Origin of the sequence: Paenibacillus sp. FSL H7-0442, assembly GCF_038593105.1 — a bacterium.
Classification (GTDB): domain Bacteria; phylum Bacillota; class Bacilli; order Paenibacillales; family Paenibacillaceae; genus Paenibacillus; species Paenibacillus polymyxa_D.
Window position 1 is genome coordinate 2,020,245 of the sequence record NZ_CP151963.1, and the last position, 230,686, is coordinate 2,250,930.

222 protein-coding genes, 2 pseudogenes and 1 other annotated feature (2 of these 225 only partly in view) are annotated in these 230,686 nt (G+C 45.6%); of the genes and pseudogenes, 194 read left to right on the top strand and 30 right to left on the bottom strand.

Annotated features, from left to right (window positions below; all coding sequences use genetic code 11):
- On the top strand, window positions 1-195 hold the 3' portion of the coding sequence (locus MHH57_RS09235) for an MFS transporter (RefSeq protein WP_342435033.1). 1,116 nt of this gene lie to the left of the window's left edge; the window shows 195 of its 1,311 coding nt (coding positions 1,117-1,311); its start codon lies off the left edge, out of view; its stop codon occupies window positions 193-195.
- A gap of 92 nt (window positions 196-287) precedes the next feature.
- On the opposite strand, the gene MHH57_RS09240 is transcribed toward MHH57_RS09235, so the two are convergent.
- The 3 genes from MHH57_RS09240 to fsa all read right to left on the bottom strand — a co-directional run bounded on the left by MHH57_RS09240 (window position 288) and on the right by fsa (window position 2,789).
- On the bottom strand, window positions 288-1,487 hold the full coding sequence (locus MHH57_RS09240) for an MFS transporter (RefSeq protein WP_029516786.1): 1,200 nt from the start codon (window positions 1,485-1,487) through the stop codon (window positions 288-290).
- Between the two features lies 1 nt (window position 1,488).
- Window positions 1,489-1,944, bottom strand: coding sequence for a MarR family transcriptional regulator (locus tag MHH57_RS09245; RefSeq protein ID WP_029516787.1), 456 nt, complete (start codon window positions 1,942-1,944; stop codon window positions 1,489-1,491).
- 197 nt (window positions 1,945-2,141) lie between these two features.
- Window positions 2,142-2,789, bottom strand: a complete 648-nt coding sequence (gene fsa, locus MHH57_RS09250; protein WP_013309811.1) for a fructose-6-phosphate aldolase — start codon at window positions 2,787-2,789, stop codon at window positions 2,142-2,144.
- Window positions 2,790-3,007: 218 nt separating this feature from the next.
- Between fsa and MHH57_RS09255 the strand changes: the two genes are divergently transcribed.
- Window positions 3,008-3,685 carry a CBS domain-containing protein gene (locus MHH57_RS09255; protein ID WP_049816861.1) on the top strand — a complete coding sequence of 226 codons (678 nt, stop codon included), beginning with the start codon at window positions 3,008-3,010 and terminating at the stop codon, window positions 3,683-3,685.
- Window positions 3,686-3,707: 22 nt separating this feature from the next.
- A complete protein-coding gene (locus tag MHH57_RS09260; protein ID WP_039274832.1) occupies window positions 3,708-4,328 on the top strand; it encodes a TraX family protein in 621 nt (206 codons plus the stop codon).
- A 91-nt stretch (window positions 4,329-4,419) separates the two neighbouring features.
- Here MHH57_RS09260 and MHH57_RS09265 read toward each other — a convergent pair whose 3' ends face one another.
- The 3 genes from MHH57_RS09265 to MHH57_RS09275 all read right to left on the bottom strand — a co-directional run bounded on the left by MHH57_RS09265 (window position 4,420) and on the right by MHH57_RS09275 (window position 11,148).
- Entirely contained in the window at window positions 4,420-5,418 is a 999-nt protein-coding gene (locus MHH57_RS09265) for a polysaccharide deacetylase family protein (protein ID WP_342435034.1), read from the bottom strand.
- Between the two features lie 119 nt (window positions 5,419-5,537).
- Window positions 5,538-9,233 carry a non-ribosomal peptide synthetase gene (locus MHH57_RS09270; protein WP_069011375.1) on the bottom strand — a complete coding sequence of 1,232 codons (3,696 nt, stop codon included), beginning with the start codon at window positions 9,231-9,233 and terminating at the stop codon, window positions 5,538-5,540.
- A gap of 145 nt (window positions 9,234-9,378) precedes the next feature.
- Window positions 9,379-11,148 (bottom strand): methyl-accepting chemotaxis protein, encoded by a 1,770-nt coding sequence (locus MHH57_RS09275; protein ID WP_029514770.1) that lies wholly within the window; start codon window positions 11,146-11,148, stop codon window positions 9,379-9,381.
- Between the two features lie 466 nt (window positions 11,149-11,614).
- Here MHH57_RS09275 and MHH57_RS09280 point away from each other — a divergent pair, with 466 nt between their 5' ends.
- The 10 genes from MHH57_RS09280 to MHH57_RS09325 all read left to right on the top strand — a co-directional run bounded on the left by MHH57_RS09280 (window position 11,615) and on the right by MHH57_RS09325 (window position 20,013).
- Window positions 11,615-12,085, top strand: a complete 471-nt coding sequence (locus MHH57_RS09280) for a GNAT family N-acetyltransferase (protein ID WP_029514769.1) — start codon at window positions 11,615-11,617, stop codon at window positions 12,083-12,085.
- Window positions 12,086-12,145: 60 nt separating this feature from the next.
- Window positions 12,146-12,814: a ribose-5-phosphate isomerase RpiA gene (gene rpiA, locus MHH57_RS09285; protein ID WP_029514768.1), complete on the top strand. Its 669-nt coding sequence runs from the start codon at window positions 12,146-12,148 to the stop codon at window positions 12,812-12,814.
- On the top strand, window positions 12,814-13,263 hold the full coding sequence (locus MHH57_RS09290) for a VanZ family protein (protein WP_029514767.1): 450 nt from the start codon (window positions 12,814-12,816) through the stop codon (window positions 13,261-13,263). The genes rpiA and MHH57_RS09290 overlap by 1 nt, the downstream gene beginning before the upstream one ends.
- 199 nt (window positions 13,264-13,462) lie before the next feature.
- Window positions 13,463-13,924, top strand: coding sequence for a MarR family transcriptional regulator (locus MHH57_RS09295; RefSeq protein ID WP_029514766.1), 462 nt, complete (start codon window positions 13,463-13,465; stop codon window positions 13,922-13,924).
- A gap of 192 nt (window positions 13,925-14,116) precedes the next feature.
- A complete protein-coding gene (locus MHH57_RS09300; protein WP_340955159.1) occupies window positions 14,117-15,181 on the top strand; it encodes a cobalamin-dependent protein in 1,065 nt (354 codons plus the stop codon).
- A gap of 49 nt (window positions 15,182-15,230) precedes the next feature.
- Window positions 15,231-16,946 carry an ATP-binding protein gene (locus MHH57_RS09305; RefSeq protein WP_029514764.1) on the top strand — a complete coding sequence of 572 codons (1,716 nt, stop codon included), beginning with the start codon at window positions 15,231-15,233 and terminating at the stop codon, window positions 16,944-16,946.
- Between the two features lie 57 nt (window positions 16,947-17,003).
- Window positions 17,004-18,257, top strand: coding sequence for an MFS transporter (locus MHH57_RS09310; RefSeq protein WP_029514763.1), 1,254 nt, complete (start codon window positions 17,004-17,006; stop codon window positions 18,255-18,257).
- A gap of 19 nt (window positions 18,258-18,276) precedes the next feature.
- Window positions 18,277-18,831, top strand: a complete 555-nt coding sequence (locus MHH57_RS09315) for a nucleotidyltransferase family protein (protein WP_029514762.1) — start codon at window positions 18,277-18,279, stop codon at window positions 18,829-18,831.
- A gap of 43 nt (window positions 18,832-18,874) precedes the next feature.
- Complete coding sequence (locus MHH57_RS09320; protein ID WP_029514761.1) at window positions 18,875-19,297, top strand: GNAT family N-acetyltransferase; 423 nt, start codon at window positions 18,875-18,877, stop codon at window positions 19,295-19,297.
- Between the two features lie 71 nt (window positions 19,298-19,368).
- Window positions 19,369-20,013 (top strand): GDSL-type esterase/lipase family protein, encoded by a 645-nt coding sequence (locus tag MHH57_RS09325; protein ID WP_039274815.1) that lies wholly within the window; start codon window positions 19,369-19,371, stop codon window positions 20,011-20,013.
- Between the two features lie 102 nt (window positions 20,014-20,115).
- Here the strand turns inward: MHH57_RS09325 and MHH57_RS09330 are convergent, their stop codons facing one another.
- The 4 genes from MHH57_RS09330 to MHH57_RS09345 all read right to left on the bottom strand — a co-directional run bounded on the left by MHH57_RS09330 (window position 20,116) and on the right by MHH57_RS09345 (window position 23,375).
- The gene (locus MHH57_RS09330) at window positions 20,116-20,793 is read right to left on the bottom strand and encodes a tetratricopeptide repeat protein (protein ID WP_029514758.1); all 678 of its coding nucleotides are present in this window, start codon (window positions 20,791-20,793) and stop codon (window positions 20,116-20,118) included.
- 172 nt (window positions 20,794-20,965) lie between these two features.
- A complete protein-coding gene (locus tag MHH57_RS09335; protein ID WP_029514757.1) occupies window positions 20,966-21,337 on the bottom strand; it encodes an iron chaperone in 372 nt (123 codons plus the stop codon).
- A 202-nt stretch (window positions 21,338-21,539) separates the two neighbouring features.
- Window positions 21,540-22,070 (bottom strand): GNAT family protein, encoded by a 531-nt coding sequence (locus MHH57_RS09340; RefSeq protein WP_340885064.1) that lies wholly within the window; start codon window positions 22,068-22,070, stop codon window positions 21,540-21,542.
- Window positions 22,071-22,340: 270 nt separating this feature from the next.
- Window positions 22,341-23,375, bottom strand: coding sequence for a stalk domain-containing protein (locus MHH57_RS09345; protein ID WP_318626687.1), 1,035 nt, complete (start codon window positions 23,373-23,375; stop codon window positions 22,341-22,343).
- A gap of 253 nt (window positions 23,376-23,628) precedes the next feature.
- On the opposite strand from MHH57_RS09345, the gene MHH57_RS09350 reads away from it, so the two are divergent.
- Window positions 23,629-24,780, top strand: a complete 1,152-nt coding sequence (locus MHH57_RS09350) for an iron-containing alcohol dehydrogenase (RefSeq protein WP_342435035.1) — start codon at window positions 23,629-23,631, stop codon at window positions 24,778-24,780.
- A gap of 95 nt (window positions 24,781-24,875) precedes the next feature.
- Here MHH57_RS09350 and MHH57_RS09355 read toward each other — a convergent pair whose 3' ends face one another.
- Entirely contained in the window at window positions 24,876-25,472 is a 597-nt protein-coding gene (locus tag MHH57_RS09355; RefSeq protein ID WP_029514753.1) for a TetR/AcrR family transcriptional regulator C-terminal domain-containing protein, read from the bottom strand.
- Between the two features lie 246 nt (window positions 25,473-25,718).
- Here MHH57_RS09355 and MHH57_RS09360 point away from each other — a divergent pair, with 246 nt between their 5' ends.
- The 5 genes from MHH57_RS09360 (at window position 25,719) to MHH57_RS09380 (ending at window position 29,811) form a co-directional block, all read left to right on the top strand.
- Window positions 25,719-26,840, top strand: coding sequence for an NADH:flavin oxidoreductase (locus tag MHH57_RS09360; protein WP_341039233.1), 1,122 nt, complete (start codon window positions 25,719-25,721; stop codon window positions 26,838-26,840).
- 212 nt (window positions 26,841-27,052) lie between these two features.
- The gene (locus MHH57_RS09365) at window positions 27,053-27,475 is read left to right on the top strand and encodes a MarR family transcriptional regulator (protein ID WP_342435036.1); all 423 of its coding nucleotides are present in this window, start codon (window positions 27,053-27,055) and stop codon (window positions 27,473-27,475) included.
- Window positions 27,476-27,553: 78 nt separating this feature from the next.
- Entirely contained in the window at window positions 27,554-28,135 is a 582-nt protein-coding gene (locus MHH57_RS09370) for an NAD(P)H-dependent oxidoreductase (protein WP_069011382.1), read from the top strand.
- A gap of 386 nt (window positions 28,136-28,521) precedes the next feature.
- Window positions 28,522-28,959: a winged helix DNA-binding protein gene (locus MHH57_RS09375; protein ID WP_029514750.1), complete on the top strand. Its 438-nt coding sequence runs from the start codon at window positions 28,522-28,524 to the stop codon at window positions 28,957-28,959.
- 21 nt (window positions 28,960-28,980) lie between these two features.
- Window positions 28,981-29,811, top strand: a complete 831-nt coding sequence (locus tag MHH57_RS09380) for a DegV family protein (RefSeq protein ID WP_029514749.1) — start codon at window positions 28,981-28,983, stop codon at window positions 29,809-29,811.
- A 74-nt stretch (window positions 29,812-29,885) separates the two neighbouring features.
- Here MHH57_RS09380 and MHH57_RS09385 read toward each other — a convergent pair whose 3' ends face one another.
- From MHH57_RS09385 to MHH57_RS09395, 3 genes are all read right to left on the bottom strand, one after another.
- Window positions 29,886-30,521, bottom strand: coding sequence for a hypothetical protein (locus MHH57_RS09385; protein ID WP_029514748.1), 636 nt, complete (start codon window positions 30,519-30,521; stop codon window positions 29,886-29,888).
- Between the two features lie 211 nt (window positions 30,522-30,732).
- A complete protein-coding gene (locus MHH57_RS09390) occupies window positions 30,733-31,959 on the bottom strand; it encodes an MFS transporter (RefSeq protein WP_342435037.1) in 1,227 nt (408 codons plus the stop codon).
- A 69-nt stretch (window positions 31,960-32,028) separates the two neighbouring features.
- Window positions 32,029-34,056 (bottom strand): beta-galactosidase, encoded by a 2,028-nt coding sequence (locus tag MHH57_RS09395; protein WP_209948012.1) that lies wholly within the window; start codon window positions 34,054-34,056, stop codon window positions 32,029-32,031.
- Window positions 34,057-34,194: 138 nt separating this feature from the next.
- Between MHH57_RS09395 and MHH57_RS09400 the strand changes: the two genes are divergently transcribed.
- From MHH57_RS09400 to coaD, 8 genes are all read left to right on the top strand, one after another.
- Entirely contained in the window at window positions 34,195-35,031 is an 837-nt protein-coding gene (locus MHH57_RS09400) for an AraC family transcriptional regulator (RefSeq protein ID WP_029514745.1), read from the top strand.
- Window positions 35,032-35,224: 193 nt separating this feature from the next.
- Window positions 35,225-37,042, top strand: a complete 1,818-nt coding sequence (locus tag MHH57_RS09405) for an APC family permease (protein ID WP_029514744.1) — start codon at window positions 35,225-35,227, stop codon at window positions 37,040-37,042.
- A gap of 139 nt (window positions 37,043-37,181) precedes the next feature.
- The gene (locus MHH57_RS09410) at window positions 37,182-38,300 is read left to right on the top strand and encodes an acyltransferase (protein WP_209948013.1); all 1,119 of its coding nucleotides are present in this window, start codon (window positions 37,182-37,184) and stop codon (window positions 38,298-38,300) included.
- A 171-nt stretch (window positions 38,301-38,471) separates the two neighbouring features.
- Window positions 38,472-39,104: a hypothetical protein gene (locus MHH57_RS09415; RefSeq protein WP_209948015.1), complete on the top strand. Its 633-nt coding sequence runs from the start codon at window positions 38,472-38,474 to the stop codon at window positions 39,102-39,104.
- The gene (locus MHH57_RS09420) at window positions 39,097-39,612 is read left to right on the top strand and encodes an accessory gene regulator B family protein (RefSeq protein ID WP_342435038.1); all 516 of its coding nucleotides are present in this window, start codon (window positions 39,097-39,099) and stop codon (window positions 39,610-39,612) included. Before MHH57_RS09415 ends, MHH57_RS09420 begins: the two co-directional genes overlap by 8 nt.
- Window positions 39,613-39,617: 5 nt before the next feature.
- On the top strand, window positions 39,618-39,740 hold the full coding sequence (locus MHH57_RS09425; RefSeq protein WP_023988155.1) for a cyclic lactone autoinducer peptide: 123 nt from the start codon (window positions 39,618-39,620) through the stop codon (window positions 39,738-39,740).
- Between the two features lie 315 nt (window positions 39,741-40,055).
- Complete coding sequence (rsmD, locus tag MHH57_RS09430; RefSeq protein ID WP_029514740.1) at window positions 40,056-40,697, top strand: 16S rRNA (guanine(966)-N(2))-methyltransferase RsmD; 642 nt, start codon at window positions 40,056-40,058, stop codon at window positions 40,695-40,697.
- Window positions 40,690-41,211, top strand: a complete 522-nt coding sequence (gene coaD, locus MHH57_RS09435; RefSeq protein ID WP_029514739.1) for a pantetheine-phosphate adenylyltransferase — start codon at window positions 40,690-40,692, stop codon at window positions 41,209-41,211. Before rsmD ends, coaD begins: the two co-directional genes overlap by 8 nt.
- On the opposite strand, the gene MHH57_RS09440 is transcribed toward coaD, so the two are convergent.
- Window positions 41,174-42,457, bottom strand: a complete 1,284-nt coding sequence (locus MHH57_RS09440) for a nucleoside recognition domain-containing protein (RefSeq protein ID WP_029514738.1) — start codon at window positions 42,455-42,457, stop codon at window positions 41,174-41,176. The two genes, coaD and MHH57_RS09440, sit on opposite strands and share 38 nt — an antisense overlap.
- 197 nt (window positions 42,458-42,654) lie before the next feature.
- On the opposite strand from MHH57_RS09440, the gene MHH57_RS09445 reads away from it, so the two are divergent.
- Window positions 42,655-43,686 carry a S16 family serine protease gene (locus tag MHH57_RS09445; protein WP_165147634.1) on the top strand — a complete coding sequence of 344 codons (1,032 nt, stop codon included), beginning with the start codon at window positions 42,655-42,657 and terminating at the stop codon, window positions 43,684-43,686.
- On the opposite strand, the gene MHH57_RS09450 is transcribed toward MHH57_RS09445, so the two are convergent.
- Complete coding sequence (locus MHH57_RS09450) at window positions 43,676-44,911, bottom strand: nucleotidyltransferase (protein WP_165147631.1); 1,236 nt, start codon at window positions 44,909-44,911, stop codon at window positions 43,676-43,678. The two genes, MHH57_RS09445 and MHH57_RS09450, sit on opposite strands and share 11 nt — an antisense overlap.
- Before the next feature lie 356 nt (window positions 44,912-45,267).
- On the opposite strand from MHH57_RS09450, the gene MHH57_RS09455 reads away from it, so the two are divergent.
- The 28 genes and pseudogenes from MHH57_RS09455 to MHH57_RS09590 all read left to right on the top strand — a co-directional run.
- Window positions 45,268-45,786: a DUF177 domain-containing protein gene (locus MHH57_RS09455; protein WP_029515015.1), complete on the top strand. Its 519-nt coding sequence runs from the start codon at window positions 45,268-45,270 to the stop codon at window positions 45,784-45,786.
- Window positions 45,787-45,972: 186 nt separating this feature from the next.
- Window positions 45,973-46,146 (top strand): 50S ribosomal protein L32, encoded by a 174-nt coding sequence (gene rpmF, locus MHH57_RS09460; protein WP_007429979.1) that lies wholly within the window; start codon window positions 45,973-45,975, stop codon window positions 46,144-46,146.
- A gap of 281 nt (window positions 46,147-46,427) precedes the next feature.
- Complete coding sequence (gene fapR, locus MHH57_RS09465; protein WP_069011389.1) at window positions 46,428-47,024, top strand: transcription factor FapR; 597 nt, start codon at window positions 46,428-46,430, stop codon at window positions 47,022-47,024.
- The gene (gene plsX, locus MHH57_RS09470) at window positions 47,008-48,000 is read left to right on the top strand and encodes a phosphate acyltransferase PlsX (protein WP_039274759.1); all 993 of its coding nucleotides are present in this window, start codon (window positions 47,008-47,010) and stop codon (window positions 47,998-48,000) included. Before fapR ends, plsX begins: the two co-directional genes overlap by 17 nt.
- Before the next feature lie 8 nt (window positions 48,001-48,008).
- On the top strand, window positions 48,009-48,998 hold the full coding sequence (locus MHH57_RS09475; protein WP_029515009.1) for a beta-ketoacyl-ACP synthase III: 990 nt from the start codon (window positions 48,009-48,011) through the stop codon (window positions 48,996-48,998).
- An 81-nt stretch (window positions 48,999-49,079) separates the two neighbouring features.
- Window positions 49,080-50,024 carry an ACP S-malonyltransferase gene (fabD, locus tag MHH57_RS09480; protein WP_342435039.1) on the top strand — a complete coding sequence of 315 codons (945 nt, stop codon included), beginning with the start codon at window positions 49,080-49,082 and terminating at the stop codon, window positions 50,022-50,024.
- 50 nt (window positions 50,025-50,074) lie between these two features.
- On the top strand, window positions 50,075-50,824 hold the full coding sequence (fabG, locus tag MHH57_RS09485; protein ID WP_039274753.1) for a 3-oxoacyl-[acyl-carrier-protein] reductase: 750 nt from the start codon (window positions 50,075-50,077) through the stop codon (window positions 50,822-50,824).
- A gap of 108 nt (window positions 50,825-50,932) precedes the next feature.
- Window positions 50,933-51,166 (top strand): acyl carrier protein, encoded by a 234-nt coding sequence (locus tag MHH57_RS09490; RefSeq protein WP_007429985.1) that lies wholly within the window; start codon window positions 50,933-50,935, stop codon window positions 51,164-51,166.
- A gap of 228 nt (window positions 51,167-51,394) precedes the next feature.
- Window positions 51,395-52,633, top strand: coding sequence for a beta-ketoacyl-ACP synthase II (gene fabF, locus MHH57_RS09495; RefSeq protein ID WP_342435040.1), 1,239 nt, complete (start codon window positions 51,395-51,397; stop codon window positions 52,631-52,633).
- Window positions 52,634-52,645: 12 nt separating this feature from the next.
- Window positions 52,646-53,344, top strand: coding sequence for a ribonuclease III (rnc, locus tag MHH57_RS09500; protein WP_029515003.1), 699 nt, complete (start codon window positions 52,646-52,648; stop codon window positions 53,342-53,344).
- Between the two features lie 255 nt (window positions 53,345-53,599).
- Window positions 53,600-57,169, top strand: a complete 3,570-nt coding sequence (gene smc, locus MHH57_RS09505) for a chromosome segregation protein SMC (protein WP_340885080.1) — start codon at window positions 53,600-53,602, stop codon at window positions 57,167-57,169.
- 38 nt (window positions 57,170-57,207) lie between these two features.
- Entirely contained in the window at window positions 57,208-58,224 is a 1,017-nt protein-coding gene (gene ftsY / locus MHH57_RS09510) for a signal recognition particle-docking protein FtsY (protein ID WP_025721714.1), read from the top strand.
- Between the two features lie 165 nt (window positions 58,225-58,389).
- A complete protein-coding gene (locus MHH57_RS09515) occupies window positions 58,390-59,040 on the top strand; it encodes a hemolysin III family protein (RefSeq protein WP_025721713.1) in 651 nt (216 codons plus the stop codon).
- A gap of 166 nt (window positions 59,041-59,206) precedes the next feature.
- Window positions 59,207-59,575: a putative DNA-binding protein gene (locus MHH57_RS09520; protein ID WP_029514999.1), complete on the top strand. Its 369-nt coding sequence runs from the start codon at window positions 59,207-59,209 to the stop codon at window positions 59,573-59,575.
- A 51-nt stretch (window positions 59,576-59,626) separates the two neighbouring features.
- Window positions 59,627-61,003 carry a signal recognition particle protein gene (gene ffh / locus MHH57_RS09525; protein ID WP_029514997.1) on the top strand — a complete coding sequence of 459 codons (1,377 nt, stop codon included), beginning with the start codon at window positions 59,627-59,629 and terminating at the stop codon, window positions 61,001-61,003.
- 66 nt (window positions 61,004-61,069) lie between these two features.
- The gene (gene rpsP, locus MHH57_RS09530; RefSeq protein WP_013309862.1) at window positions 61,070-61,342 is read left to right on the top strand and encodes a 30S ribosomal protein S16; all 273 of its coding nucleotides are present in this window, start codon (window positions 61,070-61,072) and stop codon (window positions 61,340-61,342) included.
- Window positions 61,343-61,365: 23 nt separating this feature from the next.
- The gene (locus tag MHH57_RS09535) at window positions 61,366-61,596 is read left to right on the top strand and encodes a KH domain-containing protein (RefSeq protein WP_342435041.1); all 231 of its coding nucleotides are present in this window, start codon (window positions 61,366-61,368) and stop codon (window positions 61,594-61,596) included.
- Between the two features lie 98 nt (window positions 61,597-61,694).
- The gene (rimM, locus tag MHH57_RS09540; RefSeq protein WP_342435042.1) at window positions 61,695-62,210 is read left to right on the top strand and encodes a ribosome maturation factor RimM; all 516 of its coding nucleotides are present in this window, start codon (window positions 61,695-61,697) and stop codon (window positions 62,208-62,210) included.
- Window positions 62,210-63,028: a tRNA (guanosine(37)-N1)-methyltransferase TrmD gene (gene trmD, locus MHH57_RS09545; RefSeq protein WP_340955197.1), complete on the top strand. Its 819-nt coding sequence runs from the start codon at window positions 62,210-62,212 to the stop codon at window positions 63,026-63,028. Before rimM ends, trmD begins: the two co-directional genes overlap by 1 nt.
- Window positions 63,029-63,252: 224 nt before the next feature.
- Window positions 63,253-63,597 (top strand): 50S ribosomal protein L19, encoded by a 345-nt coding sequence (gene rplS, locus MHH57_RS09550; RefSeq protein WP_010346403.1) that lies wholly within the window; start codon window positions 63,253-63,255, stop codon window positions 63,595-63,597.
- Between the two features lie 101 nt (window positions 63,598-63,698).
- Window positions 63,699-64,325 (top strand): signal peptidase I, encoded by a 627-nt coding sequence (gene lepB / locus MHH57_RS09555; protein WP_025721709.1) that lies wholly within the window; start codon window positions 63,699-63,701, stop codon window positions 64,323-64,325.
- 77 nt (window positions 64,326-64,402) lie between these two features.
- A complete protein-coding gene (gene ylqF / locus MHH57_RS09560; protein ID WP_029514994.1) occupies window positions 64,403-65,263 on the top strand; it encodes a ribosome biogenesis GTPase YlqF in 861 nt (286 codons plus the stop codon).
- Between the two features lie 209 nt (window positions 65,264-65,472).
- Window positions 65,473-66,120 carry a ribonuclease HII gene (locus MHH57_RS09565; RefSeq protein WP_081112524.1) on the top strand — a complete coding sequence of 216 codons (648 nt, stop codon included), beginning with the start codon at window positions 65,473-65,475 and terminating at the stop codon, window positions 66,118-66,120.
- Window positions 66,121-66,212: 92 nt separating this feature from the next.
- The gene (locus MHH57_RS09570) at window positions 66,213-68,339 is read left to right on the top strand and encodes a DNA ligase (RefSeq protein WP_342435043.1); all 2,127 of its coding nucleotides are present in this window, start codon (window positions 66,213-66,215) and stop codon (window positions 68,337-68,339) included.
- Complete coding sequence (locus MHH57_RS09575; protein WP_023988176.1) at window positions 68,336-68,635, top strand: EscU/YscU/HrcU family type III secretion system export apparatus switch protein; 300 nt, start codon at window positions 68,336-68,338, stop codon at window positions 68,633-68,635. Before MHH57_RS09570 ends, MHH57_RS09575 begins: the two co-directional genes overlap by 4 nt.
- Window positions 68,635-69,018, top strand: a complete 384-nt coding sequence (locus MHH57_RS09580; protein WP_342435044.1) for a YraN family protein — start codon at window positions 68,635-68,637, stop codon at window positions 69,016-69,018. Before MHH57_RS09575 ends, MHH57_RS09580 begins: the two co-directional genes overlap by 1 nt.
- A gap of 155 nt (window positions 69,019-69,173) precedes the next feature.
- The gene (locus MHH57_RS09585) at window positions 69,174-69,725 is read left to right on the top strand and encodes a nitroreductase (RefSeq protein WP_209948030.1); all 552 of its coding nucleotides are present in this window, start codon (window positions 69,174-69,176) and stop codon (window positions 69,723-69,725) included.
- Between the two features lie 143 nt (window positions 69,726-69,868).
- Window positions 69,869-71,506 (top strand): annotated as a pseudogene (locus tag MHH57_RS09590) (YifB family Mg chelatase-like AAA ATPase); the annotation flags it as partial.
- A gap of 280 nt (window positions 71,507-71,786) precedes the next feature.
- Here the strand turns inward: MHH57_RS09590 and MHH57_RS09595 are convergent.
- Complete coding sequence (locus MHH57_RS09595; RefSeq protein ID WP_209948033.1) at window positions 71,787-72,215, bottom strand: organic hydroperoxide resistance protein; 429 nt, start codon at window positions 72,213-72,215, stop codon at window positions 71,787-71,789.
- Between the two features lie 147 nt (window positions 72,216-72,362).
- On the opposite strand from MHH57_RS09595, the gene MHH57_RS09600 reads away from it, so the two are divergent.
- From MHH57_RS09600 to MHH57_RS10110, 103 genes are all read left to right on the top strand, one after another.
- A complete protein-coding gene (locus tag MHH57_RS09600) occupies window positions 72,363-72,833 on the top strand; it encodes a MarR family transcriptional regulator (RefSeq protein ID WP_209948035.1) in 471 nt (156 codons plus the stop codon).
- 336 nt (window positions 72,834-73,169) lie between these two features.
- Entirely contained in the window at window positions 73,170-74,330 is a 1,161-nt protein-coding gene (sucC, locus tag MHH57_RS09605; protein WP_342435045.1) for an ADP-forming succinate--CoA ligase subunit beta, read from the top strand.
- Between the two features lie 49 nt (window positions 74,331-74,379).
- Window positions 74,380-75,309: a succinate--CoA ligase subunit alpha gene (gene sucD, locus MHH57_RS09610; RefSeq protein WP_029516983.1), complete on the top strand. Its 930-nt coding sequence runs from the start codon at window positions 74,380-74,382 to the stop codon at window positions 75,307-75,309.
- A gap of 226 nt (window positions 75,310-75,535) precedes the next feature.
- Entirely contained in the window at window positions 75,536-76,654 is a 1,119-nt protein-coding gene (gene dprA / locus MHH57_RS09615) for a DNA-processing protein DprA (protein WP_029516984.1), read from the top strand.
- Window positions 76,655-77,006: 352 nt separating this feature from the next.
- Window positions 77,007-79,109, top strand: a complete 2,103-nt coding sequence (gene topA, locus MHH57_RS09620) for a type I DNA topoisomerase (RefSeq protein ID WP_029516985.1) — start codon at window positions 77,007-77,009, stop codon at window positions 79,107-79,109.
- A 27-nt stretch (window positions 79,110-79,136) separates the two neighbouring features.
- The gene (trmFO, locus tag MHH57_RS09625; protein WP_039274718.1) at window positions 79,137-80,477 is read left to right on the top strand and encodes an FADH(2)-oxidizing methylenetetrahydrofolate--tRNA-(uracil(54)-C(5))-methyltransferase TrmFO; all 1,341 of its coding nucleotides are present in this window, start codon (window positions 79,137-79,139) and stop codon (window positions 80,475-80,477) included.
- A 26-nt stretch (window positions 80,478-80,503) separates the two neighbouring features.
- Entirely contained in the window at window positions 80,504-81,046 is a 543-nt protein-coding gene (gene hslV, locus MHH57_RS09630; RefSeq protein WP_013309881.1) for an ATP-dependent protease subunit HslV, read from the top strand.
- A gap of 36 nt (window positions 81,047-81,082) precedes the next feature.
- On the top strand, window positions 81,083-82,483 hold the full coding sequence (hslU, locus tag MHH57_RS09635) for an ATP-dependent protease ATPase subunit HslU (RefSeq protein WP_029516987.1): 1,401 nt from the start codon (window positions 81,083-81,085) through the stop codon (window positions 82,481-82,483).
- 409 nt (window positions 82,484-82,892) lie between these two features.
- Window positions 82,893-83,300 carry a flagellar basal body rod protein FlgB gene (gene flgB / locus MHH57_RS09640; protein ID WP_013309883.1) on the top strand — a complete coding sequence of 136 codons (408 nt, stop codon included), beginning with the start codon at window positions 82,893-82,895 and terminating at the stop codon, window positions 83,298-83,300.
- Window positions 83,301-83,306: 6 nt separating this feature from the next.
- Complete coding sequence (gene flgC, locus MHH57_RS09645; protein ID WP_029516988.1) at window positions 83,307-83,759, top strand: flagellar basal body rod protein FlgC; 453 nt, start codon at window positions 83,307-83,309, stop codon at window positions 83,757-83,759.
- Between the two features lie 39 nt (window positions 83,760-83,798).
- The gene (gene fliE / locus MHH57_RS09650; RefSeq protein WP_029516989.1) at window positions 83,799-84,113 is read left to right on the top strand and encodes a flagellar hook-basal body complex protein FliE; all 315 of its coding nucleotides are present in this window, start codon (window positions 83,799-83,801) and stop codon (window positions 84,111-84,113) included.
- Between the two features lie 35 nt (window positions 84,114-84,148).
- Entirely contained in the window at window positions 84,149-85,732 is a 1,584-nt protein-coding gene (gene fliF, locus MHH57_RS09655) for a flagellar basal-body MS-ring/collar protein FliF (RefSeq protein WP_342435046.1), read from the top strand.
- A gap of 11 nt (window positions 85,733-85,743) precedes the next feature.
- On the top strand, window positions 85,744-86,760 hold the full coding sequence (gene fliG, locus MHH57_RS09660; protein WP_013309887.1) for a flagellar motor switch protein FliG: 1,017 nt from the start codon (window positions 85,744-85,746) through the stop codon (window positions 86,758-86,760).
- Entirely contained in the window at window positions 86,753-87,589 is an 837-nt protein-coding gene (locus tag MHH57_RS09665) for a FliH/SctL family protein (protein ID WP_342435047.1), read from the top strand. Before fliG ends, MHH57_RS09665 begins: the two co-directional genes overlap by 8 nt.
- Entirely contained in the window at window positions 87,576-88,895 is a 1,320-nt protein-coding gene (gene fliI, locus MHH57_RS09670) for a flagellar protein export ATPase FliI (RefSeq protein ID WP_029516991.1), read from the top strand. Before MHH57_RS09665 ends, fliI begins: the two co-directional genes overlap by 14 nt.
- 10 nt (window positions 88,896-88,905) lie before the next feature.
- Entirely contained in the window at window positions 88,906-89,349 is a 444-nt protein-coding gene (fliJ, locus tag MHH57_RS09675; protein ID WP_029516992.1) for a flagellar export protein FliJ, read from the top strand.
- A gap of 47 nt (window positions 89,350-89,396) precedes the next feature.
- Complete coding sequence (locus tag MHH57_RS09680) at window positions 89,397-90,380, top strand: kinesin (protein WP_341039248.1); 984 nt, start codon at window positions 89,397-89,399, stop codon at window positions 90,378-90,380.
- Between the two features lie 26 nt (window positions 90,381-90,406).
- Complete coding sequence (locus MHH57_RS09685; protein WP_342435048.1) at window positions 90,407-91,867, top strand: flagellar hook-length control protein FliK; 1,461 nt, start codon at window positions 90,407-90,409, stop codon at window positions 91,865-91,867.
- Between the two features lie 19 nt (window positions 91,868-91,886).
- A complete protein-coding gene (locus tag MHH57_RS09690; RefSeq protein WP_318626667.1) occupies window positions 91,887-92,420 on the top strand; it encodes a flagellar hook capping FlgD N-terminal domain-containing protein in 534 nt (177 codons plus the stop codon).
- On the top strand, window positions 92,417-92,797 hold the full coding sequence (locus MHH57_RS09695; protein WP_039274704.1) for a TIGR02530 family flagellar biosynthesis protein: 381 nt from the start codon (window positions 92,417-92,419) through the stop codon (window positions 92,795-92,797). The genes MHH57_RS09690 and MHH57_RS09695 overlap by 4 nt, the downstream gene beginning before the upstream one ends.
- A 103-nt stretch (window positions 92,798-92,900) precedes the next feature.
- Window positions 92,901-93,710 carry a flagellar basal-body rod protein FlgF gene (flgF, locus tag MHH57_RS09700; RefSeq protein WP_318626666.1) on the top strand — a complete coding sequence of 270 codons (810 nt, stop codon included), beginning with the start codon at window positions 92,901-92,903 and terminating at the stop codon, window positions 93,708-93,710.
- A gap of 60 nt (window positions 93,711-93,770) precedes the next feature.
- Entirely contained in the window at window positions 93,771-93,995 is a 225-nt protein-coding gene (locus MHH57_RS09705) for a flagellar FlbD family protein (protein WP_013309896.1), read from the top strand.
- Complete coding sequence (locus MHH57_RS09710) at window positions 93,992-94,465, top strand: flagellar basal body-associated FliL family protein (RefSeq protein WP_023988194.1); 474 nt, start codon at window positions 93,992-93,994, stop codon at window positions 94,463-94,465. The genes MHH57_RS09705 and MHH57_RS09710 overlap by 4 nt, the downstream gene beginning before the upstream one ends.
- Before the next feature lie 43 nt (window positions 94,466-94,508).
- Window positions 94,509-95,507 carry a flagellar motor switch protein FliM gene (gene fliM / locus MHH57_RS09715; RefSeq protein ID WP_029516998.1) on the top strand — a complete coding sequence of 333 codons (999 nt, stop codon included), beginning with the start codon at window positions 94,509-94,511 and terminating at the stop codon, window positions 95,505-95,507.
- Window positions 95,497-96,807 (top strand): flagellar motor switch phosphatase FliY, encoded by a 1,311-nt coding sequence (gene fliY, locus MHH57_RS09720; RefSeq protein ID WP_029516999.1) that lies wholly within the window; start codon window positions 95,497-95,499, stop codon window positions 96,805-96,807. Before fliM ends, fliY begins: the two co-directional genes overlap by 11 nt.
- A 29-nt stretch (window positions 96,808-96,836) precedes the next feature.
- Complete coding sequence (locus MHH57_RS09725; protein WP_010346372.1) at window positions 96,837-97,202, top strand: response regulator; 366 nt, start codon at window positions 96,837-96,839, stop codon at window positions 97,200-97,202.
- Window positions 97,203-97,214: 12 nt separating this feature from the next.
- Complete coding sequence (locus tag MHH57_RS09730; protein WP_029517000.1) at window positions 97,215-97,748, top strand: flagellar biosynthetic protein FliO; 534 nt, start codon at window positions 97,215-97,217, stop codon at window positions 97,746-97,748.
- Window positions 97,745-98,500, top strand: coding sequence for a flagellar type III secretion system pore protein FliP (fliP, locus tag MHH57_RS09735; RefSeq protein ID WP_013309901.1), 756 nt, complete (start codon window positions 97,745-97,747; stop codon window positions 98,498-98,500). The genes MHH57_RS09730 and fliP overlap by 4 nt, the downstream gene beginning before the upstream one ends.
- Before the next feature lie 37 nt (window positions 98,501-98,537).
- Complete coding sequence (gene fliQ, locus MHH57_RS09740) at window positions 98,538-98,807, top strand: flagellar biosynthesis protein FliQ (protein ID WP_007430038.1); 270 nt, start codon at window positions 98,538-98,540, stop codon at window positions 98,805-98,807.
- A gap of 10 nt (window positions 98,808-98,817) precedes the next feature.
- Window positions 98,818-99,603 (top strand): flagellar biosynthetic protein FliR, encoded by a 786-nt coding sequence (gene fliR, locus MHH57_RS09745; protein ID WP_023988198.1) that lies wholly within the window; start codon window positions 98,818-98,820, stop codon window positions 99,601-99,603.
- Window positions 99,603-100,715 carry a flagellar biosynthesis protein FlhB gene (gene flhB / locus MHH57_RS09750; protein ID WP_049816971.1) on the top strand — a complete coding sequence of 371 codons (1,113 nt, stop codon included), beginning with the start codon at window positions 99,603-99,605 and terminating at the stop codon, window positions 100,713-100,715. Before fliR ends, flhB begins: the two co-directional genes overlap by 1 nt.
- 23 nt (window positions 100,716-100,738) lie before the next feature.
- Window positions 100,739-102,772, top strand: coding sequence for a flagellar biosynthesis protein FlhA (gene flhA, locus MHH57_RS09755; RefSeq protein WP_016820963.1), 2,034 nt, complete (start codon window positions 100,739-100,741; stop codon window positions 102,770-102,772).
- On the top strand, window positions 102,769-104,211 hold the full coding sequence (gene flhF / locus MHH57_RS09760; protein WP_029517002.1) for a flagellar biosynthesis protein FlhF: 1,443 nt from the start codon (window positions 102,769-102,771) through the stop codon (window positions 104,209-104,211). Before flhA ends, flhF begins: the two co-directional genes overlap by 4 nt.
- Entirely contained in the window at window positions 104,208-105,095 is an 888-nt protein-coding gene (locus tag MHH57_RS09765; protein ID WP_029517003.1) for a MinD/ParA family protein, read from the top strand. Before flhF ends, MHH57_RS09765 begins: the two co-directional genes overlap by 4 nt.
- A 30-nt stretch (window positions 105,096-105,125) precedes the next feature.
- Window positions 105,126-106,676, top strand: a complete 1,551-nt coding sequence (locus MHH57_RS09770; protein WP_029517004.1) for a chemotaxis protein CheB — start codon at window positions 105,126-105,128, stop codon at window positions 106,674-106,676.
- A 33-nt stretch (window positions 106,677-106,709) separates the two neighbouring features.
- Window positions 106,710-108,806 carry a chemotaxis protein CheA gene (locus MHH57_RS09775; protein ID WP_069011401.1) on the top strand — a complete coding sequence of 699 codons (2,097 nt, stop codon included), beginning with the start codon at window positions 106,710-106,712 and terminating at the stop codon, window positions 108,804-108,806.
- Between the two features lie 62 nt (window positions 108,807-108,868).
- The gene (locus tag MHH57_RS09780; protein WP_007430046.1) at window positions 108,869-109,330 is read left to right on the top strand and encodes a chemotaxis protein CheW; all 462 of its coding nucleotides are present in this window, start codon (window positions 108,869-108,871) and stop codon (window positions 109,328-109,330) included.
- A 3-nt stretch (window positions 109,331-109,333) separates the two neighbouring features.
- Entirely contained in the window at window positions 109,334-109,960 is a 627-nt protein-coding gene (locus MHH57_RS09785) for a chemotaxis protein CheC (protein ID WP_029517007.1), read from the top strand.
- Entirely contained in the window at window positions 109,953-110,450 is a 498-nt protein-coding gene (locus MHH57_RS09790) for a chemotaxis protein CheD (protein WP_010346358.1), read from the top strand. Before MHH57_RS09785 ends, MHH57_RS09790 begins: the two co-directional genes overlap by 8 nt.
- Before the next feature lie 2 nt (window positions 110,451-110,452).
- A complete protein-coding gene (locus MHH57_RS09795) occupies window positions 110,453-110,866 on the top strand; it encodes a hypothetical protein (protein ID WP_029517008.1) in 414 nt (137 codons plus the stop codon).
- 14 nt (window positions 110,867-110,880) lie between these two features.
- Window positions 110,881-111,669 (top strand): FliA/WhiG family RNA polymerase sigma factor, encoded by a 789-nt coding sequence (locus MHH57_RS09800; RefSeq protein WP_013309911.1) that lies wholly within the window; start codon window positions 110,881-110,883, stop codon window positions 111,667-111,669.
- A gap of 44 nt (window positions 111,670-111,713) precedes the next feature.
- Entirely contained in the window at window positions 111,714-113,123 is a 1,410-nt protein-coding gene (locus MHH57_RS09805) for a FapA family protein (RefSeq protein ID WP_039274680.1), read from the top strand.
- An 82-nt stretch (window positions 113,124-113,205) separates the two neighbouring features.
- Complete coding sequence (locus MHH57_RS09810; protein WP_029517010.1) at window positions 113,206-113,526, top strand: hypothetical protein; 321 nt, start codon at window positions 113,206-113,208, stop codon at window positions 113,524-113,526.
- A gap of 41 nt (window positions 113,527-113,567) precedes the next feature.
- Window positions 113,568-114,200: a hypothetical protein gene (locus tag MHH57_RS09815; protein ID WP_342435049.1), complete on the top strand. Its 633-nt coding sequence runs from the start codon at window positions 113,568-113,570 to the stop codon at window positions 114,198-114,200.
- A complete protein-coding gene (locus MHH57_RS09820; protein ID WP_029517012.1) occupies window positions 114,197-114,844 on the top strand; it encodes an endolytic transglycosylase MltG in 648 nt (215 codons plus the stop codon). Before MHH57_RS09815 ends, MHH57_RS09820 begins: the two co-directional genes overlap by 4 nt.
- A 254-nt stretch (window positions 114,845-115,098) precedes the next feature.
- Window positions 115,099-115,797: a 30S ribosomal protein S2 gene (gene rpsB, locus MHH57_RS09825; protein ID WP_013309916.1), complete on the top strand. Its 699-nt coding sequence runs from the start codon at window positions 115,099-115,101 to the stop codon at window positions 115,795-115,797.
- Window positions 115,798-115,927: 130 nt separating this feature from the next.
- On the top strand, window positions 115,928-116,578 hold the full coding sequence (gene tsf, locus MHH57_RS09830; protein WP_013309917.1) for a translation elongation factor Ts: 651 nt from the start codon (window positions 115,928-115,930) through the stop codon (window positions 116,576-116,578).
- Between the two features lie 120 nt (window positions 116,579-116,698).
- The gene (pyrH, locus tag MHH57_RS09835) at window positions 116,699-117,427 is read left to right on the top strand and encodes a UMP kinase (RefSeq protein ID WP_013309918.1); all 729 of its coding nucleotides are present in this window, start codon (window positions 116,699-116,701) and stop codon (window positions 117,425-117,427) included.
- Window positions 117,427-117,981, top strand: a complete 555-nt coding sequence (gene frr, locus MHH57_RS09840; RefSeq protein WP_029517013.1) for a ribosome recycling factor — start codon at window positions 117,427-117,429, stop codon at window positions 117,979-117,981. The genes pyrH and frr overlap by 1 nt, the downstream gene beginning before the upstream one ends.
- Before the next feature lie 84 nt (window positions 117,982-118,065).
- A complete protein-coding gene (locus MHH57_RS09845) occupies window positions 118,066-118,833 on the top strand; it encodes an isoprenyl transferase (protein ID WP_029517014.1) in 768 nt (255 codons plus the stop codon).
- A gap of 17 nt (window positions 118,834-118,850) precedes the next feature.
- The gene (locus MHH57_RS09850) at window positions 118,851-119,642 is read left to right on the top strand and encodes a phosphatidate cytidylyltransferase (protein WP_029517015.1); all 792 of its coding nucleotides are present in this window, start codon (window positions 118,851-118,853) and stop codon (window positions 119,640-119,642) included.
- A 145-nt stretch (window positions 119,643-119,787) separates the two neighbouring features.
- Entirely contained in the window at window positions 119,788-120,927 is a 1,140-nt protein-coding gene (locus MHH57_RS09855) for a 1-deoxy-D-xylulose-5-phosphate reductoisomerase (protein ID WP_165147574.1), read from the top strand.
- Between the two features lie 105 nt (window positions 120,928-121,032).
- Window positions 121,033-122,304, top strand: coding sequence for an RIP metalloprotease RseP (gene rseP, locus MHH57_RS09860; RefSeq protein ID WP_342435050.1), 1,272 nt, complete (start codon window positions 121,033-121,035; stop codon window positions 122,302-122,304).
- Between the two features lie 51 nt (window positions 122,305-122,355).
- Window positions 122,356-123,804 (top strand): proline--tRNA ligase, encoded by a 1,449-nt coding sequence (proS, locus tag MHH57_RS09865; RefSeq protein ID WP_039274666.1) that lies wholly within the window; start codon window positions 122,356-122,358, stop codon window positions 123,802-123,804.
- 204 nt (window positions 123,805-124,008) lie between these two features.
- The gene (locus tag MHH57_RS09870) at window positions 124,009-128,325 is read left to right on the top strand and encodes a PolC-type DNA polymerase III (protein WP_209948037.1); all 4,317 of its coding nucleotides are present in this window, start codon (window positions 124,009-124,011) and stop codon (window positions 128,323-128,325) included.
- A 311-nt stretch (window positions 128,326-128,636) separates the two neighbouring features.
- Window positions 128,637-129,098 (top strand): ribosome maturation factor RimP, encoded by a 462-nt coding sequence (rimP, locus tag MHH57_RS09875; protein ID WP_029517020.1) that lies wholly within the window; start codon window positions 128,637-128,639, stop codon window positions 129,096-129,098.
- A 101-nt stretch (window positions 129,099-129,199) separates the two neighbouring features.
- The gene (nusA, locus tag MHH57_RS09880; RefSeq protein ID WP_013309927.1) at window positions 129,200-130,297 is read left to right on the top strand and encodes a transcription termination factor NusA; all 1,098 of its coding nucleotides are present in this window, start codon (window positions 129,200-129,202) and stop codon (window positions 130,295-130,297) included.
- 23 nt (window positions 130,298-130,320) lie between these two features.
- Window positions 130,321-130,629 carry a YlxR family protein gene (locus MHH57_RS09885; RefSeq protein WP_007430067.1) on the top strand — a complete coding sequence of 103 codons (309 nt, stop codon included), beginning with the start codon at window positions 130,321-130,323 and terminating at the stop codon, window positions 130,627-130,629.
- Window positions 130,622-130,945 carry a ribosomal L7Ae/L30e/S12e/Gadd45 family protein gene (locus tag MHH57_RS09890; RefSeq protein WP_029517021.1) on the top strand — a complete coding sequence of 108 codons (324 nt, stop codon included), beginning with the start codon at window positions 130,622-130,624 and terminating at the stop codon, window positions 130,943-130,945. Before MHH57_RS09885 ends, MHH57_RS09890 begins: the two co-directional genes overlap by 8 nt.
- Entirely contained in the window at window positions 130,938-133,493 is a 2,556-nt protein-coding gene (gene infB / locus MHH57_RS09895; RefSeq protein WP_342435051.1) for a translation initiation factor IF-2, read from the top strand. The genes MHH57_RS09890 and infB overlap by 8 nt, the downstream gene beginning before the upstream one ends.
- A 20-nt stretch (window positions 133,494-133,513) precedes the next feature.
- The gene (rbfA, locus tag MHH57_RS09900; RefSeq protein ID WP_010346342.1) at window positions 133,514-133,864 is read left to right on the top strand and encodes a 30S ribosome-binding factor RbfA; all 351 of its coding nucleotides are present in this window, start codon (window positions 133,514-133,516) and stop codon (window positions 133,862-133,864) included.
- A gap of 51 nt (window positions 133,865-133,915) precedes the next feature.
- The gene (locus MHH57_RS09905; RefSeq protein ID WP_029517024.1) at window positions 133,916-134,893 is read left to right on the top strand and encodes a bifunctional oligoribonuclease/PAP phosphatase NrnA; all 978 of its coding nucleotides are present in this window, start codon (window positions 133,916-133,918) and stop codon (window positions 134,891-134,893) included.
- Window positions 134,890-135,828, top strand: coding sequence for a tRNA pseudouridine(55) synthase TruB (gene truB / locus MHH57_RS09910; protein WP_209948039.1), 939 nt, complete (start codon window positions 134,890-134,892; stop codon window positions 135,826-135,828). The genes MHH57_RS09905 and truB overlap by 4 nt, the downstream gene beginning before the upstream one ends.
- Before the next feature lie 169 nt (window positions 135,829-135,997).
- Window positions 135,998-136,936 carry a bifunctional riboflavin kinase/FAD synthetase gene (locus MHH57_RS09915; protein WP_029517026.1) on the top strand — a complete coding sequence of 313 codons (939 nt, stop codon included), beginning with the start codon at window positions 135,998-136,000 and terminating at the stop codon, window positions 136,934-136,936.
- Window positions 136,937-137,068: 132 nt separating this feature from the next.
- Window positions 137,069-137,338 (top strand): 30S ribosomal protein S15, encoded by a 270-nt coding sequence (gene rpsO, locus MHH57_RS09920; RefSeq protein WP_007430074.1) that lies wholly within the window; start codon window positions 137,069-137,071, stop codon window positions 137,336-137,338.
- 214 nt (window positions 137,339-137,552) lie between these two features.
- Window positions 137,553-139,655 (top strand): polyribonucleotide nucleotidyltransferase, encoded by a 2,103-nt coding sequence (gene pnp / locus MHH57_RS09925; RefSeq protein WP_311082739.1) that lies wholly within the window; start codon window positions 137,553-137,555, stop codon window positions 139,653-139,655.
- A 229-nt stretch (window positions 139,656-139,884) separates the two neighbouring features.
- Window positions 139,885-140,889 (top strand): polysaccharide deacetylase family protein, encoded by a 1,005-nt coding sequence (locus MHH57_RS09930; protein ID WP_342435052.1) that lies wholly within the window; start codon window positions 139,885-139,887, stop codon window positions 140,887-140,889.
- Window positions 140,890-140,955: 66 nt separating this feature from the next.
- The gene (locus tag MHH57_RS09935) at window positions 140,956-142,221 is read left to right on the top strand and encodes a pitrilysin family protein (protein ID WP_209948042.1); all 1,266 of its coding nucleotides are present in this window, start codon (window positions 140,956-140,958) and stop codon (window positions 142,219-142,221) included.
- Window positions 142,199-142,645: a dUTP diphosphatase gene (dut, locus tag MHH57_RS09940; protein WP_013309936.1), complete on the top strand. Its 447-nt coding sequence runs from the start codon at window positions 142,199-142,201 to the stop codon at window positions 142,643-142,645. Before MHH57_RS09935 ends, dut begins: the two co-directional genes overlap by 23 nt.
- 185 nt (window positions 142,646-142,830) lie before the next feature.
- Window positions 142,831-143,730, top strand: coding sequence for a dipicolinate synthase subunit DpsA (dpsA, locus tag MHH57_RS09945; RefSeq protein WP_029517030.1), 900 nt, complete (start codon window positions 142,831-142,833; stop codon window positions 143,728-143,730).
- Window positions 143,727-144,320: a dipicolinate synthase subunit B gene (locus MHH57_RS09950; RefSeq protein ID WP_029517031.1), complete on the top strand. Its 594-nt coding sequence runs from the start codon at window positions 143,727-143,729 to the stop codon at window positions 144,318-144,320. The genes dpsA and MHH57_RS09950 overlap by 4 nt, the downstream gene beginning before the upstream one ends.
- Before the next feature lie 134 nt (window positions 144,321-144,454).
- The gene (locus tag MHH57_RS09955; RefSeq protein WP_013309939.1) at window positions 144,455-145,492 is read left to right on the top strand and encodes an aspartate-semialdehyde dehydrogenase; all 1,038 of its coding nucleotides are present in this window, start codon (window positions 144,455-144,457) and stop codon (window positions 145,490-145,492) included.
- A 23-nt stretch (window positions 145,493-145,515) separates the two neighbouring features.
- The gene (gene dapG, locus MHH57_RS09960) at window positions 145,516-146,733 is read left to right on the top strand and encodes an aspartate kinase (protein ID WP_069011410.1); all 1,218 of its coding nucleotides are present in this window, start codon (window positions 145,516-145,518) and stop codon (window positions 146,731-146,733) included.
- A 39-nt stretch (window positions 146,734-146,772) separates the two neighbouring features.
- Window positions 146,773-147,654 carry a 4-hydroxy-tetrahydrodipicolinate synthase gene (gene dapA / locus MHH57_RS09965; protein WP_029517033.1) on the top strand — a complete coding sequence of 294 codons (882 nt, stop codon included), beginning with the start codon at window positions 146,773-146,775 and terminating at the stop codon, window positions 147,652-147,654.
- Between the two features lie 349 nt (window positions 147,655-148,003).
- Window positions 148,004-149,683: a ribonuclease J gene (locus MHH57_RS09970; protein WP_013309942.1), complete on the top strand. Its 1,680-nt coding sequence runs from the start codon at window positions 148,004-148,006 to the stop codon at window positions 149,681-149,683.
- A gap of 229 nt (window positions 149,684-149,912) precedes the next feature.
- Window positions 149,913-150,761, top strand: a complete 849-nt coding sequence (locus MHH57_RS09975) for an ATP-dependent Clp protease proteolytic subunit (protein ID WP_029517034.1) — start codon at window positions 149,913-149,915, stop codon at window positions 150,759-150,761.
- Window positions 150,758-150,970: a YlzJ-like family protein gene (locus tag MHH57_RS09980; RefSeq protein WP_023988229.1), complete on the top strand. Its 213-nt coding sequence runs from the start codon at window positions 150,758-150,760 to the stop codon at window positions 150,968-150,970. Before MHH57_RS09975 ends, MHH57_RS09980 begins: the two co-directional genes overlap by 4 nt.
- A gap of 103 nt (window positions 150,971-151,073) precedes the next feature.
- Window positions 151,074-153,746, top strand: a complete 2,673-nt coding sequence (locus MHH57_RS09985; protein WP_209948044.1) for a DNA translocase FtsK — start codon at window positions 151,074-151,076, stop codon at window positions 153,744-153,746.
- Between the two features lie 226 nt (window positions 153,747-153,972).
- The gene (gene sleB, locus MHH57_RS09990) at window positions 153,973-154,824 is read left to right on the top strand and encodes a spore cortex-lytic enzyme (RefSeq protein WP_209948046.1); all 852 of its coding nucleotides are present in this window, start codon (window positions 153,973-153,975) and stop codon (window positions 154,822-154,824) included.
- Between the two features lie 160 nt (window positions 154,825-154,984).
- On the top strand, window positions 154,985-156,265 hold the full coding sequence (locus tag MHH57_RS09995) for a pitrilysin family protein (RefSeq protein ID WP_342435053.1): 1,281 nt from the start codon (window positions 154,985-154,987) through the stop codon (window positions 156,263-156,265).
- 2 nt (window positions 156,266-156,267) lie between these two features.
- Entirely contained in the window at window positions 156,268-157,548 is a 1,281-nt protein-coding gene (locus MHH57_RS10000; RefSeq protein WP_039273585.1) for a pitrilysin family protein, read from the top strand.
- 20 nt (window positions 157,549-157,568) lie between these two features.
- The gene (fabG, locus tag MHH57_RS10005) at window positions 157,569-158,336 is read left to right on the top strand and encodes a 3-oxoacyl-ACP reductase FabG (RefSeq protein ID WP_209948050.1); all 768 of its coding nucleotides are present in this window, start codon (window positions 157,569-157,571) and stop codon (window positions 158,334-158,336) included.
- Window positions 158,337-158,438: 102 nt separating this feature from the next.
- The gene (locus MHH57_RS10010) at window positions 158,439-158,693 is read left to right on the top strand and encodes a DUF3243 domain-containing protein (RefSeq protein ID WP_013309950.1); all 255 of its coding nucleotides are present in this window, start codon (window positions 158,439-158,441) and stop codon (window positions 158,691-158,693) included.
- Window positions 158,694-158,920: 227 nt separating this feature from the next.
- Window positions 158,921-159,694 (top strand): DUF3388 domain-containing protein, encoded by a 774-nt coding sequence (locus MHH57_RS10015; RefSeq protein ID WP_013370747.1) that lies wholly within the window; start codon window positions 158,921-158,923, stop codon window positions 159,692-159,694.
- Between the two features lie 30 nt (window positions 159,695-159,724).
- Window positions 159,725-160,825 carry a RodZ domain-containing protein gene (locus tag MHH57_RS10020; protein ID WP_029517040.1) on the top strand — a complete coding sequence of 367 codons (1,101 nt, stop codon included), beginning with the start codon at window positions 159,725-159,727 and terminating at the stop codon, window positions 160,823-160,825.
- Between the two features lie 84 nt (window positions 160,826-160,909).
- Window positions 160,910-161,074: a hypothetical protein gene (locus tag MHH57_RS10025; RefSeq protein WP_023988236.1), complete on the top strand. Its 165-nt coding sequence runs from the start codon at window positions 160,910-160,912 to the stop codon at window positions 161,072-161,074.
- A 144-nt stretch (window positions 161,075-161,218) separates the two neighbouring features.
- Complete coding sequence (locus MHH57_RS10030; protein ID WP_013309953.1) at window positions 161,219-161,710, top strand: YajQ family cyclic di-GMP-binding protein; 492 nt, start codon at window positions 161,219-161,221, stop codon at window positions 161,708-161,710.
- A gap of 209 nt (window positions 161,711-161,919) precedes the next feature.
- Entirely contained in the window at window positions 161,920-162,507 is a 588-nt protein-coding gene (pgsA, locus tag MHH57_RS10035) for a CDP-diacylglycerol--glycerol-3-phosphate 3-phosphatidyltransferase (protein ID WP_013309954.1), read from the top strand.
- A 95-nt stretch (window positions 162,508-162,602) separates the two neighbouring features.
- Entirely contained in the window at window positions 162,603-163,871 is a 1,269-nt protein-coding gene (locus MHH57_RS10040; RefSeq protein ID WP_039273576.1) for a competence/damage-inducible protein A, read from the top strand.
- Window positions 163,872-164,112: 241 nt separating this feature from the next.
- Entirely contained in the window at window positions 164,113-165,174 is a 1,062-nt protein-coding gene (gene recA, locus MHH57_RS10045) for a recombinase RecA (protein WP_023988239.1), read from the top strand.
- A 195-nt stretch (window positions 165,175-165,369) separates the two neighbouring features.
- Window positions 165,370-166,119, top strand: a complete 750-nt coding sequence (locus MHH57_RS10050; RefSeq protein WP_342425966.1) for a RecX family transcriptional regulator — start codon at window positions 165,370-165,372, stop codon at window positions 166,117-166,119.
- Between the two features lie 374 nt (window positions 166,120-166,493).
- Entirely contained in the window at window positions 166,494-168,038 is a 1,545-nt protein-coding gene (gene rny / locus MHH57_RS10055; protein ID WP_013309958.1) for a ribonuclease Y, read from the top strand.
- Window positions 168,039-168,115: 77 nt separating this feature from the next.
- Complete coding sequence (locus MHH57_RS10060; protein ID WP_013309959.1) at window positions 168,116-168,910, top strand: TIGR00282 family metallophosphoesterase; 795 nt, start codon at window positions 168,116-168,118, stop codon at window positions 168,908-168,910.
- A 129-nt stretch (window positions 168,911-169,039) separates the two neighbouring features.
- Window positions 169,040-169,300 (top strand): stage V sporulation protein S, encoded by a 261-nt coding sequence (locus MHH57_RS10065; protein ID WP_007430104.1) that lies wholly within the window; start codon window positions 169,040-169,042, stop codon window positions 169,298-169,300.
- Window positions 169,301-169,422: 122 nt separating this feature from the next.
- A complete protein-coding gene (locus MHH57_RS10070; protein ID WP_342435054.1) occupies window positions 169,423-170,490 on the top strand; it encodes a membrane dipeptidase in 1,068 nt (355 codons plus the stop codon).
- Window positions 170,491-170,667: 177 nt separating this feature from the next.
- Window positions 170,668-171,756 carry a low temperature requirement protein A gene (locus tag MHH57_RS10075; RefSeq protein WP_029517044.1) on the top strand — a complete coding sequence of 363 codons (1,089 nt, stop codon included), beginning with the start codon at window positions 170,668-170,670 and terminating at the stop codon, window positions 171,754-171,756.
- 142 nt (window positions 171,757-171,898) lie between these two features.
- Window positions 171,899-172,471, top strand: a complete 573-nt coding sequence (locus MHH57_RS10080) for a phosphate propanoyltransferase (protein ID WP_013309962.1) — start codon at window positions 171,899-171,901, stop codon at window positions 172,469-172,471.
- A 300-nt stretch (window positions 172,472-172,771) separates the two neighbouring features.
- Window positions 172,772-174,325 (top strand): tRNA (N6-isopentenyl adenosine(37)-C2)-methylthiotransferase MiaB, encoded by a 1,554-nt coding sequence (miaB, locus tag MHH57_RS10085; RefSeq protein WP_029517045.1) that lies wholly within the window; start codon window positions 172,772-172,774, stop codon window positions 174,323-174,325.
- Window positions 174,326-174,405: 80 nt separating this feature from the next.
- Window positions 174,406-174,858 carry a YlbF family regulator gene (locus MHH57_RS10090; protein ID WP_023988245.1) on the top strand — a complete coding sequence of 151 codons (453 nt, stop codon included), beginning with the start codon at window positions 174,406-174,408 and terminating at the stop codon, window positions 174,856-174,858.
- A 122-nt stretch (window positions 174,859-174,980) separates the two neighbouring features.
- Window positions 174,981-175,403 (top strand): PaaI family thioesterase, encoded by a 423-nt coding sequence (locus MHH57_RS10095; RefSeq protein ID WP_029517046.1) that lies wholly within the window; start codon window positions 174,981-174,983, stop codon window positions 175,401-175,403.
- A gap of 65 nt (window positions 175,404-175,468) precedes the next feature.
- Window positions 175,469-176,257 carry an NUDIX hydrolase gene (locus tag MHH57_RS10100; protein ID WP_023988247.1) on the top strand — a complete coding sequence of 263 codons (789 nt, stop codon included), beginning with the start codon at window positions 175,469-175,471 and terminating at the stop codon, window positions 176,255-176,257.
- Window positions 176,258-176,324: 67 nt separating this feature from the next.
- A complete protein-coding gene (locus MHH57_RS10105; RefSeq protein ID WP_029517047.1) occupies window positions 176,325-176,891 on the top strand; it encodes an isochorismatase family cysteine hydrolase in 567 nt (188 codons plus the stop codon).
- A 118-nt stretch (window positions 176,892-177,009) separates the two neighbouring features.
- Entirely contained in the window at window positions 177,010-178,473 is a 1,464-nt protein-coding gene (locus MHH57_RS10110; protein WP_023988249.1) for a nicotinate phosphoribosyltransferase, read from the top strand.
- Window positions 178,474-178,539: 66 nt separating this feature from the next.
- Here MHH57_RS10110 and MHH57_RS10115 read toward each other — a convergent pair whose 3' ends face one another.
- Window positions 178,540-179,055, bottom strand: a complete 516-nt coding sequence (locus MHH57_RS10115) for a MogA/MoaB family molybdenum cofactor biosynthesis protein (protein ID WP_029517048.1) — start codon at window positions 179,053-179,055, stop codon at window positions 178,540-178,542.
- A gap of 264 nt (window positions 179,056-179,319) precedes the next feature.
- Between MHH57_RS10115 and MHH57_RS10120 the strand changes: the two genes are divergently transcribed.
- From MHH57_RS10120 to MHH57_RS10130, 3 genes are all read left to right on the top strand, one after another.
- Window positions 179,320-179,649: a four-helix bundle copper-binding protein gene (locus MHH57_RS10120; RefSeq protein WP_023988251.1), complete on the top strand. Its 330-nt coding sequence runs from the start codon at window positions 179,320-179,322 to the stop codon at window positions 179,647-179,649.
- A gap of 77 nt (window positions 179,650-179,726) precedes the next feature.
- Window positions 179,727-179,983, top strand: a binding site (T-box leader).
- A gap of 62 nt (window positions 179,984-180,045) precedes the next feature.
- Window positions 180,046-181,776: an arginine--tRNA ligase gene (gene argS, locus MHH57_RS10125; RefSeq protein ID WP_340931993.1), complete on the top strand. Its 1,731-nt coding sequence runs from the start codon at window positions 180,046-180,048 to the stop codon at window positions 181,774-181,776.
- Window positions 181,777-182,038: 262 nt separating this feature from the next.
- Window positions 182,039-183,007, top strand: coding sequence for an S-layer homology domain-containing protein (locus MHH57_RS10130; RefSeq protein ID WP_318626638.1), 969 nt, complete (start codon window positions 182,039-182,041; stop codon window positions 183,005-183,007).
- Between the two features lie 123 nt (window positions 183,008-183,130).
- On the opposite strand, the gene MHH57_RS10135 is transcribed toward MHH57_RS10130, so the two are convergent.
- Window positions 183,131-185,215, bottom strand: a complete 2,085-nt coding sequence (locus MHH57_RS10135; protein ID WP_318626637.1) for an ABC transporter ATP-binding protein — start codon at window positions 185,213-185,215, stop codon at window positions 183,131-183,133.
- On the bottom strand, window positions 185,215-186,972 hold the full coding sequence (locus MHH57_RS10140) for an ABC transporter transmembrane domain-containing protein (RefSeq protein WP_318626636.1): 1,758 nt from the start codon (window positions 186,970-186,972) through the stop codon (window positions 185,215-185,217). Before MHH57_RS10140 ends, MHH57_RS10135 begins: the two co-directional genes overlap by 1 nt.
- A gap of 583 nt (window positions 186,973-187,555) precedes the next feature.
- On the opposite strand from MHH57_RS10140, the gene MHH57_RS10145 reads away from it, so the two are divergent.
- Window positions 187,556-187,858, top strand: a complete 303-nt coding sequence (locus MHH57_RS10145) for a HesB/YadR/YfhF family protein (protein WP_039273555.1) — start codon at window positions 187,556-187,558, stop codon at window positions 187,856-187,858.
- 133 nt (window positions 187,859-187,991) lie between these two features.
- On the opposite strand, the gene MHH57_RS10150 is transcribed toward MHH57_RS10145, so the two are convergent.
- The 3 genes from MHH57_RS10150 to MHH57_RS10160 all read right to left on the bottom strand — a co-directional run bounded on the left by MHH57_RS10150 (window position 187,992) and on the right by MHH57_RS10160 (window position 190,057).
- A complete protein-coding gene (locus MHH57_RS10150) occupies window positions 187,992-188,504 on the bottom strand; it encodes a hypothetical protein (RefSeq protein WP_039273552.1) in 513 nt (170 codons plus the stop codon).
- Window positions 188,505-188,619: 115 nt separating this feature from the next.
- Complete coding sequence (locus MHH57_RS10155) at window positions 188,620-189,063, bottom strand: DUF441 domain-containing protein (protein ID WP_039273550.1); 444 nt, start codon at window positions 189,061-189,063, stop codon at window positions 188,620-188,622.
- 22 nt (window positions 189,064-189,085) lie between these two features.
- Window positions 189,086-190,057 carry a YpdA family putative bacillithiol disulfide reductase gene (locus tag MHH57_RS10160; protein ID WP_342435055.1) on the bottom strand — a complete coding sequence of 324 codons (972 nt, stop codon included), beginning with the start codon at window positions 190,055-190,057 and terminating at the stop codon, window positions 189,086-189,088.
- A gap of 294 nt (window positions 190,058-190,351) precedes the next feature.
- On the opposite strand from MHH57_RS10160, the gene MHH57_RS10165 reads away from it, so the two are divergent.
- The 3 genes from MHH57_RS10165 (at window position 190,352) to MHH57_RS10175 (ending at window position 192,944) form a co-directional block, all read left to right on the top strand.
- Window positions 190,352-190,948, top strand: coding sequence for a metalloregulator ArsR/SmtB family transcription factor (locus MHH57_RS10165; RefSeq protein WP_342435056.1), 597 nt, complete (start codon window positions 190,352-190,354; stop codon window positions 190,946-190,948).
- 477 nt (window positions 190,949-191,425) lie between these two features.
- Complete coding sequence (gene rsgA, locus MHH57_RS10170; protein ID WP_029517058.1) at window positions 191,426-192,523, top strand: ribosome small subunit-dependent GTPase A; 1,098 nt, start codon at window positions 191,426-191,428, stop codon at window positions 192,521-192,523.
- Window positions 192,524-192,605: 82 nt separating this feature from the next.
- A complete protein-coding gene (locus MHH57_RS10175) occupies window positions 192,606-192,944 on the top strand; it encodes a L,D-transpeptidase (protein WP_029517059.1) in 339 nt (112 codons plus the stop codon).
- A gap of 118 nt (window positions 192,945-193,062) precedes the next feature.
- Here MHH57_RS10175 and MHH57_RS10180 read toward each other — a convergent pair whose 3' ends face one another.
- Window positions 193,063-194,082 (bottom strand): flagellar motor protein MotB, encoded by a 1,020-nt coding sequence (locus tag MHH57_RS10180; protein ID WP_342425971.1) that lies wholly within the window; start codon window positions 194,080-194,082, stop codon window positions 193,063-193,065.
- A gap of 216 nt (window positions 194,083-194,298) precedes the next feature.
- On the opposite strand from MHH57_RS10180, the gene MHH57_RS10185 reads away from it, so the two are divergent.
- Window positions 194,299-194,448 carry a hypothetical protein gene (locus MHH57_RS10185; RefSeq protein WP_023988262.1) on the top strand — a complete coding sequence of 50 codons (150 nt, stop codon included), beginning with the start codon at window positions 194,299-194,301 and terminating at the stop codon, window positions 194,446-194,448.
- Window positions 194,449-194,577: 129 nt separating this feature from the next.
- On the opposite strand, the gene MHH57_RS10190 is transcribed toward MHH57_RS10185, so the two are convergent.
- Complete coding sequence (locus tag MHH57_RS10190; RefSeq protein WP_013370782.1) at window positions 194,578-194,817, bottom strand: hypothetical protein; 240 nt, start codon at window positions 194,815-194,817, stop codon at window positions 194,578-194,580.
- A gap of 389 nt (window positions 194,818-195,206) precedes the next feature.
- On the opposite strand from MHH57_RS10190, the gene MHH57_RS10195 reads away from it, so the two are divergent.
- The 10 genes from MHH57_RS10195 to MHH57_RS10240 all read left to right on the top strand — a co-directional run bounded on the left by MHH57_RS10195 (window position 195,207) and on the right by MHH57_RS10240 (window position 207,007).
- The gene (locus MHH57_RS10195) at window positions 195,207-195,527 is read left to right on the top strand and encodes a hypothetical protein (RefSeq protein WP_029517061.1); all 321 of its coding nucleotides are present in this window, start codon (window positions 195,207-195,209) and stop codon (window positions 195,525-195,527) included.
- A 67-nt stretch (window positions 195,528-195,594) separates the two neighbouring features.
- On the top strand, window positions 195,595-199,590 hold the full coding sequence (gene essC, locus MHH57_RS10200; protein ID WP_029517062.1) for a type VII secretion protein EssC: 3,996 nt from the start codon (window positions 195,595-195,597) through the stop codon (window positions 199,588-199,590).
- A gap of 16 nt (window positions 199,591-199,606) precedes the next feature.
- The gene (locus tag MHH57_RS10205) at window positions 199,607-200,449 is read left to right on the top strand and encodes a hypothetical protein (RefSeq protein WP_029517063.1); all 843 of its coding nucleotides are present in this window, start codon (window positions 199,607-199,609) and stop codon (window positions 200,447-200,449) included.
- Between the two features lie 5 nt (window positions 200,450-200,454).
- The gene (locus MHH57_RS10210) at window positions 200,455-200,991 is read left to right on the top strand and encodes a WXG100 family type VII secretion target (RefSeq protein ID WP_029517064.1); all 537 of its coding nucleotides are present in this window, start codon (window positions 200,455-200,457) and stop codon (window positions 200,989-200,991) included.
- A gap of 247 nt (window positions 200,992-201,238) precedes the next feature.
- Window positions 201,239-201,514: a WXG100 family type VII secretion target gene (locus tag MHH57_RS10215; protein ID WP_013309990.1), complete on the top strand. Its 276-nt coding sequence runs from the start codon at window positions 201,239-201,241 to the stop codon at window positions 201,512-201,514.
- Window positions 201,515-201,715: 201 nt separating this feature from the next.
- Window positions 201,716-203,761 (top strand): hypothetical protein, encoded by a 2,046-nt coding sequence (locus tag MHH57_RS10220; RefSeq protein WP_342435057.1) that lies wholly within the window; start codon window positions 201,716-201,718, stop codon window positions 203,759-203,761.
- 84 nt (window positions 203,762-203,845) lie between these two features.
- Window positions 203,846-204,598: a vWA domain-containing protein gene (locus MHH57_RS10225; RefSeq protein WP_013309992.1), complete on the top strand. Its 753-nt coding sequence runs from the start codon at window positions 203,846-203,848 to the stop codon at window positions 204,596-204,598.
- 12 nt (window positions 204,599-204,610) lie between these two features.
- Entirely contained in the window at window positions 204,611-205,447 is an 837-nt protein-coding gene (locus MHH57_RS10230) for a hypothetical protein (protein ID WP_069011423.1), read from the top strand.
- 265 nt (window positions 205,448-205,712) lie between these two features.
- On the top strand, window positions 205,713-206,522 hold the full coding sequence (locus tag MHH57_RS10235; RefSeq protein ID WP_023988269.1) for an SDR family NAD(P)-dependent oxidoreductase: 810 nt from the start codon (window positions 205,713-205,715) through the stop codon (window positions 206,520-206,522).
- Window positions 206,523-206,848: 326 nt separating this feature from the next.
- Window positions 206,849-207,007 (top strand): hypothetical protein, encoded by a 159-nt coding sequence (locus MHH57_RS10240; RefSeq protein ID WP_161626997.1) that lies wholly within the window; start codon window positions 206,849-206,851, stop codon window positions 207,005-207,007.
- 261 nt (window positions 207,008-207,268) lie between these two features.
- On the opposite strand, the gene MHH57_RS10245 is transcribed toward MHH57_RS10240, so the two are convergent.
- Both MHH57_RS10245 and MHH57_RS10250 read right to left on the bottom strand, forming a co-directional pair.
- Window positions 207,269-208,105, bottom strand: a complete 837-nt coding sequence (locus MHH57_RS10245; protein WP_342435058.1) for a copper amine oxidase N-terminal domain-containing protein — start codon at window positions 208,103-208,105, stop codon at window positions 207,269-207,271.
- 1,295 nt (window positions 208,106-209,400) lie between these two features.
- Entirely contained in the window at window positions 209,401-210,375 is a 975-nt protein-coding gene (locus MHH57_RS10250) for a stalk domain-containing protein (RefSeq protein WP_342435059.1), read from the bottom strand.
- Window positions 210,376-211,198: 823 nt separating this feature from the next.
- On the opposite strand from MHH57_RS10250, the gene MHH57_RS10255 reads away from it, so the two are divergent.
- Window positions 211,199-211,969 carry an SDR family oxidoreductase gene (locus MHH57_RS10255; protein WP_069011427.1) on the top strand — a complete coding sequence of 257 codons (771 nt, stop codon included), beginning with the start codon at window positions 211,199-211,201 and terminating at the stop codon, window positions 211,967-211,969.
- A gap of 136 nt (window positions 211,970-212,105) precedes the next feature.
- Here MHH57_RS10255 and MHH57_RS10260 read toward each other — a convergent pair whose 3' ends face one another.
- On the bottom strand, window positions 212,106-213,314 hold the full coding sequence (locus MHH57_RS10260; protein WP_342435060.1) for a helix-turn-helix domain-containing protein: 1,209 nt from the start codon (window positions 213,312-213,314) through the stop codon (window positions 212,106-212,108).
- 611 nt (window positions 213,315-213,925) lie between these two features.
- On the opposite strand from MHH57_RS10260, the gene MHH57_RS10265 reads away from it, so the two are divergent.
- Both MHH57_RS10265 and MHH57_RS10270 read left to right on the top strand, forming a co-directional pair.
- Window positions 213,926-214,501 (top strand): sigma-70 family RNA polymerase sigma factor, encoded by a 576-nt coding sequence (locus MHH57_RS10265; RefSeq protein ID WP_341039267.1) that lies wholly within the window; start codon window positions 213,926-213,928, stop codon window positions 214,499-214,501.
- On the top strand, window positions 214,491-215,561 hold the full coding sequence (locus MHH57_RS10270; protein WP_342435061.1) for a hypothetical protein: 1,071 nt from the start codon (window positions 214,491-214,493) through the stop codon (window positions 215,559-215,561). Before MHH57_RS10265 ends, MHH57_RS10270 begins: the two co-directional genes overlap by 11 nt.
- Window positions 215,562-215,711: 150 nt before the next feature.
- Here the strand turns inward: MHH57_RS10270 and MHH57_RS10275 are convergent, their stop codons facing one another.
- A complete protein-coding gene (locus MHH57_RS10275) occupies window positions 215,712-215,975 on the bottom strand; it encodes a hypothetical protein (RefSeq protein WP_029517073.1) in 264 nt (87 codons plus the stop codon).
- A 491-nt stretch (window positions 215,976-216,466) separates the two neighbouring features.
- Between MHH57_RS10275 and MHH57_RS10280 the strand changes: the two genes are divergently transcribed.
- The 10 genes and pseudogenes from MHH57_RS10280 to MHH57_RS10325 all read left to right on the top strand — a co-directional run bounded on the left by MHH57_RS10280 (window position 216,467) and on the right by MHH57_RS10325 (window position 224,251).
- Window positions 216,467-216,781: a hypothetical protein gene (locus MHH57_RS10280; protein ID WP_340955261.1), complete on the top strand. Its 315-nt coding sequence runs from the start codon at window positions 216,467-216,469 to the stop codon at window positions 216,779-216,781.
- 319 nt (window positions 216,782-217,100) lie between these two features.
- Complete coding sequence (locus MHH57_RS10285) at window positions 217,101-217,385, top strand: hypothetical protein (RefSeq protein WP_029517074.1); 285 nt, start codon at window positions 217,101-217,103, stop codon at window positions 217,383-217,385.
- A gap of 470 nt (window positions 217,386-217,855) precedes the next feature.
- Entirely contained in the window at window positions 217,856-218,746 is an 891-nt protein-coding gene (locus tag MHH57_RS10290; protein ID WP_340955265.1) for a copper amine oxidase N-terminal domain-containing protein, read from the top strand.
- Window positions 218,747-218,832: 86 nt separating this feature from the next.
- Window positions 218,833-219,738 carry a copper amine oxidase N-terminal domain-containing protein gene (locus MHH57_RS10295; RefSeq protein ID WP_069010250.1) on the top strand — a complete coding sequence of 302 codons (906 nt, stop codon included), beginning with the start codon at window positions 218,833-218,835 and terminating at the stop codon, window positions 219,736-219,738.
- Window positions 219,739-219,784: 46 nt separating this feature from the next.
- Window positions 219,785-220,669 carry a protein tolB gene (locus tag MHH57_RS10300; protein WP_342435062.1) on the top strand — a complete coding sequence of 295 codons (885 nt, stop codon included), beginning with the start codon at window positions 219,785-219,787 and terminating at the stop codon, window positions 220,667-220,669.
- Window positions 220,670-221,060: 391 nt separating this feature from the next.
- Window positions 221,061-221,243, top strand: coding sequence for a hypothetical protein (locus MHH57_RS10305; RefSeq protein ID WP_069010248.1), 183 nt, complete (start codon window positions 221,061-221,063; stop codon window positions 221,241-221,243).
- A 332-nt stretch (window positions 221,244-221,575) separates the two neighbouring features.
- A pseudogene (locus tag MHH57_RS10310) lies at window positions 221,576-222,987 on the top strand (helix-turn-helix transcriptional regulator).
- A 293-nt stretch (window positions 222,988-223,280) separates the two neighbouring features.
- Window positions 223,281-223,448 carry an aspartyl-phosphate phosphatase Spo0E family protein gene (locus MHH57_RS10315; protein WP_071558834.1) on the top strand — a complete coding sequence of 56 codons (168 nt, stop codon included), beginning with the start codon at window positions 223,281-223,283 and terminating at the stop codon, window positions 223,446-223,448.
- Window positions 223,449-223,557: 109 nt separating this feature from the next.
- Window positions 223,558-223,752, top strand: coding sequence for a Rha family transcriptional regulator (locus tag MHH57_RS10320; protein WP_029517081.1), 195 nt, complete (start codon window positions 223,558-223,560; stop codon window positions 223,750-223,752).
- Window positions 223,753-223,876: 124 nt separating this feature from the next.
- A complete protein-coding gene (locus tag MHH57_RS10325) occupies window positions 223,877-224,251 on the top strand; it encodes a DnaJ family domain-containing protein (RefSeq protein WP_342435063.1) in 375 nt (124 codons plus the stop codon).
- Between the two features lie 64 nt (window positions 224,252-224,315).
- On the opposite strand, the gene gluQRS is transcribed toward MHH57_RS10325, so the two are convergent.
- A complete protein-coding gene (gene gluQRS / locus MHH57_RS10330; protein WP_069010245.1) occupies window positions 224,316-225,311 on the bottom strand; it encodes a tRNA glutamyl-Q(34) synthetase GluQRS in 996 nt (331 codons plus the stop codon).
- 314 nt (window positions 225,312-225,625) lie between these two features.
- On the opposite strand from gluQRS, the gene hrpB reads away from it, so the two are divergent.
- The 4 genes from hrpB to MHH57_RS10350 all read left to right on the top strand — a co-directional run.
- Window positions 225,626-228,154 carry an ATP-dependent helicase HrpB gene (gene hrpB, locus MHH57_RS10335; protein WP_342435064.1) on the top strand — a complete coding sequence of 843 codons (2,529 nt, stop codon included), beginning with the start codon at window positions 225,626-225,628 and terminating at the stop codon, window positions 228,152-228,154.
- A 119-nt stretch (window positions 228,155-228,273) separates the two neighbouring features.
- Window positions 228,274-228,861, top strand: coding sequence for a general stress protein (locus MHH57_RS10340; protein WP_307350046.1), 588 nt, complete (start codon window positions 228,274-228,276; stop codon window positions 228,859-228,861).
- 270 nt (window positions 228,862-229,131) lie between these two features.
- The gene (locus tag MHH57_RS10345; RefSeq protein WP_029519036.1) at window positions 229,132-230,304 is read left to right on the top strand and encodes an acyltransferase; all 1,173 of its coding nucleotides are present in this window, start codon (window positions 229,132-229,134) and stop codon (window positions 230,302-230,304) included.
- Window positions 230,305-230,619: 315 nt separating this feature from the next.
- A protein-coding gene (locus MHH57_RS10350; RefSeq protein ID WP_013310011.1) for a helix-turn-helix transcriptional regulator crosses the window boundary here: on the top strand, window positions 230,620-230,686 show its start. 296 nt of this gene lie beyond the right edge of the window; the window shows 67 of its 363 coding nt (coding positions 1-67); its start codon is at window positions 230,620-230,622; its stop codon lies off the right edge, out of view.

The following is a 230,686-nucleotide window of genomic DNA, read 5'->3' on the forward strand; positions in this document are numbered from 1 at the left end:
GGTCTGCTCTTTGGCGTGATGGCCGCAGTGGGAGGCATTGCAGCTCTGCTGATGCTGTTTGCGGTCAGACCCAAGCAGGATGAACCCACAGATGACAAATCCACGGACCGTATGAGTGTAAATGAGGAGCAAACAAGCGTGTCCCGGGAAAAGCCTCGTTCTCCCAAGCTAAGACGCAAAACTCCTGCGAAATAAATGAAAAAGCACCCATTGTCCATGAAACCATGGCAACGGGTGTTTTTGATAACTAAGCAAGTAAGAGCTAATGTTCATTTGTAAAATATAGTCTACCCTTCTAGAGGGAGATGCGTCTTAGGCTTGCGGCTCACAACGATTTGTATGACATAGATTAGTAAGAACAGTACAACAAACAGCGAGGAAAGACGGTACATCCACGCATAATCACTTGCTTTGGCGATAATGCCAAGTATAAGCGCTCCGGCTGCAACCCCGAAATCGAGGGAATTGAGAAACATACCGTTTGCCATGCCCCTCTGTTTAGGAGACACGACCTGAATCATCCAGGTTTGGAGGGTCGGCTGCATGACACCAAACCCGATACCGTAGCAAAGAGCAGACATATACATGAAGACATCACTGTGTGCGTAGGAAAGCAGGATCAGACCGCCAATTAAAAACAGGGAGCCAGGGATGAGCAGTGCTTTTGCCCCTTTTTTGTCATAAATACGGCCCGAGAAGGGACGCACGATCAACACGGATACCGCATTAAACAGGAAAAAGTAGGCCGGATGTGCCAGATTTGCTTCATCCCCGTAAAGCGCCATAAAGCCGAGTAATCCACCATATGTGATAGACATCAGCATGTTCAACAAGGCGGGAACCCACAATTTACGGTTAAATGCCGGTTTTCGCCCTTCTTCCAAAGGAACCATAGGTGGTTCGATGTGCCCTTTGGGTAGTGTACGAATCAGCCAGTAAGCCAACGGGAATATCACAACAATTACAGCTGCTGTCGTATAGGCAAGCAGGTTGAAACTCCCGTATTGAAGCATCGAAATGCCGATGGTCGGCCCAATCGACATCGCTAGACTAGTGGACAGACTAAAGAAGCCCATTCCTTCACCGAGACGTTTGGGCGGGATGACGTCAGAGGCCATCGTTGGAAAGGCCGTGCTACTCATACCGAAGCCAATCCCAAATAACATCCGCATGAGCAGAAGCACTGTAATCGTTGGCGAAACACTGTACCCCAGCGTTCCTGCCAATGCAAACAGCAGTCCCACGAAGATCAGGGTACTGCGATGTCCTTTTTCCAGCATACGGGCTGAAAAGAGTCGTGCTGCAATCGCACTTAAAGCGAATAAGGTGGTAACGAGACTCACCTGAACGGAACTAGCGTGGAATGTATTTTTCACATAAGAAGGAATGGAAGATAGGATCATCTGTAATTCCAGAAACAAAAATAAATTGGAAACCGTAAGAACGATAAATTCCTTGGTCCAAAGAGGTTGCTTGCCTTGTTGCATATTAATCGTTCTCTCCTTGTTTTTCTGATTCGGTCATGTTGGCGTGAATTTGTAAAAGAGTCCGGCGGAATTGCTTCAGATCGGCCGAGGAAATTCCTTTTACAAAATCGTGATTGGTATCAAGTTCGACAGGAAGAGTCTTCTCCACAAGCTGTCGGCCTGTTTCAGTCAGATGAAGCAAATAGGCCCGACGATCCTGTGGGCTATTTACACGCCGTACCCAGCCCTTCTTGTCCAACAAATCAATAATTCGAGTCGTGGTAGGCTGGTCCTTCACGGCCTTAGCTGCAATTTCTTTCTGATTTAAACCCTCAGCCTGATAGATTTGGAACAGAACCGACCATTGCTCTGGGGAAATATCATAAGGTTTGAGGCGCTGCAAGAGCTGCTGACTCATTTTGCGGTGAGTAATCCCGAGCAACATCCCAATGGAACAATCGGGAGGCAAGTTATTCATAGGTACTCCTTTCTGTTTCCCGTACATAAATTACTTTGAAATTAATTAGTTGTTATAACAATTATATGAACAACAAGTTATTTTGTCAAAAAAAGTTGTTCAGCGTTTTGGGTTCTGCTATCACTACAGCAAAAAAAACAGCCCGTAAAATACGGGCTGTTTGGGTTGATATAATATCGTTTGCCATGACTGGCGAATTAAGCTTTAGGTACGGTTTCCCAGTCCTTCAGGAAGCGTTCGATACCACTGTCTGTCAGTGGGTGTTTCCACAGAGAAGGGAGCAAGGAACCTGGAATGGTGGCAATATGTGCACCAGACAGAGCAGCATCTTCTACATGCTTAATATTGCGGATGGATGCGGCAATGATTTCGGATTTCAGACCATGAATGTCCAAAATTTGTCTCAGTTCACGAATCAGCTTCATACCGTCAACAGCGATATCATCCAGACGTCCTACGAACGGGCTGATAAAAGTAGCGCCAGCTTTGGCTGCCATCAAACCTTGAGCCGCGGAGAAAATCAGTGTTACATTCGTTTTGATTCCGTTCTTGGTCAGCTCGTTACAAGCATACAAGCCATCTTCAGTCATAGGAAGCTTGATAACCACGTTCGGTGCCCACTTGGCGATATCATAAGCTTCTTTGAGCATATCTTCAGCCTTCAGACCAATAACCTCAGCACTTACGGGACCTTCAACGATACTGCAAATCTCCTGAATGACTTCCTTGAACACTCGACCTTCCTTAGCGATCAGTGAAGGGTTCGTTGTTACACCATCAACCAGACCCAAACGTTCAATACGTTTGATTTCTTCAATGTTACCAGTATCCAAGAAAAATTTCATTTGATTTCCTCCTCAGGTTTATATAATACATAATACATATCACATGCGATGTACAATAGTTCATTATAAATGTAGCATATTGCACACGTTAAACTTATAATTAGTATGTATTACATTCTTAATTGTGACACATTTTAAATTTGAAAACAAGCGGTGTATGATTAAAATTTGATGAATTGTCGGAAGATGCTGAAATTTACCGATCTACGCTCTTTATAATGTATTCTACCCCACTCCATAAGGAGGTAATCATTATTCAACTGTCTGAAAGACAGCGGGAAATTGTTGATATTGTCCAGCGTCTGGCACCTGTTACGGGGGATAAAATTGCTGAAACACTGGGATTGACGCGTCCGACTCTCCGTTCTGACCTTGCTCTGCTCGTTATGCTCGGACTGGTGGATGCCAAGCCGAAGGTAGGCTACCTGCCAGGGCGTCATCCTAAATATGATAGTCATATCGGCAACATGCTCAAAAAGCTGACGGTGGCGGATATACTTAGTGATCCGATTTTGATTTCCGGTGACACTACCGCCTATGATGCGGTGCTGATGCTGTTTCAGCAAAATACAGGTACCCTGATGGTCACAGGAGAGGAGCAGGAGCTCATTGGAATTGTTACCCGCAAGGATTTGCTGAAGGTCATGCTGGGGCATACCGATCTTCACACCGTCCCGGTGACCATGGCAATGACGCGCCGGGCCCAAATGACGACGCTTGCTCCAGAAGACACTTTACTGGAAGCGATATCGAAACTGATTCGGCATCAGGTCAATTGTCTTCCAGTTTTGGACGAGCAATGTAGCTCCTCAACTCCAATTCGGGAGTTGGTAGGGCGGGTTACGAAAACGGACATCATGAACGCCATTCTGAGCTTGACAGAAGATAAAACGTAAAACATAAATAAGGGGGCCTTGTATGTACTGGTTGGCCATGCTGACGATGCTGATTGACCATGTCGGACTTGTGTTTTTTCCGACGGATCCGGCTTGGAGAATTGCCGGCAGGCTTGCTTTTCCAATCTACGCGTACGCGCTGTATGCGGGATATACTCATACCCGAGACATGCAGAGCTACATGCTTCGTCTACTCGGACTGGCTCTGATTTCTCAGGTGCCCTATATGCTGGCGTTTGATGTGCTTAGACCGAACGTAATCTGGACGCTATTGGCCTCGTTGCTTGCGTTGGCTGCTGCATCCCACTTAAAGCATTGGACGGCTGTAACGTGTCTGTACGTCGTCTCAGCTCTGGTTATGGAGCTCAGCCAGATGGATTACGGAGCCTATGGACTGCTGTTGGTTCTGATTTATCGATACACCCGTTCATATATGATGATTGCAGCCCATTTTGTTTTGAACGTAGTGTATGATATGGTGCATCACGCGAATCTTCAGCACTTTAGTCTGCTGTCCAGTATTCTGATCGTATGTTTTGCAACTGGAGAAAGCGGATTTTATAGTCGGGTACCGCGTTGGTTGTGGCGTAGCTTTTACCCGGTACATCTGGCTGTTATCGCGGCAATTCGCATCTGGCCCTAATCTACATCTCATACATTAAAAAAACCTTTAAAACCACGACATAAAATGGTTTTAAAGGTTCTTTTTTATCCTTCAATAAGCTAGCCAACGTTTAGGATACCTTGTTGGGACCTTGAGCAAAAGGAAGTGGGCGAAGGGGAGCACCTTCCTTCATGTATTGCACCAATACTTCGGGAATATTGTGTATTCCACCTGCATTGACGCGATAGCCGTTCGTTTGCCCTGGCGAGTTAATCCCGCGTTTCACCGTAAACGTAACGTCAATACCCAAGGAACGGCAAATTTCCATCGTCTCCTTGGTATACCCACCATAAGGGAAGGCAAGTACATTCTGATCATTGTGTAGATGCTTGAACAGCTTCTTGTCAGCCATGTCCAAATCGGTAGAAACTCGCTGTTTGAACTCATCCTCGGTTTCCATTCGCCCCAGCTTTTTCGAATACACTGGAGCCATCAGAAGCGGCTTTTGTTGGGTGCGCGCTGTGTTGGAGTATCCGTAAGCATGCTGGTCATTGGTATGATTGTAGAAATCAATGCCTTCAGCATGCATCTGATGAATTTGATCCCATGTCAGCTTTGGAATACCAATATGTTTGGGATTGCTGATCGTGGACGTGATGAGAAAATTGGTTGCCGGTACCTGGTACTTTTTCAACACAGGAAAAGTGTCCGTATAAAAGGACTCGTAGCCATCGTCGAATGTCATAAGTACCGCATTATCAGGAACCTTGGCTTTATGTAAAATAAAATCCGTATACTCTTTCATCGTGATCCAGTGGAAGCCGTTAGCTTTCATTTCGTCCAACTGCCTCGTTAAATTACTAAGCTTGAGAGCACCGGGATCAGGTGGAGTCTTGGTCACCTCATGATACATCAGGACAATTACTTTGTTTTGGTAATATACTTTATCTGGTGTAGACGTCATTGAAAATAAATGGCGTACCAGTCGATCTGCATTAGCTGTGCGTGTACGATGAGCCCCTTTAACTGTAGGTGTGTGGTATATGCTACGTGCTTCATACACCAAAATTCCTAAAATAGCCAACAAACTTATGATTAGCAACGTTCTTTTAAAAAAAGTGTGTTTCATTGAATGACATCCCCCGCATGCAAAAAAATTCTGAAAGTATAGAGGTTTATACTAGATATGAAACTAGCAAAATCTAGTCTATCATACCGAAAACACGCGGGGGAAATATCACAACTTTGTTACCTCTGTGTAGCTTTTACAGATACCGGTGAAGAGGTCGGGAAGTAACCGATCTCGACGGCATGCTGGATCATGTTCCGAATAAAATTCAGGTCGGTTGCCGGGCATTGAACGCCAGCTTGTTCCAGCAGAGCTGTGGTTACAGAGCATCCGTAACGGTAAGCTGAATCCTTGGCTCCGTCACCTTCTAGTTGTCCCATAGCAAGGTGAAGTGCATCCTCCTGAATGCCGGAAGACGGATTTAGCAACCAGGCGCTGTAATCGTCAAAAGGCAGGGTTTCTACTGCGTAACCGAGTTGGTTTACCATAGCGATCAGTTCATCATATGGCAGTGGGTTCGGATTGCAGATATGGAAAATACGGTTTGCGCTTTTTTGATGAACAGACAGCTCTACGATAGCACGGCTGGCGTAATCAATCGGTGTGAAGTCCGTATGCCAATCGGCTTGTGGCGCTTTGCCCAGCAGCAGCATCGCCTTCATCATACGATAATAAGCATTGCTATCAATATTTCGCTGGAAGCGTCCGTTGGCCGAATGGGCTGTCAAATTACCCGCGCGATAGATCGAGACAGGCGTACCGGCCTGAGCTGCTTGGAACAACAGCTTCTCCGCCGCGAGTTTACTGTTCGTGTACAGATTGTCCACGTTCAATTCATCTGGGAAGGCAGAAAGCTCCAATGCCGACTCCCATTTTCCTTCGTTAGCAAGATCCTCCGGTATTCCCATAGTGGAGACATGATGGAAGGATACTCCCGGCTTGGCTTGGGCGATTTTCAGCAGTTCCAGTGTTCCGGTCACATTCGTGCGATCGAAGGCTGCCGAATCACCAAAATGGCGTACGTCAGCGGCGCTGTGAATAATGCCGTCGATTTGGTGCTCCAGCATATGGCGGTCGACAGAAGAGAGACCCAGATCAGCTTGCTCCAGATCCCCATAGACAGCCTTCACTCGTCCTTCGATCAAGCTGGAGATATCATGTCCAAAATATCCCGTCAATACGGACTGAATACGCTCGATACCAGATGGACCGTCCTGAGAAGGGCGTACCATCGCGTATACTTTGGCTTCTGTTCGTTGAAGTAGGTCATACAAAATGTGCGAGCCCAGATAGCCTGTAGCACCGGTCAACAAAATCACGCGCAAGTCGCGGACTTCAGCTAAGTCAGAAGCACCAGATAACTCAATAGGATGCTCATTCAAGTCCATTTTTTCTTGAGAAATCGCGAGTGGCTTGCGTTGCGGCATTTGTTCCGTACCTAATTGTTCCACGTATTCAGCAAGCTCACGAACGGTTTTGTAGCGGAAAAAATCTCCGATGCGCAGCGCGCCATAACGCGGCTTCAAAATAGCCAGCACATGGATGACACGAAGCGAATCGCCCCCGATCAGGAAGAAATCATCGGTAGCGCCAATGTTATTTTTACCAAGCACTTGAGTCCATGCTTCGGCAATGAGTGTTTCGGTTCCTTCTCGGAGAGGTTCCCCGCCAAATGAAAGATCAGACGCTTCCGGTAGTGGTCGCAGGGCCAGCTTTTTGCGATCGATCTTGCCAGTTGGTGAAATTGGCATAGCTTCCAAATGAACGACATGACTCGGTACAAAATAAGAAGGCAGCTTGCCCCCAATATAAGACTGAATAACGTCCTGTGGAATAGATTGTCCATCCGAAGTGGTGAAATAGCCAACTAGCATGTTCTGATCTGTGTGATCTTTGACGGCTACCACAGCGACGTCCTGAACACCTGGATGTTTGGAAAAATGGTCTTCAATTTCTCCGATTTCAATCCGATTTCCACGAATTTTGAGCTGCGAATCCTTGCGGCTTACGTATTCAATCGTACCGTCTGGCAGCAGCTTGGCGATATCACCCGAGCGGTACATTTTTTCACCCGGAACAAAAGGATTGTCCACGAACGATTGCGCTGTACGTTCTGGCTGATGGAGATAACCATGGGCCAATGCAGGAGTAGCAATACATACTTCACCCGGAATATTGACTGGGCAGAGCTTGTTATCATCGTTAACGATATACACTTTGTAATTGTAAATCGGCTTGCCGATCGGGATATTGACGACATGCTCAGGCACGGCACCACGGACCCGATGGGTCGTTGTCGCTACGGTGCATTCGGTCGGTCCGTATACGTTTACGATGTCGGTATCTGTACCGAACTTGCTTTGGAACGCTCGAACTTGGGAGCCGTACAGCGCTTCGCCTGCTACAGTAACAATCCGTACCTTAGCGAGTTTGCGATAGCCTTCGTCTGACAAGTACGTAGATAGCTGATTAAAGAATACAGTTGGCAAAATGGTAATAATCGTCGTGCCTGTACGTGCAATGGCTTCAGCGAATTCTTCAACAGATACACGCTCTTCAGAAGACAGCAAGTACAATTTTGCACCGTAAAACAAGGCTCCAATGGTATCCCAAACGGATGCATCAAAGCTGTAGGTTGCAAATTGGGTCAATACATCCTGAGGTGTAATGTCGCAATCGCGTTGCACGACAGCTCCTAGGTTAACAACACCGCGGTGAGCGATCAGGGCACCTTTCGGTTTGCCTGTAGAGCCGGATGTATAGATGACATAAGCTAGATCATCCGGACTTACACGAACGTTCGGATTGCTTGCAGCATAGCCTGCCAGCGGCCCGTTAATAGCTAAAATTTCTTTTACCGTTTCAATAGAACCGCACAGTTCAGTCGCTTGTTCCATAAGTGCGGAAGTTGTTAATACAAAAGGAGAACGCGTGTCTTCGACAATGTAGCTACTCCGGTCAGCGGGGTGGGCGGGATCAACAGGTACATATACGCCTCCGGCTTTTAGGATACCAAGCAGTGAAATAACGGTCTCTAAGCTCCGTTCCATGAAGATGGTCACGAATTCACCTTTGGTAAGACCTTTGGATAACAAGACACGTGCGACTTGGTTAGCGCGTTCGTTCAACTCACGGTACGTGTACTCTCCAGTGTGGGAAGCAATAGCCGAACGATCAGGGTATTGTGAAGCCGCCTCCTCAAACATTCCATGAATAGTTTGATGCTCAGGATATTTCACGACTGTATTATTTAAAGCTTCGTGAGCAGCTCGATCTGCATCCGATAATATATCAATTGAATTCACAGGTGCATGGCTGTTGGTTAGCGCGCCACGCAAAAGGGTTTCAAAGTATTCTGCGTATCGGACAACCGTTGTTTCCAGCAAGAGTGATTGATCATATCGTATCTGTATTTGATAAGCGCCATTGTGTTCACTGACAGCCCAATCCATAATACGGGATTCTACACCGCTGTCCGTAGGCAGATTTGTCGAAAATGAAGTATCGGCTTGTGGTTCCGCAAGGTATGCACTTGGCTCACGGAGCATCTCCTGAAATAAGTCTGCTAGTTCATGAAAAGTCGTTTCCTTTTCGACTGTCAGCGAAGCTGTAAGCAGACCAGTTTGTGGCACGAAAGTAGAAAAAGAAACTTCTTCTTCTGCGGAAAGGCGATATACCCATGCAGTATATGCTGATAAGAGCAACGCTTGTTTGTCTCCCGCAGTTTTTTGCTGATTTAATTGTTCCGAGATGGACGCTTCTAACTCTACTTGATAAGTAGAGGATGTATGCTTGCGTTGTATACGTGCATAATCCAAGGGAACTAGGAATGGGGAAGGGGTTGTCTGTGTACTGTTTTGTAGTAATGAAGCCATTACGCTAACCTCCTGAATGTATGATGTCTTAATATAAATGGTAAACTCAGTAAATGCCTCGCTCCCTTCAAATGCATGAACAGGAGGGAGGCATTACCGAATGAATGATTAACTATGAAATTAACTTTAAGTCGATAAATGGCTATTATGATTTGCTACGGTTGGTGTCTGCAATTTTGAAATAAGATGTAATTTCTTGAAGCTCTTCAGACATGGATGTCAATTTATGGGATGAATCAATAATCGAATCCAAAGAAGCTTTTTGTTCCTCCACCGTTTGCACAATGTGAACACTGTTATTGGCTGTTTTGGTTACAGTGGAAGAAAGATCGTCTGCTGTCGCTGTCATTTCCTGTGTACCCGCAGATATTTGCTCAGTAGCGCTGGATACTTCTTGGATTTGCCATGCTACATTTTTAGTTGCTTGAAGAATATCATTGAACAGCACGCCTGCTTGTCCAGCAACGACGATTCCGTTTTGAACTTCAACGTTTCCTTGCTCCATCGATTTCACAGCTTGTCCGATTTCATTTTGAATTTCTTCAATCAGTGATGTAATCTGTTTGGTTGCCTCCGCAGATTGTTCTGCCAGCTTACGTACTTCACTGGCAACGACGGCAAAGCCTTTACCTTCTTCACCAACGCGCGCAGCTTCAATAGAAGCGTTCAGAGCGAGCAGGTTGGTTTGACTGGAGATGCCTGAAATGGTACTGATGATATTGCCAATTTCCTGCGAACGACTGTCCAGCAACTTGATGATACGGGAAGTATTGGTTACTGTATCGGTAATCAAGTGCATTTGGGATGATACCTTACTTACAATCTCGTTGCCTTCGTTAGAGCGTTTCTCTACCGAATTGGCTTCTTCCGCAACATTGGAAGAACTCGTGGCAATATTTTGAATGACCGAAGCCATTTCAGCCATGGCACGTGCACTATCGCCTGTTGCTTTTTCCTGCGAACGGATATTCTCCGTGATTTCACTGATGTTTTGATTGATGATGTTGGAATTGATTCCGTTTTGTTCGCAGATTGCGAGTAATTCTTTGGCGGATTCATTGACTTCATCAGTTGTCTGCTTCACTTTAGTCATAATGCTGTTAATATGACTTACCATATCGTTGAAATTCTGATTTACGAGTCCCAAATCATCATGACCTGCATGAATTTGAACATCCAGATTTCCTCTGCTTACTTCGCTGATACCGTACATCAATTGCTTAATCGGGGACAGCGTACGTTTCACAACCCAATATTGAAGCGCCAGGCAGATCAGTAGGAAAATCACTAAAATGGTAGCGCCGCTAATGAGCAGCTTGGTCAATCCTGCAGGTACGGCACCGGCATCTGCATCGACTGCAAAATATGCAAAGATTTTGCCGCTTGGATCTTTAATCGGAGTCATCAAAGTCGTCCATGTACCAAAAGTATCATCGTAGAAGCTGGTGAATGTTGGTTTGCCACTGTCCAGCATACCGGTTACGCCTACTGCCACGACATTGGGTTGCTCATACATAGAGCCAACGAGCATCTTATCTTTTTCAAATGCTTCTCTGAGATCCGTTGGCATCGCCACAATAGATGTCAGATTGCCATTTTCGAGCTCCGTCCCGAAAATATAGGCATGAGAGATATTTGGATTCGTCGCCATGATGTTATCTAGGTACGCGCGGAGTTTGGTTTGAATGGGTCCATCATAATTTTTCTCTTGAACCGCTTGGGTTACTTCATCGGAATTAATGCCCTGGGCCCACTTCAATGTGATTTTTTCCACTTGCCCATGCAATTGGTCTATCAAAATCGTACGTTGGATCAAATAGCTGGACACAATAAGAACTAGCCCAATCAATACGATGTTGAAGAAGGATAATAATAGGTTTTTGGTGAAGAATGATAAGCTACTCCACTTTTTCAAAATGTTCCACTCCCTGGTTGTATTTTTTGTATATGGTGTTGAACCGCTTATCGAATGAGATAATCAAGTCCCCCTTACAAACAAAATAATCGAGATCATAGACCCTTGAATTTTATGTAATAGGTCTTAAGTCCTTTTACAGACAAGTATGATATCCCTATATATATGTCGTACGAAAAGCCCTTGAAATGAATACCTTACACAATAAAAAATTAATTTTAATAGGTAAACGCTGTCTGTGTTTCAGTATATTCCAATTTATACTTCAACTTGAGATTTGAATTCATTACAGTCCATAAGCAACTATTCAACAGAAACCATCATACTTTATAATAGAGTCAAATGCACTTATCAATTTGGGACATTTTTCATATTTAACGTTGTAAATGCTTGATTTATCGCGGTTTTTGTGAATTGTTTGCAAATGAGTCTTTATATCCATGCAAAGAGAAGAGGGATAAGAAGAATGTCCAAGCTTACGATTTTAAAGGTTGAGAGTAATCACGAGGATCTGCATAAGTTGATTCAAAGGCTGGATGAGGACTTGCTGGAAAGGTATCCTGCCGATGAAATTTACTTGGTTGATTTTTCCAATCCGAAAGTTAAAGAAATGTTTTTCGCTGTTGTGTATGTGGACGAAAAACCGGTGGCTTGTGGAGGGCTTAGGCCTATAGATGCGGAAGAAATGGAACTTAAAAGATTTTATGTCGATTCCTCTTATCGCAGACAAGGGATTGCGGTGAGCCTATTATCTTTTTTGGAAGAGGAAGCCAGCAAACGGGGAGTTGTAAGAATTAAACTGGAGACCGGAGCGGCTCAACCTGAAGCGATTGCTCTCTATACCAAGCGGGGATACGAACCTGTTGAACGATTTGGGGAGTATGAACACGATGAAAACAGCCTTTGTTATGGTAAAAAGCTGTCTCTATTAATATAAAGCGTTCTCTTATAAAATGGATGATGATCAATACTAGCCTATATAGCGGGAGAGATGATAATGAATTTAAAGCAAAAAGCGGCCGAAAAAGCAGTTGAGGCGATTCTGGACGGTATGAAAGTAGGACTTGGTACAGGCTCGACAGCCTTTTGGGCTATTCAAAAAATCGGTGAGCGTGTAGCGCAAGGATTACATATACAGGCTGTAGCTACATCCCAAGCCTCGGAGGATCAGGCCAGGGAGCTGGGAATTCCCATCATTCCGTTTGATCAGATTGGAAGGCTTGACGTTACCATCGACGGTGCAGATGAGGTGAATGAGCAGCTGGTGCTGGTGAAAGGTGGAGGCGGAGCCCTACTGAGAGAGAAAATTGTGGAAAGCAATAGCGACCGATTAATTATTATTGTCGATGAGTCCAAGGATGTGAAGGTGCTGGGTGCATTTCCTTTACCTGTTGAGGTCGTACCCTTTGCCAGTGAATGGACGTTGGAGGCCTTGCGGCAGACGGGCTGTAAAGCAGAGTGGCGTATGAAAGACGGCGAGCGCTACCTTACGGATAACGGTAATTATATTGCCGATTGTCGCTATGGTACGATTGAGAACCCGCAGGAGTTGGAAATCCGCTTGAACCAAATTCCGGGAGTAGTCGATAACGGACTGTTCATTAATATGGCGGACCAGGTGATTATCGCACGGGCCAATGGACAGATCGACGTCCGTAACAAGTAATGTCTAGGACCCGTCTGCTTCATCATGTGGCATTGGTGTTATTGATTTTATATACAGGACTTCTATTATATTGGATGTTTCTCGGTTTTGGTCGTACATTACGGCCAGGACCCCCGTATTCGTATAATATTGTGCCGTTTGATACGATCAGGCAATACTGGCGGGCAATGGAGTCGTTTCCTTTTCGGGTATGGGGTATTAATTTGCTCGGTAATATTGGCGTATTCATTCCCTTCGGTATCCTTGTGCCTATCATTTGGGTGTCCATGCGAAGTATAGGCAGTCTGTTGTTAACGATAGTGATCGCACTGGTCATTCTTGAGGTGTCCCAAATGCTGCTGGGCGCAGGTACAATGGATGTGGATGACATCATACTGAATGTTCTGGGAGTATTATGCGGCCGTATTGCCTACGTATTTTTACGTAAGAAGTTAGGGATTGCAATATAATCGTCCTGCTCTCTGGATCAGTGTGTTAAGACTGGCTGAGAGCGGGCTTTTTTTACATAATGAACTGTAATCTTCACATAATAGACGACAATTCCTCCATTTTTAGGCCGTAGGAGTAGGGGGAGGAACGCTTAAACTTGACAAAAGCGCACAATTAAGATATCTTTGAATAAAGATATGAGTAACGGAGGCTGTTAATATGTCTGTAAAACCAGATGATCAGGACCTAGCACTTAACTTGTTCGTTGTTCTGGCTCGTGCTTATAATTCGGTCACGTCTCGTACGAATCGGGACATTCATAGTCATGGATTAAATACAACAGAATTTGGTGTGCTTGATCTGCTGTATTATCGGGGGCCACAGCCTTTACAGAAAATTGGAGAAAAGGTACTAATCTCTAGTGGGAATATTACGTACGTGGTCGATAAACTTCAGAAGAAAAACTTGCTTACCCGTCGTGCTTCGCAAGATGATCGGCGTGTGATTTATGCAGAATTGACTGATGAGGGACGTCACTTCTTTGAGCAAATATTCCCGCAGCATCATCGTGTCATTATGGAGACCGTGGATGGCTTATCTGTGGAAGAGAAGGAGCAGGCTATTCATCTGTTAAAAAAGCTTGGACTAACGGCTGAGGGGCAGAAGAGTAACGGATCATAAATGGTGCATGTACAGGTTAAATCTGCTTTAGATAAAATACCGACTTTTCGGTATTTTATTTTTTTGCCGTATTATGGGGGAGTAGGGTTAATGTAGGGACGCAAATCAGGTATAATTGTCTAATAGTCACGTCCGGAACAAATCCCCAGTACCTGTTCCAAATACAAAACCTTGTCGGGGAAGGAGCTGTACATGAGTATACAGCAATATACCGCAGGTGAATCGCTATTGATGCAAGCAGGAGCTTTGGCTGAATTAGTTACCTATAAGCAATACGAATTACAGCCCGATCTTTTGCAGCGTTTTGGGGATAACGGTAAAATAAAGACAAAACAAGATTCCATATATAGTTTGAACTATTTGGCTGAAAGTGTAATCATGAACAGCCCTATTTTATTTACACAGTATGTTTCCTGGTTAAAAAAGCTTCTGGAGGGTTTCGGCATAACCCAAGAAGATTTGAGCATTAATTTCAGATTAATTCAGGAGACGTTGGTAAAGCACTTCGACCATACGGATAAAACCATGGTGCTGGAGCATCTGGATTTGGGGATACAGCAAATTGGAAAGAAAGAGGAGTATGCCTCTTTTATTACAGGTGATAATCCCTATGCTACTGACGTGGCTCAGTATTTGGAGTATTTACTCTCAGGTAATCGCAGACAGGCTTTGGATTGGATCGTTCGCTTGCTGGATGAGGGTATCTCTATTCAACATACTTATAAATATATTTTTCAAATTTCGCAATATGAAATAGGCCGTCTATGGCATGAAGGCAAAATCACCGTCGGTCAAGAGCATTTTTGCACTGCCGTGACTCAATTTATTATTTCCAGCCTGTACCCTAGATGGATGGGGAGTGGAAGTGAGGAACGCTGCCTAGTGGCGGCGTGTGTAGGCAGCGAGCAGCATGAAATTGGAGTGCGCATGCTGGCTGATATATTTGAAATGGATGGTTGGGATACGTATTATTTAGGCGCCAATGTACCTAACCGGAGTCTGCTTCAGGCCATTGTGAGTTACAAGGCGGATGTAGTAGCTATCTCAGCTACCATGGCTTACCATGTACATCTAGTGAAAGAGTTGATTGCTCTCATTCGGCAAGACCCAACGACTAGCCATGTGAAAATTATGGTCGGAGGCTTGCCTTTTAATCTCGATTCCCTCTTGTGGCAAGAAGTAGGGGCGGACGGATACGCACCAGGTGCGGAAGAAGCGCTGGAGGTTGCGGGTGACTTACTTTCGCTCAGGAAATAAGGTTGGTTTTGTGAACCTGTAAGTCATTTTGTAAAGGGGGCCTTTTAATATGAAGGAACCGACAGCAGAAATGGCTGTTCTGCGGAAAACGGTCGAACAATTAACGGATGAGATAGTGAAAAGCAAGGCTGAGGAAGAAAAGCTGCTGAATGAATTTTCAGCGATGAACAACGAGCTGGTTAATCTGCAGCGTCAGCTTGCCAAAAGCAATGCGGAATTATCACGGACGAAGGAAGAAGCGGTACGGGCTAATGACCTAAAGAGCACTTTTCTGGCTGTGGTTAGTCATGAATTCAGAACGCCAATGAACGGAATACTTGGAATGATCGAAATGTTAGGTTCATCCAAACTTTCCCCGGATCAACGGCAGGCCATCGGTGTGATACGTGAGTCAGCCTCCCTGTTATTGAACATGATTAATAATCTGCTTGATATATCCAAAGTGGAAGCAGGACAGATGGAACTGGAGATCGGAAACGTCAGAGTTCAGGCGATTATGAGCCATGTTGCTCAGTTGTTGGAGCCGCAAATCTATCAGATGGGTAACCGGTTGAGTATAGAGACCGATACCGGTGTGGCAGAGCATCTGGAGGGAGATTCGGCAAGGATCATGCAGATCTTGCTCAATCTGTTGAACAATGCGAATAAATTTACGAGTGAAGGATTGCTCATCATTCGAACAAAATTAGTGGAGGAAACAAAAGACTCCCAACGTGTTCGGTTTGAGGTGCAGGATTCGGGTATTGGGATTTCACCGGAGGATCAGAATAAGCTGTTTCAGCCTTATGTACAAGCCGGTGAAGGCAGCGCCTCCCAATATGGAGGAACGGGTCTAGGGCTATGGATATGCAGTTCATTTGTGGAACTCATGCAGGGAGAAATTGGGGTCGTCAGTACAGAAGGCCAAGGCTCCACGTTCTGGTTTGAAATTCCCCTCATGAAAGGATTGGAGCAGGCAGGCGAAATGGAGAAGCGTGAAAATGGTGATTTAAAGGTATTTAGCGAGTTGCTGCGTGAGCATAGTCATTCTCTAACTATTTTGGTGGCTGAGGATAATCGGGTAAATCGTCAGGTGGTGCAATTACAGCTTAACCATTTGGGATTCCAGCATATTGATTTTGCTGAGGATGGACAAGCTGCTGTAAAAGCGGCCTCCGAACGATCCTACGCTTGTATTCTAATGGATCATTACATGCCTCTGCTAAATGGTCATGATGCGGCAAAAGCGATCCGCCAGCGGGAAGCAGAAAACCAGCAACCACCTGTACCGATCATTTCTTTGACCGGGAATGTGTCTGAGGAGGATCAGGCACGGGGCCGGGAGGTTGGAGTGAACGATTACTTGATAAAGCCAGTAACGATTGAAAAGCTCTCTGAAAAGCTTGTCAAATGGCTTCCAAAGCCGGAAACCGAGCCGATTTTGGATAAGGAAGTTATACGTGAAATTATGCTGCTGGACGAGGATGGCAGCACGGCACTACTGGAGTCATTGGTCGAAATGTATACAAGTGATACACCTGCTAAAATCAATAAGTTAAGAGAACTGGCTGCTGTGGGCGAAGTCACAAAAGTAGTAGAGGCTGCTCATGAGTTGAAATCAGGCAGCGTGAGTCTGGGTGTCGGGCGTTTGTCCTCGTTGCTGTCGGATATTGAACAGCTTGCACGGGAGAACCGACTCGAGAATGCGAAAGCGAAGTTGTCTGCGCTCCAATCTGTCTATCAAGCAACGTGTTTAGAACTGGAACGCTATATTCACCAGTGCTAGACCGTTTTCCCCCCCCTTATTAGACTTGCACGCGGAAGGAGAACGTAAGAGGCATATATGAAAGAACAGTTGCGTTCCATTCACCCGCTGGCCTGGACGATTATTGTCGGTACTATTTTCGGGCGGATGGCGACATCCATGAGTATCCCGTTTTTGTCAATTTACCTTACCACCCGTTTAGGAGTGTCCCCCTTTCATACGGGGGTGATCGTGTCGGTAAGCTCGTTGGTCGGCATTTTTGCCAGCTTTTACGGTGGATATATTTCAGATCGAATCGGACGGCGTAAGGTGATGTTGGTGTCCATTGCGAGCTGGGCGCTTGTATTCGTTGCTTTTGCGTTGGCGGAAGCGGCCTGGGCCTTTTTTGTCATTAATGCTCTAAATGGACTGTGCAGGTCCTTGTTCGAGCCAACCTCGCGGGCGCTGTTATCAGATGTAACCCCCAAGGAGAAAAGACTGCTTATCTATAATATGAGATATGCGGCCATTAATGTTGGGGTAGTGGCAGGGCCGTTGCTTGGTTTGATGTTAGGATCTGCATCCAATGGTACGCCGTTCATGGTAGCTGCTGGTGTGTACGCACTATACGGAGTACTGTTGTTGATCCAATTTGCCCGTTATGCATCGGATCTGCATATAGGTACAACGGCGAGAGAGGCTCCACTGCGAATGGCTGAGGCATTCCGTACAGCCAGCCGTGATCCGGTGTTTATGCCGATTTTGCTGGGAACGGTATTTTGTGTGATGGGCTATGCGCATTCCAATTCCACAATGCCTCAATTCTTGTCCTTATCCTTCGCGGAAGGAACTCGATGGTTTACATATATGCTGACGGTCAACGCGGTTTGTGTATTGGCATTTCAATATCCGCTGGTGCGGCTGGCAAGCCGATTTTCCCCGGTGAATTCTCTGATTGCAGGGAATATATGTATTGCGGTCAGCCTGTTGCTGTGCGGTATGCTAAACTCAGGCTGGATGTTTATACTGGATATGGTGCTATTTACGGTTGGTGAAGTGTTATTGTTCACGATGCTGGACGTATTGATTGACCAAATTGCAGATGCTCAATATAAAGGGACCTACTTCGGTACAATCGGATTTAATAATTTGGGAAGCGTGCTGGCTCCTTTATTTGGTGGCTGGTTGCTGGATATCTATGGTCAAACGGCGCCGCTTGTTGTTTTTGTTCCGGTTGCCCTGTCGGTTGTGATTGGTATTCCGTTCCTTCTGGTCGCACGCCGCCGCCTGGTGCAGCGTACAGCACGGATCGCGGCTCAAGGAGGAGAATCGGTGCAGCAACTGTCATCATAAAAAGGGAGTTGAGTGCAGGATGAAGGCGGAAGAAGATGTGCTACGAGTCATACAATATATGAATGATCCGCAGGTACTGGAAGACTTGCGCTATGTGCGAGAGCTGAAGTTGCCGCAAGGATGTATTGCCGCAGGCTATGTACGTAACCGCGTTTGGGATAAGCTCCATGGCTATACAACGGCTACACCTTTAAACGATATAGATGTTATCTATTTTGACCCGAAAAACACGCTAGAGGAACGAGATGAGTATCTAGAGTTGTCCTTGAACCGTAAGCAGGCCGGACGTAACTGGTCTGTCAAAAATCAGGCTCGGATGCATTTTCGCAACGGGGAGGCTCCTTATTCCTCGGTAGAGGATGCGATGAGCCGCTGGCCAGAGACGGCAACGGCGGTGGCGGTTAGATTGAATGACAAGGATCAAATAGAGGTTATTTGTCCGCATGGATTGGAAGATCTGCTGGATATGCGGGTACGGCAAAGCCCTTTGTTTCGTCACACAACGGCTTTTCGGCAGCGTGTATTTGAGAAGCAATGGCTTGATAACTGGCCGTTGCTTATTATGGAGAATTAGAGTGAAATCCTAATTTTAGGATATTAAGGAGAGACGACAAACAATGTTTAAAAATATAAAAATAGATTCAGATCGTGAGGAAGTTCTGGAGCTGTTAACCTACGCCGTGCTGGATCATCCTGAACGCGGAGAAACAGCTTTACGTACCTATCAAGGCTCGGATGACTGGAAGCTGTTCGGTGTAGAAGATGAAGGACTTATTGTAGGTATTGTCGGCTTTGAGGACCAGGAGGATGGAACAACTGTAATTCGCCATCTGGCCGTGTTGCCTGAAAACCGTCATAGAGGATATGCCAGAGGTATGCTACTTACGCTCATTCAGGAGCGTAATCCAAAACGGCTTACTGTGGACACGGATGCGGAGGGGGCAGATTTTTTCCGCAAAGTGGGCTTTGCCGTGTATGGATCAGAGGATTTGCCGGATGGTGGGCAATTCCATTGTGTATATGAAATAGACGAAGAATAAGCGAATCTCCGGGTCCCGCGTCCCTCTTTCTACATAAGATATGTTATGCAGAAAGAGGGAGGTGGGTTTCATTGGCGTACCACTACACAGCGATTGGAGATTCTTTAACAACAGGTGCAGGGACGTTGCTGAGCGGCGGATTTGTACCTATCTATCGGCGAATGGCAGAAAGACATCTGCGTACGCCAGTCAGTTACGAGAATCTGGGAATTAACGGGCTGACATCGCAGGAGTTGCTGTCCATGGTCCGCAACAATCCACTTTTTCGGTCGGCGATCAGCCGGGCTGAACTTATAACGGTAACGATCGGCGGGAATGATCTGCGCCCATACATCAGCGCCCTTGCTGGAGGGTCCGGCTTGTCGGGTTCTTCCATTCCACAAGCGTTGAATCACACAAAAGAACATGTACGCCAAATTGTACATGCCCTGTATCAGATAAAGTCCGGTCAGCGTGAGCCATTTATCATTCGAATGGTGGGATTATATAATCCTTTTCCAGAAGTAAGGGAGGCGGGAGTATATGTGCGTCAGTACAACTCGTTTCTCTATACATTAGGCGGACCGAATTACCGGGTGGCGAATATTTATCCCGCATTTGAGGGCTATGAACGGGCACTACTTTCGTTAGACCGGGTGCATCCGAACAGTCGTGGTTATCGCGTGATTGCGGAAGAGTTGAATCGGCTTGGTTATGCGCCATTAAGGCGAGCGTGAGAGGATGCTTTGGATCAGACAAAGTATATTAAAGAAAGAGGTTCATGATGACAGTAGAAACTGACCATTATGAACCTCTTTGTTTGCGTTAGTAGGCGCTGTTTAGCCGATTGATTTACGAAATAAGCTACGCGCAGCCCACTTGCGCTCACTTCGTTTGCGGTATTTGGGTAGAGAGCGATAGACGGCAATGGACTGGTTAAAGGCTATAGTGGCTTCATCCTTGCGTCCCAGCATACGGTACATCAAGCCTGTCAGATAATAACCCTCGCTGGAAGAAGACTGAATCTCCTGAAATTGCTGCAGATAATGAAGCGACTTATTGACGTCACGTTCCTTGAAAGCAGCGGCTAAATGCAAATAAGGCTCACCGTACTGTACCCGCGGGTTAATATCCAGTGCTTTTAGTAAATGTTGTTCTCCATCCTCCAGATGGTTTGTATGTACTTCAGCCGTTCCCCGTGCGTTCCAATAGTCTGCTGAGTCTTCATAACGGGATTGAATTTCCAATAAGAGCTCCAAAGCCTGCGGATATTTCTTGCTTTCGATCCAGATACGAGCCAAATCGAACCTAGCAGCCACATCGTTGGTGTTTAGCGCAATCTGTTGGCGCAATCGAGCGGCATTGCGTCTTCTTTTCCATGGTTTGCTGATGCTGGGCAATACACCGACAAAGCTACGATCCAATATATAGATCACGATTAAGAGTACGAGCAGTGCCAGAAACGGGTTGCCGAGCAAACTCCATAGTAGAGAGAAAATTAAAAATTTCCCAATCATTTTTCTCCAATCCTCCTGTGCATGTAACAATCCATACTTTCCACATTATAGCATAAAGCCGCTTTAAGGGGCATTAGCCTGATGAGATTTCGAAGGATGGTAGAGGGGGTGAGAAGAAAAACACTTATTTGTGATGCTCGGTGTATAGTTTTACGAGAAAAGGAACCTTTTTTTATTCCCGCCAAAAGGTTGAACAGTCTGCCTTATCCAAAATATTAAACTCGATCATTTTCTCAAGTAATGAGAAATCAACTGGACTATCCCACTGGATACGTACCAACTGCTTGGTGTGATCATAGCCAGCCTGCACAATTAACTCAGAAAAATGATTAATCCCTGCCTTTTCAGGGGCAACGGCCAAATGATGTTTGGCTACGCTAAAGCCAATAATAAATGTGCTGTGATCCGTAAACATAGGCTGATTCCACGCAATTTTTGGCATTAAATTTGGAAATTTCTTGGTTACCCAAGCCAATACTTCTTGCGTTCGAGCCCGATGTTGGGGGTTATCAATATGCGCTAAATATTCTGCAAAAGCTTCCATGTTGTTCCCTCCTTAATTAAAAATTGTATCGTTCAGAGAAGTTCCTCGAACCTATTTGTCGTTAAAACTCCTCATAGAATGGCTCAGACACGTTCTTAACAACACCTATTTCCAACGATATATATTTTCAAACTAGATAGTCAAAATGGTTTACTATCAATTTATCGCAGCAACATGCTTCCCAAGATGTAAACAATACCTTTTATGTCCTGTTATATTCCTCAGAAAGAATAGAGTACAAATATGAATCGTGAAATTCGCCTTTGTAGTACCAGTGTTCTCGCATTATACCTTCACGTTGCATTCCGATCTGTTGCATAATCTTCTCAGAAGCCTTATTTTCTGGACGACATGTTGCATAAATACGATGGACATCAAGTGTGCTAAATCCAAAGCCTAGCAGGGCTCGTGCCGCTTCTGTTGCATAACCCTTTCCTTGATAATCTGGGTTTAGAATATAGCCCATTTCTGCATTAGTATCTTTGACATGAATACCAACACCGCCGATCAGGATTCCAGTGTTTTTCAGACATATGGCTAGTTCGTAGTCTTGTCGTGGCTTTTCCTGCTGTGAGGCTAGAACTTGTTCTATATATGCCTTTGTATCTTCTTCTGTATTGGGTCCCCATGCTGTGTGCCTAGTAACTTCAGGCAATGACGTGTAGGTATGTATACTTCCCCAATCGGATGTACAAATATCACGAATGATGAGCCGTTTTGTCTCAAATTGCATAACGATTCCTCCTGTCTATAATTAGCATACATATTCGTGTTTTCTGCACATTCTATTAATCCTATTTAAGCAGATCTGATGGGGAAGATCCAAGATTTTGAGAGAAAGTGCTAGAGAAGAGGATCGAATTACGTGTTGAACAATGGGAACGAATCAATACCTTTTGCCACCTGAACGCAAACCGCAAGGGAGGCGTCCGGCAAAAATGCAAACAGAAAATATTGAATGTGGTACTGGAATAGCCCGCTATTATTAGCCATCCAGTTTGTCTTAAAACAGCCTGCGGGCTGTTACGAAACGATTCTGCCATTTACCATCAAGCGTGTCAAAATGAACGCCACGTTCTTTGGAGAATGTATGCAACAATTTGTTGTTCCCTGCATAGATCGCCACATGGCCGATCTCCAGGTCGCGTGCGCTGAAGAACAGCAGGTCGCCTTTACGTAGCTCGTTTAGCCCGACCTTCTGGCCTTCTTTAGCCTGATCGTAAGAGACACGGGGGAGGTCGATGGAGAGCGTATGTCGGAACACTTCCCCCACAAAAGAAGAACAATCAAAGGTCGATGTCTGGCCGCTTGCTGCGCCGAATTCATAAGGAGTACCAAGGAATTTCTCTCCGTAGGCGATGAGTTCATCTCCCTGCCGTTCCACCAGGGATGAGCTGGTATAATCGCTGTATTTGGGTTTAGCCGATATGTATCCGGTCAGGTTGTCTTTAGTGCGCACTTCCAACCAGAGGGCATTGATCTCACGGATGACATGAACCTTTTCGTTGGCTGGAATAAGCCGCAGGGAAGGGGAAGCTCCCGACGAATCCGGTTTGCTGCGCAGGTTGACTCCCGAAAGAACCGTTGTAAAAAAATCGTTACTGGAGACAATCCGAATCGCTCGGGTCAGGGCATCCCACTTCACTGTGCTCCCAAGTGCCTCGCTCACAAAACGTAGTGGAATCATTGTGTTGCCCTCAACAATTTGTCCAGGAACATTCAGGGACAGCGTTTTGCCGTTTAAGGTGGCAGCAAGTTCCCCCATACGGTAGGTCAGCACCGCTTCATTTTTGGTAGCTGTTACGGTTTTGCTGGATGCGTTCCAGGAAAGCTCGGCTCCTTGTGCCTCAAACAACTGGCGCATCGGGACGAGCGCTGTTCCTTCTAGCAGCAGCGGCTGGGCAGCAAGCTGAAGTGGGCGGTCATCTACATAAACGGTCGTCACCGGAGTCAGCGGTACCGACTTCGCATACGACGGGTTTGCTTGGAGCAGTGATACTGCTAGCAGAGCTAGCAATGCTTTCTTGTTGATTGTCATGCTGTCATCACCTCATTGTGAATATGTTCATCTAAGTTGTACGAGGCTTCCTCCGATTAGTTGTGTACCAAATATTGGACTGATTCGAAAAACGTAAACAAACAAAAATAAAACCAATAAATATCTGTGTTTAATTGTTGACACCAAAATAAAATAAAGATAACATTATACATGTGAAATATTTCACTTTTGAGAAATACCCTTATATTTAGCGAGGCAACAAGAAGTGAATCCTTTAGGAGGCCGATTTTATATGAGCGCACATGTATTTTTTGTACCATCTATCAATCTTATGGGAACAGGCTGTTTGCAAGAAGTTGGGCCGTATATAAAAGAACTGAATTTAAACAAAGCTCTAGTCGTGACGGATAAATTTTTGATGAAGAGTGGTATTGCAGGCAAGGTTACATCTTTGCTGGATGATATTGGATTGAACTATGCGGTATACGATGAAGTAAAACCAAATCCGACCTGTAAAAATGTACATGATGGTGTTCAGTTTCTGCAAGAAAATGAATGTGACTTTTTAATTTCGATTGGCGGAGGATCACCACAGGATACGGCTAAGGGAATCGGCATTATTGCCACCAATAGGGGACATATAACCGAGTATGAGGGCGTTCATAAATCCAAGCATAAATCGCTTCCTATTGTCGCCATTAATACCACAGCAGGAACATCTGCTGAAATCACGATCAATTATGTCATTACGGACGAAGAGCGCAAGGTCAAGATGGTTATGGTTGATAAGAATAGTGTAGCTACGATTTCAGTAAATGATCCTGAACTGATGGTAGATAAACCCGCCGCATTAACGGCAGCTACAGGGCTAGATGCTTTGACCCATGCCATTGAAGCTTTGGTTACGCCAGGTGCTTATCCTGTAACGGATGCAACTGCCTTGGCAGCAGTAGAAATTATTTTTAAACATTTAGCTCGTACAGTGAGAAACGGTCATGATATAGAAGCGCGTGAGCAAATGGTATACGCTATTTTCTTGGGAGGACTTGCATTTAATAATGCCGGATTGGGTTACGTTCATGCGATGGCGCATCAGCTTGGCGGCGTTTACGATTTGCCTCATGGTGTTTGTAATGCCATGCTGCTGCCAATCGTGGAGGAGGAGAATGCCAAGCATGTACCGGAGAAGTTTCGTGCCATCGCTGAAGCCATCGGTTTTGAAGATAAGGGGAAAACGGATAAGGAATGCGCAGACTATGTAATCCAAAGAATCAAAGACCTGTCGAAGGAAGTAGGGATTCCTTCCAAACTTTCTGAACTAGGTGTAAATGAAGTGGATTTGGATCTGCTTGCCGAGAACTCAATGAAGGATGCTTGCGCTCCGGGCAATCCGTTTATACCTAGCAAAGAACAAGTTATCGAGATGTTTAAGAAAATTCTTTAAATAAAAGAGGCAATTATTTTACTAAATACTATAAGGGCTGTCCCAGGAACTGATCGAAGTATACTGGGAACGGCCCTTTTTATTCGCATTTTCTACTAAGAGATTTGTGAGACTAGAGATAAGACAACCCCATTGAAGATTAAAGGCACAGCTCTTTCGGCTAAATCTGTAGGAGACTCTTTTTTTCCTTCCACATTCCAGCGAAAGGTTACACCATAAATGGACCAGCTTAAAATGGTCGCGGCAAGTTCTAACGTTCTTTGGTCTGTATTATTGGCTTCTCTTGTTATGAGTTGAAGTATGAATTGCTGTAATTGATTCTTAATATGTTCTTCCAGGATCGGTGCCACTGAATTATATTTATGAACGCATTGGTTACTTGAGTCGTGATAGTCACATAACGAAAGAATAAGTTTCTGAATGATCTCCTCCGACAAACGTGCCTCAGCATCAATCCTCTTGATAACATACTCCAAAAATGCATCTGACAAAAGGGTTTCAAGCAGTGCATATTTATCTTGAAAATGTGCATAGAACGTGGCGCGGTTAATGGTGGCTTTTTGGGTAATGTCATTGATCGTAATCGTGTAGAAGTCTTTCTTATTTAATTGGTCAACGAATGCGTCGAGAATTAATCTACGTGTTCGAATGACGCGAGGATCGTTTGGGTTGGGTGAAGTTACACCAGGCATCCTAAAGACACTCCTTTCAGGTAAATCAAATGATTCCCCCATTATAAACATGTGTTGTTTTGTCAACAAGTGAATTTAGATATACAACAATTTCATAACCCTTTTGGTTAAGCAACAGAATGAACATTTTGTCGGTTGAATGATAAATTAAACATTGCTAACATTTCACTTGCACCCCGTTTGATGATGCACGAGCCTTATATATAATCCTTTAAAAGAATAAAAGAAAATGAGGAGGTACAATCCTTGAGTAATCAACCGCAAAATGTTCATTCAACAGAAGCTTTATTTCAACCTTATACCATTCATAATCTAACCCTACAGACTCGTATTGTAATGCCGTCAATGGGCCGCGCTTTTTCACCAAATGGTGTGCCAGGACCGGATGTAGCCGCTTATTATCGCCGTCGCGCAGAGAATGATGTAGGTCTTATTATTACTGAAGGCGCAGTGATTGACCATCCGGCTGGAACAAGTGAGCCGAGGATACCTAATTTTTATGGGGAAGCGGCTTTAAACGGTTGGGCTGAAGTGGTCAGACAGGTTCATGAAGCTGGTAGTAAAATTTTCCCACAGCTTTGGCATATGGGGATGGCTCGTCCTTTGGGATCTCAGCCGAATCCCGAAGCGCTATCGATTGGTCCATCGGGGCTGGATCTGGAAGGCAATAAAGTGACCGAGCCGATGACAGAAGAAGAAATTGTCAAGGTCATTCGCGCCTATGTCGATGCAGCTGCGAATGCAAAACGACTGGGTTTTGACGGCGTTGAAATTCACGGAGCGCACGGCTATCTGGTTGATCAATTCTTTTGGGAGAAAACGAACCAACGTACGGATCGCTATGGTGGCGATATCATAAAACGTGCTCAATTCGCCATTGAGCTTGTGGAAGCTATTCGTGCTGAGGTTGGCCCTGACTACCCTATTGCCATGCGCCTATCCCAATGGAAAATGAATGATTACAACGCAAAGCCGTTCGATACACCGGATAAACTGGAGCAATTCCTGAATGTATTAGTAGAAGCGGGCGTGGACATCTTCCATTGCTCGACACGTCGCTTTTGGGTACCTGAATTTGAAGGCTCCGATTTGAGCTTTGCCGGATGGGTGAAGAAGCTGACTGGAAAAACTACGATTACGGTTGGCTCTGTAGGTCTGGATGAGGATTTTGTAAGTTATATCGAAGGGAAAGGGGCAGGACACCAAGATATTAATGAACTTCTGGAACGGCTCGACAACAATGAATTTGATCTGGTAGCTGTTGGGCGTGCGCTTCTGGGCGATCCTGCATGGGCTACGAAAATACGTGAAGGCCGAATTCATGATCTTCAAACCTTTACACCTGAGATACTTCAAACGCTCAACTAAAACATATCATACTTTGAACATCTCTTCATTTCATAAATAAATACTGTAAGCCAAAATACTCAAAGTCAGGTAAGGAACTTGGGTATTTTGGCTTTTTTATGCGTCTGCGATAGTAGTCCACCATGAACCATTATAGATTAAGTCATATTTGCTTTTAGTTCAGACTGGTATCAATACTTGATATATATAGATGTCTATGTAATAATGCTTGTATGTTAAAAAATAATGCAGCTGCACTGATAGGAACCATTAGAGACTCGATCAATAAATTGATTGTGTCTGAGCTCGAATCGAATGGAATTGAAGGGATTGTTCCTACTCATGGCGGAATCCTAATGTTCCTTTATCAAAACGACGGGCTTTCCATTAAGGAATTGACGCAAAAAATTTCTCGTCAGCAACCCACGGTCACTGTCTTGATCGACAAGCTAGTGAAGTTGGGATATGTCGAAAGAAAAAAAGAAAGGGAGGATAGCCGAGTTACCCTGATATTTCTGACCGATAAGGGAAGAGAGATAGAGCCTGTATTTGAGATGATCTCCAATAGATTACAAGAAACCATCTATGATGGTCTCAAAGATGAAGAAAAAGAACAACTGGAATATTTGCTGGAGCATGTCAAAAACAGATTATAAATTTTTTTAAGTAAATGTATAGATATCTATATTAATATTAATATCAAAATAACAATAAAACATCTGGAGGTTATTAAAATGAAACATCTTATTATCTATGCTCACTCAAACGCAGAAAGCTTCAATCACGCGATACTCGAAACGGTTGTAAATACCTTGAAAGAAAAAGGTGATGAAGTCGTTGTACGCGATCTTTATGCCCTTAATTTTCAACCTGTATTAAAACCTGAGGATACTGCCGCTATGAGAGCAGGGCAAACTCCGGCTGATATTAAATTGGAGCAGGAATACATCTCACAAGCGGATACCATTACTTTTATTTCTCCCATTTGGTGGACAGGTCTTCCGGCTATCCTGAAAGGTTACGTTGATCGTGTATTTGCATACGGCTTTGCATATACGGCTGGTGCGGAAGGGATTAATAAGCTGCTTACAGGTAAAAAAGGTTTTATCGTGAATACACATGGTACTCCCAACGCAATCTACGATGAAATCGGTATGACCGCAGGATTGAAGATCACATCCGATACGGGAATTTTTGATTTCGTTGGAATTGAATCCGTCGGTCACTTGCTGCTTGGAAGTATCGGCTACCTTGATGAAGATGGCTATAAAGGGCTGCTAAAGCAAGTCCAAGATACGGTTAAAACGGTGCTGTAAAGTCAGTTCATTTTCTCTTAGAAACGTAAGACAGTCTTTAAATGATGAGGTCAACCCGTATTTAGTGGTTGGCCTTTTCTTGTAAATGTTAATACTTCTCTAATATAGTCCAAACAACAATCTCATTTGGAGCTGCTCAAATCCCCCTTTTCCTTGAAATTCTATGATATAACACATTTCCAGAACCTCATAAAATAAAACACTCCTTGTTGTCTCCTCTGGGTGTCTCACAGTCCACGGTATAAAACCTCCTGTTACTGGACATTCAAGGGGGGATAAAGTATAAAAATTCACAAATATTTCATTGTTATTATCGTGGGCAATTCATTATAGTACATAGTATTAATAGTTAACTGTATGTATTACGTGTGTTACGGAGGTTCACTATGAAAGATTATGAACTAAGGGACGAATTGAGAGAATCCGTTAACCGGATTTATGACATGGAATTATTCAGTAGCCTGACGGAGCTTGTTCAGGGGGAAAACCATGTGCTTCAATATTTAGTTCAGCACCGGGATGATGAAATTAATCCTTCCTTGCTCAGCGATGATCTGCATGTATCCAGATCAAGAATTACGGCAGCGCTTACGGGATTAAGGAAAAAAGGCTATGTGACTATGGAAATGTCTGAGCATGACAGACGACGAATGTGTGTAAGGCTCACAGTAAATGGTGAATCCTTGATCAGACAGAAGCAAGAGAGAATTGAAGGTTATTTTGAAGCGCTTGTAGTAGGTTTGGGTGAGAAGAATGTGAAGGAATTTATACGGTTAATTGAGCTTTCTTTGAGTATTATGAACGCGCGTTCTATTGAAAAATAACATAATGTGAGGGTGTACCGGGTGAGATATAAAATAATAGCAGATAGCTGCTGTGATTTAACGAGAGAGCTTAGAGAAGAGATGCAGATTACTACGATCCCGTTAAATATGACGCTGGGAGATAAATGCTTCGTAGATGATGACACATTGGACTTACCTCAGTTTATGGAAGAAATGAGAGCCTGTACAACCAAAATTGGATCCGCATCACCGTCACCTATGCTATATAAGGAAGCCTTTCAAGGTGCGCATACTTCTTTTGCCATTACATTATCCAGCAACCTGTCCAGTTCGTATTCCAGTGCATTGGTAGGAAAAGATATGGCGGAAGAAGAGGGGGCGGATGTTCATGTATTTGATTCGAAAAGCGCTTCGGCTGGACAGCTCTTGTTAGCTCTAAAACTGCGCAAGTTGATTGACGAGGGATATCATAAAAGCGAAATTATTTCATCCTTGGAGAGCTTTATCAGCAAGATGAAAACCTACTTTGTTTTAGAAAATCTAGATAATTTGGTTAAGAACGGGCGGATGAATAAAATCACTGGAAAGATACTTTCACTCTTGCATATCAGGCCTATTTTAGGCTCGGATGGTGACGGTAATATCGCATTTTTTACTCAAGCACGCGGTCAGAATCAAATTATCGAAAAGCTCGCAGATACTATTGAAAAAAGTGGCCGGGCTACCGAAGGAGAAAGCATTGTCATTACTCACTGCAATAATCCTGGGCTGGCGGAAAAATTAATGAATGCGCTGAGGAAACGCTATCAATTTAAAGATATTCATATTGTGTCCACCAGAGGGATTAGTTCAATGTATGCCAATGACAAAGGGATCATTATGGCCTTTTAAAAATATTCAGGGTTTATCCTCGCTGTATGGATAAACCCTTTTTTAGTACACTGAGGCTTTGCGGGAGTTCAAGCCTATCCCAATTTTCTAATGAGGACAGAAGCGTTTATGCTGGCTTGAGTTCCTCCGGCTTGTGTTTGCAGGGTAACAGCAGTAGTAGAGCTATGGTTTCGCAGAGTAAGGACGTCACCGCATGCCAGAGCAAGGATGGCTTGCCCTGTGTTCTGTTGTGTCCCGGCTCCTGAGCCGTATACAGTTCCCACAGCCAGTGCGCCATTAATAAAGATGGCGAATTGGTTAGGTTCCACACCGGACACCGAAAAGTGAACTTCATATTTTCCAGTATCGGATACAGCAATCTGTGTAGTTCCTGGAACATGAGCAATTCCAGGAGTAAGTATACCGTTCGTATCCCAAATGACATCCCCTTCAATCGGAACAACTTGGGGCTTCACATTGTAAATATAACCAAACTGCGCTAAATCACCTATGGTTCCAGAATCCCCTTCAGGCCCTAAAGCACCATGATTAATATTCACACTTACAAGTTGCTTTTTGACGATAATATCTTTCCCAAACCCTTTCCGTTTTGAGCGGCTCTTTCTCTTTGGGGGCTTCTCCTCAAACTTTTTTTCTAACTTATCAAACCAGGCACGGACAAAAACATTTTTTTTACGGCCTTTTTTTCGTTTTAATTCAGGATGACCCAATACAAACACCTCCATATGGTTTGTTGTATACTACTCCATTCATCTAGAGGAGGCATGGATATCTGTCCTGTGATTCATAGGAAACGATCTATTTTGACTAAAAACAGGCTACTGTACAAGGTACATTCGTCTAGTATGTAAAAAAAGCACCTTTGAATGTGCACTTGGATGACAACCAAGGAACAGACAAAGGCACCAGTAGAGGTATATATCATGATGAGGCGGTTTGAAGCCGCTTTTTGCGCACATATAGGGCGTACAAGATGCCCCCAAGCAGGCACAGGATACATGTGAAGCCTGCCAGCAACCACGCCGATGAGACTGCTCCACCACGATCCATGCTATTTCCGAGCCATAAAGGCAGCAGAGCTCCCCCAACTCCACCTGCGCCTATAAGCAGGCTGGTGGTAGATTCTTCGGTGCCTGGCATCATTTTGCTGGCAAAAACAAGTGCGATGGAAAAAATGCCCGACATGCCCAGCCCCAGCAGTGTGATAAGGACAAAGGCAACGGTAGTTCCCTTGATCAGCGGGAACACGCATAGCAGCACGGTCGCCGCCAGCGAGCTTAGGGCTACAAAGACACCATAGCCGTACCGATCAGCAATACTTCCTGCGAACAACCGTCCGGTAGCCATTGCTAGCCAGAAGCAGGTGACACTGAGTGCTGCCTCCGCTTGAGTGAGGCCCAGCCGTTCGATGAACATGGAGGGCAGGAAATTGGCCAAGCTCATCTCTGTTCCTACATAGATAAAGATAAAGACGATAAATAGTGTAAGTAGCTTCCAATTGCCAATAGGGCTACCCTCAGAGGCTTTCTCCGTGGGTGACTTCAGAGAATTAGTCGAACGCTTAAGGCTGTTATCTCGGTGTTCCTGTGGGTCCAATACAGCGTCCAGCGTGCCGAAGGACCCGCGCAGCCAAGCTATAATGGTCACGGCTGCAAACATGGAAATGATGGGAAAGGCCAATCGCCACCAACCAAGAGCGATAAGTTGGCTGGCGATAGCGGGCATAGCCAAAGCGCCGATCCCAAAAAAGACTTCCAGACGGCTCATCGCCGCGCCCGTTCCTTGAGTAATGCCGCTGATAATAATAGTGCCAATGAGTGTTTCTACCATGCCGAAGCCAAACCCCGCTGCTGCCCCGACGGCATATAGCCAACCCCAAGGCGGCAGCAATGAGTATAGCACTTCAGCCGCGCACAGCAAGAGCAGGGCGAATACCAGACTTCGGCGTTTGCCGAAACTTCGGGCAAGCCACGGTGACAGCAGGACTCCAACCAGAAAACCGGAAAATTGAGCGAAGATTAGACTACCGCCATCCGTATAGTTTCTACCGTAATGCTCTAACAACACAGGCAGTAGGGAGCCTACAACCACGTGTGCCAGGCCGATTAAAAAATAAGACAAGCTGCCGATCCATAGCAGTCGTTTCATGATGAACTCCTTTGATACCTAGATTATACTCATGCAGCAAAGTGAACTGTATGTGTCAAATCTGAGTGATTATGCTAGCTCCAGTACTTGAAAGCCGTAGCCTTCAATAGAAATATCTCCTTCCAGGTATTTACCGCTGATTAGCTCATTCCCTTTCTGATCATCCAGATGATATTGCTGCGTCTGGGCGTTATGATTCAGAATGAACAGATATGATTTTCCATCTTTGGTCCGTACAGTGGTTTCTACACCCGCAGGAGCGCGCAGCAGGGATGGAATCCCTTTTTGCTCACAAATGTAGCCCAACAGGCCATCAAGGAAAGTCTCTTCAGGATCTGAAGCAACGTACCATGCCTCGCCTTGACCGAAACGATTGCGTGTCAGCACTGGCATGCCCTGATAGAAATCATCGCCGTATTCCGCCAGCACCTCGGCACCTTCGCTATGCAACAAGTCGCAGAGCAGGCCACATTGATATTCACCTTGTAATACGCCCACCTTTTCTTTTAATACAATGCGATTGTATGATTCCGGCAGAAGCGCGTCAATTTCCTCCACCCAGATCCCGAGCAAGTTACGCAGTTTACCAGGATATCCTCCGGTTGTGACCAAATCGTTTTCATTTACAATGCCACTGAAAAAGGTCGTTACGAAGGTGCCTCCATGCTCTGTGAATTGTTCCAGCTTCTCGGCGGTACCTGGCTTGACCATGTAGAGTACAGGCGCGATAATGAGATCATATTTCTGGAAATTTGCATCAACGGAAATCAGGTCTATCTGTACGTTACGCCGGAAGAGGGTCGCATAATACTTATGCACCTGATCCACATATTTCAAGGCGACAGAAGGACCGCTTGATTTTTCCAATGCCCACCAATTATCCCAATCAAACAAAATGGCTACTTTGGCATTGACGGTCGCGTCAAGTAGCGTGTTGCCTAATGCGCCAAGCTCACTGCCAAGCTGTGCCACCTCGCGAAATACACGTGTGTTCTCATGCCCGGCATGCTCAATAACAGCCCCGTGGAATTTCTCACATGCGCCGATTGAGCGGCGAAGCTGGAAGAACATGACCGTGTCCGCGCCATGCGCGACTGCCTGATAACTCCATAACCGCATAACGCCGGGCCGTTTAAGCGAATTATACGCCTGCCAGTTCTGCTGGCTCGGTGTTTGCTCCATTAGCATATAGGGTTGCCCATCCTTCAAGCCGCGCATCAGATCGTGTGCCATCGCGGTATAGCTCGGCGGGGTATTAGCCGCAGGATAACTATCCCAAGATACAATATCCATGTGCTTAGCCCATTTAAAATAGTCCAGTTGTTTGAAAAATCCCATCAGATTGGTCGTTATCACGGCATGGGGAATATGCTTTTTAATTGCGTTGTATTCCAGCAGATAGCAATCCAGCATACTGTCTGAATTAAATCGTGCATAATCGAGGGATATACCCTGAAAGGAGGAGTGATTTTCTCCCCAATGCTCGCTCAAATTATTTGGTGGCACGATTTCATCCCAATCATAGAAGGTATGACCCCAGAAGGAAGTATTCCACACCCGGTTTAGCTCTTCCAGTGATCCGTATTTTTGCTTGAGCCACATCCGGAATGCGGCCGCGCAGTTATCACAATAGCAATCTCCGCCGTACTCATTGGACACGTGCCACACGAGGATTGCGGGATGGTTTTTGTATCGTTCTGCAAGTTGGTCAGCCATCTGCTCCGAGTATTTTCGATACGTAGGACTATTCGGACAAGAATTGTGGCGACCACCGAACTTCCGCTTCCGTCCGTCAGCGTCCACCCGGAGAACGTCGGGGTAGCGAGTAGCCATCCAAGCAGGGTGTGCTGCCGTGCTAGTAGCTAGACAAACGAAGATATCGCTTTCATAAAGACTGTCAATCAATTGATCCAGCCATTCAAAATGATATGTGATTTCGTCGGATTGAATTTTGGCCCATGAGAATACGTTGACCGTGGCGATATCAATCCCTGCCTGCCTGAACATCCGTAAATCTTCCTGATGCGTGGCCTTATCCCATTGTTCAGGATTATAATCTCCACCGTAAAATACTTTAGGTAGTTTACTGCTTATCATGCCAATCACCTCTGTATATAAGAATAATTCTATCTTATAATACAAATAACTGCTTTTAAATATAATAAAATGAACGTGTATATAACAATATGGATCTACATGAGAAATACATACCCGCATACGCCGGAGGTGCTTTTTATGATTTTAACTCCCCATCATTTGCGATTTTTCCTGACTACGCGTGAGCACTCTTTACCCCTTTTTATTGAAAGTATCGGATTTAACAGCAGGCAGGAGGATGTGTCCCGTCCAGAGGGCTATCCGTGCTTTCACTGGATTCAGACGGTGTCTGGTGAAGGGATGTTTACATTTAAAGGGGGGACCTTTCGTCTGGGGGAGCAGTCTGGAGTTCTGCTGCTACCTGGGGAATCCCATGCATACAGACGGGCGACCAAGGTATGGCGAACGTTATACATTACATTTGACGGCCCCATCGCCGCTGCTGTACTGACTGCACTGGGGTTAAAGCATACGCGTGGGTATCATTGGGACCCGGATAGCGAGCTGCACAGTTTTGGGGAAACGATGCTTCATTCCATGGTTAGTGAACGTGATTTGTCTGGATTAGATGCTTCGGCCAATATGTATCGTTTTCTGACTCTGCTGCGTAAACATGGACAACATAGCTCGATGCCTTCCCTATCCCATAATGTGGAACGATTAACCCCTGTACTGGCCTTTATGGAGCAAAATTATGCCAGTCCAGATGTGGGCCTAGGTGATATGGCAGTTATGATGAATGTCAGCTCCCGTCATTTAAATACATTATTTAAGCAAGCGTTTGGTGTGACTTCGTATGCTTATCTGATTGTGATTCGGCTGCGGAAGGCCAAGGAAATGATGGCGGAATATCCGCAATTAACAGTAAAGGAGATTTCGGAGCGAGTGGGCTTCCGAGATACCAGTCATTTTGTGGCAACTTTTCGCCGAGCTGAAGGAATTACCCCGGAAAGGTTCAAATTACTGTATACATAAAGGTATTTTATCGAAATGCTCTTTCTTACTCGGGAATGCTCTTTTTAGGGAGCATTCCTTATTGTTTTTTTCAGGAAGAGGGAGTATAAAATAATAGTTCATTTGTTTCATCAATCTGATGTGCAGGTGACATAATAAACATAAGATCCATAATTCTTTTGCAAAACCCTCATCCAAAGAAGGAGTCAACGAAATGCTGAGCAAAGTCAAAAGATTATTAATCGGTCGTCCGCGAAAGTCGACGGCCCTTGAAGATGAGAAGCTGAATAAGCTCAAGGCACTGGCCATTCTGTCCTCAGATGCCTTATCCTCTGTAGCTTATGGAACGGAGCAAATTCTGCTGGTTTTAATTACAGCCGGCTTTGCTGCCCTATGGTATTCCATTCCTATATCCATTGCGGTATTGGGTTTGCTGATCATTCTGATCCTGTCTTATAGACAGACCATTTTTTCCTATCCTGGTGGCGGAGGAGCGTACATTGTTGCACAGGACAATTTGGGAAAGAGTCCGAGTCTGATTGCAGGCGGTTCTTTGCTGGTCGATTATATTCTGACGGTAGCAGTTAGCTCATCAGCAGGTACAGATGCCATTACATCGGCGTTCCCATCGTTACATGATCATCGGATCGCCATTGCTCTAATTATGATCATCTTTTTGACGATTATGAACTTGCGCGGAGTAACAGAATCTGCCTCAGTGCTGGCTGTACCGATTTACTTATTTGTTGTTGCCATATTTGTTTTGATTATTAGCGGTATCATTCATTACGTGGCAGGGGGAGCTCATGCTGCAGCACCGCAATTTGGAGCTACGGTATCCAACGTCAGCCTGTTCCTGTTACTGAAGGCGTTCAGCTCGGGTTGCTCGGCGTTAACTGGGGTAGAAGCTGTCTCGAATGCCATTCCGAACTTCCGCAAGCCAGCTGCCAAAAATGCAGCAACTACACTAATGATGATGGGTTTGATTCTCGGGTGTATGTTTATCGGAATCAGTTTGCTGGCTTATTGGTACGGTGTTCGTCCTAATCCGCATGAAACGGTCATTTCGCAAATTGCGAACGCCACTTTCGGGCGCGGTGTGATGTATTACATCATTCAGGGTGTAACGGCGCTCATCTTGTTTTTGGCGGCGAATACAGCCTATTCGGCCTTTCCATTGCTTGCTTTTATGCTCGCGAAGGACAAATACATGCCGCACATGTTCATGGTTCGTGGAGATCGGCTCGGATACTCTAATGGTATTTTGTTTCTGAGTATCTTCTCGGCATTGCTGGTCATCGTATTTGGCGGCAACACAGAAAATCTGATCCCGCTTTATGCAGTAGGGGTATTTATCCCGTTTACCCTTTCACAGCTTGGTATGATGATTCGCTGGATCAAGCTCAAACCGCCAGGCTGGATTGTCAAACTTGCTATTAATACGGTTGGGATGCTGACCACGCTGTCGATTACGCTCATCTTTATCTTCACCAAGTTTAGCCAGGTGTGGGTAGTCTTTATCTTCCTGCCTTTGGTTCTGTATTTCTTTATGAAGATCAACAGGCATTACAAAAATACGGCTGAACAACTGCGCATTGATATTACCAAGGATAAACCTATGGTGAAAGGCAATACGATTATTATTCCGGTGGCAGGCATTACGCGAGTCGTCATGAATACGATCAGCTATGCCAAAACCTTGTCGGACAATGTGGTTGCCGTATATGTGGGTGTGGATGATGATGCAATTCGCAAAATGGAACAGAAATGGGAAGAGTGGGATGTCGGTATACGTTTGGTCGTACTGAAATCCCGTTATCGCAGCATTATTAATCCGCTTCGCAAGTTCATCGATACAGTAGAGTGGAAAAAAGCAGACGAGGACCATATCACTGTTCTCATTCCACAATTCATCACCAAGCACTGGTGGGAAAATATTCTACACAATCAGACCAGCTTACTGATGAGAGCTTATTTAATTAATTATAAAGACGTGATCGTAACGACCGTACCTTTTCATTTAAACAAATGACAAAATGAACATCTTTTGGCCGCATTTCTTTGCGGTCGGAAGGTGTTTTTTTTGCATAACGAGGATATTTACTTTAGTGATACATTTTGTGTATTATAGATACAAAATGTATCATTTGAGGCTGTTATGGAGGGATACGATGCCCGAAGCTAAGGGGAAAATGGAAGATGACAAGCTGCAATTTGTAGATACGCTAAGGGCGCTGGCTATTATTGGAGTTTTGCTTGTGCATGTCAGCCAGCATGTGGACGGATTAAACGGATGGTTGCAAAAAGGCTTGAGTATAGGAGCCAAAGGTGTCGCTTTATTTTATATGGCCAGCGCTTTTACGCTATTTTTGTCCTTAAGCAGACGTTCGGGTAACAAGAGTGAAAGAATTTCAGCTTACCTGATGCGTCGTTTTTTTCGGATTGCTCCTTTGTATTACGTGATGTTAGGAATCTATTTAGTTGTGAACGGGACAGGTCCACGATTTTGGCTTGGGGATCAGGAGGGAGTCACTGCCGCCAATATCGCAGCTCATGTCCTGTTTCTGAATGGTCTGAATCCGTACTGGATCAACAGCATTATCGGTGTGGAATGGTCCATTGCGGTGGAATGTATGTTTTATCTGTTTATCCCTCTATTATTTAAGCTAATCCGATCCGTCCGCCATGCGACGTGGTTTGTCGTGATGGCGCTTGTGGTAAGCTTGGGGCTAAATACGGTAAGTGTTCAATATCCATGGATTAGTGATCACTCTTTATGGGGGCACTATCTGTATTTATGGTTTCCGAATCAATTGCCTGTCTTTGGGCTAGGTATATTGTTGTTTTTCATTTGGAAAGACGAGCGGCATTGGAAAAGTATAGACCGGGTTAGTGGAGTTTTGCTGCTTGTTTCTGTGCTATTTTCATTTTTAGAAGGCATGACCGATGTTCTCATAGGTGTCGGGTTGCTGCTGGGAGCGTATGCTTTGTATCACTGGCAGCCGATATGGCTGCTTAATCGGGTATGGTCATGGATCGGCCGCCTTAGCTACAGCATGTATTTGACGCATATGCTGGCTCTGGGACTAGTCGTACAGGTTAAAATACCTTTTGCTCCCCTAGTCAGCCTCACACTTATGTTTATCATGACGTTGCTAGTCACCATCGGACTATCTTGGTTTACCTACTCGTGGATTGAACAGCCCGGCATCCGTTGGGGGAAAAAGCTTATATCACGTATGAAGCCTGTGCGCAAGCAGGGAGATTCGGTCAAAGAAAGTGTTGCCTAAGCTACAACTTGAAGCAGCATCCGATAACATTTGGTTGAAGTGCTTGAATAAATTTATGAAATAATTGAAAAGACCTCTTGAAAAGTAGCTCCCAGCCCTTTATATTCGATGTACATCCAAGTTTTTGAATACACCGATGAGGTTTGTTGGAATTGTAAAGGAGATGCACGCATGCTTTTGAAGCCAATCGGCTTTTTGCTTTTCTCCACACTTGAGGGAGTCGCTGTTTTTGCGCTTATTTTGAGTGTTTTTAAAGTTAAAATGACCCCTTATCTATGGCAGGCCATTTTTGTTAACCTGATTATGAATATGCAAAGTTATATGCTTCGAGAGGAGTTTTCCCTTTCGTATTTGGTGCCTGTCGTAAATATGCTGCTTTTTATTTTTTTACTCGCTACGGTCGTGAAGATTCCGATTGTGTGGTCCGGTATTATGACGGTTACAGGTTATTTTGCATATGCCGTTGTTCAGTCGGTATTCTTAAAAGTCATGTTCGGCAATCTTCCGGTTTCTGAGCTGCAGGATGGGTCCTTGAAGGGCTATCAGCTACAAGTGGTAAGCGCGGCAGTAGGACTGCTTATTTCATTGATGTTGTCTCGAAAAGGGATCGGCTTTTCCCCTAATTTCAAGAAGCTTAAGTTCAAAGAGGAATATGGCATTGTCATCACGCTGATTATCCTGTCTCTCATTTCAACTTCTATTGTGCTCTACTATAACGAGGTATGGTTAAGTATGATATTTTTTGCACTGGTTTCGGGATTTTTCATCTATTATGCAATCGGAAAGGAATACCGGGATGATTGAAGCGATGGCTTTCAAACTTGCTAACCAGATCAAACGTACTGTGCCTGATCATCCGGCCTCTGTCGCGGTACTTAAATACGCACTTGCTCTCATTCTGAATGCGTCCCTGATCATTGTGTTGACACTATTCGCCTCATTCTTCACGAGGCGTATGGTAGAGGCTGTTACGATTCTCGTCGCTTTCGCCCTACTGCGCCAAATGTCAGGAGGCATTCATTTGAAAACGGGCATGACATGTGTGTTGGTGACCTCAGCAGCTTTTACTTACATATCCTGCATTGCCTTAAATAGTGGGTGGACAAACCTGTTTACCGGAATAGCTCTCATTTTCGTTTTATGTTTTGCCCCGTCCAGAATTGAAAAGCAGTCGCGCATTCCAGTACGGTTTTATCCCTTCTTGCGGCTGTTATCCTCCTTGCTTGTATGTACTAATTTTGTAATCGGTTCCTCTGTAGTGGCTGTTGCTTTTTTGGTCCAAAGCCTAACATTGATCCGGGGAAGGAGGTGAGTGGAATGATGAGAAAAATGGTATATGGGTTAGCCACATCGTTGTCTATGTTTGCTACATTTGCTGTATCAGTGGCGAGTTACGTGTATGTTTATCAAGGGGATACACCCGAGGAACTACTGAAATAAACAAAATGCCGAGATAGAAAAATGATACATAGAGAGCTGCTATTAAGCAGCTTCTTTTTATGCAAAAAAAATCAGGCGCTCCATTTAAAGAGCGCCCGAATGGGAGAGGAGAAACCGGACGAAGAGCTTATGGGGAAACGTAAGTCTTCTCCGCGGTTGTCTACGACATTGGTTGAATGCCGATATCCTAAGGATGCCCAGGGAATGGTTTTTTATACCTGCCTCATCCTAAGTTTTTCAAACGGCGGTGCATGTGGTACGATAGCGTCATAATCTATGGTTATGAACACATATAGAAAATAGGTGAGTTTCAGCGTGAGAGTGGTATCAGGTAGTGCCAAAGGAAGGCCGTTAAAGGCAGTTCCCGGCACAGGGACGCGGCCAACCACGGATAAGGTCAAGGAAGCGCTATTTAGCATGATAGGTCCTTATTTTGATGGGGGAGTCGCACTTGATCTGTTTGCTGGCAGTGGCGGCCTGGGTATAGAGGCGCTTAGCCGGGGGATGGACAAGGCTGTTTTTATTGATATGGAATCCAAAAGCATTGATGTCATTAAAGAAAATTTGCGAAAAACTGGATTGGAAGGACAGGCTGAAGTGTTCCGCAATGATGCTGGACGAGCGCTCAAGGCGCTGGCAAAACGTGGAGCTCTTTTTGATGCTGTTTTTCTGGATCCGCCCTATCGTCTCAAACACGGAGATGAATTGATGAGCCGTATGGTTGAATTGAACTTGCTTCGTTCAGATGCAATCATCGTGCTGGAGTATGAATCGGGACATGAATATCCGGAAAGCTTCGGGCCGTTCGAACAGGTTAGAAAAGCAGTCTATGGGGAAACGGCGTTATCCATTTATCATTTTGCAGCCGATGCTTTATCGGATGTCGAAGAACATACAGAAGCCGGAGTGGTCAAGTTCGGCATCATCGAATCAGACGGGGAGGACCATCATGATTGAGCACAAACCACGTATTGCCGTATATCCGGGAACCTTTGATCCTGTGACAATGGGGCACCAGGATATTATTCAAAGAGCAGCCAGACAGTTTGATCTATTGATTGTCGCGGTTCTTAACAATATTAGTAAAAATCCGCTGTTTTCACTTGAGGAACGAATGGAGCTGCTGCGAACGGTAACTCGCAATATCCCGAACGTTGAGGTGGACAGCTTCCGTGATTTGACAGCTAATTATGTACGTCAAAAAGGGGCCCAAGTTATTGTCAGAGGAATCCGGTCGGTGACTGATTTTGAATATGAGCTGCAATTAGCCTCTACAAATCATAAGCTGAACCCGGATGCGGAAACGATCTTTATGATGACCAATCCGGCTTATTCATATCTGAGTTCCAGTATGGTGAAGGAAATTGCGCATTTTGATGGCAAGGTTGTAGATCTGGTGGCACCGGAGGTGGAAGACGCGCTGCGTGCAAAGGTCAACGCAAATCGCGGCGGCTCCACCATGAAGTCATAAAGGAAAAGGCCAGCAGGGTAACTATAATTGTACCCAGCAGCGCAATGGACAGTACGGTTAGTTGCCAGGGGTACATAGATGTTCCTTCTATTTGTGTTAGTAAGCTGCTGGCTTCGGCCATGACAGGATGCGTGGCGGATTCATTTACGCTTTCCGCAAAAGAAGACACAGAACTGCGACTGACGTAAGCGGGAATTGTATTGCTGACGATGCGGTTAAGCGGGACCCATGTCGCCAAGGTAAGTCCAAAAGCAATGATCCCATGGAGCACTCGTGACAAGGTGAAGGTGATACCCTTGTCGGAAGGTCTGGTGACGGCGGTAATTTGAAGCCAGCCGCACAGGCCGCCCCAGCCCAACACAGCACTGATCAGCGCTGCTTGTGTACGGAGATCGTAGGGCAGACGGCTGATTTCATAGGAACCCAGATGGATTTCCATCCAAGCAGGCCATATGAAAGAAAGCGATCCTTGGCCTGTGTATATGGACAGCAGTCGAATCAGTACGGAAAAGAAAATAATGAATCCACCTGTCACCATCAGCGTCTGTACAGCATGGGATACGGTTTCGCCCAACAGTTTTCCGAAGCTGCGGCCGTCCCGTTCTCTGGCAGAACGGGTAGCTTCCCATGCGGATCGGATCAGGGAGGGAGAAGTACGGGAAACTGAGGTGCGCCGAAGGGCAGCTGGCGTTTCCCGTTTTTGCAATTCTTTGGACGGTACAGGTAGTCTGGCGGTGATCCAGCCTGCCAGCAGCCCGGAAATCCAGTGAACGGCAAGTAACATCACGCCTACGGCAGCATTGTGCAGTAGCCCTGTCCCGATGACGAGCAGGATGGTAATCGGATTGCAGAAATGAGCGATGGCGGTTAGACGTCGAAGCTGAAGCGCGGTCATATCTTCCTGTTGTGACCATTGGCGTACTGCTTCCGCAGCAGCCGGGAATCCCGCGGTCAGGCCGAGGGCCAACACCCAGCCGCTTCGTCCGGGTAGACGGAACCAGAATCGCATAAACGGTTCCAGCAGGACACCTAGTCCATGTACTAGACCAAAGGCGATGAGCATTTCGGACAGCATCAAAAAAGGTAGCATAGCTGGGAAAATAATATTCCACCATAGCTTAAGGCCTTGAGTAGAGGCTTGAAATACTTTTTCTGGTGAGGCGACAACAGCCAGTACAAGCAAAATGGCTCCGAGGCCAAGCAGTACGGTTGTCCAATAAGGAGCGGAATGGGCTTCCTTTTGCATCAAAAAATTCACCTCTCATAAATATGCTAAGGAGAGTCGGATGCTATCTCCAGCGTTTATTCACGTTCGCTGTCTTGGGATAGGTTGTTCGTATACGTTGTCGTAAATAATGTATGCTTTTTTGAAAGGCTTGAGAACAGGTGCACAGAGGCACTTGGATAAGATGGGAGAAGTTAGGCTGGAAGGGGGGAGAAGCAATGAAACGAATAAACCGGAAAAGAGCTTTTTTTACAACCGGTTATGTCTTAATGCTGGCTGCAATGGTCTATGTGCTGGTCTATATGCCAACCCCTTATCTGATCTACGGACCAGGTGGGGCAAATGAGATTAAACCGATGGTTAGAGTTCGGGAGGGTGACAGCATCGAACGGGGGGCCTTTATGATGACGACGGTATCGGCGCGTTATGCCAATGTTATCATGTTGGGCCTGTCCAAGTTGGACCGCAATTCGGAGATTCAGCGCAAAGAGGATCGTCTGCATGGAAGAAGTGAAGACGAATATGCGGCAGAACAGGTATGGTATATGGGGGATTCCCAGTCTTCCGCGATGGAGGCTGCCTACACCCGTGCCCATGTCCCCTATCGCATTGTGCCGGATTACGTGTATGTATTTAAGGTCCCGGGATCGAGCAGCGTGTTTGACCCCGGGGATGAAATATTGGAGCTGAACGGCGTGAGGGTGACCGATAATCGTTCCATTCGGAAGGCTTTGGAGGACGAAAAACCGGGAATAATGGCTAAAGTGAAGCTAAAGCGCGATGGAAAGTTGCTGTCCGTGCAAGCTCCTTTAACGACCATTACGGACAGTGAGACGGGCAAGCAACGTTCCGGATTTGGCGTCAGTATTGCCACGGTACAGAAGGTAGAGCCGAAGGATGGACGTAAAACGATTCATTTTACATCTACGGATGTTGGCGGTCCTTCGGCAGGTTTGATGTTTACCATGGAAATCTATAACCAACTGACACCAGGTGATTTGAGTAAGGGATATCGTGTAGCCGGTACGGGTACCATTGATAAGGACGGTCAGGTTGGAGCGATTGGTGGTGCAAAGTATAAAATAGTTGCTGCTGACCGTCAGGGTGCGGATTTGTTTTTCGTCCCTGCGGATAATTATAAAGAGGCCAAGACCAAAGCTGAGCAAATTGGAACCCGGATGAAGCTTGTTCCGGTTCGCAAACTTGGCGATGCGCTGAATTATATGGAAAAGCTGCCCATCAAACCATAATGGGCGGTCGCAAGTAATCAGCATACATGTCGCGGATGGCGGGGCGTGGCATCCCGGCTGCATGTATGGCGGCTGCGGCTGTATCCCAGTCCAGATGAGGATGTGATCCGGCAGACAGCTTGACCCATACCGGAAGGGTGGCTGTCTGCTTCATACGTGCCAGCAGTTCGCGTCCAGCCCTGTTAAAGCCAAGCACGCGCATATAGCCCGGACCTTTCGCCAGCTCAGCCGGAGTCATATCGGCTTTGGCATGATTTAGCAAAATATGTGCACACATCCGCTGGAGCTTCGTACGAGTATAGCGCCTTGTCTTGATCGCGGCGAGCAGGGCCTCCACAGAGGGCTGGGGCAGCGTGTAAAGCGATTGTCGCAGACGATGCTCCAGCCCTTCGGTGACCTCGTGCAGCTCCGCCAGCTGCTGCGAGCTACGTGTGATCAGGGCGTTCAGCAGCGGCTGGCTGAACGCTTCCCAATGCAGCGGAGCGCGTTCGGCTTGCCACTCGCGCCGCAAAATCCCCAGTGTCGCCGCAGGTATGTATGGCGACGCGGCCTCCGGCCCGCCGTCCAGCAGCAGACGGCGAATGGCCGTGGCACTGGCGATGACTCCGTCCGCAGGGGCCACGGCTTCATGGTAGCCCGATCCCGTGCGGGCTACCGTGAAGGGCTTGATTGTGCTGCCCAGCCGTTCCAGCGCAATCAAGTAATGCAGCCCCAACGTATTGTTGGGCTGCTGCATGAGGGCGGCGAGCGCAGCGCCGTCCGCTCCTTCGGCCGCGAGCGCGGCTGCGGCTCCCGCGTAGGCAGCGGGATAGCTCGCGCCGCTGCTCAGGCGCTGCGCGATGCCGGCCTTGAGCTCGGCCGGCTCTGCCGCCAGCACGCGGGCCAGCGCGCGCAGCGGGGCGATGTCTCCGCTCTCGCTGCCGAAGCAGAGCGCGTCTACGATGCCTGTCGCATGGAGCAGGGCGATTGCTCCGCGGGCAAACCATTCTGCAGGCTGGACGGCATAGGCCACAGGCAGCTCCAGAACGAGGTCCACACCCATGGCGAGTGCCATTTCGGTGCGGGACCATTTGTCTGTAATCGCGGGTTCACCTCGCTGAAGGAAAGGACCACTCATCACAGCCACTGTGCGCTGTGCACCAGTGATGCGAAGAGATTCCTCCCAGTGATGGACATGTCCGTTATGCAGGGGATTGTACTCTACAATCATACCGAGTGTTTTCAAGACCGTATGTCGGCTCCTTTCTTATAGTAGCTTATTGGATAACTATTTTGACAATAATGGTTAAGTACCCGTGAATGATTGTTTTCAGGGCAGCTATACTGATTTTTCAGCATCGGCATGAACAAGACCATTGAGACCTGGACGAAAAAGCTTTATACTCGCATTATTGTACACGAAGAGTGGCGGGGGTACGAATACTCATCAGTACATGTTTAGCACAATGCATTTTTGCTTCTGCATAAAACTTGTCGAACCATTGGAAAACCGGTGGATTTGTGAGTGGTGTAAAGTGAAAGGTGTTGACAAACGACTCGATCAGTCGGTATAATAATTTTTGTTTGTTTGGAGTGATAGTGATGCAACTATTTTTTCGCAAAGTAGCAACAAGTGACGGTCCTTTTCCTATCCGTGAATCTCTTAATGTGAGTGAATTGGTGGATGATCGTGCTGATGTTACGGCCGTTTCCCCGCTGGAGACCGACTTGGTCGCCGTTAGTCTGGGTCAAGGGTTGATGAGCGTGGAAGGCACGTTGACCGCAGGTCTGGACATGCTCTGCTCACGCTGTTTAAGCCCGATGCACGAGGATTTAAAGATTGAATTCCGTGAACGGTTCAAGCAAACCTCTTCGAGTGTTGAAGAGGAGGATGAAGATGGCGATTTTATCGCAGTGACGGAGGACTCCTTCGACATTGCACCGTATTGTGAAGAACTGTTTGTACTGCATGTGCCGTTTGCGCCTTTGTGCAGTGAGGATTGTCAGGGAATCGCACCAAAGACCGGACAAAACTGGAGTATTGGCTCCGATGACAGTAGCGATGGCGATACGGAAAAGATTGATCCGCGTCTGGCAGGGCTTAAGGATTTTTTTAAATGAGAATTGAGTTCAATTCTGAAAAATCATCATCCGCTTGTGCCGGAAAGTTACAGAACCGATGCGTGGATGTTGCAGGCTTGATTCACCGGCTGTAAGATAATTGCTTCTGGCATTTTCTTCAGTCTTGAATGAGATAAGAAGTCATACCCGTTATGCGGGGTTGATCTGGTTAAGGAGGTGGGAATAATGGCAGTACCTCAACGGAGAACATCCAAAACTCGTCGCGACAAACGTCGTACTCACTTTAAACTGGCAGTACCAGGTATGGTGAAATGCTCCGAATGCGGCGAATTGAAACTTGCTCACCATGTGTGCAAAGTTTGCGGAACGTACAAAGCTAGAGAGATCATCTCTCAATAATGTCCGATAAGCGGATTCTTTGGAATCTTCGCAGAAAAAGTAGCGCTTCACTTCAGTGAGGCGCTACTTTTTTTGTCTGCATGCTTCCTTTTTACGTCAGCATGCTATATACTGTTTTAGTACCAGGTTCTAAGAAAGAAGGGCCGAAGGGGTTCCTTTATACATACAAGAAGACAAATCGGCTTGAAGTTTCGCCGTTAGAAAGTGAAGTAAAGTAACCCGAACTGTCGTCTGAACGATGGTTTATTGTAGGGAAAGGAGGCGTCACTGACATCGAACGTTTGCCGAAGAGACAGAGACAGCAGCGGCTGACTCAATTAATTGATGATAATCCATTCGTAACGGATCAGGAATTGACAAGACAGCTGAAGGTGAGTATTCAGACTATTCGGCTGGACCGGATGGAGCTGGGAATCCCCGAATTGCGGGAACGGCTAAAGCTGATGGCTGAGCGCTCCTACGACCAGGTTCGTTCCTTGCCTTTGCATGAAGTGATCGGGGATATCGTTGATCTGCAGTTGGATCGAAGCGGTATTTCGATTTTTGAGATTAAAGAGGAACATGTTTTTTCGCGTACTGGCATTGCGCGGGGGCATTATGTATTTGCTCAGGCCAATTCATTGGCCGTTGCTGTGATTAATGATGAGATAGCATTGACTGCATCAGCGGATATACGCTTTGTCCGCCCGGTTCATTTAGGTGAGAAGTGCATTGCCAAGGCATATGTACGTTCAAATCCAGAACAAAAAGGGAAGGCTAAAGTGGAAGTTTTCGCCTACGTAGGAGAAGAAATGGTGTTCCAAGGCAACTTTATCATTTATCGCTCCACGGAGGAAGAGTATAGCGAAGGAGGAAGTCAGCATGCGGATCGCCATTGATGCCATGGGGGGAGATAATGCTCCTGAGGCGACAGTAGAGGGCGCGCTATCTGCGGCGGCGGAATGGAAGGATACGGACATTACGCTGGTTGGTGACCGGGAACGAATTGAATCGGTTCTGAACGGTAGAGCGTTGCCGACGAACCTCAGCATTCGCCATGCATCCGAAACGATAGATGCGCAGGACGAGCCTGTAAAGGCAGTGCGCCGCAAAAAGGATGCTTCAATGGTCGTAGCTGGTCGAATGGTCAGAGAAGGCGAAGCGGATGCCATGATATCTGCAGGTAATACAGGCGCGCTAATGACCACGGGGTTGCTGGTGGTTGGAAGAATGGAGGGCATTGAACGTCCGGCTCTCGCGCCGATGATACCGACGATTGACGATCAGGGTATTCTGGCGCTTGACTTGGGAGCCAATATGGATGCCAAGCCTGAGCATCTTGCCCAGTATGCACTGATGGGGAGCTTGTATCGTCAGAAAGTTCACGGTGTGACTTCTCCAAGGGTGGGTCTGCTGAATGTGGGGACTGAAGCTGGGAAGGGCAATGAACTGACGAAGTTGGCATTTCCACTTATTGAGCAGTTACCTGTCCATTTTGTGGGTAATGTTGAATCGAGAGATGTGTTAACTGGGAATTGCGATGTACTGGTGTGTGATGGATTTGCTGGAAATATCATGCTAAAATCACTAGAGGGTACAGCGGGGGCCATATTTTCTCTCTTAAAAGAGCAATTCACCAAATCCTTGAAGACCAAGCTTGCGGCAGCCTTGATTATGCCTGAGCTCCGCAGTCTGAAAGGTAAATTGGATTATAAAGAGCATGGCGGGGCTCCTTTGCTGGGTTTGAGTGGACTCGTCCTGAAAAGTCACGGTTCGTCTGACGGCGTTGCCGTCAAAAATGCGGTAAGGCAGGCTCGTACGGCCTTGCAAAACCGGTTGGTGGAAAGTATATCCAAGGAAATCAGCAGGAAGTGAGTGACGATATGAATAAATTACGGCCGGTTGGTGTTATCGGAACAGGGAAATACGTACCTGAGAAAATTCTGACCAATAAAGATTTGGAAGCAATCGTAGAAACAAGTGATGAATGGATTGTCAGCCGTACAGGGATTCAGGAGCGCCATATTGCAGCTCCAGAGCAGGCTACATCTGATTTAGCTTATGAAGCAGCAATTAAGGCGTTGGAGTCCGCGGGTATGACGGCACAGGATCTGGATTTAATTATTGTAGCTACGGTTACACCGGATATGGCGTTTCCGTCAACTGCCTGCATTCTTCAGGACAAACTGGGAGCCAAAGGCGCAGCGGCTTTCGATTTGTCTGCGGCATGCTCGGGTTTTGTATACGGACTGGCTACGGCAACGAGCTTCATTAAGACAGGTATTTATAATAATGCGTTAATCATTGGGGCAGACTGTCTTTCTCGGATTACAGATTATACCGACCGCAATACCTGTGTCCTATTCGGAGATGGTGCAGGAGCTGTAGTGATTGGCGAAGTGCCTGAAGGCAGAGGATTCCAATCCTTTGATCTCGGGGCTGAAGGTGCAGGTGGAACCTTGCTTAAGCTGGAAGCTGGTGGCTCGCGTTTGCCTGCGAGTGCAGACACACTGGAGAATAAACAGCACTATATTTACATGAACGGACGCGAAGTGTTCAAGTTCGCGGTTCGTGTTATGGGAACGGCAACGGTTGATGTGTTGGAAAAAGCAGGGCTGTCCAAAGATGATATTGATCTGTTCGTTCCACATCAAGCCAATGTTCGCATCATCCAATCGGCGATGCAACGTCTGGATTTGCCAGAGGAAAAGGTAGTTGTTAATGTTCATAAATATGCGAATACATCCGCAGCATCAATCCCTCTCGCCCTAGTAGAAGCAGCTGAGGAAGGCCGCATGAAGGAAGGCGACCGTGTATTAATGGTGGGCTTTGGCGGTGGCTTGACCTGGGGAGCGTCGGTTCTTGTCTGGTAATAAGATGGAATTTTTGATATAATATTGAATTTGTGTAGTGTTTTACAGGACAAGCATTGGATATAGAGAGGTGCATACACGATGGGCAAAACGGCATTTATATTCCCCGGTCAGGGTTCACAAGCTGTAGGTATGGCTAAAGATGCTTATGAAGCAGTTCCAGCTGCAACAGAAGTATTTCGCCAAGCGGACGAACGGTTAGGGTTCGCACTAAGCACACTGGTTTTTGAAGGGCCAGACACAGCTTTGAAGCAAACATCCAATACGCAGCCTGCACTGTTAACGGCGAGCATTGCGCTGTATGAAGCGTTCAAGGAAAAAATGGACATTCATCCCGATTATGTAGCTGGACACAGTCTAGGAGAGTACAGCGCGCTAGTTGCTTCAGGTGTCCTTGCATTTGCGGATGCGGTTGAGACTGTTCGTGCACGTGGTCAGTTTATGGAACAGGCTATTCCTGATGGACAAGGCGGTATGGCTGCTGTGTTGGGAGCTGATCGTGAAGCATTGACAGCATTGTGCCGTGATATTACGGAGTCTGGTCAACTGGTCGAACTAGCTAATATCAATTGTCCTGGACAAATTGTTGTATCTGGTACGAAGGAGGGCGTAGCTGCTGTCGCTGAACGTGTGAAGGAAGCAGGCGGCAAGCGTGCTATTACTCTGGAGGTTAGCGGTCCTTTCCACTCGTCATTGATGAAGGAAGCAGCGACCAAGCTCTCAGACAAGTTGGGGACTGTAACTTTCTCTGAAGCTCAGATTCCGGTGGTGGCTAATGTAACAGCTAAACCTGTACGTGAGGGGAGTGAAATCCGCCAACTGTTGGTGGATCAGGTCTATTCTCCGGTACTGTGGGAAGACAGTGTAGCATGGCTACTGGAACAAGGTGTTGACACTTTTGTTGAGTTTGGACCGGGAAGTGTTTTGACTGGACTGGTTAAAAAAATCGACAAAACGGTTAAGCTGTATAATATAAGTAGCCTGGAGTCGATTGCTTCTGTAACGGAAGACTTGGAGGCTCGTTAAAAGTATAATCATTGCCTTAACGGGTTATATACTTGCAAGGGAGGACTATGATGTCTAAGCCATTAAGTGGAAAAACGGCGCTCGTTACGGGAGCGTCGCGCGGAATTGGCCGTAGTATCGCGCTGGCGCTGGCTGATGCAGGCGCTAATGTGGCGGTAAACTATGCTGGCAGTGAAGCGGCTGCGACTGAGGTAGCTGAGCAGATTCGTGCCAAAGGTGTGGAGGCTATTACAGTTCAGGCTAATGTCGGTCGCGCTGACGAAGCAGATCAGTTGATCAAGGATGTGATTGGCGCTTGGGGCAAGATTGACATCCTGGTGAATAATGCCGGCATAACAAGAGATAATTTAATCATGCGCATGAAGGAAGAGGAATTCGATCAGGTGATCGAAACGAATCTGAAGGGTGTGTTTAATTGTCTTAAGGCGGCAACACGTCCAATGATGAAACAGCGTTCTGGCCGAATTATCAATATCTCCTCCGTGGTTGGTGTCCTTGGCAATGCAGGACAAGCCAACTACGTTGCTGCTAAAGCAGGGGTGATTGGTCTTACCAAATCCTCTGCTCGAGAGCTTGCTTCGAGAGGTATTACAGTGAACTGCGTGGCTCCTGGATTCATCGATACTGAGATGACGCAGGTACTGGCTGATGATTTGCGTGACAATATGCTTAGCGGTATTCCGCTGGCCCGTCTTGGACGGCCGGAGGAAATTGCTGACGTGGTGCTGTTCTTGGCCTCGGATGCTTCCTCATATATGACGGGCCAGACTTTGCATGTGGATGGCGGCATGTATATGTAGTAGCATGTTGCCAATCTGCATGCCCCGATGAAGAGTTGTCAAAGAAAACTCTCTTCTATGGCATTTTAATTGTAATTTTCGTATAATACCTAAGAGGAGGTGAGCCGGATGTCCGATGTATTGGAGCGCGTAAAACGCATTGTCGTTGACCGTTTGGGAGCCGACGAAGCCGAAGTTACACTTGAAGCATCTTTTAAAGATGATTTAGGCGCTGATTCTCTCGATGTAGTTGAATTGGTAATGGAATTGGAAGATGAGTTTGATATGGAAATCTCTGATGAAGATGCAGAGAAAATTACAACTGTAGGTGAAGTTGTGAAGTACATACAATCTCATACCTAATTCATGTCATCAAAAGTCCCGTTCTGTTACAGGCGGGACTTTCTCCTAATTATACAGATTGAACTAAAGGCGGAATTGCTGCGTGTTTTTGAGTTTGGTTCAGCTTAACTTAGTCAAAGGCTGAGAAGTATGCCGCATTACTAACTTTAGTTGATTCTATATTATTTTTACGCACAAGAGTGTGCGGTCTTAAAATACAATATGCAGTAGACATAGAGGTGATTATCTTTGAAACAACGTGTTGTCATAACAGGAATGGGTGTAATCACTTCGCTGGGACAGGATTTGAACACACTATGGGATAATCTGATGGCCGGAAAATCCGGCGTCAGTGAAATCGAAGCTTTCGATACAAGTGAGTACACTACGAAAATAGCCGCTTCCATTAAAGATTTTAATCCAGAGGATTATATTGAACGTAAGGATGCGCGTAAAATGGACCGCTTTGTGCAGTTTGCGGTTGCTGCTAGTAAATTGGCGCTTGAGGACAGCGGACTTGTAATCGGAGAAAATGCTGAAGCTGAGCGTGTTGGTGTATCTGTCGGTTCCGGTATTGGCGGATTGGGAACTTGGGAAGATCAGCACAACGCACTGATTGAAAAAGGACCTAAACGCGTAAGCCCTTTCTTCATCCCGATGATGATTGCTAATATGGGTTCCGGTCAAGTGTCGATTTCGCTCGGTGCTAAAGGCCCAAATACATCACCAGTTACGGCTTGTGCCACGGGCAGTCATGCTATTGGCGATTCCTTCCGCATGATTCAGCGCGGTGACGCAGACGCCATGATTTGCGGAGGAGCTGAGGCGACTATCCGTCCGATTGGTATGGCTGGATTTTGTTCCATGCGAGCGATGTCCACGCGTAACGACGAGCCTGAAAAGGCAAGCCGCCCTTTTGATACCGAAAGAGACGGGTTTGTTATGGGCGAAGGCTCTGGTGTTCTTATTCTGGAATCGTTGGATCATGCTTTGAAGCGTGGTGCGTGTATTTACGGTGAAGTGATTGGCTACGGTCTTTCTGGCGATGCTCATCATATGACAGAGCCTGATCCAGAGGGAGCAGCACGCTGCATTAGAATGGCGATCCGTGACGCTGGATTGAATCCTGAAGAGATTGATTATATCAATGCACATGGTACGTCTACGCCAGTCGGTGATAAATCCGAAACGGAAGCAGTTAAGAAAACGCTTGGAGATCATGCCTATAAGGTAGCGATCAGCTCAACTAAGTCGATGACAGGGCATTTATTGGGTGCAGCGGGCGGCGTTGAAGCCGTGATCTGTGGTCTCGCCCTTCAGCATCAGACGATTCCGCCAACGATTAATTTGGATAATCAAGACCCGGCATGCGATCTTGATTATGTACCTAATAAGCCGAGAAAAGCGGAACTGAATGTGGTTATGTCCAATTCCTTTGGTTTTGGCGGTCACAATGCTACGGTTATTCTAAAAAAATATGAAGCATAAGGGGTCAGTTCGTTGAGTGGAGACTTGAAGCAATTACAGCAGAAACTTCATATTCAATTCAACAATCGGCAGCTTCTGAAGCAGGCCTTTACGCACGCTTCCTACGTAAACGAACATCGGTTCAGTCAGCATGCAGACAATGAGCGTCTTGAATTTTTAGGTGACGCTGTTCTGGAATTGACGGTGTCCGAGCAATTGTACAATCAGTACCCTAACCGACCCGAAGGCGAACTCACCAAGCTGCGTGCAGCTATTGTCTGTGAGCCTTCTCTGGTGAAGTTTGCTGTCGGGCTTGAGTTCGGGCAATATGTGCTGCTTGGAAAAGGTGAAGAGTTGACAGGTGGACGTACTCGTCCGGCTCTGTTGGCTGATGTATTCGAAGCGTTCGTAGGTGCGCTTTATTTGGATCAGGGTCTGGAGGCCGTCCGTTCGTTTCTGGAACATTATATTTTTCCTCAAATTGTATTAAATGGTAAACTTCAGATGAGTGATTTCAAAACAGAGCTTCAGGAACTGACACAGCATCATAACATGGGGATGCTTGAATACAAGATTGTAGAGGAGCGCGGACCAGCCCATGAGCGCGAGTTTGTAGCCGAGGTATATATGGACAGCGAACGGCTAGGGGCAGGTACGGGGCGCTCCAAAAAAGAAGCAGAGCAGCAAGCGGCGGCAGTAGCTTTAAACCGTTTGAAGCTGGCAGAATCGTAATCGGTACCTGAGCAGCCCGGACGGGTTACGCAAGCAGGGGGCACAAAGTAAGAGCAAAGGGCAGTCCGCGGGGAGTCCCGGCCCGTAATGGCGAATGGACTGCGTTTTGCTCTTTTTTCGTGGCTTGCTGGTGTAATGTGAGTGTTGGTACTGTGCTTTAAACAAGCTAGTTTATGCTACAATAGGGATAATTCATATCAATCAGGTAAACGGTGTTGTACAAGCATATTTGAAATGTTAGAGGTGAGATTGAGCATGTTTTTAAAGCGCATTGAGCTGGCGGGCTTCAAATCGTTTGCAGATAAAACGGAAATGGAATTTGTCCGCGGCATTACGGCAGTCGTCGGACCCAACGGAAGCGGAAAAAGTAATATTTCCGACGGGATTCGTTGGGTGCTGGGCGAACAGAGTGCCAAATCACTGCGTGGCGGCAAAATGGAGGACATTATTTTTGCAGGTAGTGATGCTCGTAAGGCTGTTAATTACGGTGAAGTATCGCTTACGTTGGATAATGAAGATCAGGCGTTGCCTCTGGATTTTGGTGAAGTTACGGTAACGCGACGTGTACATCGAAGTGGGGATAGTGAATATTTCATTAATCGGCAATCATGCAGACTCCGAGATATTACAGAGCTGTTTATGGATACAGGGATTGGTAAAGAAGCTTATTCCATTATTGGGCAGGGACGCATTGAAGAAATCCTAAGTACTCGATCTGAGGATCGTCGAGGTATTTTTGAGGAAGCCTCGGGTATCGTAAAATATAAATCCCGTAAAAAAGATGCGGTTCGCAAGCTGGATGAGACGGAGCAAAATTTGCTGCGTATTCACGATTTAGTTAGTGAACTGGAGGATCAGATTGGACCGCTTAAGGAGCAGTCTGAAAAGGCGATTCATTTTAAAGAGCTACGCGGTGAATTGAAATCAAAAGAAATCTCTATGTACGTCCATCAAATTGAACAAATTCATACTTCGTGGAGCGATGCGACTTCCAAATTAGCTTTGCTGCAGCAGGAGCAACTTCAGTTGTCCACGGTGGTATCCCGCCATGATGCGATGCTGGAAAGCGACCGCAACGAATTACGCCAGCTGGAAGAGCAAGTAGAACAGTTGCAAAGGGATCTGCTGCAATACAGTGAAGCGACGGAGAAAAGTGAAGGCTACGGCGAATTGCTCAAAGAGCGCACACGCAATCTGGCGGCTAATCGGGAACAACTGATCTTATCACTTAGTACAAGCGAATCACGGCATTCCGAGCGCAAGAGTGAACTGGATCAGCTGAACGAAAAGCTGTCTGCACTGAATGTAGAGCTTGACGAGTTGCGTGCGCGGCTGTCTGACGAAGAGGCCAAACTGATTGGAGTTACAGGCGGAATCAGCCAGGAGCAGGAAGAAAGTCTAAAGGGTGGTCTGCTGGAGCTGATGAATCAGATGGCGCAGGCGCGTAACGAAATCCGTTATACAGACCAACAGAAGGAAGCATTGGAACGGCGTGTGACTCGCGTAAGTGACGAATCCGGCAAATGGGAAGCCCAGAAAGTACAACTTGAACAGCGCAAAAAGGGATTGGAAGCTGCGGTTCAGAAGCTGGGGCAGGAAATCAGTAGTTTGCGTAGTGGCTATATTCAGGGAAGTGAAAAGTACCAGGCCCTGCAAAAACTTTTGGAAGAAAACCAGGGTACAGTTCGTAAATGGGAACAAAAACGTGAGGCTCAAATTTCACGGCGAGATACAATGAAGGAAATGCAGGATGACTTTGACGGCTTCATGCTTGGAGTTAAAGAGGTATTGAAGGCTGCACGAAAAGAAACCTTGCACGGTGTGCATGGAGCGGTAGCAGAGCTGATTCGGGTGCCTGAGCATTTAGAGCAGGCAATGGAAACTGCTTTGGGTGCTTCAGTTCAGCATATCGTGATGGAAAATGAATCCGTATCCAGACAGGCAATCAGTTTTCTAAAGCAACGTCAACTGGGCAGAGCGACATTTTTGCCTATGGATGTTATCCGCCCGCGTCAAATCGGCGCAGGGGAACGCCAAATTGCAGAAGGAGCTGAGGGCTTTGTCGGGATCGGTGCTGATCTTGTTCAGTACGATGATCGATATGCTGGAATTGTAGGCAGTTTGTTGGGGAATGTGGTCATTGCCCGTACATTGGAAGATGCAAACCGTATTGCGGCCCGTTGCCAATATAGATACCGCGTTGTCACTTTGGAAGGCGATGTTGTCAATGCAGGGGGTTCCATGACTGGGGGAAGCCAGTTCAAGAAAAATGCTAATCTGCTTGGACGCAAACGTCAGTTGGATCAGTTGGATCAAGACATTGTAGATACGGAGCAGCAAATTGCAAGGTTGCGCCAGAGTGCAATAGATACCAAACGCCAGTTGGAAGAGACACAGATCCGTCTGGACGAGCTACGTCAGGGCGGTGATGTGAAGCGTGGTGAAGAGCAGCAGATGGCTATGGAGCTCAAACAACTGGAGCATGAACTTCGTCATGTTCTGGAACAGGTCGCTGCGTCTGGTCAGGAGAAAAAGGGCTTTGATCAGGAAATCAAGGAGCTGGAAACTTCCCGGGAAGAAGCGTTGGTAAAGTTAGCTGCGCTGGAGGAAGAAGAAAAGAAAACGCATCAGGCCATTCACGCTGCTGAATTCGCCCGTAAAGCCAACGAATCTGCCAAAGAGCAGTTGCAGGGAGAGCTCACGAATCTCAAAGTAAGAGAAGGAAAGCTGGACCAGGAACGCTTTTCATTGGAAGAGCAGTTGCGCAGATTGCGTGGGGATTATGATACTCTTGGTAAGGATTCGAGACAAAACAAGACCTTACTAGCTTCCATTGAAGCAGATTTGCTGACCAATGAGCAGGAGACTGTGAAACAGATTGAAAATCTCAATCAATACCGTTTGAAAAAAGAAGAAGCTGCACAACAACTGGAATTCAAGCGGGCTGCACGCAGTAGCTTGTCCAAAAAGCTTGAAGTGGCTGAGAACGACACGAAAGAACAGCGAATTCAGCTCAAGTCAGTGGAGGAGTTGCTTCGTCAAACGGAAATTGGAGTAAATCGGCTTGATGTGGAGCTGGAAAACGTACTGAAAAAATTAAGTGATGATTATGAACTCAGCTATGAGTTAGCCAAGCAGCGTTACCCTATACCGGAAGATATTGAAGGCACGCAGAGCGAGGTAGAAAGGCTCAAACGTGGTATTTCCGCGTTGGGTGAGGTGAACCTGGGCGCCATTGATGAATACCAGCGTGTGCATGAGCGTTATACGTTTCTTGATGAGCAAAAGTCTGATTTGGTGGAGGCCAAGACAACACTTTATCAGGTTATTCGTGAAATGGATGAAGAAATGTCCAAACGCTTTAAGACTACGTTCGATGCTATTCGGCGCGAATTTGGAACGGTATTCTCCAAGCTGTTCGGAGGCGGACGTGCTGATCTCGTGTTACTTGACCCGGAACGCTTATTGGAGACGGGAATTGACATCGTAGCTCAGCCACCGGGCAAAAAACTGCAAAACTTGCAGCTACTGTCGGGCGGTGAGCGTGCGTTAACAGCGATGGCGTTACTATTTGCCATTTTACACGTTAAACCTGTTCCATTCTGTGTACTCGATGAAGTAGAGGCTGCATTGGACGAAGCAAACGTGGTGCGTTTTGCCCAGTATTTACGAGAATTCTCGGAGCAGACACAGTTCATTGTAGTCACACACCGCAAGGGCACAATGGAAGAATCTGATGTGCTGTACGGGGTTACGATGGAGGAAGGCGGGGTTTCCAAACTCGTATCTGTCAAGCTGGACAACGATGAAGCTGAGATTGCCTGACATTAAACAACATACTTTCAGACCAACGGAGGGAATCCATGAGTTTCTTTAGGAAATTGAAGGAAAGCATTGCAAACAAAACTGAATCGGTCACAAAACAGTTCAAAGATGGTTTGGAAAAAACGCGTAAAGGTTTTGTTGAAAAAGTAACGGACTTGATGATTCGCCGTAAAAAGATTGATGAGGAATTTTATGAGGAACTGGAAGAAATTCTGATCGGAGCGGACGTAGGCGTCAACACGGTTATGAACCTCATTGAAGACCTGCGAGAAGAAGTGAAAAAGCGCAAAATTGAGGATGCATCCGAATTACAGCCTGTATTGTCGGAAAAGCTGTCCGAGTTGCTGCGGGGGAATGACAACAGTCAGCTCAAAATGAGTCCTGACGGAATTACAGTCATTCTATTCGTGGGAGTCAATGGCGTCGGCAAAACGACAACCATTGGCAAGTTAGCTCATCGTTTTAAACAAGAGGGAAAAAAAGTATTATTGGCTGCCGGAGATACGTTCCGGGCGGGTGCGATCGAACAGTTGGAGGTATGGGGCGAGCGGGCAGGTGTAGAGGTTATTAAGCAGCAATCCGGTTCCGATCCGGCTGCAGTTATGTTTGATGCCGTACAGGCTGCCAAGCAGCGACAAGTGGATGTTTTGTTGTGTGATACCGCAGGACGTCTTCAGAATAAAAGCAATCTGATGGAGGAACTGAACAAAATTTTCCGTGTGATTCAACGCGAAATTCCAGATGCTCCTCATGAAGTGTTGTTGGTACTTGATGCGACGACTGGACAAAATGCACTTAACCAAGCCAAGCTGTTTGGTGAGAAAAGCGGTGTAACCGGGCTGGTACTAACGAAGTTGGATGGTACAGCGAAGGGCGGGATTGTTGTGGCCATCCGTCAGGAGCTGAATTTGCCTGTTAAGCTGGTGGGCTTAGGTGAAAAAGTGAATGATCTTCAACCGTTTGATTCCGAGCAATTCGTTCATGCGTTGTTCGCGGGGTTGATTCAGGAAGAGACGGTCGAAGCAACTGCTACAGGCGAGGAAGAACAGAACTGATACGTTTAAAGTGGGCTTTCATGCTACGTTTGGGATAACTAAGTAGCCATCCTGTTGCTGTTCAAGTTTGCCCAGATGTATAATGAAAGCAAGAGGTCTGTCGATGTCGTATATGTAATGTATCTTGTATGTAAAATATAAATCAGGAAGCCGGGTGAAAAACCGATGGCAAACACCTATACCTACTCCCGACGGGAAGAAGTAGCCAACGCCATTACACATGGAATTGGAGCCGTTTTAAGCGTGGCAGCGCTTGTGTTGCTTATTGTTTTTGCTAGCATGAAAGGAACCACTTGGCATGTCGTCAGCTTTACGATTTACGGGATTACGATGCTGTTGTTGTACACCAATTCAACGTTGCTTCATAGCCTGCGTGAAGGAAAAATGAAGGATTTGTTCGAAATATTCGATCATTCTTGCATTTACCTGTTTATTGCAGGTAGCTACACCCCGTTTATGCTCGTTGCACTGCGAGGTACTCTGGGATGGACACTGTTTGGAGTGATTTGGGGGATTGCACTGTTCGGTGTGTTGTTCAAGGCGTTCTTCACCAAGCGCTTCCTGTTTATGTCTACCGTGTTTTACATTGTGATGGGCTGGCTCATCACCATTGCCTGGAATCCTCTGGTTGCGACTGTTCCCGCCGGAGGGATGACGTTATTGTTCGTAGGTGGCCTTATGTATACGTTGGGCACGATTTTCTATGTGTGGCGGGCATTTCCATATCACCATGCGATCTGGCATCTGTTTGTTCTGGCAGGCAGCATACTTCATTTTCTGGCTGTTCTGCTGTATCTTACTCCGGTAAGGGTTTAAGTAACAATGGGTAAAAAGTCGATCCGTACTTCCGTTTAAGGACAGTGGATCGGCTTTTTTTTGTATGACAAGGGATAACGCTTGACATCTTCTTTTCTTTTAGGTATCATAAGGAACGTTGAAAAGAACTGTAAAGTGTTTTTCCTTGACGATGGAGGTATACAAGATGAGTCAGGAGAATCGGCTGGAAAAGACAAACCGGATTAACCGACTGTTTGACTTCTATGAACCTCTGCTTACAGAGAAGCAACAGATGTTTTTAAAATATTACTTCCATGATGATTTTTCTTTAGGGGAAATTGCATCGGAATTTCAAATTAGCCGTCAGGCAGTATATGAACATATTAAACGTGCTGAACAGGTATTGGAAATGTACGAGGAAAAGCTTGGTTTGCTAAGTAAGTATGAGCGCAGAATCCAAGATCTCGATGAATTAAATAAGACGTTGTATGAGGCATTCGGTAAAATCAGTGAGTCCGATGAAGGCACTCTGCAACATGTCCATCAAATTGTAAATCGCCTGCAGGAACTGTAGGACATATAGATTAAGAACAAACAACCCTGGTAGACAAGGAGGTGCGAAAGTATGGCATTTGAAGGATTATCGACTCGCTTGCAAAATGTATTCAGTAAACTGCGCGGTAAAGGAAAAGTGTCTGAGGATGATGTAGCTCAGGCGATGCGCGAAGTACGATTAGCTTTGCTTGAGGCGGACGTTAACTTCAAGGTTGTAAAGGACTTTATTGCCAAGGTAAAGGAGAAATCCGTTGGTAAGGAAGTGATGGACAGCTTTACGCCAGGCATGGTCATCATCGACATCGTGAACAAGGAACTGACCGAGTTGATGGGTGGCAGTCAGGCCAAGCTTGCCAAAGCAAACAAACCGCCTACGGTCATTATGATGGTGGGTCTCCAGGGCGCAGGTAAAACGACGACATCTGGTAAACTGGCGAAATTGCTGCAAAAGCAAAATCATCGCCCATTGCTTGTAGCTGGTGATATTTATAGACCAGCCGCGATCAAGCAGCTTCAGGTTCTTGGGGAGCAGATTAATACTCCTGTATTTACTCTGGGAGATCAGACAAGCCCAGTGGAAATCGCAAAACAGGGTTTGCAGCATGCTAAGGATAATGGAAATGACTACGTTATTATAGATACTGCCGGTCGTCTTCATGTTGATGAAGAGCTCATGGAAGAGTTGCGCCGGATTCATACCAACGTCAACCCGGATGAAGTTTTACTGGTTGTAGATAGCATGACGGGGCAGGACGCGGTTAACGTTGCGGAGCACTTTAATACTAGCCTAGAGTTAACGGGAGTTGTACTGACAAAGCTGGATGGCGACACTCGTGGTGGTGCAGCTTTATCGGTTAAAGCTGTAACGGGATGTCCGATCAAGTTTGCTACATTGGGTGAAAAGCTGGATGCGATGGAGCCGTTTCATCCTGAACGGATGGCTTCACGGATTTTAGGTATGGGTGACATGTTGTCCCTGATTGAAAAAGCGCAGTCCAATATCGACGCCGATAAGGCGAAGGAAATGGAACGGAAAATGCGTAATGCCGAGTTTACTTTCGAAGATTTTCTGGAGCAAATGGATCAAGTTAAGAAGCTTGGCCCAATCGACCAGATTCTTGATATGATTCCCGGTATGGGCAACATGAAGCAAATGAAAGATATCAAAGTGGATGACAAACAGATGGGCCGAATTGAGGCTATCGTTCATTCTATGACCACACAGGAGAAGCAAAACCCAGACATGATTAATCATAGCCGTCGCAAACGTATTTCTGTAGGCAGTGGAACATCACTGGCTGAGGTAAATCGTCTGATAAAGCAATTTGACGAAATGCGTCGCATGATGAAGCAGTTCTCAGATATGATGGGACCTAAGGGTGGCAAAAACAAGGCTATGAAGCAGTTGAAGAGTATGGGTAAAGGTATGAAGTTTCCTTTCCGCTAAGGCCAATAGGCCCTTGGAATTATGGATAACAATATACAGTCTACTTTTTGAAGGAGGTGAATTTTCGTGGCAGTTCGTATTCGTCTGAAACGTATGGGTGCACATAAAGCTCCTTTCTATCGCGTCGTGGTATCTGATTCTCGTTCCCCGCGTGACGGTCGTTTTATCGAAGAAATCGGTTACTACAACCCAATCACAGTACCAGCGGTTGTAAAAATTGATGAAGATAAAGCGCTGAAATGGTTGCAAGATGGTGCACAAGCATCCGACACAGTCCGTAACTTGCTTAGCAAAGCGGGCGTAATGAAAAAGTTTCATGAGTCTAAACTACAGAAATAAGGTGCTGATACGGAGGGTCAACCATGGAAGAATTAGTGATAATCATTGCTAAGGCTTTAGTCGATCATCCGGAAGATGTAACCGTGAAGACCTTGGAGAAGGATCGGCTTGTTGTATATGAGCTTAGTGTACATCCTGAGGATGTAGGCAAGATCATTGGTAAGCAGGGTCGTATCGCCAGGGCGCTTCGCACTGTGGTTGCATCAGCAGCCGTTAAGATGGATAAACGGGTTACCGTAGACATCATATCTTAAAGATATACGAAAGTGGGTTAGGATGTATGTCCTAACCCTTTTTCGTACATGATGAAGATGTATATGGAGCGGGACCGATTACAAGCAGGAGGAACACGATGCAACAATTGTTTAATGTCGGGAAAATTGTGAACACCCATGGAATCCGTGGGGAGCTAAAAATATTAACGACGACAGATTTTCCAGAGGATCGCTTTGCAAAAGGCAGTGAGCTTTTGATTGTTCCGGCTGAAGGTAAAGCACCGATCCCCGTAACTGTTGAAACAGCGCGTTTTCAAAAAAAAATGGTTGTCGCTAAATTTAAGGAATATCACAATATTAATGAAGTTGAAAAATATAAAGGTACATTGTTGAAGGTATCTGCTGAGCGGTTAGGCGAATTGGAAGAAAATGAATTCTATTTTCATGAAGTAGTCGGCATGGAAGTGGTGACCGAGGACGGAAATGAGCTCGGCGTGGTCAAGGAAATTTTGACTCCGGGAGCCAATGACGTATGGGTAGTCAAAATGCCTAAAGGCAAGGAACTGCTATTGCCGTATATAGAAGATGTTATTTTGGATGTAAACGTGCGTGAAAAACGAGTTACGGTACGGTTAATGGAAGGTCTGCTGTAATGCGGGTGGATGTGCTGACCCTGTTTCCAGAGATGTTTGATGGAGTATTTAATGCAAGCATTCTGGGAAAAGCAAGGGATAAGGGAATTGTATCACTGCAAGCGGTTAATTTTCGTCAGTATGCCGGCAACAAACACGGACAAGTGGATGATACGCCCTATGGCGGTGGGGGTGGCATGGTTTTGAAGCCTGACCCTATTTTTGCTGCTGTGGAAGCGCTGTTGGATAAATCAGAGCAACCAACATTAGAGACTGCCGATGAAGTTAACCAACTTGAAGGGGTAGAACGTAACACAGACATAAAATCTCCGCGTATCATTTTGATGTGTCCACAAGGCGAGACTTTTACGCAAAAGAAAGCGGAAGAGCTGGCCAAAGAGGACCATCTTATTTTTATATGTGGGCATTACGAGGGTTATGATGAGCGTATTCGAGAGCACTTGGTGACGGATGAGCTTTCTATCGGAGATTATGTATTGACTGGTGGTGAGCTTCCAGCCATGACCGTCATTGACAGTGTGACACGATTGCTACCAGGAGTTCTGGGGAACGAAACGAGTGCGGTAACGGACTCGTTTAGTACGGGGCTGCTGGAGTACCCCCATTATACCCGGCCTGCGGAGTTTCGGGGCTGGAAAGTCCCCGATGTACTCCTGTCAGGGCATCACGTCAATATTGATTCTTGGAGACGACAAGAGGCGTTACGTCGCACGATGGAACGCCGACCGGATCTATTGGTACAAGCTGAACTGACAGGCAAGGAGCGCGTGTGGATTGAGGAGCAACGCAAAGCTGACTTTTTGGAAGACAAGCATTAAAACGCTTTAAACATGAGTGGATTTGAAAGCAGGCAGTGACCTGTTCTATAATAAAGTCAATTAAATAATGTTTGGTCAAATCCCTTTTTGTTGTTGCAATGCGGTATCCTCCATGATACAATACATCTGTTGTGTGTAATACGGTGGTCCTCTGTGGATGATGAAGGAAACGGTTGTGTTTCCAGAAGAAGCATGAACACCTGTACGGAAGGAGGGAGTCATAGATGAATATCGTCCAAGCGATCACTGAAGAACAACTGCGTAAAGATTTGCCTAACTTTCGTCCTGGTGACACTTTGAAAGTGCACGTGAAAGTTATTGAGGGAACTCGTGAGCGTATCCAGTTGTTTGAAGGTGTTGTAATTAAACGCCGTGGTGGTGGAATCAGTGAGACTTTTACAGTTCGTAAAATTTCTTACGGTGTAGGTGTGGAAAGAACTTTCCCGCTTCATTCCCCGAAAATCGATAAAATCGACGTGGCTCGCCGTGGTAAAGTGCGTCGTGCGAAGCTTTATTATCTTCGTGAACTGCGCGGTAAAGCAGCGAGAATTAAAGAAATTCGTCGTTAATACAACGAATAACGAAAGGGGCTTGGTTACAAGCTCCTTTCGTTTTTTCTACGTACATAGGGAACTGTGGATTATTGACCGTAAAGAGAGGACAGTGAGCTATGGAGCAAGAAGTAGGACAAGGAGCTGTACAGCAGCCAACTGATCAGGATGGTACGCCCAAGCGTAAACCAAAAAATGAGATTTTTGAGTGGCTCAAGGCCATCATTATTGCGTTAGTGCTTGTCTTTTTAATCCGCTGGCTTCTCTTTAAGCCGTTTATTGTGGATGGCCCGTCGATGCAGCCTAACTTTCATACCGGAGAACGCGTCATTGTGAATGAGATTTTGTATGATTTCCGTGCCCCTAAACCAGGCGAAGTGATCGTGTTTCATGTGCCGGAGGAAGGAAGAGACTTTATCAAACGCGTCATTGCCGTTGAAGGAGATACGGTCAAGGTAGAAGGTGACACAATTACAGTAAATGGCAAGCCGATTCAGGAATCTTACCTGAAAGCTCCTTTGGAAGAAGCGCATCAAAATGGCGAGCTTTACAACAAGTTTACAAATTTTCCAAATGAGAAGTTTAAGGATGGAAAAGTTCCGGCTGGGCATATTTTTGTAATGGGAGATAACCGTTCCAATAGTACAGACAGTCGGATGATCGGATATATTGATTTGAAAGAAGTCGTGGGTCGGGCTGACGTTATTTTCTGGCCGGCGAAAGATATGCAGTGGATTAACCACTAGAATAACTAATAGCTGCCGTAATCCTAACTAAGAGCCTAAGGGTAAAAGTTGGAGTTACGCACAATGGGGTGATGACGGTGACGATTCAATGGTTTCCTGGTCACATGACCAGAGCGCGCCGCCAAATTGAAGCAAAATTAAAGCTGATTGATTTGGTTATTGAGCTGATTGATGCTCGATTGCCGCTCTCCAGCCGAAATCCAATGATTGATGATATTTTGCAAGGCAAGCCGCGAATGATTATATTGAATAAAGCAGATTTGGCGGACCCCGTAGTATCACAGCAATGGATTGCCTACTTTAAGGAACAGGGGCATGTGGCCTTACCAGTGGATGCCACAACTGGAACGGGGCTAAAAGAAATCCCGATTCAGGCTAAGCTGTTGCTTAAGGAAAAGATAGATCGGCAGATTCGGAAGGGAATGAACCCGCGTCCTATGCGTGGGTTGATTGTTGGTATTCCGAATGTCGGTAAATCGACACTGATCAACCGAATGGCGGGACGTAATATTGCAGCTACGGGTGACCGTCCAGGGGTAACGAAGGCACAGCAGTGGATCAAGATCGGTGAAATTGAATTGCTGGATACACCAGGTATTCTATGGCCTAAATTCGAGGATCAGAATGTAGGCTATCGTCTGGCTGTTACAGGTGCGATCAAGGAAGAAATTCTGAATGTCGAGGATATTGCTTTTTTTGCGACTAAATATTTGGTCCAGTACTATTGGGATGTAATGGCAGAGCGCTTTGAGCTCACCAAACGTCCTGAAGATACAGAAAATCCTGATGAAATTGTCAACGTCATGGAAGCGATCGGACGTAAACGCGGCTGTATTGTTAGCGGCGGACGTGTGGATCTTGAAAAGGCGTCAAAAATCATTTTGCGTGAGCTGCGTGCAGGGAAGCTGGGACGGTTCAGTCTGGAAGCTCCTTACTGATTCTACAGGTACACCGATACAGAACATAGCACTTTGTGGCAAGGAAGAACCTTCCCCATCTCTCCGGAGAGGAGGAAGGTTTTTTTGGTATTTGAAGGCAGTTAGAAAAGGGTTTTGGACGATGAAGGTCTGTGGTAAGCTGAATTCAATCGCTAGAGCTACGGCATGAATGACGCGTTAAACTACATATAGATGGGCAGGTATTGAATATGGAAGATAAAGAGATTGTAGTGAAGGACATGCTACATTATGAAAAAAAATGCTGGGAGCAGTCTTGTGAGCGGATTGCAGGAATTGACGAGGTAGGTCGCGGATGTCTGTTTGGTGATGTTGTGGCCGCAGCAGTCATTTTACCAGTGGGTGAGTTACTGGAAGGTGTGGATGATTCCAAAAAATTGACGGATAAGAAGAGAGAAGCGTACTACGAGCTGATTATGGAGAAGGCCATTGCTGTAGGAGTTGGCTATGTAGATGCGCAGACGATTGATGATATCAATATTAAGCAAGCAGCTCGTTTGGCTATGAAGCAGGCTATTGAGGCTTTACATGTGTCTCCTGATTATTTACTGGTGGATGCAGAAAAGGTAGATGTGCCTATTCCTCAGCTCTCTATTATTAAAGGAGATGCGAACAGTCAGTCTATTGCGGCGGCCTCTATCATCGCCAAGGTAACCCGTGATCGGCTGTGCAAAGGTGAATGGGATGCGAAGTATCCGGAATATGGGATCGGTATACATAAAGGTTACGCTACCAAGTTGCATAGGGAACAAATTTTGGCGCTAGGACCTACAAAGATGCATAGACGCAGCTTTCTGGGAAATCTGTTGACGGAGCAACCGACGCTGTTTGATCTGTGATTACTTATTATGAATCGGGACAATGCCGATATAAAGGATAACTAATACCATAAGCCCCTTTTGAGTAGGGGGAGAGTGAGAGGAGGGGCGATATGAACATCGGATCTGTATTTCGGGGATTACTTGGAGATGTGAAGGCGGGAGAGGCAAAAAAACTTGATATGCAGCCAGGCCAGGTCGTAAGAGGAGTCGTATTAAAGGTGTCTGAGGACGGCGACGAGGCTGTATTGCAAATACAAGGTTCTCAGGTCAGGGCAAAGCTGGAGACCCCTCTTCAACCTGGGCAGACTACAACGTTTCAGGTTCAACCGGCTTCCCCCAGCGGAATGACGGTGCTTAAACCTTTGAACGATGTGGCCAATACACCACAGCAAACCGTAGCGCTGACAGATGTATTGGAATCGGTGGGACTGCCGGATACAGCTCAGAACAGGGAGCTTATACAGGCAATGCAAAAGAATGGTGTGCCGTTGACATCTGAAAATGCGGCTTCTTTGCGAGAAGCTATGGCGAAGCAAAGTGGCAATGTACAGTTGGGAACGTTTGTGCAGGCGGCGGCAGTTGCTTTTCAGCGGGGACTTCCATTGACGGCAGAAAGCATAAACGGATTGCGTCAAGCGATGTTTGGGCCTCCTTTAAATGATCTGTTGTCTTCGCTGGAGCAAGAACTTGAAGCGGTGTTAAAGCAGCTAGGACAGGGAACGCCTACTGACCGTTCAGTAGGGGAAGCAGCCACAATAAAAAGCACTGACCGAACGTCAGTTAGTCCAACAGGCACTTCTTCTGTGGTGATTGCAGATGGACAGGAAGGCCAAGCTTTAACATTGTCCAAGGATGCTTCTGCCTCTGCTGCTACAAAACAGGCAGAAACAGGACAACAAGTCACAGGTGGCAAGGAATTGTTAAAAGGGACTCAGGCAGCCAATCTCGCTGCTACAGTAAGCGAAGCGAGTGTTTTGGCTACAGATTCGGATACTTCGGCGGGATCTACTGCATTTGCATCCAACGGGACTGCTTCAGAAGAACCGCAAGCAGTTAGCGGGCGAGGAGCGCCAGTGGTATTGGATGCTGGTGCCAATGCGTCTGAATCGGGCGCTGCTGATGCATTAAACGGCTCCCGCGTCAAAGCGGAGCAACAACAGCAAGCTACTGCGGCAGGTACGCAGCTTAAGGATGCCGATGGTGCTCCAACTCCGGCCACGGCAGAGCCTACGGGGACGAAGTCTGCCTTAAACGCAGTCATGGCAGACCGTCCTTCCGCACAGCAAGCCGCTGGCTCTACGCTACCATCCGCGGCGAACAACGTTACTGCGCCAGAGGCGCCGCTCCAGCGGCTGCGCCTCCTGCTGCAAGAGCTGCGTGCAGCCGTGCCACCCGAACTGAGCACGGCTGCACCAGACCAGTCCACGGGAGAGGTAGCGCAGCCGGCGGCTGGCGCCTCGCGGACTGCGGATGCCGCTGCTTCACAGCCTGCGGCATCCAGCCCGCAGCTCACCCCCACGGAGGATCCGTGGGTGGGCCGCGTACTGAAGCTGCTCGGTGCAGAGCATGAGCAGCAAGTGCACCGCGCGACTACACAGGTCGCGCAAGGGGCGACGGCACGTATGGAGTCGCCAGAGGGAATGCCCCAGACACTGCCGGGATTAGCGGCTACGTCAGGCGACACAGTGTCAGCAGACGCAGCCACCGTAAAAGGTGCGCTGCTCCAGCTGATGAGCAGTGACGACCTGCCGCCCGCTTTGAAAGAGGCGGCTCAGCAGGTTGTACAGAACCTGACAGGTCAGCAGTTGCTGCTCAATACAGACCGAACGGCGCCTTTTGCACAAGTACACATGTTTATACCGTTCGTTGGACCGGACGGTCGTGAAACAGCTACGATCCAGATTCAGTCTCGCCGCGGCAAACGGGGAGAACTGGACGCCTCCAACTGTCGTCTTTGGTTTGATTTGGACATGAAGGGGCTTGGACCGACCCTGGTAGATGTCCAGGTTGTAGATCGGATTGTAAGTGTCAAGCTCCATAATGATCATGAATGGGCGGCTTCGTTGTTAACCAGTGGGCGTGAGTCCATTCACACAGCGTTGGAGTCACTAGGATACCAACTTCTATCGCTTCGTACCGAGCCCATGCCCATAAGGACTGAACAGAACAGCCTCGTCTCTTCTGAAGTACAAAGCTATGTACCTCAGCCGTATAAAGGAGTCGATCTTAAAATATGAAAGAGCCGTTGGAGCCTCCTTCTCCTTCCATAAAGAAGGCGGTCGCCCTTAAATATACGCCTGGTGAGAGCGAAGCACCGATTGTCGTTGCCAAAGGGAGCGGCCGTATTGCGGATAGCATTTTAGAAAAAGCTAAAGAGCATGGTGTTCCGGTACAGGAGGACGCTGCGCTGGTTGAAGTACTATCCAAACTTGATTTGGACGAACAAATCCCTGCTGAGCTCTATCAGTTGGTGGCAGAGGTGCTTACCTATATTTATCAAATGGATCGACTTGCATCAAGGGATGACTGGTGATGAGGAATGAGATGAAGGCTGCAGGCAAGGATCAACGGAAAGCCAAAGGAGCGATGGGCGAAGAGGCAGCGGCTTTGTTTTTAGAAAACTTGGGTTACCGTATCATAGAGCGTAATTGGCGATGCCGCAGTGGTGAAATAGATCTGATTGCCAAGCAGGAGCATACATTCGTGTTTATTGAGGTACGTAGTCGTAGTAGCTCCAAATATGGAACGCCAGCAGAATCAGTTACTGCGCGTAAAATAGCCCAAGTTCGCCAAACAGCTGCTGTATATTTGCATATGAATGGGATTGGAGATGCTCCAATCCGCTTTGACATGATTTCTGTACAATTAACTGACGAAAAGGCAGTTGTTACGGACCATTTAATAGGTGCATTTTAAAAGAGTAAGAGCTTTTGCGAAGGTAAGAGTGCGGGACTGAATTCAAATGTGCAGGTTGACAGAAAGGAAAGCTACAGGTATATTTTATTGAGAATAGTTATCATTTTCATCTTAAAATGAATATCGAGAAGTTGTACCTGTGAAGGAGGATTTACGTGACAAAGCGTACCTTTAGTGAACATGTCATAGATGTAATTCAGGAACGTCGAACGATTAAACGATTTAAATCCGACTCCATTCCGGTAGATACAATTAAAGAACTGTTGGACGTCGCTGTGTGGGCTCCTAATCATAAAATGCGTGAACCGTGGCGTTTTTTGTTGTTTGCTGGCGAAGGACGGAAAAAGCTTGCAAAAGCCATTGCAGCCGATATTGGTAAAGACAACAAGTTTGAGAGTGGAATTCTGCACAACCCGATTCAGCTTTTAGTGGTGATGGAAGAAGATCCGCGTCAAGCGGTTTGGGATGAGGATTTTGCAGCAGTCAGCGCGCTTGTTCAAAACTTTATGCTTGCTGCATGGAGCAAAGGGATCGGAACGTTTTGGGTGACAAAGCCATTTTTATACTCGCCTAAGTTCCGTGAACATTTGGGAATCCAACCGGGTGAGAAGGTAATAGGAATGATATATGCAGGCTATCCTGACGTTATCCCAGAATCAAGGCCACGTACTCCGGCAGCCGATAAGCTGACCTTGTTTGACAAATAATCTTTCGTTAGATAAACTTAGTCAAGAATTTTGAAAGCATGTTCGGAGCTAAAATTAGAACATTATATTTGCAATAAATGAAAATTTGGAAGCACCTTTTTTCATATAGGCAATGATTCCCGAGAGGGACATTTCAATATGAGGAGAGGTGCTTTTTTGATATGTATGGAAAATTACATGGAGCTTGCCTATATGGGATAGATGGCGTTCTGATCGAAGTTGAGACTGATTTGTCCAATGGCTTGCCTCAGACCGCAATTATCGGATTGCCGGATTCAGCGATTCGAGAGGCAGTAGAGCGTGTGAGAGCAGCAATCAAAAACTGCGGTTTCAAATATCCGTCCCAGCGTGTCACGATTAACTTAGCTCCTGCAGATTTGCGTAAGGAAGGCTCATCTTTTGATCTTGCTATCGCTTTAGGCTTGCTGACAACCAGCGGACAGGTTGTTTTACCAGTAGGGGAACGAACGCTGTTTATTGGCGAGCTGGCACTGGATGGCAGCATTCGTCCTGTAAATGGGGTGTTGTCTATGGTTGATCTGGCCAAGCGAGAAGGATTCGATTCCGTGCTGCTTCCTCAAGAAAACGCAAGCGAGGCTCGTCTAATTGCGGATATACGTATTTACGCTATACACCATCTGGTGGATCTTATCCCGGTTAATGAGCATGTACAAGACACCCCGGACGGCCAAGTGACCAATCAAAATTGTACTGCCAGTAAACAAGTTATAATCCATTCCTATGACCATTTATCCCAAGCAGAGCATATAGCGTTGTGCGAGCAAGAGGAACTAGCCAGTAATATGGAGGATTACAGCGATGTGCTGGGTCAGCTACACGCCAAACGTGCGTTAGTTATTGCTGCAGCAGGAATGCATAATATTTTGCTTATGGGGCCGCCGGGTGCTGGAAAAACGATGCTCATCCGCAGATTGTCCTCTATCCTGCCGCCTTTGACTGAAAAGGAGTCGCTAGAAGTGACCAAGGTATACAGCGCAGCAGGAAAATGGAAGGAGTCATCGCCCCATCTCATGCATGTTCGTCCCTTCCGTTCGCCTCATCATACGATCTCTGCTGCTGGATTGGTAGGCGGAGGAGGCATACCCAAACCAGGAGAAATCAGTCTTGCACACCGAGGGATTTTATTTCTGGATGAACTGCCTGAGTTTAGCCGTCATGTACTAGAAGTACTGCGCCAACCATTGGAAGACCACAATGTCACGATCAGTCGTTCACGTGCTGTTTTTAAGTATCCGGCGCATTTTTTACTTGCTGCCTCTTTAAATCCGTGCCACTGTGGCTTTTTCGGAAATGATACGGAACATCAGCGCTGTACCTGTTCACCTGCAGCAGTAGCCCGCTACCGTTCACGTATTTCCGGTCCACTGCTGGATCGGATCGATCTTCAGCTTGAAGTATCGCAGCCGAAGGATTGGCGGGAGGAAAAAGAATCACTGTCGTCTGCTGATATGAGAAAGCAGGTGTTGGCTGCTCGAGCAATACAAATCCGCAGATACAGCAAGCTTCCTTTTTCATGGAATAGTGAGCTGTCCGGTCAGCTGCTGCGTAAATATGCGGTATTAGAACAAAATGCAGCGGAGTTGCTTGACCAGACGATGGATGCACTTGGTTTAAGCATGCGTGCGTATGATCGAATTCTCAAGCTGTCCCGCACCATTGCAGACTTACATGAGTCAGAGAAAATTACGACTTCACATGTGGCTGAAGCTATTCAATACCGCCAGATGGATAGAGCAAATTCCAATTTTCCCGAAATGTAAAAAGGCGATAAAATTAGCAGATACAGCATGATCATTTTTATGAAAAAGTTTTTCCAAAGGATATGTATACGAGAGAAAACGGAAATAAGGACAAAAAAAAGCTCCAGGCAAAAAGACCTGGAGAAGCAAAAAAGATTATGACAATAGTGATTATACTATGAGTATATCAATTTCGTATATACGATTATGCATCATCTCCCATGTTACTTGATGGAAAAACAACAAGCCCCTCGACCAATACGGTTCAGGGGCTTGTTGTGAAATTCATTCTAACTCTATGTTACAAAACGTTCAGTTTCACTTCAATATTTCCGCGGGTAGCGCGGGAGTATGGACATTGTTCGTGCGCGCCTTCCACCAGTTTTACTGCAGTTTCATGATCGACGCCTTTTACCAGTATGTCGAGGTTTACTCCGATTCCGAAACCACCGTCTTCCACTTTGCCGAAATGGACCGTAGCTGTTACTTCAGTACCTTCATGCTTAACACGTTGCATGCGGGCAACCATATTTAAGGCACTATCAAAGCAAGCGGAATAGCCTGCTGCGAACAATTGCTCTGGATTCGTACCAGCACCGCCTGCGCCGCCCATTTCTTTTGGGGTATCAATATCTAAACGAATTTCAGGGGAAGAAGACTCGATATAACCGTTACGTCCACCAACCGCTTTTACTGTTGTTTCATACATTTTTTGTTGAATGGTCATCATAATCCAATCACTGCCTCTCACTTAACTTATATTTTACACAACTTAATTTATCAAAATAATTATTGTTTGTAAAGTATTTTATGCAATTAGAATGTACTTTGCTATATAATGTGCTAAAATAATGACGAAAGTAGGTGACTAGACAGTATGGAAAATAACTTCAATGAACACGCAGCGTTGAAACTTGATAATCAGTTATGCTTTGCCATATATGCATGCTCCAGAGAGATTACGAAGCTATACCAGCCTTATCTGGAAAAGCTCGGTGTGACGTACTCACAATATTTGGTGCTAATCGTGCTCTGGGAGCGTGAAGAGTGTACAGTGAAGGAATTAGGTGAGGCACTATATTTGGACTCCGGCACACTAACTCCGCTATTGAAGAGATTGCAGAACGCCGGGCTGATCGATCGAAAGCGTTCCACTCAGGATGAGCGTAAGGTGCTGATTTCTTTGACGACAGAGGGAATCGCATTACGGGAAAAAGCTCTGTCTGTACCTGGATGCATCCAGGAAAAAACAAGTATGACCCATGATCAATTTGGGTCGCTTCTGCTCCAATTCAATGATCTGCTCGATCGTGTTCATCAAGCGAATGTACAAATCGAAAAATCATAAGGTATTTTCAGTTGCTCTGCGAATCTTACGGCATGAGTTAATCTCCACTGAAAGAAAAAATACCTAATCATGCTTGAAGAAATAAAGTGCCTCTTAATGCGGATTAGTAATCCCATATTGTAGAGGTGCTTTTTTTGTGTGAATTTGTATTATATATAATATCCAATAATATCCAAACATTCGATTTTGGGAATGATAATGATATCAAAATACTGTAATTCATAAGGTTAAATTATAAGGAAAGCGTTTTAAAAACATGTTACAATGATGTAGGTTTAGTATAGATTTCCTTGTGAACCGCCCTTGTTGCAGTCATGTTGATAGGAGGATTCCAGAATGAATATCCATGAATATCAGGGTAAAGAAGTATTGAAACAGTACGGAGTGGCTGTACCGAACGGTAAGGTTGCCTATACGGTGGAGGAAGCCGTTGCTGCGGCAGAATCGCTTGGGAGCGCTGTTACGGTGGTAAAAGCACAAATTCATGCTGGTGGACGCGGTAAAGCGGGTGGCGTGAAAGTTGCCAAAGGTTTGGATGAGGTGCGGACTTTTGCTGCTGAAATTTTGGGTAAGGTGCTGGTGACGCATCAGACTGGACCTGAAGGTAAAGAGGTCAAACGCCTTTTGGTTGAGGAAGGCTGCGATATTCGTAAAGAATATTACGTCGGTGTTGTCGTAGATCGTGCGACTGGACGTATCGTAATGATGGCCTCAGAAGAAGGTGGTACGGAAATCGAAGAGGTGGCTGCAGCTACTCCGGAGAAGATTTTTAAAGCGGTTGTTGATCCAGCGATTGGGCTTCAGGTGTATCAGGCCCGTAAGTTGGCGTATGACATTAGTATTCCTAATGAACTGGTAAACAAAGCGGTCAAGTTTATGTTGGCACTATACGAAGCTTTTGTGGACAAGGACTGTTCGATTGCAGAAATCAATCCCTTAGTCGTTACGGGTGATGGGAATGTACTGGCGTTGGATGCCAAACTGAATTTTGATTCTAATGCATTGTTCCGTCACAAGGATATTTTGGAACTGCGTGATTTGGATGAAGAGGATGAGAAGGAAATTGAGGCATCTAAATACGATCTAAGCTATATCGCTCTGGACGGAAATATTGGTTGTATGGTCAATGGTGCGGGTTTGGCGATGGCAACCATGGATATTATCAAATATTACGGTGGCGATCCGGCCAACTTCCTGGACGTGGGGGGCGGTGCGACGACGGAAAAGGTAACCGAAGCGTTCAAAATCATTTTGTCCGATCCGAAGGTAGAAGGTATTTTCGTGAACATTTTCGGCGGAATTATGCAGTGTGACATCATTGCGAACGGCGTCGTGGAGGCTGCCAAACAGTTGGGGCTGACTCGTCCGCTTGTTGTCCGTCTTGAAGGGACGAATGTTGGGCTCGGTAAACAGATTTTAGCGGAATCCGGTTTGAATATCGTGGCAGCCGATTCTATGGCGGATGGCGCCCAAAAAATCGTCGAACTTGTTCAATAGCCTGTTTGCATTCCGATATGCCGAATAAACGATAGGGGATGTGAAGATCGTGAGTATTTTGGTCGATAAGCATACAAAGGTGATTACACAGGGGATTACGGGAAAAACGGCGTTGTTTCATGCCAAGGGTGCACTTGATTACGGTACACAAATGGTAGGTGGCACCTCTCCAGGTAAGGGGGGCACCGAGGTAGAAATTACACTGGAGAACGGACAACAGGTCAAATTGCCAGTGTTTAACACAGTGAGCGAAGCCAAGGAAGCTACTGGCGCAACAGCGAGCGTGATTTACGTGCCACCGGCTTTTGCAGCAGATTCCATTTTGGAGGCTGTAGATGCGGATTTAGATCTCGTGATTTGTATCACGGAGGGCATTCCGGTGCTTGATATGATTAGGGTCAAACGTTTTATGGAAGGTAAAAAGACCGTTCTGATTGGCCCTAACTGTCCAGGTGTTATTACACCAGGAGAATGTAAAATCGGTATTATGCCAGGTTACATTCATCTACCAGGTCATGTAGGCGTTGTGTCACGTAGTGGCACTTTGACCTATGAAGCAGTGCATCAGTTAACGACCCGGGGTATAGGACAATCTTCCGCTGTTGGTATTGGCGGTGACCCCGTTAAAGGTTCGGAATTCATTGATATTTTGCAACGTTTCAATGAGGACCCCAACACTCACGCTGTCATTATGATTGGAGAAATTGGGGGTACAGCCGAGGAAGAGGCTGCTGAGTGGATCAAGGACAATATGACGAAGCCGGTGGTTGGTTTTATCGGCGGTGTGACTGCGCCTCCGGGCAAACGGATGGGGCATGCTGGTGCCATTATTTCTGGCGGAAAAGGAACGGCTAAAGAGAAAATCGCCACGCTTGAAGCCTGCGGGATCCAGGTGGCACCGACTCCTTCCGAAATGGGCTCGACACTGGTAAGTGTGCTGGAAGCACGTGGTATTTTGAATTTGTGCACGACACATTAAATCGTGTTCCTTCATTAATATACAGGCCATAAAACGCATCGAAATTTGCCGCAGGCTAGTGTATAATGAAAGAAAGGTAAGCAACCTTTTTATCTTCTGAAACAGGGGATGAAAAGGTTGCTTTTTTTGCGTTAAGACAGGCTTATCAGGGAAACGCTTGCAAAATGACTCATTGTGCCACAAAATAAGGGAGGGTTCACTCTTCCGTGAATGGGGGAACCATAGTTTGGAAGAAAGATGGCTTTTGTTAGGCTTACATGAGTTAGAGGGAATCGGAAGAAAAACAATCCAGCGTATTTGGTCGAGTGACTATCAATTGCATGAGCTACTGCATTTTAGCGAACAAAAATGGATTGAGATAGGGTTAAGCCCTGCTCAGGCACGCATTGCGGCCCAGTGTTACGATGAAGAATGGGTGCATGAACGATATCAGCGAGTCCAATCCGGTGATATTGGAACGGTAACTTATGTGGACGAGGATTATCCCCTATTAATGAAGGAAACAGTTGATCCACCCTGGGTAATGTATACAATAGGGGATAAATCACTTTTGCATACATGTTCTGTAGCCATGGTAGGAACTCGCGTTCCCACCGCTTATGGACGTAGAGCAGCGGAGATACTAACAGAGGGATTATGTAATGCAGGGATTACAATAGTTAGCGGATTGGCGAGAGGCATTGACAGTATTTGTCACGAAACAGCCCTGCGCCGGGGAGGAAACACGATTGGTGTACTGGGAACAGCGATCGATCAAATTTATCCTCCCCAAAATGCGTCTTTATTTGCAGAGCTGGCTAGCAAAGGCTTGATCGTATCAGAGTATCCTCCAGGCACAAGGTCGCATCCGGGAATGTTTCCACAACGTAATCGGATTATAGCCGGCCTAACGAAGGGAACGCTTGTCGTCGAAGCAGATGCAAGAAGCGGTTCTTTGATTACAGCTGATGCTGCGCTAGAGGCAAATCGAGATGTGTTTGCTGTTCCCGGACCCATTACGTCACCGAAGAGTAGAGGCACGCTGAGCTTGATTAAGCAAGGAGCCAAAACAGTCACTGAAGCTTCGGATATTATTGAGGAGTATGAAGCGGATTTGCGTACAAGGGAGGTTTCTTCATACAATAGAGAGCAGAGTCCTAATCTGAAGGAGGTCTCCAAATTGCCAGAAAGTGAGACTTCTGAGGAAAACCGTGTCATACTGTTGCTCGAACAGGGAACCATGACTCTGGATGAACTGCTCGATGCTACGGCATGGGATTTTGGACTTTTACACGCAGTTCTGTTATCGTTAATCATAAAAAAAAGGATCGCCCAGCTAGCGGGCACAAAATACAAGCTTATTTAGTAGTTGTTTTTGCAAAGTCCTTAGTAAATGCACAAATTCAATTTTAAACATCAGGTGGAGGGCAGTATGGCATTTATCCGCGCCGCGGATTCCTACTCCTTCCCCACTTCCTGAAATGTGTTGAATTTATAGCTCGTACTAGTGAAGCGTTGGATTTGAACTTGGAAAAGCGACAGCGTTCGCCTTTGTAATGGAATTCTAACTTTATCGAAGGTTTATAAAATCTAAGAATTCCGTTACAAACAGCAATTGTAAGATCAATTCCATCGTGTAACTTCTCTACGAACTATAGCTCACCACATTTCAGGAAGTCTATCATACTCATGTGTGTAATTGAGAGGAGGAAGAGCCTATGGCGGATTCACTCGTCATCGTGGAATCGCCTTCCAAGGCGAAGACGATCGGCAAATACTTAGGCAGCAAATATATCGTCAAGGCTTCCATGGGTCATATCAGGGATTTACCGAAGAGTCAGATCGGCGTAGAGGTCGAAAATGATTTTAATCCCAAATACATTACCATTCGAGGTAAAGGCTCAATTCTAAAAGAATTAAAGGATGCCCGAAAAAAAGTGAAAAAAGTATATCTGGCGGCTGACCCGGATCGCGAAGGTGAGGCTATTGCCTGGCATCTAGCGCATGCGCTGGAACTGGACGATACGGCAGATTGCCGTGTGGTATTTAATGAAATTACAAAGCAGGCTGTCAAAGATGCTTTTAAAACACCCCGTAAAATCAATATGGATTTGGTCAATGCTCAACAGGCACGACGGATACTGGATCGACTTGTAGGCTACAAAATCAGCCCGTTGCTCTGGAAAAAGGTGAAAAAGGGCCTATCCGCTGGGCGTGTGCAGTCGGTTGCGGTGAAAATTATTCTGGACCGGGAAAACGAGATCAGTGAGTTTGTACCAGAAGAATACTGGACGATTACAGCTAAACTAGCTATTAAAGACAGCACCTTTGAAGCGAAATTTCATAAGCTGCGCGGTGAAAAGAAAGAACTCTCCAGCGAAGCGGATGTACAAGAAGTGTTGGAAGCTATCGGAAAATCGTCTTACAAGGTGCGCGATGTGAAAGAGAAAGAGCGTTTACGCAATCCTTCTCCTCCATTCACAACAAGTTCCTTGCAGCAGGAGGCGGCTCGGAAGCTCAACTTCCGTGCTTCTAAAACGATGTCTGTAGCTCAGCAGCTATATGAGGGTGTGGATTTAGGTAAAGAAGGGACCGTGGGTCTAATTACGTATATGCGTACGGATTCCACACGGATCGCCGCTTCAGCTCAAGAGGAAGCGAAAGAATTAATTATTCAAAAATATGGCGAAGCTTTTGTACCTGAAACTCCTCGTCAATATTCAAAAAAAGCGGCCAACGCCCAAGATGCGCATGAAGCGATTCGCCCAACCTCTGCGTTACGCGAACCGGAAACAGTTAAACCGTTTATGAGTCGGGATCAGTTCCGTTTGTACAAATTGGTATGGGAACGTTTCATGGCCAGCCAGATGGCTTCTGCTATTATGGATACTTTGTCCGTAGATATTGAAGCGGGTGAGACGATATTCCGGGCAGCAGGTTCGAAGGTTCGTTTTCCAGGTTTCATGAAAGTGTATGTAGAGGGAAATGACGACGGTAAAACCGAAGAAGATAAACTGCTGCCACCACTTCAACCAGGCGATAAATTAAAAAAAGAAGCAGTTGAGCCGAAGCAGCATTTTACACAACCGCCTCCCCGTTATACGGAAGCGCGACTTGTTAAGACGCTGGAAGAACTGGGTATAGGACGTCCAAGTACGTATGCTCCGACGCTGGAAACCATTCAGAAACGTGGGTACGTTGCTATTGAAGAGAAGAAGTTTTTCCCTACAGAGCTGGGCGAATTGGTCATCGAACAGATGGAGGAGTTCTTTCCAGAGATTTTGAATGTGGAATTTACAGCTCATATGGAAGGTGATCTTGACCACGTCGAAGAAGGCGAAGGTAATTGGGTCAAAGTGTTGAGTGACTTTTACGAGTCATTCGAGAAGCGACTTGAAGTGGCTGAAGAAGAAATGAAAGAAATTGAAATAAAAGATGAAGTATCCGATGTTATTTGTGATAAGTGTGGCAGCCAAATGGTCTATAAGCTTGGCCGATTTGGTAAATTCCTGGCCTGTTCTGCTTTTCCAGATTGCCGTAACACAAAGCCAATTGTTAAGGATATCGGGATTGATTGTCCTACATGCGGTGAGGGACATGTTGTCGAACGACGAAGTAAAAAGGGACGTATCTTTTACGGATGTGACCGCTACCCGGAATGTGATTTTGTATCCTGGGATAAACCGTCCATTAAGCCTTGCCCAAGTTGCAGTAGCCTAATGGTTGAAAAACGTACGAAACAAGGAACGAAGCTCAACTGTACTGTCTGCGATCACAGCGAAATGCTGGAAGAGAGCGATGAGAGTGTAGAGACTTCTTAAGAACAACATTAGCAGGGGGATTTAAACGTGAGTGAACTACAAAAGGTAACGGTCATCGGAGCAGGCTTGGCGGGCAGCGAAGCTGCCTGGCAAATTGCAAGCCGTGGAGTGCCAGTCAAGTTATATGAAATGAGGCCGGTTGTAAAAACACCAGCACATCATACAGATAAATTTGCCGAACTGGTATGCAGTAATTCCTTGAGGGCAAACGGCCTAACGAATGCAGTAGGCGTACTGAAGGAAGAGATGAGAATACTGAACTCCTTGATTCTGAGCGCAGCAGATCGTCATGCTGTTCCGGCTGGCGGTGCATTGGCAGTAGATCGTGACGGATTTTCCGGTCATATTACTGATACGCTTCATCAACATCCTTTGATCGAGGTTGTTAATGAAGAGCTTCAGGAAATCCCACAGGACGGTATTGTGGTTATTGCGACGGGGCCTTTAACTTCTCCAGCTTTGTCGGAACAGATTAAATCACTGATGGGAGAGGAGTATTTTTATTTTTACGATGCGGCGGCCCCGATTGTGGAAAAGGACTCTATCGACATGAGCAAGGTTTATCTGGCTTCCCGTTATGATAAGGGAGAAGCAGCGTACTTGAATTGTCCGATGAACGAAGCGGAATTTGATGCTTTTTATGAGGCTCTGATTACGGCTGAGGTAGCGCAAGTCAAGGAATTCGAAAAAGAAATTTATTTTGAAGGCTGTATGCCCATCGAAGTGATGATGCAACGTGGGAAACAAACGGCATTGTTCGGACCTATGAAACCTGTGGGTCTCGTAAATCCGCATACAGGTGAACTGCCTCACGCAGTTGTTCAGCTTCGGCAGGACAACGCTGCAGGAACGCTGTATAATCTGGTTGGTTTCCAGACTCACCTCAAATGGGGGGAGCAAAAGCGTGTATTTTCAATGATTCCGGGTCTTGAAGAGGCAGAGTTTGTACGTTATGGTGTGATGCATCGCAATACCTTTATTAATTCACCGCAGCAACTTCATCCAACCTATCAGTTCAAGGGAAGAAGTAATCTATTCTTCGCCGGACAAATGACCGGTGTAGAGGGATATGTGGAGTCGGCAGCTTCTGGTCTGCTGGCCGGGATGAATGCGGCACGAGCAGCACGTGGACAGGAAATGTTTGTATTTCCTGCAGAAACGACATTAGGCAGCATGGCGCGGTATATTACGACCGCTGATTTTAAACATTTTCAACCGATGAATGCAAACTTTGGTTTGCTTCCAAAGTTGGAAAAACGGATTCGTAACAAAAAGGAAAAGAATGAAGCTCTCGCTAGTCGCGCGTTGGAAAGTTTGCGCGGTTATATCAATGAAACGGGAGTTATATCAGCTGAAGTACAGGCATAGGGATGAAGGAAAAGGAGGAGCGCGTTATGGATATGTCCTTTCATGCTACCACCATCTGCGCTGTACGCCACAATGGCAAAGGAGCTATTGCGGGTGATGGACAGGTAACGTTCGGTAACAGTGTTGTAATGAAGCAGACGGCAAAAAAAGTACGCAGATTGTATCGTGGTCAGGTCGTTGCAGGATTTGCGGGTTCGGTGGCCGATGCTATCACGTTATTTGAAAAGTTTGAAAATAAGCTAGAGGAACACCACGGAAATCTTCAAAGAGCAGCCGTGGAACTGGCCAAGGACTGGCGTCAGGATCGTATCCTGCGTAAACTGGAAGCGCTTATGATTGTGATGGACTCTTCCGGGATGCTGCTCATTTCTGGAGGCGGCGAAATTATCGAGCCGGATGATGATGTGCTTGCCATTGGCTCAGGTGGCAATTTTGCATTGGCTGCTGCCCGCGCTTTCAAACGCCATGGCTCTGGCATGGAAGCAAAGGACATGGCACGGGAAGCGCTAGAGGTTGCTTCGGAAATATGTGTGTATACGAACAATCAGATTATCGTGGAAGAACTGTAAATCGGCTCTGAGTATTCAAGGGTGGAGGAGTGCAAAATGAATAATCAATCGTTGACGCCCAGACAAGTGGTATCCGAGCTGGATAAGTATATTGTCGGACAAAAGGAAGCAAAAAAATCTGTTGCTGTTGCCTTGCGCAACCGCTATCGGCGTAGCAAGCTGCCGGATGACATACGGGATGAAATTGTGCCTAAAAATATTTTGATGATCGGACCGACTGGTGTGGGTAAAACTGAAATTGCACGTAGACTTGCACGGCTCGTGGGGGCTCCTTTTGTCAAGGTAGAGGCGACCAAATTTACAGAAGTAGGTTACGTCGGTCGTGATGTGGAATCCATGGTGCGTGATCTGATGGAAACCTCCATTCGCATCGTCAAGTCGGAACGAACAGAGAATGTGAAGGACAAAGCGGAGGACATGGCAAATGAACGGATTGTCAGCATCCTTGTACCTGCAGAAAAGTCAAACAAATCGCAACGTAATCCCTTTGAAATGCTGTTTGGCAATAACACGGGAACTTCGGTAGAAGAAGAACCACCACAACAGGATGGATCTTTGGCAGAAAAGCGCCGTAAGGTTAAATTCGATCTGTTGTCCGGTAAGCTTGAGGATGATGTCATAGAGATTGATGTGGAGGATACTGCACCCAATATGCTCGATATGTTTGCTGGGCAAGGGAATGAACAAATGGGTATGAATATGCAGGAGATGTTCGGAAGTTTTCTGCCCAAGCGGACGAAGAAGCGCAAGCTGCCAGTCAAGGAAGCTCGCAAGGTGTTGATTCAAGATGAAGCCGCCAAATTGATCGATATGGACGATGTGATTCAGGAGTCTGTGAAGCGTGCTGAGCAATCGGGTATTATTTTTATCGATGAAATAGATAAGATTGCCAGCCAGGGTAAGGGGAGTGGCCCCGATGTGTCGAGAGAAGGCGTCCAGCGCGATATTTTACCTATTGTCGAGGGATCTACCATCATGACCAAATACGGTCCGGTAAGAACAGATTACATTCTGTTTATTGCTGCAGGAGCTTTTCATGTTGCAAAACCATCTGACCTGATCCCTGAGCTTCAGGGCCGTTTTCCAATCCGTGTGGAATTAAGTAGCCTGACTTTGGATGAGTTTGTGTCGATACTGACGGAGCCTAAAAATGCGCTGACCAAGCAATACACTGATCTACTCCGTACCGAGGAGATTGAAGTCGAATTTTCTGCGGAAGCGATTCGTGAGATTGCCAGTATTGCTGAGTCTGTAAATCGCAACACCGAAAATATTGGCGCACGTCGTTTGCATACCATTCTAGAAAAGCTGCTGGAGGATCTGTCGTTTGAAGCACCAGAGCTTACATTGGATCGTATGATCATTACCCCGGAATATGTACGTGAGAAGCTGGGAGATATTGCCCAAAACAGGGACCTTAGTCAGTATATTTTATGAATAGGGTTTTCTAAAAATAGGGTGTGTGGTCCAGAATAACACTATCTTGCACCGTCATTTAGACCTAGATAATGGTCAAGTTGATGATTTTTCTGTCTATTCCAAAAGTAGGACGTATAATCTTTTACAGGTGTAAAGTGCTAAGAAAACATTCATTTTCTTGAAAAAAACCTGAAAAATTTAACAATTTATGCATCTAAAGCCCTCTTTTTTTAAAAAGATAGGGCTTTTTTCTTATTGTAATTAGGTCCCAACTCTACGAAACTTAGAATATATGACAGAAAGTTATTATTTTCTACTTAAGACCTAAAAGAAATGTATAATTATGAAATTTTATTGTCGAAAAAAAGTGAAAAATCTTGTTTTATTGAATCTTACTTTGGAGTAGACGCTGGGAGGGAGGAGCTAAATGAATCTGCTGGGTGATATGAGCTTTCAAAAGCTTCAGGCAGGTGTACAGGCGGCAAATACGAGACAACGTGTGATGGCTGACAATATTTCCAATGCGGATACCCCGTATTTTAAGCGTTCGGAGGTTTCATTTGAAGAACTGCTTCAGCAGCAAATGGACGGGGATGTCACACCACTACGTGGAAAAGTAACCAATTCAAGACATTTTCAAATAGGACCTGTGAACTCCATTCCAGATGCCACGGTCACCAAAGATGGGTACTCAGTCATGAATAACAATATGAACAACGTAGATATCGACAGAGAAATGAGTCTTATGGCTGAAAATCAACTAAGATATAATACCTACATCCAAGAAATTAATGAGCGCATCAAGATGATGAGAACAGCGGTAGAAGGGAGATAGGAATAGGTGAAGATTAACAACGGCTTTGATATTAGTGCGTCTGCTCTTACTGCCCAACGGTTGCGGATGGACGTTATATCTAGCAACATTGCCAACGCAGAGACAACTCGGGCGAAAGTAGAGAATGGACAAGCAGTTCCATATCGGAGAAAAACGGTTGTTTTGGAGCCGAACCAATCTGGCTTTGCCGATGTTTTGAAGGCTCAAATGGAAGGAAGTAGAACTAGCGCTGCTGGCGTTAAGGTTTCGCAAATTCAGGAAGATCAGTCACCTTTGAAGCCTGTGTACAATCCGGGTCACCCGGATGCTGATAAAGATGGCTATGTATATATGCCTAATGTAGACATTATGAAAGAAATGGTCGACATGATTTCCGCAACACGCTCATACGAAGCCAATGTAACAGCTCTGAATGCATCAAAGGCTATGGTTTCCAAAGCGCTTGAAATCGGTCGCTAAGCTCTAGGACTACTAATTACTTAATAGGGAGAGTAAAACATGATTCAGAACGCCATGTTTAATGTACAGACACCGGTAATACAGCAGATTCAATCGCCTAACAATGAGTTGGCGAAAGCGACGCCTTCCGAATCCTTGAAGGACTTTGGTTCCTTCCTAAAGGATGCTCTCAATGAAGTAGGGCAGCAGGAAGCCGCTACGCACCAGATGTCCGACCAATTCATGGCAGGCAAAGTTGATGTAGATCAGGTCATGATCACTTCCCAACAAGCGCTGCTTTCCCTGCAGCTTACTACACAGGTCCGAAACAAAGCGATCGAAGCCTATCAGGAGATCATGCGTACACAGATGTAAAGAGGGTTTAGCAAAGTTTCGGATGGGGTGACGGAGTGAACGAGAGAATCGCCCAATATCGGGATAAGATTTCCGGGTATTGGAATAATTTTAGCAAAAAACAGAAGATATTACTTGTTTCGACATTAGCATTCATCATTATCGCTGTTGTAGTGCTAACGATGCAGTTTACCAAAACCGAGTATGAAGTGGCTTTCCGAAATTTAAATGCTAACGATGCTGCCGGAGTCATTAAATATCTCGATTCTGCGGGTATACCGTATCAACTTAATGCTGGTGGGACACAAATCTCAGTCCCAACCGCTAATGCGGATAAGGCGAAGGTAGATGTTGGGTCTCAAGGCCTGATTCAGAAGGGTTCAATCGGCATGAGCGCTTTTGACCAGTCCTCCTCTGCCATTGGCATGACGGAGAACGAGTTCAATGTGAAGTACAATAATGCATTGAACGGCGAAATACAGCAACTGTTGGAACGGATGGATGGTGTCCAAAGCTCCAAAGCTGTCATTAATATGCCAAAGGAAAACATTTTTGCCGGACTTGAGGAAAAGGACAAAGCCTCCGCTTCGATTCAAATGGAATTCGAGCCTGGCTTTACTCCAAATCAGCAGGCGATCGATGGATACTTTAATCTGGTAAAAACGGCAGTACCGAATCTTCCAGTGGAAAACATTACGATCACTAATAAGGAATATGAGTTGATTCCAACGGCCAAGGGCGGCCAAGGTGGGCTCACTAGTGGTGTTCAAGAAAACATGGCTCTACAGAAGAAGTTTGAGAGCGATGTAAGGAATAATGTTCAACAATTTTTGTCGAAAATTGTTGGAGACGACAAGGTAAATGTACTTGTGATGTCCCAGCTAAATTTCGACAAAGTAACATCAAAGGAACAAATGGTCACACCTGTTGACCAAACGAAAATGAAGGGTATTGAAATTAGCGCCCAACAAATTCAGGAAAGCTATACAGGTAGTAGTGGACAAACCGGAGGAGTTGCAGGAACAGGAACACAGGATGTTCCGGGCTACCCCGGAGGAGCTAATTCCGGCAATACCAGCTCAGATAAGAGCTCAAGTACGATTAACTACGAAGTTAACCGAATTGCAAGGGATATTATCCAAAGTCCGTATACTGTAAAAGATTTAACCATTAATGTAGCAGTTGAACCACCAACAGGTCAGCAAACGTTGGATACTGCAACTCAGACAGCAATTCAAAATATTTTGGTTAATATCGTAAGAGCGTCGTTGGCGAATTCTGGTACTACAATTACAGACGCTGATTTGGCTAAGAAGGTTTCGGTGTTCTCACAAGCAGTTCCGGCGCCTGCGAGCACAAATACATTCTTCTCAGCTTCCAACCCTTGGCTATGGGGCATCGGAGCTGCTGTTCTGGCACTGCTGGCGGGTGTAATCTTCCTCATCGTACGCGGTCGTCGTAAGCAGGAAGAAGAGTTGGATGAAGAATTGCAACTTATGCCAACGCCGACGGAGTTCCCGTCTATTACCATGGAAAGTGTGACAAATGAAAGTCAAGTGCGTAAACAGCTTGAAAGTCTGGCGAAAAAGAAACCCGACGAATTCGTCAATCTGCTTCGTACATGGCTGGCTGACGAATAGAGGTGAGTTCATTGGCAAAGGCAAGCAGTCAAGGTTTAACGGGAAGACAGAAAGCAGCTATACTTCTGATCACAATGGGACCAGAGGTATCTGCTCAAATATTCAAGCATTTGCGTGATGAGGAGATCGAGCAACTTACATTGGAAATTGCCAATGTGCGGAAGGTCGATGCCATTGAGAAGGACTCCATCATGGCCGAGTTTCATCAAATTTGTTTGGCTCAGGAGTACATTTCCCAAGGCGGTATTAATTACGCTAAAGAAATATTGGAAAAAGCACTCGGATCGCAAAAAGCAGTTGAGGTCATTAACCGTCTAACAGCGACGTTACAGGTAAGACCCTTCGATTTTGCCCGCAAAGCTGATCCAAACCAGATATTGAATTTTATACAGAATGAGAATCCGCAAACGATTGCTCTCGTGCTTTCGTACTTGCAATTCGAGCAGGCGGCTGCAATTCTGTCGTCTCTGCCACAGGAAAAGCAGGCAGATGTGGCCCGGCGTGTCGCTGTCATGGACAGTACATCTCCGGAAGTTATTTCCCAGGTGGAACGAGTGTTGGAGCAAAAGCTGTCTGCAACCGCGACGCAGGATTATACGAATGCAGGTGGTATCGAGTCCATTGTTCAGATTTTGAATGGCGTAGACCGCGGAACCGAACGTACGATTCTCGACTCGCTTGAAATTCAAGATCCAGAACTGGCTGAGGAAATTAAGAAAAGAATGTTCGTGTTCGAGGATATCGTCAATGTGGACAACCGTTCCATTCAGCGCATTGTCCGCGATATCGACAATGCAGATTTGCAATTGGCGCTTAAAGTATCCAGTGAAGAAGTACGTGATGTGATTTTCCGAAATATGTCGAAACGTATGGCAGAAACCTTCAAAGAGGAAATGGAGTACATGGGACCGGTGCGGTTGCGTGATGTGGAAGAAGCACAGACACGTATCGTATCGACGATCCGCAGATTGGAAGAGGCCGGTGAGATTATAATCGCACGCGGCGGAGGAGATGACATCATTGTCTAACTTGATCAAATCTTTCCAATATGTTCCTGTAGAGGCTTTGAAAACAATTGATGTGGCACATACGTATGCGCCAGAAACGACGGACGAAGAAATCACAACTGAATATACGGAGCCGGAGCCTCAGCGAGATCATGAGGCTGAACGGCTACGGGATGAAATGCTGAAAGATGCTAAGGATTTTGCCGAACGTCAGGTTCGCGAGGCAGCTGAAGAAGCGGAACGGATGCTTCAGGAGGCGCAGCAGCAGATTGAAGCCTGGTGGCAGGAGCGACGCGAGCATGACGATCAGCTGACTCAGTCGTTAAAGGCTGATGGGTTTCAGCAAGGATATGAAGAAGGTCAGAAGCTGGCTGAGGTCGAGCTTCAGACGAAATCAGAGCAGATGATGGAAGAAGCACAGGATATTCTACGTCAGGCCTATGAGATAAAGGAACAACTAATTCAGGAAGCTGAGCCTTTTCTGGTTGAACTGAGTAGTGCTATTGCTGAGAAGGTCATTGAGAAACAGCTTAGCCTTGAGCCGGACTACACAATTGAATTAATTCGTAAAAATTTGGCTCGTAAGCGGGAAAAAGGAACCATTACATTGTGTGTGTCGCCTCAGCATTTCGCATTTGTGCAAGGTGCACGAGAAGAATTGTCATTAACTGTCGATTCGCAGGCAGAACTGCAAATTATTCCTGATGGTACCGTGAAAGATCGCGGTTGTGTTATCCGTTCTTCTTTTGGGAGCGTGGATGCGCGGATTGATACGCAATTAGCTGAGATCAAAAAGGAACTACTGCGTCTGGCACATGAGAATGAGGAGCGAAGACATGAAGGGGCTTAATACGCAGCGCTACATGGATCATTTGCGCCAGCTGGACCCGGTTCGGGTAAATGGCAAGGTTACGCAGGTTATCGGCCTGATGGTTGAATCGGAAGGTCCGGATGCCAGTATCGGGGATGTTTGTTACATTTATCCGGGTAAAACGGCAAAGCCGTTGCAAGCGGAGGTTGTAGGCTTCAGGGACAATAAAGTGCTTCTAATGCCACTTGGAGAACTGCAATCCATTGGTCCCGGTTGTGATGTAGTAGGAACAGGGAAACCGTTGAATGTGCAGGTCGGGTCGGAACTGTTAGGCAAGGTGCTGGACGGCTTGGGTCAGCCTCTGGATGGCTCATTGATTCCCTCGCGAATGGCGAGATATTCAACCTTCAATATTCCGTCCAATCCGCTGAATCGTCCGCGTGTGCAGGAACCAATCAGTATCGGGGTGCGCGCTATTGACGGGTTGCTTACTATCGGTAAAGGACAACGGGTTGGTATTTTTGCAGGTTCGGGTGTAGGTAAAAGTACCTTGATGGGAATGATTGCCCGTAATACGGAAGCTGATGTGAATGTAATCGCCTTGATCGGGGAACGTGGACGCGAGGTGCTGGACTTTATTGAACGGGATTTAGGTCCGGAGGGACTAGAACGTTCCGTGGTCATTGTGGCAACTTCCGACCAACCTGCGTTAATCCGTATTAAGGGTGCACTTATTGCAACGACGATCGCGGAATATTTTCGGGACCGCGGGTTGAATGTCATGCTGATGATGGATTCAGTTACCCGGTATGCGATGGCCCAACGTGAAGTCGGCCTAGCCGTAGGGGAGCCACCGGCAATGAGAGGGTACACACCTTCCGTGTTTGCTAGTCTACCTAAGCTTCTAGAACGTGCAGGGACAGGCCCTACTGGCTCCATAACCGCTTTCTATACGGTACTGGTCGATGGTGATGATATGAACGAGCCCATCGCGGATGCGGTGCGCGGGATTTTGGATGGACACATTGTCTTGAATCGTGGAATTGCGAACAAAGGACATTTTCCGGCAATCGATGTGTTAGCGAGTATTAGCCGGGTTATGAAGGATATCGCACCACGAGATCAGATAGACGCTGCCGAGAACATTAAGCGCTTGATGGCCATTTACAAAGATTCGGAGGACCTGATTAATATTGGGGCCTATCAGCAGGGTTCAAATGCAGAAATTGACGAATCCATGGAGCGTATACGGGATATATGGGATTTTACAAGACAAAGAACAGATGAAAAGGCTGAGCTGGACGAGGTAAGAGAGCGTTTGATTTCTGAATTTACGAGGAGATGAAGGTTGAACGATGAGATTTCAGTATTCCTTTCAGAAAGTTGTAGACTTGAAAACCAACGAAAAGTCACAGGCCGAATGGTTGCTTTCCAGTGCTGTTGGACAATTGCAGGCTGAGGAGCAGACATTAACACAGCTTGTAGGCGAAAGGAATCGAGTCATATCAGCCATTCAAAAGGCTGCCGAGGATTGCGCACCACTCTCTACCATTCAGGAATTACAGGCTTATGTTAATCATCTGGACCAATGTATTACACGCAAGCATAGGGATGTTCAATATGCGCAGCAAAATGTGCAAAGCAAACAAACCGTTTTGACCGATAAAATGCTGGATGAACAGGTTTGGCTGAAAGCGAGAGAGAAGGCCAACGTGAAATTCCAACAGGAAGTGCTCCTGCGCGAGCAGAACGAGCTGGATGAAATGGCTTCCGTGCGATTTGCCATGAAAGCCCGGTAAGCGGAAAGTCATAGGATACGCATATCAGCTGCCTGAGGAGGAAGACGATGGCACAGAAGTTAGCAGAAAATGAACTGGACATTGATTTAGGAAAAGAATCAGGCGGGGGATTTGAACGGTTTATGTTTTTCCTGATTCCGATTGTGTTCACAATCGTTCTGGTCGGGGTCCTGCTTACATTGTTCAATATGGACTTCAGAAGCGAAATGATTTCATTAGGGAACAAAATACCAGTTGTTAAAAATTGGGTACCTGAACCGAAAGATAAGGCTACACAGACGAAAGAGGCAGATCAAAAGGCTCAGTCCGAAAGTTCTGAAGCAACCATTCAGCAGTTAAAGGCAGATCTAGCCAAGCAGACGGAGGAGCTTAAAAAGGCTACCGCTGCTAAGACGACACAAGATAAAAAGGTTACTGAACTGCAGAATCAGGTCAATACGCTCCAAACGCAACAGGAACAGCAGCCACAGGCCAGTCAGCAGGGACAGGCTGGTACGCAAACTACAGGTGGAACAACAAATGAAGATCCTTATGTAAAACAGGCCAGAGATCTTGCTAGTATGTATGAAGGAATGACAGCTAGTAAAGCGGCACCGATTATGGAGAATCTGACTACGGAAGAGACTGTGCAGCTGCTAAGCTACATGGACCCTGCCAACAGTGCGAAGATTTTGCAAAAGATGGACGCTAAAAAAGCAGCCGATATTACTATGGCTCTGAAAAACGTAACGCCATCTACGGATTTGTCAGTTGCTGCGTTGCAGTCTCGTCTGAAAAAGGATCAAGGTACCACAGCTGGCACGACGAGTAAGAGTTTGCAAAGCACTCAAATCAGTAGCACATTTGCTTCCATGGACAAGAAGAGCGGTGCCGAACTTATTTTGCAAACTTACAAAATCAGTCCAGACAAGGCATTAAACATATTAAATACAGTAGATGATTCGACACGTGGTTCTTTACTACAAAATATGTCTGCCAAGGATGCGGCTCAGACCGCAAAAATTTTAAACAAACTGATGGGCAGTAAGTAATTTAAATGAAGGGAGGTGAAAAATAAATGACCCTTATTTCTCAAAGTGTATCGCTCGGCTCCAGTCAGACAGCTAGCAGTACAACGGCCTCAACAACGACTACAGCCACAGCTGCTGGAGCAACCACGGGTGCTTTTAATCAAACACTTACGCAAATGATGACAGGCGGGCAAACGGGCTCAGCAGGCACAGATGCGAACGGTTCTCCATTAGTTATGGTACTCCCGCTTATTGCGACTGGAGAATCCACGGAAGCTCCAACGGAGTCGCTGGTCGAAACACTGGCTCCTTTGCTGCAGAATCTCGAAAAGTTGGATGATCAAGTAGCTGCCGATCCTGCTCTGCTTGCAACTCTTCAAGCTTGGATTCAGCAAGTACAACAGTTTTTGCAAGGCGACGGAACAAATCAACAGTTAAACGGTGGAGAAACGACAGAGGCGACAGGCTTAACAGCCTTGGCAGCCAACCCGGCTACTCTTCGATTTGCATTGCAGGACGCTTTGTCACAACTTGCCAATGTAGCAGAGCAGGCTTCTGGAGACCAAAAGTCCCAGGTGACACAGTTGCTACAATCGCTCCAAAGCGCAACGGCAGGTACGGGAGCAATTTCCGATGAGCAGTGGAATGGTGTAATGAAAGCTGTGGAACTTGCTGATGGTGGGGATTCACAAGCAGTTCAGCCTTCTGCAAATCGAACAAATGGTACTCAGACCGTAGCTACAGCCACTACAGACAAACAGGTTGTTGCTTCTCAGCAGCAAGCTAGTCAAGGCGAAACTAATCAACAAGGTTCAGAAGGGCAACGTTCATCAACTAATATTCTCGTTCAGTCTGCAGTTAAGACGACTGCAACGGATGAAGCGAGTGCATTCGTAGATGCAACTGAGCAAGCGGATTCGACAGCAACTGACAATCAGACTCCAGTGATCACGACTGCGGGACAGCTTTCGGTACAAACGCAAGGAACAACACCTTCGGCTCCGGCTCAACCAGTCGTACATGTGCGGCAATTTGCCAAGGAGATGACCGAATTTGTAGTGCAGAAACTTGACATTGTAAAACACACTGGCTTGACGGAAGCGACTATCATGCTTCGTCCAGATCATCTGGGCCAGCTGGAGGTTAAGCTGACAATGCAAAATGGTCATCTGGTTGCCCAGTTCATGACTGAGCATAGCGGAGCGAAGGATTTGCTGGAACAGCAAATGTCGCAGCTGCGTTCGAGTCTCCAGAGCCAAGGTATCCAGGTGGATAAGGTAGAAGTCACGCACAATGAGTCGCTTTCCTCCCATATGTATCAGGATGGGCGCGGATCTGGAGCTAATCAGCAGCAGCAGCAATCCAATCAACGTTCCAAAGCTCGTGGTAGAGAAGAGAGCGAAGATGCTATGAAGGTAGCTGAAATGGCAGAGGAACTCCGTAACTGGACAGCAGAACAACGTGCAGATGATATAAATCGGACAGGCTCCTTTACAGCACAAGCGTAATGATGGAGGTGAGAACACAATGACGACGACAGACAACAATGTATCCACCAGCAACGTCTGGCCGAATTACAATGTGAACAATGTCAAAACGGCGAGTGCTAAGGATACTAAGACTATGGGTAAAGATCAATTTCTGAAAATTTTGATCACCCAGCTACAAAATCAGGATCCGATGCAGCCTTTGGAGGATAAAGAATTTATCGCTCAAATGGCCCAGTTTTCCTCAGTGGAACAACTGATGAACATTTCTACGCAGTTGAATGCATTGGGACAGTCTTTGGGTACGGCTTCCGGTTTGATAGGAAAAGAAGTCAGCTGGATTGAGGCAGGTAAAAAAGACTCCATCACAGGTGAAACAGGTGCGGGTACCGTAAAAAGTGGAATCGTGGATTCTATCGTTATTCGCGACGGTGTGCAGTATGCCAAAATGGGAGCGGCTGAGGTGGCATTAAAAGATGTAACATCAGTGAGTCAGGCTAATACAACGACTCCCGCTACAAATACATCGGATACTTCATCTTCTTCCTCTACTGGAAGCGGTGAGAACTCATGAATGATAGAATGACGGTCGGACGCCTTTTTCCCGCCAACGTGCCCCCGGCAGCAATCTCACAAAACCGAGTAAATTCGGTATCCAAGGATGCCAGACCGTTCGGTCAGGTGTTGCAGGAACAGGTGCTCAAGCTGAGCAACCATGCAGCCAAGCGTCTGGAGCAGCGGGGAATAGAGTTGAGAAGTGACCAAATGGCGAAAATCAACTCTGCTGTGGATAAAGCAGCTGCCAAAGGCGCCAAAGAATCATTGATTTTAATGCAGGATATGGCTTTGATTGTAAGTGTACCTAATCGAACAGTTGTTACCGCGATGGATAAGAAGTCCATGGAGGATAACGTATTTACGCAGATAGATAGTGCTGTAATTATTTCATAAAAATGTATATGGAGTGGCTGGCCCGAATAGGAAAGCCATGAAAAAGCCGCGGATCGACTGATGCGGTCAACTAAGCAACCAATCAGAGGAGGATTTATACTCAATGTTGAGATCAATGTATTCAGGTGTATCGGGCATGAAGGGCTTTCAAACAAAGCTGGACGTTATCGGTAACAACATTGCAAACGTAAATACTACAGGCTTCAAGTCCAGCCGAGTGATGTTCAAAGATATCTTGAGCCAAACCAGTTCGGGTGCAAGTGCGCCTGACGCTACGACAACTGCAGGTCAAAATGCCAAGCAGGTTGGTCTAGGGGTGTCCGTCAGCTCAATTGATACCCTGCACCTTCCGGGTAGTGCAATGACTACCAATAATCCGACGGATTTGCGGATTAACGGTGACGGATTTTTCCTGATCAAAATGAATGATGCACAGGAAGTCCCTTATCTGACTCGTGCGGGTGATTTCCACATAGACGCAAACCGAAATCTGGTTACTGCAGATGGATTTTTTGTAGGAGATGCGGGTGGAGATCCAATCACACTTGCTGACAATGTTACGGCAGTCTCTATCTCGCAGGATGGTACGATTGTACAGCAGCTGGATGATGGTACAGTAGATAATGGCACGCAAATTGGTATAGCCAGAGTTACAAACCCAGAAGGTTTGGAGAAAATTGGAGGCAGCCTGTATCGTACAACGGTCAACTCCAACATTGATGCCATTGAGCCAGGAGCAGCCAACTCAGAGGGCCGTGGAGCTATTATCGCGGGTCAGCTGGAAATGTCCAACGTTGATCTGACAGGCGAATTTACCGAAATGATCGTAGCTCAGCGCGGATTCCAAGCGAACTCGCGTATCATTACGACCTCGGATGAAGTGCTTCAGGAAGTTGTAAACTTGAAACGATAATCTCATTTAAACGCGGAGGAGTAGAGGCTCCTCCGCACCTATCAGGAGGTTGGTATTACGATGATCCCGTTAACGCGGCTGAACGGCTCGCCTATGTGGCTTAATGCGCTGCTCATTGAGACTGTGGAGGAAACACCGGATACATACGTCACTTTGGTGACGGGGAAACGGTTGATTGTATTGGAAAAAGCGGCAGATGTCGTCTCCTTGATCAAGGGTTACAGCCGTGAAATCGGCATGCATGCCGCCACGATAAAAGTGCAACAAATGGAGGAAGACGAATGAAGAAGATGCTGCCATGGCTCATTACAATTTTACTCGCGATTACTTTGATTGCAGGCGCGGCCTTTGTACTTATACCAGCGCTTAGCGGGAAGAAGTCGGAAGTCATACCGAATGCGCAAGCTGCTCAGGCAGAACAACTTCCAAGATTGTCAGCAGATGAATTGGTGGAAGTGAGCTCTGAAATTACCGGTATCAAAACAAATCTGGCAGACGCAGATTACATTGTCCAGATGAACTTATCTTTTCAATTGAACGATGCCAAAGCAAAAGAATCTTTTGAAAAAATCAAAGACATCAGTATTAAGCCCATCGTTATTCAATTACTTGCAGACACCAAACCTGATGAGCTCAGAACGGCTAAAGGCCGGGACCAGTTCAGTGACAAGCTGACGGATCTCATCAACAAGTCGCTCCCTGAAGGTCACCTGGGGAACGCCAAAATTACAGACTTTTTGCTGGCAGCCATTTGATTCCAGGTGAACTTGTCAGGAACACGTAAGGGGGTGAATAACATTGGTGGATGTACTGTCACAAGGGGAAATTGATGCCCTTTTAGCAGCTCTTTCGTCCGGTGAAATGGATGCGGAAGAACTTAAAAAGGAAGATACCCAAAAGAAAGTTCGCGCTTATGATTTCAAAAGAGCGCTTAGGTTTTCCAAGGATCATATACGGAGTCTGACGCGGATACACGAGAACTTTGCACGGTATCTGACCACATATTTTTCAGCGCAGCTTCGTACTTTTGTCCAAATTAATGTCGTTCAGGTGGAGCAACTTCCTTATGATGAATTCATTCGCTCCATTCCGAAAATGACCATTCTAAACATTTTTGAAGCTGAACCGCTGGAAGGCCGTATGGTGCTTGAGGTTCACCCGAACGTTGCTTATGCCATGTTGGACAGGCTTCTCGGAGGAACAGGTTCGGCACCGTCAAAGGTTACTGCGTTGACCGAAATCGAGACGACGATTATGGAGCGAATTTTCAGTCGTACCTTTGATAGCCTGCAAGAGGCTTGGAAAACGGTACTGGACATTGAACCGCGCCTAGAGGCGATGGAAACAAATCCGCAGTTCATGCAGATTGTCTCGCCGAATGAAACGATTGCTCTGATTTCGCTTAGTACCAAAATTGGTGATACCACAGGGATGATTAACCTCTGTATCCCGCATGTGGTATTGGAACCTATTATGGCTAGACTGTCCACGCACCAGTGGTTTACATCCGAAAAGAAATCAAGGGCGCCCGAAGAGATTGACGCCTTGAGATTACGGGTCACCAAAGCAGAGCTCCCTATTATTGCGGAGTTGGGTGAATCCCGGATAAATGTAGCCGAGTTTCTGGGTCTTTCGGTCGGGGATGTCATTTCATTGAACAAACCTGTCAAAGAAGGACTATCCATCCGGGTAGGCGAGAAATTGAAGTTTATGGGAAGTCCCGGCATGGTAAGAGATCGTGTTGCCGTACAAATTGATGAAATTGTCAACGAAGGAGTTGAAGAAATTGACGAGTAAAGACTATTTGTCCCAGGAGGAAATCGATGCCTTGCTGAAACAGTCTGAAGCGGGGACGGATTCTACTCCCGCAGGCAAGACCGTTGACGATTTTCTGACTCCTCTGGAGCAGGATGCTCTCGGGGAAATCGGTAATATAACGTTCGGCAGCGCAGCTACGGCTCTTTCCACACTGCTCGGTCAAAAGGTGGATATTACGACACCTAAAGTTTCAATTATTACCCGTTCTGAATTTGAAACTGCATTTCCAAAGCCACACGTAGCTGTACATGTAAATTATGTCGATGGATTCGAGGGTATTAACTCACTCGTAATCAAAAAGCGTGATGCACAAGTGATAGCGGACTTAATGCTTGGTGGTGAAGGAAACCCAGCAGATGAAGAATTGAATGAAATCCACATTAGTGCTGTGCAGGAAGCGATGAACCAGATGATGGGATCGTCGGCGACCTCAATGTCTACTATGTTTAATCGTTTTGTTAATATCTCTCCACCGGGGATTGATATTTTGGATCCTATGCACGGTGATGGAGTATCCAGTCTGCCGGATGAAGAGACGCTCATCACAGTCTCCTTCCGGTTATTGATCGGGGATCTTATTGACTCTACGCTGATGCAACTGTTACCTGTTAATTTCGCCAAAAAAATGGTGAGCATCCTAATGAATGGCGGAGAGGATGAAGAACAACCGCAAGCGTCTGCACAGCAGGTAGCTGCAACAGCTGCTCCCGAAGTGCCGCAACAAGCTAGCGTTCCGCAGCAACCGCCTGCACCAGCCTATCAACAGCCACCTGCAGCCGCGCAGGCGCCGCAAGACGCAGGCTATGGACAACAACCGCCAATGTATCCTCAAGACCCGGGATATGGGCAGCAGGGCGCTCCAGGCTATGGAACACCGGGTTATGGAATGCCAGCTGGTGTACCGCCGCAAGCTCCTTACGGAACGCCTCATCACTACGGCGCAGTACCGGGACGTAATGTAAATGTACAACCTGTACAATTTTCTAACTTGCAGTCCGGTGCATTTGCGCAAGTGGATGAAAATAATTTAAATTTATTGATGGACATTCCCCTTAGAGTCACCGTAGAATTAGGAAGGACCCAAAAGCAAATTAAAGATATTCTGGAGCTCTCACAAGGTTCAATTATTGAACTAGACAAGCTTGCTGGGGAGCCGGTGGACATTTTGGTAAACAACAAACTGATTGCCAAGGGCGAGGTTGTCGTAATCGACGAGAACTTTGGTGTGCGCGTAACAGATATTGTAAGTCAATGGGACCGTATTCAAAAATTACAATAAAAGCATAATTTAGGGAGGATTTATTTCAGATGGCAAACCGTATTTTGATCGTGGACGATGCTGCATTTATGAGAATGATGATTCGGGACATCCTGTCCAAAAATGGATTTGAGGTAGTAGGAGAGGCCCAAGATGGATCACAGGCCATTGAAAAATTCAAGGAGCTTCGTCCGGACCTGATTACGATGGATATCACGATGCCTGAAATGGACGGCATTGCCGCTCTAAAGGAAATCAAACAAATTGACGCGAATGCAAAGGTTATCATGTGTTCCGCGATGGGTCAGCAAGCAATGGTTATTGATGCCATTCAAGCTGGCGCAAAAGATTTTATCGTTAAGCCTTTCCAATCGGATCGGGTTATCGAAGCCATCAACAAAACACTGGGTGTCTAAGGCGCACCCAGTATGGATACACAACAGGGTGCCTCTGACGCATTGAGTACATCCAGCAATATAGGCAACATTGCCTGGGTCCTTTTCGTGCTAATCTTTATCATCGTACTGATCGTGTACTTGATACGGTTTTTGAGTAAAAGAAATCAGAGCTGGTTCAGCAACCGCTCCGTTCGCATACTGGGAGGCGTGGGACTGGGTCCCAATAAATCCCTTCAGCTTGTTGAAGTAGGTAGCAGTGTGTACCTCATTGGTGTGGGAGAAGATATCCAGCTTGTTGACAAAGTATCCGATCCTGAAGAAGTGGAGCAAATTTTGGCCGCACTGGAGCAGGAAGCTTCTCTGCAGCGCGGCCCGATTGCCCCGCTATTCGCTAAAATTGCGGATAAGCTTCGCCGGAACAACGCGGCACAGCAGCAGCCTGAAGAGGAGACATCTTTTCACGAGATGTTTGAATCCAAGCTTCGGCAAATGCCGAATCGCAAGGATAAACTTGAAAAGCTGCGCAATGAGGAGAATACTACAGATCGGTCGGGAGATTCATGAGAAAAAAGATTATACTTGCATGTTTGCTGCTTGTCTTATTCAGCTTCATTTCGGTGACGGCGGCCTCTGCGGAACCGATTCCGAACATTGATATTCAAGTCGGCAATTCGGACAAAGGACAGCCCGGTGCCACCTCGCTGTCTATTATTTTACTTATTACTGTCATTAGTGTAGCGCCCGCGTTGCTTGTACTTATGACAAGTTTTACGCGAATTGTGATTGTGCTTGGCTTTGTGCGAACTTCGCTGGGAACCCAGCAGATGCCGCCTAATCAGGTGCTTGTTGGACTGGCTTTGTTTCTCACTTTATTCATTATGGCACCGACGTTCTCAGCTATGAATGAAACTGCGCTTCAGCCGTATCTCAAGGGGGATATAACACAGTCTCAGGCGCTGGACAAGGCATCGGTACCGATCAAGACCTTTATGTTCTCTCATACACGTGAGAAGGATCTACTGCTCTTTATGAAATACACCAAGATGGAAAAACCAAAGAATTATCAGGATATTCCACTAACGGTGATGGTTCCGGCTTATGCAATCAGTGAGTTGAAAACGGCCTTTCAGATGGGCTTTATGATTTTCATACCATTTTTAGTTATAGACATTGTAGTGTCGAGTACACTCATGGCTATGGGGATGATGATGCTACCACCGGTAATGATTTCACTTCCTTTTAAAATACTGCTCTTTGTACTTGTAGATGGTTGGTATTTGGTAGTCAAATCGTTGCTTCTAAGTTTTAACACATGAGTACTTCATGCAAGGACAGCAATCAAGGAGGACGGCAATGACTTCGGAGTTTATTATTTCCCTGGCTGGGCAAGCGGTGTACATTGTACTCAAGGTGAGCGCTCCGATGCTGATTTTGGGGCTAGTCGTGGGTTTGATTATCAGCATTTTTCAGGCGACAACCCAAATTCAGGAGCAGACACTGGCCTTTGTTCCGAAGATTGTCGCCGTATTGCTGGCATTGCTTTTGTTCGGGCCTTGGATATTGACCACATTAGTGGACTTTACGTATAACATTCTGGACAATTTGTACAAATATATAGGTTAGGCTGAATGTTATGAACATATTGTTACAAAGTTTTCCTGTTTTTTTGCTGATTTTTTGTCGAATTACCTCATTTTTTGTAGTAGCGCCTATTTTTTCGACCCGAGGTGTACCTAATATCTTTAAGGTCGGAATTTCAGGATTTCTAGCTTTGGTCGTGTATCTTACATATGGTACGCATCAACAGGTACCGACCGATGTAGCGTATGTGCTGTTAGTGGGCCGTGAAGTGCTGATTGGGTTGTTATTGGGATTTACTGCATATCTGTTCATGACAGCGATCCAAACCGCAGGCTCATTTATAGATTTACAGGTGGGGTTCGGAATGGCGAGTGTGTTTGATCCCATGACAGGGGCTTCAACGCCTTTAACAGGGAATTTTAAGTTTGCCATAGCTGTATTGTTCTTTTTAAGTATAAATGGGCACCATCATCTGCTAAATGCTATCTTATACAGCTATGATTGGGTACCGTTGACAAATGATTTTTTTGTAAAGCTGTATGGTGGCAGTGTAACTGAATTCCTGGTACGTTCTTTTGCGGAATCATTTATGCTGGCCTTTCAAATTGCTGCCCCCATTGTAGTAGCTACCTTTTTAACGGATGTGGGACTCGGTTTTTTAGCTAAAACAGCGCCACAATTCAACATTTTTGTCATTGGTGTACCTCTTAAAATTATTGTGGGACTGTTCATGTTACTGCTTCTCATGCCAAGTTTTGCTTTTATATTCGAAAGATTGTTTTCTGTGATGTTCGAATCCATGCGCAACTTGTTGGATATTATGGGTAATCGTCCTTAATATCTGGTCTGGAGGAACGTAGTTTGTCATTTAAATATGCTATGAACCTGCAGTTGTTCTCAGGGGAAAAAACGGAAAAAGCTACACCCAAAAAGAAACAGGATGCAAGACAAAAAGGGCAGGTTGCAAAAAGCATGGAGTTGCCCGCCGCTGGTGTCCTGCTGGTTACGTTTTTTTGCCTCATGATTTTCGGCGGGTATTTTAAGGACCATGCGGTTCGACTATTTCGAGATATTTTTGTGAATCGGCTTTCTATGGAGGTAACGCCGAACACAACGCTGCTGATGATGGGCGAATATGGTGTGCAAATTTTGATTATGTTGGCACCTATTTTTATTGGGGCCATTGTCATTGGGATAGCAGCGAATTACATGCAGATCGGTTTTTTATTAACCGGAGAGGGCATTACGCCCAAGTTTAGCAAGATTGATCCGATTAAAGGATTCAAAAATATTTTTTCCATGAGGTCATTGGTTGAATTCCTGAAATCTGTTTTAAAGATGACCGTAATTGGTTATCTGGTGTACAGCGTACTCTGGAAAACAAAGGCTGACCTACCCAAACTGTCTGAAATGTCCGGCGATCAGATGTTGAGCTTTACAGCTTCATTAACGATGGAACTGGGGCTCAAAATTGGTGTGGTGCTGTTCGTTTTAGCGGTATTGGACTATATGTATCAACGTTATGAGCATGAGAAAAACCTGAAAATGTCCAAACAGGACATCAAGGATGAATACAAGAAAATGGAGGGTGACCCGCTGATCAAAGGGAAAATTCGCGAGCGTCAGCGCCGTATGGCTATGCAGCGTATGATGCAGGAGGTTCCTAATGCAGATGTCATCATTACCAACCCTACGCACTTTGCTGTGGCTTTGAAATATGACGGTTCGGAGATGGAAGCGCCGCAGATTATTGCGAAAGGGCAAGATTACGTTGCGCTCCGAATTAAAGAAATTGCCAAGCAAAACGGCGTTATAACGATGGAAAACAAGCCGCTGGCGCGGGCGCTGTTTCAAAGAGCCGAAATCGGGGATGCGATACCAGCTGATCTGTTCCAGGCCGTTGCCGAAGTGCTGGCGTATGTATATAAATTAAAAGGTAAAGTGAAATAAAGGGATCGGAGGGCTAGAGACCCGTGAAAATAAAAGAAATAACTGTCCTTGCAGGCGTCATCGGTATCGTTCTTATGATGATTCTCCCGATCCCATCATGGCTGCTGGATATCCTACTCGTCATTAATATTTCTATTGCTTTAATGATTCTACTCGTTTCTATGAATACGAAGGAAGCTTTACAGTTCTCTATTTTCCCTTCATTGCTGCTCATTACAACGTTATTTCGTTTGGCACTTAATATCTCTACAACCAAACTTATTTTAGGTGAGGGCCATGCAGGGGAAGTAGTTGCTACGTTTGGTAGTTGGATTGCAGGAGGGCAAATTGCCGTCGGTTTTGTTGTCTTTCTCATTCTCGTGGTCGTACAGTTCATTGTTATCACCAAGGGATCTGAGCGGGTTGCTGAGGTAGGCGCACGGTTTACATTGGATGCAATGCCGGGTAAACAAATGAGTATTGATGCGGATCTGAATGCAGGTTTGATCAATGAGCAGCAAGCCCGTGAACGACGCAGTAAAATCGAACGGGAAGCAGATTTTTACGGAGCGATGGATGGTGCGAGTAAATTCGTTAAAGGTGATGCCATTGCTAGTATTATCATTTTGATCATCAACTTGGTCGGTGGCTTTATTATCGGTATGGCCGTTCAGGGAAAAGGATTTCAAGAGGCGCTGTCGACTTATTCTGTCCTCACCATCGGTGACGGACTGGTCAGTCAGATACCCGCACTGCTCATATCCACGGCGTCAGGCTTGATTGTTACGCGGGCTACGTCAGATGGCAACTTGGCAGAGGATTTAACTGGACAACTCTTTTCTTATCCAAAACTGATCTACATTGTGGCTGCCACAATTGCATTATTAGGGCTTTTCACACCTATTCATATCATTACAACTCTTCCACTGGCGATTCTGCTGTTTTTTGCGGCTCGAAGAATGCAGGGCAATATGGAGCGCAAGCAGATAGCCGATGAACAGCTGGAAGAGGAGCAACAAATTGAAGAAGTCCGTAGTCCGGAAAGTGTCATTAATTTGCTTCAGGTAGATCCAATTGAATTTGAATTTGGATACGGGTTAATTCCGCTGGCGGATACACAGCAGGGCGGGGATTTATTAGATCGGATTATTATGATCCGTCGTCAATGTGCTTTGGAGCTAGGTCTGGTTGTGCCGGTCATTCGTATTCGGGACAACATTCAGCTCAAGCCAAACGAGTATGTAATTAAAATTAAAGGTAATACCGTGGGCGGCGGAGAGCTTCTGTTAAATCATTACCTGGCTATGAGTCCGGGATACGACGATGATTCTATTACAGGAATCGAAACGACGGAACCAGCCTTCGGATTGCCTGCGCTCTGGATTGATGAGAACACCAAGGATGTTGCGGAATTATCTGGTTATACCGTAGTTGATCCACCTTCAGTTGTAGCTACTCATCTTACGGAGACGATCAAGAAACATGCTCATGAGTTGCTTGGCAGACAGGAAACACGGTCGCTGGTCGACAATCTCAAAGAGAATTATCCAGTGCTGGTGGACGACCTTATTCCTTCTGTGCTTGCGATTGGGGATGTACAAAAAGTGCTGGCCAAGCTATTGAAAGAAAAAATCTCCATTCGCGATATGGTGACTATTTTCGAAACACTAGCTGACTACGGTACTTATACAAAAGATCCCGACGTGCTGACTGAATATGTCCGTCAGGCGTTGTCCCGTCAGATTACGCAGCAATTTGCCCAACAAGGGGAGACGTTACGCGTTATTACAGTGGGACCAGGATTGGAGAAGAAAATTGCTGAAAGCGTGCAACAGTCGGAGCAAGGTAGCTATTTAGCTCTAGACCCGGTGTCAACGCAAACGGTGTATCAAAGAATGATGGAGCAAATCAACCGTCTCATTCAATCTGGACAGCAGCCTATTGTGTTAACGTCACCGACAATTCGTATGTATTTGCGGCAAGTGATGGAGCGGACGATGCAGGATGTCCCAGTGCTGTCGTACAGTGAGCTGGAGCCGAACGTTGAAATTCAAAGTGTCGGGGTGGTGAACTTATGAGAGTGAAACGATATGTAGTGGATACCATGCCAGAAGCTATGCTGCAAATCAGGGGTGACTTAGGAACAGACGCCGTCATTTTAAGTACAAAGGAAATGAAGGTCGGCGGTTTCATGGGAATGTTCAGTAAAAAGAAAATCGAAGTGGTAGCTGCGGTAGAGGAGAAGCAACCTCAAAAGCCACGACGTTTTGGATTATCTTCACAAGAGCTTGCCCAGGCGGCTTCATCTTCAATGAATGCTCCTGAACAGCCAGAAAAATCATTTATGCCTGTGGTTCCCAGACAAGCTGCTCCAGAAGCTTATCGGCGGGTAACGCAGATGACGGGTGGTTCCAAAGAAGAACAAGCTGAATTAATGATCGATGCAGAACAAGCAGCTTCAGCAACTGAGCATTTGTCATCTAGGTCTGCTAATAATCTGGAGACTACGTCTCAAGCACTTGATCATGAAGCATTACTTTCGAACATGAAATCATCCAGTGAACTGTTTAAACAGCCCATTGAAGCAAGCGTTCCAGACAAGAGCGGAGCGGAGGAAAATCAGGCTCTGCTTAATGAATTGCGGGAAATGAAGACTATGATGACTCGGTTTTCCCGAAACTCTTCAATGGAAAGTACTTGGCCGGAGCCGCTGCAAGAGATTTGTGAGCGTGTGCTGGAACAGGAAGTGGAACGTGATTTACTGGAGTATTGGCTCGAACAGGTATATGTGCGTCGGAGCGAGCACCCTTTTGCGCCTGAAACTTTCGATTGGGAACAAGCCTTTCGTGAGGAAGTGGCCAGTTTTATTCAGACAAGACTGGACAAAGGGATCTCCAAAGATACCAAAATTGTGTATGTGGCAGGTCCTACCGGAGTAGGGAAAACAACAACCATTGCCAAGTTAGCAGCAGAACAGTTGTTTAAGCATCATCGCAAAGTTGGATTTATTACTTCTGACACGTACCGGATTTCAGCCGTCGAGCAACTGCGAACATATGCTACGATTTTGAATGTACCGCTTGAAGTTGTGCAATCTCCCGGTGACGTCCACAGAGCCATTCAACGGCTGGAACATTGTGACCTGATCCTCATGGATACCGCAGGACGAAATTATCGTAATGAATTACTTGTTTCGGAACTGCAAAGTCTGCTTTCGCCTATTAATGAAAGTGAGACGTATCTGGTACTCAGCCTGACATCCAAAAGTAAAGATATGCTCAATATAACTGGACATTTCAGCAAGTTTGGTCTCGGTAAGGTTGTATTTACTAAGATGGACGAGACAGGTAGCTGCGGTGGAATGTTTAATCTTTTGCATCAATTTCCTATGCAGCTGGCCTATATTACCAATGGACAAAATGTTCCTGATGACCTGCTTCATCCCGATACAGAAATGGTCACAAGCATGCTGCTTGGACCCAAAACATCAACAGGAGTTAACGGAGATTCCATATGAGTGACCAAGCCCAATCACTTAGACAAATGGCTTCTTCCTTGGATAAATATCGATTGCCCCCACGTAGTCGTCAAGCAAAAATTATAACGATCACCAGTGGTAAAGGCGGGGTGGGCAAATCCAATTTCACGCTGAACTTTGCTCTTGCTCTGCAATCCCTTGGTCGAAGGGTACTTGTGTTTGATGCTGATATAGGTATGGCCAATATTGATGTATTAATGGGAGCCAATTCACAATACAATCTTTTACATCTGCTAAAACGTGAGAAATCAATTGATGAAATTATTCAAACGGGTGTAGGTGGTTTGCCTTATATTGCTGGAGGATCGGGTTTGAGCGAATTGTTTACGTTATCGGATGACGATCTGAATTATTTTGCCGAAGAAGTAGAGAAAATGGCGGCAGATATGGATTATATTCTATTTGATACAGGTGCAGGTTTATCCAAAGAAAACCTTAAATTCATCACTTCAGCTGACGAATGCCTGGTTGTAACTACACCGGAACCTACGTCCTTAACAGATGCGTATGCGCTAATTAAAGTCGTCAGCGGTTTGCAAAAGGATACGGTATTCAAAATTATAGTCAATCGTGCCGATAACGATAATGAGGCCCGTCAAGTTGCCGATAAGATCGCACTGGTTGCGAAACGCTTTTTGGAGATCGATATCCCGTTGCTTGGACATATCAGTGATGATACTCATGTCATGCAAGCAGTCAAAAGGCAAGTACCATTTATGGTTGCTTTTCCGGGATGTGCGGCTTCAAGAGATGTATTGAATCTGGCACACCGTTTTGCAGCAATGCCACAGATTCCGCAATCAGGTGCATTGAGTGGAATTAAAGGGTTTATGCAAAAATGGTTGCGGCGTTCTGTACATTGATTTTGATGAGAGGAAACAGAGGTGTTTAACATGTGTGCTTACCGGGTGCTGGTTGTAGATGATTCGGCCTTTATGCGCAAAATTATTACAGATTTAATTGTAAGGGATGAGTCGTTCAACATCGTAGGTACAGCCGCCAATGGCAAAGAGGCTGTAGAGAAAGTGAAGGAATTGCAGCCCGATTTGGTCACCATGGATGTCGAGATGCCTGAAATGAATGGTCTTGAAGCATTGCCATTGATTATGGCAGCCCATCCGCTACCTGTAATTATGCTGTCAGGCATTAATGAACAAGGCATGAAGGAGACCATCATGGCTCTGGAGGCAGGAGCTTTCGATTTTATAAGAAAGCCTTCCATCGCTCATGCGCAAGATATTGAGCAAGTGAGTAAGGCGCTGCTGGAACAGATGCACACTGCTATGCAAGCAGTGCGGAGTCGTCTGGAGCGCAAGGAAGCTAATGAGCGCAAAGCTGCATTGGAACAAGCGAAAAAAACGCCACAGCAAAAGCCTCCAGGACAGGCTGTGACTGAGAAGCGATCAGGCAGTCAAGCTTCGACAGACAAGTCTCCTGTTGTTCCGCTTGCTCCTTCACCTGCTGTATCAGCTCAGCCGAAGCGTGATGTTGGCAAGTCCGCCCCGGCAGTAGCCAAGCAGGAAACTAAACGACAACAGTCTGGAACATCTGTTACAGCGGGGCGCATAGAACAGCAGCCAGCTGCTCAGCCAAGCAATAAGTCAGTCCAAGCACCTACTGTTCAGAAGAAGGAAGATTTGTCCAAGGGGATAGGACGAACACCAGGGCAACTAAACAGTACTACTACGGCCGCTGGCAAATCGCTGCATGGTAAGGATAAAGCAGGCTTGGTTAAGCCGGAGCCCCATAAGACGGTGATTTCATCAGCTACTCGTACTCCTGCGGCTGCTACGCCTCCAGTAGCGGCACCTACAGTTCCTGCCGCACCTAAGGGATTGTCACTTAAAAAAGGTGTGCACACGTCCAACTTTCGCAAACTAGTGGCGGTGGGATGTTCTACGGGCGGTCCGCGGGCGCTTAAGACGCTGTTGGAACGCATTCCTGGTGATTTTCCTGCTCCAATCGTTATCGTTCAGCATATGCCGCCAAACTTCACTCGTTCGCTGGCACAACGCTTAAACACGTTAAGTCCACTCCGAGTTGTGGAGGCTGAGCAGGGAATGACGTTGGAGACTGGAACGGCCTACATTGCCCCAGGGGGATATCAACTAAGAATTGTACCAGGAGCTGGTGGTAAATACACTGTGTCACTGAAGACGGAGGAAGCTCGCAATGGTCACCGTCCTTCCGTAGATACGATGTTTGAATCGTTGCTCTCGTTAACCTCGTTGGAGCGGCATCTAGTATTGCTCACTGGAATGGGGAGCGACGGGGCCAAAATGATGAAGAAGCTTTATGATGCTGGGGTACAATCCACATTTGCTGAAAATGAGGAAACTTGTGTAGTGTACGGAATGCCCCGCTCAGCAGTAGAGTTAAAATGTGTGCGTCACCTTCTGCCAATGCAGGAGATCGCCCCCAAGCTTGTACAAGTTGTGAAATAATCGGAGTGTAACTCATGGAGGAGGTGTCTCACAATGGACATGAACCAATATTTAAACATGTTTATTGATGAGTCGAATGATCATCTGCAATCTCTTAACGAAAAAATGCTTCAACTGGAAAGCAATCCAACTGATCTAGGTATCGTTCAGGTGATTTTCCGTTCTGCCCATACCCTCAAGGGAATGGCTGCTACGATGGGGTTTGAAGACCTAGCATCGCTTACCCACCAAATGGAAAACGTTCTTGATCTTGTACGTAACAACAAGCTGGCGATGCATGAATTTATATTCGATACCTTATTTAAGGGATTGGATGCTCTGGAGTCCATGGTGCAGCACATTACAGAGGGAGGCGACGGAAAAGCGGATGTCTCCTCTATTGTATCTTCACTACAATCCATCGTGAGCGGGGATTTCCAAAAGACCGGCGCAAATGCTGCGACTGAGGAGTCTCCATCTAAAAAAGTGGGCAAAAACGATAGTGCTGGGCTTGTTTTGGATCAGTTCCAGTATTCTGTATTGGAGCAATCTATTTCTGAAGGACATCGTGTTCACTATATACAGGTAACAATCAGCTCAGAGAGCCAGTTAAAGGCGGCGCGTGCTTTTATGGTGTTTAATACACTGGAAAACTCTGGTGAAATCGTCAAGGCCTATCCGTCGGTACAGGATATTGAGCAGGAGAAATTCGAGCAAAGCTTCTCGTTATATTACATAACGCAGAAAGAAGTTGGGGAGCTGGAAAAGGAAATCGCGGGCATCTCTGAAATTGACACTGTCTCAGTGGTACAACTAGATCAGGAATCGCTTAAACAAATGAGCGAAGTTACTGCTGGACTGGCTGAGACTGCTGCGGTACAGGAAGCTCCTGTTGCCGTGCAATCACCTGCTCCATCCCAGCCGCAGTCTTCAGCTGCGGCCTCTGTGGCTAAGGCAGCTGCAGGTAAGACGCCAGCAGCTAAGGCAGCTGCCCCTACGCATAACCGTACGATTCGTGTAGATATTGAACGTCTGGATGTACTTATGAACTTATTTAGCGAGTTGCTCATTGACCGCGTGCGGTTAGAGCAGTTGGCAAGTGAAGCTTCCAATCCAGCACTGACAGAAACGGTAGAGCACATGAGTCGTGTGAGCAGCGATTTACAAAACGTCGTTCTTAAATTGCGGATGGTACCAGTAGACACTGTTTTCAATCGTTTTCCGCGTATGGTGCGCGATCTGGCCAAATCGCTGGATAAAAAACTTGATTTGGTTATTACTGGAGCAGAGACTGAAATGGACCGCACTGTTATCGACGAAATTGGCGATCCTCTGGTGCATTTGCTTCGTAACTCCGTGGATCATGGCATTGAGTCGGTAGCCGATCGGATTGCAGCTGGTAAACCTGAGACAGGAACGGTTAACTTGCGTGCTTTTCATAGCGGAAATAACGTATTCATCGAGATTGAAGATGACGGAAATGGTATTAATCGCGATAAGGTACTAAACAGTGCTATTTCTAAAGGGATTTTGACAGCAGAGCAAGCAGCGGTCATGACCGACGAGGAAGCTTATCAGGTATTGTTTGCTCCAGGCTTTAGCACAGCTGCAGTCATTTCAGACGTATCAGGACGCGGTGTCGGTTTGGACGTTGTTAAATCCAAAATCACTGCTTTGGGTGGCAATGTTACGGTTCACTCTACACTGGGCCAAGGCACTAATTTCTCTGTGCAATTGCCGCTCACCCTATCCATTATTGCAGCCATGATGATACAGATCGGTTCTGAAAAATATGCGATCCCATTGTCCTCCATTGTGGAGACTGCGATTGTCAAACGGACACAAATTCGTTCTGTACATGGCAATAAAATGATTGCTTTCCGCGATTCTCATATCCCGCTCATCTCCTTGAGTCAGCTGTTTGAGGTACCGGACTTCAATGAAGATGAAGAAGAAGAGACAGAGGTCGTGGTCATCCGCAAGGGAGACCGTTTGGCAGCTCTTTCTGTACAGGACTTTTTGGGACAAAGTGAAATTGTCCTTAAAAATCTGGGCAAATACCTTCCAAACATCCAAGGAATTTCAGGTGCCACGATTCTGGGTGACGGTCAGGTTGCGTTGATCATTGACCCGAATGTTTTCATTAAATAATGTCTTCATCAGAAATGAAAGAAATGTGAAGTTGCTGACATCAATAAGGAGGGTTTTTAGACATGGGAGAAGAAATTAAAGTTATCGTATTTAAGCTTGGTGAAGAGGAATACGGTGTTGAAGTAGAAAAAGTCCAATCTATTGAACGCATGGTGCCGATTACACGGGTTCCAAGAACTTACGATTTTGTAAAAGGTGTATTCAACATGAGAGGCGTAGTCATTCCGGTTATTGATCTTCGTGGCCGATTTGGATTGCCTGAAGCTGAATATACCGATCAAACCCGCATCATTATCGTTGCAGTGGGCGAAATGCAAGTCGGCTTTATCGTTGATTCAGCGAATGACGTTATTGACCTGAATACTGACAATATCGAGACACCACCGGAAGTGATTGGCGGAGTTAAGGCTAAATATCTTCGCGGAGTTGCTAAAATTGGTGAAGAGCGCTTGTTGATTATGCTGAACTTGTCCGAAGTCCTGAATCGTAGCGAAATGAACCAACTGGAAGGCTTAGAGGATTAACATATGGAGAATCTTGGGAATCTCGAAGACTTCAAGTTGGATGTGTTGAAAGAAGTCGGCAACATTGGCTCGGGGAACGCTGCTACAGCGCTCTCCCGGCTTCTCAATAAACCGGTCGACATGGGTGTGCCCAAAGTACAAATGCTGCCTTTTGAGGAAATTGCCGATAAAGTCGGTGGAAATGAGCAACTTGTTGTTGCAATATTTTTTAGGGTAGAAGGGGAAGCCCCCGGCAATCTATTCTTCATATTGCAGCCTCAGGCGGCAAAAGGCTTACTTTCCCGTTTGGCGAATATTCCTTCAGATGACGAGGACAGTTTTAACGAAATGGAGCACTCAGCCCTGTCGGAGATCGGAAACATTTTAGCGGGCTCTTACCTGTCTTCGCTGGCCGATTTCACACGTTTATCCATGTATCCAACAGTCCCTGCGCTGGCGTTGGACATGGCAGGAGCAATTCTTAGCTACGGACTGCTGCAGTTTGGGCAGATGGGAGATGCTGCATTATTGATTGACACATCGTTTCTGGAAGGGCAGAATCAGATAGAGGGTCAATTTTTCCTGATTCCTGATCCAGAATCGTTCGGGAAAATCTTTAGGTCGTTAGGAGTCCCGATGAACGATGATTGAGGATAAAAGCATCATTAAAGTCGGCATGGCAGATTTAAATGTTACCAGCAATCCGAACTCGATTCGTACGACAGGACTTGGTTCCTGCGTCGGATTGACCCTCTATGATCCTCATTTGAAACTGGCAGGCATGGCACATGTGATGCTACCGTCCTCAGATATTGCGCGTGAAGGGCAGCTGAATATAGCCAAATATGCGGATACGGCGCTGCCCGAGTTATTTGAGAGGATGCTGAAATTGGGTGCAGAACGACGCAGGCTGATTGCTAAAATGGCAGGGGGAGCGCAGATGTTCGCCTTTGCTGGTAGTGGAGACACCATGCGGATTGGTCCACGTAATGTAGAATCATGCAAGGAAATGCTCGTAGATCTCGGCATTCCTTTGATTGCGGAGGACACAGGCGGCAATTATGGACGAACGATTGAGTTGGACTCTGAAACTGGCGTTTTGAATATTCGAAGCGTACAAAAAGGTGTAAAGGAATTATAAACATGTTATTTGGCAGCTTACGCATTAATCTTTGGTCTGGAGTAGTCGGATTTATTCTGACTTTTGTGTTGTCCGTTGGCAGCAATCTGCTGACCACGAGCTTAATTCGTGGCTTGATCGCCTTCGTTTTTTGGTTCCTACTTGCATTTGTGCTGCGCTGGACACTAGGTGTTGTAGCGCGGCCAGATCTGGGGAATGCCCAAAGCCGGGCAAGCTCTCAGGTAGATGGCGTAGGGGGGAATCTGGACCTGACGACACCAGACGAAAATGAAGACCTGAATGAATTGCTGAAACCGAAACCAGAGCAGACGGACGAGGGGGATAATGGTTTTGCACCTTTAAACCCACCTAAGCTGGTTTCCAACAAGGACCCTGAAGAATTGGCCAAGGCCGTTCGTCACCTGACAGACAAATAAGGAGGGTGAAGCCGATGAACGAGCGAAAAGCCGCTCATTTAAACCATTCCGAACTATGGGAACAATGGAAAGAACACGGTGACAAGGAAGCAAAAAAACAGTTAATTGAAAAGTATCTCCATATTGTAGAGTATGTGTCAGGCCGTCTTGCAGTAGGCTTGCCTAAAAATGTATCCAAGGATGATCTGGCGAGTAACGGCGTTATGGGTTTGATTGACGCTTTAGAGAAATTTGACTATGAGCGTGGTTTGCAGTTTGAGACTTATGCTTCTTGGCGTGTTCGTGGAGCGATTTTGGATGGTCTTCGTCAAGGGGATTGGGTTCCTCGTTCAGTTAGGGAAAAAGCGAAAAAAATCGAGGATGCATACCAGCATTTGGAACAAAGATATCTACGCACGGTCAGCGACGAAGAGATGAGTCATTATTTGGACGTTTCTGAGAAAGAGTTTCAAAATATGATCCAAGAGGTCGCTGTTATGTCGATTGTCTCACTGGAGGATCCGATCCGCGAAGAGGAATCGGAAACACGGCTTTCCCTTTTGGTGGACGAGAAGGCGAAAAATCCGGATCATAAGGTCAATGAATTTACACTTCGTGATGCCCTTGCACAAGGCATTGATAAATTGACTGAAAAAGAACGTATCGTTGTTTCTTTATTGTATTACGAGGATTTGTCACTCAGCGAAATCGCTGAGGTCATGTCGCTATCTCCATCGCGAATTTCACAGTTGCATTCCAAAGCAATATTACGTCTGAGAGCGACATTGGACAAACAACGGGATTTGCTAATGCGTAAAGATTAACGTACGGGAGGTTACAGTAACAGTTAGACGGAAGGAGCACCCTTGTGGAGAAGCAATATGCTTTGGACCAGTTTTTAAAAGTGGTTGTCTCACCTGACAAACAAACCGCCTACTTGGAGTTTGCCAAACGTGAAGAAGGCTTTGCCTGTTCTGTGGAAGAATTAGAGCGTTTTCTAAGCAACCAAAAAATATCCTACGGTTTAATAACCGATGCAATTCGCGTATTTGCGGCAAGTCCGGAAGATCATTTCTTCGGAAAATTACTGATTGCTCAGGGAAAGCAGCCGATCCATGGCACAGACGGAAAAATCAATCTGGCTGATATTGTGACTGGCGAAGATGCACATAAGCCGCTTGAAACCGTGGATGGACGGGTGGATTATAAAGAACTAACTCGTTTAAGAAATGTAAAACGTGGTCAACTGATTGCCGAACGGGTTGATCCTCTGCCAGGTGTACCGGGGATTGCTGTAACCGGAGAGGAAATTCCTTTTCTTCCAGGTAAAGAGGCGCGTTTTAAAGTTGGAAAAAATGTAGTGATTCATCCAGAAGGTGTTGCGATGTATGCGGCTATTGACGGACTGGTAACTACGACTGAAAAGGGCAAACTTAATGTGTTCCCCGTATATGAAGTTAACGGGGACGTCGATTATAGTGTCGGCAACATTGATTTTGTTGGAACCGTCGTCATTCGTGGGAATGTTTTGACAGGTTTCCGGGTTCGGGCGGCTGGCGACATTCGTGTCATCGGTGGTGTGGAAGGGGCCGAAATTGTGGCGGAAGGTTCAGTGGAAATCACTGGCGGTATTATCGGATACCATAAGGGGTTCGTGAAAGCTGCACAAAATGTGAAATGCTCGTTTATACAAGATGGTAACGTGATTGCGGGAGGCGATGTACTTGTATCCCAGAGTATCATGCATTCCCAGATCAAAGCGAGTAATAATGTAATCTGCGAAGGGACAAAAGGGCTTATCGTAGGTGGCAGTGTACAAGCTGGTAAAAAGGTAGTGGCTCGTACCGTCGGTAATACGATGTCCACAGCTACCAATATCGAAGTGGGTGTACTTCCCGAACTGCGCGATGAACTGACAGAACTCCGCGCACGTTTGAAGCAGCAGACAGACAGCCAGGATAAAACGAATAAGGCTCTTACCATATTGGATCAGCTTGCCGCCGCCGGACAGCTTGCACCTGAAAGAATGGCTATGCGAATCAAGCTGACATCTACTAAAAAATCTAATGAACAGGAGCTTTTGGAAACCAAGTCCAGAATGCTTGAAATAGAACGAACATTAGAGGATACAAGCCGCGCACGGGTAGAAGTGAAAAATGTGATTTACGGTGGCTCTAAAATAGTTATCGGCAGATATACAAAATTTATTAAAGATTCAGTGGAAAGAATGGCGTTTTATTATCATGAGGGAGACATCAGCATGTCCTCCTACGTGTAATTCGGCACACTGATAAACAACATTTAACATTGTATTCCTTGGAAGAAAGATACGGATGCCCAATCGGAAAGGGTGTGGTCCAATGAGCTTGAAGGCTGTTGAATTGCAAATTGCCGTACCTCGCACCAGCGAAGCTGGAAAATACCAAAGTGAGTCCCAGCAGCGGCCGATGAATGATCAAGCATTGCTTGGACAAAAGGCCGCGCTGGAGACGGAGAACATGCGTCAGCGAAGCAGTGCTGTAGATCAGTCTGCGGAAACATTTGTCGGTGAGCGGCAAACAGGGGGACAGAGCAGAGATTCTTCCCAGCAGAGCCGCTCCCGGCCAGATGAGGCTGAACTGCCTAAGGAGCATCCGGCAGAGCATCCGTTCAAGGGACACCATATTGATTTTTCGCTCTGATCCGACAGGTGGAGAAGCGTTATTAAAGGAGACGATGGGCAGTGGATCAACCATGGATTTATATTGTTCTGCTGGGCGCCGCAGCTGTTGTCTATGCCTGGCTACAGCCTAAGCGTCAGCCAGGCCGGGGAACAGAAGAGGCCGTCGTCCAAAAGGTCGAGGCCACATTAGAGCAATATATGGCCGATATTGAAAACGATAATGACGAGTTGATTGAGCTCGTTTCTGGTATAAAGCAGGAGCATACAGTGAAACAGGCGGCATTACAGGAGCAAGTAGCTGAGCTTCGGAGCCGTATCGTGGAGCTTGAGCGCCAGGCTATGTTTGCAACTGTGTCTATGCAAACCGAGCCTGTACCTAAGGAAATACAACATACAACTGCTTCTCAGCAGGCAGCGGTTGCATACGGTCAATTTCAAAGTCCGCAACCTGAAATGTCTGTGCAGGAAGGCTACTCTGGTTCAGAAGCTCCCCTCATAACTATGGAGGAACAGACGGCATTACAAGATCCTGAAACTGAGCAGGAAGCAGAGTCCATCCGTGATCGTTATCAAGAGTTGTTTGCGCTGCATGAGCAAGGCAAGTCAGTGGACTATATAGCTAAGCAATCAGGCATTCAACGGGGTGAAGTACAGCTTATTTTGCAACTCGCGGAGCGGGAGGATGTAACGTGATCAAAAACCGTTCATTTATGCTAGGCATGGGTACTGGTCTTATAACGGGGGCATTGCTATTGCAACTGGCATTGATCGGTCAGGGGCAATCGCAGCAATCTTCCACAGACCCGAAAAACATGACGCGAGAGCAATTAGAAAAGGCAGCAGCCGGATTAAATCTCCAGGTCAGTGACAGCTCTAACCCGAAAATGACAGAAGAGGAATGGCGTAATAAGGTGATCAAGGAAGGTAATAAAACTCCCGTTGCACCCCAAAAAGCTAAACCAGCTCAAACGCCAGCAACACCAAAGGCACCTGCAAACAGCATATCCTCGGCTGGTTCTAAACCTTCGACCAGCACATCGGTTCCACAAAGTCCGAATAAGCCGCAAACTCAAAGTTCTGGCACTACAGCGACTCCCAATATCCCCAAGCAGCCTGCCACCCCACAAGTGCAGTATAGCATTGCATCCGGAAGCAATTTGAGAAGTGTGGCATCAGGATTGCAACGGGCAGGGGTCGTATCGGATGCTAGTGCATTTGAGGCAGCAGCTAAGGCTAAAAAAATCAATACCAAAATTCGTACCGGTACCTATCAGTTTGCTAAAGGTGAGGATTTCAGTTCTATCATTACTAAAATTACGAAAAAGCCGTCCAACTGACCAGACTGGGAAGTGGCCGGCTTTTATTCTTGCTGAAAAGTTCAATGAGAGGCGTAAAACGTCACATCTTGCGTTGTTCTAATCTATTGTCGAAAAGTTGGTTGCAACGATGCAAGTGTTATGGTATATTAATTAACGGTGTTAAAAACGCACGTCGGTTAATTTTATAAAGGGTGCTTTCCAATGGAAAGTCTTTATGAAAAATGATGTCGGCGGAGGACACACAAAAAACCAAACTTAGGAGGTGCGTGAAGATGGCAGTAATCTCCATGAAACAGCTTTTGGAAGCTGGGGTTCACTTTGGTCACCAAACACGTCGCTGGAACCCGAAAATGGATCGTTATATCTTCACTGAAAGAAACGGTATTTACATCATTGACTTGCAAAAGACAGTGAAAAAGGTTGAGGAAGCTTACAACTTTGTAAAAAGCATTGCAGCTGAGAATGGTACAATTCTGTTCGTAGGCACGAAGAAACAAGCACAAGATTCCGTTAAAGAAGAAGCAGCACGCGCTGGTCAATTCTACATTAACCAACGTTGGTTGGGTGGTACGCTGACTAACTTCCAAACGATTCAAAAACGTATTGACCGTTTGAAACAACTGGAAGCTTGGGAAGAAGACGGTACATTCGCAGTTCTTCCTAAAAAAGAAGTTATCATTCTTCGCAAAGAAAAAGATCGTCTTGAAAAATTCTTGGGCGGTATCAAAAACATGAAGGGCCTTCCAAGTGCACTGTTCATCATTGATCCACGCAAAGAACGTATCGCGGTTGCTGAAGCTCGCAAATTGGGTATCCCAATCGTAGGTATCGTTGATACAAACTGCGATCCAGACGAAATCGACTATGTTATCCCAGGTAATGACGACGCAATCCGCGCTGTTAAATTGCTGACAGGTAAAATGGCTGATGCAGTTATGGAAGCAAACCAAGGCGAAGAAACTACAGCATAACATTTCCATTAGGAAATAACTATATGAATTAAATGAAAAGGGTGGTTGGCAGGTGTATAACCTCTCACTACCCTTTTTTTAAGGAATAAGCACGGTATACCACTGAAAATCAAATTTGGAGGGAAATAATATGGCAGTTAATGCTAGCGCAGTAAAAGAGCTTCGTGAAAAAACAGGCGCAGGAATGCTGGATTGTAAAAAAGCGCTTGAAGAAGCAAACGGTGATTTGACAAAAGCGGTTGAAGTTCTGCGCGAAAAAGGACTTGCAGCTGCAGCCAACAAAGCAGGTCGTATTGCTACTGAAGGTGTTGTTGAATCCTACATTCATGCTGGCGGCCGTATCGGCGTGCTGGTAGAAGTAAACTGCGAAACAGACTTCGTAGCTAAAACAGACCAGTTCAGAGATTTTGTACGCGACATTGCAATGCATATCGCTGCATCGAACCCTCGTTATGTTCGTCGTGAAGAAGTGCCACAGGAAGAGATCGAAAAAGAAAAAGAAATCCTGAAAGCACAAGCGCTGAACGAAGGTAAACCAGAAAAAATTGTTGAAAAAATGGTTGAAGGCCGTATTGGTAAGTTCTATGAAGAGTTCTGTTTGTTGGAGCAATCTTTCATCAAAGATCCAGACAAAACAATCTCCACGCTTATCAACGAAAAAATCAGTACGATTGGCGAAAACATCTCCCTGCGTCGCTTTGTTCGTTTTGAACTGGGTGAAGGTCTGGAGAAAAAAGAAGACAACTTCTACGAAGAAGTTATGTCTCAAGTGAAACAATAATTACCAACGAACGGTAATCGCATATGGAAAAATGGAAATGGGACACATCAGTGTTCCATTTCTTGCAACAGGACACCTATCCTGTTACATAAAGTATAAATGATATTGGAGGGTGATCATTTGGAAAAACCTGTGTTTAAGCGTGTTGTCCTGAAAGTTAGTGGTGAATCGCTGTCAGGTCCTAACGGTTACGGTATTGACGCGGATACGATTGCATCCATTGCCGAACAAGTCAAAGACGTAGTGGAACTGGGAGTAGAAGTTGCTATCGTGTGTGGTGGCGGTAACATCTGGCGCGGTATTGCTGGAAGTGCCAACGGAATTGACCGGGCCACGGCAGATTACATGGGTATGCTGGCAACGGTGATGAACTCACTGGCCTTACAGGATGCTTTGGAACAGATTGAGGTACCTACCCGTGTACAAACATCCATTGCGATGCAACAGATTGCAGAACCTTACATTCGTCGTAGAGCTATCCGTCATTTAGAAAAGGGTCGGGTTGTTATTTTTGCAGCAGGTACAGGTAATCCGTTCTTCTCGACTGATACTACAGCTGCACTGCGTGCCGCTGAGATCGAAGCGGAAGTGATTCTGATGGCTAAAAATAAAGTGGATGGCGTATATTCTGCTGATCCGTTTAAAGATAGCACAGCTGAGAAATATGAGCAGCTTACGTATTTGGATGTGCTCAACAAAAATCTCGGTGTCATGGATTCTACTGCTTCCTCTTTGTGCATGGATAACAATATTCCGTTGATTGTCTTTGCTATTACAGAGCAAGGTAACATTAAACGTGTCGTGCTGGGTGAGAAAATTGGTACGATCGTCAAAGGGAGTGTAAATTAATGCCACAATCTGTGAAAAAGAGTGCTGAGGAACGCATGCAAAAAGCAATCCAGGCATTGCAACGTGATCTTGCATCTTTGCGTGCAGGACGGGCGACACCAGCTTTACTGGACCGTGTACAGGTAGAGTATTATGGTGCAATGACTCCAGTCAACCAACTGGCGAATATCAATACACCTGACAGCCGGACCTTGATGATTCAGCCTTGGGACAAATCTTCCTTGGCTGATATCGAGCGCGCTATACAAAAATCCGATTTAGGTTTGACACCTTCGAATGACGGTAACACCATTCGTCTTAGCATTCCTGCTTTGACGGAGGAGCGCAGAACTGACTTGGTGAAGTTGACAAAGAAGAACGGTGAAGAAGCGAAGATCGCTATTCGTAACATTCGTCGTGATGCCAATGATGACATCAAAAAATTGGAGAAAAGTGATATTTCCGAGGACGAATCTCGTAAACATCAGGAAGATATCCAGAAAACAACTGATAAGTTTATCGCTGAAGTGGATAAAGTTTTAGCTGCAAAAGAAAAAGAAATTATGGAAGTCTAAAAGATTGGCAGCCCCTCCCTTACGGTGGGGTTTGTCTCTTTTCAAGCCTGAGGCACATTTTCAGAGAATGCTGGAGGAACTGGAATGATCAAACGGGTTCGGTCTTGGTGGAACGGGGAACAAAAACAGCAAACACCGGCCATTTCAAAAGACAATATTCCGCAGCATGTTGCTGTCATCATGGATGGGAACGGCAGATGGGCCAAACGGATTGGAATGCCGCGGATTGTAGGGCACCAAAATGGAATGAAGGCAGTGAAACGCACAGCAATTGCGGCGGATGAACTGGGTATTAAGTATTTGACTTTGTTTGCATTTTCAACTGAAAATTGGACGCGTCCAAAGGACGAAGTTGATTTTCTAATGCGCTTACCGCAGGAATTTCTGGCTATTGAGCTAGATGAGTTGATTGAAAAAAATGTGCAAGTACGTATGATGGGCAATAAAGAACATTTACCTTCCCATACCGTTGAAGCGCTGACTGAAGCGACTCGACGAACTGAAAATAATACCGGACTTGTTCTTAATTTTGCATTAAATTATGGAAGTCGGTTGGAAATCACCGAATGCATGCAAACATTGGGCCGTCAAATTGCGGATGGGAAGCTTAAATCGGAAGATATAACATCTGAGCTGATCGGTAGTACGTTGCTTTCTAGCGGTATGCCAGACCCTGATTTACTGATTCGAACAAGCGGTGAGCTTAGACTTAGTAATTTTATGCTCTGGCAGCTTGCCTACAGTGAGTTGTGGTTTACTGATATTTATTGGCCTGAGTTTAAGAAAGAACACTTATACGAAGCAGTGATCGAATATCAGCAAAGAACACGACGGTATGGCGGACTGAAGTAAATGGAGGATGAAAGCCGTTGAGACAGAGATTAATTACCGGTATTCTGGCAGGCATATTCTTTTTGGCGATGGTCCTGTGGGGCGGCTTGGCCTACCATTTGCTTATATTGGCGATGGCCCTAATCGGATTTTATGAGTTCGCACGAATGACGCAGGTATCTCCTTTTGGAGGTACAGCAATACTTGGATACGTAAGCATATTAGCTTTTGTATTCCCGTATGAACCTTTTGGCTTGCACTCACCCTTACCCTTTGCCAGTATGCTTTGGCTGGTAATGATAGCTTTTATGATCATCACGGTAGGAACAAAAAATAAAATCCCGATTCAAACGGTAGCTATATTATTTCTTGGTACCGTTTATATAGGGTTTGGATTTTCGTATATTGCGGAATCACGTCATATGGAACATGGACTGTTATGGACATTTTTATTATTGGCTTGTATTTGGGCAAGTGATGCAGGGGCATATTTTGTAGGCAAAATGGCAGGAAAGACGAAATTATGGCCTGCGATTAGTCCGAATAAAACGGTCGAAGGATCCATTGGCGGCATCGTTTTAGCGTTGGTTATAGCTCTTGTATTCGCTGGATTATCGGGTGGACTGCTGCCATGGGGCAAAGCCATCGGCATCGGTTTGTCATGTGCAGTTGTGGGACAACTGGGCGATTTGGTACAATCTGCATACAAACGAGTGTACGGCATTAAAGATTCCGGTAATCTGCTGCCAGGGCACGGTGGTATACTAGACCGTTGCGACAGCTGGATTGTCGTTTTTCCATTTGTACATATGCTGATGCTGCTTCCATGAGTCTATTGATTACAGTTTATGCTCAGGCTAATCTCTATGCTGCTCACTCTGCGCTACTAGAAGGTTGGAACCAGTAGCATAGCTGCCTGAATAATAATCAATGAGCTCCTGGATAAAAGTGATTTTCAGGATAGGAAGGTGCATCATGAAAAGAATTACGGTACTTGGTTCAACCGGTTCTATTGGAACTCAAACGCTGGATGTAGTGTCCATGCACCCGGATCAGTTTACTGTTGAGGCTTTAGCAGGTGGTTCTAATATAAAGTTACTTGCTGAGCAGGCGCATCTTTATAAACCCAAAAAAGTGTCTGTGGGTACTCGGCAGTTGGCGGATGAAATTCGTCCTTTACTGCCTTCTGGAATGGAACTGTATTGGGGAAATGAAGGACTCGTTGAGCTTGCTGCGAACACGGAGGCGGATATGGTTGTGACGGCTGTAATGGGCAGTGTCGGATTGCACTCCACGCTGGCCGCGATTGAGGCTGGAAAACAGATCGGTTTGGCCAATAAGGAGACACTGGTTACTGCTGGTCATCTGGTCACAGCGCGAGCTCGGGCGAAAGGAGTGCCGTTGCTGCCGATTGACAGTGAGCATTCAGCTATTTTCCAATGCTTGAATGGTGAGCGTATGAAAGATGTGGCACATATTACCCTCACAGCATCAGGGGGTTCTTTTCGAGATTTGACAAGAGAACAGTTGCGTGAAGTTACAGTGAAAGATGCACTCAAGCATCCCAATTGGTCAATGGGGGCCAAAATTACGATTGATTCAGCGACGATGGTAAACAAGGGGCTGGAAGTCATTGAGGCGCATTGGCTATTCGGAATTGATTATGAGCACATTCATGTGTTGCTTCATCCGGAAAGCATTATTCATTCCTATGTTGAGTTTCAGGATACAAGCATTGTTGCTCAACTTGGGAATCCGGACATGAGAGTACCCATTCAATATGCATTGACTTACCCTGAGCGTATGAAGTCCCCGGCGAAGCCGTTGTCACTGGCTGAAGTGGGTAAACTCCATTTTAAGGAAATGGATTATAATCGTTTTCCTTGTTTAAGGCTTGCCTTCGAATGTGGTAAAATGGGTGGTACAGCACCGACCGCATTTAATGCAGCTAATGAAATTGCAGTTGCCCGTTTCCTGCGTGGAGAAATTTCTTTTCTGCATATTGAAGCTATTATTGAACGTGTGTTGGAGCGGCATGTCAATGTGGCTAATCCTGATCTTTCTGCAATTGAAGCCTGTGACGAAGAGACTCGTAGCATATCTTCGGGGTTGTAGGCTAAGTTGGGTTAGAAACGAAATGTGATTCTCTTGTGCGGGATCGGAGAATAATGATAATCTAGGAAGACAAACTCGATCTCATTGAAAGGGGAACAGAAACGATTGGAAACGATTCAAATAGTGTTGATGACGGTGCTCATGTTTTTCGTCATAGTGACGGTGCATGAATGGGGGCATTATTATTTTGCCAAACGCGCCGGGATTCTGGTACGGGAGTTTGCGATCGGTTTCGGTCCGAAACTGTTTTCTTATAAAAGAAACGAGACGCGATTTACGTTGCGTTTGTTGCCGTTCGGTGGCTTTGCCCGCATGGCGGGAGAGGATCCGGAGGTCAATGAAATTGAGGCCGGACAAACGATTGCTGTACGCGTAACGGATGACGTCGTTAAAACCATCTATCTAGATCAACTGGATAATCGTAAAAATGTGGTGCGCGGCGAAGTGTTGGATATTGATCTGGAACAGTCATTAACTTTAAAATTGGATGTGGATGGCGAAGATCAGCAATACACTGTACATCCGCAAGCGATGATGGTAACCAAAGGTCAATCCATTCAGATTGCACCCAAGGATCGGCAGTACGGGAGTAAAACAGTAGGACAGCGTGCGATGGCTATTTTTGCTGGACCCCTGATGAATTTTATTCTTGCTTTTATTTTGTTTGGTCTGCATATTCAGATGGTCGGCATACAAGTGGACAACCCGACTTATGTCCAAATTAGTGAAATTACAGCAGGTATGCCTGCTGCTGAAGCTGATTTGCATAAGGGAGATATCATCGAATCGGTGAATGGAATAGCCATTGGTGCAAATGTTGAAAACATGATCAAACTGATTGCGGATTCTCAAGACAAGCCGATGAAGTGGACGGTTCGCCGTGATAGTAAGACCTTTGATCTTACGATTACACCTCGTGCTATGGAAGGACAAAAGGGTGGCAAGGTGGGTATTGTACCCGAACTTCCAAAACGCCAAGCAGGTGTGGGAGAAACGTTCAAATTTGCCGGCCAATCTATGGTCAGAACGACCAATATTATTTTCCAAGGATTTAGCCAGCTCATCCAACGTTTTTCTATCAATGACCTGGGAGGCCCGGTACGTACTTTTGAAGTGACAGGGCAAATTGCCAAGCAGGGGATTGAGCAGTTGACGTATTGGACTGCTATAATGAGTCTTTACCTGGGGATATTTAATTTATTGCCTATTCCGGCGCTGGATGGAAGCAGACTTGTTTTCCTTGGTGTGGAGGCGGTAAGAGGACGTCCCGTTGATCCGAGTAGGGAAGGTATGGTCCATTTCGTTGGTTTTGCTATGCTATTCCTGCTTATGATTGCGGTCACGTATAACGATATTTTACGCTTAATTAATGGTTAATTAGAGACGGACTTATATAAAAACGGTCTGTATGGGAGGACATGCATTTCTATGTCGAACGATAAACAGTTTGTCGAGGAAATTACGCCACAGAGTGAAGATTTTTCCCGATGGTATATTGATGTTATTAAAAAAGCAGAACTGATGGATTATTCCCCTGTTCGCGGATGTATTGTATTCCGCCCCGATGGTTTTGAAATTTGGGAGCATATCAAGGAAGCCATGGATGTGCGCTTCAGAGAAACAGGTCACCGTAATGCCTATTTTCCAATGTTCATTCCAGAAAGCTTTTTTCAAAAGGAAAAAGAGCATGTTGAAGGGTTTAATCCTGAACTGCCTTGGGTAACCGAGGCTGGCGGGGAAAAGCTGGAAGAGCGTCTTGCAATTCGTCCGACTTCGGAAACCATGATTGGTCATATGTACTCCAAATGGATTCAATCCTATCGTGATCTACCCGTGCTTATTAACCAATGGGCTAATGTAGTGCGTTGGGAAAAACGCACGCTGCCTTTCTTGCGCACAAGTGAATTTTTGTGGCAAGAAGGTCACACGGCCCATGAAACAGAAGAAGAAGCACGTGAAGAAACGATGAAAATGCTGGAAGTATACCGTGAGGTTATTGAGGAAGTTCTGGCTATTCCGGTTATTACTGGACAGAAAACACCTTCTGAAAAGTTTGCAGGTGCGAAGGATACATTTTCACTGGAAGCGATGATGAAGGATGGACGGGCAGTACAAGCTGGAACTTCCCACTATATGGGAACTAATTTTGCAGTTGCATTTGATATCAAATATTTGAGTCGTGAAAACAACCTGGAATTCGCGCATACGACTTCATGGGGAACAAGTACACGTTTGATCGGCGCACTGATTATGGTCCATGGAGATGACCGTGGTTTGGCATTGCCTCCTAAAGTTGCGCCTACGCAGGTTATTATGGTTCCAATTGGGCCACCTAAGAAGCGTGATGCCGTTATCGCTCGTGCAGATGAACTATTCGCTCAGTTGAAACAAGCTGGAGTGCGTGTTAAAATGGACGACCGCAGCGATGTAAGCCCAGGCTGGAAATTTAATGAATATGAAATGCGCGGTGTGCCGGTTCGTCTGGAAATCGGGCCGCGTGATATGGAAAACGGTGTCTGTGTGCTCGTATCCCGTATCAGCGGTGAGAAAAAAATCGTGCAGCAGGATAATCTGGTTGAGGAAGTACACGCGATGCTCGCACAGGTACAGCAGGAGATGTTTGATCGTGCGAAAAATTTCATGGAAGAAAACTTCTATTCCGTTGATACGCTGGATGAAATGAAGACTCTCATGGAAGAAAAACGCGGCTTTACTTTGGCAGGCTGGTGCGGATCTGAAGAATGTGAAGATAAAGTTAAAGAAGTGACAGGTGCTACAAGCCGTAATATACCGTTTAAAACAAACGAGCAAAAGTCCACATGTTTGTGCTGTGGCAAACCTGCCAAGCATACAGTAGTGTTCGCACGGGCGTACTAATATAGAAGTAGGGCAATACCACTATACTCACTTCATTCTCTTCGCTGACATGGTAACTGTTACGGGACAATGTCCCGAAGGATCTATGTGTCGTTGTGAAGAGGATTGAAGAGGGCTACGAAAAGCTTTTGCGGTCGGAGATGTTTTTGACGCAGAAGCTTTTCATGTTTTCAGAATGGTAGATTTGAAATTGGGGGGAGAGCCATGGGCGGAGCTGAAGAAAAGAGAAAGCGGCTGGAACTGCTAATGAAGCAAGTTGGGATGCCGGCGGGAGTGGTTGAACCTTATTTTTTGGACGGTTGGATTGACCAAGTGGAGATTAGCCGAACCAATAAGGATTGGAACATCACCATTGCCAAGGAGACATTGGTCCCCGCTCAGGTGTATCGTACGTTCTGTATTCAAGTACAGGAAAAAATGAGTCACATCGCAAAAATTACGTTCCGTTTTCAGTACAGTGAGCAGATTCAGCCTGGTGATATCATCAGTGAATACTGGAAACTTTTTCTAGAGTGGGTACATCGTGAGATTCCATCGGTTAACGGTTGGATGAATCGGGCTGTGCATGAGTGGGACGACGGTCTATTATTGCTAACGATGAGCGACGGTATGTCGTTGGAACTGGCGCGTAAAAAGCAGATAGATCAAGCTATCATCAAATTTTACGATAAATATTTCGGGCTTTCTATGCGCATTAAAGTCCAGGTGGGTGAAAGTAACCAGGAGGCGTTACAGCAATTCCAAGAGAAAAAAATGCAGGAAGAACGCGAAGTCATTCAGCAGATGATGGAAAGTATGGAATCCGAAATGCCGCCTTTGGATGAAGAAGAAGGAGACGTACGGCTTCAATTCGGTTATGACATCAAAGAACCGGCTGTTCCGATGCAAGATATTCAGGACGAAGAGAAGAAAGTCACTTTACAAGGAACAATCTTCGGTTTGGATAGTAAAGAATTGCGCAATGGCAGTACGTTGTTTACGTATTATTTGACCGACTTTAGTGATTCCCTGCAAATGAAAATGTTTGCTAAAACTAAAGAAGATCTGAAGATCCTCAGCTTGTTGGCTAACGGGAAATGGGTCAAAGTACGGGGTCGAGTTGAATATGATCGTTTTATGCAAATTCCCGAGCTGGTTATGATTCCCTCTGATCTAGTTGAAGTACAGGCTCCACCCACACGTAAGGATAAAGCAGAGGAAAAACGAGTCGAGTTCCATCTCCATACAAAGATGAGCGCAATGGATGCTGTTGCCTCGATTGATCAATACGTTAAAACAGCCGCCAAATGGGGGCACAAGGCGATTGCAGTCACCGACCATGGCGGAGTGCAGTGCTACCCTGATGCTGCTAAGGCTGCAAAGAAAAACGGCATTAAAATGATCTACGGTGTTGAGGCCAATGTGGTTAATGATGCCGTTGAGGTTGTAATGCAGGCACAGCCATTAAATTTGAAAACAGCGACTTATGTCGTTTTTGATATTGAAACCACCGGTTTATCGGTTACACAGAATAAAATCATTGAGATTGCAGCTGTGAAAATGCATGATGGCAAAGAAATTGATCGTTATGCTACCTTTGTCAATCCGCATGAGCGCATTCCATATAATATACAGCAACTGACCAACATTAACGATGAAATGGTCAAGGACGCGCCGGATGTAGAACCTGTTATGAAGGAGTTTGTAGCTTTTGCTGGCGATGCTGTATTGGTTGCCCATAATGCGCGTTTTGATGTCGGTTTTATCCAGGCCACCCTTCGAAATATGAGTTTGCCTGAAATGACCAATCCGGTACTGGATACGCTCGAACTGGCTCGTTTACTGTTTCCAACAATGAAAAACCATCGTCTGAATACGCTGACGACCAAATATAAAGTGGCGCTCGAAAGCCATCACCGAGCCATTGACGATACAGTCGCACTGACTGAAGTGCTGAATGGCTTGCTGAATGATGCGGAACAAATTAAGGGTTTAAAAATGCTCGATCGTCTGAATGATTATGTGGGTAAGGACTTATCGACCGTTCGTCCATTTCATTGTTGTATTTATGCCCTCAATCCGATTGGTAAAAAAAATCTGTACAAGCTGGTTTCGATGTCTCATACCGAATATTTCAAGCGTGTGCCTTGCATTCCTAAATCAAAATTGTCAGAAATGAGGGACGGACTGCTTATTATTTCTGGCTGCGAAAAAGGAGAGTTCTTCGAGGCTGTGTTGAACAAGTCCGAGGAAGAAGCCGAGGAAATAGCACAGTTTTATGATGTGTTGGAGATTCAACCTTTGACGATGTATATGCATTTAGTAGAAAAACAACTGGTAAGCGGGCCTGATGCTCTGAAAACGGCAATACGCAAAGTATGCGAAATTGGGCGGCGACTTGATAAGCCCGTAATTGCCACAGGCAATGTTCACTATTTGGAAACGCGCGATAAGTTGTACCGTGATATTACGATACATGGCATTACGGGATTTAGTCCGCTAAAAGATATTCGTAAGCCTGATGCGCATTTACGCACCACAGACGAAATGCTGGCAGAATTCGAGTTTTTGGGCGAGGAGAAAGCCTATGAAGTCGTTGTGAAGAATACCAGTGAGTTGGCGGATCGATTTGAGGAGCTGGAGTTGTTCCCTGACAAGCTGTTTACACCTTTGCTGGATGGGGCGGACGAGGAAATCCGTAACACTTGCTATGAGACGGCTAAATCTATCTATGGTGAGGAATTGCCCGAGGTGGTTGTAGCTCGCCTTGAAAAAGAACTGGAGCCGATTATTAAATACGGTTTCTCTGCCAACTATCTTATTTCCGAGCGCTTGGTTAAAAAGTCTAATAAGGATGGATATCTGGTAGGTTCACGGGGGTCTGTTGGATCTTCTGTGGTCGCTACCTTCCTCGGTATTTCCGAGGTTAATCCACTGCCTGCACATTATATTTGCGGTAATCCTGAATGCAGACATAGCGAATGGATTTTGGACGGTAGTGTGCCGAGTGGATTTGATTTGCCGGACAAAAATTGTCCGAATTGCGGCGGCAAACTGAAGGGTGAGGGACAGGATATTCCGTTTGAAACGTTTCTTGGGTTTAAGGGAGATAAAGTTCCCGATATTGACTTGAACTTCTCTGGCGAATATCAGCCTGTCGCACATAACTATACGAAAGTACTGTTTGGTGAAAAAAGTGTATTCCGTGCTGGAACCATCGGTACCGTTGCTGAGAAGACAGCCTTTGGCTTTGCCAAGAAATATGAAGAGGCGCATCATAAAAAATGGCGTGGGGCTGAGCTGAATAGGCTGGCTTCGGGCTGTACAGGGGTCAAACGCAGTACCGGGCAACATCCAGGCGGAATTGTCGTTGTTCCCGATTATATTGAGGTCGAGGATATTACGCCGGTACAGTACCCCGCCGATGATACAAGCTCGGAATGGAAAACAACGCATTTTGATTATCACGCTTTTGATGCGAATTTACTCAAACTCGATATTCTGGGTCATGATGATCCGACCATGATGAGGATGCTTCAGGATTTGACTGGTGTCGATCCTACGACCATTCCAATGAATGATCCTAAGGTGATGAGCATGTTCAACTCCACGGAGGCGCTCGGTGTTACACCCCAGCAAATCCGCACGCCTGTAGCAACCTATGGTGTACCAGAGATGGGGACGAAGTTTGTGCGCCAAATGCTAGTAGAGTCGCAGCCAAGTTCTTTTGCCGATTTACTGCAAATATCCGGACTGTCTCACGGCACGGGCGTATGGCTGGGGAATGCACAGGAACTGATTAAGAATAATACCTGTAACATCAAGACTGTAATTGGTTGCCGTGATGACATCATGCTGTTTTTGATTTACAAGGCAGGCATGGACGCAGGTCTGGCCTTTAAAATTACGGAGAGCGTACGTAAAGGTAAGGGGCTTAGTGCTGAATGGATTGAAGAAATGAAAAAATGCAAGGTGCCACAGTGGTACATTGATTCTTGTCTGAAAATCCAGTACATGTTTCCGAAGGCGCATGCTGCAGCGTATGTTATTTCAGCAGTGCGCACAGCGTACTTTAAGCTGTATCATCCGATTGAATATTATGCGACTTACTTTTCAGTACGTGCAGCCGATTTTGATATTGAGCTGTGCTGTCAGGGATATGATGCAATCGCGCGGAAGATTGTCGAAATCGAGCAACTCGGTTTTCAGGCACCTCCCAAAGAAAAAGGGATGCTTCCGATCCTGGAAATGGCTCTGGAAATGACGGCTCGCGGGTTTAGTTTTAAATCCATTGATTTGTACCGTTCCGAAGCTACACGCTTCAAGGTGGATGGAGATTCACTCATTCCGCCATTCGGAGCTCTTCAGGGAATTGGAGACAACGCGGCACGTAACATCGCAGCCTCCCGTGAACATGGTGAATTTTTGTCTGTCGAGGATTTTCAACAAAAATCGAAGGCTAGTAAAACCATTGTCGAAATGCTGTCCCAGATGGGTTGCTTTCGAGGTCTTCCAGAGAGTAATCAGTTGTCTCTGTTTTAATCCGAACCACAGTAGTCAAGCTCTGGCACTTGTCACATAACTACGGTTATGTTATAATTTTTTTGGTAATCATGGAGATAAAACCGTTGCTAAAAGAGTGGGGAAACCCACTCTTTACTGTTTGATATACAGTTACAACGTGAAAAGGTAGTTTTTGGGCACGAAACCGGTACGCCGGTTTATTTGCAGTGAGCCCGAAATGAACATTACATCAAATGAAAATGAAAATGCCGGTGATGGAGAAGCATTGTCCATGCAATAGGGCATCTTTTTTTCAACACAGGAAAGTTCACTTTTGGAGGTTATAATCTTTGAGCACACCAAAGATCAAATCAGTAGTAGAAGAAATGGCCCAACCTTACCTCGAAGAGCATGGTTTTGAACTGGTCGATGTCGAGTATGTCAAAGAGGGCAGTAATTGGTTTCTTCGCGTTTTTGTAGACAAAGACGGAGGAATTGATCTGGACGACTGCAGTATGATCAGTGAATATTTGGGTCAAAAGTTGGATGAAAATGACCCTGTTTCTACAGCATATTTTCTGGAAGTGTCTTCACCAGGCGCCGAAAGACCGCTAAAAAAAGCGGAGGACGTTACTAAAGCGGTAGGCAAAAACGTATTCGTTACTACATACGAGCCGATCAACGGCCTGAAGGAATTTGAAGGTCGTTTGCTTTCTTTTGAAGATGGGGAACTCACCGTTCAAAGCGGACAAAAGAAGCATGCTATACCTTATGACAAGGTAGCTGGTGCAAGGCTCGCGATCATATTTTAATTCAGATTTGACTGTTGCTGTTTGACATGTACTACATGTTTTTTTGCCTCGTGTGCCGACCAGTACGCAGGTGCATCATTTGAAAGGGGGAGCAGTAATCCATGAGTATGGATTTTATTGAAGCAATGAACGAGTTGGAAAGAGAAAAGGGGATCAGCAAGGATGTGCTGTTTGAGGCCATTGAAGCAGCCTTGATTTCTAGTTACAAACGGAATTTCAACACCGCACAAAACGTGCGTGTTGATATGAACCGCAACTCGGGAGTCATTAAGGTATATGCCCGCAAGCTGATCGTTGAGGAGGTATTGGATCCTCGCACCGAGATTTCATTGCCTGCGGCTCGTGAGATTAACCCGCATTTTCAGTTGGAAGATATCGCTGAAATTGAAGTTACACCACGTGATTTTGGACGGATTGCTGCACAAACTGCGAAGCAGGTCGTGACCCAGCGTATCCGCGAAGCGGAACGGGGACTGATCTACAACAAGTTTGTGGACAAGGAAGAAGATATTGTAACAGGAACTGTACAGCGCCAAGACCCACGTAACATTTATATTGATCTTGGTAAGGTGGAAGCGGTTCTCCCGTTAGGCGAATTGATGCCTAATGAGAAATTTAGCCATCTGGATCGAATTAAGGCTTATATTACCAAAGTAGAAAACACAACCAAAGGACCGCAAATTATGCTGTCCCGATCACATCCGGGTCTGCTTAAGCGTTTGTTCGAACTCGAAGTGCCTGAAATTTTTGATGGTGTTGTAGAGATTCGTTCCGTAGCGCGTGAAGCAGGCTTCCGTTCTAAAATCGCGGTTCATTCCCGTAACGCCGAGGTGGATCCGGTCGGCTCTTGTGTGGGTCCTAGAGGAACACGTGTACAGACTATTGTGAACGAGCTGCGTGGCGAAAAAATCGACATTGTACGTTATTCCGATAATGTTGATGAATACGTGGCTAATGCGCTGAGTCCATCCAAGGTGCTCGAAGTGCAGGTGTTTGAAGAAGAGAAAATGGCGCGTGTTATTGTGCCTGATTATCAGCTTTCTCTTGCTATTGGTATCAAAGGACAAAATGCTCGCCTTGCTGCTAAGCTTACGGGTTGGAAAATTGATATTAAGAGTGAAACACAGGCGGAGGAAGAACTCGGCAGACCGAGAACATCCACCGATGAAATGCATCAGGATTCCGTTTCTGTAGATTAAGCGGAGTGTAGGGGGGTTAATGCATGAAACAGAGAAAGATACCTTTGCGCAAATGTGTGGCCTGTCATGAAATGATGCCAAAGAAGCAGTTGATCCGTGTCGTCAAAACCCCTGAAGACGAAGTGTTGATTGACTTGACTGGCAAAAAGTCGGGACGCGGCGCTTACTTGTGCGGCAAAGCCGCCTGCTTCAAGCTGGCTCAAAAGAGCAAGGCACTGGATCGAGCATTGAAGCACTCGGTTCATCCTGATATTTATGAGCAGCTAAGTCGTGATTTTGCTGCCGTCGAGGAAGAATTCCTGGCGGCACAAGGCAGCGTGCAGGATGAATAAGGCGCTGTCTGGATTGGGTCTTGCCATGAGAGCTGGCAAGCTGCTAACAGGTGATGAGATCGTTTATAAAGCGATCAGGTCTTCAGAAGCCAAGCTGGTCATTCTTGCGAAAGATGCTTCAATGAATACTCAAAAGAAATTCCGCGACAAATGCGGGACGTACAAAATCCCCTTAATGATAGGATTTGACCGGGAAAGCTTGGGAAGCAGTATCGGCAAGCCTGAACGGGTTGTGCTGGCTGTGACGGATCAAGGATTCGCGAAATTGATCAAGAAACATACGGGGATAATGTCGGAGGTGGAGTATATTGAGTAAACAAGAAAACAAAGACAAAGTGCGGGTATACGAATACGCCAAATCGTTGAACATGAGCAGCAAAGAAATTATCACCATTCTTAAACGGCTGGATATTCCCGTGAACAACCATATGAGCGTCATGGAACATGATGCCGTAGGTAAAGTGGAAAGTTTTTTTAAGAATATTAAATCCAATGCTGCGGCCAAGCAAGGCGAAGCAGGTACGGTGCAAGTAAGCTCGAATCAGGCCGGTTCAAGCCAGAATATTAATCATTCAACTGAGCAAACCAAAAATCAACAGGAAAAGCAGGTAAGTATGAATAGGACAAACAACAACCAAAACAGTAACCGAAGCAGCGCTCCAAAAGCGCAAAGCAGTCAGCAGGGCGGTCAAAACCGCAGTCAACAAAGTACTAGCAGACCCACTGGTCAGCAAAGTACACAAAACCGCAGTAATGGTCAACAACAGGGAGGACAACAGCGTCCCGGCGGTAACACAGGTTCGCGTCCTCAAGGTAGCCAAAGCACTAACTCACGCCCTCAGGGAAGTAGTCAGGGTGGTACGGCTGTAAGAACATCATCCTCCACAGGTAGCAACAATGCGAACCGTAGTGGTGGCAACCGTACAGGCAGTAACTCCAACAACGGTGGTAACCGTTCCGGTCAAGGACGTTTTGACGATAACCGTCAAGGCGGCGGACGCGGTGGTAACGGTGGTCGTGGAGGCAATAATCGCGGTGGTAGCAATCGTGGTGGGAAATTTAACAATCGTGGTAAAGGTCAACAACAGGAACGTCGCGAGAAAATCGACAACACGCCAAAGAAAATTATTGTTCGTGGTGAGATGACCGTAGGCGAAACTGCCAAGCTTCTTCATAAAGATGCGTCAGAAGTCATCAAAAAGCTGATTATGCTCGGAACGATGGCGACCATTAACCAGGAACTGGATATGGATACTATTCTCTTGCTTGCCGGAGACTTTGGTGTCGAGGTAGAAGTGAAAATTCCGGTCGAAGAAGATCGTTTTGAAACGGTGGAAGAAAATGATGATCCTGCGGATCTGAAAACACGTCCACCAGTTGTAACGATTATGGGTCACGTCGATCATGGTAAAACAACTTTGCTGGATGCCATTCGCTCGACTAATGTAACTGGTGGCGAAGCTGGCGGTATTACACAGCATATTGGTGCATACCAAGTTGAAATTAATAGCAAAAAAATCACTTTCCTGGATACACCGGGTCACGAAGCTTTTACCGCTATGCGTGCACGTGGTGCTCAAGTGACAGATATGACGATTATCGTGGTTGCAGCTGACGACGGTGTTATGCCACAGACAGTCGAAGCTATTAACCATGCGAAGGCGGCAGGTCTGCCAATTATCGTAGCTGTGAACAAAATCGACAAACCGGATGCCAACCCGGATAAAGTGAAGCAAGAACTCACTGAATATGAATTGGTACCTGAAGAGTGGGGTGGCGATACGATTTTCGTCAACGTTTCCGCGAAACAAAGAATGGGTCTGGAAGACCTGCTCGAAATGATTCTGCTCGTAGCTGAAGTGAATGAGTACAAAGCAAACCCGAACAAACGGGCACGTGGTACCATCATCGAGGCAGAGCTGGATAAAGGCCGCGGTTCTGTAGCCCGTATCCTCGTTCAGAATGGTACACTGAAAGTCGGCGATGCTTTCGTAGCGGGTAACTGCTTCGGACGTGTGCGTGCCATGGTCAACGATAAAGGTCGTCGTCTTAAGGAAGCAGGACCTTCCACTCCAGTTGAAATTACTGGTTTGACAGAGGTTCCACTTGCTGGTGATCCATTCATGGTGTTTGAGGATGAGCGGAAAGCTCGTGCTATTGCTGACAGACGTGCGATCACACAACGCCAATCTGATCTGGGCAGTAATACACGCGTAACACTGGATGACCTGTTCCAACACATCAAGGATGGCGAAATGAAGGATCTGAACGTCATTATTAAAGGTGACGTGCAAGGTTCTGTCGAAGCGTTGAAAGGTTCCTTGAACAAGATTGAAGTCGAAGGTGTGCGCGTTAAAATTCTTCACAGTGGTGCAGGAGCAATCACCGAATCCGATATTATTTTGGCAGCAGCTTCCAATGCTATTGTCATTGGTTTTAATGTTCGTCCGGATAACCAGGCGAAATCTACAGCGGAAGCTGAAAAAGTGGACATTCGTCTACACCGTGTCATTTACAATGTCATTGAAGAAATAGAGCAAGCCATGAAGGGCATGCTGGATCCTGAATATAAAGAAAATGTGATTGGGCATGCTGAAGTACGTAACGTGTTCAAAGTTACTAAAGTCGGTACGATCGCTGGTTGTATGGTGACATCCGGTAAAATTACCCGTTCAGCAGAAGCACGCCTGATTCGTGATGGCATCGTCATTTTTGAAGGTAAAATCGACTCACTGAAACGCTTTAAGGACGACGCAAAAGAAGTTGCCCAAGGTTACGAATGCGGTATTACCCTTGATGGCTATAATGATGTTAAGGAACTCGACATTATTGAAGCGTTCGTCATGGAAACAGTGGAGCGCTAACGGCAGAGAGGTGAGCATCCATGGCTAAAATACGTACAGGTCGGGTTGGCGAGCAGATCAAGAAGGAGCTAAGCCAACTTATCCAAACTGAATTAAAAGACCCCCGCATCGGTTTTATCACGGTAACGGGTGTCGATCTTACAAATGATTTGTCCCAAGCGAAAATATACTTGAGCGTGCTCGGGGATGAAGAACAAAAAAATTCTTCCCTGAAAGCATTGGACAAAGCGAACGGTTATCTTCGTTCTGAACTCGGCAAACGGATACGGCTGCGCCATATTCCTGAGTTGATTTTCAAAATTGACGAATCTATTGCTTACGGCAGTCGAATTGAAAAACTGCTGAGTGATATCGACAAGGATGAAAAATAAAACTTTTAGTTTGTCTGAAGGAACCATGAACTGAATGTAAAGGAGAAGGCAATGCATACCTATGAACAGGCGCTTCAACAAGCGAAGGAATTTATTCTGGAGCATGATGATTACCTGATCGTATCGCATGTACAGCCGGACGGAGACGCAGTCAGCTCCACCGTAACGGTGGGCTGGCTTCTCTCATGTCTGGGGAAGAAATTTACCATGCTGAATGAGGGACCTATTCCCAAGCGCATGGATTTTTTATGGCATGCCGATGAGATTATGGATATGAGCCAGCAACCGCCAGAACGGAAATACAATCGGATCATTTGTGTAGATTGTGCGGATTACCGTCGTGTTGGTTTGACAGAGCAGTTTTTTACGGAAGATGCCATTATCCTGAATATTGATCATCATCCAACAAATGATGCTTATGGTACAGTTAATGTGATTAAGTCGGATGCTGCAGCAACAGCGGAAATTCTTTTTGATCTACTGGAAGAGTTTGCAGTAACCTGGGACGTCGAAGTAGCAACGGCTGTATATACAGGGTTGCTGACGGATACAGGAGGTTTCCGCTACTCCAACACTTCACCGAAAGTAATGTCTACGGTGTCACAGCTACTTACTTACGGTGTAGATGGTCCCTCTTTATCCGAGAAATTGCTCGAAGAGATGACCTTTCCACAAATGAAGGTGCTGACAAAAGCATTGCAAACGCTCACGATGTCGGAGGATGGAAAAGTCGCTTGGGTCGTTGTATCACCTGACGATATGACAGAATGTGGCGCTGTAAATGAGGACTTGGAAGGCATCGTGAATTACCCAAGAAATATTCGTGGTGTTGAGGTAGGCATTTTCTTTAAGGTTATTAATGATCAAGCGGTCAAGGCCAGCTTGAGATCGGCAGGGAATGTAGATGTAGCCGCGCTGGCTCAATCATTTGGAGGCGGTGGACATGTGCGTGCGGCTGGCTGTCGGCTAGAGGGTAAACTGGAAGATATCATTAAGACAGTTGTAGGGCGGGTGAAGTCTGAGCTATGAACCCGATAAAGAAGGAACAGGCAACTTGGGAAGGCGTCCTACCAGTCTATAAACCTGCTGGATTTACCTCTCATGATGTGGTGGCCAAGGCTCGCCGTTTATTAGGTATGAAGCGAATCGGACACACTGGAACGCTTGATCCGCAAGTAACCGGTGTTTTGCCCTTGTGTCTGGGACGTGCCACCCGCGTGGTGGAATACATGCAAGAGCGGCCCAAGGAATATCGGGCTACACTGCGATTAGGCATTGCCACGGATACCGAGGACCTGACTGGGGAAATTACGGAAGAAAGTGAACGTCCAGTAGAGGTGACGGAAGTGGAAGTCAAAGCGGTTCTGAAGCATTTTGTTGGTACGATCTCCCAAGTGCCTCCAATGTACTCCGCGCTAAAAGTGGACGGCAAGCGTCTATATGAGCTGGCTCGAGAAGGCAAAACTGTTGAGCGCCAAAGCCGTGAAGTAAGCATTTATGAGTTGGAGATGACGGGATTCGCGGAGACGGGGGCGTATGTGGATATTTCTTTTCGTGCCTTATGCTCCAAAGGTACTTATATCCGTACACTGTGTGTTGATATTGGCCGTGAATTAGGATATCCTTCAACGATGGTTAAGCTGGAGCGAACCATGTCTGCGGGAATTCCTGCGGAACGTTGTCTGACTTTCGAAGAGATAGAGCGTTTCGTAGCGGATGGCAGTCTTGGAGAGCGACTTATTACAACGGATCAGGCGATTGACTATATGCCTGAGCATATAGTGGCTGAAGCCAAGGTAACTGCGGCTCTGCAAGGCCAACGCCTGTCGCTGAATATGATTTCACCACCTGTGACGGACAACCAGCCCTTCCGTTTGTATAAAGAGGATAAAACGTTTTTAGGCATATTTGGTCGGGATGAATCAGACGCGATTGTTCCCATTAAAGTTTTTTTAAGATTATAGAATTTATAGATTTTCAGGGGAGCTGAACAATTCTATAATCGCAAGAAAAACTTCCGCTAGACGTGGTCTGGCTTCCGTGAATTACGTCGATAGACGTTTTTCTTACCTTGAATTGTGCTATAATTTTGACGAAGTTAGTCAAATGATGTGAAATGCAGGTGAATTAATAATGATTACCGTATCGTTATCTTATCCATTGAGTGATGAGCTTTTGCAGCAATGGGGACGTCCACAGGTCACGGCGATCGGTCAGTTTGATGGTCTTCATCTTGGACACGCAAGCGTGATACGCGAGGCCGTTGCGCTGGCTCGTGAACAGCAAATGCCGGTATCTGTCATGACATTTCACCCTCATCCGAAGGAAGTCATGAAAAAAGGCGATTATGAAGGTTATTTAACACCGCTTGCGGACAAGCAGACTATTCTGGCTGATATGGGTGTGGATGTACTTTATATTTTGAGTTTTAACGAAGAATTTTCCAAGGTCAGCCCTGAGGCGTTTATGAGCGACGTGCTGCTTCCATTGCAAATTCGAACAGCGGTAGTAGGCTTTGATTTTCGGTTTGGCCACCGGGGAGCAGGGCATGAGAATACACTTCGGACGCTGGGGGGAAAGCTGATGTCTGTGCACACCGTACCACCGTTCGAACTGGATGGAGACAAGGTGAGCAGCTCTGGAATTCGCCGTGCTTTACAGACTGGGGATCTAGCGCATGCCTCTCGCTGGTTGGGACGTCCTTATCGTATCCAGGGTACTGTAATGGATGGGGAGAAGCGTGGACGTACGATCGGTTTTCCGACCGCTAATCTCAAACTGAATGATACTTACGTGATTCCGATCAAGGGTGTATACGCTGTACGAGCACTAGTAGGTGATCGTTGGATAAACGGTGTAATGAATGTAGGGGTTAAGCCTACTTTCCATGAAGGTGTGCTGAATCCGTCGTTTGAGGTACATCTATTTGATTTTAATCAGCAAATTTATGGAGAGTCTGTACTTGTGGAGCTTCACCACTACATCCGTCCTGAACGCAAATTCTCTTCGGTGGATGAGCTGATCAACCAAATTGGCAATGACGCACAAACGGCTAAAAAGCTGTTAGGCTAATTTATTTACATAAGACAGGCGCTGTGTTATACTGACTTATGTTGTGTAAACAACGATGAACCTTAGCTTGGTTGTCCGCTTTCACCGGCGGCTACGAGGCTAATGGCGATTATAATGAAGGAGGTGAACAGGATGGCATTGACTCAAGAGCGTAAACAGCAATTGATCGAGGAGTACAAAACTCATGAATCCGATACAGGATCACCAGAGGTACAAATCGCTATCCTTACTGAAAACATCGTCAACTTGCAAAGTCACTTTCGTTCGCACAAGAAAGACCATCACTCCCGCCGCGGGTTGTTGAAAATGGTCGGTCAGCGTCGTAAACTTTTGGCTTACCTGAAGAAGACTGATGTTAAACGTTACAGTGCGTTGATCGAGCGTCTCGGACTGCGTCGTTAATTTTCAGACATGTAATGAGAAAAGAAGCCTGGTTGTTCACCGCTTGTCCCTGCTAAGGCGACGGCGGACAGCAGCCGGGTTCTTTTTTGAAATGAGGAATCTTTTTTTGAATTACATATCCTGATTTGCCTGCGAGCTTCTTATGAATAAGACCTGCGCAGGAAATACTGAATATGTATAGAACTTTTACAATGAAATGAAATGGAGGGATACCATGGAGCAACGCGTAGAAATGCAGCTCGGCGGAAGAAAGCTGGTGCTGGAAACAGGACGTCTTGCGAAACAAGCCAATGCGGCAGTTAAAGTGAGTTACGGAGAAACAGTTGTGCTTTGTACCGTGACCGCTTCCCGTGAGCCGAAAGATTTGGATTTTTTTCCACTGACCGTAAACTATGAGGAAAGATTGTATGCTGTGGGGAAAATTCCTGGCGGATTTATTAAACGTGAAGGACGTCCGAGTCAAAAAGCAATTTTGTCCAGCCGTTTGACAGACCGTCCAATTCGCCCATTGTTCCCGGAAGGTTTCCGGAATGATGTACAGGTGTTGAACCTGGTTATGAGTGTCGATCAGGATTGCGAACCTGAAATTGCAGCAATGATCGGAACCTCAGCAGCACTTAGCATTTCGGATGTACCTTTTAATGGGCCAATCGGTGGAGTCGCTGTAGGACGTGTAGACGGACAATTTGTGATTAACCCGGATATTGCACAGCAGAATGCAAGCGACATGTACCTGGTTGTAGCCGGAACGAAAGATGCCATCATGATGGTAGAAGCCGAAGGCAATGAGATTCCAGAGGAAGTTATGCTGGAAGCCATTATGTTCGGTCATGATGAGATTAAGAACATTGTGGCAGTCATTGAACAATTGGTGCAAGTAGCAGGTAAAGAGAAAATGCAGGTTAAACTGCATGCTGTTGATGAAAAAGTGAACAGTGAAGTACGTGCTTATGCAGCTGAACGTTTAATGGAAGCTGTTAAAATTGCAGAAAAACATGCCCGTCAAGAGGCGATTGATGCAGTCAACGAAGAGACAGTTGCCCATTTTGAAACACAATACATAGAGACACCAGAGCTTTTGAGCGACGTGAGCGAAGTTCTCTATGATATCGTCAAGGAAGAAGTACGTCGTCTGATCACGCATGATAAAGTGCGTCCTGATGGTCGTAAGCTTGACGAAATTCGTCCGATTGAAAGCGACACTAGCATCTTGCCGCGTACTCATGGTTCGGGCTTATTTACACGCGGTCAAACGCAAGCACTTAGCATTTGTACACTCGGTGCATTGGGTGATGTGCAAATTTTGGACGGTATTGATCTGGAAGAAACAAAACGCTTTATGCATCATTACAATTTCCCGCCATTCAGCGTAGGGGAGGCTCGTCCTTTGCGTGCGCCAGGTCGTCGTGAAATCGGACATGGTGCTCTTGGTGAACGTGCGCTTTCCAAAGTAATTCCTTCCGAAACTGAATTTCCATACACCATCCGTCTGGTTTCCGAGGTACTGGAATCGAATGGTTCGACTTCACAAGCTAGTATTTGTGCAAGTACACTGGCTATGATGGATGCAGGTGTACCAATTAAAGCTCCGGTTGCAGGTGTAGCGATGGGATTGATCAAGGATGGAGATCATGTCTCCGTATTGACTGATATCCAAGGTATGGAAGATCACCTGGGCGATATGGACTTTAAAGTTGCTGGTACTGCGGAAGGCGTAACTGCCATTCAAATGGATATTAAAATTAACGGTATTGACCGCCAGATTTTACAGGATGCACTCAAGCAAGCTAAAGAAGGACGCTTGTTCATTCTTAGCAAAATGATGGAAGCGATCCAGAAGCCACGTGAGCAGTTGTCTCCGTATGCTCCAAAGATTATGACGATGCACATTAACCCGGACAAAATCCGTGATGTTATTGGAGCTGGTGGTAAAATCATCAACAAAATCATCGAAGAAACCGGCGTGAAAATCGATATTGAACAAGATGGTCGTGTGTTCATCGCTTCCACAAATCAAGAGATGAATGAAAAAGCACGTTCCATTATTGAGGGTATCGTAAAGGAAGTCGTGGTCGGTGAGATTTACATCGGTACAGTAAAACGGATTGAGAAATTCGGTGCATTTGTTGAAATTTTACCAGGTAAAGATGGTCTGGTTCATATTTCTCAACTGTCTACTGAGCGTGTAGCCAAAGTTGAAGATGTAATTGCTATTGGGGATACAATTACGGTGAAAGTAACCGAAATTGATCAACAAGGACGTGTCAATCTGTCCCGTAAGGCTGTTCTGACAGCAGAAGCACCTGCAAAATCCTAGGACCTGCATGTTGCAGACTAGAAAGACAGGAGTAGCTTTTCGTATTAACAGTACAAGGGATTTGAATAGCATTGTTTAAGCTTTTGGAAAGAGGCAGAGCTACGTTTCTGGCTCTTTTTTCATACATATGCACAAGCTGCGCCAAAGTGGGCTTCTAGAGGCTACTGCGTCATAGTTCTTTTCCTCTCCGCATACAATGTGGACAAACGGGCGGGAGGCTGAAGGAATCATGAGTAGGACAAAAAGAGCAGTGTGGGTGGTAGCCAGTTTAGCCATCACACTGATAATCGGACAGTTTAGCGGGGTTCGTGACTTCGCTGATCAATTACGCAATGGAGACGTTACAGGAGTTGGGGAGCCTAAAGTTGAAACAACGATGGCGATGGCGGCTTTACCCGATAATGCGCTTATGCAGCGACTAAGAACAGAAGCAGCCCGTCAGCGGCGGGAGCCAGTTGATGCCAAGATCGACAGGGTATGGAGGGCTATTCCAGGCTATAACGGGCTGGAGGTGGATTTGGATGCTACCTATCGCAAAGCGATTGCATCTCCGGATCGACCCATTCAATATGTATATCGGCAATTGGCACCTAAAATACATTTAAATCAGCTTGGTAATGTTCCAATATACAGGGGAAATCCCGAAAAGCCGATGGTATCCTTCATGATCAATGTAGCATGGGGGAATGAATTTATCCTGCCGATACTGAACACGTTGGATCAGGAAAAGATCAAGGCTACATTTTTTCTTGATGGAAGTTGGTTGAAAAAAAATCCTGATCTCGCCAAGGAGATTCAAAAAAGAGGGCATGAGCTTTCAAATCATGCTTACTCTCATCCGAATATGAGCCGTCTGAGTCGGGCCAGAGCCACACAAGAAATTGAAAAGACTCAAGTACTTCTCCAAGAAACTTTGGGTATCAAAAATTACTGGTTTGCCCCTCCTTCGGGTGATTTTAATCAGCAAACGGTGGATATAGCAGCAGAAAGTGGGCTCAAAACAGTGTTGTGGACATTGGACACAGTAGATTGGAAACATCCGTCACCGGAATCGGTGATTAACAAAATCAGTAGTAAGGTTGAATCAGGCTCCCTGATATTAATGCACCCAACAGATTCCTCAGCGGCTGCTCTCAAAGGCATGATCCATGCCATTCGTAGTAAGGGACTTATGCTCGGAACTGTCAGTCAGACGCTTTCTCCTGATCGGCAGCTACCTGTTCCGGTTGAGTGAACGTCTTTTTTCTGTTAGGATTGAACATTATGGCTAAGTATGCAATTCAGTTTAGGAGGGCCAATCGTGGAAAGAATTCAACTCAAAAACGGCCTAAGAGTGGTCATTGAAAAAATTCCAACCGTGCGTTCAGTTTCTTTCGGCATCTGGGTTAAAACTGGCTCCCGGAATGAAACGCCGGACAATAGCGGTATTTCTCATTTTATCGAACACATGCTTTTCAAAGGAACAGAGCGTTTTAACGCTAAGGAAATCGCTGAGCAATTCGATGCCATCGGAGGAAATGTTAATGCTTTTACTTCGAAGGAATATACATGCTATTATGCCAAAGTGTTGGATGAGCATCTACCGATCGCAGTTGATGTGCTGTCTGATATGTTTTTTAATTCCAAACTAGATCAGGAAGAATTGGCAAAAGAGAAGAATGTGATTTTGGAGGAAATCTCCATGTATGAGGATACACCGGATGATATGGTGCATGATCTTGTATCTCGCGCCGCCTATGGTGAACATCCACTGGCTTATCCGATTCTCGGAACCGAAGATCACCTGCTTGCTATGGATAGCTCACATCTCAGCCATTATATGAGGGAACATTATACAATCGACAATACGGTTATCAGTGTGGCTGGTAATGTTGACGATCGCTTGGTAGAATTGTTGGAGCGACATTTTGGACATTTTGACAATCATGGAACCGTTTCGCCGCTGACAGTACCTGCGTTTAACGGTGAACTGTTGTATCATGAGAAAGCAACGGAGCAAAATCATATTTGTTTATCCCTACCTGGATTTGCGACGGGTGACGACCTCCAGTATGCTATGGTTTTGCTGAATAACGCGATCGGCGGCGGCATGAGTTCACGTTTGTTTCAAGAAATTCGGGAAAAGCGTGGGCTTGCTTATTCGGTCTATTCCTATCATAGCTCCCATGCGGACAGTGGCATGTTCACGATCTATGCAGGTACGGCTCCTAAACAAACAAAGGACGTGCTGGATTTGACTCTGGAGCTTTTACGAGATGTGGCTGTCAACGGTTTAGACGCTAATGAGCTTCGTAAAGGTAAGGAGCAATTAAAAGGAAGTTTGATTTTAAGCCTTGAAAGTACAGGTAGCCGGATGAATCGGCTTGGAAAAAATGAATTAATGCTTGGTCAGCATTATACGCTGGATCAAATGATCGAACATATCGAGCAAGTGACGGCGAATGATGTGAACAAAGTGCTGGATCGGATGTTCTCGGAGCCGTTTGCCCTGTCGATGGTGGGAGCGAGTGATTCAGCGGTAAAGGATATGAGGAGGGACTATTTTGTTAACTTACGTGGAAATTAACAGACTCGCGGGCAATGAAGATATTGAGCTGCCCCGCAAAATGTCAGAGCTTGCATCAGGGTTTGACTTGTATGCAGCAGTACAGGAAAATCTGGTACTGGAACCCGGCAAGCGTTGCCTCGTTCCAACCGGATTTGCAATAGCTATGCCGGCGGGATTGGAGGCACAGATCCGTCCGCGAAGTGGACTGGCTCTTAAGCATGGTATTACTTGTCTCAATACACCGGGAACAATTGATGCGGATTATCGTGGGGAGATTAAGGTACTTCTTATTAATTTGGGCGAGGAATCATTCACGATTACGCGCAATGAGCGAATTGCACAAATGGTATTTCAAGTTGTACCTGAGGTAGAGCTGAAACAAGTAGACCAATTATCTGAAACAGTGCGTGGTGCTGGAGGCTTTGGTCATACAGGACGCTGAGGCGATGGTTGGTTTAAAATGTACGAATATCTATTTTGTAAAAGCTTCGAATTTACTTGCTTAAGAGCATGTATGCATATAAAGGTCGCCTCATAAAGAGGCGGCTTTTTTTTGTGTTTTTTCACCCCTTTCCGGGCACTCGCATAGACTAAAAGCATATCGTGTCTCGGAAAGGAGTGATCCGGATGCTAACAGGAATACGCGTCGTTGTTTTGGGTGGCGATGCGAGGCAGCTTGAGGTAATCCGTAAATGTGTGGACATGGATGCTACCGTCAGTGTGGTCGGTTTTGACAAGCTTGAAGTACCACTCAAAGGAGTGACACTAGAACCACTGTCTGTCAAGCTGCTGGAATCGTCAGATGCATTGATTTTGCCGGTGGTGGGATGCGATGAGGAAGGCAACGTAAATGCACTTTTCGGAGCACAGAAGCTTCAGTTCCTGAATGAGCATGCTGCTGCTCTTCCACCTCATTGTATTGTATATACAGGAATGGCGCGGACGTACTTAAAAGAAATTTGTACCAGACATGAGTTAAAGCTGGTAGAGCTGCTGGAGCGAGATGATGTGGCCATATACAACTCTATACCTACGGCCGAAGGCGCACTGATGATGGCCATTCAGCATACTGATTTTACGATTCACGGTGCAGATTGTATGGTTCTAGGCATGGGACGGACTGGATTTACCATGGCAAGGGCACTACAGGGATTGGGAGCTAGAGTGAAGGTTGGAGTACGGCGGGCAGAGGATGCAGCGAGAGCCGTGGAAATGGGTTGGAAGCCTTTTATGACAAGGGATTTAGCACATGAGACAAAGGGAGTTGACTTGATTTTTAATACGATACCCTCTATGATTATCACAGCGCAAATCCTGTCTAAATTGCCACTGAGCACCGTGATTATAGATCTTGCTTCCGCCCCGGGCGGATGTGATTTCCGTTATGCGGAAAAGCGTGGAATCAAGGCTATGCTTGCCCCTGGTCTTCCCGGTATTGTTGCTCCCAAAACTGCTGGTGCCATTATAGCGAATACGCTGGTGCAGTTGTTAATGGAAGATAATCCTGATCGGGGGGATGCACAATGAGTTGGCAAGGGAAAACAGTAGGTTATGCAATTACAGGCTCACATTGCACATTTGAAGAGGTAATGCCTGTTATACAGCGCTTTGTTGATGAGGGTGCAAAGGTCGTCCCTATTATATCCAATACAGTGCTAACAACGGATACTCGCTTTGGTACTTCGCAAAGTTGGCAAAAACAGTTGAAAGATATAACAGGGAATGATATCATTTCTACAATTGTGGAGGCTGAGCCACTGGGTCCCTCCCAAATACTCGATGTGCTGGTGATTGCACCTTTGACGGGGAATTCGATGAGTAAGTTAGCGAATGCGATGACAGACAGTCCGGTTTTGATGGCTGCCAAGGCGCAATTGCGCAACGGCCGTCCACTTCTTTTAGCCATATCTACTAATGATGGACTGGGCCTAAATGCTGCCAATATCGCCAAATTACTCGTAGCCAAAAATATCTTTTTTGTACCGTTCGGACAGGACAATCCAGTTAAAAAGCCGAACTCGCTTGTAGCTAACATGGAGTTGATTCCGGAGGCTGCTTATGAAGCATTGCAGGGCAAACAGCTTCAGCCGATGATTGTGGAACGCAAGACCCCATGAAGTATTATAGTTAACTGCTGAGCATCCCTCGCCTAGAAGATGATTCGATATTGTATCGGGTCTAATTTCTTGTTGGCGGTGGATGCTTTCAGAATAAAAAATGGTTTTTTAGTCGAGAAGGGGAGATATACCAGATGAGCAATAGAAAGTTTAATGTAGCTGTCGTTGGAGCGACAGGCGCTGTAGGAGAACAGATCGTAAATCTGCTGGAAAAACGGGATTTTCCTGTGGACAAAATCAAATTTCTTTCTTCGCCTCGTTCTGCCGGCACGTTAATTAGCTTTAAAGGTCAGCAAATTCCAGTAGAGATTGCTACCCCCGACAGCTTTGAGGGAATCGACATTGCTTTGTTTAGTGCAGGTGGAGACGTAAGTAAGGAATTGGCGCCGCATGCTGTTCGTCATGGGGCAGTTTGTATTGACAACACCAATGCATTCCGAATGGATCCGACAGCTCCTCTTGTAGTGCCTGAGGTGAACAGCGACAAAATTGCCGAGCATCAAGGCATTATTGCGAACCCGAACTGCTCCACCATTCAGATGGTAGCTGCTTTGAAACCATTATATGATCAGTATGGCATTTCTCGTATCATAGTATCCACATACCAGGCCGTTTCCGGGGCTGGAAGCCGAGCTATTGATGAATTGAATCGTCAAAGCGCAGCGATTCTTAACGGTGATGAAGTTCAGCCTGATCTGTTGCCAGTAGGCTCGTTGCCAGTAAAACATCAGATTGCTTTCAATGCTATTCCGCAAATTGATAAATTCCAGGACAATGGTTATACACTGGAAGAAATGAAAATGGTACGTGAAACGAAAAAAATACTGGGTGACGAATCGGTGGACGTAACAGCAACGTGTGTACGTATTCCTGTTGTATATGGTCACTCGGAATCTGTATATGTAGAACTTAAAAAAGATTATGATTTAGAAGAAATCCGTAATTTGCTGGCTTCAGCACCGGGAGTAACGCTAGTGGACGATCCTGCTGCTCAGCTTTATCCACTGGCATCTGAAGCTGCAGGAAAACCTGACGTATTTGTGGGGCGTGTACGCCGTGATTTGGGCAATAGCCGTGGATTGAATTTGTGGGTCGTATCCGACAATCTGCTCAAAGGAGCGGCATGGAACGCGGTGCAAATCGCGGAAATTATTGCTGCAAACGCGGAGTAACGTTCCAATATGGGGGAAAAATAATGGGTATTTTGGTGCAAAAATTTGGAGGAACCTCGCTTTCCACACCTGAAGCACGTAAACTTGTGTTGGCACATGTGAAGAGGGAGCTGGAACAAAATCTTCAATTGGTTGTTGTTGTGTCGGCCATGGGGAGAAAAGGAGAGCCTTATGCCACCGACACGCTGCTGGATTGGGCGGTGTCTAACGGCGACAGTCTGCCAAAGCGCGAACGGGATTTATTGCTGTGCTGTGGTGAAATTATTTCTGCTGCTACATTATGCAGCCTGATGGAGAAGGAAGGTATTCCTGCTACAGTGCTAACTGGGGCACAGGCGGGCTTTATTACGGATGATCAATACGGCAATGCTCGTATTTTGGATATAAAGCCAGACCGTGTTGTTGAAGAGTTGAACCAAGGCAGAGTTGTCATTGTGACAGGTTTTCAGGGACAAACAGCAGACGGTGATATGACTACCTTGGGTCGGGGAGGCAGCGATACGTCAGCTACTGCTCTAGGTGCTGCTCTACATGCGGATATGGTTGATATTTATACGGATGTGAATGGTATATTGACCGCCGATCCGCGCATTGTGGAAAACGCAAAGCCGCTTACACATGTTAGCTATACGGAGATTTGTAATATGGCTCATCAGGGAGCAAAGGTTATCCATCCTCGTGCTGTTGAAATCGCCATGCAGGCTAATATCCCGGTCCGTGTTCGCTCTACCTTCTCCGAAGGAGAAGGTACGTTAGTTACCCATCCGGAAGGCTTTAAAGACGTGCAGGCAGACATCGTAGACCGTTTCGTGACCGGTATTGCGTATGTTGGCAATGTCACTCAGATTAATGTTGAATTAAAGCCGGGTATGGAGCACTTGCAATTACAAGTGTTCAAATCTATGGCTGAACATGGAATCAGCGTTGATTTTATTAATGTAACGCCATCGGGGGCAGTTTATACTGTGTTCGATTATGATGGAAGCAAAGCGGTTGAAGTATTGAACGGGTTGGGTCTAGAACCTAAGATACTGGCCGGATGTGCTAAAGTTTCTGTCATAGGCGGTGGTATCAACGGGGTACCGGGCATTATGGCGACGATTGTGGAGGCATTGGCAGAATCAGACGTACAGATCCTTCAATCCGCAGATTCCAACACGACGATCTGGGTACTTGTTAAAAAAGAAGATATGGTGCAGGCTGTACGCGCATTGCATAATAAATTTGAACTCCATCAATAGGTGCATGGTCCGTGCTCGGATTTGCAAAAAGGAGGCAGCATGGTGAACTTCGGCAGATTGATTACCGCGATGGTGACACCTTTTGATCAGCAAGGAGAGATTGACTGGACTGCATTGTCCTCGTTGATTGATTATTTAATAGAAGAACAGCATTCAGAGTCACTTGTTGTATCTGGAACAACAGGAGAGTCTCCTACCCTGAGCGATGATGAGAAAATCAAGTTGTTTGCTTTTGTTGTAGAAAAAGCAGCTGGACGATGTAAAATTATTGCCGGGACTGGCAGCAACAATACGCGTCACTCCATTCATCTTACCCGTGCCGCGGAGCAGGCAGGAGCAGATGGTGTTCTACTGGTAGTGCCATATTATAATAAACCGAATCAGGAAGGGATGTATCAGCATTTCGAAAGTATTGCAAACTCCACATCCCTTCCAGCTATACTGTATAATGTTCCAAGCCGTACTGGAGCGAGTCTAACAGCTGAAACAACGCTGCGTCTTGCACAAATTCCAAATATTGTGGGAACCAAAGAATGTGCATCACTTGCGCAGGTTACACAGATTGCAGCGGCAGCGCCAGAGGGTTTTCTGGTTTATTCCGGGGATGATGCTTCTGGGTTGCCTGCTATGGCTGTAGGTGCTTATGGTATTATCAGCGTAGCGAGCCATGTGGTAGGTGCTGAAATGAAGCAGATGATCGATTCACTTGTAGGAGGACACTCTCAGGAGGCAGCAAAGTTGCATCAGCAGTTGTTCCCGATTTTCAAGGGTTTGTTTGGCTGTCCTCATCCTCTGCCTAATCCAGTGGCAGTAAAATATGCATTGGAATTACGGGGGATTAGGGTTGGTTCGGTTCGGTTGCCGCTCATTCCTCCAACTGAGGATGAAGCGGAATTTATTAAGAAATTATTTACCCGCTAAAGACAAATAGGAATGTAGGATATTAATTAATACTAAGGAGTAACCTTGTTAAGGGCAGTCGGTAGGTACAAAACCGATAGAGTTTATTGTCTGACAAGGTCCTCCAGCATGAAGGACGTTCTTATAGGACGTCCTTTTTGCTGTGCTTTTAACCATGCATATAGATAAAATGACAGATACTAATGGTTTGAGACGGCAATGGGAAACCTAGCGTAACGAACAGGATGACTTGTTTTTTCGTATTTTAATCATGTATAATGGGGTCAAGTGACTGGGTGCGGTATTTTTTTGAAAATTAAATAACAAATCAAGGTACGACGTCCAACTACCATAGGAGGTTTAGATTCATTTGTCTAAAAAAACAAACAACGATAAATTGATGATTTTCGCTTTGGGCGGCGTCGGTGAAATCGGGAAAAATATGTATGTCGTTCAATACGGCAATGACATTGTCGTGGTGGATTCCGGTCTGAAATTCCCGGAAGAGGACATGCTGGGCATTGATATCGTTATTCCTGATATTTCCTACCTTACAGAGAACCGCGACAAAGTAAGAGGCATTGTGCTGACTCATGGTCACGAGGACCATATCGGCGGTTTGCCTTACGTGTTGAAACATTTGAATGTACCAGTATATGGTACCAAATTGACGCTGGGATTGGTGGAAAACAAGCTGAAGGAAGCGAATCTGCTTGGTGAAACCAAACGTATTTTGATCAATGCTGATTCCGAAATCAAGCTGGGTTCCACACTAAAAGCAACCTTCTTCAGAACCAACCATAGTATTCCGGATTCTGTAGGTGTATGTATTGATACTCCTGAAGGCGCTGTTGTTCATACAGGTGACTTCAAATTTGACCATACTCCGGTGAACGGACAATATGCAGATTTGCAGCGTATGGCTGAAATTGGCACACGTGGCGTACTGGCTCTTTTGTCAGACAGTACGAATGCCGAGAAACCGGGCTTTACACCTTCGGAAAAGAGCGTTGGTATTGTGCTGGAAGACATTTTCCGCAAGTCGAGACAGCGTGTGGTCGTAGCCACTTTTGCTTCTAACGTACATCGTATTCAGCAGGTAATTAATGCTGCTGAAGCAACGGGACGTAAAGTAACAGTTATTGGTCGAAGCATGGTTAATGTCGTAGGCATTGCTTCGGACTTGGGCTATTTGGAAATTCCGGATGGAATGCTGATTGAGCCTGAAGAAGTTGGCAAAATGTCAGCGGACCGTGTAGTTATTCTCTGCACAGGCAGTCAGGGCGAACCGATGTCCGCTTTGACAAGAATGGCTCGTTCCACACATCGAAAGGTTGACATTCTTCCAGGGGATTCAGTCATCATTGCAGCTACTCCGGTACCGGGTAATGAAAAATACGTTGGACGCACAATTGATGAACTGTTCCGTCTGGGTGCCAATGTATATTACAGCGCAGCTAATCCAGGTATTCACGTTTCTGGACACGGAAGCCAGGAAGAACTTAAGCTGATGCTGAATCTGATGAAACCAAAGTTCTTCTTGCCAATTCATGGTGAGTTCAGAATGCAACGTCGTCACGCCCTTCTTGCTGAAGGCGTAGGTATTGAGCCTGAAAATATTTTCATCACGGATATCGGTGAAGTCATTGAAATTCAGAATGGCGGAGCACGCAGAGCTGGTAAAGTTACAGCAGGTAACGTACTGATCGATGGACTAGGCGTAGGGGATGTAGGAAATATCGTATTGCGCGACCGTAAATTGCTGTCACAGGACGGTATTTTGGTGGTGGTTGTCACGCTGAGCAAGCAAGACGGAACGATTAAATCGGGTCCAGATATCATTTCCCGCGGTTTCGTTTATGTCCGTGAATCGGAAGGTTTGCTTGATGAAGCGAATCGTATTGTCTCAAGTACACTGCATAAGCTCATGAGTGAAAATGTAAATGAATGGGCTTCCCTCAAGACAAATGTCAAGGATGCACTGGGTCGCTTCTTGTATGAGCAAACTCGTCGCAGACCGATGATCCTGCCAATTATAATGGAAGTGTGATTCAATTGAAATTTGTTCAAAAACCTGAATTAAAAACTTAAGTCACAGGCACACAGTCGCCTCTCTTCCCGCAGGAAATATTGGACGGTTTCCGCGGAAGGAGAGGCTTTTTTGATTTTTCGGGGTAAGGAAAAGCATGGGGGTAGGTATAAAATATTCCATTTACATCCCATACTATAGGGTGACTACGGGTCATATAGATGCGTAAAGCGAAAGGAAGATCACCCATATGGAACAATACAGCAATCTATCATCTGGCAACGAGGAAACGGAAACGCCAGATCAACCAGAAATTGGGCAAAGACCCGCGTTACCTGCTATGGAGGCTTTGCAGCAACTGGGTCAAACCTCCATGCCTGGAGGCGAGTCCAATATTTTTTGCATGACGATTATCGGTCAGATTGAAGGGCATCTCATTTTACCGCCTCAAAACAAAACGACAAAATATGAGCACATTATTCCCCAACTGGTAGCGGCAGAACAAAATCCTCGTATCGAAGGATTAATGATTTTGCTGAATACAGTTGGTGGTGATGTAGAGGCAGGACTGGCTATTGCTGAAATGATCGCATCGATGAGTAAACCAACGGTGACCATTGTGATAGGCGGGGGGCATAGCATCGGTGTGCCGATTGCTGTGTCTTCCACTTATTCCTACATTGCGGAGAGTGCGACGATGACCATTCATCCTATTCGTATGAGCGGCCTGGTCATTGGAGTCCCACAGACTTTTGAATATATGGAAAAAATGCAGGAACGTGTCGTACGCTTTGTCGTTTCTCATTCTCGTATTACAGAAGAGCAGTTTAAGGAATTGATGTTTAAAACCGGTGAGTTAAACCGCGATATTGGTACAGCGGTTGGGGGAGCCGATGCAGTGAAGTATGGATTGATGGACGCGGTTGGAGGGATCGGAGAGGCTTTAAAACAGCTGAACACCATTATTGAAACGCGGCGTCAGCAAAACGGGAACGCTGGGATCCAACAGCAGGCTCCGTATGCTCCTTTTATTCCCAGTGCCACAGGAACTCCTACAGAGACACTGTCAGGGGAGCATAGCGGGGAGCTATCTCAATGACATTATATACTGTAATGCCAATGGAAATGGTGTGGCAAGGGATGTGGAAAGAGGCTGAGGAGCTTGCAGAGGTTCGAGTAGACGGTCTACTTATGCAGGTACAGCCGCTTGAAAGTCGTCGGGGGATCATTGTACGGTTGTTGGACTGCCCGCTGGAAGCCTACCTGAATCCGCGTTATGGACCCGGTCAAGTCATCGAATGGTCGTAAAAGGTGTCGAATAGTATAGAAATCGGTCATTTACTGCTGAAAAAGAACATATGTGCGGATACCGGGTGACGTGGTATAATATTCTTCTGGGGGGTGACCTTGTATGTCCAGAAGAAGAAAAAGAAAAAAGAAAGCCGCATTTGGCGGAGTTCTAAAATTTGAAATTTACGGCATTGTGCTGATTACATTAGCGGTCATTGCGTTATCGGGTGAAGCGGCAGTTGGTCGGTCGCTATCCAAGATGTTTGGGCTCGTATTGGGGAAATTCTATTTTGTTATCCCTCTGATTGGCATTTATTATGGTCTGATGGTGATGATTCACCGCAAGTGGCCGAACCAGTGGAACTCGCGTAAAACGGGTTTGCTCCTGTTGGTATTTGCCTTTACACTTATGAGTTCTATTTCATCTATGGAGCAGCGTTTGGGGCCGATCAACGCGCTTCAGCCGGGCGGAGTGATGACCCAGATACATATAGATATGCGCGAGCAGTTGCTGTCGCCTGATCAGCAGGGCCATTCCTCAATGCTGAACAAGGATATCAGCGGGGGTTACGTAGGCGCGTTGCAGCTTACTGTTCTGTTGTGGCTGTTTGGTCTCACGGGAGCTAAACTGATCATGATTGTTATGTTCGTCATTTGTTTCATGCTGATGACTCAACTGTCCTATGTGGATTTGGTGCGGATTGTAAAGACCAAGCTGCTAGCAGCTGGGGGAAGTGTGCGCAAAAAGTGGACTGGTAAAGCTACTCCGCTTTCGGCATCTAGCAAAGGTAATGGAAATAGAAAGATCAAGTCTGAGCCGATTCCTGCCTATGAGGAAGACATGGATGATGACTTTGACGAAATGCAGCCTCCTGCACGCAAACAACCGATTTTCTTTCAGTTGTTTGGTCTTAAGAATTCAGATAAAGCGGACAAGGAAGAGCATTCCGTCGATGAGGATGAGCATGATTTTCCATATGAAGCTGAGGACGCGCAGGCCCAGTGGAGAAATGGCAACCAGAGTGAAGAGCTGTCTGACGTAGTCGAACACGCTGAGCAGGAAGCTGCAATTCCGGTAAAAAGGTCGCCGATTATTAGGGATTTCTTCGAACAAGTAAAGCATGAGGAAAGAAGAACGGAAGCTGAATTTGGAGAGTCCCTGACAGGGGCAGAGCAGACGACTTCCATTATTGACGAACCCCTGGATGATGACTTTGTGGGTGCCAATGCGAATAAGGATATGGATGATTCGACTACGATTCAGGGGACATTAGAAGGTGCTCAGGGACAAGCTCAGACGATTGCAACTGGGGTGGCAGGCGAAGAGGTTGAAGGTACCCATACAGCTATCCCGGCTCCGCCGCCGCCTAAACCGTACAAGCTACCATCGTTTCGTTTGCTTGCTAAACCACAAAATGCAGGCAAAGGTATGGGACAAAAGGATTATATGCAAACGGCACGCAAACTGGAAGCAACGCTGGAAAGCTTCGGTGTGCGGGCGAAGGTGCTGGAGGTTGTCCGTGGCCCTGCCGTAACACGTTATGAAATTCAGCCGGACATTGGAGTGAAGGTCAGCCGTATTGTGAGTCTGACGGATGACATTGCGCTTGCACTTGCTGCCAAAGATATCCGTATGGAGGCTCCGATTCCTGGCAAATCTGCTATCGGAATTGAGGTTCCGAATAATGAAGTTTCCATTGTAACGATGCGTGAGGTAATGGAGACAACCGTTTTCCAGGAGTCAGCTTCCAGCTTGTCTATTGCATTCGGACGTGATATTGCAGGACAGACGATTGTCGGTAATTTGGCCAAGATGCCCCATCTTCTTGTAGCTGGGGCAACAGGTTCGGGTAAATCAGTGTGTATCAATGGGATCATCACGAGTATTTTGTACAAAGCAAAGCCGGATGAGGTCAAATTTTTGATGGTCGATCCTAAAATGGTGGAGTTGAACGTGTACAACGGAATCCCGCATTTGTTGGCTCCGGTCGTGACTGATCCAAAGCGTGCCTCACTTGCATTGAAGAAAATTGTAGTCGAAATGGAAAAAAGGTATGAGTTATTTTCCAAATCAGGAACCCGTAATATTGAGGGATACAATAATTTGATGAAAGATAACCCGGATGCATTTCTGCCTTACATCGTCGTTATTGTGGACGAGTTGGCAGATTTAATGATGGTAGCTGCGGGAGATGTGGAGGATGCGATTGCACGACTTGCCCAAATGGCGCGCGCAGCAGGCATCCACCTTATCATTGCAACGCAAAGACCTTCGGTTGATGTAATTACCGGGGTAATTAAAGCTAATATTCCTTCACGTATTGCCTTCGGCGTTTCCTCGCAGGTAGATTCCCGTACCATATTGGATATGGGTGGAGCCGAGAAGCTGCTCGGACGTGGTGATATGCTTTTCATGCCAATGGGTGCTTCTAAACCAGTCCGCGTTCAGGGAGCGTTCATGAGCGATCAAGAAGTCGAAAATATTGTTAACTACGTACGTGAACAGGGTGAAGCGCAGTATGATGAGACGCTAGTGCCGGAGGTGGAAGAGGTATCGGCTGATGCAGATGAAATGCTGGATGAGCTGTACGATCAGGCTGTCAACATCATTTTAGAGGCTAAACAAGCTTCCGTTTCGCTCCTTCAGCGCCGTATGCGGATCGGTTATACACGTGCTGCTCGACTGATTGACTCCATGGAAGCTCGCGGAGTCATCGGCCCTTACGAGGGCAGCAAGCCCCGTGAGGTTCTTATCTCAATGGAGCAATATCAGCAAAATAAAGTTAGTTCCTAAGCATTATCTCTACCCAGCACTACATTAAAACGCTGTTCGTTCGCAAGGTAGTTGTTCTAAAATGACAACTCCAAGTGTACAAACAGCGTTTTTTTGTGATGTTTTTTTGAGGTGTGGCGACTACCTGCTGAAAGAAGATTAAAAGGGTGAATAGCTTTAAGCGGAGCTTGTCATAATAAACGTAGCCATCCTGTTAATCCCACAAAAGAAAGGTAGAGCGCAGCATATGAAAAAGACAATGGTCTGGATTTGCACGGGTATCCTCGCAGCCTCGGCTATTACGTACACAGGACTTTTTAAAAATGACTCTGCACAGCAGCAAACAGAGTCGCTCAACACACAGCAGAAAGTACAAGCGGCGCAACCATCCGAGCCGACATTCAGCTCGGGAGCGGTTGATTTTGGATCTTACGGTCAGGATGTATATGAGTTGCAATCACGTTTGAAGTTGCTGGGCTTTTTTGGCGGGAAAGTGGACAGCCATTTTGGCAGCAGTACACTAAAAGCTGTTAAAGGTTTTCAAAAGGAATTTGGTATCCGTCCCGATGGAGTGGTCGGAGCAAAGACGAAATTAAAGCTGGTGAATGCTACCCCTAACTGGAAGCCAACGGAAACTCCTATGCATCGTAACAATCAAGGTTCCGCTCAGGGACACACAGCGGACAATAATGATAAAGCGGATCAAAATGATGAAACAATGGGATCGGCCAACACCATGGGACTATCTGCAAACGATCTTAAGATTTTGGCTAATGCGGTCTACGGTGAATCCCGTGGCGAGCCCTTTGAAGGGCAGGTTGCCGTGGCGGCGGTTATTTTGAACAGGGTTAAATCACCTAGTTTTCCAAATACACCATCTGGGGTGGTTTTCCAGCCGGGGGCCTTTACAGCTGTAGCAGACGGACAAATCTGGCTTACGCCGAATGAAACTGCACAGAAGGCAGTACGACAGGCGCTGAACGGCTGGGACCCAAGCGGAGGATGTCTCTATTATTTTAATCCAAAAACAGCCACCTCCAAATGGATTTGGACCCGTCCGCAGGTGAAAACCATCGGGGAACATATTTTTTGCATGTAAAACGCCGAAGCAGCCGGGAGCTTGTCTCCGGTTGCTTCTTGGCTTTTGCATGGTTAGAATAAAGATTGGTACACTTTACCTCTTTACAGGAGGACGATTTACAGCAGCTAATGCTAATCAAAGGCTAGACGCCAATTGACGTCACAAAGGAGTTTTGGACTTGAACAAAACAGGTTTCGAGCGTGGCACACGCAGACAACTGAGGATTCATGTACTGCCAACCAAGCGCTTTAAGACGTTTGCTATATCATTGTATGTAGGCACTCCGCTACGGGAGGAAACCGTAACTCGAGTGGGGCTGGTACCTTTCGTTCTGCGCCGGGGTACAGAATCGTATCCGCAGACTACACAATTCAGAGAACAGTTAGAGCAATTGTATGGCGCAGGTTTCGGATTCGATGTGTATAAACGTGGAGATTATCAGATCGTGCAATTTCGCATGGATACGATTAATGACAGCTTTGTAAACAGTCCGGATAGTTTGCTGGATCGTTCGTTTGCTTTCCTTGGAGAAGTGCTGACGAAGCCTGCATTGGAAAATGATGCATTTCAAACTGGATACGTTCAGCAGGAACGAGAAAATGTGCGCAAGAAGCTGGAATCTATAGTTAACGATAAAATACGTTATGCTGGTGAGCGCTGCATGGAGGAAATGTGCAAAGATGAGCCTTATCGTCTGCACCATCTTGGTCAACGATCTGATCTGGACAGTATAGATGCACAGAGCTTGTATGAGGCTTATGGAGAATGGCTGAATCATGCCAGCATGGATTTATACGTTGTGGGAGATACGACGCTAGAAGAAGTTGAGAAGTTTGTTGATCGCTATTTTCAATTGAACCGTTCAGCGGAAGCAGGGTATGTTCCGGAACAGCCCAAGTCGGTAGAGCGTGATGTTCAAACTGTTGTAGAGCATCTTGATGTGAACCAGGGCAAGCTCAACATGGGATTGCGGACCCCTATTACGTATGGTGACGATCGCTATGCATCCGCTCTGATGTACAATGGCATTCTGGGCGGGTATCCGCATTCAAAGCTGTTCGTTAATGTAAGGGAAAAGGAAAGTTTGGCGTATTACGCTTCATCGCGATATGACGGACATAAAGGGATTGGTACGATTCAATCTGGTATTGAAATTCCTAATTATGAAAAAGCGGTTACTATTATCCGCAAGCAACTGGAAGATACGCAAAACGGAGCGATTACTGAGCTGGAAATGACCCAAACGCAGGCGATGATTCGCAACTTGCTGAAGGAGATGCAGGATTCCGCTTTTGAGATGATCGCCTATGATTTTAACAGACAGCTTTCCGGTAAAGAGCGGACGGTAGATGAGCTGCTGAGTCAGGTGGAGGCAGTCAAGGTGCAGGATGTTCAGGATGCCGCCCGGACGTTCCGACTGGACACTATTTATTTCTTGAGAGACCAGAAAGGGGAATAACGGTGGAGCATATACCTTATGAGCATTTGCAGGAAACGCTGTACTATGAAGTAATGGATAACGGCTTACACGTTTATGTGTTGCCCAAACCGGGTTTTCAGAAGACGTACGCCACATTTGCGACTAAATACGGCTCGGTTGATAATCATTTCCGCGTAGAAGGTCAACAGCCCGTAAAGGTGCCGGATGGCATAGCCCATTTTTTGGAGCATAAAATGTTTGAAGAGCCTGAAGGAGATATTTTTGCTACCTTTTCCTCTAATGGTGCATCGGCGAACGCATTTACGAGCTTTGATCAAACCGTATATCTGTTTTCGGCAACTGAGCGTATTCAAGAAAATTTGACCACGCTGGTCAATTTTGTTCAACATCCTTACTTTACAGATGAAAATGTAGAGAAGGAAAAAGGCATTATTGGCCAGGAAATCAATATGTATGAAGATAACCCCGATTGGCGGAGTTACTTTGGTCTGATCGAGGCGTTGTACAAGGTCCATCCGGTGCATATTGATATCGCAGGTACGATTCAATCCATCAGTACGATTACAAAGGAAACGCTGTACAGTTGCTATGAAGCTTTCTACCACCCAAGCAATATGATTCTTTTTGTAGTGGGAGGAGTGGATCCAGCTGAAGTAATAGAGCTGGTACGTAACAATCAGGCCAAAAAGGACTATAAGCCGCAGGGAGAGATTGAGCGGATTTTCGACGATGAACCCACTACAGTTGCAGAACCACGTCGTGAGGTGAAGCTGGCCGTTTCTCTGCCAAAGCTACTGTTTGGATTCAAGGAGGCTGAAGTAGGCTTAACGGGTGAAGAATTGCTTCGTCATGATCTGGAAACCAAGCTGATGCTTGATCTCCTATTTGGTTCCAGTACACAACTGTATCAAAAGCTCTACGATGAGGATCTGATTTCGGACAGTTTTGGCCATGAGTACAATAGTACGCAGCAATATGCATTTTCCGCAATCGGTGGAGATACCAAAGACCCGGATCGGCTGTTGGCGAGAATACGTGAAGAGGTGGAGTCCATCCAGAAGCAGGGCTTCGCAGCAGAACATTTTGAACGGGCACGCAAAAAGAAAATCGGTGGTTATCTGCGTACACTCAATTCACCAGAAAATATTGCGCATGAATTTACAAGACATCGCTTCCGGGGCAGTGATTTTTTCCAACTGCTTCCGATTTATGAAAGTATTACGCTTGAGGATGTAAATCGCCGTCTGAAAGACCATATCCAGTGGGATCAACTCGCAATATCACTAGTGGTGAGTCCGTAATGTCCAGGGAGAGGGAAACGATGACCACTGAGGGCGGAGAATTAAAAGCGATTGGCGATACAACTGTGCTGATTACAGGAGCGAGTGGCGGAATTGGTGCGGCTATTGCTGAGCGTTTTGCAGCTGTAGGGATGAATGTGGTCATTCACTACATGAAGTCCCATGAAAAAGCAAATGAAGTTGCCCGTCGTTGCATGGTTTATTCAGGCAAGGTAATGACCGTGTCAGCGGATCTGCAGAGCAAGGAGCAGATCGAACGCATGCGGGAAAAGCTGGATAATCACGGGATGAAGCCGGATATTCTTGTGAACAACGCCGGATTATCTCATTATGGGCTGTTGACAGATGTTTCGGAAGAGGAATGGGACGAAGTGATGGCAGTCAATGTTAAGGGAACCTTTCTGTGTACGCAGGTTTTTATGCCACATATGATTTCCCAACGCTATGGCCGCATTGTGAATGTTTCCTCCGTGTGGGGGATATGTGGGGCTTCGTGCGAGGTGTTGTATTCCACCACGAAGGGAGGCATTAACGCTTTCACTAAAGCGCTGGCTCAAGAAGTAGCACCTTCCGGGGTGACAGTGAATGCAGTAGCTCCAGGTGCAGTGAATACGTCGATGCTGGATCATTTAGATGAAGGCGAAATTACCAGTTTGGAAGAAGAAATTCCTGCCGGACGATTGGCTCGACCTGATGAGATATCATCCCTGGTTTATTTTCTTGCGCTTCCTGAGTCAGGTTATATTAATGGCCAGGTCATAAGTCCTAACGGAGGATGGGTGACTTAAGGGAAATAGCGCTTGGAGGAATCCACCAGTATAGTAAGCGTCTGAGAAGAGCATATTACAACTGTTGATTTTAAATCTGAATCATCTAAGGAGGATTTAAGTATGTCAACAGTTGTTCAGAATTTTGATGTTTGGAAAAAGTTCCTCGGTCAGCGTGTAGAGCAAGCGGAGAAGCTGGGAATCAGCCAAGATACCATTTCAGAGCTTGCTTATGAAATCGGTGATTTTCTGGATGAGAAGGTCGATCCAGCCAACCACTCCAACCGCGCATTGAAAGAACTGTGGGGAGTTGCCGATGAGGACGAGCGTCACACCATCGCCCGGCTAATGGTTAAATTGGCCAAGAGCAACGCATAAGTAAGAACCAACATGAAAAGCTCCCTTTTGGGGGCTTTTCTGTAATGGTTACAGAGCTGTTCTTGTAATTCCATTGTAATTTATATATCATAAACGTGATTGAGGCTTACAACACAATGCAGCCTATCAAATTTCAATAATTGGTTTTGTCGAAAGATGTTATTTTATGATACAATAATGCTTTGATTTGGAGTTGTTGACGGTTTGAATGTGAATGAGGTGCTAACGTGACGGAAGAAACGAAACAGTGGTACATGGAGTACAAGATACATAAAAATCGACCCGGACTGCTGGGAGACATTGCTTCCATGCTTGGTATTCTGGGGGTTAATATACTGACGATCAACGGTGTTGAAGGTGAAAGACGGGGAATGTTGCTTGAAACAGACGATGATGAGAAGATACGTATTCTCGGAGACACGTTAAAAAAAGCGAGCAACATTACAGTCACGGCCTTACGTGCTCCGAGACTGGTTGATATATTGGCAGTAAGACATGGCCGTTACATCGATCGGGATTCGGATGATCGTAAAACATTTCGCTTTACACGCGATGAGCTTGGGTTGCTGGTCGATTTTTTGGGTGAAGTATTAAAGAGGGACGGCAATCAGGTGATCGGTCTTCGCGGGATGCCACGTGTGGGCAAAACGGAATCCATTATTGCCAGTAGTGTATGCGCAATGAAGCGTTGGACTTTTGTATCTTCGACGCTACTACGACAGACGGTACGCAGTCAGCTCTCTGAAGAAGAAATGAACCCAAACAATGTGTTTATTATTGATGGTATTGTGAGTACAATTCGGTCAAATGAAAGACATTATCACCTGCTTCAGGAAATTATGAGCATGCCAAGTACTAAAGTGATTGAGCATCCTGATGTATTTGTACGTGAGTCGGGATACAGCTTTGACGATTTCAATATCATTATTGAACTTCGCAATAATCCGGCTGAGGAAATTATTTATGATACCTTTACAGCCAGTTATACAGAAGATCTTTAAATAAGCGTAATTACACAAGGAGATGATGACATGTCAGAACTGGGTCAGCAATTAAAGGAGGCCCGGCTGCAAAAAGGATTGAGCCTTGACGATGTTCAGGAAATGACGAAGATACGCAAACGTTATCTGGAAGCCATTGAGACGGGCGATTACAAAGTGCTGCCGGGAAGCTTTTATGTCAGAGCTTTTATTAAAACATACGCTGAAACGGTCGGGTTGAATCCTGATGAGATTCTGGAAGGGCATCAAAGCAATGTGCCTGAACCTGAACCGGAAGCAGTCATGGAGCCTGTTACACAGAAACGCTCCAGCCGTCCCGCCACGATTGGTAATCTTAAATGGTTGCCTACAGCGTTAATGTGGCTTTTTCTAGTTCTCATTGTTGGGGTTATTTATGCTTATTGGGTGAGCAACAACCATTCAACTCCAAAAACAGCAGAAAACACAACACCGATTACTACACCAAGTACAACACCGAGTACAACACCGAGTACAACACCGAGTACAACACCAAACACGTCTACTCCTGATACCACTACGACACAGCCGAACAATGGTCAAACGACGGCTCCAAATGGTGCTGGTGGGCAGACTCCTGGTGCGGGGCAAACCGGACAAACTCAGCCAAATGGTACGGGGAATACGGATGCTACTACTCCAAATACTGGACAACAGCCGGATACGACTACTCCACAACAAGGTGTAACTGTGGCACAGGACGGCAAGCAAGGCAAGACGACGATTTTTAAAGTTTCCAGTGCAACGGGAGCCACAGCCAAGGTTGATATTAAAGCTACGGGTGAAAGCTGGCTTGAAGTATACAAGGGAGAAAATTCCCGTGGAGAAAAGCTGAGTTATGGTATGACTAAAAGTGGAGATGCCATGTCTTTCGATATTGGTCCAGAAGGTTTATATATCAAATCAGGGCGGTCTTCTGCCACAGATATTTCCGTAGCAGGTCAACCGATAACAGATAATAAATCGACTACTCGTGTACTGATACAGCAAGGAGAAGCCTCTTCGACCGGAACGAGTGCAGGGGTGACGGGTTTACCTGCAGATTCTACGACAGGTAGCAGTACGGATTCAGCACAAAGTGGTACAGATTCTACAACTACTAATGGTGAATAAACGCCTTGGTGCGAGGAAATACTAATGACTGTAATTCCTGGAAAGGCAGTCATTTCATTTTCCGCAAAGTGAGGTGTATACGTTATGACCGTCAGCTGGATTGTGACTGGGCTCGGTATAATTGTCAGTTTACTGGGCTATTATCTGACACCGAATGCATGGGGCTATGGCATACTGGGCTTTGGTCTTGCTCACATTGTGCTTGGACTTTTGGATATGTTCCGAACTCCAACACGAAGCCATAATTAGATATTTTGACCGTAAATGAAATAAAGGCGTTTTTGTCAGGAAAACTGGCAAGAACGCCTTTTTAGTCAACCGATTATTGGATTTTTGTAAATGACTAGCCTATAATTAGATATTGAACTTTGTTGTGGAAAGGAAAGTGAAACGATGGCTTCAGAAAATTCATTTGATATCGTCTCCAAAATGGATATGCAGGAGTTAACAAATGCGGTTCATCAGACGGAGCGTGAAATTGAAACACGATTTGATTTCAAGGATAGCAAAAGTAGCCTCAAGCTTGAGAAAGAAGCTCTTACGATTGCATCGGAAGACGAATACAAGCTGAATGCGGTGATTGATATTTTGCAGTCTAAAATGGCTAAACGAGGTCTGTCCCTCAAAAATGTGGAGTATGGCAAATTGGAACCCGCTTCTCTAGGTTCAGTGCGTCAGCGTCTTTCGCTGAAGCAGGGAATTGATCAGGATAATGCCAAGAAAATTAACATTCTTATTCGGGACTCCAAGCTAAAAGTTAAAAGTCAGATTCAAGGTGATCAAATCCGGGTGACCGGGAAAAACAGGGATGATTTACAGGCGATCATTCAATTGCTACGTAAAGCTGATTTGCCATTGGAGCTTCAATTTACAAACATGAAATAAAGACGTTTTCCCTCATATATTTTGCAGGAAAAACGTTGCTTGATGTGCGGCAGGTTATTTTGACATGCGTTTTGCGCCATATTATACTTGTAACGAAAATGCAGACAATTCAGGTGTATAGCGCTCGCCGAAAGCGATTTACATAGGGTTGAATTTAATCCGAAAACTGCCATTTGTAATCAAGTACGATAATCAGGGGAGAGTGTGTTGTGAATTTACCCAACAGAATTACAATAACGCGGATTTGCCTTATCCCGGTGATGATGCTGGCTTTGCTGGTGGACTTTGATTTTTATCCGCCACCGATTGAGATCGGAGCTTTCAAGCTGCCGTATAATCAGCTGATTGCGGCTATCATTTTCCTTGTAGCAGCCAGCACGGACGGTCTTGACGGGTATTTGGCACGTAAAAATAATATGGTCACCAATTTGGGCAAGCTGTTGGACCCCCTTGCTGATAAGCTTTTGGTAACCGCCATTTTGGTTTCCTTGGTAGAAATGGGGAAAATTGATTCGTGGATTGTTGTTGTGATTGTTAGCCGTGAGTTTGCGGTTACGGGGCTGCGTCAGATTGCCTTGCTGGATGGGTCTGTGGTTGCTGCAAGCAATTGGGGCAAATTAAAGACGATCATTCAGATTGTTGCTATAGTAGCGCTGCTCATTAATAATTTCCCGTTTGTTTTTCTTGGTATACCGTTTGATTTAATAGCGATATGGGCAGCGGTGTTGATCACCATTTATTCGGGTATTGATTATTTCGTGAAAAATATCCATTTGCTGAGCTCCTCCAAGGTTTAACAGTATAAATTTTATGGAAACAGCAATAGGGACTAAACTTATTGCTGTTTCTTTATATAATTCCCATCATATTCGCAGTACAGGAGGAAGAATTGATGAAAGCTGAAATAATTGCGGTAGGAACAGAGTTATTGCTCGGACAAATAGTGAATACAAATGCTCAATATTTGTCACAAGAGTTGGCTACAATTGGAATCGATGTATATTTTCAGACTGTGGTTGGCGATAACATAGATCGGCTTCAGGAAGCCATAAGAATTGCTCAGAAGCGTGCGGATATTATTTTATTTTCTGGCGGTCTGGGACCGACCCAGGATGATTTGACGAAAGATGCGATAGCGTCTGTATTGGGGCGAAAATTGCACATAGATCGTCTTGCAATGGACAAGCTAGATCAATTTTTTCGTAACCGTGGGGTAGAAATGACCGAAAATAACCGCCGGCAGGCGCTTTCTATTGAAGGTGCTACTCCGCTTGAAAATGAGACAGGGCTAGCTGTGGGCGACGCAATTGCACAGGATGGTAAATTTTATGTAGTTTTGCCTGGACCTCCTAAGGAACTCAAACCGATGTTTGCAAACCAGGCCAAACCTTGGTTGCTTCAGCAGGCATTGAGCGGTGAGGAAATGCCAATTTATTCAAAAATGCTAAAATTTGCAGGGATTGGTGAGTCAGCTCTTGAAACCCGTTTGTTAGATCTGATCCAATCCCAGACAGACCCCACGATTGCTCCTTATGCCAAGGAAGGGGAAGTCACGATCCGTATATCCACCAAGGCGGCCAGCGAAAGTGAAGCATTGATTAAGCTGACGGCTACGGAAGTAGAAATTCAGCAGCGTCTTTCGGAATTTATGTATGCAAGCGAAGATGTTACGCTGGAGAAGGTTATCGTAGATCTAATGGCCAATCGCGGACTCACTGTGAGTGCGGCAGAAAGCTGTACAGGTGGAATGCTGATGGAACACCTCACTTCTATACCTGGCAGTGCTACTATGTTTCAAGGTGGCATCGTGTGCTATTCCAATGAAATGAAGATGAAATTACTCAACGTGCCTTGTGATTATTTGGAAGGGGATCAAGCGCCAGGTGCAGTGAGTAAGGAAGTGGCCCTTGTGCTTGCAGAGCAGGCGAGAATGATCATGGACAGCGATTTTGGACTTTCAGTTACTGGTGTAGCCGGGCCTGGGTATTCCGAACGGAAGCCAGTCGGTCTAGTGTATATTGGCATTGCTGAACGCGACAAGGAAACGGAAGTACATGAACTGAGACTGAGTGGTAACCGCGAAACAATCCGACTGCGATCAGTCAAAGCGATTCTGTACAGATTGTGGCGCAGGCTGGTAGAGAACGAGAAACTCTCTTAATCATCTATGTACAGTGTGGGTCGTAGAGTTGTTTTAGATAGATATTCATGATATAATCACCTTATCGGAAGAACCGTTGCAAAGCCTTTTGCCAGCGGTTCTTTTTTTGTTTTAAGAGACAGGTGTAATTACAGAAGAGAGCTGTGTGAATAAAAAAACGAATGTATGTTCGAAAAAATGCTTGGCAAGCGTGTCAAAACAAGGTATTATTAAAGTACAAACAATGAAGGATGTGAGTTTATTGTCAGATCGTCGTGCTGCGCTGGATATGGCGCTCCGTCAAATAGAAAAGCAATTTGGTAAAGGTTCCATTATGAAGTTGGGTGAGTCTACCCACATGCAAGTGGAAACGATCCCCAGTGGTTCGATTGCTTTGGATATTGCGTTAGGAACGGGCGGCTTTCCAAGAGGCCGGGTTATTGAAATATACGGACCGGAATCATCCGGTAAAACGACAGTAGCTCTTCACGCTATCGCAGAGGTGCAAAAAACAGGCGGACAAGCCGCCTTTATCGACGCCGAGCATGCGCTTGATCCGTCGTATGCAAGCAAGCTGGGTGTCAATATTGATGAGTTGTTACTATCGCAACCAGATACAGGAGAGCAGGCGCTTGAGATTGCCGAAGCCCTTGTACGTAGTGGAGCAGTAGACATTGTAGTTGTTGACTCCGTAGCGGCACTTGTGCCGAAGGCAGAGATTGAAGGCGAAATGGGAGATTCCCACGTCGGTCTTCAAGCACGTCTGATGTCGCAGGCATTGCGTAAGCTGTCTGGAGCCATTAACAAATCGAAAACTATTGCTATTTTTATTAACCAGCTACGTGAAAAAGTAGGTGTTATGTTCGGTAACCCTGAAACAACACCAGGTGGACGTGCCTTGAAGTTTTACTCTACGGTACGTTTGGATGTTCGTCGTATTGAAAGTTTGAAAATGGGTAACGACATTGTGGGTAACCGCACACGTATTAAAGTCGTGAAGAATAAAGTTGCCCCTCCATTCCGTCAGGCTGAAGTGGACATTATGTACGGTGAGGGCATTTCCAAAGAAGGTAGCTTGATCGATATCGGTACGGAGCATGACATTGTCGACAAGAGTGGAGCTTGGTATTCCTACGAAGGTGAGCGCCTTGGTCAGGGACGTGAGAATGCGAAGCAATTTTTGAAGGAAAATCCGAACATTGCTAGTACGATCGAGCAAAAAATTCGGGTGGCAAGCAATTTGATTACGACGGTTGCTCCGCCTACAGAAGAAGAGTTGGCACAGCAAGCCAAGGAAGAACAGGAATTGTTGGAGCTTGAATAAAGCTTGGTGAATCCTGATTTGTGAACTGGAGCCAGGGTTATGGCACAATCCGGTTGAATAGCATGATTCTGATGCCCTGCACAGTTGTGCAGGGCATTTTTGCATCAATTAAAGCTGCTTTATCAGCGGAATCTAACTTTTGCGTAGCAGTTGTCCAAAGACTGCTTTCGTGAATTTCAAAGTGAGGGAAATATATTGCAGTTGGACGATGAAGATGAATATTCTGCGGAAGCAAATAAGCAACAAGAAATTTCTCTTTTTCCGGATCATGAGGAATTGATGATTACTAGGGTAGAGCAGGGACAGGGACGCAAACGTGGACGCTATATCATTCATTTTGGCCCGTATTCACTGTCTGTATTAGAAGATGTAATGATCAAGTACAATATGTTCAAAGGAACGTTATTCGTCAAAAAAGAACTGGAAGATATTGTTCTGGCAGATGAAAAGCAACAGGCCTATGTACTCGCGCTTCGATATTTGGGGCGAAAGCCTCGCACACGTCAGGAAATTGCCCAGCGTTTGGTGCAAAAAGAACTGGATCAGTCTGTTATTGACGAAGTAATGGTCCGACTGGAAAGGGAGCAACTCGTGGATGATGATTTGTACGCCCGCCAATGGGCAAGGCAGCGTATAACTAGCCAACGTAAGGGGAAGATGTGGGTTAGGCAAGAACTCCGTCAGAAAGGCATCTCTAAAGCCTCTATTGGGGAAGCGTTAGGTGAAATCACCGATAATGAGGAGTGGGAGAGTGCTTTGACGATCGGACGTAAGAAATGGAATCAGGTACGTGGTGATATAATGGAGAAAAAAAGGAAAACCTACCCTTTTCTCATGAGACGCGGATATTCGGGGGATATGACACGCCGAGTGGTCAATCATCTCACTGCGGCCGAGCATGACGCTGCTTCAGATGACGAGGAATTGTTGCAGTGGGAGGAATAATTGCCAAACGGCTGCTGAACCTTGGGCTAGTATGAACGGATAGGATGAGCTAGTTATTACATGGAAAGCTGCATGGTACTCTACTAATGTTTGCATTCCCTTGACAATGCCATTTGTCAAATAATAAAATATATATGAAACGATACTTGTGGAACGCCCTTTTTCCTTCCAAAAAAGCGGAATCCACCGGTGAGTTCTCATCGCCAAATAACAAGTGATGCCGCTATGCCAGGCGGAATTGTACATGTGAAAGCATGTGCATATGAAATGAAACGACCTTGTGTCGTTATCTTAGTTTGACGATCAAAGTAAATGTGACAATTGCAAAAAGTCCCAAGGAATGCCTTGGAGGAACCAACGGGGAGGTGAACAGTATGATGACTGCGATCTGGTTCGTTCTCGTTGCTGTAGCCGCGTTATTCTTTGGGTTCGGGATTGGTTATTTTATTCGCAAATCTATTGCAGAAGCTAAGATCTCCAGTGCGGAAGAAGCTGCCGCGCAAATCGTGGAGAACGCGAAAAAAGAGGCAGAAGCGCTGAAGAAGGAAACGGTATTGGAAGCGAAAGATGAAATTCACCGCATCCGTGCCGAAGCTGAAAAAGAAACTCGTGAACGTCGCAATGAAATTCAACGACAGGAACGAAGATTGCTGCAAAAAGAAGAATCGCTGGATAAAAAATTGGAATCGCTGGAACGCAAAGAAGAACAGGTGGCCAACAAAGAGAAACGAATCGATGAAACCCAGCAGCAAATTGATTTGATTTACAAGAGTCAGGTAACTGAGTTGGAGCGTATTTCCAATCTGACGATGGAGGATGCAAGAAGTATTATTCTGACCAACGTAGAGCAGGAAGTTCGTCATGAAACAGCTCAGATGATTAAAGAAATTGAACAGCAGGCCAAAGAAGAAGCGGACAAAAAGTCTCGTGAAATCATCACACTGGCCATCCAACGCTGTGCGGCAGATCATGTAGCAGAAACGACGGTTTCTGTCGTCACATTGCCGAACGAAGAAATGAAAGGCCGGATTATCGGGCGCGAAGGCCGTAATATCCGTGCACTTGAAACCCTTACAGGAATTGACCTCATTATTGATGATACGCCGGAAGCTGTTATTTTGTCCGGATTTGATCCGATTCGTAGAGAGATTGCGCGTACTGCGCTTGAAAAGCTCGTAGCGGACGGACGGATACATCCGGCTCGTATTGAAGAGATGGTGGAAAAATCCCGTAAAGAGGTGGACGAACGAATCCGTGAATATGGTGAGCAGGCCACCTTTGAGGTGGGCGTGCATAGCTTGCATCCGGATTTGATCAAGATCTTGGGACGTCTTAAGTTCCGTACGAGTTACGGACAGAACGTATTAAAGCACTCGATGGAAGTTGCATACTTGACAGGTCTAATGGCCGGGGAACTGGGCGAAGACGTTGTACTGGCAAGACGGGCAGGATTGCTGCATGACATCGGGAAGGCGCTGGATCACGAAGTGGAAGGATCGCACGTTGAAATTGGCGTGGAACTGGCGAAAAAGTACAAGGAACACCCGGTCGTCATAAACAGCATTGCTTCACATCACGGCGACTGCGAAGCGACTTCAGTGATCGCCATGCTGGTTGGGGCGGCAGATGCTCTATCAGCAGCAAGACCGGGAGCGCGGCGTGAAACGCTAGAGACGTACATCCGTCGTCTTGAGAAGCTGGAACGCATCTCCGAATCTTTTGAAGGCGTTGAAAAATCATACGCGATTCAAGCCGGACGCGAAGTTCGTGTCATGGTACAGCCAGAGAAAATTGATGATGCGGAAGCATTCCGACTGGCCCGCGATATTACGAAAACGATTGAGAATGAACTGGACTATCCGGGACATATCAAAGTTACTGTTATTCGCGAGACCCGTGCGGTAGAATACGCAAAATAAAAGCATTTCAATGAAAAGTGGCCGCTGTTTGTAGGGCCACTTTTCATTTATGTAAGGCAGACTAGGGAGGGCTTTCTATCAACGTATTATTTATTGGAGACATCGTCGGCAGTGTAGGCAGAAAGGCACTGAGGGAAAATCTTCCTTCGCTCAAATCAAAATACAATCCGCATGTTATTATCGTGAACGGAGAAAATGCAGCTTCGGGAAGAGGCATAACTCCTGCTATCGCCAGAGAGTTTTTTGATTGGGGCGTCCATGGGATTACGATGGGAAATCATACTTGGGACAATAAGGAAATATTTGATTTTATAGATGATGAGCCACGGATCATTCGCCCGGCTAACTTTCCACCAGGAACACCGGGCCGGGGTTATACCGTTGTAAAGGGTGGAGGTAAGGAGCTGGCTATTGTTAATCTGCAAGGTAGAACCTTTTTGCCAGCTATTGACGATCCATTCCGTGCAGCAGATGAAATTGTCGATGAGTTGCGCAAAAAACATAAACATATCCTAGTTGATTTTCACGCCGAAGCAACCTCGGAAAAAATCGCTATGGGTTGGCATTTGGATGGACGTGCTTCAATCGTGGTAGGTACGCACACACATGTACAGAGCAATGACGATACAATTTTGCCACAAGGAACTGCGTATCAGACAGATGCGGGAATGGTAGGTCCTTATGAGGGAGTGCTTGGAATGCAGAAAGAGGCTGTGTTACAGAAATTCCAGACCCAGCTTCCGGTGCGTTTTCAAGTGGACATGGGCAAATGGCATTTCCATGCCATCAGCGTAGAGCTGAATGATAACGATGGAAAAGCCCGCAAAATTCAGAAAATCAGACTCAAAGAAGATGAATGGCGGATGGATTAACTTTTTTGTAAGCTGCTTAAGGAAAGAATAAGGAAAACTGTCACCAAAAAGCAGGAATTTTTTGCTGACCCTCGAATAACATCTAATAGTGGAATCAAACCATCATCATTCCCAGGGGAGGTACTTACTATGGATGTATTAAAAGTATCAGCAAAATCCAATCCTAATTCAGTTGCAGGCGCACTCGCAGGAGTACTGCGTGAACGCGGAAATGCAGAATTACAGGCGATTGGAGCGGGTGCACTAAACCAAGCCATTAAAGCGGTAGCCATTGCCCGGGGATTTGTCGCACCAAGCGGAGTGGATTTGATTTGTATTCCTGCTTTTACAGACATTGTTATTGATGGAGAAGATCGGACTGCGATCAAATTGATTGTAGAGCCAAGATAATAAATGTAAGTTGCCTGAGCCTGTTTACGATTTGTAAACGGGCTTTTTTGCATTGTGAGTCTGTTACTATGATTTTTAAAATAAATTTGTGGTGCTTCAATCTATAAATGGAGGTAAGATGCATGAATGATAAGCTAAAAGTGAATTGGCCAGTTGTTGACTTTCATTGTGATGTGTTATGTAAAATGCAGCTCGATGCGCAGATCGATTTCAGTCATCCATCGCTTGATGTCACAAAAGAACGTTTGCTAGAAGGTAACGTGCAGTTGCAAACGTTTGCTATATATATTTCACAGGTATTAGGCACACCAAGATTTGAGCATGTGGTACGTCAAATTGAGCTGTTCAGGCAGCATGTTACCTCTATCTCCGGTGGGTTGAGACCATTGCTGTGGAAGGAAGACTTGGCAATGTGGAAAAATGCGTCCGCAGTGCATCAGGAAGAGCAAGTAAAGCAGGCAGGAGAAGAGAAGCGCACGGAAAAGATAACGTATTTGGATGGTAATGGGACGGATCATATATGGGCACCTTGGGCTTTGCTCTCACTGGAGGGGGTAGATGCGCTGGAAGGGAACCCTTTTTATGCAGAATTATGCTATGCCATGGGAGTACGATTGATTGGGCTGACATGGAATTATGCGAACTGGGCAGCTGACGGCATTATGGAACATAGAGGTGGCGGGCTGACTAGCAAGGGGCGCGATTTGGTCAATCGCTGTAATGACCTGGGACTGCTGTTAGATGTGTCGCATCTGTCCGTACAGGGCTTCTGGGAGGTGCTGGAGGAGGCTACTCTACCGCCCATCGCCTCGCATTCGAATGTCTTTGCGAGATGTGCTCATCCTCGTAATCTGCGGGATGAACAGATTCGTGCACTGATCGCCCGTAACGGACGGATTGGTTTGACCTTCGTCACCATGTTTCTCAAAGAGCAGGATACAGTAACTGCTGAGGATCTGCTACCGCATATTGAGCATATTTGTTCATTAGGGGGCGAAAGGCATTTGATGTTTGGCTCTGATTTTGACGGTATCGAGCACCATGTGCAAGGCTTGGAACACTCGGGGAAATATCCGGCTTTTGCAGAACTGCTGCTGAAGCATTACCCTGAGGAGCTAGTCAAAGGATGGCTGGGAGGTCATGCCCTGGAATACCTGCAAACGAATCTGCCTTCTAAAATGTCTTCTTAAATAGCTATTTAAGGGGATGTTTTGGCTGCGAACACTCTTGACAAAGCGAGAACGATTACGAAATAATGAGAAGTATCTTAGATTTTAAATAATATTTGCAGAAATACGGCAGACAATGGAGCGAGACTGATGGTGCACCATGCTGCACCGCTATACCAGAGGGGGCTCCATTACACAATGTTAATAAAAAAGGTTACCTGGCTTGAACTCTTTTATGACTTACTATTCGTAGCTGCTGTCTCTAAGGCCACTCATGTTTTACTACATGTTGAGCATGGTAGTATCTCGTGGGAACATATGGAGAAGTTCATTATGATTTTTATCCCGATATGGTGGGCTTGGGTGGGGCAAACTGTCTACAACAACCGTTTTGGTCAAGACAGTATAACGCATCGAATCTTTATGATCCTGCAATTGTTTTTCGTGTTAATCATGACTGCCAGTTTGAATATAGATTTTGATGCGTATTATGTATCTTTTTTTGTTGGCTATATTGGGTTAAGAGGTTTAACTGTCGTTCAATATTTACTTTCGGCGCCCAAAGAAACGGCTCATAAACAGGAAACAGCTCGTTTTTTCGGAACCTATTTTTGGATTGGAATAGTCATCTCTAGTTTCTCCCTTTTCTTTGACTCTTGGGTTCGATATTTGATTTTATATACCGGTATAGCTGTTGATATCCTCGTTCCTTTGATTGGTCGTAAAAAGTTGGTGATCACACCAATCCATACGGAGCATCTTTTAGAACGATTTGCACAGTTCACCTTAATTCTGCTTGGCGAATCTGTGATAAGTATGCTTTCTGTTTTACAATCCGATCATTTTACGGTTTCTTCCGTTGTATTTGCCGCTTTGGCTTTTATATTAGTCATCGCAATCTGGTGGCAATATTTTGAGAATATGGAGAAGCGCGTAGATAAATCAAAACAATCAGCAGGACAGACTATTATTTATGGTCATTTGTTTATTTATCTTTCCCTTAGCATGCTAGCTGCTTCGATTCAGCTCTTGTTTTTGGGACAAGTAGACTATATCTTTGTGCTTTGCTTTACCTTTGCTTCTGTTTTTATTTACTTTTTGTCGGTTTTACTGGTATTTCATCAGTACAGATTAAGTCATCTTAAACCCCGTCTCAGAGTCATTTTTTTCTTAACTGGAATACTCTGTGTCCTGTTTATCCTTAATATATTTATTGTCGTCCCCCCTCATCTCATTGTAGCTGAAATCATGCTTTTCTTTCTCCTGTTCGCTAAAACGACGATTTGATCTGATTTATAGGGATGATATTTAACGATGATTGGGGCGAAAAAGGGAACTTTATACGCTCTTCTTTTCTTTCTTGGCAAAATAGGAGTATAATAGCATGGATGTGTAAAGTATTGTATAGAGAAAAAGGAGTGACCACACGATGAGTAAAATCGTACCTGTCGGCGTTTCCGCCCGTCATATTCACCTGACTCAAGAGCATATTGAAATTTTGTTCGGAGCAGGCTATCAATTAACCGAATTTAAACCTTTGTCCCAACCAGGACAATTTGCCGCAAATGAAACGGTAGCTGTAATTGGTTCTAAGGGCCAATTTGATAAGGTTCGCATTTTGGGACCTGCTCGTCCCGCTTCCCAGTTGGAAATTTCTCGCACTGATTCCTTTGCTATTGGTGTAAAAGCACCTGTACGCGAATCGGGTAGCATTGATGGTACACCAGGAATCACAGTAAAAGGACCAGCTGGTGAAGTGGAACTGCAAGAAGGCGTGATTGTAGCAGCCCGCCATATTCATTTCCATACATCTGATGCAGCTAAATGGGACATTAAGGACAAGCAGTTGCTGAAAGTACGTGTTGGCGGCGAACGTGGTCTTGTATTTGAAAATGTTCTTGCACGTGTGTCCGATTCTTTTGCTTTGGATATGCACATTGATACAGATGAAGCGAACGGTGCCGGTGTGAAAAACGGTGACAACGCTGAAATCGTAGACTAATATACACGATTTAAATGCCGGAAGGCTTAAAGAGTCCGATTCTTGCAAAAGAATCGGGCTTTTTACATACTATATAATTCACAAATACTTCACTTATGTACAAAAAGAACATGAGTTCACTTTGCACTCAATGGTATCTGCGGTTGATCTATGGCGATGGCCTATAAATCATGCTATAATTTAGTGTAATGCCTTTTTTAAAGGTTTTTTTAGAACTTAAAATAAATTTACCCATGCCTAAAGATACAGTAAAATCACAAATTAGCTCGTGAAATAGATGGTGTAAGGAGTGACTAAGGAATGGAAAAGAAAACAAAAGATTACTCCAAATATTTTGATTTCTCGGATGCGAAGATTATTTCTGAAGATGAGCATAGCAAAAAGATCCGTATTCGCGGACGTGAAATCAACATTATGGCGGAGCCGAACCATAGAAAAGAAAAGCAACGCGGTAAAGAGGATGTACAGGTATTATATGATAACGCAGTCCCGGATGAGCTAAAGCATATCGGTGAGGGAAAGCATTACATCGTATACACATTTGGTTGCCAAATGAACGAGCATGATTCCGAAACCATAAAAGGTTTGCTGGAGCAAATGGGCTACCAATCAACCGAGGATCGGAAGGAAGCAGACATCATTTTACTAAACACTTGTGCTATCCGTGAAAATGCGGAGGATAAAGTGTTTGGCGAGCTGGGTCACCTCAAGCATCTCAAAACAGAAAAGCCAGGACTGCTGCTCGGCGTGTGTGGCTGCATGTCACAGGAAGAGAACGTCGTTAACCGGATTATGCAAAAACACGGTTTTGTCGATATGATTTTTGGTACCCATAATATTCATCGTCTGCCTCAGCTCGTCAAGGAAGCACTCTTTAGCAAAGAAATGGTGGTCGAAGTGTGGTCTAAGGAAGGCGACATTATCGAAAACTTGCCGAAGAAGCGCGAGGGTATGCGGGCTTGGGTGAACATTATGTACGGCTGTGATAAATTTTGCACCTATTGCATTGTTCCCTTTACACGTGGTAAGGAAAGAAGCCGTCGTCCAGAGGATGTTATCGCTGAAGTACGGGATTTGGCACGTCAAGGTTTTAAAGAAATCACCTTACTGGGGCAGAATGTTAACGCTTATGGTAAGGATTTGAAAGATTTGAATTACAGATTCGGGGATCTGATGGATGATATGCGCAAAATCAATATCCCGCGTGTACGTTTTACAACATCACATCCACGTGATTTTGATGACCATTTGGTAGAAGTGCTCGGTAAGGGTGGTAATTTGGTGGAGCATATCCATCTGCCTGTTCAATCCGGTAATACGGATATATTGAAGAAAATGAACCGAAAATATACCCGTGAGCGTGTTCTGGAACTGGCAGCGAAGATTAAAGCAGCTGTTCCGCATGTTTCTCTGACAACGGATATCATTGTAGGTTTCCCGGGCGAAACAGACGAGCAGTTTGAAGATACTCTATCTTTGGTGCGCGAGGTCGGCTATGACTTTGCCTACACATTCATTTATTCACCACGTGAAGGTACGCCAGCTGCTTCGATGGAAGATAATGTGCCTATGTCGGTCAAAAAAGAGCGTCTCCGGCGTCTGAACATTGCGGTGAACCAAAACAGCCTTCGCTTTAATAGTCGATTGCGTGGCGAAGTGGTTGAAGTGTTGGTGGAAGGCGAGAGCAAAAATGACAGCAAAGTGCTTGCCGGTCGGACCCGTTCCAATAAGCTTGTACATTTTGAGGGTTCTCAGGACCTGATTGGTTCCTTTGTTCAAGTGAAAATTACGGAACCTATGACCTTTTACATCAAAGGTGATCTGGTTGAAACGGCTGTAGCAGTTAACGGATAAAAGAATATTCTAGCGGGTTGCATGCGGTCTGAGTAAGGTTGTGTGCAGGGCCGTCTAAGTGAGAAAAGGAGCGATGGACAATGACAGAGGAGCGGTTGCAACAAACAGAACTTCAATCGGCGGCGCGCCAGCATGATCATTTGGTCAATCGCGAAATGATATTGGCAAAAGCCAAAGAATTAGCAGGTATTTTGGGTAGCAGTGAGGAAGTACAGGTATTCCGGAAAGCAGAAGAAAAGATTCAGGATCATGGGCGCATTCAGCAACTGATTGCAACGATGAAAAAGAAGCAAAAGGAAATTGTTGCATTTGAATCCTTAAAAAATCAAAAAATGATTGCCAAAATAGAGGCCGAGCTACAGGAGCTACAGGAAGAACTTGATGGTATTCCAATTGTAACGGAGTTTCAGCAGAGTCAGGTGGAAATTAATGAGCTACTGCAAATGGTGATCATGGCGATTCGTGATACCGTTGCTGAGAAGGTGAACGTTGAAGAGGGAAAAAGTACTTCCTCGTCGAATTGCAGTGATTAGAATGAAATTTATGGTGTGGAGGCGTAGCTTCCACGCCTTTTTTTCGAAAGCAATTTGCCATCGTATATATTTATAAGACATCAAGAGAAATGGGACAACATAGAAGGGATGGAAGCAAGGGAATGGATAAGTTCGGTAAGATGCTAGAGGGCGAAAATAATACTTTTTGGGAGTATTTAGGGTGTGAGCTGATTGCAGCTGATGCAAACGAGGTACAGATCGCTTTGGAAGCCAAACAAGAGCATACCAATGTGATGGGTATTGTCCATGGGGGTGTGCTTACTTCATTGATGGATCAGGCGATGGGGATGGTCAGTATGGCTTCACGAAATATGGATCCATGTGTAACGACGAACCTGAATGTTCATTTCTTGTCAGCCATGAGGCAAGGCCGACTGGAGGTTAGGGCGCGGATTCTTCATCAGGGAGGTCGGACTATAACCACTGAGGCGGAAGTAAGGGATAGTGAAGGCACACTTGGGTCTACATCTACAGCAACCTTCCGAGTATTACGTACACAAGCAAGTGATTCAGGTAAGGCCTGACGCTTGACAAAAATTTTTATTATGTCATAATGAATTTATCAAAACGATATAATATGGTGATGCCAATGGATAGCAATCGTATAAACGAAGAGGCGCAAAAGGCGTCGTATAACATTAAGAAATACCGCACTCCAGATGGAGCTCCGGCGGATATCGTTATGTTTACCTTAACGAAGCGGGAGCGCAAGACGGTAACAAAGACATTGCCGATTCGGGAGCTGAAAGTGATGCTCATCAAGCGCCGCAGTTGGCCGTTTGCAGGACGCTGGGCGTTGCCTGGAGGGTTTTGTCAGGAAGATGAATCCATGTATGGAGCTGCCAAGCGGGAACTGTTAGAGGAAACGGGTGTGGACGGCGGGCATCTGGAGTATTTGGGTGTATATAGTGGACCGGGACGTGATCCGCGCGGCTGGATCATATCGCATGCATTTTTTGCGCTGGTAGAAGAATGGATGTTGGAACAGCGTCAGGCGGCCGATGATGCTTCCGAGGTGGGGCTATTCACAATCCGCGAAGCGTTGGAGGAATTGGAGCTGGCATTCGATCACCGGGATATCATAGTAGATGCTTATCGCAAAATTCAGTTGCAGATGCTTCAGACGACGATCGCCAAACAGTTTTTACCGCTACATTTTACACTGGGTGAATTATATCAGGTGATACAGAGTGTCGTACCGGACTTCGAAGAGCCAAACTTTATTCGCAAAATAACATCGACTCGTAGCAGACAGGGAATTCTGGAAGAGGTGCGTGATGAGAACGGCAAACCGCTCAGTTCCAACCAGTATTCACAAAGACCGGCACAGTTGTACCGTTTTAGTGACAGAGTACCGCGTTTATCTATCTACACGTAACGTCTAATGTAATAGGTCACGCATAGAACGTACAATTTCACTTTGAGGATAAGGAGCTGACCGTACGATGCAAGCACTAATTGTGATTGATTACACGAAAGATTTTGTGGACGGTAGTTTGCCTGTAGGACAACCTGCGATTGAGTTGGATGAACGGATCGCAGCAATTACGCAGGCATATGTAGATCAAGGGGACTTTGTCGTCATGGCTGTGGATTTGCATGAGGAGAACGACCTTTATCACCCGGAGAGCAAGCTGTTTCCTCCACATAATATACGTGGAACCAACGGACGACATTTGTATGGCAAGCTCCATAGCCTCTATGAGCAACAAAGTGATCTTATCTACTGGTTGGATAAAACACGGTACAGTGCTTTTGCGGGCACAGATCTGGAACTCAGGCTGCGTGAACGTGGTATTGTGGAAGTTCATCTGATTGGTGTGTGTACGGATATATGTGTACTGCATACGGCTGTAGATGCTTATAACAAAGGTTTTGCTATTACTGTATACAAGGACGCTGTGGCGAGCTTTAATCAAGCTGGACATGATTGGGCTTTGGGTCATTTTGAGGGAAGTCTTGGAGCCGCGGTACGATCGGCTGAGGATACGGTTTTACGCCAGAAGAAGTAAAATAACTTAACGATTGTGTACCAATGTCCGATAACAAAATGGAGCCGGATATTGCTGAATCTGGGCAGATGAGGCGGTAGCGCCACAAACCTGGAGACAGTCAGAGAGGATGATTACAATGCAGTCAACGAGCCTCGCATTACATACAGATAAATATCAGATTAATATGATGTACGCCCACTGGGTGAACGGAAGTCACCAGCGTAAAGCTGTGTTCGAGGCGTATTTTCGTAAACTCCCTTTTGGTAATGGATATGCCGTGTTCGCGGGTCTGGAACGCATTGTGAATTATATTGCAAATTTGCGGTTTACAGAAGAGGACATTCGCTACCTGTCTGAACAGGAGGAGAAGTACGATCCCATGTTCATGGAGGCGCTTCGCCAGTTTAAGTTTGGTGGAACGGTCCATTCGATGAAAGAAGGGGCCCTTGTTTTTCCCAACGAGCCTCTGGTCCGTGTTGAAGGAACGATTATGGAAACGCAGCTTGTCGAAACGGCATTGCTGAATTTTATGAACTATCAGACACTTATTGCGACAAAGGCATCGCGCATCAAGCAGGTGGCAAGTGATGATACACTGCTCGAATTTGGAACACGGCGTGCGCAGGAAGCAGATGCAGCGATTTGGGGAGCACGAGCAGCTTATGTGGCTGGTTTTGACGCGACTTCTAATATGCTGGCAGGCGAACATTTTGGAATCCCGACGAAGGGGACACATGCACATTCATGGGTGCAGACCTTTATGACGGAGCAGGAGGCGTTTGACGTGTATGCGAAGGTATTGCCAGATCAGGTTACACTGCTGGTAGACACCTTTGACACGCTGGAAAGCGGGGTTCCTCATGCGATTCGGACAGCAAAAATGCTGGAGAGTCAGGGCAAGCGTATGAATGCAATCCGTCTGGATAGCGGTGACTTGGCTTATCTATCCATTCAGGCACGAGAAATGCTCGATGCTGAAGGATTAGATTACGTACAAATTGTAGCTTCCAATGATTTGGATGAAAATACGATTTTTAACCTGAAAGCCCAAGGGGCACGTATTGATGTATGGGGTGTAGGAACACAGCTTATTACGGCTTCAGATCAACCATCGCTTGGCGGGGTATACAAGCTGGTTGAACGTGAAGTGGATGGCGAAATGTTGCCGACGATCAAGATCTCGGGGAATCCAGAAAAAGTATCCACACCAGGCAAAAAGGATGTATATCGCATTGTGGATAAGAAGAAAGGGAGAGCTGTAGCCGATTATATTTCTTTTCCGGATGAAGAGCGTCCGCGTAATGGTAAGCGCCTGAAGCTGTTTAACCCTTTGCATCCGTATATGAAGAAGTATGTAGAAAATTACGAAGCCGTGCCGATGCTTGAGCCTATTTTTATAAATGGACAGAAGGTATATGAGCTTCCCGAGCTGGATGAAATTCGTGCCTACCATACTTCACAGTTGAAACTGTTCTGGCCAGAATATTTGCGGAAGCTGAACCCTGAAATTTATCGTGTAAATCTGAGCGAGAAGGTATGGGAGCTAAAGCAAAAGCTGATCGACAGCTATATGCAGCCCGAAGTTGAAGAAAAAGAATAGTTGGAAGAGGCACCTCATGAATGCATGGGGTGCCTCTTTGTGTTGGAGCATGTAGGAAATAGGAGCTTATTTATAAATTTCTCTCATCACATGTCGTAGCTCAGGGACAATAATGCGTTCCATTGCCAAACGAACGGCTCCGCGTGAGCCAGGCATAGAAAATACAGCTGTCTGGCCCACAGTGCCAGCTACAGCCCGGCTTAAGATAGCTGCTGAACCAATGTCCTCAGCAAAGCTTAAATAACGGAAGATTTCCCCAAAGCCAGGTAGTTCCTTATCCAGTAGAGAAGAGACAGCTTCATATGTAGTATCACGTGGAGAAATACCGGTACCACCTGTCAAAAGAACAGCCTCGATGTCATCCTGTGCCGCTGCTTCGGATACTAACTGCTGAATACCTTCGTAGTCATCCTTGACGATGACATATCGAACAACTGTATATCCATTGGTTTCTAGTAGATCCATGAGCAGTCGTCCCCCAGTATCTGTTTCCACGGTGCGTGTGTCCGAGACAGTCACGACCATGCAATTCACTTGTTGGGGGGATTCCTGACGGTGTTCCTCTACAGAAGACATATTCATTAAAATGTTCACTCCTTGATCGGTGGTTAGACATACACTTTTTACAATAGAGCAATGACTGAGCGTATGCAAGTCAGAAACAGGGGCTAAAAATCTATGTGATTAATATCCTTGCATTTGCACACTGGAATATAGTACACTTCCTTACATAAGTCGGGATTATATTGTTTTGTTTTATTATTGAAAGCGCGCACATCAAATGATTAACCTCAAGGGACAGCGGGTAATAGTACAGCAGGGTCAACAACTGGGAGGTAATGTAATATGAATCATTCATACCAACAATGCGTGGATGCTTGCCTGGAATGTATGAACGCTTGCAATGTATGTTACGTAGCGAGTTTGAAGGAATATGATTTAGCTATGCTGCGTGAATGTATTCGAGTGAGTAGGGAATGTGCAGAAATATGTGGATTTGCTGCCCAAATGCTGCAGCGTGGAACGGATTTTGCCGAGCAAATCTGTGAGCTGTGCGCCAAGGCCTGTGAGGTATGTGCTGCTGAATGCAGCAAGCATTCCCATGATCATTGCAAACATTGTGCAGAAGCCTGCCGTCGTTGCGTTCAGGCCTGCCGCCAATTGGTGGCAGTGTAATTACATATATGGAACTAGTGCCTGAAGAGGAAATAAAAGGTTGCTTTCTACTGAATAGGTTTGTATAATGATTGGAATTAACGTCATGGAACGGGAGAGTAGCAGCGAAGCCATATCATTACAGCGAGCCGGAAGAGGTGGAAGCCGGTATGAGATCCGATGTGAAGCGCACCCGGGAGACGATTGATCCAACGAGCAGAACTTCTAGTAGATCAGCCCGGCAGACACCGTTATTAGTCATTGGAGTGAAATCGCGATTTGTGTAGTTAGCTTTAGCTGCACAACCGATTTACGAAGAGTGGTACCGCGGGATATTGAAGTTCTCGTCTCTTGAATGATTTCAAGAGGCGGGGGCTTTTTTTGTTAGATTCTATAAAAAGAAGGAGAGAGATCATCATGTTAATGAGGATTGCTGCTCAAGCGATATTAGCCCATACGGGCTTGGAGGAGAAAGAAATTTTATCTTTATTTGAGGTGCCTCCGCAGCCTGAATGGGGAGATATGGCGTTTCCGTGTTTTGTGCTGGCTAAAAAGTTTCGAAAGTCTCCGCAGCACATTGCACTGGAATTGGCGGAACTAGTAGGCCATAAAGAAGGTTTAACCGCTTCAGCATCGGGTGCCTATGTAAACATAACCTTGGATCGATCGGTTCATATTCCGCTTATGCTTGCTGAATTGAGCAAGGCTGATTTCCTCAGGCCTAATATCGGGAACGGGCAGCGGGTAGTTATTGATATGTCCTCGCCTAATATTGCCAAACCGTTTGGTATCGGTCATCTTCGCTCTACGGTTATCGGTGCTACCTTGTATCGCATACTTGGTGAAACAGGTTATGTACCTATTAGTGTGAATCATCTTGGGGATTGGGGAACACAGTTTGGTAAGCAAATTGCGGCCTATAAAAGATGGGGAAATGAGGAGCAGTTACAACATGATCCGATTGGTGAATCGCTAAAGCTATATGTGCGTTTTCATCAGGAAGCCGAGCATGATCCGACTTTGGAGGATGAAGGGCGCGAGTGGTTCCGACGTTTGGAACATGGGGATGCTGAGGCTCAACAACTATGGGAGTTTTTTGTTGAAATCAGTCTGGGTGAATTTGATCGTATGTACCAGCGTCTAAACATTACATTTGACCATGTGCTGGGAGAAAGTTTTTACAATGATAAGATGCAGGCAGTTATTGATCAATTAAGAGCAAAAGGATTGTTGGAGGAAAGTGATGGGGCGCTCGTAGTTCGCCTGGAAGACGAGGAACTGCCTCCGTGTCTTATTCTGAAAAAGGATGGAACCACCATTTATCCGACACGTGATCTGGCAACAGCGATTTATCGTCATGAAGTGATGAAGGCTGATCGGTTGCTGTACGTCGTTGGTGGAGAACAGAAGTTGCATTTCCAGCAGGTGTTTGCGGTGCTGAAGCATGCAGGGGAGGCATGGGCGGAGCAATGTGAGCATGTGCCGTTTGGATTAATGCGGTTTGCGGGTAAGAAAATGTCCACAAGACGTGGCAAGGTTGTGAAGCTGGAGGAGGTGCTGGATGAAGCTGTAGCGCGTGCTCAAGGCATCATTACTCAGAAGAACCCTGGTTTACAGGAACAACAGGCAATAGCGGAGAACGTTGGAATTGGGGCGATTATTTTTGGTGATTTAAAAAACAACCGGCTGAATGAAGTGGACTTTTCGTTGGAGGAGGCGCTGACCTTTGAAGGCGAGACCGGGCCTTATGTGCAGTATACTCATGCGCGCATACGCAGCCTTCTGGAGAAAGCTCACGCTCGCGCCGATGTTGATGTTAACACTAACCCTAGCTACAATGACCTTGTCCAAGATAGCCATTCTCGTGATTTAAATGACGTATCGGATGAAATATTGGGTGACGCAGGTTGGGCGCTGCTTAAGCAATTGGGTCGCTATCACGGGCAACTGATACGTGCGGCTCGCCAACTAGAGCCTTCGGTAATTGCGAGATTTGCATTGGATACGGCCCAGGCGTTTAACCGGTTTTACGCCAAGGAAAGGATTGTCGATGGTGGACAATGGCGTATTCAGTTGGCGGAACAAACTGCGGATATTCTGGCATGCGCGCTGCAACTTCTTGGTCTGAAAGCACCGAATCGGATGTAAGCAAAGCGAACGAAGGGAGCGAGTTTTTGCTGGCGGGATGACTGCTACCCATACTTGGCTCTTCTAAAGGAATACTGTAAAAGATTAATCTGTTGCAGCCACTTTTGGGTATGCATAAATGTTGTGAGCAGAAAAGAGTTAGACGGGTACACTAATCGCAGGAATTCCACCGTTTTGCAACCAATTTGTGTATATTTGAAACATTTGATGATTCTATTGCGTCGGTAAGTGTAGAAGCAAAGTAAACATGGAGGTGTATCTCATGAAAAAGAACAAAAGTGTGACAGCTGCCCTGCTTGTCGTCTGCTCATTGGCAGTGGCTACGTCGGCTTCTGCTTTTCTGGATATAAAGGGAGCTGAACAGGAGAAGATCGTAAACTCACTTCAGGACAAAGGAATTATTCAAGGAATAACCAAGGATAAATTTGCACCGGATCAAACGCTCACGTATGCACAAGGAGTACACTTGGTTGTTCGTGCAATGGATCTTCAGGTGATGCCTGATTTCACAACGGGTTCCTTTGCAAACATTCCGGCTTCCGCATGGTATGCTCAGTCCTATCGGATTGCAGCCCAACACCAAATCCCTTTGTCACCAGATATTGATCCAAGCACTCGTATGACAAGAGAACAATTTGCTAATATTCTGTATAAAGCAGTGAGTGCAACGGGTGAATATCCAACTGTCCGTATGTACATTAATGTAGCGGATGGCAAAAAACTAGATCAGGAATCAAACGCAGCAATTCAATTCCTACTGTTGACCAAAATTGCAAAATTGGACGAACAGAGCAACTTTAACCCGGATCGTAAAGTAACCCGGATGGAGGCAGCAGAAATGGTCTATAACGCATCCGAATTTGTGCAAAATCATAAACCAGTTGAATCCACTCCTGAAAATCCGGTTGAGCCTGCAGATCCGGGTCAACAAAATAACATTAGTATGAGTATAGAGAAGGCGAATGACCAGCAGAACAAAGTGACAATTACTCGTTTGCAGGCACCTAATCCAGGTTACGGCATTGAAGTGGATCACATCGACTACGTAGATGATACAAATGCAGTAATTTACTACAAGTTGACTAGTCCAAAGCCAGGGGAAATGAATATTCAGGTCATTACGGATACCCACACAAGTACAATGGTAGACAGTAAGTATAAGGTTACGCTTAAAGCAGTAGATGGAACAGTGCTTCCGCCCACAGGAACGGGCACGTCTGTAGCTAAATAAAATTACAAGCCATACGTTATAGATATAAATAAAACCAGCGAGCCTCCAATTTGTGGGGGAGACTTGCTGGTTTTTCATGCCAAATGTTCATCGTTAGCCCTAAGCAATAGGGCTATTCTAGCTTTAAATGCTGACTTTGCCAGTAAGTAAGTCATTTTGCGCAGGAGGCGTAGCAGAGATTGAATCGGATTCTGTTGCAACTGTTCCCGACTGGAGCTGATACATTTGGAAGTAACGCCCGCCTTGGGCCATAAGCTCGTCATGGCTACCCCGTTCAACAATTTCACCCCGATGCAGCACCAAAATTTGGTCCGCACTGCGAATGGTGGACAAACGGTGAGCAATGATAAAGGTCGTACGTCCCTTCTTAAGTACCTCAAGAGCGGATTGGATGAGCGCTTCTGTTTCGGTGTCAATATTGGCAGTAGCTTCATCCAGAATTAAAATTGCGGGATCAAAGGCTAGTGCACGAGCGAAGGAAATAAGCTGGCGTTGTCCGGCTGATAAGGTGCTACCTTTCTCAATAACGGGCTCATCGAATCCTTGCGGCAAATGGGCCAGCAATTTGTCAGCTCCAACATCATGCAGCGCTTTATTCACCTGTTCTCTCGTGATTCGGCTGTCTCCGAGACTGACATTGGAGGCTACCGTACCTGTGAACAAATATGGATCTTGAAGAACAATACCCATATGATGGCGAAGCCATTGCTTAGGGATGTCTTTGACAGACGTTCCGTCAATGGTGATCGTTCCTTTTTGCGGATCATAGAACCGGAATAGCAGGTTGATAATCGAACTTTTGCCTGATCCGGTATGTCCGACAAGGGCAACCGTTTGCCCGGGGTGTGCTGTAAAGGAAATATGTTTAAGTACATCATCCTTTTTGTAGGCAAAGGAAACGTCGTTAAACTCTACCTGGCCTTTGTAGCGCGGCATCATGCCGTCGGTCACCGGCTCTCCAGCTTCGTCCATCAACTCAAATACGCGTCCTGAGGATACGATGGAAGTATCCAGTACGGCGAGTTGGTTGACCATACCCGTCATAGGTTGGAACAGTCGACCCAGCACATCGACGAAGGCATACAATACGCCTAGTGAAACAGCACTACCTGTCGTTCCGAGTGCCTCAGATCCGAAATACCACAACACGACGGCAAAGGCGAGATTTCTCAACACGTTGACTAAATTGTGCGAAGTGAAGGCGTTCAAATTCAGCATTTTATTCTGATGCTTCATATAGTCATCATTCAGTTCTTCAAACTCTTGCTGCGTTTGCTTCTGGTGGCGGAACACGCGAATAATGGACATCCCTTGAATCGATTCATTGATAATCGCATTAATCTCACTGAGTCTGGACCGAATGATCGTATTATAGCGGGTGGCGACCTTGCGGTACAATACAATCCACAAGATCAGTAACGGTACAATAAACAGAGAGATAAGACCCAGTCTGAAGTCCAGCAAAAAGAGTGCAACATATACTCCTGCCATCGTCACAATCCCAGAAGTGAAATTTGAGAGCACAGCCACAAACAAATCTTTGACTGCCTCAGTGTCATTCGTAACACGGGATACGACTTTGCCTGCAGGCAAGTTATCAAAAAAGTAAACTGGCAACCGCTGGATGTGCGCGTAGAGATCAAGCCGAAGCTTTTGAATGACCTTGTTCGCCGAGGATTGCAGCCAGTATGTTTTGCCAAATTCAGCAAAAATGGAAATAACCAGGAAGAAGCAATACCAACCAATCAGCTGAAAGATACCGGGCATTTCCGGTTTGTAAAAGCTATACAGTTCATCAGCTGTCAGAGCCTTGGCTTCATAGCGAAAGGTGTCGGAGCCGCGTGTCACAGTCAGCGTTCCGTTCGTAAAGGAGCGATTACCGTCAGCCACTTGAACCGAGCCATCCACAAATACGAAAGATTTTCCAACTTGTAAAATCCTCGCTTCACGACCTTTAGTCTCCCCGGACTCAAAGCGATCTTCACGCTTAAAGTGGGTTCCCGCATAGCTTACGGTGCCGTCCACACTAGTTGTTTCATAAAATGGTTTTTCAATAGCGAGCATATGGTCGTCGATCATCGTTTTGGCGATGAAGGGACCAGCCAGCTCGGCGGCTACTCCGATAGCCAAAGCGATGAGAGCGGCGATAAAGCCTGCTTTGCTCGTCAGTGCGTACTGGAATAGTCTTTTGCCGATATTGGGTTTCATTAGGATACCTCCCCTGAGGTCAGATCAGATTCCACTTGTTGCCGTTCATACTGTTGTCGGTACCATCCGTCAGCCTGAAGCAGCTCGCTGTGGGTTCCTTCCTCAATAATGCGTCCTTGTTCCAGCACGACGATCCGGTCTGCATGTTCTACAGCGGAGAGGCGGTGGGTGGAGATCAGGGTCGTTTTACCCGAGCGCTTGCGTCGGATATTGTCAATAATTCTTGCTTCCGTCCGGGCATCTACTGCAGATAGTGCATCGTCTAACAATAGAATATCCGGGTCACCGATAAAGGCACGTGCCAACGAAACGCGCTGCTTCTGGCCGCCGGACAGAGCGATACCTTTTTCTCCGACCAGTGTATCCAGCCCGTCAGACAGGGTACCTAAATCCTGATCGAAGGCAGCAGTACGGATTGCTTCCATAATGTCGTCATCATCTGCATGAGGTTTCCCGAACTGAATGTTCTCGCGCACCGATTTGGAAAACAAAATTTGCTCTTGCGGCACGTAGCCGATCCAGCTGTGTAGTTGTTCTACTGCAATGTCCTCCAAACTTATGCCGGAGATTAAAATATCACCGCTCCCCGTCGGATATTCATGCAGTAGCTGTTTGAGCAGAGTGGATTTCCCGCTGCCGGTTCTACCGACGACGCCTAGCGTTTCTCCGCGTTTGAGCTCCAGACTCACATGTGACAGATTGTCAATAGTAGAGGTAGGGTAACGGAAGGTAACGTCTTTCATCCTGATGGATTCGAGGCGGTCTACTGGAACAGGTTGAGCTGCATCCTGAACGTCTGGCTGGACATCGAGAGTTTCATTGACCCGGTCCAGGGAAGCGCTACCGCGCTGCATAATGTTAATCAGCTCTCCAATGGCAAACATCGGCCAAATCATCATTCCTAGATACATATTAAAGGAGACCAATTCGCCTAGCGTGATATCGTTATGAAATACCAGATAAATACCATACCCGAGTCCAATGACGTAGCTAAGTCCTACACATAAACGGATCGTCGGTTCAAAGAGAGCATCCATCCGGGCGACAGCCAGATTTTTACGAAATACATCGTCAGTAATATCAGCGAAACGCTTTTCGTCCATTCGCTCTTGCACATAGGCGCGAATGACCCGGATACCAGCCACGGATTCCAACACCTGATCGTTCATATCACCAAATGCATCTTGTGCCAGTGTGTAACGCTCATGAACGGCTTTACCGTAAATGCTCATAGCCAGTGCGATAAAAGGTAGGGGCAGGATAGCTGCCAGTGTCAACTTCCAACTGATTAGGGTGCCCATGGCAACTAATACCACGCTCAGATAGACCGTAGAGTCTGTCAGTGTCAGCATGCCGAAGCCCGCTGTACTTGCTACGGAGCGAAGGTCGTTCGTGGCCCGAGCCATCAGATCGCCAGTGCGATTACGTTCAAAAAATGGAGGGGTCATCCGCAGCAGATGATTCATAAAGCGTGTGCGCAGTAAGCGCTCCACCAGATTGGCACCACCAAACAGCTTGTGCATCCATATGTACGTAATGTAGTAGATGACGGCTAGAATGCCTATGATGTACAAAATATAATGCCAAAGTGAGGACCAGGAAATTGAACCGCGCACAATTTCATCAATGGCACTACCTAGCAGCCGAGGTGGAGCAAGCTCCAGTACACCAACAGCTATCAGCAAAAACAGTCCAATGGAGTATCGGCTTCGTTCTCTTTTAAAAAACCAGCTTAAATTTTTAAGTACTGAAAACAAGAGGAATCCCATCCTTTCATGACAAGTTCATTCGAGAGTTGTGTACCATTTTGAAGAAACAACAGGGCTTGCTGCCACAAGTAAGATCCGACAACAGGCGCAAAAAAGGCATACCGTCCGCAGACGATATGCCTTAAATCTCAATATCATATGGCGCGCAGGTATTTTCAGCACACTCACCACTGAAAAACTACTCAAACGCAGGCAGCCACTCGTATTAAACCATACAACGTGAATGGCCCAATTCTGAAGGATGCGACAGGGGAGATGCTCCGGTATGAAGTTGTTGTGTTTGTAGATGTGGGTAAAATGCAATAGGAAATTTTAGCACCGGTAACACTCCTTTCTTCCTCAAAATGGGTTCATTCTAACATGAGTAATCGTTCAAATTGGTAATAAATTTCAAAATGGATCTCGTATGGTTGAATCTTAACACCCTTTTTTGCGAATTGTCAAACCTTTTTCAAAAAAATGTATATGGCTTGTCCAAAAAACTGGCTGGGTTAGGACGGTTGGTGGTCATTCTAAAAAATGCTATGATATAGTTAGCAGACGTCATTGTATAAGGAGATGAGAATAGCGTATGAGCATACAGGTAACTGAACCTGCGGCACAGTGGTACATTAAGGAGCTTGGTTTGAAACGTGGAGATTCGATCCGTTTTTTTGTTCGCTATAGCTCTGGCGGTGGGTTGCATCCAGGCTTTTCTCTGGGAATTGCCGTAGAGCCTCCGCAGCACCCCGTATTACAGCATGAAGCGGCTGGCATTACGTTTTATATGGAGGACCAGGATTACTGGTATCTCAAGGGCCATCATCTGGAAGTTAAGTATTTGGAGGAACATGATGACATTATTTATACCTATGTTGAGGATGGACAAGCTTAGTACTCCACTGTCAATCATAGCGTGCAAATAATTGTTCTTGGACATGAAAAGCGGCGGAGTATCGTGTTACAGGAGATGAACCTGTACATGATGCTCCGCCGCTTTTTTGTGGTTAAGGCGGGTATGTCGTATGTTAAGGGTTGTTAAGTATCGGGCCATCGAGTGCAAAATCAAAATCATCAATGTCGTACACATGTACAGGTACGGAAGCTTCGATAATGCGGTGGATCCAGTCCAATTGATCCGTCAGAATGGGTAATGATTCACGCTGAGCTGTTAACACCAGTTCAGTCTCAATTGGATCAAAATATTCTCCGTAATGTGCTGTATCAACAGCATTAATGATAATGAGTGATGTATTGGCATCGAATAGAATAGGCAAGCTCTTGGCCCAAGGCATCTGAAGCGCACGCCGAATTTTTTTCTGATTCAACGGTTCCTCAAAATAACTGATCAACTCGCTTACCTTCCGCTTCACATGTTGATCGTCCATAGGATTATCCATGAGCGGCTCTGTGCTATCCTGGAATTCGTATAGCTCTAGCAGTGATGTGTAAGGCACCATATATTCCACAGGGGCGGGAGATGTAAGAAGTTGGCCGTATATAGCCACCATTACAGCTTCCGTTACAAATTGTCGAGACATCGGTCAAGCCTCCTGCATTTACCAAATTATGCGATATGAGTATACCACAAAGCGGGACTGAATTCAGCCCGACATGCAGATTGCTATCATTTATTCCTATATTTGTTGGACGAATTTAGCTGCGGCCAATTAACAAGGAAAGCAATCCGGCAGCAATTAGAGGTCCAACAGGAACTCCTTTAAAGAAGGCAACGCCAATGACGGTTCCGATCAGTAGACCTGTCACAATAATGGGCTGTCCAGACATCAAAGTTACTCCGCGGCCGCCAAGATAAGCTACCAAAATCCCAATACCAATCGCGAGCAATGATTTCCAGTGCAGGAAGGACTCCATCACCTGATTGATGCTGATTTTACCGCTGGCTAGCGGGGTCATGACCCCAATCGTCAAAATAATAATTCCGATCGTCAGGCCATACTTTTCGAGCCAGGGGAAAGCAGAATGAAAGCTGGTTACCCGCAGCAGCAGTAATACAACCATGGCAATAGTCACGGTAGAGTTGCCACTAACAATCCCAAGACCAGCCAATACCAGTAAGATAAGTGAGCTGTAATCCATACAGATGTTCTCCTTCGTTTATTTAGCTTTGGATATGCTCCGCGATTTGACGCCCGTGCCAGCGGCCTGTTTCAATAAACACTTCATTGGCATTGCTGCCTGAAGCGATGACCCCCGCGACATATATACCTGGGATGTTCGTTTCCATCGTGGCAGGATTAAATTCTGGTTTGTCCAGATCTTCAGCCATATGAACGCCGACAGACTCCAGTAGTTTTCGTTCCGGGTGAAATCCAGTCAGTGCCAGTACAAAATCATTTTCGAGTCGGAATGCTTCAGTGTCCAGCGGAGTGACTACGACATGGTCTGGATGAATTTCGGTAATGCGTGCGCCTAAATGCAGCGTGATCTTCCCTTTTTGTACCATACTGTCAAACAGTGGACGAACCCACGGCTTGATGTATTGGGACAACTCGCTTCGACGATATACCATATCAATCGTAGCTCCGACCCGCACTAATTCCATCGCAGCATCTACCGCAGAGTTACTGCCACCGATAACTGCAACCCGGGTTCCTGTGTAGGGATGGGCTTCGCTGAAATAGTGAGTGACTTTATCCAATTGTTCCCCGGGAATGCCCAAATAGTTCGGATGATCAAAATATCCGGTAGCCACAACGACATAGCGTGACGAATACGTTTTGGTTATTTCTCCTTTGCTCAGGGTGTGTACCGTAAATGTACCGTCGTCCTGGCGATGAATGGACTGGGCCTCCTCATAATGCTGAATGTTCAAGTTATAATGAGTGGCTACCTTACGATAGTACGCCAGTGCTTCATGACGAAAAGGTTTGTCATTAGGGGTACTGAATGGAATATCACCGATTTCAAGTAGTTCAGCGGTGCTAAAAAACTGCATGTTCGTCGGATACAGAAAAATGGAGTGAACGATGTTGCTTTTTTCAATAATGACAGTTTGCAAACCTCTGCGGCCGCATTCGATTGCAGCAGATAGTCCGCAGGGTCCGCCACCGATAATGATTACGTCGTGCATTTGGTTGAACCTCCAGTTGTATTGGTTTATTACGCCAGTTTTGTAGGGTTAACATTATTTTGACGATTAAAAACGGATCTCAGGATTGAAGAAAATCGCTCAGTATGTGAGAAGTTTTCAAATAATAATCCTACCGCAATGCGAACACAATATCCAGCCGTTTTCAGAAAAGATGACAGACGGTGAAGATTGACAGCCACATTTAGTGAACATATAATTAGATATATATCTAATTTTTGTGATTGAATTCGTTTGCATAGCAAGTATGTACTAGTGAAAAGAGGTGCAATAACGATGCAACTGGATAAAATGGTCAATTATCATAAAGCACTTGCTGATCCAACGCGAATGCGGATACTACTTCTTTTGTCCCGTGGGGAGATGCATGGCCAAGCTTTGGCGAAAAAGCTGAATTTGTCCCAACCGACTGTTACGCATCATGCTTCCAAACTTCGTGAGACTGGGTTGATTAAGGAACGACGTGATAAAAACACGGTGTATTTTACACTGAATCCAGAATTGATCCGGCAGCATGCCGAGGCGACGGTGCGATTTATTTTCGAAAAAGGAGAGGGGGAGGAAGAGATGTCAGAGTTGAATGAAACGCTGGAGGCATCGGTCTTACGCAATTTTTTTTCCAAGGACGGCAAGTTGCGCCAAATCCCTGCGCAGTATAAGAAAAAATTGATCGTACTTCAGATGCTAGCAGAAAAGCTGGAGCCAGGCCGCATGTATCCTGAACGTGAATTAAACGAGTGGATCAAGCAATACCATGAGGATTTTGCAACGATTCGGCGTGAGCTGATTATGCATCAGTTTATGTACAGGGAACGGGAAATGTACGAATTGAACCCGCGTGAGATGTGGACGCGCTGGGATCAGGTACGCTAAACGAAACTTGACCAAGATTTCAAAAAAGTTTCGTAGCCGCCTTGACAGACAATTGATGGACTTGTATGATAAAGGAAATTTTAGGAGGAGGCGATGTTATATGCGTACGAACATGAATGGATGGGTTCAGCAGCAGAATGACTTGTCTCCCGCACGGACAATGCACGGTTAAAGACTGTATAGATCTATGGTCTTGGCTTAGCAGTTGGTTGGACAGTAGAACCAACGAAATCCGCAGGGAGTGATTCCCTGCGGATTTTTTATGGTTAGGCGTCTTGTTATCCAGTTGTTGGTTCTGGGGAGTGGTCTGTGAGACTGCTTGCTTAAGTGAACGAACGGATCGCATCGACCTGAATCGTATACCCTCCGCAGGGAAACCCCTGCGGATTTTTCGCGTTGTTCGCATGCGGGGAGAAAATGTACACCTATCAAATAACATTACGATCAAAAATGAACAATGAATTCAGGAGGAAAACAATGAGTATACATGAATACGGTTGGTCTGATTACTGGAACGTTTTTTGGGACCAATGGAAGCAAGGCTTTGAGGAACGCACAGGAAATACACAGGTACGTCCTGCTCGCTTGATTGCCGATTACGGACAAAAGGTGAAGCTTATCACAATGGATGGAGAACGCTGGGGAGTGTCTTCAGGTAAGCTACGACATGCTGTTGTCGATCCGGCGGAAATGCCTGCTGTAGGGGACTGGCTAGCAATCACTACGCCAGATGAAGTGTCGGATGCAGTAATTCATGCCGTCTTGCCGCGGAAAAGTCGAATATCTAGACAGGCCGCGGGCTTTGAGACGAGGGAGCAGCTGATCGCTACCAATGTGGATACGCTGTTCCTTGTTAATGCGCTGAATCATGATTTTAATATGCGCAGACTGGAACGGTATTTAATTATGGCTTGGAACAGCGGGGTAAACCCGGTTGTCGTTTTGAGTAAGAGTGACCTTTGTGAAGATGTTGAACAACGGGTTGCTGAAGCGGAGGGAGTTGCCCCTGGTGTACCTGTTATCGTTATTTCTGCTTTGCAGAATGAAGGCAGAGAGCAACTGGAGACGTTTCTTCAGCCTGGCTCTACAGTTGCTTTGACAGGCTCTTCCGGTAGTGGCAAATCCACGATAGTAAACTGGCTCTCCGAGTCTGAGGTTCAACTGACACAGGATGTGAGGGAGGAAGACAGTCGGGGCAGGCACACAACCACTCACCGACAGCTTTTTCCTATCGCAAAGCAAGCCGTTTTGCTGGATACACCTGGTATGCGCGAGCTTAATCTCTGGGATGATTCCATGGGTGTCGCTCATACCTTTACGGATATCATGGAAACGGCGCAGCAATGCCGTTTTGCAGATTGCAAGCATAAGGGAGAAGCTGGATGTGCAGTGGAGGAAGCTATAGAGAGAGGGGAATTGTCGGAATCCAGAGTGAACAATTATCGCAAAATGCAGCGGGAACTGGAATATCAGGCGCGTAAGGAAGCAGACCGGCGCAGGAAAGATAGCCGTTCAAGCACAACCCCGGGGCGTAGGGATCAGCGAAGTGGCTGGCGACGTGATGTGGAGTGGTGAGCCGAACTGCAGTGAAGTATCAAATGTAAAAATATACGAAAATCTATGTTGTAGTCGGCATATGGTATAAAGGGGTGAATATATGCCGAACTACAGCATTGTGGTGGATTTATCGGATCGTCGTTTATATTTGAAGGATGGAGATCAGATTGTCCTTAATTATCCAGTCGGTATTGGCAAGCTGGCTACACAGACACCGCATGGGCAATTTACTATTATTAACAAACAACCTAATCCGGGCGGACCTTTCGGAGCGTTCTGGATGGGGCTGTCCAAGCCGCATTATGGCATTCACGGCACCAATGAGCCATGGTCCATTGGCAAGATGGTGTCACATGGCTGCATTCGAATGCAGAATAAGGATGTGCTTGAGCTTCAGGAGAGGGTAAGTATAGGCACGCCAGTCACGATACAGCCGTAGCGGTTAGACGACATGAGACTCTGTATCTACTCATACGTGGAAACCGCGTCATAGACTGTATCTGTGAAGCGTATTTCATGGCGAACGGCCGTAACTTTAAGTTAGATGCTGCGTTTAGTTACGATTTGGGTTGGATAGGGATACGGGCTTCAATCTGTTTGGAGCCCTCTTTTTCGTCTGCAGATTTGACTAACGGTCCCGAAAGACGTTCTCCTTGTGTACCATACGCCTGTTTGGCGTTGGTCCACATATCTTCGTTTGGTTCGAAACTTATGACTATGATGTAGCGGTTGGCAAGGCTCGGCTTTTTGACCCTCATGCTGAAGGAGCCGTCAGGCATAACTTTGGTTTGATCATCGTAGCCAAACTGCCATCGTCCCGGAAAATCAATCTTGAGTTTGACGTCCGACCCTTCCAGCAAATTGCTGCGCGCATATACATGATAATAGTTACCCTCTTGCTTCACATCAGGCTTAATCCACACTTGAGGGCTACCGTAGTCCTTAGGTTTGTTCCAGACGGGCTTAACTAAAGGGGTATTGCGTTCTTGTTCAGGATCAAATTCAGCCCCAATCCGAACTTCATGCAGAAGCTGTTTGTTTTCTTCGTATTGATATACATAAGGACCTTCCAATTTGTTGCCACCGCTGCCATACAGATTTCGTATTTCATTGTCTTGGTCATCTGGACGGAACAGAACAGTCAGATCCATACTGCCCTGTATTCCGGGGCGTTGTACCTGGAGTACAAAACTTCCGTCCTTTTGAACGGTTGTCTCATCCGTGTACCCAGTTAACAGGGAGTTTTTGACCGCAAGATTCCCTTTGATCCGTGCTCCGGCCGGGAGGTTGGAATGTCCTGTAACCTTCACGGTATTTTTATCAATGCTGACGCCACCTGATATTTCGACATAGCTGCTGCCTTGCTGATGGACAGGTGTATGATTGGCAGCTCGTTCATCAAGGGATGATGCACCTTGGTTGGGATTACCCGTTACGGTGTAGGCACGTGCTTCAGCTTCATGTTGGGCTATACTCCGGGTTGAAGCTTTTTCCCTGCTGCATGCAGCCAGCATCGTTAGAATTAAGAATGCGAATAAAAGGTTGCAGACTATTTTGGTAATCATGTGTTTACTCATGGTTTTTGTTCGCTCCTTGTCCATAGCTTCCAGGCTTAACGTGATAAAATTATCGAAACTTTATGTATTTACCCTTATTAAAGGGTATGTAATCCCGCCTGCTTTATCCTATAAGGAACGTACCTGTTTAAACAACAGGCAGAATGGTTAAAAATGGATAGCCTGATCATCCCCTTGAAAAGCAGGGGCAGCTTGCTGTAAAGGAGCCTGAGTCATATGTCCATTGACCGTTTTATCTTAAAAAAGCTGGACAACTGCCGGGAAGAGCATACACGCGCTAATTTACTAGAACTGTTTAGAATACGGATTGAGAAGGCGCAGAATAAGGAACGAGGCGGTAAAAAAGGTTATCGCAGAATACTTTAAATAAAGTCTGATCAATCCATAAGCTGCGGTAAGTCACATGTATCATGTTTTAAAGCTGCTGATATGGAGAGGGTGCTGAAATGTCCCTCTCTTTTTTGTGTGTCTAAAGTGGACAAAAAAAAGTCCCTCTTAATAGAGGGACAATGCCAATGAATCATTTTCACTAACACTATGCAGGATGGCTTCACAACCGACAATCTCTATACTGATCAAAGAGTTAAGGCATTTTTGAAGGGCACGCTTGCCGCTGGAGATTTTATTCTCCAAAGTGTTACTTAGAAGTTTTAATGTTTTTTGTACTGGTTGCTTATTTTCTTGATTGAAGTATACGGGAATACGTTTGTTTTGAAATGTAATTAATGTTCTCACAAAAATCACCTCGCCTGAGTTATTTCATGGCTTAATTGTAGTGCCCGTTTCTTAAAATTACCTTAAAAACACCTTATAAAAACATAAAGGTCTGAAAAATTTACAAAGTGTTCACAACAATCTAGGTAACAATCGAATTTAGTTCTAACTAATCGACAAAATGACGTATATACCCATATTAGAACCGATCCAATACATATTATTGATACCAATGACTCTACTAATATGAGAATCTATGACCAAAGTCACCGTTTTATTTTTGGAGTGGGTATTTTGTAACAAATTGACAGTCTAATAGTCGGATGCTACAGTTACGATAGCCATATTTCCGTGGAAATAGGCTTTTTGCGTGAACTTTGCTATATATTAAGGATCGGGAGGGATGACAGATGATCCTGACCGTGCTTTCAGGACGACAGGAAACAGAGTGGTTTGACATCGAGGTAGCTGATGAATACTCGGTGGAACATTTAAAGCTGATGCTGGGTGTGCGCATTTTCGGCGAGCCTCCGGCGGAAGGCATGCAATATATTATGGAAGCAAAGTTCCCGGAAGGGCTCTGGTTCAGGGTGGGAGATAACCAGCTACTTACAGGATCCGGCTTGCGGGAAGGCTGTACTGTGCGTATTCAGCGCGCTTTTTCGACAACTCAGGACGAAGCGCCTGTGTATGGAAGGCGTTCTCTGTTTCAAAATGAAAAAAATGGGTAAATACACACATGAAATTATATGAAACCTTGGTAAAATGAAATAGTAAGCGAAAAGGGGGACTTTTGTCTTGAATGCATTATACCAGCGATCCCCGAGATTAAGGCCGGCGCTCCGAGAGGAGAAGCTGGAGATTTTACGGCCTCCGGCTGAGCCGAGCAAGCCGTCTTTTTCTATTATATCTATACTTATTCCGTTAATGATGACGTTGGTGACTATAGGCTTTTACGTATATATGAGCAAAACAGGCAAGATGGGCAACAGTAACTATTTGATGTTCCAAATGGTCACTGTGGTCATGATGCTTACATCTTATACGATTCCTTTTTTTGTCTATCTAAATAATAAGAAGGAATACAAGCGCAAGCTAGAGGAACGGGACCGCATGTACCGGGAACAGCTCCAAAAGCATCGTGAAGAACTTGAAATGAAACGCGAGGAGCAAATTCGCACACTATATGAAATTCACGGTGACCCGCAAATATGCACTCAAATTGTCAAAAACCGCAACAGTTCACTTTGGGAACGATCACCGGAGGATGAGGACTTTTTGCAGGTGCGTATTGGAACTGGACAAGTTCCCTTTCATATAAAATTGCAAATTCCACGCCCAGACGGTTATGACCGAGATCCTTTGTTGGGAGCTGCGGATGAACTGGAAGAAGAATTTCGTCTGGTAGACGCTGCTTCCATTGCATTACCGCTGTTTCAATCCAAAGTGGTTGGATTGGTCGGCGATCGGGAACATACCCTTGCTGCGTTAAGAGTCATTTTGGCACAAGTGACGGTTCGTCACTCGCCAGATGAAGTGAAAATTGCTTCCTTCTATGACGAGCGAGAGGAAAGTGAATGGACCTGGATGCGCTGGCTTCCACATGTGTGGGATGATGACCGAATCCAGAGAATGATGTCAGACCGCAGTAGTAGTGCACATCAATTAGCGGATTTTCTGTTTGCCAGACTGAACCGCCGTAAAAATAATCGTAATGAGCGTCAAGGCAAAGGGATGGAAGTCCCTTGTTATGTCGTTGTTTTATCTGACACCCAGCTGATTGAGGAAGAACCGTTACTGCCGTTGTTATTGGAAGACGGCCGAACCATTGATGCGTGTACGATTGTGCTGGCTTCTCGTAAAGAGGCTTTGCCGATGCAGTGTCAGCTGATTGTGGAGGCTTCCAAAGAGCAGGGCGTATATGCCCGTAAATCAGAGTCGGCGGAGGTTGAACAGCAAAGTTTTAAACCGGATCGTTTGTCAAAAGAGGAAGCCGATGCATTAGCGCGGTACATGGCTCCTATTCGCTTGAAGCGTTCCTCTGCTTCTGATATTCCCGCTGTGCTGCCTCTGTTTGATATGATGAGCGTAGCAAGTGTGGAAGAACTGGATGTGGCAGATCGGTGGCGACGTAACCGCCATCCTGATACCTTACCTGTGCCAATGGGCGTGCGAGCAGGCGGCAAGAAGATTATGATTAACCTGCATGATAAGATAGAGCGTCAAGGGCATGGTCCCCATGGCTTGATCGCCGGTACAACGGGTTCAGGAAAGAGTGAGGTTATCCAGTCCATCGTAGCCTCGCTTGCTGCCGAGTTTCATCCGCATGATCTTGCTTTTATGCTGATCGATTACAAGGGTGGAGGCATGTCCAACACGTTCGTTAACTTGCCGCATGTTGTGGGTACGATCACGAACTTGGACAATAATTTGATTGAACGTGCCAAAATATCTCTTAAAGCAGAACTGGTTCGTCGGCAGAAGATATTGAACGATGCAGGCAATTTACAGCATATTGATGAATATTACAGACTACTCCGGCAGCGGCAGGAACAACCGCTGCCTCATCTGGTTATTATTATTGATGAATTTGCACAATTAAAGCGGGATCAGCCAGAGTTTATGGACGAGCTAATCAGTATTGCTGCGATTGGGCGGACACTAGGTGTCCATTTGATTTTGGCGACGCAAAAGCCCGCAGGTGTCGTGGATGACAAGATTTGGAGTAACTCCAGATTCCGCATCTGCTTACGGGTGCAAAGCGAAGGCGATAGCCGTGACATGTTGAAAATACCGAATGCCGCGTGGATTACGAAGCCGGGACGAGGATATTTCCAAGTGGGTAGTGACGAAGTATTTGAAGAGATGCAGTTTGCTTGGAGCGGTGCGCCGTATATAGGCAACAGCGATATTTCTTCTGCACTACCTGTACATGAAGTGAGACTGAACGGAAAACGTGAAGCGCTACTGACGGGCGGCGAACGGGCAAGCTCGGGCTTAAAAGGAGAAGAAGCCCCTAAACAGCTTCAAGTATTTATTGATTATATTGCGAATGAGGCTGCTAAGGCAGGGATCGAACGGCTTCAGGGACCGTGGCTTCCGCCGCTGCCTGAATTGCTGGATTTAACAAATTTGCCGGCATGCACCGAAATAGATAGTACATCATCACCTTTGGAGCTGAAGGCTCTTATTGGTCTAGTGGATGATTTGCCGAATCAGCGACAGGAGCCAATTTATGCATCGCTAGATCATGGTCATTGGGCTGTGTATGGCATGCCCGGCATGGGGAAAACAACCTTTTTGCATACGTTGCTGATGTCCACGGCTCAGCGATTTGCTGCGAATCATTGGAACGGTTATATCATTGACATGGGTCGAACGATGCGCGACTTTGGGGAACTTCCCCAAATCGGGGCTGTTATGATGGCTGAGGAGGATGACCGGATCAAGCGATTGTTCCGTTATCTGTTCAAGATGGTGGCCGTACGCAAGGAAATGCTTTCCGAGGCTGGAGTCAAAACAATAAGCTCTTATCGACGTTCTGCTGTCGAGGATATTCCGCAAATTGTCGTAGTTATTGATGGATATCTTAATTTCCGTAATGCTTATCCAGATGAAAATGAACTGCTGGAATCTCTTTTGCGAGAAGGGGGTAGTCTAGGCATCACGTTTATCATTACAGCGAACCGGATTACCGATGTGTTTGAGAAATTCCGCAGTAACATACCGAATGCTGTTTCTTTTGAAATGTCCGACCCGAGTGACTATTACTATGCGGTAGGGCGACCAGCCAAAACGCCAGGACCGTTAATTCCAGGTCGCGCTCTGGTTAAAGGGCATGTTCCTCCGCTGGAGTTCCAGACGGCACTGCCTTCACCAGGAGAAGATGAGGCGGAGCGATCAGCACGGCTACGCCGCAATATTGCTGGCATTGTGCAGGAATGGAAAGGCAAGCACGCACCAGCTATCCTACCATTACCTGAGCGGATTCCACTATCGGAGCTGCTTCAGCAGTGGGATCGGACGAGTGGACCATCGGGCGCACTACCTTACGAAGTACCTGTAGGCCTACAGAGTGACGATCTTGAGCCTTTTCTCCTGAATCTGAAAGAAGGGCCCAATTTTATTGTGGGTAGTCCAATGGAGGGTGGAAAAACCTCCTTTCTAATGAGCTGGATTATATCGCTGGCTTATTACACATCACCCGATCAATTGGAAGTCTATACGATCGATACACGCTATGGAGGCGGGGGACTATCTAGATTACGACATCTTCCTCATGTTAAGGCTGCTGCTGAAAGTGAGGAAGAAATGGGACCTCTGGTACAGCAAGTGTATGATATTGTTCAACAACGGAACAAGGAGGGGAATGATCCCGAATTGCTCCTGGTCATTGATGATGCGGATATGTTAAGCAAGCAACTGAATGATTTTATGATAAAGGATCAGCTCTCCGCCATTGTACGGTTGGGACGTGATCGCAATGTGCATGTCGTGCTCTCGGGTGTGCCATCTGATTTTCCTACCTTTGGTGTGGACTGGTTTAATGATGTCAAGGCAAGCCAAAGCGGTATGCTATTTGGAACACTAGATTCGAATGATCTATCGTTCTTTCGTATCCCTTATTCGGAGGCGAACGCCGCTACTGGTGGACTAAAAGTCCTGCCACCTGGGCAGGGGTACTACGTACGGCGCAAATTTACCAGGATAAAAGCGGCAATTCCCTTCTCAGAGCAAGTGAGCTGTGAGGATTGGATAACGAAAATTCGTGACCGATGGCATGTTGTAGTTTGAAGGGAGGTGGCTCATAATGTTAACGTTTCAAGCTTCCAAGCAGAAGTTAATAACCCTCAAGGCGAAGGAACTGTTTTTTCTGGCAGGCGTATTGGGTTCTGACCGACTGCTTGGGGTGGAAGATCCGTTTAAGGGCTATCTAGCAGAGGAGTTGGCGGAAGAGTGGGAGCAAGTAAAAGCTACTCTTTTGGAAAAGGGTTATCTAAAGCGGGTAGATAAGGGCAAAGAGCTAGCAATGCCTCCTACTGTTTTTTCAAGAGTCGCTATCGCGGGATTATCCAACAGGGCTTGCCGTATACGCTATGTGCGGGGAGGTAAGCAATTTGAAGGCTATCTCCATTGCACGAACGAGCGTGTAGTGGAACTCGTGAAATCCGCTGATGAACCCGATGAGTATCGATTGTACGATCTGGGTAATGTGGAAAAGGCTTGCGAGACATTGATTGATAAAATGGGTTGGGTAGATCGACTTGTGCCTGAATCCCCCGCACTAATGTTCTCCAAGCAGGCGTTTAATAAAATTTACGAGCAATCGGCAGGGGAAAGTGTGTCTTTGATCAGCAGTAAACTGACCGAGGCTAGCGGAGATGCAGAGGGGTCTGCAAGACTGGCTCAGTCTTTGAGTTCCCGTGTAGCTGAGGGAGAACTGCAATTGCTGGTTTGGAACGGCAGGGAGTGGGAATCACAACGGGCAGCCTTTGTCCTGTGTCCTGCAATGAACTGGATATTTCGGATGAGCTCTAGTGGTAACGGGGACTGGCTGATTGCAGCTATGGCTTCAAGAGATCAGTTTGTGGATTTATTATTAAATTGGTTGAAACAGTCGGCAGTGAATGAAGAAGTGACAGAAGAAGGGTGATGGATATGCGCATTCGAGTTGAACCGGATGTGCTTCGGGGGCTTAGCGGGCAGCTACAGCATGCGGCGGAGCAAATTCAACAGTTAACAGCAGGTTTGGAGCAGGCGTTACAATCGCTGGATTGGGATGTATCTGCACGCGAGGCGATCTTGAATCATTGGATGCAGGCCAAGCGGATGTCAGAACAGATCCATGCTTACCTCCATACATCAGGTACACAACTGAACCGAAAGGCAGAGCAGTTTCAGTCTGTTGACCACAACTATCAAACGATACTGTCATTTGCCAGCCAACCATTGGGACGACCCGTCACGATGCTCGATTGGTCGAATCAGCAATCACCGTCTATTCTGCCTGGGCAAGCTTCGGAAGGAAGCAGCCTGATTTCTAACCCGCAGTCTGTCGTACATGCCATTTCTGGTGTACAGTCTTCGGATGTAGAAACGTTGCATCAGGATATTCTGATGCAGGCGTCTTCTAGCAGTCCGCAGGATTGGTATTTTACTGATCCGTCTACAGTAAGAGATCAGCCTGTCGCTTAGTTGGGATCGCGTTCCGGGACAATCTGGATCGATTGCAAAATTACTTGAGCTCGTTCCACAATTCCCGGCTTTATGGGACTTATTAGGTGTTTTTTTGTTAATATTATACTGTTAGGTGCTGTTTTATAGTTAAAAAGTGGGATTGTTACAATTAGGTCCTTTGCCTTTTGTAGGGAATTAAATAGCCATAGTACAATTTGAACCAGATAAACAAAAACATTATTTATCATCAAGGAGGACTCAAAAAATGGCAGGACGCATTTTAATTACCCCAGAACAGGTTGATCAGGTGGCTAACCAATTTAAACAAAGTGGTGAGCAAAGCCAGCAGATCGTTTCCAGTTTGACACAGTCCATCTCAGGTATGGAAGGTCAATGGGAAGGTATGACTAAACAACGCTTCTTCCAAGAGTTTCAGGAAGCTAGCAAACAAATGCAAGCTTTCGTAACGACTTTGAACAGCATCAGTCAAGAATTGACAGCTATCGCTAACAAATTCCGCACGGTTGACCAAACGAAATAAGTTGTCTTGCCTGATAGGCATTAACTTATCATATACCACTCTATTAAGAAGCAATATGTGAGCCATTCCTCACGGTTTGGCACAGGATGTTCAGGAAAAACCGGGCGATCTTCGGATACCCGGTTTTCTTGCCATCCATAGATGTATATAATAAGGTGAGGAAAACTAGCATACTGAATGATGTAAGGAGAGGGATGTTTCATGTCTTTTCAACCGAATCCGGGAGACGAATTGATCATAAACGGCACAGCTTATGTGGTTGGACGACATCCCGCTGCACCCGGTTTAGCCTATGCTCAAGCAGGGCGTCAGGGAATTGTATACCAGCTAAATGCCAAAAACGGAGCGCCACATGAGGCAAAAGCCCTTAAGGTGTTTTTTCCGAAGTTCCGCATCCCGGCTATGGTTTATCAATCTGAGCATATGGAAGCATACGGGGATATTCCCGGTTTGCAGGTATGCAAGCGTGATGTGCTCACTCCAGAAAGAAACGGAAGTCTGATTGCCGAGCAGCCTGATTTGCTGTATGCGGTACTGATGCCATGGGTTCACGGTATGACATGGTTCGATTGTCTCACAGATCAGCGTCAGCTTGAGGCTTCCGATAGTCTGGCTTTAGCCAGAGCATTGGCAGGGATCAGTTCAGCTATGGAGCAAAAAGGATTGGCGCACTGTGATTTATCGGCGCCGAATGTGATGCTTCCGTTTTTTTCTGAAGTGGAACTGCCTGAAGGCACGTCAGCTGTGGAATTGGTGGACGTGGAACAAATGTATAGTACTAAAATGGATCGTCCAGACGCTCTATTGGCAGGTTCGCCAGGGTATGCCGCCCATCGTACCGTCCACAGCGGGTTGTGGAGTGCGTATGCAGACCGTTTTGCAGGGGCAATCATTATAGGAGAAATGTTAGGCTGGTCTGACCGTGTAGTAGTCGACAAAGCGTGGGGCGAAAGTTATTTTGATCAGCATGAAATGCAGACGCCTTGCGAACGTTATTTTATTTTACGAAAATCGCTGGAATCTCGTTGGGGCAGCAAGGTGGTAGAATTGTTCAGCCGTGCTTGGGATAGTCAGGATTTAAGCAGTTGCCCTACTTTTGGCGAATGGCTGGTTGTACTTAATGCGGTTACTGAGCAGGAAATTTCAGTTGAGGCTATAGAACCGGAACCTGCTGCGACAGAAACAATAGAATCGGCAGCGGTGGGTGGCCTTTCCAGTGAAGCTGCATCCTCTTTGTCAGCGCCTGCACCGCTCAAGACTGAACAGGCTGCACTGCTAAATCAGGCCGCCCTGGAGCAAGGAGAGCGTGGGGTAACGGACAAGCTGTTCCGACAGGCACGTGATTTGGAGCAGCAAAACAAACCTGCTGCAGCGCTGGAAGTATACCGGTCGTTGTATCATTTTGTAGAAGACGGCAGTCCTTTGCATGTGGAGGTGTCAGCTGCGATCACAGGACTAGAGGAGCAGTTGAATCCCATGACGCCAGAGCAACCTGAAAAAACAAAAGCCTGGTATCGCTCCAAAGCGTTTATCGTGACAACTGCGGCCGCAGTCGTTCTATTGGCAGCTGGAATCCCAGCCGTGAATATTCTTGCAGATCAGTCCAATCAGCGGCAAATCGAGGCAGCCAAGCAGGAAGAGGCAGCGAAGGCTGCAAAGGCGGCCGAGGAAAAGCTGGCAGCCGAGCAGAAAGCGGCTCAAAAATTGCTGACGGAGAAACAACGACAGGAAGCGGAACAGCAGACCAAACAACAGGCACTTGCTGCTCAAAAGCAACAGGAAGAGCAGAAGAAACAGCAAGCCCTTATCGCTCAACAGGTTAAATATGAAGCTTATCTCGCTCAAAAGGAACAAAATAAGCAGGCGGCTGCCAAGTTGGCGAAGCAAAAAGCGTATGATCAACAGGCAAAGTATGAAAAATACTTGGCTTTGAAAAAAGAGCAGGAAGCTCGTGCCGCCCAGGAAGAGGCAGCTCGTAAGGCAGCAGCCGAGGCGGAACAAAAGCAAAAAGAGTCCATGCATGCACGAAACAAGGAGAACGTTCTTCAGCTTATTTCCCTGTACAACAAGGCGTATGCCTCTCAGGAAGGTGGCAGCGCTGCGAAGGCAAAGAGCTTTGCGAAGCGTTTTAGATCACTATATGATAGTAATCCTTCTTATTATCGTTCGGTAGGTGAAGTAGGATATCGGGCCTCCTCTATTTATAATTTTTTAGGAGATACGAATTTTAGACTGCCTAAAATTTAATATTTCATATGTTTATATATAGGCGGAATGATAGATACGAAACAGATGGAGATAGAAGGTAACTGAGGGGAGCATGTACAAACCATGAATTATACAATACAGGCTTCACAACGCACTCCCGCCCTGATCATTTACCTGATTGACATCAGCGCGTCGATGAACATGCTGATGGAGGGGCGGCGGCGTATTGACGTTGTATATGAAGCTATATCGTTGGCGATCCGGCAGATGGTTTTTCGATCAACCAAAGGAAATCGGCTGACAGCGCGCTATCGGATTGCGATTTTGGCTTATAGTGACGACGTGTATGACCTGCTGAATGGTGTCAAGGGAATTGATGAAATCGCGGCCATTGGTTCGTTGCCCGATTTGACGCCCAAACGGTTTTCAGATTCAGCAAAGGCCTTCTTGCAAGCTGAGCGTATTTTGCAAGCGGAATTACCAGGGATGCAGGACTGTCCTGCACCTTTGGTCTGTCATATGACAGATGGAGTTTCCACAGGTGATGATCCCGAACCGATTGCGAAGCGTATTATGAGCATGAGCGTACCGGACGGTAATGTACTGGTGGAAAATATATTTTTATCCGACAGGTTGCTGGAAACGCCTATTCAGGACCCCCGTCGCTGGAAAGGTCTGACACATAATACGCCGTTGCAGGATGAACATGCTGTGAAATTGCGTGATATGTCTTCTGTGCTGCCTGAAAGCTATCGGGAAATGCTATTTGAGGCAGATTATCAGTTAGGTGAAGGAGCCATTATGATGCTGCCCGGAACCTGTGCGGAGCTGGTGTCCATTGGGTTTCAAATGTCGGCCGCAACGCCTGTACGGTAAGGAGGTAAAAGCATGAATCCACCGCTGTCCCTGCTCCCCGCGAGCAAAAAAAAGGGAATGAATGCAAGGCTGACTCAGCAATTTGCTTACATAAGCTCTCAGACAGGCGATCAGCCTTTATCATCTCATCACAGTCGTTTTATGTGTCGTTATGGCTATGGAAGGTCTGCCGAATCTGCCAGTATGGGAGAAAGCGGACAGGATTTCGCCGCAGTACGTATTCATAAATCCGTCTGTTGTTTTGTCTTGTGTGATGGTGTCGGGCTCAGTTACCGAGGAGATTTTGCGGCCCGCTATCTGGGTTCTTCTTTACTGGATTGGATGGAACGGGGACAAGATCTGTCTGCTGATCAATTGAGAGTGTACCTTGAACGTTTGGCAGGTACAGCGGCAGAGGAACTGGATCGGCAGCCTTTGGATCACGAATCAGGCCTAATGCGTTCGGTATTGGAAGATAAACGTCGTCAAGGTAGCCAGTCCATGTATATTTGCGGTAAAATCGAACTGCCGAAGCGTGGCAGCCGTGGCCGTCTCCGACTTGCCTGGCAAGGGGATTCACGTTTGCGACTATGGAACGGTGCCGAAGAAATCAGCGAGCTGTTCGATCATACCTTCTCTACAGCGGAGCGTTGGTCCACAAGTCGTGGGCCGATTGGAGGGAAGCCTCATTGGTATGAAAGAAGCATATCCGCAGATATGCCGATGAGATTACAGGTATATACGGACGGTTTATCCGATTTGGACCCCATTCGCGAGCCTGTCCCTGATGAGCAGATACAGGTATTGCTGGATGCATCCCACACCGGGGGACTTGATGATGATGCTGCATTTATTGAGCTGCAGTGGTAAATGAATAAGCAAAAGGACGTTATACAACCATGGATATGGATGTATACGTCCTTTTTTTGATGAATACATAGAACATTACGATTCGTTAAGATATTTATAGAATGTAACGAGGAGGAGAAGGAAAGACGCGCTAATGCGCGTAATATTCGTACTTTTCTTAAATATCGCAAAGGAATAGCAAAAAATGCGCAAAAATGGTGATTATAAAGTATATCCTTTTGGGTAATCTTGTGATTATACAGATTACTGAAAGGGAGCGATACATATGAGCTACACATATGCAGGAGGCGCACGCTTTGAAGGAAAAACGGCTCTGATCACGGGGGCTGGTTCTGGCATTGGCAAGGCAACGGCCATTCAAATGGCTAGAGAAGGAGCGAATGTCGCTCTTTTTGACGTAAGTAATGAGCGTATTTTGGAGACAGAAAGAGAAATTAATGCTATACGTGAAGGGTCAGCGCGGGCATTTGACGTGGACATTGCCGATCCGGTGCGTGTGGAAAAAGCAGTTCTGGAAGCGGTTGAATTATTTGGCGGTCTGCATATCATTTTTGCTAATGCGGGGATTAACGGAGTCGTCGGACCGATCGAGGATCTGAGCATTGAGGATTGGCGGCAAACATTGTCCACGAATCTGGACGGTACCTTCCTGACGGTGAAGTATACAATTCCACATTTGAAAAAGAACGGTGGCGGCAGCATTATTATTACCAGTTCCATTAATGGAAATCAGCGCTTTACCAGCTTTGGGATGTCAGCCTACAGCACATCGAAGGCGGGTCAAACTGGTTTTGCTAAAATGGCTGCACTGGAGCTGGCTAAGTTTCGTATTCGTGTCAATGTCATCTATCCGGGTGCCATTTCGACGAATATTGATGAAACCACGGAGAAGTCGGAAGGGTTAAAGCAAATTACCATCCCCGTCAAGTTTCCTGAAGGAGGGCAACCGTTGGCAGATGGACCGGGTCAACCCGAGCAGGTAGCTGATTTGGTAACATTTTTGGCCTCAGATCATTCGCGTCACATTACTGGCGCACAAATTGTCATTGACGGGGCAGAGTCGTTATTGTTTTAGAAATAGAGCATTGTCTGGGACAGAGAAATGTTTTGTGGTATCCTGAGTGTATGTCTTGGTTACGGTGCAAATGTGAAGCTCACATAAAAACCCTGGATCTTTCGCACCTCGAAATTTGTCGAAATGGTTTTAAATTAGCTTTCTTCGTTAGAAGTCAATAGTCGATTCAAGCTTTTTTGGCATCGTTTTTTTCGGAAATGCATGGAATTGATATCATTAGGGTATTAATTCCTTCATTTTCGCTGTCGTCGCACTCTATATGAGTGCGTGGATTGAAATTGACCCGGCATATCAGGCTGCTTTGCGCGAGGCACGTCGCACTCTATATGAGTGCGTGGATTGCGAATTTGTTGGCTGGTAAAAGGTTTGGTTTAGAACAAGTCGTGGTTCAGTACAGTCAGCATTTTTATTTTATAAACGAAGATTTGCACGAGGAGGATTATATGAATAAAAATGATGATCGTCATGATAACACCCCAGAATAAAGAAGGCAGTCGAAAATATAGACATACTCTTGATAAACTTTCTAATACATAAATAATCAGTCAAGTAAAACGCCGTTCGGAACGGAGAAAGCAATCACTATTTATCAAGTTTGTCCCTAATTGACAATGGAGTAGGTTGGGGTATTTTTATGAACGTAAGGAATTTGAAACTCACAAATCTAATATTTAATAGTAAAGCTGATCCTTTCTAGGATCAGCTTTACTATTGACCCATTCCACTCTACAAGTAAAAGTACTTTTTTACTTGTGAGTCTTTAGCGTTCTGCCCTTAAAGAGAATATACGACAGTTCATGTTTGATAATTTTATTATTCTCTATTGTTTTCACATAATCTATGTCATCTTCGCGAGTTACAATTTCATCCTTATCTATACTGGGCCTTTTACGATTTCTATTTTCCCCGGCCGTGCTATTGTCAGAAAAAATAAAAGTGGTATTTAAATCTTCAATGCCCTCACTAATCTTTTTCCCTGTCATATTCTTAGCTGTAATGGCCAGATGAATTTTTTCTCCCATGGTCAATTTGTACGATAACAACTGGAATGCATTTTCATTATCCACTTGTTCTCTAAAATGATCCAAATCTTCTACATTCTCCATCATAGGTGTCTTCATTAATTCTTTCCCAGAGAGAGAATACAGTTTATTTTGCTGATCCCATTCCTGGTGTATGTCTAAGTACTTAGTAAGAACCCCCAAAGGGACAAACATCGCATTTTTATAAAGCACAGGAACGGTATCCATTATGGACGTGTTCGAGTCGGTAATAATCTCGTTGGAGTTCATTTTAAACTCAACCTTGTGTGTTCCAAACTTAATTGTGGCCGTATTAGAAGTTGGGTTAAACGTAGTCTGTCCTCCCAATAAATCATTAATGGACCTCAAAGGCACCATATAGCGATTATTCTGATCAATATAAGGTGCCTTAGGAGCTGTGAACAAGACATAGTAATTGTTAATCTTCAAAAATGGAGAACTTGGAGCTATACTCTGAGCTGACATTTTTCCTGTATAGGGTTGAGAAAAGCAAAGAAACAATGCGCCTATAAGAATGACTCTGAACAACATCTTTCCCATAAAATATCCTCCTTAAAAGAGAGAGGCTACCACAGCCCCTCACGGAATTTCAATCTAAAAATATATTATCTGTTTCCTCTCCTCCATGCACGTAATCCACTTCAACTTTACTCCGTGGCATAGAATAATAATCATAGGTTTGACTGTTTCGCCAAGGGTTATGATCTTCAGAATCTTTACCAATATAGGATGTAGCTCAACGAACTCTTCTGATGTAAGAACTAACGTTATAGTCTTGTCGATCTTGTAGTCAGAAGGGACATAAAATTTCATTTGTACTTCTTGATCAGGCTCAAAGCGTGGCTTAAAAGTATAAGGCTCTTTTACACCTTCAATGAGCATGAAAGGAGCCCAGTCATTATATTCTGTACTATGCTGTAAACCAACATCAACCGCCAGCCTGGAAGAAATAAGGGACGTTATTGATCTCTATTTCATTGACCCTAGTGGAGTACAACCTAAGCAGAAAGTCATCTCTATCCTGCGGTAGCATCTCGCAGAGGCTGACCAGAAGATCGGTGGGTTACAGCAATTCCGCGCTGATTTACAGGCCAACATCGAACGCTTCGAGCGCTGGTTCGAGGAAAGAGAGTAGCATTAATTTTTTCCTAGTTGCTCAGGGCGCACAGCTGGCGTCCCGGCCGGTTGAGACAGTAATGAGCAGGGGAATTGTTGCAACCATTTTATGAGATGATGCATCTGTCGAAAGCGTCGTCATGAACGAAGGCTTCTTAGAGAAGCTTGGAACAGGTGGTGTTCACATCTCGATGACAAGTGGACTCGCCCGTTCCTATGTCAAGTCTATTGTCGACCTTTTGAGCATTGAGCAGAGACAAGACTAACATCAAAATCCGGTGCGCGTTCATGAGATGATACCCGCTTTTATTAAGCAATTCCAGTCTACAGATGTTAAGAAATTCATAGTACGGGGACAACCTGTTCGAAACCTGAGAAAAGACTAAGCTAACGGAGAACGTTAGTTTAACTTCGAAGAGGCTGCGCCACACGGTAGCCCCAACTTATTTTTTATCCGAAAAAATCATGCTAAACGCCAAGACTCACTGGTCTATTCAGTTAATTCTCCGATGCTCCTGACGGATGTGTCGGAGGATAAGAACATATTACGTATCGGGTTCGCGGATTTCGCGGATTTTTGTTTTTTTCGTGATACATGTTCTTTCCCAAGACATGTATCGGTATCCGAAAAGGACAAGAACTTATAATCTTATCCCATCCCTTTTTGCCTACCGGCGCCTCCTGATAGAAGCAATAGACTTGAACATCCGTTGAGGCTGTTAATTTTGCGGGATGGGAACGACCTCCTTGCGCACCTCGTCCGGCTGCGTCACGGTTAGCTTTCCAGACGAGTCGGTCACGGAACCGCCGACTGTATGCTCGAAGCCGATCCGGGTGACCTTCCCGTCCAGTCCGATCAGGCCGCTTTCCTCCGTGCTGGAATCTCCGGCAATGCCTCTGCTGTAGAATACCAGCGGCTTGTCGATTTTCGGCGTCCGACCCGTACGGTCCTTCAGCTTTTCCTCCAGCAGCAGTTGAAAGCTATCTCCAATGCTTCCGTCAAAATGGGCCTGCCATGTCGCGACAAGGAAATCGTCCTTGTATTCGTAATAGGTCGCCGTCTCGTTGCCCTCGATGGTGAAGAAGCGGAGTGCCTCTCCTTCGGGAAAGAGGAAGGCGGTGCTGTAGTCCTCGGATTCGTGGAGCGTCCGCAGTGGCGTATGCTCGTAATGGGTTCCAGAGAACATCGCTTCCATGGCCAGATTCCTGCTTGCGGCCAGATCGCCGGTATAGAGCGCGTCCCGCTGCTTATCGGAGAGTGGCGACTCGATGGCGACAGTGTTGTTTTTCCATTCCACCTTGTAGCCGTACTGCTCGGAGACGAAGCGCAGAGGCACATAGACGCGATTATGGACGGCCTTCGCTGGCACGTCGAGCGAAATCGGACCCGACGAGGACGAGTTATTCCCAAACGTCTCGGTCGCGGCCGTCTTCTTCCCGACGGTCAGCTTAATCGTCTGCGACCATTTTCGGACGACCACGGTGTCCGTTTTCGCATCCCAATCGACGGCGGCGCCCAGTGCTTCGGAGACAGCTCGGATCGGCACGAGCACCAGTCCCTGATCGTAGATGGGGGGACTGTCGGTCGCGATCGGCTTGCTCCTCACCGTAATGCCAATATCCACGGTGGCGAACGCGGTTGTACCGACGGATAATGCACCGATGACGGCGAATGTGCATAGAAGCTTTTTCATAGTATCCACTCCTGTTCTCATGATGGCAACGTTCTTTCCGAATGCATACCAGCAATCTCTATTTGTATGTTAGACGCGGGTGGACTTGAAAAAGTTTCCATCCATAGATTGGCTGACCACAGACTCATGGATCAGCTGCCTTGTTGCGCTAAACATTCCTGTAGAGCTTAAGATTCTTCTCTATACAAAAAAGACCACTTCAAGGTTGAAGTGGTCTGGTGTTCTGATCCCATTTACTCTGCAAGTGACTCAATCAATTTTGGAAAAGAGCCTCCAGCTCCTTTAGTAATTTTTCAGTTCTAAAATTGGTTGCGGCCATGTCCATTACACTCCAACAGATTTATATACAAAATTATAGCCAACTTAATATTTGGTGCTGATAGTGTGTACATACAATAAAGTTGTGTACTAAATTCCATAATTTTAAATTTATTCATTAGAAAAAATAGTACTCATCCTGCGTTACTCCACAAATGCGCCCGATTGTGGTATAAGGGATGACTCTAGGTATTGCATTTACATCGTTAAGCACAAAAATAAGATTTTAAAAACAGGAGTATTATTGATTGTTTCCAAACTGGATTTTACTTTTCCATTACGAATTGCACTTTCAATTGTCTTACGTAACCCTGATAAAATAAATTAAATATTTTGAAATAACAAAAAGTAAACATCCTATAAATCCTTATAAAAATCTTTAAAAATGCATATTTTACACTAAAAAATTTGCTTAAAATGAAACCGTACTACAAATCTTTGTTATTGACTAACAGGCTACTTCATCGATTTTAAAGCAATTGTTAGCAAAGAAGGAGAAGACATTATGAACAAAATAGTTGGAAAAGTTGCTGTTATTACTGGGGCAGGTGGCGGATTAGGTAAATATATTGCACTTCGTTTTGCAGAAGAAGGTGCTAAATTGGCATTATGTGATATCAATGCAGAAGGGCTTAACGAAACTACTGAATTATGTAAAAGCAAAGGTGCAGATGTATTTGCAAAAGCATTTGATGCTACTGATCTTAAAGAGTCAACAGCATTTATTTCCGATACGGTTGCACAATATCAAACTGTAGATATTTTAGTAAATTTAGCGATGGCGATTGAGCCACCTCATTCGTTCTTAGATCATACGCGGGAGACTCTAGAACGAAGCTACCAGACGGGTCTTGTTACAACATGGGACTTTATGAAACTTTGCTATCCATACCTGAAAGAAAATGGTGGTAAAATCATTAACTTTGGCTCTGGAAGTGGGAATGAAGGACAAGAAGGCTATGCAGCATATGCAGCGATTAAAGAAGCAATTCGTGGTCTTTCGAGAGTAGCTGCGCGTGAATGGGGACCTGACAATATTAATGTAAATGTCGTAAACCCAGGTGCCATTACAGATGCGATTCAAGCATATTTAGACCAAATGCCTGAAGGTCAACGAGATCCACTTTATTTAGGTTTCTCACAAACTGCTATAAGAAGATTTGGCACGCCTTACGAGGATATTGCACCTGTCGTACTGTTTTTAGCGAGTGAAGACTCTAGACACATTACGGGACAAACAATCAATGTAGATGGCGGTGTCATTATTAACGCTTAATACCTTAAATGAAATAGATGGTGCATATTGCGATCTATGCTATTAATAGGTATGGGTTAATGGAGAGATAGACGCATCTAATAAGAAAAAACTGCTAATCTGCAATGGATTAGCAGTTTTTTTCGTGAACAATCAATTAATGATTGAGTGTATTTTTTCGGTACTGATTTGGTGTTACACCCGTAAATTTTTTAAATAGGCTTGAAAAGTGGCTTTGGTTATTGAAATGAAGCAACATACAAATGTCGGCTACAGAATAGTCCGTTTGGATCAATAATTTTTGTGCTTCTTTTATTTTTTCTTCTTGGATATATTTTCCGATAGGTTTGTTTGTTTCTTTTTTAAAGAGCTGCGATAAATAAACTGGATTTAAATGGACGAGGTCTGCTAAATCCTTTATCGAAATTTGTTCAAATATATGATTGAATATATAGTTTTTACAAGTATTCACAGCCTTAGAATGTGCACTTTCCCTATTTTCATTCATACGGTCAACTAATGAAAATAATAAGTTATCACCAATTAATAAAACTTTTTGTAGGTCAAACGTTTCTTCAACTTTTTGAATGCTAATATCGCTCATTGTATAGGCAATTTCAGGATAAAGACCGCCTTCAATAGCTGCCCTCGTCGCAAGTGCAATATAAATGATGATTTGATTTTTAATGTTACGAAGGTGGCTTTTTTTCGAAAGTTGACTCAATCCCTCCATTTCAATTGATTCTAAATGCTGTAACAGCTTTTCCTTCTTGCCTTCTTTCACATATTGCCATATTTTCTGCTCAGTTTTATGGTCTAAATGAAAAGACGTTTCCAGACGAAGATGCCGTATTGCTTGTTCAATATGAGTGGGTTCAATTTCGTTAAAATTCATTAATTGAGATCTCACTATTTCTTCATCCATAGGCTCTTGGTAGATTAAAAAATACGTGAGTGAACAAAGCGATACAATTTGTTTTTGGTTTAACAGCTCTAATTGACTGTAATAATGGCATAACTCTTGCTGATAACTAGAGGATATTTGATGATCATGCATAATACCATTTACGGTGTTCTCGGTAACCTCAAAGGAAGTGAAAGGTCCGATTATTATCGTTTCTGTGGAAGATGAATGAAATACAATGAGCGTTTCTAGATAGTTTGTTATTCTAATCAAAGGAACGTTTTGTTGATCGCCAGGTTGAATGAGCCTGTTTATAAATGTTTCTATTGAATCAAAAAGAGGATGTCTTAGCTGTTTTCCACTTCTAGTAATACGATGACTTTTATTCTTGAAAATAAAAAGAGAAATATTGTATGTGTCATAGATCAATTGAGAGATATATTCTAAGTTTTGTTTCACCATTATTGCCACTCCTAAATTGATTAAGTAACCTGTCAGTCAATAACTAAGATTTATAGTATAACCTCATTATTGCTATAGACCATGAGTTTCTATGATTGACGTTGAAGTACCCATAACATCGATCACTTTTTCTTTTGGAGATCCTAGAGTAAAAAAAAATGGTGTTTTCTTCTGTAACCCTCTACGGACAATAAAGTAGAGTTCTTGGTCTCACAAAATCATCATTTTCATTCGAGCATATACAATAATATTGAGTTTTGAATTAATTATCAATTACCCTTATTGCTCTAAAAGAGTTCTTATGATGTAACCTACCGTCGGGTCTCTTTAATTTTGAGAACACAACTTTATTGTATTTTTTTCAGTTAGAACTCAACTTTATTGTTCAGAACTCATCTTTATTGGGTTTGATCAGATAGCTCCTGCAAAGGCCTAATTCCTTGAGCTCACCGTGCAGTCTGACGGAAGAACAACATGTCTTCCACGCTTTCATGCCGCTGCTCGCCTTCTTACAATCCATAGGCTCCCAACCGAAAACATAAAAAACCGAACCTTTTTTCCATCGAGCGACAATATAGGGTGTAAGCTGCTTACTCAGGAGGGCCCTCTGAATGCAAAGTGAATCTATGTACCACGTGCTCACAAAAATGATCGAAGGAGATCAGCAGGCGTTTCATACGTTGTATGATGCCACCTACAAGGATGTCTACCGGACCGTCTCTTTTCTGGTGGACCATCCGCAGGATCGCGAAGATATTATGAATGAGATCTACATGCAAATGTGGACCTCGCTTCCCAACTACGATCCGAATCGTCCTTTCCACTTCTGGCTGCACGGCTTGGTCATCCGACAAGTGCAAAGATTCCGGGTGAAAAGCTGGAGGAGATTCCGAATTTTCGAACGCATCCGTGTCTTTTCTCGGGAAGAGTATCATTGGGATCAGCCCACGTTGAGGATGGATGGGACAGACCCCGAGATATCGAGGGCCATGCACAAGCTGACCGATAAACAGCGAACGGTGATCATCCTCCGCTTTTATCACGATTATACGCTGGAGGAGATTGCGACATTACTCGATATTCCGCTGGGTACAGTCAAGTCCAGATATCATGCCGGCCTGCAGTCGCTTCGAAAACAATTGGGAAATCTCCCGTTGGAAAGGATGGAAAAGAACAATGCCTATTGAAAGTCAAATCAGCGAGTACCTGCACCAAGAGGCAGAGACCATGGAATGTCCCCCGGCTGTTTCCAAACGAATCGAACAATCCTATTCTCAATACGTACAACGGCAAAGGAGCAAAAAAACGATGAAAAAACGATTGATCGGCGGCATTGTTGCTGCAGTAATTATGATTCCAACCGCGGCATTCGCGGCCCCTCCCCTGATTGAAATGATTACGAGGACACCGATGACAGCCCAACAAGTCAAGATGGATGCGGTTGGCCAAGCAGCGCTTGAAAAGTTGTATCGCTCTTATCCGGAAACCAAGTCGTTTGAAATTATCGACGCCAGCCAGATTGGAGGAGACCCCACGAATACAAGTCAGGGGAAAGCCATTCAAACAAGCATCGTGCTGCAGGAAAAGGGAGCTCACGGCAAAAAGGTCCGACTTGATTTGAACGGTATCACGGGTGAAATCGAACAAGTGAACCAAGAGAATTGGGAGCCTCAGGAGAAGCCGGTCATCTCCTTAACCGATCAAGAAATCAAATCGAAAGTAGATGACCTCATTAACAAACTGTACGGCAGCTCCAGTAAGTACGAATGTAACATGGAGCCGATGCAGAACCCGGACCAAAAAACATTTATATTGAACTACACCGAAAAGGGATCAACAACGCCGTTTTATCAGGCATTCGTTCAAGGGAATACGATCAGCGTTTCTCTGATCGGAGGCGGCCCTGCTCCATCCGTGGAAGGCTTTTTCATGACTAAAGGCAAGCCTGACTATACTGCGGATGCCTTTTTAAACGATGAAGAGCTCTTTTCTTTACTTCACATGAGTCCAGCAGACTTGAAACAAGAATTGGCAAAGGGGGCATCTGTCGTCGAGATCGCAGCATCTAAAAAGATTTCCAAACAACAAGTCATGGACATAATCGCAAGTACGCAGGCAAAAAAACAAATCCAAGCCGATCCGCATGGTGGAGCTACTGATGACGATCGTACGCTGGAAATATTGAAACGGATTCTGGAACCCAAAGTATTGAAAGTGATTGAACACAAAACGGAAACGCCTTGGTAGGAATAAAATACAGGCGCCAGAAATGGCGCCTGTATTTTATTTTTTAGATATTCTTACATTGCATTCGAAATGCAATAATGGCTTCTTTACAGTCAAAAAATAGGGCATGGGTTGGTTGTTTATGGTCATCATTGATACAGAAGGGAAAGTTCATTTTGAGTCAATTTGAAGACGAAGAAATGCCGGCAGAATAGGCAAAAATCCGACTGCCGAGTGATTGGGACAACGTGCTGAAGCTTTTGGAGAAGTAAACGTCCATGAGCCGCCGAAGGATAAGCCCGAATAAGGCCGTTTTTCGGAAATGGACATAGAAAAGCGGGGATCAGCCAGTTGGCCAAATCTTTGCTTTTTTGCATTGTTCCACGGAAGGCTATTCGACACTGAAGGCTGTGGTACGAAGATCAAAAAGCCCATGTAAATTCCTCCCTGAAAAAAATATACGAGATTATAATTGTTGAAAAATCAAGTTGTCATGGGGAAGGTGAATCTTCCTAAATTACGCATTTAACAAAAAAAAGTGCTATATACTCAATTCCGGAATATTCGCTATTGATTAATTGAATACGTTGGAAAAACTATCAAGTTACCTGTATAATTAACATGAATATTCCAAAAACCATAAAAAATTAGTTGTAAATTACAAAAAAAGATTAGTAACTATTTGCATACAAAGATTATACATCAATAGAATAAAAATTAAAGGATGGAGGGAATTACAAATGTAGAAAACATGGTTTACTATGCTTGCTACACTTGGTTGCTGCTTTAGGTGCTTCTGTATCCGCCGCTTCGGTTCCTGCCGCTAGCAAATAACTAAAGATCAGGCGACTCCTTCTCTCGAAGTTCTGCCAGTAGGAACTGGAAGTAACGAAAAAGCGGTAGATAAAATTGGTATTGTAGATAATATGAATAAACCAGTTATAGAAACAACGAGTGATGCTAAAGTCGAAATATTAGATCCAGCAACAGATAAGACGTCTGCTCTTGATCCTAAGAAAATAAGCACTTCAAGCAGCTTAGGGTTATTCAGCATTACGTACCCAACCTCGTTCTGGAACATTAACAGCCAAGGTACTTATATTGCTGAATTTTCAGGTGTAAGAGACACTATTTATACTCACTACTATTTCCCTACAAACAGCTCAGGAGAAATAAAAATTAGAGGAGCTGTGAATGGAGGATTACCCACATTCGGGAAGCTATACCATTACTGCATATGAATTAGGCAGTAATAACGCTGTGTCCAGTTCCACTTTTAAAACAGGTGAGCGCATTTTTGTACGCATTTACAATTTAAATAAAAATAAAAATTATTTCTTTGGTGTTCATATAACAGTGCTAATACCATAAGCGGGGCCTTATCCATCGACCACAGCTAATTGTATAAACGATAAAACACGGGTCCAACAAAAAGGAACCTGTGTTTTTCTTTATGTTACGCAGGCAATGTGTAAGGTTGGATAATAGAAAACTTCGGAAAATGGTGCTGTACATTTTCCAAATCTTTTCTACATAAATGAATTATTATGGAGGTGCTAAATGGCTTTTCTAGAAGATAGTTCTAAAAAAGAAGAAATTCAAGAACGCTATGAGCAATTATGGAGTGAACTTTTAGTTAGAGATGAGGAAGAAGCAGAACATGTTATAAAGAAATTAGAATATGAGTTGTTGCCTACCCGTCAGAGAATCCTAAGACGATGCGGGGAAATCCTGTCTCCATTAAAAAAACGTTTTATCTGGATTATCCTTTTTAGTGTGATTGGGTTCTTCCTTTTAGCTTACGTATTATTTATATATGTATCTTTGTGGGTTGAAGATTATTAAGGACGTTTCTGTGAAACCGGAAGAGTCTTTTTTTATGAGCCTGTTGAAACCCTAAATGCTGGTTTTAACCAGCCGGGATATCTGTAAAAAATAGACTCGCTGATCGGCAAGTAAGGGAGCGAGCAGGACAAGAGTGGGGGAAACAGGCTCATGCTACTGGCTCTAAGGGGGCAAGAGCGGCCACCTAAGAGCCAGTACGCACCGCTGGGCCGCTACTCACGCCGATAACTAGAGCGCCTACGCCGGGAGAAAGCGTCCGGCCAAGGCGCTCTACTTTCCTGGCGCTCGCTTAACGCAACCCACGGAGCGAAGGACCTTGAAAAGGGATTAGGGAGGGCAAAAAACACCATGAACGCTACATTTCGCTCATCATCTCAAAACATATGAATTTTTTGGTATAGATTAGAAACTTTCGAATTATTTCATACGTCTTATGTAAGGGTGCTTATTGAAAAAGGAGGTAATTTATCTTGAAAAAGGTTATTGTGTTTGTGTTTTTCTTCGTACTTATGTTTCAATCCTGGGCGATTGCTGATGCTGCCAATCCGATATCCGTTAACGCGGTGAATGTGAATGGGAAGTTTATAGCAACCGATGTTTCACCTATTATTAAGGACGGGCGTGTTTTGGTCCCTATACGCACGCTTGCTTCACTGGGGGTAACCTATCAATGGGATAGTAAAAGTCAATCTGCCCTCATCACAAAAGGCACAGATCAAATTAAGTTGACGGCCAGCAAAAAAGAAGCATTTAAAAATAACAAAACGGTTCAGGTAGATGTTCCTGTCCAAGTAACTCAGGGAAGGATATTGGTTCCTATTCGTTTTGTGTCGGAGAATTTTGGCTATAAGGCAAGCTATGAGAAGCTTCGGTCTATTCTATTTATTCAAGACGGTAATTATAAGGTAGACCAAGAGAACTTACAGGCAGAAGATTTACAAACCGCTCGTCAGGCTGCTATATCGTTGCCGGTTCAATTTTCTTTCAAATCGCTTTCTTCTTTAGAAAAACCTGGGGCTAATAAAGAATACAATTACATTTTCCCAAGAGGGGATTCTTCCAGATACATGTATGGAAACAATGTTGGTAATACGGTAGTTGAAGTTAAAGATGGAGTGGCCAAGGCAGTCTGGCAGTTTACTGTATCCAGGGGTCTGGAAGATATTGCATCAAGTGCTGGAAAGAGACCTAGCTATAATTACGTTCAATGGGTGACTGATATCTTGATGTTTAATGATGAGCATGGAAATATCAAAGCTGTATACAAAGATGATAAAGGTCAACAAAAAGATCTCACTGCAAAGGCGAAATCCTATACAGATATTATCCAACCTATTCCTAATGAGACGAGAAAACACTAGCTAATACTGAATCGATGTATTGATACTACTAAGCTCAATTTAGTTTGAAATGCTGACAAGAAGACACTATTGAGGTGAATATAATTATGAATACATTTTTCAAAGCGGCTTTTGCATCAACAATATCTTTTAGTATGCTTGCTAGCGGTGTTTCTGGAGCAGCCTCCAAGTCCATTATTGTGCAAGTGAATAACGTACCCATGCCAGGGGATGTAGACCCCTATGTTCAGAATGGTTCCACATTAGTAGCATTGAATATGATAAGATCGATTCCTGGTGTAACGATCAACTGGAACAATACTTCTAAAACGGTAACTGTAGATAATAACGGAACAAAATCAACACTGGTGGCTGGTAAAAAAGAGACAATGGTAGGTGATAAAAAAGTAACGCTGTCTACCTCTTCTGCAATGAAAAATGGTCGTGTTATGGTACCGCTGCGTTTCATTGCAGATGCGTCCGGTTCTCAAGTGTACTGGGATGCCCCAGATCGTACAGTTTACGTAGCTAAGCCGACAGAAGAGATGCTGAAAGAAATCCAATCTAGCGATATTTCTGTAGCTCGTCATGGTGCATACAGTCTTCCACGTATTGCCAAAGTTAATGTACTGTCAGGTAAAGAAGGGGATAGTATGGCTTATATTCGCTACTTCCCAAAAAACCAATCCAGTGAATTTTTTGAACAACACATGGACAGTGTGAATTACTATCGTATCATTGACACGCATGTAGAGCTGCTCTGGTCTGCAAGGCTGAACCTGCAACAGGAAGCTAAAAATGCAAGCCTGCCGTTCCTCACCAACAAAATTGTTGAACAAAGCGGCAAAATGCCAACGATCCAAAAGGGCGTAGTTTATTATAATTATAGCGTTCCGGGTGGCACCACGTTCGGGACTATTGATAAAGCTGGCAAAAAAACTCGTCTGGGGGAAGCGACTGAAGATCAGGCGAAGCAAATGTTTTTCTCTATTCCAGAAGAAGAACAACTATAAAAGGGAACGCAGGGATAACGACACATTGTATTGTAAGGAGGAAACTATGAAATTCGTGCAGATTATGTCTGTAGGTGCGATAGTGATGTTAGTGATTTCAGGGTGTAGTGGTAAGGCAAGCTCAAATCATCAACTACCTCAGACCGAAGTGAATAATACCGGGGTAAACAGCACAAAGGAAGGTGTAAAAAAAGTAGACGAAAAAGCAACTGTAGAAACATCTAGAGCAACTGTTAAAAAGGTGAATACCTTAGATTATTCTCAGTATGATAATAACCAAGACAAATCTAAGGTTGTAGTTTCGGGAAAACAGATTGTATGGAAAAATAAAGACGTTACTTTTACCGCAAAATTAACTAACGCTAAGGGGGAAGAAGCCGCCGAAGCCAATGAAGTTGTGGATTCTATGAAAATAAAAAGTAAGCGCGGAGAGCAACTCGTTAAGCTCAACCCACGACCTTTGAGAGTTAACTCACTTTCATTATCTAAAAGCAACCAGGTAGCTCTTCATGTAAGCGATCACGAGGGAAGTAGACTTATTTTAATTAATTTATCCGATGGGACTCAAACTATTGTAAACATGTTTGAGATGAATAGTGACGGAGCCGGGAGCGAAAAGATTGATGCCTATAACTGGTCGCCTGATGGAAAAAAGATTGCGTTTGGAATCGGTGATCTAGGTTCAAGTTATATCGGACTATACAATGTTGAGCGTAAGAGCTATATGCATGTGTCCGATAAGGACTTTACATTGATTTCATCTATAGTTTGGCATAAAGATGGGAAAAGTTTTGACTTTGTGAGTAAAGGTGACGATTCTCCACAAGCAGTACTCTATACTTACTCAGAAACAAAAAAATCAATTTTAAAGAAGGGTTCTTTAACTAAGAATGATGAGCAGAAGATATCTCAATTAACACCGAAATCTTGATTGACATATACAGAGAGAGCATTTTTGAAACCGTATCATCTATATAGTCATAATTTTAAACTCCACTTTTTTCAACTTTAATGCACTCTATCAACATTATAGATTTATTTTTGAATATTTAATGATTGCTTGTGGTCAACAAAGGGCTGAAAAAAGCATATGTGATGGAAATTAGCCGCGCTGATCATGGGACGAAAGTATGTGTGGTTCGCAATGACGCGCAAATACTCGATATCAGCAATGCAATCTGTCTAGAATGAAGAGGCACAAAGTTAGAGAATGCGGTCGGAAGGATATTCACAGCTAGGAGAAACAATTACGGAATTTGTGTTGATAATTGATACCAAACTTTTACAATAATTGAAGTATAAAATTAACCGGGGAGTTGCTTATGAGCATTTTCATGAGTAAGTTTCTAAGGCGTTATGCAGCGATTTTATTGAGCTACGCAATAGGTATAGGCTTATTTTACGCTTTGGGGTATAAGATGAGCGCTATGGGAATCTATGCAATTTTGACAGGAATTGTGACTGGAGAAATAATCAACTTTGCATTATCAAAGCGAGAGAAATGACCTATGTATCCCTTGATTGCATCAACATCAGGGGATTTTTCATGTAATTAAAAGGTCCAACAGAGTTTCTGCATGGGATCTCTATATCATTTACTGGTGAGAATGCACATAGGGAAATGCTATAGTCATGTCAACATTGTGAAACCTTTTACTTGGAACCATCCAATCATTTCAGGATGTCGTTCGTCCAATATGTCTCAATATGTGTAAGTTATGCTGAATTTTCGTTATGAACATTAGTTGCATAATATATTGACAGATGGTTAATTATGGAGAAGAATAGAGGGTGATTTTTAAAATAATGGAATTTTTATGTGAAGGGTGGTTATGACTTGAAGCATACACCTACGATTTCAGCGGAGTTTGAGTATTATCTAAAACAAATGATATGACGTTGAGTCAATTTGCCGAATATTCAGGGGTACATCAAAGAACGCTTAGTAATTGGATTACTCAGCATCGTCCTGTTTCCGTACAGCAGCTGGACCGAATTACTGTGGCTATGGATTTGCCAGAAGGCTATTTTTATGACCTATACATAGAAAATTACATCATTGATCTTTCCCCGAATTTTAGGCGAATCGAGCCATTATTGTATCGTTGTGCAGAACTGGACAAGCTGGATGCAATCCGTCGAATGGTAGGGCATATCATGGATAATCCGCTGTATGCGTCCAGGCTATTTGATGTTGCAGAAGCATTATTTGAACAGGGACGACATGCTGCTGCGCTGCCTCTCTATGAGAATGTCGCAGAAGTGGAGAAATATCAGCATTCTGAACGCTTGGCCACCTGCCAATATCGTATATTCACGATTCAAGTTGGAGCTGATCAAAGCCGAAATCTCAAGGCAGCCATACTATTTGAACCTTATGTCGAGCGTCTGGATGAAATAGTTCAGCTTGATGCATTAAAGGATTTGGCGAATGTGTATAGGTCTTTACGTAAATGGGACAAGCTTGATGCAACAGCTTGTAAAATGAGGGATAAAGCGAAAATTCAATATACTATGAAGCATAAGCAGGAAAAGCGAAAGGATTATGGCAAGAAAACAAGGAGTCCATTATTCGGTTACATCGCTTATGCTGACCTGTTGTGTGCATGTGTCTGTGAAGCTCAAGGCGATTATAAACAAGCTCTGCAATATACATACGCCTACGCTAATTTAGATTGGGTCATAGAGACAGACGAGGATACTCAGCACTGGGTCAATTTGTACAAACATTGGTCCGAAGGTAATACTTACGTTAATAAACTCTTATCTGGAGATACAGGTGTGCTTGCGGATTATGTTGAATACATTGCATCAACAAATAAAACAAATAAAGAAATGGTCACCAAACTGCTAAATGTTTTGATGGCTGCTAACCGATATCAGATTGATGTAGATAAAATACTTCGGCGTTTTGAAACTGAAGTTAGTTCTCTCACTCAGCCGGAAACGTTGTTTGATGATATGTATACTAATCAAGTAATACCAGAGCAATGTGCACGTTTTGGATATGAATTGGCTTATTATTATTTACATCAAGGTATATATAGTGATGGTTTTAAATATTTGATGTATGCAATGGTAAGTTATCATACACTAAATAATGAGACTTATTTTATAAATTGTATGGGGCTGTTTTTACATTTTCGGGATTATGCGGTTCTTGAAACCAAAGCAGATTTTTTAAATCTTATTGAAAAGGTGTGGTTAGAGAATGTTGAAAAAGATGGTACTGCTGATCATCGCGACTAGTTTTTTGTTTATTGCTACTGTGCCAGTTCAATCGCATAGTCACATTCAACTTAATGATCAAATTGGAGGTATGTAACAGAGGAGAAACACAAACAATGCTCTGCTAACTTTACAACTGACGATTATAAGGGTTCCAAAGTTTAACTTTGAACAACTTGAAACCAACTGAAAATAAACATATACCAAAAAAAAGTGCCTCTGGAATTCCAGAAGCGCTTTTTTTTGGTAAGCGTATTTTAAAAAAATCCAAAAATTTACGTTTTGCATTAAGATATGACACAGAAGGGGGAATCATGCTGATGAATCCAGGTGTGACTTTACTTCGTGTCGAACGGGCCAGAAAAAGACTGTACCAAGTCCAGAAGAAATACGGATTTTTAACGCATCCCAAAGTGATTGAACAATCCATGAAACTGGATGAACTATTGAATCAATACCAAATATACAAAATGAAATCCTAACAAATGAGTTCATGCCATATTGCTAAAGGAAGAGCGTGAAATCCAATCTCCAAACCCCAATCAAAATCCTAAATCCTAAACCTTATACTATGAAGAGGTGATAACGTTGTTGAACAAACGAAATCCTGTAACCCCTTTTGGCTGGAAAATCAAAGAAAAGCTAGTCGAGAGGCAAATGGATCAGAGAACATTTTGTGATACCTACCATATTCCTGCTAGCCGCTTGTCTAATCTCATTCATGGAACACGTAAGGCCAAAAAATATAGAGTACAAGTATCTCAATTGCTGGGGATCGAAGAATAACTCCCTTTCTCTTTTATGGATACAAGACATCCTAATGATATGTAAGCTACAGTGGCAAAGAACTCCGGGTTTATTTAATATAGATTATACATAGGATGCTTAATACAAGGAGTGGAAAGGGTCGATGGGAATGTTCTCCAGAATGGCAGAGCAGAAGATTGCGGAGGCGATGGCCAAAGGGGAATTTGATCATTTACCGGGAGAGGGCAAGCCACTGGTGATCGAGGATTTGTCACATGTTCCAGAGGAGCTGCGGATGTCGTACAAGCTGTTGAAGAATGCAGGCATTTTACCGGAAGAGCTTCACCTGCAAAAGGAATGTGTCCAGCTACGTGATTTGCTTCACGCTTGTCATGAGGCGGGAGAGCAAGAGCGGATCAGTCGCAGGCTGACTGAAAAATCACTTCGTCTCCGTATGCTGCTGGAGGAAAGAGGGCTGAATACGTCGTCTGTATTTTATGAATATGAGTCCGCTATGCGTAAGCGACTGGAGGAATAGAAACAAGAGGAGCGAAGGGCGGAAGGCCCTTGCCCGTACACTTTAATTTCTACGCTTTACCTCATTACTGTTGCAGTGCAGATAATCTCGTGAGGCATTGCTTCGTCAGGATGACGGATTCTTTGGGCAGTTTGTCTAAATGAAAGTCATCGATTAAATCTACTGCCTTCACAGGCTCGGGTGAATCCAGCAGCCCTGAAAAATAGGCGAGCCAGCCAATGACTGCTTCCGGTGAGACCCCTTGTCGACGCATGGCTCGGAGTGCTACGCCACCATGTCGTTTGGCCAGCCTTCGTCCATCAGGGCCTAGGACAAGGGGAACGTGTGCGAAACGTGGCGGCTGCAAGCCCAAAGCTTGGTACAGCAATAGCTGACGGGGCGTTGAATCGAGAAGATCATACCCGCGGAGTACGTCGGTCATATGCATATCCGCATCATCGACAACGACAGCCAGCTGATAGGAAAACATGCCGTCCGCTCGTTTGACGATAAAATCGCCGCCTTCTGCCGCACCGAAGGTCACATGACCTGCTACCTGATCATGAAACGAAATAACGGCATCTGGACTTTGCGGTACTTTAAAGCGAAGTGAAGGGAGTTTATGCTGTGCTTTGGCTACGGCATCTTGAGAGCTAAGATTACGACATGCCCCTGAATATGCGGGTCCTTCACCAGACAGTCCATGTGGAGCATGAGAGGCAGCCAGAATGTCAGCCCGACTGCAAAAACAAGGATATAGCAAATCATGCCCCTGTAGCTTCTCCAATGCAGATTGGAAGCGATCCAGCCGCTGGCTTTGAGTGTAGGGACCGTAGGCACCGCCTACGTCGGGTCCTTCGTCCCAGTTCAGACCGATCCAGCGCAAATCTTCCATTATCCCTTGCGCCAACTGGCTGCGAGCTCGCGTCATATCAATATCTTCCATGCGCAAAATATAGGTTCCGCCCAGGGAACGAACGTGCAGCCAGGATAATAAGGCGGTACGAGCATTTCCTAAGTGTATCCATCCCGATGGTGTTGGGGCAAATCGCCCTCTGATGGGTTGGGCCTGTAATTCCATACGAAAGTGACCTCGATTCTGTGTTCCGTCCTTCAGCAATCCATATCAACTATATTATAAAACGATCTTGCCGTGAGTGCATCCCGATAGGTATAGAAGCTAAAGACGAAGCATACATAGCCGCGATGATCAGACGGGAAATTTAAATATCTGTATAATAGATTTAGAAGAATTATGTATGACAGACCGAGGAGAAGTTCCAGAGGGCAGCTTAACCTTTTCTATTCAATAATTACAGGTAATGAAAAATTCACAATAATAAAAGAACTAAAACTTAGATTCTACGCATCAAGCGTATCATTGGAGAGATTTCATTGACAGATAAACAACTGCCTATTATGCAAGTGATCCCCGAGCTTAAACATACACTGCAATCTCATTCGGCGGCGGTACTGATTGCACAGCCGGGAGCGGGGAAAACGACGGTAACACCGCTGGAGCTACTGCATGAGCCGTGGCTGGTAGGGCAAAAGATAATTATGCTGGAGCCGAGGCGTTTGGCAGCACGTGCAGCAGCAGCACAAATGGCAAAAACGCTGGGAGAGCCCACCGGAAAGACGGTGGGCTACCGGGTTCGCATGGATACAAAAGTAGGGCCAAACACGCGGATTGAGGTGGTTACGGAAGGCGTACTCACCCGGATGTTGCAACATGATCAGGCGTTGGAGGGAGTCGGGCTGATTATGTTTGATGAGTTTCATGAGCGCAGCCTGCATGCAGACTTGGGATTGGCACTTGCCCTGCAAAGCCAGGCGCTGCTGCGACCGGATTTGAAGATATTGATCATGTCTGCCACCTTGGAGGCAGAGCCTGTATGTAGACTATTAGGGGATGCGCCATTACTGAAATGTCCAGGCACCGTATTTCCGGTAGAAACCTTCCATATGTCCAAGCCTTCGTCAACCTCATTAGAGTCCTTTACGGCTGAGACAGTAGAAAAGGCGCTTCATGCTCATGAAGGCGATCTGCTGGTGTTTTTACCAGGGGCCAGAGAAATTCATAGAACGGAACGAGAATTGGCTTCAAAGCATTTACCAGCACACGTCAAAGTAATTCCGCTGTACGGCAGCATGAAGCTGGAGCAGCAGGATGAGGCAATACGACCATCGGCTTCGGGCAGTCGAAAAGTGGTATTGGCCACCTCGATTGCCGAGTCCAGCTTGACCATCGCCGGGATCACGGTGGTGATCGATAGCGGACTGTCGCGGGAATCGTTGTTTTCCGCGCGAACTGGCATGAGCCGTTTGACTACCGTCAAGGTGTCCAAGGCCTCCGCCGACCAGCGGCGCGGACGGGCGGGGCGTCTCCAGCCGGGCGTATGCTACCGGATGTGGAGCGCGCAGGAGCATGCAGCGCTCCCCGAAGCCAGCCGCCCGGAGATCGCGGCGGCGGATCTGGCCCCGCTCGCGCTGGAGCTGGCGGCCTGGGGCGTGCGCGAGCCCGCCGAGCTGGCCTGGCTGGATGCCCCGCCTGAGGCCGCGTACGGCCAGGCCACAGGTCTGCTGCACCAGCTCGGCTGTCTGGATGAAGCAGCCGATGGCACTACAGGCGTCATCACCGCGCATGGGCGCGAGGTGTCCGCCCTGAGCACGCACCCACGCCTCGGGCACATGCTGTTGCGTGCAGCAGCCCTTGGCCTGGCCCTGATTGCCAGCCGTCTGGCTGCGCTGCTGCAAGAGCGGGACCCGTTCCGCGCCCATGGCGGAACGGATTTGCGCCCGCGGCTGGATGCCCTGCGCGAGGCGACCCATGCCCGCAGCACGCACAGCCTGCTGAGGTCGGCAGACGATACGGTGATTCGCCGTATCGTGCAAGAGAGCCGACAGCTGCTAGCCACGCTGCCGACAGCTGACGCATCGCAGGACGAGCCTGACGGCTCCGCGGCCTGCGGGCTGCTGCTGGCCTTTGCGTATCCGGACCGGATTGCGCAGGGTCGGGGGGATGGTCGTTTTTTGCTTAGCGGCGGCCGAGGGGCGCGACTCCGACAAGTGGAGTGGATGTCGCGTTCATCCTATCTCGTCGCCGCCGAAGTGGACGACGAGGGAGCAGATGGTGCCATTCAGTTGGCGGCACCGGTTGAACTGCAAGAGCTGACCCAGCATTGCAGCGATTTGTTGCTGGAACAAGCCAGCGTATACTGGGATAGCTCCGCCTCAGCAGTGAGAGCCCGCAAGGTACTGCAACTGGGCTCACTCGTCTTAAAGGAAACGTCCTATGAGCGACCTCCGACAGAGGAAGTTGCTGCCGCCTTGATGCAGGGTGTCCGTGAACGTGGTCTGAAGCTGTTGTCATGGAATCGGCAAACCCTCCAGTTGCAGGCTCGTTTGATTTTTATGCACTTCTCAGCGCCTGAAGACTGGCCGGACTGCACGGAATTGGCATTGCTGGATTCACTGGAATCGTGGCTGTTGCCTTTTGCTCTAGGAGCCAAAAACGTATCCGATCTGCAACGGCTGGACAGTGCTGCATTGCTGCTTGGCAGGCTGGACTGGGAACAGCGGCAGCAGCTTGATCAGGAAGCGCCGACGCATATCCGTGTACCCAGCGGTTCCCGCATTCCTGTCGATTATTCGAATCCTGAGGCACCAGCGCTGGCCGTACGACTACAAGAGCTGTTCGGTATGAGGGATACACCCCGTATTGGACGCGGACGCGTACCCATTGTATTGCATTTACTGTCACCTGCCCAGCGACCTGTCCAAGTGACGTCCGACTTGTCCAGCTTCTGGAGCGAGGCTTACTTTGAAGTCAAAAAGGACCTGAAAGGCAGATATCCCAAGCATTATTGGCCTGAAGATCCACTAGAAGCTGTGGCGACCAACAGAGCAAAGCGCAAGCAATAATATAAAAGCTGTTTTATGCTAATAGACTTTTTAAATTTTTGTAAAATCGTTTAAACGTCATAATAGCGGGGTAATGAAAAACGAACCACTCAACACCAAAATATTGGGAGGTAACTATCATGGCTAATAACTTAAACGATTATAATGAAAAGAAGATTGTTGGTGTTTTTGATACAGAGCAGGAAGCATCTCGTGCGATAGGACAATTGCAGAGCAAAGGAATCCCAAGCAGTGAAATTTCTGTGATCACCCGTGACCGTGACGAGCTGAGGACGATTAGTGAAGAGACAGGTACCAAAGCACCGGAAGGTGTAGCGACGGGTGCGGCTACCGGCGGCGTTGTAGGCGGTGTCGCTGGGTTGCTGGCGGGCATCGGGGCCTTGGCTATTCCAGGTATCGGACCAATCCTCGCTGCTGGACCTATCGCGGCTACCCTTACCGGAGCAGCTGTCGGAGCGGGAGCAGGTGGCTTGGTCGGTGGACTGGTCGGGCTGGGTATTCCAGAAGATGATGCACGTCAATATGAGACTTACGTCGATCAGGGCAAGATTTTAGTGCTGGTGGATTCCGCTGACCATAACAGGGATGTTTATGATATTTTCCGCACCAACCGTTCGCTGAATGCGGATCGTTACAGAACGTATGATGATACGATGGCAGACACGCCGCGTACAGATGCATACACAGATACGAGAAGGAACCTGTAAAAACCTAACGGCTAGTTGAGAACGTGATTTAACAGGCTTTCCTATCTCCTTTGTATATGAGTTGTTTCTACAGCAGCAGTCTCCCCGAGAGGGAGGACTGCTGCTTTTACATATTTGTGGATCATAGAATAAATCTGAGATAAATGATGCTAAGCTTGCCGTTGGCACGTTTAACCTTCTATATATTTTTACAGAATTGTCGTTATAATAGATTGAGGATTTTGAAAAAATCCTGGATTTATAAATTGCTAGATGTAACAGGAGAGTGGCATGAGTCAAAAAGAGAGAATTTCCGAAGTCGCTTTGCTGAGAGGGCTGGCTTTTGCGGCCGTTGTTCTTCAGCATTCCGTCGCACACTATGCGGTTGCGCAGGGGGCGCGCGTCCAGGACGGGGTATTGATGACACTTTTACTGCTGTGTTCCAAATTTGCAGTTCCTGTGTTTGTATTTATCACTGGAATGGTGCTATTTTACAATTATGATGGAGCCTTAAAGTACGGAACGTTTTTACGTAAAAGATTCCTGGACATCATCGTTCCTTATATCATATGGTCTCTTTTATACGAATTGGGAAATCAGCTTGCTCAAAGTGGAGGATATATTCACCCGCTGGATTTTTTCCAGAAGCTGTTGAACGGGAAAAGTAGCTATCATCTGTGGTACATCGTAATGATTATTCAATGTTATGTGTTATTTCCTGTGTTTCGTTATGCTGTCCGTCGTTTGTCTGCGCTACTGCCATCAACATGGCGACCCGCTGCATTGGCTGTATTCGGCGTGCTATATATTTTGCTCATGTTCGCCGTTGGACCCGTATACCAAGCGATGGATAAGCTCCAGCTTCCGGTCATTACCTCTTGGTTTACCCTGTACGCTGACCGGAATGTGATCTACTTTTTCTTTTATTTTGTGCTGGGAGCGGCAGCCGGGATGAACGTCAAGCGTTGGAATGCATGGGTAACCAAAGCACAAATGATATACTGGCCGTTGTTTATCGTAATTACTGGCTACTTGCTGTATGAGATGATCGGTCAGTTCCAGACACCGCAAGGTACAGTTCTTTCCTTTAACTATTTGTCTCTGCTGCGTCCGGTCATGGCTGTATATTGCGTCGCGTCTATTTTTGTAGCTTATCGGGTAGCGACGTGGATTGCTCATAAGGGGGGACGTGCGGCGAGTATGCTGACGGCCATCGGAACGTTGTCCTATGGAGCGTATCTCATGCATGCCTTTATGCTGCGTGTGACCTATTATTTTGACGAGACGTTGTTTGCAGACTGGAGCCACGTTCTTCGTATGCTGGCTTCATTCGTTCTCTGTATGATCTTTTCCGTTGCCGGAACATGGCTGCTGGCACGTTTGCCTCTGGGCAAATGGATCGTGGGGCTTCGGGTTCGTCCTCGCCCGACTGGGAGTCCGCCAGCCGTACAAAAGCAAGCTTGATTTGATAATCCAATCACATATGTTCACAAGAGTATCCCAAAGCCAAGAAATAAGGCCAAGGGATACTTTTTTAACTGATATTATATTATTTCAACATATGAAAAATTCATAATAGTAAACCATAAACTCATTTCTCAGCACTTCGCACACTACTCTATATCGCCTCATTCTATGTCTCTCGCCATCTTAAAACAGGTCACAAGGGATGGAGAGTTCTCATAAGCTCTCATATCATCAAAGGAAATAGTGTATGGACGCAGAGTGGTTTATAATGGAAGGTAAGGTGCACGAATAAGGTGTGGAGGAGGCTGTAAAATGGCGTTTATGATATCCCAGCGGGCTTTTATCAAAATTTATCTGATCACAATGGTGGAGAGGCATC

What these genes read in the sequence shown, in the direction of transcription:
- MHH57_RS09240 (WP_029516786.1), bottom strand. Translation starts at nt 1,487, where the DNA reads ATGCAACAAGGCAAGCAACCTCTTTGGACCAAGGAATTTATCGTTCTT.
- MHH57_RS09245 (WP_029516787.1), bottom strand. Translation starts at nt 1,944, where the DNA reads ATGAATAACTTGCCTCCCGATTGTTCCATTGGGATGTTGCTCGGGATT.
- fsa (WP_013309811.1), bottom strand. Translation starts at nt 2,789, where the DNA reads ATGAAATTTTTCTTGGATACTGGTAACATTGAAGAAATCAAACGTATT.
- MHH57_RS09255 (WP_049816861.1), top strand. Translation starts at nt 3,008, where the DNA reads ATGTATTCTACCCCACTCCATAAGGAGGTAATCATTATTCAACTGTCT.
- MHH57_RS09260 (WP_039274832.1), top strand. Translation starts at nt 3,708, where the DNA reads ATGTACTGGTTGGCCATGCTGACGATGCTGATTGACCATGTCGGACTT.
- MHH57_RS09265 (WP_342435034.1), bottom strand. Translation starts at nt 5,418, where the DNA reads ATGAAACACACTTTTTTTAAAAGAACGTTGCTAATCATAAGTTTGTTG.
- MHH57_RS09270 (WP_069011375.1), bottom strand. Translation starts at nt 9,233, where the DNA reads ATGGCTTCATTACTACAAAACAGTACACAGACAACCCCTTCCCCATTC.
- MHH57_RS09280 (WP_029514769.1), top strand. Translation starts at nt 11,615, where the DNA reads ATGTCCAAGCTTACGATTTTAAAGGTTGAGAGTAATCACGAGGATCTG.
- rpiA (WP_029514768.1), top strand. Translation starts at nt 12,146, where the DNA reads ATGAATTTAAAGCAAAAAGCGGCCGAAAAAGCAGTTGAGGCGATTCTG.
- MHH57_RS09290 (WP_029514767.1), top strand. Translation starts at nt 12,814, where the DNA reads ATGTCTAGGACCCGTCTGCTTCATCATGTGGCATTGGTGTTATTGATT.
- MHH57_RS09295 (WP_029514766.1), top strand. Translation starts at nt 13,463, where the DNA reads ATGTCTGTAAAACCAGATGATCAGGACCTAGCACTTAACTTGTTCGTT.
- MHH57_RS09300 (WP_340955159.1), top strand. Translation starts at nt 14,117, where the DNA reads ATGAGTATACAGCAATATACCGCAGGTGAATCGCTATTGATGCAAGCA.
- MHH57_RS09305 (WP_029514764.1), top strand. Translation starts at nt 15,231, where the DNA reads ATGAAGGAACCGACAGCAGAAATGGCTGTTCTGCGGAAAACGGTCGAA.
- MHH57_RS09310 (WP_029514763.1), top strand. Translation starts at nt 17,004, where the DNA reads ATGAAAGAACAGTTGCGTTCCATTCACCCGCTGGCCTGGACGATTATT.
- MHH57_RS09315 (WP_029514762.1), top strand. Translation starts at nt 18,277, where the DNA reads ATGAAGGCGGAAGAAGATGTGCTACGAGTCATACAATATATGAATGAT.
- MHH57_RS09320 (WP_029514761.1), top strand. Translation starts at nt 18,875, where the DNA reads ATGTTTAAAAATATAAAAATAGATTCAGATCGTGAGGAAGTTCTGGAG.
- MHH57_RS09330 (WP_029514758.1), bottom strand. Translation starts at nt 20,793, where the DNA reads ATGATTGGGAAATTTTTAATTTTCTCTCTACTATGGAGTTTGCTCGGC.
- MHH57_RS09335 (WP_029514757.1), bottom strand. Translation starts at nt 21,337, where the DNA reads ATGGAAGCTTTTGCAGAATATTTAGCGCATATTGATAACCCCCAACAT.
- MHH57_RS09340 (WP_340885064.1), bottom strand. Translation starts at nt 22,070, where the DNA reads ATGCAATTTGAGACAAAACGGCTCATCATTCGTGATATTTGTACATCC.
- MHH57_RS09345 (WP_318626687.1), bottom strand. Translation starts at nt 23,375, where the DNA reads ATGACAATCAACAAGAAAGCATTGCTAGCTCTGCTAGCAGTATCACTG.
- MHH57_RS09350 (WP_342435035.1), top strand. Translation starts at nt 23,629, where the DNA reads ATGAGCGCACATGTATTTTTTGTACCATCTATCAATCTTATGGGAACA.
- MHH57_RS09355 (WP_029514753.1), bottom strand. Translation starts at nt 25,472, where the DNA reads ATGCCTGGTGTAACTTCACCCAACCCAAACGATCCTCGCGTCATTCGA.
- MHH57_RS09365 (WP_342435036.1), top strand. Translation starts at nt 27,053, where the DNA reads ATGTTAAAAAATAATGCAGCTGCACTGATAGGAACCATTAGAGACTCG.
- MHH57_RS09370 (WP_069011382.1), top strand. Translation starts at nt 27,554, where the DNA reads ATGAAACATCTTATTATCTATGCTCACTCAAACGCAGAAAGCTTCAAT.
- MHH57_RS09375 (WP_029514750.1), top strand. Translation starts at nt 28,522, where the DNA reads ATGAAAGATTATGAACTAAGGGACGAATTGAGAGAATCCGTTAACCGG.
- MHH57_RS09390 (WP_342435037.1), bottom strand. Translation starts at nt 31,959, where the DNA reads ATGAAACGACTGCTATGGATCGGCAGCTTGTCTTATTTTTTAATCGGC.
- MHH57_RS09395 (WP_209948012.1), bottom strand. Translation starts at nt 34,056, where the DNA reads ATGATAAGCAGTAAACTACCTAAAGTATTTTACGGTGGAGATTATAAT.
- MHH57_RS09400 (WP_029514745.1), top strand. Translation starts at nt 34,195, where the DNA reads ATGATTTTAACTCCCCATCATTTGCGATTTTTCCTGACTACGCGTGAG.
- MHH57_RS09405 (WP_029514744.1), top strand. Translation starts at nt 35,225, where the DNA reads ATGCTGAGCAAAGTCAAAAGATTATTAATCGGTCGTCCGCGAAAGTCG.
- MHH57_RS09410 (WP_209948013.1), top strand. Translation starts at nt 37,182, where the DNA reads ATGCCCGAAGCTAAGGGGAAAATGGAAGATGACAAGCTGCAATTTGTA.
- MHH57_RS09415 (WP_209948015.1), top strand. Translation starts at nt 38,472, where the DNA reads ATGCTTTTGAAGCCAATCGGCTTTTTGCTTTTCTCCACACTTGAGGGA.
- MHH57_RS09420 (WP_342435038.1), top strand. Translation starts at nt 39,097, where the DNA reads ATGATTGAAGCGATGGCTTTCAAACTTGCTAACCAGATCAAACGTACT.
- MHH57_RS09425 (WP_023988155.1), top strand. Translation starts at nt 39,618, where the DNA reads ATGATGAGAAAAATGGTATATGGGTTAGCCACATCGTTGTCTATGTTT.
- coaD (WP_029514739.1), top strand. Translation starts at nt 40,690, where the DNA reads ATGATTGAGCACAAACCACGTATTGCCGTATATCCGGGAACCTTTGAT.
- MHH57_RS09440 (WP_029514738.1), bottom strand. Translation starts at nt 42,457, where the DNA reads ATGCAAAAGGAAGCCCATTCCGCTCCTTATTGGACAACCGTACTGCTT.
- MHH57_RS09445 (WP_165147634.1), top strand. Translation starts at nt 42,655, where the DNA reads ATGAAACGAATAAACCGGAAAAGAGCTTTTTTTACAACCGGTTATGTC.
- MHH57_RS09455 (WP_029515015.1), top strand. Translation starts at nt 45,268, where the DNA reads ATGCAACTATTTTTTCGCAAAGTAGCAACAAGTGACGGTCCTTTTCCT.
- rpmF (WP_007429979.1), top strand. Translation starts at nt 45,973, where the DNA reads ATGGCAGTACCTCAACGGAGAACATCCAAAACTCGTCGCGACAAACGT.
- plsX (WP_039274759.1), top strand. Translation starts at nt 47,008, where the DNA reads ATGCGGATCGCCATTGATGCCATGGGGGGAGATAATGCTCCTGAGGCG.
- MHH57_RS09475 (WP_029515009.1), top strand. Translation starts at nt 48,009, where the DNA reads ATGAATAAATTACGGCCGGTTGGTGTTATCGGAACAGGGAAATACGTA.
- fabD (WP_342435039.1), top strand. Translation starts at nt 49,080, where the DNA reads ATGGGCAAAACGGCATTTATATTCCCCGGTCAGGGTTCACAAGCTGTA.
- fabG (WP_039274753.1), top strand. Translation starts at nt 50,075, where the DNA reads ATGTCTAAGCCATTAAGTGGAAAAACGGCGCTCGTTACGGGAGCGTCG.
- MHH57_RS09490 (WP_007429985.1), top strand. Translation starts at nt 50,933, where the DNA reads ATGTCCGATGTATTGGAGCGCGTAAAACGCATTGTCGTTGACCGTTTG.
- smc (WP_340885080.1), top strand. Translation starts at nt 53,600, where the DNA reads ATGTTTTTAAAGCGCATTGAGCTGGCGGGCTTCAAATCGTTTGCAGAT.
- ftsY (WP_025721714.1), top strand. Translation starts at nt 57,208, where the DNA reads ATGAGTTTCTTTAGGAAATTGAAGGAAAGCATTGCAAACAAAACTGAA.
- MHH57_RS09515 (WP_025721713.1), top strand. Translation starts at nt 58,390, where the DNA reads ATGGCAAACACCTATACCTACTCCCGACGGGAAGAAGTAGCCAACGCC.
- MHH57_RS09520 (WP_029514999.1), top strand. Translation starts at nt 59,207, where the DNA reads ATGAGTCAGGAGAATCGGCTGGAAAAGACAAACCGGATTAACCGACTG.
- ffh (WP_029514997.1), top strand. Translation starts at nt 59,627, where the DNA reads ATGGCATTTGAAGGATTATCGACTCGCTTGCAAAATGTATTCAGTAAA.
- MHH57_RS09535 (WP_342435041.1), top strand. Translation starts at nt 61,366, where the DNA reads ATGGAAGAATTAGTGATAATCATTGCTAAGGCTTTAGTCGATCATCCG.
- rimM (WP_342435042.1), top strand. Translation starts at nt 61,695, where the DNA reads ATGCAACAATTGTTTAATGTCGGGAAAATTGTGAACACCCATGGAATC.
- trmD (WP_340955197.1), top strand. Translation starts at nt 62,210, where the DNA reads ATGCGGGTGGATGTGCTGACCCTGTTTCCAGAGATGTTTGATGGAGTA.
- rplS (WP_010346403.1), top strand. Translation starts at nt 63,253, where the DNA reads ATGAATATCGTCCAAGCGATCACTGAAGAACAACTGCGTAAAGATTTG.
- lepB (WP_025721709.1), top strand. Translation starts at nt 63,699, where the DNA reads ATGGAGCAAGAAGTAGGACAAGGAGCTGTACAGCAGCCAACTGATCAG.
- MHH57_RS09565 (WP_081112524.1), top strand. Translation starts at nt 65,473, where the DNA reads ATGGAAGATAAAGAGATTGTAGTGAAGGACATGCTACATTATGAAAAA.
- MHH57_RS09570 (WP_342435043.1), top strand. Translation starts at nt 66,213, where the DNA reads ATGAACATCGGATCTGTATTTCGGGGATTACTTGGAGATGTGAAGGCG.
- MHH57_RS09575 (WP_023988176.1), top strand. Translation starts at nt 68,336, where the DNA reads ATGAAAGAGCCGTTGGAGCCTCCTTCTCCTTCCATAAAGAAGGCGGTC.
- MHH57_RS09580 (WP_342435044.1), top strand. Translation starts at nt 68,635, where the DNA reads ATGAGGAATGAGATGAAGGCTGCAGGCAAGGATCAACGGAAAGCCAAA.
- MHH57_RS09595 (WP_209948033.1), bottom strand. Translation starts at nt 72,215, where the DNA reads ATGATGACCATTCAACAAAAAATGTATGAAACAACAGTAAAAGCGGTT.
- MHH57_RS09600 (WP_209948035.1), top strand. Translation starts at nt 72,363, where the DNA reads ATGGAAAATAACTTCAATGAACACGCAGCGTTGAAACTTGATAATCAG.
- sucC (WP_342435045.1), top strand. Translation starts at nt 73,170, where the DNA reads ATGAATATCCATGAATATCAGGGTAAAGAAGTATTGAAACAGTACGGA.
- topA (WP_029516985.1), top strand. Translation starts at nt 77,007, where the DNA reads ATGGCGGATTCACTCGTCATCGTGGAATCGCCTTCCAAGGCGAAGACG.
- hslV (WP_013309881.1), top strand. Translation starts at nt 80,504, where the DNA reads ATGGATATGTCCTTTCATGCTACCACCATCTGCGCTGTACGCCACAAT.
- hslU (WP_029516987.1), top strand. Translation starts at nt 81,083, where the DNA reads ATGAATAATCAATCGTTGACGCCCAGACAAGTGGTATCCGAGCTGGAT.
- flgB (WP_013309883.1), top strand. Translation starts at nt 82,893, where the DNA reads ATGAATCTGCTGGGTGATATGAGCTTTCAAAAGCTTCAGGCAGGTGTA.
- fliE (WP_029516989.1), top strand. Translation starts at nt 83,799, where the DNA reads ATGATTCAGAACGCCATGTTTAATGTACAGACACCGGTAATACAGCAG.
- fliI (WP_029516991.1), top strand. Translation starts at nt 87,576, where the DNA reads ATGAAGGGGCTTAATACGCAGCGCTACATGGATCATTTGCGCCAGCTG.
- fliJ (WP_029516992.1), top strand. Translation starts at nt 88,906, where the DNA reads ATGAGATTTCAGTATTCCTTTCAGAAAGTTGTAGACTTGAAAACCAAC.
- MHH57_RS09680 (WP_341039248.1), top strand. Translation starts at nt 89,397, where the DNA reads ATGGCACAGAAGTTAGCAGAAAATGAACTGGACATTGATTTAGGAAAA.
- MHH57_RS09685 (WP_342435048.1), top strand. Translation starts at nt 90,407, where the DNA reads ATGACCCTTATTTCTCAAAGTGTATCGCTCGGCTCCAGTCAGACAGCT.
- MHH57_RS09690 (WP_318626667.1), top strand. Translation starts at nt 91,887, where the DNA reads ATGACGACGACAGACAACAATGTATCCACCAGCAACGTCTGGCCGAAT.
- MHH57_RS09695 (WP_039274704.1), top strand. Translation starts at nt 92,417, where the DNA reads ATGAATGATAGAATGACGGTCGGACGCCTTTTTCCCGCCAACGTGCCC.
- flgF (WP_318626666.1), top strand. Translation starts at nt 92,901, where the DNA reads ATGTTGAGATCAATGTATTCAGGTGTATCGGGCATGAAGGGCTTTCAA.
- MHH57_RS09705 (WP_013309896.1), top strand. Translation starts at nt 93,771, where the DNA reads ATGATCCCGTTAACGCGGCTGAACGGCTCGCCTATGTGGCTTAATGCG.
- MHH57_RS09710 (WP_023988194.1), top strand. Translation starts at nt 93,992, where the DNA reads ATGAAGAAGATGCTGCCATGGCTCATTACAATTTTACTCGCGATTACT.
- MHH57_RS09725 (WP_010346372.1), top strand. Translation starts at nt 96,837, where the DNA reads ATGGCAAACCGTATTTTGATCGTGGACGATGCTGCATTTATGAGAATG.
- MHH57_RS09730 (WP_029517000.1), top strand. Translation starts at nt 97,215, where the DNA reads ATGGATACACAACAGGGTGCCTCTGACGCATTGAGTACATCCAGCAAT.
- fliP (WP_013309901.1), top strand. Translation starts at nt 97,745, where the DNA reads ATGAGAAAAAAGATTATACTTGCATGTTTGCTGCTTGTCTTATTCAGC.
- fliQ (WP_007430038.1), top strand. Translation starts at nt 98,538, where the DNA reads ATGACTTCGGAGTTTATTATTTCCCTGGCTGGGCAAGCGGTGTACATT.
- fliR (WP_023988198.1), top strand. Translation starts at nt 98,818, where the DNA reads ATGAACATATTGTTACAAAGTTTTCCTGTTTTTTTGCTGATTTTTTGT.
- flhF (WP_029517002.1), top strand. Translation starts at nt 102,769, where the DNA reads ATGAGAGTGAAACGATATGTAGTGGATACCATGCCAGAAGCTATGCTG.
- MHH57_RS09765 (WP_029517003.1), top strand. Translation starts at nt 104,208, where the DNA reads ATGAGTGACCAAGCCCAATCACTTAGACAAATGGCTTCTTCCTTGGAT.
- MHH57_RS09770 (WP_029517004.1), top strand. Translation starts at nt 105,126, where the DNA reads ATGTGTGCTTACCGGGTGCTGGTTGTAGATGATTCGGCCTTTATGCGC.
- MHH57_RS09775 (WP_069011401.1), top strand. Translation starts at nt 106,710, where the DNA reads ATGGACATGAACCAATATTTAAACATGTTTATTGATGAGTCGAATGAT.
- MHH57_RS09780 (WP_007430046.1), top strand. Translation starts at nt 108,869, where the DNA reads ATGGGAGAAGAAATTAAAGTTATCGTATTTAAGCTTGGTGAAGAGGAA.
- MHH57_RS09785 (WP_029517007.1), top strand. Translation starts at nt 109,334, where the DNA reads ATGGAGAATCTTGGGAATCTCGAAGACTTCAAGTTGGATGTGTTGAAA.
- MHH57_RS09790 (WP_010346358.1), top strand. Translation starts at nt 109,953, where the DNA reads ATGATTGAGGATAAAAGCATCATTAAAGTCGGCATGGCAGATTTAAAT.
- MHH57_RS09795 (WP_029517008.1), top strand. Translation starts at nt 110,453, where the DNA reads ATGTTATTTGGCAGCTTACGCATTAATCTTTGGTCTGGAGTAGTCGGA.
- MHH57_RS09800 (WP_013309911.1), top strand. Translation starts at nt 110,881, where the DNA reads ATGAACGAGCGAAAAGCCGCTCATTTAAACCATTCCGAACTATGGGAA.
- MHH57_RS09810 (WP_029517010.1), top strand. Translation starts at nt 113,206, where the DNA reads ATGAGCTTGAAGGCTGTTGAATTGCAAATTGCCGTACCTCGCACCAGC.
- rpsB (WP_013309916.1), top strand. Translation starts at nt 115,099, where the DNA reads ATGGCAGTAATCTCCATGAAACAGCTTTTGGAAGCTGGGGTTCACTTT.
- tsf (WP_013309917.1), top strand. Translation starts at nt 115,928, where the DNA reads ATGGCAGTTAATGCTAGCGCAGTAAAAGAGCTTCGTGAAAAAACAGGC.
- frr (WP_029517013.1), top strand. Translation starts at nt 117,427, where the DNA reads ATGCCACAATCTGTGAAAAAGAGTGCTGAGGAACGCATGCAAAAAGCA.
- MHH57_RS09845 (WP_029517014.1), top strand. Translation starts at nt 118,066, where the DNA reads ATGATCAAACGGGTTCGGTCTTGGTGGAACGGGGAACAAAAACAGCAA.
- MHH57_RS09855 (WP_165147574.1), top strand. Translation starts at nt 119,788, where the DNA reads ATGAAAAGAATTACGGTACTTGGTTCAACCGGTTCTATTGGAACTCAA.
- proS (WP_039274666.1), top strand. Translation starts at nt 122,356, where the DNA reads ATGTCGAACGATAAACAGTTTGTCGAGGAAATTACGCCACAGAGTGAA.
- MHH57_RS09870 (WP_209948037.1), top strand. Translation starts at nt 124,009, where the DNA reads ATGGGCGGAGCTGAAGAAAAGAGAAAGCGGCTGGAACTGCTAATGAAG.
- nusA (WP_013309927.1), top strand. Translation starts at nt 129,200, where the DNA reads ATGAGTATGGATTTTATTGAAGCAATGAACGAGTTGGAAAGAGAAAAG.
- MHH57_RS09885 (WP_007430067.1), top strand. Translation starts at nt 130,321, where the DNA reads ATGAAACAGAGAAAGATACCTTTGCGCAAATGTGTGGCCTGTCATGAA.
- MHH57_RS09890 (WP_029517021.1), top strand. Translation starts at nt 130,622, where the DNA reads ATGAATAAGGCGCTGTCTGGATTGGGTCTTGCCATGAGAGCTGGCAAG.
- rbfA (WP_010346342.1), top strand. Translation starts at nt 133,514, where the DNA reads ATGGCTAAAATACGTACAGGTCGGGTTGGCGAGCAGATCAAGAAGGAG.
- MHH57_RS09905 (WP_029517024.1), top strand. Translation starts at nt 133,916, where the DNA reads ATGCATACCTATGAACAGGCGCTTCAACAAGCGAAGGAATTTATTCTG.
- truB (WP_209948039.1), top strand. Translation starts at nt 134,890, where the DNA reads ATGAACCCGATAAAGAAGGAACAGGCAACTTGGGAAGGCGTCCTACCA.
- MHH57_RS09915 (WP_029517026.1), top strand. Translation starts at nt 135,998, where the DNA reads ATGATTACCGTATCGTTATCTTATCCATTGAGTGATGAGCTTTTGCAG.
- rpsO (WP_007430074.1), top strand. Translation starts at nt 137,069, where the DNA reads ATGGCATTGACTCAAGAGCGTAAACAGCAATTGATCGAGGAGTACAAA.
- pnp (WP_311082739.1), top strand. Translation starts at nt 137,553, where the DNA reads ATGGAGCAACGCGTAGAAATGCAGCTCGGCGGAAGAAAGCTGGTGCTG.
- MHH57_RS09930 (WP_342435052.1), top strand. Translation starts at nt 139,885, where the DNA reads ATGAGTAGGACAAAAAGAGCAGTGTGGGTGGTAGCCAGTTTAGCCATC.
- dpsA (WP_029517030.1), top strand. Translation starts at nt 142,831, where the DNA reads ATGCTAACAGGAATACGCGTCGTTGTTTTGGGTGGCGATGCGAGGCAG.
- MHH57_RS09950 (WP_029517031.1), top strand. Translation starts at nt 143,727, where the DNA reads ATGAGTTGGCAAGGGAAAACAGTAGGTTATGCAATTACAGGCTCACAT.
- MHH57_RS09955 (WP_013309939.1), top strand. Translation starts at nt 144,455, where the DNA reads ATGAGCAATAGAAAGTTTAATGTAGCTGTCGTTGGAGCGACAGGCGCT.
- dapG (WP_069011410.1), top strand. Translation starts at nt 145,516, where the DNA reads ATGGGTATTTTGGTGCAAAAATTTGGAGGAACCTCGCTTTCCACACCT.
- dapA (WP_029517033.1), top strand. Translation starts at nt 146,773, where the DNA reads ATGGTGAACTTCGGCAGATTGATTACCGCGATGGTGACACCTTTTGAT.
- MHH57_RS09975 (WP_029517034.1), top strand. Translation starts at nt 149,913, where the DNA reads ATGGAACAATACAGCAATCTATCATCTGGCAACGAGGAAACGGAAACG.
- MHH57_RS09980 (WP_023988229.1), top strand. Translation starts at nt 150,758, where the DNA reads ATGACATTATATACTGTAATGCCAATGGAAATGGTGTGGCAAGGGATG.
- MHH57_RS09985 (WP_209948044.1), top strand. Translation starts at nt 151,074, where the DNA reads ATGTCCAGAAGAAGAAAAAGAAAAAAGAAAGCCGCATTTGGCGGAGTT.
- sleB (WP_209948046.1), top strand. Translation starts at nt 153,973, where the DNA reads ATGAAAAAGACAATGGTCTGGATTTGCACGGGTATCCTCGCAGCCTCG.
- fabG (WP_209948050.1), top strand. Translation starts at nt 157,569, where the DNA reads ATGACCACTGAGGGCGGAGAATTAAAAGCGATTGGCGATACAACTGTG.
- MHH57_RS10010 (WP_013309950.1), top strand. Translation starts at nt 158,439, where the DNA reads ATGTCAACAGTTGTTCAGAATTTTGATGTTTGGAAAAAGTTCCTCGGT.
- MHH57_RS10020 (WP_029517040.1), top strand. Translation starts at nt 159,725, where the DNA reads ATGTCAGAACTGGGTCAGCAATTAAAGGAGGCCCGGCTGCAAAAAGGA.
- MHH57_RS10025 (WP_023988236.1), top strand. Translation starts at nt 160,910, where the DNA reads ATGACCGTCAGCTGGATTGTGACTGGGCTCGGTATAATTGTCAGTTTA.
- MHH57_RS10030 (WP_013309953.1), top strand. Translation starts at nt 161,219, where the DNA reads ATGGCTTCAGAAAATTCATTTGATATCGTCTCCAAAATGGATATGCAG.
- MHH57_RS10040 (WP_039273576.1), top strand. Translation starts at nt 162,603, where the DNA reads ATGAAAGCTGAAATAATTGCGGTAGGAACAGAGTTATTGCTCGGACAA.
- rny (WP_013309958.1), top strand. Translation starts at nt 166,494, where the DNA reads ATGATGACTGCGATCTGGTTCGTTCTCGTTGCTGTAGCCGCGTTATTC.
- MHH57_RS10065 (WP_007430104.1), top strand. Translation starts at nt 169,040, where the DNA reads ATGGATGTATTAAAAGTATCAGCAAAATCCAATCCTAATTCAGTTGCA.
- MHH57_RS10070 (WP_342435054.1), top strand. Translation starts at nt 169,423, where the DNA reads ATGAATGATAAGCTAAAAGTGAATTGGCCAGTTGTTGACTTTCATTGT.
- MHH57_RS10075 (WP_029517044.1), top strand. Translation starts at nt 170,668, where the DNA reads ATGTTAATAAAAAAGGTTACCTGGCTTGAACTCTTTTATGACTTACTA.
- MHH57_RS10080 (WP_013309962.1), top strand. Translation starts at nt 171,899, where the DNA reads ATGAGTAAAATCGTACCTGTCGGCGTTTCCGCCCGTCATATTCACCTG.
- miaB (WP_029517045.1), top strand. Translation starts at nt 172,772, where the DNA reads ATGGAAAAGAAAACAAAAGATTACTCCAAATATTTTGATTTCTCGGAT.
- MHH57_RS10090 (WP_023988245.1), top strand. Translation starts at nt 174,406, where the DNA reads ATGACAGAGGAGCGGTTGCAACAAACAGAACTTCAATCGGCGGCGCGC.
- MHH57_RS10095 (WP_029517046.1), top strand. Translation starts at nt 174,981, where the DNA reads ATGGATAAGTTCGGTAAGATGCTAGAGGGCGAAAATAATACTTTTTGG.
- MHH57_RS10100 (WP_023988247.1), top strand. Translation starts at nt 175,469, where the DNA reads ATGGATAGCAATCGTATAAACGAAGAGGCGCAAAAGGCGTCGTATAAC.
- MHH57_RS10105 (WP_029517047.1), top strand. Translation starts at nt 176,325, where the DNA reads ATGCAAGCACTAATTGTGATTGATTACACGAAAGATTTTGTGGACGGT.
- MHH57_RS10110 (WP_023988249.1), top strand. Translation starts at nt 177,010, where the DNA reads ATGCAGTCAACGAGCCTCGCATTACATACAGATAAATATCAGATTAAT.
- MHH57_RS10115 (WP_029517048.1), bottom strand. Translation starts at nt 179,055, where the DNA reads ATGAATATGTCTTCTGTAGAGGAACACCGTCAGGAATCCCCCCAACAA.
- MHH57_RS10120 (WP_023988251.1), top strand. Translation starts at nt 179,320, where the DNA reads ATGAATCATTCATACCAACAATGCGTGGATGCTTGCCTGGAATGTATG.
- argS (WP_340931993.1), top strand. Translation starts at nt 180,046, where the DNA reads ATGTTAATGAGGATTGCTGCTCAAGCGATATTAGCCCATACGGGCTTG.
- MHH57_RS10130 (WP_318626638.1), top strand. Translation starts at nt 182,039, where the DNA reads ATGAAAAAGAACAAAAGTGTGACAGCTGCCCTGCTTGTCGTCTGCTCA.
- MHH57_RS10135 (WP_318626637.1), bottom strand. Translation starts at nt 185,215, where the DNA reads ATGAAACCCAATATCGGCAAAAGACTATTCCAGTACGCACTGACGAGC.
- MHH57_RS10145 (WP_039273555.1), top strand. Translation starts at nt 187,556, where the DNA reads ATGAGCATACAGGTAACTGAACCTGCGGCACAGTGGTACATTAAGGAG.
- MHH57_RS10150 (WP_039273552.1), bottom strand. Translation starts at nt 188,504, where the DNA reads ATGTCTCGACAATTTGTAACGGAAGCTGTAATGGTGGCTATATACGGC.
- MHH57_RS10155 (WP_039273550.1), bottom strand. Translation starts at nt 189,063, where the DNA reads ATGGATTACAGCTCACTTATCTTACTGGTATTGGCTGGTCTTGGGATT.
- MHH57_RS10160 (WP_342435055.1), bottom strand. Translation starts at nt 190,057, where the DNA reads ATGCACGACGTAATCATTATCGGTGGCGGACCCTGCGGACTATCTGCT.
- MHH57_RS10165 (WP_342435056.1), top strand. Translation starts at nt 190,352, where the DNA reads ATGCAACTGGATAAAATGGTCAATTATCATAAAGCACTTGCTGATCCA.
- rsgA (WP_029517058.1), top strand. Translation starts at nt 191,426, where the DNA reads ATGAGTATACATGAATACGGTTGGTCTGATTACTGGAACGTTTTTTGG.
- MHH57_RS10175 (WP_029517059.1), top strand. Translation starts at nt 192,606, where the DNA reads ATGCCGAACTACAGCATTGTGGTGGATTTATCGGATCGTCGTTTATAT.
- MHH57_RS10180 (WP_342425971.1), bottom strand. Translation starts at nt 194,082, where the DNA reads ATGAGTAAACACATGATTACCAAAATAGTCTGCAACCTTTTATTCGCA.
- MHH57_RS10185 (WP_023988262.1), top strand. Translation starts at nt 194,299, where the DNA reads ATGTCCATTGACCGTTTTATCTTAAAAAAGCTGGACAACTGCCGGGAA.
- MHH57_RS10195 (WP_029517061.1), top strand. Translation starts at nt 195,207, where the DNA reads ATGATCCTGACCGTGCTTTCAGGACGACAGGAAACAGAGTGGTTTGAC.
- MHH57_RS10205 (WP_029517063.1), top strand. Translation starts at nt 199,607, where the DNA reads ATGTTAACGTTTCAAGCTTCCAAGCAGAAGTTAATAACCCTCAAGGCG.
- MHH57_RS10210 (WP_029517064.1), top strand. Translation starts at nt 200,455, where the DNA reads ATGCGCATTCGAGTTGAACCGGATGTGCTTCGGGGGCTTAGCGGGCAG.
- MHH57_RS10215 (WP_013309990.1), top strand. Translation starts at nt 201,239, where the DNA reads ATGGCAGGACGCATTTTAATTACCCCAGAACAGGTTGATCAGGTGGCT.
- MHH57_RS10220 (WP_342435057.1), top strand. Translation starts at nt 201,716, where the DNA reads ATGTCTTTTCAACCGAATCCGGGAGACGAATTGATCATAAACGGCACA.
- MHH57_RS10225 (WP_013309992.1), top strand. Translation starts at nt 203,846, where the DNA reads ATGAATTATACAATACAGGCTTCACAACGCACTCCCGCCCTGATCATT.
- MHH57_RS10230 (WP_069011423.1), top strand. Translation starts at nt 204,611, where the DNA reads ATGAATCCACCGCTGTCCCTGCTCCCCGCGAGCAAAAAAAAGGGAATG.
- MHH57_RS10235 (WP_023988269.1), top strand. Translation starts at nt 205,713, where the DNA reads ATGAGCTACACATATGCAGGAGGCGCACGCTTTGAAGGAAAAACGGCT.
- MHH57_RS10240 (WP_161626997.1), top strand. Translation starts at nt 206,849, where the DNA reads ATGAGTGCGTGGATTGCGAATTTGTTGGCTGGTAAAAGGTTTGGTTTA.
- MHH57_RS10245 (WP_342435058.1), bottom strand. Translation starts at nt 208,105, where the DNA reads ATGGGAAAGATGTTGTTCAGAGTCATTCTTATAGGCGCATTGTTTCTT.
- MHH57_RS10250 (WP_342435059.1), bottom strand. Translation starts at nt 210,375, where the DNA reads ATGAAAAAGCTTCTATGCACATTCGCCGTCATCGGTGCATTATCCGTC.
- MHH57_RS10255 (WP_069011427.1), top strand. Translation starts at nt 211,199, where the DNA reads ATGAACAAAATAGTTGGAAAAGTTGCTGTTATTACTGGGGCAGGTGGC.
- MHH57_RS10260 (WP_342435060.1), bottom strand. Translation starts at nt 213,314, where the DNA reads ATGGTGAAACAAAACTTAGAATATATCTCTCAATTGATCTATGACACA.
- MHH57_RS10265 (WP_341039267.1), top strand. Translation starts at nt 213,926, where the DNA reads ATGCAAAGTGAATCTATGTACCACGTGCTCACAAAAATGATCGAAGGA.
- MHH57_RS10270 (WP_342435061.1), top strand. Translation starts at nt 214,491, where the DNA reads ATGCCTATTGAAAGTCAAATCAGCGAGTACCTGCACCAAGAGGCAGAG.
- MHH57_RS10275 (WP_029517073.1), bottom strand. Translation starts at nt 215,975, where the DNA reads ATGGGCTTTTTGATCTTCGTACCACAGCCTTCAGTGTCGAATAGCCTT.
- MHH57_RS10280 (WP_340955261.1), top strand. Translation starts at nt 216,467, where the DNA reads ATGAATAAACCAGTTATAGAAACAACGAGTGATGCTAAAGTCGAAATA.
- MHH57_RS10285 (WP_029517074.1), top strand. Translation starts at nt 217,101, where the DNA reads ATGGCTTTTCTAGAAGATAGTTCTAAAAAAGAAGAAATTCAAGAACGC.
- MHH57_RS10295 (WP_069010250.1), top strand. Translation starts at nt 218,833, where the DNA reads ATGAATACATTTTTCAAAGCGGCTTTTGCATCAACAATATCTTTTAGT.
- MHH57_RS10300 (WP_342435062.1), top strand. Translation starts at nt 219,785, where the DNA reads ATGAAATTCGTGCAGATTATGTCTGTAGGTGCGATAGTGATGTTAGTG.
- MHH57_RS10305 (WP_069010248.1), top strand. Translation starts at nt 221,061, where the DNA reads ATGAGCATTTTCATGAGTAAGTTTCTAAGGCGTTATGCAGCGATTTTA.
- MHH57_RS10315 (WP_071558834.1), top strand. Translation starts at nt 223,281, where the DNA reads ATGCTGATGAATCCAGGTGTGACTTTACTTCGTGTCGAACGGGCCAGA.
- MHH57_RS10325 (WP_342435063.1), top strand. Translation starts at nt 223,877, where the DNA reads ATGGGAATGTTCTCCAGAATGGCAGAGCAGAAGATTGCGGAGGCGATG.
- gluQRS (WP_069010245.1), bottom strand. Translation starts at nt 225,311, where the DNA reads ATGGAATTACAGGCCCAACCCATCAGAGGGCGATTTGCCCCAACACCA.
- MHH57_RS10340 (WP_307350046.1), top strand. Translation starts at nt 228,274, where the DNA reads ATGGCTAATAACTTAAACGATTATAATGAAAAGAAGATTGTTGGTGTT.
- MHH57_RS10345 (WP_029519036.1), top strand. Translation starts at nt 229,132, where the DNA reads ATGAGTCAAAAAGAGAGAATTTCCGAAGTCGCTTTGCTGAGAGGGCTG.